198 protein-coding genes and 9 pseudogenes (1 of these 207 only partly in view) are annotated in these 225,876 nt (G+C 71.5%); 104 read left to right on the top strand and 103 right to left on the bottom strand.

The features are described from left to right. Nucleotides 1-1,799: the 3' portion of a phosphoketolase gene (locus ACFVWY_RS05135; protein ID WP_389867446.1), read on the top strand. The gene continues 589 nt to the left of window position 1, outside the view; only the last 1,799 of its 2,388 coding nucleotides appear in the window; the start codon falls outside the window, past its left edge; its stop codon occupies nt 1,797-1,799. Nucleotides 1,800-1,832: 33 nt separating this feature from the next. On the opposite strand, the gene ACFVWY_RS05130 is transcribed toward ACFVWY_RS05135, so the two are convergent. Both ACFVWY_RS05130 and ACFVWY_RS05125 read right to left on the bottom strand, forming a co-directional pair. Next, nucleotides 1,833-2,156 (bottom strand): plasmid stabilization protein, encoded by a 324-nt coding sequence (locus ACFVWY_RS05130; RefSeq protein ID WP_389867444.1) that lies wholly within the window; start codon nt 2,154-2,156, stop codon nt 1,833-1,835. Between the two features lie 112 nt (nt 2,157-2,268). After that, nucleotides 2,269-3,384 (bottom strand): chemotaxis protein, encoded by a 1,116-nt coding sequence (locus tag ACFVWY_RS05125; protein WP_389867442.1) that lies wholly within the window; start codon nt 3,382-3,384, stop codon nt 2,269-2,271. A 95-nt stretch (nt 3,385-3,479) separates the two neighbouring features. Here ACFVWY_RS05125 and glsA point away from each other — a divergent pair, with 95 nt between their 5' ends. Continuing rightward, nucleotides 3,480-4,826, top strand: a complete 1,347-nt coding sequence (gene glsA, locus ACFVWY_RS05120; protein ID WP_389867440.1) for a glutaminase A — start codon at nt 3,480-3,482, stop codon at nt 4,824-4,826. Nucleotides 4,827-4,869: 43 nt separating this feature from the next. On the opposite strand, the gene ACFVWY_RS05115 is transcribed toward glsA, so the two are convergent. Beyond that, nucleotides 4,870-5,697 (bottom strand): endonuclease I family protein, encoded by an 828-nt coding sequence (locus tag ACFVWY_RS05115; RefSeq protein WP_389867438.1) that lies wholly within the window; start codon nt 5,695-5,697, stop codon nt 4,870-4,872. A 256-nt stretch (nt 5,698-5,953) separates the two neighbouring features. On the opposite strand from ACFVWY_RS05115, the gene ACFVWY_RS05110 reads away from it, so the two are divergent. The 5 genes and pseudogenes from ACFVWY_RS05110 (at nt 5,954) to ACFVWY_RS05090 (ending at nt 10,680) form a co-directional block, all read left to right on the top strand. Beyond that, nucleotides 5,954-6,148, top strand: coding sequence for a hypothetical protein (locus ACFVWY_RS05110; protein ID WP_389867436.1), 195 nt, complete (start codon nt 5,954-5,956; stop codon nt 6,146-6,148). An 88-nt stretch (nt 6,149-6,236) separates the two neighbouring features. Further along, nucleotides 6,237-7,394, top strand: a complete 1,158-nt coding sequence (locus ACFVWY_RS05105) for a methyltransferase (RefSeq protein WP_389867434.1) — start codon at nt 6,237-6,239, stop codon at nt 7,392-7,394. Nucleotides 7,395-7,497: 103 nt separating this feature from the next. Further along, nucleotides 7,498-8,688: an acyl-CoA dehydrogenase family protein gene (locus ACFVWY_RS05100; RefSeq protein WP_389867432.1), complete on the top strand. Its 1,191-nt coding sequence runs from the start codon at nt 7,498-7,500 to the stop codon at nt 8,686-8,688. A gap of 343 nt (nt 8,689-9,031) precedes the next feature. Beyond that, nucleotides 9,032-9,131: pseudogene (locus ACFVWY_RS05095) on the top strand (IS630 family transposase); the annotation flags it as partial. Nucleotides 9,132-9,894: 763 nt separating this feature from the next. Then, nucleotides 9,895-10,680: an SAM-dependent methyltransferase gene (locus ACFVWY_RS05090; protein ID WP_389867431.1), complete on the top strand. Its 786-nt coding sequence runs from the start codon at nt 9,895-9,897 to the stop codon at nt 10,678-10,680. Nucleotides 10,681-10,797: 117 nt separating this feature from the next. On the opposite strand, the gene ACFVWY_RS05085 is transcribed toward ACFVWY_RS05090, so the two are convergent. The 4 genes from ACFVWY_RS05085 to ACFVWY_RS05070 all read right to left on the bottom strand — a co-directional run bounded on the left by ACFVWY_RS05085 (nt 10,798) and on the right by ACFVWY_RS05070 (nt 13,325). Beyond that, the gene (locus ACFVWY_RS05085; protein ID WP_389867430.1) at nt 10,798-11,217 is read right to left on the bottom strand and encodes a hypothetical protein; all 420 of its coding nucleotides are present in this window, start codon (nt 11,215-11,217) and stop codon (nt 10,798-10,800) included. Nucleotides 11,218-11,683: 466 nt separating this feature from the next. Then, complete coding sequence (locus ACFVWY_RS05080; RefSeq protein WP_389867428.1) at nt 11,684-12,034, bottom strand: hypothetical protein; 351 nt, start codon at nt 12,032-12,034, stop codon at nt 11,684-11,686. A gap of 297 nt (nt 12,035-12,331) precedes the next feature. Further along, nucleotides 12,332-12,760 (bottom strand): DUF4267 domain-containing protein, encoded by a 429-nt coding sequence (locus ACFVWY_RS05075; protein WP_389867426.1) that lies wholly within the window; start codon nt 12,758-12,760, stop codon nt 12,332-12,334. Between the two features lie 178 nt (nt 12,761-12,938). Continuing rightward, a complete protein-coding gene (locus ACFVWY_RS05070; RefSeq protein WP_389867425.1) occupies nt 12,939-13,325 on the bottom strand; it encodes a VOC family protein in 387 nt (128 codons plus the stop codon). 647 nt (nt 13,326-13,972) lie between these two features. Here ACFVWY_RS05070 and ACFVWY_RS05065 point away from each other — a divergent pair. Beyond that, a complete protein-coding gene (locus tag ACFVWY_RS05065; protein WP_389867423.1) occupies nt 13,973-14,554 on the top strand; it encodes a TetR family transcriptional regulator in 582 nt (193 codons plus the stop codon). A 262-nt stretch (nt 14,555-14,816) separates the two neighbouring features. Here ACFVWY_RS05065 and ACFVWY_RS05060 read toward each other — a convergent pair whose 3' ends face one another. Beyond that, nucleotides 14,817-15,683: an alkaline phosphatase family protein gene (locus ACFVWY_RS05060; RefSeq protein ID WP_389867421.1), complete on the bottom strand. Its 867-nt coding sequence runs from the start codon at nt 15,681-15,683 to the stop codon at nt 14,817-14,819. Between the two features lie 106 nt (nt 15,684-15,789). Continuing rightward, a complete protein-coding gene (locus ACFVWY_RS05055; protein WP_389867419.1) occupies nt 15,790-17,916 on the bottom strand; it encodes an alpha-galactosidase in 2,127 nt (708 codons plus the stop codon). 176 nt (nt 17,917-18,092) lie between these two features. On the opposite strand from ACFVWY_RS05055, the gene ACFVWY_RS05050 reads away from it, so the two are divergent. The 7 genes and pseudogenes from ACFVWY_RS05050 to ACFVWY_RS05020 form a co-directional block, all read left to right on the top strand. Further along, nucleotides 18,093-19,295, top strand: coding sequence for an ROK family protein (locus ACFVWY_RS05050; RefSeq protein WP_389867417.1), 1,203 nt, complete (start codon nt 18,093-18,095; stop codon nt 19,293-19,295). Nucleotides 19,296-19,433: 138 nt separating this feature from the next. After that, nucleotides 19,434-20,711: an ABC transporter substrate-binding protein gene (locus ACFVWY_RS05045; RefSeq protein ID WP_389867416.1), complete on the top strand. Its 1,278-nt coding sequence runs from the start codon at nt 19,434-19,436 to the stop codon at nt 20,709-20,711. Nucleotides 20,712-20,716: 5 nt separating this feature from the next. After that, the gene (locus ACFVWY_RS05040) at nt 20,717-21,721 is read left to right on the top strand and encodes a carbohydrate ABC transporter permease (protein ID WP_389867414.1); all 1,005 of its coding nucleotides are present in this window, start codon (nt 20,717-20,719) and stop codon (nt 21,719-21,721) included. Nucleotides 21,722-21,728: 7 nt separating this feature from the next. After that, entirely contained in the window at nt 21,729-22,571 is an 843-nt protein-coding gene (locus ACFVWY_RS05035; RefSeq protein WP_389867412.1) for a carbohydrate ABC transporter permease, read from the top strand. A gap of 115 nt (nt 22,572-22,686) precedes the next feature. Next, nucleotides 22,687-24,585, top strand: coding sequence for a glycoside hydrolase family 5 protein (locus ACFVWY_RS05030; protein WP_389867739.1), 1,899 nt, complete (start codon nt 22,687-22,689; stop codon nt 24,583-24,585). A 38-nt stretch (nt 24,586-24,623) separates the two neighbouring features. Next, on the top strand, nt 24,624-26,378 hold the full coding sequence (locus ACFVWY_RS05025; RefSeq protein WP_389867410.1) for a beta-galactosidase family protein: 1,755 nt from the start codon (nt 24,624-24,626) through the stop codon (nt 26,376-26,378). Then, nucleotides 26,344-27,474, top strand: a pseudogene (locus ACFVWY_RS05020) (HAD family hydrolase); the annotation flags it as partial. The gene ACFVWY_RS05025 and the pseudogene ACFVWY_RS05020, both read left to right, overlap by 35 nt. 115 nt (nt 27,475-27,589) lie before the next feature. On the opposite strand, the gene ACFVWY_RS05015 reads toward ACFVWY_RS05020, so the two are convergent. Genes ACFVWY_RS05015 through ACFVWY_RS04995 form a run of 5 tightly spaced genes read right to left on the bottom strand, consistent with a single transcriptional unit; the run spans nt 27,590 to nt 32,877 of the window. Further along, entirely contained in the window at nt 27,590-28,393 is an 804-nt protein-coding gene (locus tag ACFVWY_RS05015; RefSeq protein WP_389867408.1) for an ABC transporter ATP-binding protein, read from the bottom strand. Next, complete coding sequence (locus ACFVWY_RS05010; protein ID WP_389867406.1) at nt 28,390-29,394, bottom strand: ABC transporter ATP-binding protein; 1,005 nt, start codon at nt 29,392-29,394, stop codon at nt 28,390-28,392. The genes ACFVWY_RS05015 and ACFVWY_RS05010 overlap by 4 nt, the downstream gene beginning before the upstream one ends. 5 nt (nt 29,395-29,399) lie before the next feature. Beyond that, nucleotides 29,400-30,293, bottom strand: coding sequence for an ABC transporter permease (locus ACFVWY_RS05005; protein WP_389867404.1), 894 nt, complete (start codon nt 30,291-30,293; stop codon nt 29,400-29,402). Continuing rightward, nucleotides 30,290-31,243 carry an ABC transporter permease gene (locus tag ACFVWY_RS05000; RefSeq protein WP_389867402.1) on the bottom strand — a complete coding sequence of 318 codons (954 nt, stop codon included), beginning with the start codon at nt 31,241-31,243 and terminating at the stop codon, nt 30,290-30,292. The genes ACFVWY_RS05005 and ACFVWY_RS05000 overlap by 4 nt, the downstream gene beginning before the upstream one ends. Continuing rightward, nucleotides 31,243-32,877, bottom strand: coding sequence for an ABC transporter substrate-binding protein (locus tag ACFVWY_RS04995; RefSeq protein WP_389867400.1), 1,635 nt, complete (start codon nt 32,875-32,877; stop codon nt 31,243-31,245). Before ACFVWY_RS04995 ends, ACFVWY_RS05000 begins: the two co-directional genes overlap by 1 nt. 131 nt (nt 32,878-33,008) lie before the next feature. Between ACFVWY_RS04995 and ACFVWY_RS04990 the strand changes: the two genes are divergently transcribed. Next, on the top strand, nt 33,009-34,073 hold the full coding sequence (locus ACFVWY_RS04990) for a LacI family DNA-binding transcriptional regulator (RefSeq protein ID WP_389867398.1): 1,065 nt from the start codon (nt 33,009-33,011) through the stop codon (nt 34,071-34,073). Between the two features lie 52 nt (nt 34,074-34,125). Here the strand turns inward: ACFVWY_RS04990 and ACFVWY_RS04985 are convergent, their stop codons facing one another. Further along, nucleotides 34,126-35,760: an amidohydrolase gene (locus ACFVWY_RS04985; RefSeq protein ID WP_389867396.1), complete on the bottom strand. Its 1,635-nt coding sequence runs from the start codon at nt 35,758-35,760 to the stop codon at nt 34,126-34,128. A gap of 124 nt (nt 35,761-35,884) precedes the next feature. Between ACFVWY_RS04985 and ACFVWY_RS04980 the strand changes: the two genes are divergently transcribed. Further along, nucleotides 35,885-36,607, top strand: a complete 723-nt coding sequence (locus ACFVWY_RS04980; RefSeq protein WP_389867395.1) for a helix-turn-helix domain-containing protein — start codon at nt 35,885-35,887, stop codon at nt 36,605-36,607. Between the two features lie 92 nt (nt 36,608-36,699). On the opposite strand, the gene ACFVWY_RS04975 is transcribed toward ACFVWY_RS04980, so the two are convergent. Then, a complete protein-coding gene (locus ACFVWY_RS04975) occupies nt 36,700-37,791 on the bottom strand; it encodes a glutamate--cysteine ligase (RefSeq protein WP_389867393.1) in 1,092 nt (363 codons plus the stop codon). Nucleotides 37,792-38,095: 304 nt separating this feature from the next. Here ACFVWY_RS04975 and ACFVWY_RS04970 point away from each other — a divergent pair, with 304 nt between their 5' ends. The 3 genes and pseudogenes from ACFVWY_RS04970 to ACFVWY_RS04960 form a co-directional block, all read left to right on the top strand. Next, the gene (locus tag ACFVWY_RS04970) at nt 38,096-40,339 is read left to right on the top strand and encodes a tetratricopeptide repeat protein (RefSeq protein ID WP_389867737.1); all 2,244 of its coding nucleotides are present in this window, start codon (nt 38,096-38,098) and stop codon (nt 40,337-40,339) included. Between the two features lie 54 nt (nt 40,340-40,393). Next, a complete protein-coding gene (locus tag ACFVWY_RS04965; RefSeq protein ID WP_389867391.1) occupies nt 40,394-41,938 on the top strand; it encodes a phytoene desaturase family protein in 1,545 nt (514 codons plus the stop codon). A 198-nt stretch (nt 41,939-42,136) separates the two neighbouring features. After that, nucleotides 42,137-42,453 (top strand): annotated as a pseudogene (locus ACFVWY_RS04960) (hypothetical protein); the annotation flags it as partial. Here ACFVWY_RS04960 and ACFVWY_RS04955 read toward each other — a convergent pair. Further along, nucleotides 42,418-43,209 (bottom strand): class I SAM-dependent methyltransferase, encoded by a 792-nt coding sequence (locus ACFVWY_RS04955; protein WP_389867389.1) that lies wholly within the window; start codon nt 43,207-43,209, stop codon nt 42,418-42,420. The pseudogene ACFVWY_RS04960 and the gene ACFVWY_RS04955 sit on opposite strands and share 36 nt — an antisense overlap. Before the next feature lie 1,116 nt (nt 43,210-44,325). On the opposite strand from ACFVWY_RS04955, the gene ACFVWY_RS04950 reads away from it, so the two are divergent. From ACFVWY_RS04950 to ACFVWY_RS04940, 3 genes are read left to right on the top strand one after another with little or no spacing between them, the layout of a single operon-like run. Continuing rightward, nucleotides 44,326-45,129: a thaumatin family protein gene (locus ACFVWY_RS04950; protein ID WP_389867387.1), complete on the top strand. Its 804-nt coding sequence runs from the start codon at nt 44,326-44,328 to the stop codon at nt 45,127-45,129. Nucleotides 45,130-45,146: 17 nt separating this feature from the next. Then, the gene (locus tag ACFVWY_RS04945; protein WP_389867385.1) at nt 45,147-46,013 is read left to right on the top strand and encodes a glycoside hydrolase family protein; all 867 of its coding nucleotides are present in this window, start codon (nt 45,147-45,149) and stop codon (nt 46,011-46,013) included. A gap of 44 nt (nt 46,014-46,057) precedes the next feature. Continuing rightward, nucleotides 46,058-46,477 (top strand): septal ring lytic transglycosylase RlpA family protein, encoded by a 420-nt coding sequence (locus ACFVWY_RS04940; protein WP_389867383.1) that lies wholly within the window; start codon nt 46,058-46,060, stop codon nt 46,475-46,477. Between the two features lie 2 nt (nt 46,478-46,479). Here ACFVWY_RS04940 and ACFVWY_RS04935 read toward each other — a convergent pair. From ACFVWY_RS04935 to ACFVWY_RS04875, 13 genes and pseudogenes are all read right to left on the bottom strand, one after another. Beyond that, nucleotides 46,480-46,599, bottom strand: a pseudogene (locus ACFVWY_RS04935) (IS5/IS1182 family transposase); the annotation flags it as partial. A gap of 303 nt (nt 46,600-46,902) precedes the next feature. Further along, a complete protein-coding gene (locus ACFVWY_RS04930) occupies nt 46,903-47,274 on the bottom strand; it encodes a hypothetical protein (protein ID WP_389867381.1) in 372 nt (123 codons plus the stop codon). Between the two features lie 47 nt (nt 47,275-47,321). After that, nucleotides 47,322-48,296, bottom strand: coding sequence for an acetylxylan esterase (locus tag ACFVWY_RS04925; RefSeq protein ID WP_389867379.1), 975 nt, complete (start codon nt 48,294-48,296; stop codon nt 47,322-47,324). A 4-nt stretch (nt 48,297-48,300) separates the two neighbouring features. Continuing rightward, entirely contained in the window at nt 48,301-50,724 is a 2,424-nt protein-coding gene (locus tag ACFVWY_RS04920) for a polysaccharide lyase 8 family protein (protein ID WP_389867377.1), read from the bottom strand. Between the two features lie 7 nt (nt 50,725-50,731). Continuing rightward, a complete protein-coding gene (locus ACFVWY_RS04915; RefSeq protein ID WP_389867376.1) occupies nt 50,732-51,880 on the bottom strand; it encodes an SGNH/GDSL hydrolase family protein in 1,149 nt (382 codons plus the stop codon). Continuing rightward, entirely contained in the window at nt 51,877-52,956 is a 1,080-nt protein-coding gene (locus ACFVWY_RS04910) for a DUF1565 domain-containing protein (protein ID WP_389867374.1), read from the bottom strand. Before ACFVWY_RS04910 ends, ACFVWY_RS04915 begins: the two co-directional genes overlap by 4 nt. After that, nucleotides 52,953-53,555: a DUF624 domain-containing protein gene (locus ACFVWY_RS04905; protein ID WP_389867372.1), complete on the bottom strand. Its 603-nt coding sequence runs from the start codon at nt 53,553-53,555 to the stop codon at nt 52,953-52,955. Before ACFVWY_RS04905 ends, ACFVWY_RS04910 begins: the two co-directional genes overlap by 4 nt. A 2-nt stretch (nt 53,556-53,557) precedes the next feature. After that, nucleotides 53,558-55,543 (bottom strand): hypothetical protein, encoded by a 1,986-nt coding sequence (locus tag ACFVWY_RS04900; RefSeq protein WP_389867370.1) that lies wholly within the window; start codon nt 55,541-55,543, stop codon nt 53,558-53,560. A gap of 3 nt (nt 55,544-55,546) precedes the next feature. Beyond that, nucleotides 55,547-57,337, bottom strand: a complete 1,791-nt coding sequence (locus tag ACFVWY_RS04895; protein WP_389867369.1) for a heparinase II/III family protein — start codon at nt 57,335-57,337, stop codon at nt 55,547-55,549. Continuing rightward, entirely contained in the window at nt 57,325-58,089 is a 765-nt protein-coding gene (locus tag ACFVWY_RS04890) for an SDR family NAD(P)-dependent oxidoreductase (protein WP_389867367.1), read from the bottom strand. The genes ACFVWY_RS04895 and ACFVWY_RS04890 overlap by 13 nt, the downstream gene beginning before the upstream one ends. 44 nt (nt 58,090-58,133) lie before the next feature. After that, nucleotides 58,134-59,054: a carbohydrate ABC transporter permease gene (locus ACFVWY_RS04885; protein ID WP_389867365.1), complete on the bottom strand. Its 921-nt coding sequence runs from the start codon at nt 59,052-59,054 to the stop codon at nt 58,134-58,136. Then, nucleotides 59,041-60,009, bottom strand: a complete 969-nt coding sequence (locus ACFVWY_RS04880) for a carbohydrate ABC transporter permease (protein ID WP_389867363.1) — start codon at nt 60,007-60,009, stop codon at nt 59,041-59,043. Before ACFVWY_RS04880 ends, ACFVWY_RS04885 begins: the two co-directional genes overlap by 14 nt. Nucleotides 60,010-60,021: 12 nt before the next feature. Continuing rightward, complete coding sequence (locus tag ACFVWY_RS04875; RefSeq protein ID WP_389867361.1) at nt 60,022-61,290, bottom strand: ABC transporter substrate-binding protein; 1,269 nt, start codon at nt 61,288-61,290, stop codon at nt 60,022-60,024. 225 nt (nt 61,291-61,515) lie between these two features. Here ACFVWY_RS04875 and ACFVWY_RS04870 point away from each other — a divergent pair, with 225 nt between their 5' ends. Then, nucleotides 61,516-62,580, top strand: a complete 1,065-nt coding sequence (locus ACFVWY_RS04870) for a LacI family DNA-binding transcriptional regulator (RefSeq protein WP_389867359.1) — start codon at nt 61,516-61,518, stop codon at nt 62,578-62,580. A 17-nt stretch (nt 62,581-62,597) separates the two neighbouring features. Here ACFVWY_RS04870 and ACFVWY_RS04865 read toward each other — a convergent pair whose 3' ends face one another. The 6 genes from ACFVWY_RS04865 to ACFVWY_RS04840 form a co-directional block, all read right to left on the bottom strand. Continuing rightward, nucleotides 62,598-62,777: a hypothetical protein gene (locus ACFVWY_RS04865; RefSeq protein ID WP_389867357.1), complete on the bottom strand. Its 180-nt coding sequence runs from the start codon at nt 62,775-62,777 to the stop codon at nt 62,598-62,600. Continuing rightward, nucleotides 62,774-63,043: a hypothetical protein gene (locus ACFVWY_RS04860; RefSeq protein ID WP_389867355.1), complete on the bottom strand. Its 270-nt coding sequence runs from the start codon at nt 63,041-63,043 to the stop codon at nt 62,774-62,776. Before ACFVWY_RS04860 ends, ACFVWY_RS04865 begins: the two co-directional genes overlap by 4 nt. 86 nt (nt 63,044-63,129) lie before the next feature. Next, a complete protein-coding gene (locus ACFVWY_RS04855; RefSeq protein ID WP_389867736.1) occupies nt 63,130-64,083 on the bottom strand; it encodes a transposase in 954 nt (317 codons plus the stop codon). 138 nt (nt 64,084-64,221) lie between these two features. Further along, the gene (locus ACFVWY_RS04850; protein ID WP_389867353.1) at nt 64,222-64,632 is read right to left on the bottom strand and encodes a hypothetical protein; all 411 of its coding nucleotides are present in this window, start codon (nt 64,630-64,632) and stop codon (nt 64,222-64,224) included. A 307-nt stretch (nt 64,633-64,939) separates the two neighbouring features. Next, nucleotides 64,940-65,326 (bottom strand): hypothetical protein, encoded by a 387-nt coding sequence (locus ACFVWY_RS04845; protein WP_389867351.1) that lies wholly within the window; start codon nt 65,324-65,326, stop codon nt 64,940-64,942. A 38-nt stretch (nt 65,327-65,364) separates the two neighbouring features. Then, nucleotides 65,365-66,240: a phosphotransferase gene (locus ACFVWY_RS04840; RefSeq protein ID WP_389867349.1), complete on the bottom strand. Its 876-nt coding sequence runs from the start codon at nt 66,238-66,240 to the stop codon at nt 65,365-65,367. Nucleotides 66,241-66,450: 210 nt separating this feature from the next. On the opposite strand from ACFVWY_RS04840, the gene ACFVWY_RS04835 reads away from it, so the two are divergent. The 3 genes from ACFVWY_RS04835 to ACFVWY_RS04825 all read left to right on the top strand — a co-directional run bounded on the left by ACFVWY_RS04835 (nt 66,451) and on the right by ACFVWY_RS04825 (nt 69,235). Then, the gene (locus ACFVWY_RS04835; RefSeq protein WP_389867347.1) at nt 66,451-67,314 is read left to right on the top strand and encodes a hypothetical protein; all 864 of its coding nucleotides are present in this window, start codon (nt 66,451-66,453) and stop codon (nt 67,312-67,314) included. Between the two features lie 34 nt (nt 67,315-67,348). Continuing rightward, the gene (locus ACFVWY_RS04830; protein WP_389867345.1) at nt 67,349-67,879 is read left to right on the top strand and encodes a carboxymuconolactone decarboxylase family protein; all 531 of its coding nucleotides are present in this window, start codon (nt 67,349-67,351) and stop codon (nt 67,877-67,879) included. Between the two features lie 81 nt (nt 67,880-67,960). After that, nucleotides 67,961-69,235, top strand: a complete 1,275-nt coding sequence (locus ACFVWY_RS04825) for an MFS transporter (RefSeq protein WP_389867343.1) — start codon at nt 67,961-67,963, stop codon at nt 69,233-69,235. A gap of 120 nt (nt 69,236-69,355) precedes the next feature. Here ACFVWY_RS04825 and ACFVWY_RS04820 read toward each other — a convergent pair whose 3' ends face one another. Beyond that, a complete protein-coding gene (locus tag ACFVWY_RS04820) occupies nt 69,356-70,351 on the bottom strand; it encodes a hypothetical protein (protein WP_389867341.1) in 996 nt (331 codons plus the stop codon). 234 nt (nt 70,352-70,585) lie between these two features. On the opposite strand from ACFVWY_RS04820, the gene ACFVWY_RS04815 reads away from it, so the two are divergent. Then, nucleotides 70,586-71,413, top strand: coding sequence for an alpha/beta fold hydrolase (locus ACFVWY_RS04815; protein WP_389867339.1), 828 nt, complete (start codon nt 70,586-70,588; stop codon nt 71,411-71,413). An 18-nt stretch (nt 71,414-71,431) separates the two neighbouring features. On the opposite strand, the gene ACFVWY_RS04810 is transcribed toward ACFVWY_RS04815, so the two are convergent. After that, nucleotides 71,432-71,662, bottom strand: a complete 231-nt coding sequence (locus ACFVWY_RS04810) for a hypothetical protein (protein WP_389867337.1) — start codon at nt 71,660-71,662, stop codon at nt 71,432-71,434. A 260-nt stretch (nt 71,663-71,922) separates the two neighbouring features. Between ACFVWY_RS04810 and ACFVWY_RS04805 the strand changes: the two are divergent. From ACFVWY_RS04805 to ACFVWY_RS04790, 4 genes and pseudogenes are all read left to right on the top strand, one after another. Continuing rightward, a pseudogene (locus ACFVWY_RS04805) lies at nt 71,923-72,345 on the top strand (DUF4158 domain-containing protein); the annotation flags it as partial. A gap of 305 nt (nt 72,346-72,650) precedes the next feature. After that, nucleotides 72,651-74,933 (top strand): Tn3 family transposase, encoded by a 2,283-nt coding sequence (locus ACFVWY_RS04800; protein ID WP_389867335.1) that lies wholly within the window; start codon nt 72,651-72,653, stop codon nt 74,931-74,933. Between the two features lie 160 nt (nt 74,934-75,093). Then, a complete protein-coding gene (locus ACFVWY_RS04795) occupies nt 75,094-76,482 on the top strand; it encodes a CoA transferase (protein ID WP_389867333.1) in 1,389 nt (462 codons plus the stop codon). A gap of 293 nt (nt 76,483-76,775) precedes the next feature. Next, nucleotides 76,776-77,645, top strand: coding sequence for a recombinase family protein (locus ACFVWY_RS04790; RefSeq protein ID WP_389867332.1), 870 nt, complete (start codon nt 76,776-76,778; stop codon nt 77,643-77,645). A gap of 454 nt (nt 77,646-78,099) precedes the next feature. On the opposite strand, the gene ACFVWY_RS04785 is transcribed toward ACFVWY_RS04790, so the two are convergent. Beyond that, nucleotides 78,100-79,953, bottom strand: coding sequence for a serine hydrolase (locus tag ACFVWY_RS04785; RefSeq protein ID WP_389867330.1), 1,854 nt, complete (start codon nt 79,951-79,953; stop codon nt 78,100-78,102). A gap of 181 nt (nt 79,954-80,134) precedes the next feature. Here ACFVWY_RS04785 and ACFVWY_RS04780 point away from each other — a divergent pair, with 181 nt between their 5' ends. From ACFVWY_RS04780 to ACFVWY_RS04760, 5 genes are all read left to right on the top strand, one after another. Continuing rightward, the gene (locus tag ACFVWY_RS04780; RefSeq protein WP_389867328.1) at nt 80,135-81,241 is read left to right on the top strand and encodes an NAD(P)H-dependent flavin oxidoreductase; all 1,107 of its coding nucleotides are present in this window, start codon (nt 80,135-80,137) and stop codon (nt 81,239-81,241) included. Beyond that, nucleotides 81,241-82,791, top strand: coding sequence for an acyl-CoA synthetase (locus tag ACFVWY_RS04775; RefSeq protein ID WP_389867326.1), 1,551 nt, complete (start codon nt 81,241-81,243; stop codon nt 82,789-82,791). The genes ACFVWY_RS04780 and ACFVWY_RS04775 overlap by 1 nt, the downstream gene beginning before the upstream one ends. Before the next feature lie 56 nt (nt 82,792-82,847). Then, nucleotides 82,848-83,954, top strand: coding sequence for a calcium:proton antiporter (locus ACFVWY_RS04770; RefSeq protein WP_389867325.1), 1,107 nt, complete (start codon nt 82,848-82,850; stop codon nt 83,952-83,954). Nucleotides 83,955-84,000: 46 nt separating this feature from the next. Further along, on the top strand, nt 84,001-85,512 hold the full coding sequence (locus tag ACFVWY_RS04765; protein ID WP_389867323.1) for an acyl-CoA synthetase: 1,512 nt from the start codon (nt 84,001-84,003) through the stop codon (nt 85,510-85,512). Between the two features lie 324 nt (nt 85,513-85,836). Continuing rightward, a complete protein-coding gene (locus ACFVWY_RS04760) occupies nt 85,837-86,496 on the top strand; it encodes a DUF4232 domain-containing protein (protein WP_389867321.1) in 660 nt (219 codons plus the stop codon). A 193-nt stretch (nt 86,497-86,689) separates the two neighbouring features. Here ACFVWY_RS04760 and paaK read toward each other — a convergent pair whose 3' ends face one another. Then, nucleotides 86,690-87,979, bottom strand: coding sequence for a phenylacetate--CoA ligase PaaK (gene paaK / locus ACFVWY_RS04755; protein WP_389867320.1), 1,290 nt, complete (start codon nt 87,977-87,979; stop codon nt 86,690-86,692). A gap of 171 nt (nt 87,980-88,150) precedes the next feature. On the opposite strand from paaK, the gene ACFVWY_RS04750 reads away from it, so the two are divergent. Beyond that, nucleotides 88,151-89,680, top strand: coding sequence for an alpha/beta fold hydrolase (locus ACFVWY_RS04750; RefSeq protein ID WP_389867319.1), 1,530 nt, complete (start codon nt 88,151-88,153; stop codon nt 89,678-89,680). Between the two features lie 24 nt (nt 89,681-89,704). Here the strand turns inward: ACFVWY_RS04750 and ACFVWY_RS04745 are convergent, their stop codons facing one another. After that, nucleotides 89,705-91,333, bottom strand: coding sequence for an FAD-dependent oxidoreductase (locus ACFVWY_RS04745; RefSeq protein ID WP_389867317.1), 1,629 nt, complete (start codon nt 91,331-91,333; stop codon nt 89,705-89,707). A gap of 266 nt (nt 91,334-91,599) precedes the next feature. On the opposite strand from ACFVWY_RS04745, the gene ACFVWY_RS04740 reads away from it, so the two are divergent. The 7 genes from ACFVWY_RS04740 (at nt 91,600) to ACFVWY_RS04710 (ending at nt 96,910) form a co-directional block, all read left to right on the top strand. Beyond that, the gene (locus ACFVWY_RS04740) at nt 91,600-92,715 is read left to right on the top strand and encodes a SchA/CurD-like domain-containing protein (RefSeq protein WP_389867315.1); all 1,116 of its coding nucleotides are present in this window, start codon (nt 91,600-91,602) and stop codon (nt 92,713-92,715) included. Between the two features lie 76 nt (nt 92,716-92,791). Further along, nucleotides 92,792-93,226: a cupin domain-containing protein gene (locus tag ACFVWY_RS04735; protein WP_389867313.1), complete on the top strand. Its 435-nt coding sequence runs from the start codon at nt 92,792-92,794 to the stop codon at nt 93,224-93,226. Then, entirely contained in the window at nt 93,223-94,491 is a 1,269-nt protein-coding gene (locus ACFVWY_RS04730) for a beta-ketoacyl-[acyl-carrier-protein] synthase family protein (RefSeq protein WP_389867312.1), read from the top strand. Before ACFVWY_RS04735 ends, ACFVWY_RS04730 begins: the two co-directional genes overlap by 4 nt. After that, nucleotides 94,488-95,738, top strand: coding sequence for a ketosynthase chain-length factor (locus tag ACFVWY_RS04725; RefSeq protein ID WP_389867310.1), 1,251 nt, complete (start codon nt 94,488-94,490; stop codon nt 95,736-95,738). The genes ACFVWY_RS04730 and ACFVWY_RS04725 overlap by 4 nt, the downstream gene beginning before the upstream one ends. A 15-nt stretch (nt 95,739-95,753) precedes the next feature. Continuing rightward, the gene (locus tag ACFVWY_RS04720) at nt 95,754-96,011 is read left to right on the top strand and encodes an acyl carrier protein (RefSeq protein ID WP_389867308.1); all 258 of its coding nucleotides are present in this window, start codon (nt 95,754-95,756) and stop codon (nt 96,009-96,011) included. Between the two features lies 1 nt (nt 96,012). Continuing rightward, nucleotides 96,013-96,492 (top strand): SRPBCC family protein, encoded by a 480-nt coding sequence (locus tag ACFVWY_RS04715; protein ID WP_389867307.1) that lies wholly within the window; start codon nt 96,013-96,015, stop codon nt 96,490-96,492. 85 nt (nt 96,493-96,577) lie between these two features. After that, a complete protein-coding gene (locus ACFVWY_RS04710) occupies nt 96,578-96,910 on the top strand; it encodes a TcmI family type II polyketide cyclase (protein WP_389867306.1) in 333 nt (110 codons plus the stop codon). A 72-nt stretch (nt 96,911-96,982) separates the two neighbouring features. On the opposite strand, the gene ACFVWY_RS04705 is transcribed toward ACFVWY_RS04710, so the two are convergent. The 3 genes from ACFVWY_RS04705 to ACFVWY_RS04695 all read right to left on the bottom strand — a co-directional run bounded on the left by ACFVWY_RS04705 (nt 96,983) and on the right by ACFVWY_RS04695 (nt 100,904). Further along, complete coding sequence (locus ACFVWY_RS04705; RefSeq protein WP_389867304.1) at nt 96,983-98,059, bottom strand: methyltransferase; 1,077 nt, start codon at nt 98,057-98,059, stop codon at nt 96,983-96,985. 35 nt (nt 98,060-98,094) lie between these two features. Beyond that, entirely contained in the window at nt 98,095-99,165 is a 1,071-nt protein-coding gene (locus ACFVWY_RS04700) for a nitrous oxide reductase family maturation protein NosD (RefSeq protein WP_389867302.1), read from the bottom strand. 110 nt (nt 99,166-99,275) lie between these two features. After that, nucleotides 99,276-100,904, bottom strand: coding sequence for an acyl-CoA synthetase (locus ACFVWY_RS04695; RefSeq protein WP_389867300.1), 1,629 nt, complete (start codon nt 100,902-100,904; stop codon nt 99,276-99,278). A 166-nt stretch (nt 100,905-101,070) separates the two neighbouring features. On the opposite strand from ACFVWY_RS04695, the gene ACFVWY_RS04690 reads away from it, so the two are divergent. From ACFVWY_RS04690 to ACFVWY_RS04670, 5 genes are all read left to right on the top strand, one after another. Beyond that, nucleotides 101,071-101,871 carry a crotonase/enoyl-CoA hydratase family protein gene (locus ACFVWY_RS04690; protein WP_389867298.1) on the top strand — a complete coding sequence of 267 codons (801 nt, stop codon included), beginning with the start codon at nt 101,071-101,073 and terminating at the stop codon, nt 101,869-101,871. A 15-nt stretch (nt 101,872-101,886) separates the two neighbouring features. Continuing rightward, a complete protein-coding gene (locus tag ACFVWY_RS04685) occupies nt 101,887-102,831 on the top strand; it encodes a Zn-ribbon domain-containing OB-fold protein (RefSeq protein WP_389867296.1) in 945 nt (314 codons plus the stop codon). Next, complete coding sequence (locus tag ACFVWY_RS04680) at nt 102,832-103,884, top strand: thiolase domain-containing protein (RefSeq protein ID WP_389867294.1); 1,053 nt, start codon at nt 102,832-102,834, stop codon at nt 103,882-103,884. After that, complete coding sequence (locus ACFVWY_RS04675; RefSeq protein WP_389867293.1) at nt 103,877-105,043, top strand: thiolase domain-containing protein; 1,167 nt, start codon at nt 103,877-103,879, stop codon at nt 105,041-105,043. Before ACFVWY_RS04680 ends, ACFVWY_RS04675 begins: the two co-directional genes overlap by 8 nt. Nucleotides 105,044-105,450: 407 nt before the next feature. Further along, on the top strand, nt 105,451-105,951 hold the full coding sequence (locus ACFVWY_RS04670) for a hypothetical protein (RefSeq protein ID WP_389867291.1): 501 nt from the start codon (nt 105,451-105,453) through the stop codon (nt 105,949-105,951). 151 nt (nt 105,952-106,102) lie between these two features. Here ACFVWY_RS04670 and ACFVWY_RS04665 read toward each other — a convergent pair whose 3' ends face one another. Further along, entirely contained in the window at nt 106,103-108,316 is a 2,214-nt protein-coding gene (locus tag ACFVWY_RS04665) for a germacradienol/geosmin synthase (protein WP_389867290.1), read from the bottom strand. Nucleotides 108,317-108,699: 383 nt separating this feature from the next. Between ACFVWY_RS04665 and ACFVWY_RS04660 the strand changes: the two genes are divergently transcribed. Continuing rightward, entirely contained in the window at nt 108,700-110,031 is a 1,332-nt protein-coding gene (locus ACFVWY_RS04660) for an N-acetylmuramoyl-L-alanine amidase (protein WP_389867288.1), read from the top strand. Between the two features lie 68 nt (nt 110,032-110,099). Beyond that, entirely contained in the window at nt 110,100-110,369 is a 270-nt protein-coding gene (locus tag ACFVWY_RS04655) for a hypothetical protein (protein ID WP_389867286.1), read from the top strand. 125 nt (nt 110,370-110,494) lie between these two features. Here the strand turns inward: ACFVWY_RS04655 and ACFVWY_RS04650 are convergent, their stop codons facing one another. Next, complete coding sequence (locus ACFVWY_RS04650) at nt 110,495-111,628, bottom strand: aminoglycoside phosphotransferase family protein (protein WP_389867285.1); 1,134 nt, start codon at nt 111,626-111,628, stop codon at nt 110,495-110,497. A gap of 231 nt (nt 111,629-111,859) precedes the next feature. On the opposite strand from ACFVWY_RS04650, the gene ACFVWY_RS04645 reads away from it, so the two are divergent. Next, nucleotides 111,860-113,359, top strand: a complete 1,500-nt coding sequence (locus ACFVWY_RS04645) for a hypothetical protein (RefSeq protein WP_389867283.1) — start codon at nt 111,860-111,862, stop codon at nt 113,357-113,359. A gap of 56 nt (nt 113,360-113,415) precedes the next feature. On the opposite strand, the gene ACFVWY_RS04640 is transcribed toward ACFVWY_RS04645, so the two are convergent. Next, on the bottom strand, nt 113,416-114,957 hold the full coding sequence (locus ACFVWY_RS04640) for a PP2C family protein-serine/threonine phosphatase (RefSeq protein ID WP_389867281.1): 1,542 nt from the start codon (nt 114,955-114,957) through the stop codon (nt 113,416-113,418). A 454-nt stretch (nt 114,958-115,411) separates the two neighbouring features. Further along, on the bottom strand, nt 115,412-116,068 hold the full coding sequence (locus ACFVWY_RS04635; protein WP_389867280.1) for a YoaK family protein: 657 nt from the start codon (nt 116,066-116,068) through the stop codon (nt 115,412-115,414). A gap of 544 nt (nt 116,069-116,612) precedes the next feature. Between ACFVWY_RS04635 and ACFVWY_RS04630 the strand changes: the two genes are divergently transcribed. From ACFVWY_RS04630 to ACFVWY_RS04615, 4 genes are all read left to right on the top strand, one after another. After that, nucleotides 116,613-117,785, top strand: a complete 1,173-nt coding sequence (locus tag ACFVWY_RS04630) for a hypothetical protein (RefSeq protein ID WP_389867278.1) — start codon at nt 116,613-116,615, stop codon at nt 117,783-117,785. A 368-nt stretch (nt 117,786-118,153) separates the two neighbouring features. Further along, the gene (locus ACFVWY_RS04625; protein ID WP_389867734.1) at nt 118,154-118,891 is read left to right on the top strand and encodes a tyrosine-protein phosphatase; all 738 of its coding nucleotides are present in this window, start codon (nt 118,154-118,156) and stop codon (nt 118,889-118,891) included. 73 nt (nt 118,892-118,964) lie between these two features. Further along, nucleotides 118,965-119,480 carry a DinB family protein gene (locus tag ACFVWY_RS04620; RefSeq protein WP_389867276.1) on the top strand — a complete coding sequence of 172 codons (516 nt, stop codon included), beginning with the start codon at nt 118,965-118,967 and terminating at the stop codon, nt 119,478-119,480. A 294-nt stretch (nt 119,481-119,774) separates the two neighbouring features. After that, nucleotides 119,775-120,290 carry a lytic polysaccharide monooxygenase auxiliary activity family 9 protein gene (locus ACFVWY_RS04615; RefSeq protein ID WP_389867274.1) on the top strand — a complete coding sequence of 172 codons (516 nt, stop codon included), beginning with the start codon at nt 119,775-119,777 and terminating at the stop codon, nt 120,288-120,290. An 81-nt stretch (nt 120,291-120,371) separates the two neighbouring features. Here ACFVWY_RS04615 and ACFVWY_RS04610 read toward each other — a convergent pair whose 3' ends face one another. Both ACFVWY_RS04610 and ACFVWY_RS04605 read right to left on the bottom strand, forming a co-directional pair. After that, nucleotides 120,372-121,106 carry a hypothetical protein gene (locus tag ACFVWY_RS04610; RefSeq protein ID WP_389867272.1) on the bottom strand — a complete coding sequence of 245 codons (735 nt, stop codon included), beginning with the start codon at nt 121,104-121,106 and terminating at the stop codon, nt 120,372-120,374. Between the two features lie 257 nt (nt 121,107-121,363). Continuing rightward, entirely contained in the window at nt 121,364-122,188 is an 825-nt protein-coding gene (locus ACFVWY_RS04605; RefSeq protein ID WP_389867271.1) for a hypothetical protein, read from the bottom strand. A gap of 364 nt (nt 122,189-122,552) precedes the next feature. Here ACFVWY_RS04605 and ACFVWY_RS04600 point away from each other — a divergent pair, with 364 nt between their 5' ends. The 10 genes from ACFVWY_RS04600 (at nt 122,553) to ACFVWY_RS04555 (ending at nt 135,529) form a co-directional block, all read left to right on the top strand. Continuing rightward, nucleotides 122,553-125,099, top strand: a complete 2,547-nt coding sequence (locus tag ACFVWY_RS04600) for an ATP-dependent Clp protease ATP-binding subunit (protein ID WP_389867269.1) — start codon at nt 122,553-122,555, stop codon at nt 125,097-125,099. A 190-nt stretch (nt 125,100-125,289) separates the two neighbouring features. Then, nucleotides 125,290-125,565: a hypothetical protein gene (locus ACFVWY_RS04595; RefSeq protein ID WP_389867267.1), complete on the top strand. Its 276-nt coding sequence runs from the start codon at nt 125,290-125,292 to the stop codon at nt 125,563-125,565. A gap of 169 nt (nt 125,566-125,734) precedes the next feature. Continuing rightward, nucleotides 125,735-126,202 carry a hypothetical protein gene (locus ACFVWY_RS04590; RefSeq protein ID WP_389867266.1) on the top strand — a complete coding sequence of 156 codons (468 nt, stop codon included), beginning with the start codon at nt 125,735-125,737 and terminating at the stop codon, nt 126,200-126,202. Next, nucleotides 126,172-127,590 (top strand): hypothetical protein, encoded by a 1,419-nt coding sequence (locus ACFVWY_RS04585; protein ID WP_389867732.1) that lies wholly within the window; start codon nt 126,172-126,174, stop codon nt 127,588-127,590. Before ACFVWY_RS04590 ends, ACFVWY_RS04585 begins: the two co-directional genes overlap by 31 nt. Continuing rightward, a complete protein-coding gene (locus ACFVWY_RS04580) occupies nt 127,587-129,065 on the top strand; it encodes a VWA domain-containing protein (RefSeq protein ID WP_389867264.1) in 1,479 nt (492 codons plus the stop codon). Before ACFVWY_RS04585 ends, ACFVWY_RS04580 begins: the two co-directional genes overlap by 4 nt. Nucleotides 129,066-129,077: 12 nt before the next feature. Then, a complete protein-coding gene (locus ACFVWY_RS04575; protein WP_124721926.1) occupies nt 129,078-130,190 on the top strand; it encodes an AAA family ATPase in 1,113 nt (370 codons plus the stop codon). Then, nucleotides 130,187-132,988 (top strand): DUF5682 family protein, encoded by a 2,802-nt coding sequence (locus ACFVWY_RS04570; RefSeq protein WP_389867262.1) that lies wholly within the window; start codon nt 130,187-130,189, stop codon nt 132,986-132,988. Before ACFVWY_RS04575 ends, ACFVWY_RS04570 begins: the two co-directional genes overlap by 4 nt. A 134-nt stretch (nt 132,989-133,122) precedes the next feature. Further along, nucleotides 133,123-133,680, top strand: a complete 558-nt coding sequence (locus tag ACFVWY_RS04565) for a GNAT family N-acetyltransferase (protein WP_389867260.1) — start codon at nt 133,123-133,125, stop codon at nt 133,678-133,680. Between the two features lie 76 nt (nt 133,681-133,756). After that, complete coding sequence (locus ACFVWY_RS04560; RefSeq protein ID WP_389867259.1) at nt 133,757-134,566, top strand: aminoglycoside N(3)-acetyltransferase; 810 nt, start codon at nt 133,757-133,759, stop codon at nt 134,564-134,566. 186 nt (nt 134,567-134,752) lie between these two features. Further along, a complete protein-coding gene (locus ACFVWY_RS04555) occupies nt 134,753-135,529 on the top strand; it encodes a VOC family protein (RefSeq protein WP_389867257.1) in 777 nt (258 codons plus the stop codon). 145 nt (nt 135,530-135,674) lie between these two features. Here ACFVWY_RS04555 and ACFVWY_RS04550 read toward each other — a convergent pair. The 5 genes and pseudogenes from ACFVWY_RS04550 to ACFVWY_RS04530 all read right to left on the bottom strand — a co-directional run. Then, nucleotides 135,675-136,103 (bottom strand): annotated as a pseudogene (locus ACFVWY_RS04550) (MarR family winged helix-turn-helix transcriptional regulator); the annotation flags it as partial. 265 nt (nt 136,104-136,368) lie between these two features. After that, a complete protein-coding gene (locus tag ACFVWY_RS04545; protein ID WP_389867255.1) occupies nt 136,369-137,433 on the bottom strand; it encodes a hypothetical protein in 1,065 nt (354 codons plus the stop codon). A 611-nt stretch (nt 137,434-138,044) separates the two neighbouring features. Further along, entirely contained in the window at nt 138,045-138,284 is a 240-nt protein-coding gene (locus ACFVWY_RS04540) for a 4Fe-4S cluster-binding domain-containing protein (protein ID WP_389867253.1), read from the bottom strand. A 512-nt stretch (nt 138,285-138,796) separates the two neighbouring features. Continuing rightward, nucleotides 138,797-138,937, bottom strand: a complete 141-nt coding sequence (locus ACFVWY_RS04535) for a hypothetical protein (RefSeq protein ID WP_389867252.1) — start codon at nt 138,935-138,937, stop codon at nt 138,797-138,799. Between the two features lie 186 nt (nt 138,938-139,123). Next, entirely contained in the window at nt 139,124-139,492 is a 369-nt protein-coding gene (locus ACFVWY_RS04530) for a VOC family protein (protein ID WP_389867251.1), read from the bottom strand. Between the two features lie 87 nt (nt 139,493-139,579). Here ACFVWY_RS04530 and ACFVWY_RS04525 point away from each other — a divergent pair, with 87 nt between their 5' ends. Both ACFVWY_RS04525 and ACFVWY_RS04520 read left to right on the top strand, forming a co-directional pair. Then, nucleotides 139,580-139,885 carry a hypothetical protein gene (locus ACFVWY_RS04525; RefSeq protein WP_389867249.1) on the top strand — a complete coding sequence of 102 codons (306 nt, stop codon included), beginning with the start codon at nt 139,580-139,582 and terminating at the stop codon, nt 139,883-139,885. A 144-nt stretch (nt 139,886-140,029) separates the two neighbouring features. Further along, nucleotides 140,030-140,218: pseudogene (locus ACFVWY_RS04520) on the top strand (IS5/IS1182 family transposase); the annotation flags it as partial. Nucleotides 140,219-140,326: 108 nt separating this feature from the next. Here ACFVWY_RS04520 and ACFVWY_RS04515 read toward each other — a convergent pair. From ACFVWY_RS04515 to ACFVWY_RS04490, 6 genes and pseudogenes are all read right to left on the bottom strand, one after another. Beyond that, a complete protein-coding gene (locus ACFVWY_RS04515) occupies nt 140,327-140,938 on the bottom strand; it encodes a chloramphenicol phosphotransferase (RefSeq protein ID WP_385828403.1) in 612 nt (203 codons plus the stop codon). 24 nt (nt 140,939-140,962) lie between these two features. Continuing rightward, nucleotides 140,963-141,514, bottom strand: a complete 552-nt coding sequence (locus ACFVWY_RS04510) for a hypothetical protein (protein WP_389867247.1) — start codon at nt 141,512-141,514, stop codon at nt 140,963-140,965. A gap of 206 nt (nt 141,515-141,720) precedes the next feature. Continuing rightward, the gene (locus tag ACFVWY_RS04505; protein ID WP_389867245.1) at nt 141,721-142,389 is read right to left on the bottom strand and encodes a transposase family protein; all 669 of its coding nucleotides are present in this window, start codon (nt 142,387-142,389) and stop codon (nt 141,721-141,723) included. Nucleotides 142,390-142,563: 174 nt separating this feature from the next. After that, entirely contained in the window at nt 142,564-143,058 is a 495-nt protein-coding gene (locus ACFVWY_RS04500; protein ID WP_389867243.1) for a GNAT family N-acetyltransferase, read from the bottom strand. A gap of 189 nt (nt 143,059-143,247) precedes the next feature. Next, nucleotides 143,248-143,679 carry a hypothetical protein gene (locus ACFVWY_RS04495; protein ID WP_389867242.1) on the bottom strand — a complete coding sequence of 144 codons (432 nt, stop codon included), beginning with the start codon at nt 143,677-143,679 and terminating at the stop codon, nt 143,248-143,250. 34 nt (nt 143,680-143,713) lie between these two features. Further along, a pseudogene (locus ACFVWY_RS04490) lies at nt 143,714-144,582 on the bottom strand (IS5 family transposase). A 131-nt stretch (nt 144,583-144,713) separates the two neighbouring features. On the opposite strand from ACFVWY_RS04490, the gene ACFVWY_RS04485 reads away from it, so the two are divergent. Next, nucleotides 144,714-145,415, top strand: coding sequence for a bleomycin resistance protein (locus tag ACFVWY_RS04485; RefSeq protein WP_389867241.1), 702 nt, complete (start codon nt 144,714-144,716; stop codon nt 145,413-145,415). 150 nt (nt 145,416-145,565) lie between these two features. On the opposite strand, the pseudogene ACFVWY_RS04480 reads toward ACFVWY_RS04485, so the two are convergent. After that, nucleotides 145,566-145,729 (bottom strand): annotated as a pseudogene (locus tag ACFVWY_RS04480) (integrase core domain-containing protein); the annotation flags it as partial. Nucleotides 145,730-145,893: 164 nt separating this feature from the next. On the opposite strand from ACFVWY_RS04480, the gene ACFVWY_RS04475 reads away from it, so the two are divergent. Then, nucleotides 145,894-146,628 (top strand): carbonic anhydrase, encoded by a 735-nt coding sequence (locus ACFVWY_RS04475; RefSeq protein WP_389867239.1) that lies wholly within the window; start codon nt 145,894-145,896, stop codon nt 146,626-146,628. Between the two features lie 96 nt (nt 146,629-146,724). Here the strand turns inward: ACFVWY_RS04475 and ACFVWY_RS04470 are convergent, their stop codons facing one another. Beyond that, nucleotides 146,725-147,117 (bottom strand): MerR family transcriptional regulator, encoded by a 393-nt coding sequence (locus ACFVWY_RS04470; RefSeq protein ID WP_389867237.1) that lies wholly within the window; start codon nt 147,115-147,117, stop codon nt 146,725-146,727. 62 nt (nt 147,118-147,179) lie between these two features. Between ACFVWY_RS04470 and ACFVWY_RS04465 the strand changes: the two genes are divergently transcribed. Beyond that, complete coding sequence (locus tag ACFVWY_RS04465; protein ID WP_389867235.1) at nt 147,180-148,526, top strand: MFS transporter; 1,347 nt, start codon at nt 147,180-147,182, stop codon at nt 148,524-148,526. Continuing rightward, nucleotides 148,519-149,329, top strand: a protein-coding gene (locus ACFVWY_RS04460; RefSeq protein WP_389867234.1) for an IS5 family transposase whose coding sequence is annotated in 2 segments (ribosomal slippage) — nt 148,519-148,941 and nt 148,943-149,329 — 810 coding nt in all. Because the reading frame shifts where the segments join, the coding sequence is not laid out codon by codon here. Before ACFVWY_RS04465 ends, ACFVWY_RS04460 begins: the two co-directional genes overlap by 8 nt. Nucleotides 149,330-149,837: 508 nt before the next feature. Here the strand turns inward: ACFVWY_RS04460 and ACFVWY_RS04455 are convergent. From ACFVWY_RS04455 to ACFVWY_RS04445, 3 genes are all read right to left on the bottom strand, one after another. Further along, entirely contained in the window at nt 149,838-150,029 is a 192-nt protein-coding gene (locus ACFVWY_RS04455) for a hypothetical protein (RefSeq protein ID WP_389867232.1), read from the bottom strand. Nucleotides 150,030-150,974: 945 nt separating this feature from the next. Continuing rightward, nucleotides 150,975-151,631, bottom strand: coding sequence for a DUF6000 family protein (locus ACFVWY_RS04450; protein WP_389867230.1), 657 nt, complete (start codon nt 151,629-151,631; stop codon nt 150,975-150,977). 421 nt (nt 151,632-152,052) lie between these two features. Next, nucleotides 152,053-153,990 (bottom strand): BTAD domain-containing putative transcriptional regulator, encoded by a 1,938-nt coding sequence (locus ACFVWY_RS04445; RefSeq protein ID WP_389867229.1) that lies wholly within the window; start codon nt 153,988-153,990, stop codon nt 152,053-152,055. A gap of 111 nt (nt 153,991-154,101) precedes the next feature. Here ACFVWY_RS04445 and ACFVWY_RS04440 point away from each other — a divergent pair, with 111 nt between their 5' ends. From ACFVWY_RS04440 to ACFVWY_RS04430, 3 genes are all read left to right on the top strand, one after another. Further along, a complete protein-coding gene (locus tag ACFVWY_RS04440) occupies nt 154,102-154,980 on the top strand; it encodes an alpha/beta fold hydrolase (RefSeq protein WP_389867227.1) in 879 nt (292 codons plus the stop codon). A 707-nt stretch (nt 154,981-155,687) separates the two neighbouring features. After that, nucleotides 155,688-157,973, top strand: a complete 2,286-nt coding sequence (locus ACFVWY_RS04435) for an ATP-binding protein (RefSeq protein WP_389867226.1) — start codon at nt 155,688-155,690, stop codon at nt 157,971-157,973. Nucleotides 157,974-158,429: 456 nt separating this feature from the next. Continuing rightward, on the top strand, nt 158,430-159,206 hold the full coding sequence (locus tag ACFVWY_RS04430; RefSeq protein ID WP_389867224.1) for a hypothetical protein: 777 nt from the start codon (nt 158,430-158,432) through the stop codon (nt 159,204-159,206). A gap of 133 nt (nt 159,207-159,339) precedes the next feature. On the opposite strand, the gene ACFVWY_RS04425 is transcribed toward ACFVWY_RS04430, so the two are convergent. From ACFVWY_RS04425 to ACFVWY_RS04415, 3 genes are all read right to left on the bottom strand, one after another. Next, nucleotides 159,340-160,929 (bottom strand): MDR family MFS transporter, encoded by a 1,590-nt coding sequence (locus ACFVWY_RS04425; protein ID WP_389867223.1) that lies wholly within the window; start codon nt 160,927-160,929, stop codon nt 159,340-159,342. Nucleotides 160,930-160,991: 62 nt separating this feature from the next. Continuing rightward, nucleotides 160,992-161,597, bottom strand: coding sequence for a TetR family transcriptional regulator (locus tag ACFVWY_RS04420; protein WP_389867221.1), 606 nt, complete (start codon nt 161,595-161,597; stop codon nt 160,992-160,994). Between the two features lie 103 nt (nt 161,598-161,700). Then, a complete protein-coding gene (locus ACFVWY_RS04415; RefSeq protein ID WP_389867219.1) occupies nt 161,701-162,498 on the bottom strand; it encodes an SDR family NAD(P)-dependent oxidoreductase in 798 nt (265 codons plus the stop codon). A 113-nt stretch (nt 162,499-162,611) separates the two neighbouring features. Between ACFVWY_RS04415 and ACFVWY_RS04410 the strand changes: the two genes are divergently transcribed. Next, nucleotides 162,612-163,178, top strand: a complete 567-nt coding sequence (locus tag ACFVWY_RS04410; protein WP_389867218.1) for a MarR family winged helix-turn-helix transcriptional regulator — start codon at nt 162,612-162,614, stop codon at nt 163,176-163,178. 15 nt (nt 163,179-163,193) lie between these two features. Here the strand turns inward: ACFVWY_RS04410 and ACFVWY_RS04405 are convergent, their stop codons facing one another. From ACFVWY_RS04405 to ACFVWY_RS04395, 3 genes are all read right to left on the bottom strand, one after another. Next, on the bottom strand, nt 163,194-163,739 hold the full coding sequence (locus ACFVWY_RS04405; RefSeq protein WP_389867216.1) for a GNAT family N-acetyltransferase: 546 nt from the start codon (nt 163,737-163,739) through the stop codon (nt 163,194-163,196). Nucleotides 163,740-163,798: 59 nt separating this feature from the next. Continuing rightward, on the bottom strand, nt 163,799-164,152 hold the full coding sequence (locus ACFVWY_RS04400; protein ID WP_389867215.1) for a hypothetical protein: 354 nt from the start codon (nt 164,150-164,152) through the stop codon (nt 163,799-163,801). Nucleotides 164,153-164,242: 90 nt separating this feature from the next. Next, nucleotides 164,243-164,845, bottom strand: coding sequence for a dihydrofolate reductase family protein (locus tag ACFVWY_RS04395; protein ID WP_389867213.1), 603 nt, complete (start codon nt 164,843-164,845; stop codon nt 164,243-164,245). Between the two features lie 169 nt (nt 164,846-165,014). On the opposite strand from ACFVWY_RS04395, the gene ACFVWY_RS04390 reads away from it, so the two are divergent. After that, nucleotides 165,015-165,617: a helix-turn-helix domain-containing protein gene (locus ACFVWY_RS04390; RefSeq protein WP_389867211.1), complete on the top strand. Its 603-nt coding sequence runs from the start codon at nt 165,015-165,017 to the stop codon at nt 165,615-165,617. After that, complete coding sequence (locus ACFVWY_RS04385) at nt 165,614-166,876, top strand: MFS transporter (protein WP_389867210.1); 1,263 nt, start codon at nt 165,614-165,616, stop codon at nt 166,874-166,876. The genes ACFVWY_RS04390 and ACFVWY_RS04385 overlap by 4 nt, the downstream gene beginning before the upstream one ends. Before the next feature lie 37 nt (nt 166,877-166,913). Here ACFVWY_RS04385 and ACFVWY_RS04380 read toward each other — a convergent pair whose 3' ends face one another. Then, entirely contained in the window at nt 166,914-167,957 is a 1,044-nt protein-coding gene (locus ACFVWY_RS04380) for a protein kinase family protein (RefSeq protein WP_389867209.1), read from the bottom strand. A 644-nt stretch (nt 167,958-168,601) separates the two neighbouring features. Between ACFVWY_RS04380 and ACFVWY_RS04375 the strand changes: the two genes are divergently transcribed. Next, a complete protein-coding gene (locus tag ACFVWY_RS04375) occupies nt 168,602-170,254 on the top strand; it encodes a TlrC/CarA/OleB/SrmB family ABC-F type ribosomal protection protein (protein WP_389867208.1) in 1,653 nt (550 codons plus the stop codon). 55 nt (nt 170,255-170,309) lie between these two features. On the opposite strand, the gene ACFVWY_RS04370 is transcribed toward ACFVWY_RS04375, so the two are convergent. Beyond that, nucleotides 170,310-171,239, bottom strand: a complete 930-nt coding sequence (locus ACFVWY_RS04370; protein ID WP_389867206.1) for an N-acetylmuramoyl-L-alanine amidase — start codon at nt 171,237-171,239, stop codon at nt 170,310-170,312. A 452-nt stretch (nt 171,240-171,691) separates the two neighbouring features. Here ACFVWY_RS04370 and ACFVWY_RS04365 point away from each other — a divergent pair, with 452 nt between their 5' ends. Together ACFVWY_RS04365 and ACFVWY_RS04360 are read left to right on the top strand one after the other, a co-directional pair. Beyond that, nucleotides 171,692-172,207: a hypothetical protein gene (locus ACFVWY_RS04365; protein ID WP_389867205.1), complete on the top strand. Its 516-nt coding sequence runs from the start codon at nt 171,692-171,694 to the stop codon at nt 172,205-172,207. A 38-nt stretch (nt 172,208-172,245) separates the two neighbouring features. Further along, nucleotides 172,246-173,136 carry an alpha/beta fold hydrolase gene (locus ACFVWY_RS04360; RefSeq protein WP_389867203.1) on the top strand — a complete coding sequence of 297 codons (891 nt, stop codon included), beginning with the start codon at nt 172,246-172,248 and terminating at the stop codon, nt 173,134-173,136. Between the two features lie 63 nt (nt 173,137-173,199). Here ACFVWY_RS04360 and ACFVWY_RS04355 read toward each other — a convergent pair whose 3' ends face one another. Both ACFVWY_RS04355 and ACFVWY_RS04350 read right to left on the bottom strand, forming a co-directional pair. Then, nucleotides 173,200-174,483: a phosphatase PAP2 family protein gene (locus ACFVWY_RS04355; protein WP_389867201.1), complete on the bottom strand. Its 1,284-nt coding sequence runs from the start codon at nt 174,481-174,483 to the stop codon at nt 173,200-173,202. A gap of 267 nt (nt 174,484-174,750) precedes the next feature. After that, nucleotides 174,751-175,974, bottom strand: coding sequence for a hypothetical protein (locus ACFVWY_RS04350; RefSeq protein ID WP_389867199.1), 1,224 nt, complete (start codon nt 175,972-175,974; stop codon nt 174,751-174,753). A 201-nt stretch (nt 175,975-176,175) separates the two neighbouring features. Between ACFVWY_RS04350 and ACFVWY_RS04345 the strand changes: the two genes are divergently transcribed. Together ACFVWY_RS04345 and ACFVWY_RS04340 are read left to right on the top strand one after the other, a co-directional pair. Next, a complete protein-coding gene (locus ACFVWY_RS04345; protein WP_389867198.1) occupies nt 176,176-177,147 on the top strand; it encodes a hypothetical protein in 972 nt (323 codons plus the stop codon). A gap of 80 nt (nt 177,148-177,227) precedes the next feature. Then, the gene (locus ACFVWY_RS04340) at nt 177,228-178,733 is read left to right on the top strand and encodes a carotenoid oxygenase family protein (protein ID WP_389867196.1); all 1,506 of its coding nucleotides are present in this window, start codon (nt 177,228-177,230) and stop codon (nt 178,731-178,733) included. A gap of 22 nt (nt 178,734-178,755) precedes the next feature. Here ACFVWY_RS04340 and ACFVWY_RS04335 read toward each other — a convergent pair whose 3' ends face one another. Then, on the bottom strand, nt 178,756-179,742 hold the full coding sequence (locus ACFVWY_RS04335; protein ID WP_389867195.1) for an SDR family oxidoreductase: 987 nt from the start codon (nt 179,740-179,742) through the stop codon (nt 178,756-178,758). A 133-nt stretch (nt 179,743-179,875) separates the two neighbouring features. Between ACFVWY_RS04335 and ACFVWY_RS04330 the strand changes: the two genes are divergently transcribed. Beyond that, nucleotides 179,876-180,403 (top strand): DinB family protein, encoded by a 528-nt coding sequence (locus tag ACFVWY_RS04330; RefSeq protein ID WP_389867193.1) that lies wholly within the window; start codon nt 179,876-179,878, stop codon nt 180,401-180,403. 159 nt (nt 180,404-180,562) lie between these two features. Continuing rightward, nucleotides 180,563-181,399 carry an EamA family transporter gene (locus tag ACFVWY_RS04325; protein WP_389867191.1) on the top strand — a complete coding sequence of 279 codons (837 nt, stop codon included), beginning with the start codon at nt 180,563-180,565 and terminating at the stop codon, nt 181,397-181,399. 68 nt (nt 181,400-181,467) lie between these two features. Here ACFVWY_RS04325 and ACFVWY_RS04320 read toward each other — a convergent pair whose 3' ends face one another. The 4 genes from ACFVWY_RS04320 to ACFVWY_RS04305 all read right to left on the bottom strand — a co-directional run bounded on the left by ACFVWY_RS04320 (nt 181,468) and on the right by ACFVWY_RS04305 (nt 186,247). Next, a complete protein-coding gene (locus tag ACFVWY_RS04320) occupies nt 181,468-182,787 on the bottom strand; it encodes a BNR-4 repeat-containing protein (RefSeq protein WP_389867189.1) in 1,320 nt (439 codons plus the stop codon). A 242-nt stretch (nt 182,788-183,029) separates the two neighbouring features. Then, on the bottom strand, nt 183,030-184,331 hold the full coding sequence (locus tag ACFVWY_RS04315; RefSeq protein ID WP_389867187.1) for an extracellular solute-binding protein: 1,302 nt from the start codon (nt 184,329-184,331) through the stop codon (nt 183,030-183,032). Nucleotides 184,332-184,400: 69 nt separating this feature from the next. Next, the gene (locus ACFVWY_RS04310; protein ID WP_389867185.1) at nt 184,401-185,321 is read right to left on the bottom strand and encodes a carbohydrate ABC transporter permease; all 921 of its coding nucleotides are present in this window, start codon (nt 185,319-185,321) and stop codon (nt 184,401-184,403) included. Next, entirely contained in the window at nt 185,321-186,247 is a 927-nt protein-coding gene (locus tag ACFVWY_RS04305) for a carbohydrate ABC transporter permease (protein WP_389867183.1), read from the bottom strand. The genes ACFVWY_RS04310 and ACFVWY_RS04305 overlap by 1 nt, the downstream gene beginning before the upstream one ends. A gap of 437 nt (nt 186,248-186,684) precedes the next feature. Here ACFVWY_RS04305 and ACFVWY_RS04300 point away from each other — a divergent pair, with 437 nt between their 5' ends. Then, nucleotides 186,685-188,985, top strand: coding sequence for an FAD-dependent oxidoreductase (locus ACFVWY_RS04300; RefSeq protein WP_389867182.1), 2,301 nt, complete (start codon nt 186,685-186,687; stop codon nt 188,983-188,985). A 299-nt stretch (nt 188,986-189,284) separates the two neighbouring features. Here the strand turns inward: ACFVWY_RS04300 and ACFVWY_RS04295 are convergent, their stop codons facing one another. Then, nucleotides 189,285-190,073, bottom strand: coding sequence for an IclR family transcriptional regulator (locus ACFVWY_RS04295; RefSeq protein ID WP_389867180.1), 789 nt, complete (start codon nt 190,071-190,073; stop codon nt 189,285-189,287). Nucleotides 190,074-190,254: 181 nt separating this feature from the next. On the opposite strand from ACFVWY_RS04295, the gene ACFVWY_RS04290 reads away from it, so the two are divergent. The 3 genes from ACFVWY_RS04290 (at nt 190,255) to ACFVWY_RS04280 (ending at nt 192,629) form a co-directional block, all read left to right on the top strand. Then, entirely contained in the window at nt 190,255-190,632 is a 378-nt protein-coding gene (locus ACFVWY_RS04290; protein WP_389867179.1) for a VOC family protein, read from the top strand. Nucleotides 190,633-190,813: 181 nt separating this feature from the next. Beyond that, on the top strand, nt 190,814-191,476 hold the full coding sequence (locus ACFVWY_RS04285) for a lysophospholipid acyltransferase family protein (protein WP_389867177.1): 663 nt from the start codon (nt 190,814-190,816) through the stop codon (nt 191,474-191,476). 175 nt (nt 191,477-191,651) lie between these two features. Then, a complete protein-coding gene (locus tag ACFVWY_RS04280; RefSeq protein ID WP_389867175.1) occupies nt 191,652-192,629 on the top strand; it encodes a peptidoglycan-binding protein in 978 nt (325 codons plus the stop codon). A gap of 40 nt (nt 192,630-192,669) precedes the next feature. Here ACFVWY_RS04280 and ACFVWY_RS04275 read toward each other — a convergent pair whose 3' ends face one another. Beyond that, nucleotides 192,670-193,368 carry a tyrosine-protein phosphatase gene (locus ACFVWY_RS04275; RefSeq protein WP_389867173.1) on the bottom strand — a complete coding sequence of 233 codons (699 nt, stop codon included), beginning with the start codon at nt 193,366-193,368 and terminating at the stop codon, nt 192,670-192,672. Here ACFVWY_RS04275 and ACFVWY_RS04270 point away from each other — a divergent pair. Next, nucleotides 193,328-195,052, top strand: coding sequence for an FAD-dependent monooxygenase (locus ACFVWY_RS04270; RefSeq protein WP_389867171.1), 1,725 nt, complete (start codon nt 193,328-193,330; stop codon nt 195,050-195,052). The genes ACFVWY_RS04275 and ACFVWY_RS04270 overlap by 41 nt on opposite strands. A gap of 26 nt (nt 195,053-195,078) precedes the next feature. On the opposite strand, the gene ACFVWY_RS04265 is transcribed toward ACFVWY_RS04270, so the two are convergent. Beyond that, entirely contained in the window at nt 195,079-195,747 is a 669-nt protein-coding gene (locus ACFVWY_RS04265) for a ScbR family autoregulator-binding transcription factor (RefSeq protein ID WP_389867169.1), read from the bottom strand. Between the two features lie 141 nt (nt 195,748-195,888). Here ACFVWY_RS04265 and ACFVWY_RS04260 point away from each other — a divergent pair, with 141 nt between their 5' ends. Continuing rightward, entirely contained in the window at nt 195,889-196,731 is an 843-nt protein-coding gene (locus ACFVWY_RS04260; RefSeq protein ID WP_389867167.1) for an NAD(P)H-binding protein, read from the top strand. A 510-nt stretch (nt 196,732-197,241) separates the two neighbouring features. Here ACFVWY_RS04260 and ACFVWY_RS04255 read toward each other — a convergent pair. Then, on the bottom strand, nt 197,242-198,240 hold the full coding sequence (locus ACFVWY_RS04255; RefSeq protein ID WP_389867165.1) for a ScbA/BarX family gamma-butyrolactone biosynthesis protein: 999 nt from the start codon (nt 198,238-198,240) through the stop codon (nt 197,242-197,244). Nucleotides 198,241-198,453: 213 nt separating this feature from the next. Between ACFVWY_RS04255 and ACFVWY_RS04250 the strand changes: the two genes are divergently transcribed. Beyond that, nucleotides 198,454-199,116, top strand: coding sequence for a ScbR family autoregulator-binding transcription factor (locus ACFVWY_RS04250; protein WP_389867163.1), 663 nt, complete (start codon nt 198,454-198,456; stop codon nt 199,114-199,116). Between the two features lie 242 nt (nt 199,117-199,358). On the opposite strand, the gene ACFVWY_RS04245 is transcribed toward ACFVWY_RS04250, so the two are convergent. Further along, complete coding sequence (locus ACFVWY_RS04245; RefSeq protein ID WP_389867161.1) at nt 199,359-201,053, bottom strand: ABC-F family ATP-binding cassette domain-containing protein; 1,695 nt, start codon at nt 201,051-201,053, stop codon at nt 199,359-199,361. A gap of 84 nt (nt 201,054-201,137) precedes the next feature. Beyond that, nucleotides 201,138-202,772, bottom strand: a complete 1,635-nt coding sequence (locus ACFVWY_RS04240; RefSeq protein ID WP_389867160.1) for an ABC-F family ATP-binding cassette domain-containing protein — start codon at nt 202,770-202,772, stop codon at nt 201,138-201,140. Nucleotides 202,773-203,245: 473 nt separating this feature from the next. Between ACFVWY_RS04240 and pip the strand changes: the two genes are divergently transcribed. After that, entirely contained in the window at nt 203,246-204,205 is a 960-nt protein-coding gene (pip, locus tag ACFVWY_RS04235) for a prolyl aminopeptidase (protein WP_389867158.1), read from the top strand. A 14-nt stretch (nt 204,206-204,219) separates the two neighbouring features. Here pip and ACFVWY_RS04230 read toward each other — a convergent pair whose 3' ends face one another. Continuing rightward, nucleotides 204,220-205,047, bottom strand: coding sequence for an alpha/beta fold hydrolase (locus ACFVWY_RS04230; RefSeq protein WP_389867156.1), 828 nt, complete (start codon nt 205,045-205,047; stop codon nt 204,220-204,222). 86 nt (nt 205,048-205,133) lie between these two features. On the opposite strand from ACFVWY_RS04230, the gene ACFVWY_RS04225 reads away from it, so the two are divergent. Then, the gene (locus ACFVWY_RS04225) at nt 205,134-205,784 is read left to right on the top strand and encodes a sigma-70 family RNA polymerase sigma factor (protein ID WP_389867154.1); all 651 of its coding nucleotides are present in this window, start codon (nt 205,134-205,136) and stop codon (nt 205,782-205,784) included. 210 nt (nt 205,785-205,994) lie between these two features. Here ACFVWY_RS04225 and ACFVWY_RS04220 read toward each other — a convergent pair whose 3' ends face one another. From ACFVWY_RS04220 to ACFVWY_RS04205, 4 genes are all read right to left on the bottom strand, one after another. After that, nucleotides 205,995-206,786 carry an ABC transporter permease gene (locus tag ACFVWY_RS04220; RefSeq protein WP_389867152.1) on the bottom strand — a complete coding sequence of 264 codons (792 nt, stop codon included), beginning with the start codon at nt 206,784-206,786 and terminating at the stop codon, nt 205,995-205,997. After that, entirely contained in the window at nt 206,786-207,805 is a 1,020-nt protein-coding gene (locus ACFVWY_RS04215; protein WP_389867150.1) for an ATP-binding cassette domain-containing protein, read from the bottom strand. Before ACFVWY_RS04215 ends, ACFVWY_RS04220 begins: the two co-directional genes overlap by 1 nt. 86 nt (nt 207,806-207,891) lie before the next feature. Continuing rightward, nucleotides 207,892-208,782 carry a DUF4097 domain-containing protein gene (locus ACFVWY_RS04210; RefSeq protein ID WP_389867148.1) on the bottom strand — a complete coding sequence of 297 codons (891 nt, stop codon included), beginning with the start codon at nt 208,780-208,782 and terminating at the stop codon, nt 207,892-207,894. A gap of 126 nt (nt 208,783-208,908) precedes the next feature. Next, on the bottom strand, nt 208,909-209,439 hold the full coding sequence (locus tag ACFVWY_RS04205) for a hypothetical protein (protein ID WP_389867146.1): 531 nt from the start codon (nt 209,437-209,439) through the stop codon (nt 208,909-208,911). A 591-nt stretch (nt 209,440-210,030) separates the two neighbouring features. On the opposite strand from ACFVWY_RS04205, the gene ACFVWY_RS04200 reads away from it, so the two are divergent. Then, complete coding sequence (locus tag ACFVWY_RS04200) at nt 210,031-210,699, top strand: class I SAM-dependent DNA methyltransferase (RefSeq protein WP_389867145.1); 669 nt, start codon at nt 210,031-210,033, stop codon at nt 210,697-210,699. Here ACFVWY_RS04200 and ACFVWY_RS04195 read toward each other — a convergent pair. The 3 genes from ACFVWY_RS04195 to ACFVWY_RS04185 all read right to left on the bottom strand — a co-directional run bounded on the left by ACFVWY_RS04195 (nt 210,675) and on the right by ACFVWY_RS04185 (nt 212,808). Further along, on the bottom strand, nt 210,675-211,211 hold the full coding sequence (locus tag ACFVWY_RS04195; RefSeq protein ID WP_389867143.1) for a hypothetical protein: 537 nt from the start codon (nt 211,209-211,211) through the stop codon (nt 210,675-210,677). The two genes, ACFVWY_RS04200 and ACFVWY_RS04195, sit on opposite strands and share 25 nt — an antisense overlap. Before the next feature lie 120 nt (nt 211,212-211,331). After that, nucleotides 211,332-212,102, bottom strand: coding sequence for an SAM-dependent methyltransferase (locus tag ACFVWY_RS04190; RefSeq protein ID WP_389867141.1), 771 nt, complete (start codon nt 212,100-212,102; stop codon nt 211,332-211,334). 169 nt (nt 212,103-212,271) lie between these two features. Next, on the bottom strand, nt 212,272-212,808 hold the full coding sequence (locus ACFVWY_RS04185; protein ID WP_389867140.1) for a hypothetical protein: 537 nt from the start codon (nt 212,806-212,808) through the stop codon (nt 212,272-212,274). Nucleotides 212,809-213,106: 298 nt separating this feature from the next. Between ACFVWY_RS04185 and ACFVWY_RS04180 the strand changes: the two genes are divergently transcribed. Together ACFVWY_RS04180 and ACFVWY_RS04175 are read left to right on the top strand one after the other, a co-directional pair. Then, a complete protein-coding gene (locus ACFVWY_RS04180; protein WP_389867138.1) occupies nt 213,107-213,835 on the top strand; it encodes an SAM-dependent methyltransferase in 729 nt (242 codons plus the stop codon). Next, the gene (locus ACFVWY_RS04175) at nt 213,832-214,164 is read left to right on the top strand and encodes a sulfurtransferase TusA family protein (protein WP_389867136.1); all 333 of its coding nucleotides are present in this window, start codon (nt 213,832-213,834) and stop codon (nt 214,162-214,164) included. Before ACFVWY_RS04180 ends, ACFVWY_RS04175 begins: the two co-directional genes overlap by 4 nt. On the opposite strand, the gene ACFVWY_RS04170 is transcribed toward ACFVWY_RS04175, so the two are convergent. The 4 genes from ACFVWY_RS04170 to ACFVWY_RS04155 all read right to left on the bottom strand — a co-directional run bounded on the left by ACFVWY_RS04170 (nt 214,133) and on the right by ACFVWY_RS04155 (nt 216,848). Then, nucleotides 214,133-214,354 carry a hypothetical protein gene (locus tag ACFVWY_RS04170; protein ID WP_389867134.1) on the bottom strand — a complete coding sequence of 74 codons (222 nt, stop codon included), beginning with the start codon at nt 214,352-214,354 and terminating at the stop codon, nt 214,133-214,135. The two genes, ACFVWY_RS04175 and ACFVWY_RS04170, sit on opposite strands and share 32 nt — an antisense overlap. After that, complete coding sequence (locus tag ACFVWY_RS04165) at nt 214,351-214,989, bottom strand: hypothetical protein (protein WP_389867132.1); 639 nt, start codon at nt 214,987-214,989, stop codon at nt 214,351-214,353. The genes ACFVWY_RS04170 and ACFVWY_RS04165 overlap by 4 nt, the downstream gene beginning before the upstream one ends. After that, on the bottom strand, nt 214,973-215,572 hold the full coding sequence (locus ACFVWY_RS04160; RefSeq protein ID WP_389867130.1) for a PH domain-containing protein: 600 nt from the start codon (nt 215,570-215,572) through the stop codon (nt 214,973-214,975). Before ACFVWY_RS04160 ends, ACFVWY_RS04165 begins: the two co-directional genes overlap by 17 nt. A 271-nt stretch (nt 215,573-215,843) precedes the next feature. Further along, on the bottom strand, nt 215,844-216,848 hold the full coding sequence (locus tag ACFVWY_RS04155) for a GlxA family transcriptional regulator (protein WP_389867128.1): 1,005 nt from the start codon (nt 216,846-216,848) through the stop codon (nt 215,844-215,846). A 173-nt stretch (nt 216,849-217,021) separates the two neighbouring features. Here ACFVWY_RS04155 and ACFVWY_RS04150 point away from each other — a divergent pair, with 173 nt between their 5' ends. Continuing rightward, nucleotides 217,022-217,612 carry an isochorismatase family protein gene (locus tag ACFVWY_RS04150; protein WP_389867126.1) on the top strand — a complete coding sequence of 197 codons (591 nt, stop codon included), beginning with the start codon at nt 217,022-217,024 and terminating at the stop codon, nt 217,610-217,612. 408 nt (nt 217,613-218,020) lie between these two features. Here ACFVWY_RS04150 and ACFVWY_RS04145 read toward each other — a convergent pair whose 3' ends face one another. After that, nucleotides 218,021-218,992, bottom strand: coding sequence for an RNA polymerase sigma-70 factor (locus tag ACFVWY_RS04145; protein ID WP_389867124.1), 972 nt, complete (start codon nt 218,990-218,992; stop codon nt 218,021-218,023). A 53-nt stretch (nt 218,993-219,045) separates the two neighbouring features. Beyond that, nucleotides 219,046-219,516, bottom strand: coding sequence for a carboxymuconolactone decarboxylase family protein (locus ACFVWY_RS04140; RefSeq protein WP_389867123.1), 471 nt, complete (start codon nt 219,514-219,516; stop codon nt 219,046-219,048). Nucleotides 219,517-220,074: 558 nt separating this feature from the next. Here ACFVWY_RS04140 and ACFVWY_RS04135 point away from each other — a divergent pair. Together ACFVWY_RS04135 and ACFVWY_RS04130 are read left to right on the top strand one after the other, a co-directional pair. Beyond that, nucleotides 220,075-220,485: a VOC family protein gene (locus ACFVWY_RS04135; RefSeq protein WP_389867122.1), complete on the top strand. Its 411-nt coding sequence runs from the start codon at nt 220,075-220,077 to the stop codon at nt 220,483-220,485. Between the two features lie 53 nt (nt 220,486-220,538). After that, on the top strand, nt 220,539-221,141 hold the full coding sequence (locus tag ACFVWY_RS04130) for a GNAT family N-acetyltransferase (RefSeq protein WP_389867120.1): 603 nt from the start codon (nt 220,539-220,541) through the stop codon (nt 221,139-221,141). On the opposite strand, the gene ACFVWY_RS04125 is transcribed toward ACFVWY_RS04130, so the two are convergent. Beyond that, on the bottom strand, nt 221,095-221,556 hold the full coding sequence (locus ACFVWY_RS04125; protein ID WP_389867118.1) for a VOC family protein: 462 nt from the start codon (nt 221,554-221,556) through the stop codon (nt 221,095-221,097). The two genes, ACFVWY_RS04130 and ACFVWY_RS04125, sit on opposite strands and share 47 nt — an antisense overlap. A 121-nt stretch (nt 221,557-221,677) precedes the next feature. On the opposite strand from ACFVWY_RS04125, the gene ACFVWY_RS04120 reads away from it, so the two are divergent. Beyond that, entirely contained in the window at nt 221,678-222,697 is a 1,020-nt protein-coding gene (locus ACFVWY_RS04120) for a helix-turn-helix transcriptional regulator (protein WP_389867116.1), read from the top strand. Between the two features lie 351 nt (nt 222,698-223,048). Here ACFVWY_RS04120 and ACFVWY_RS04115 read toward each other — a convergent pair whose 3' ends face one another. Continuing rightward, nucleotides 223,049-223,519 carry a MarR family winged helix-turn-helix transcriptional regulator gene (locus tag ACFVWY_RS04115; RefSeq protein ID WP_389867114.1) on the bottom strand — a complete coding sequence of 157 codons (471 nt, stop codon included), beginning with the start codon at nt 223,517-223,519 and terminating at the stop codon, nt 223,049-223,051. Between the two features lie 299 nt (nt 223,520-223,818). Between ACFVWY_RS04115 and ACFVWY_RS04110 the strand changes: the two genes are divergently transcribed. Both ACFVWY_RS04110 and ACFVWY_RS04105 read left to right on the top strand, forming a co-directional pair. After that, entirely contained in the window at nt 223,819-224,310 is a 492-nt protein-coding gene (locus tag ACFVWY_RS04110; RefSeq protein WP_389867112.1) for a VOC family protein, read from the top strand. A gap of 213 nt (nt 224,311-224,523) precedes the next feature. Continuing rightward, on the top strand, nt 224,524-225,717 hold the full coding sequence (locus ACFVWY_RS04105) for an MFS transporter (RefSeq protein ID WP_389867110.1): 1,194 nt from the start codon (nt 224,524-224,526) through the stop codon (nt 225,715-225,717). Nucleotides 225,718-225,876: the final 159 nt, after the last annotated feature.

Here is a 225,876-nt window from a genome sequence, read left to right as displayed (position 1 = left end):
ACCCGGTCCACGACGGGGCCGTCCTCCCGGTCCTCCACCTCAACGGCTACAAGATCGCCAACCCGACGGTGCTCGCCCGCCTCCCCGAGACGGAACTGGACGCCCTGCTGCGCGGCTACGGGCACGACCCCCTGTACGTCGGCGGCGACGACCCGTTCAGCGTCCACCGGGCGATGGCCGCCGCGATGGACCGCGCCGTCGACCGCATCCGGGAGATCCAGGGCGCCGCCCGCACCGACGGCGGGGCCGGGCGCCCGCACTGGCCGATGATCGTCCTGCGCACGCCCAAGGGCTGGACCGGCCCGGCCGAGGTCGACGGAGTACCCGTCGAGGGCACCTGGCGCGCCCACCAGGTCCCGCTGCCCGGTGTCCGGGACGACCCGGCCCACCTGCGCCAGCTGGAGGAGTGGATGCGCTCCTACCGGCCCGGGGAACTCTTCGACACATCGGGGCGGCCCAGCCCCCAGGTGCTCGCCTGCGTGCCCGAGGGGGACGCCCGGCTCGGATCGACCCCGTACGCCAACGGCGGTCTGCTCCTGCGTGACCTGCCCGTCCCCCCGCTCGACGGATACGCGGTCGAGGTCGACAGGCCCGGCACCGTGCTGCACGAGCCGACCCGGGTGCTCGGCGGGCTGCTGGAGGCCGTCATGGCCGCCACCGCCACACGCCGCGACTTCCGCGTCGTCGGACCCGACGAAACCGCCTCCAACCGGCTCGACGCCCTCTACGGCACCACCGCCAAGGCCTGGCAGGAACGCCTCCTGCCCACCGACGAGCACCTCGCCCGCGACGGACGCGTCATGGAGGTGCTCTCCGAGCACCTCTGCCAGGGCTGGCTGGAGGGATACCTGCTCACCGGCCGCCACGGACTCTTCTCCTGCTACGAGGCGTTCGCCCACATCGTCGACTCGATGGTCAACCAGCACATCAAATGGCTCAGGACCTCCCGCCGGCTGGCCTGGCGCCGCCCTGTCGCCTCACTGAACTACCTGCTCACCTCGCACGTCTGGCGCCAGGACCACAACGGCTTCTCCCACCAGGACCCGGGATTCGTCGACCACATCCTCAACAAGAGCCCCGAGGTCGTCCGGGTCTATCTGCCACCGGACGCCAACACCCTGCTCTCCGTGGCCGACCACGCGCTGCGCAGCCGCGACTACGTCAATGTGATCGTGGCCGGGAAACAGCCCTCGTTCGACTGGCTCACCCTCGACCAGGCCCGCGCGCACTGCGCCCGAGGCGCCGGTGTGTGGCCCTGGGCGGGCACGGAGGACGGCGGCCGGGAACCGGACGTGGTGCTGGCCTGTGCCGGGGACGTCCCCACGCTGGAGACGCTGGCCGCCGCCGACCTGCTCCGCAGACACCTGCCAGAACTGGCGGTGCGGGTGGTCAACGTGGTCGACATGGCCCGGCTGCTGCCCCGCGAGGAGCACCCGCACGGCATGCCGGACTCCGAGTACGACGCGTTGTTCACCCGGGACGCCCCCGTGATCTTCGCCTACCACGGCTACCCCTGGCTGATCCACCGCCTCACCTACCGGCGCGCGGGCCACGCCCAGCTCCATGTGCGGGGCTACAAGGAGGAGGGCACCACCACGACGCCCTTCGACATGGTGGTCCGCAACGATCTGGACCGCTTCCGGCTGGTGATGGACGTGATCGACCGCGTACCCGGCCTCGGCGTCCGCGCGGTGGCCGTGCGCCAGGCCATGGCGGACGCCCGCACCCGCCACCACGCCTGGATCCGGGAGCACGGCACCGACCTGCCCGAGGTGGCGGACTGGACGTGGAGCGGCTGACGCGGCGCCGGTCCGCCCCGCGGCGCCGTGGGCTCAGCGGCCGACCGCCCGGGCCAGCTGTGCCTTCGTCATGCCCGAGCGCCCGTGCACGTTCTTCTTCCGGGCCTCTTCGTAGAGCTGGTCGCGGGTCGGCCCGGCCGCCCCGCCGTGCGAGCGCGGACCGCCGCTCCGCGAGGACGGCCCGTCCTCCGGAGAGGTGCGGCTCGCCGTCCTGGACTCTCCGGCGCGGACGCGTTCCCCGTGGACCGTGCGGGCCGCGATCTCCTCGGCCCGTTCCTCGCTCACACCGCGCTCCTGCGCGCTTTCCTTGATGTGCTCGTACTGCCGGGTCCGCCCGGCACCGGATCCGAGGGGCATGGTCCGCTCACTCCTCTCGCGGAGGTCCTGGGACGCCTTTCCCCCAGTGTCGCGCCGCGCCAGGGGGCCCGCACGCGGCGGCGTGCGGGCCCCCTGGGGTGCGCGGGACGGCTCAGTAGCGCAGGGCCGCCGCGATCCCTCCGTGCTCGGTGAGTGAACCGTCCGGGAGGAAGACCACCTCGGCGCCGTTGTCCAGGGCCCGCTCGACGAGTTCGTCGACGATGTCCTCGCGGACCGTGCTGTCCGCCGGGTCCGCCGTACCCTCGTCCAGCGGTTCGAGGTGTTCGTCGGTCACCCGGACGGTCCGCTGGAAATGCTCCTCCACCGCGACCAGCCCGGCGCGGCCCTCCCGCACCGCGGCCCACACCTCGTCGAGCCCGCCCGCGAACGCGCGTCGGCCGCGCGCCTCGTCGAGTCTGCCGTCGACCGTCGCGGCGAACCGCTCCTGGTGCTCCTCCAGCACCGGGCGCAGCTCCTCCAGCAGGCCGCTCGGCGCCGTCCCGGCGGGGATGCCCTTGGCCAGGCGTCCCGCGGCCGACCGGGGGCTCTCGCCGACCTCGTCCAGCACCGTGAGCGCCTGGGCGGAACCGGCCAGGTACAGCGGGCGCGGATCGGCGGCCAGCACCGCCCGCAGCTTCTCGTCCGCCGAGCGGAGGAACGCGCGGGTCTCCTGACTGCTGAAGATGCTCGGTGTGTCGCCGATCTGCTCCTCGCGCTGTGGATCGGGGTCCAGCGGCGGAGCCGTCATCGGGAACCCTCCGGTGCGCGCCTCGCGCAGGGCGTCGGCCGTGCCGCCCCACAGCTCGGCGCGGTCGGCCGAGACGGTGAGCGCCCAGAACGGCTGGGCCTGGGCCTTCGCCGCCACCAGGTTGCGGGTCAGATAGCTGTCGCTCAGGACCACCCGTTCGGGCGCGGTACGGGGGAGCTGCCAGATCTGGTGCTCGTCGGGGGTGACGAGCAGGACCAGCGCGTCAAGGGCCCGCCTCGGATCCACCTCCGTGACCGCCTGGTCGAGCTGCTCCTTGATCGCGGTCCGCGTCTCGCGTCCGACCTTCGGGTCGGCCTCCAGCCTGTTCATCGCCTCGGACACCAGGTTGCGCAGCCGCACGGCGTCCTGGGCGTTGTCCGGCGCTCGCCGGTGGGTCGGCAGGGTCAGGGACAGGGCCGGATAGGGCTTGGCCGCCCGCAGCTCCCGCAACAGGCCAGCGGTCAGGTCGTCCGTATCCATCGTTCTCTCCCAGGGCTTCGGGTGGCGTCCGCTCCCGAGTGAAGCGGCTGAAGTCGGCGAGTCAATTCATACCTTTTGAACCTAATATGGGCGAGATGAGCGCCGCTGAAGCCGTCACCGAGGCCCTGCGGGAACTGCACGCGCGGTTCGTCCCGTTGCGCGAGGGCCGACTCGCCGAGTACATCCCGCAGCTCGCGCGGAGCGACCCGGACGCCTTCGGCCTTGCCCTGATCAGCATGGACGGCCACCGCTACGGGGCGGGCGACACCGCGACCCCGTTCACCCTGCAGTCCGTGTCGAAGCCGTTCGTCTACGCGCTCGCCCTGTCGCTGCTCGGACTCGACGAGGTGGGCCGCTGGGTCAACGCCGAGCCCAGCGGGGAGGCGTACAACGCGGTCAGCCTGGAGCCGGGCACCGGGCGGCCCGACAACGCGATGGTCAACGCGGGGGCCATCATCACCACCGCCCTGATCCCGGACACCCCCGGTGTCCCGGGGTTCGACCGGGTCCTGGACTGCCTGAGCCGGTTCGCCGGACGGCGGCTGGACGTGGACGAGCAGGTCTACGCCTCCGAGGCCGCCACCGGGGACCGCAACCGCGCCCTCGCCTATCTGATCCGGAGCACCGGCCCGCTGCCCGTCGACCCGGTCGCCGCCGTCGACACGTACTTCCGGCAGTGCGCGGTCCGGGCCACCGCGATGGACCTCGCCGCGATGGCGGCGACCCTGGCGCACGGGGGAGTGAACCCGCTCACCGGCGACGCGGTGGTGCCGGAGCCGGTGGCCGCACAGGTGCTGGCGGTGATGGCGACCTGCGGCATGTACGACGCCTCGGGCGACTGGCTGCTGCGGGTCGGGCTGCCCGCCAAGAGCGGGGTGTCCGGCGGGCTGATCGCGGCGGGCCCCGCCCGTTTCGGGCTGGCGACCTACAGCCCGCGGCTGGATCCGACCGGCACCTCGGTGCGCGGGCGGGCCGCGCTCGGCGCCCTGTCGGAGCGGCTCGGCCTCCACCTGATGTACAACCCGGCGCTGGCCGGCAGCACCGTCACCCTGATCGCCACCGCCGATGAGCTGCCCGCCGCCGGGCCCGCGCCGCGGGACCGTGCGCCGCGGGAGCGGGTCGCCGTGGTGGCCGCGCAGGGCGCCCTCGACTTCACGGCGGCCGAACGCGTGCTGTACGCCCTGGACGAGGCGCGCCCCCGGGGCACGGAGCCGGTCGTGCTGGACCTGGCGGAGGTGACCGGGGTCGACCGGGTGGCCCGCGCGATGCTGGGCGGCGGACTCGGCCGGATCGCGGCGGCCGGAGCGCGGACCGCCGTCGCCGACCCGGCGCACCGGCTGGCCCTGCCCGGCCCCGGAGAGGGGGACGGGCAGGCGGCGCCGCGGGGCTTTGCCACCCGGGCGCGGGCCGTGGCCTGGTGCACGGGCGACGGACCCGGCTGAGCCCGGACGGTGACGGCCGCCCGGACTCGTCGGACGATCGCGCCTACCAGATCGACGCGACCCACTCGGGGTGGTCGATGAACGGGTTCCGGTTGTGCTGGTACTGGTCGAATATGACGTCGTTGCGGCGCTTCTCGAAGGCGTCCGGCGGGTCCTGCTGGCTCCACGTCTTCAGCACCGAGAGCCGGCCCATGTTCGGGGCGGAGCCGTTGTTGACCTTGTCGTTGGGCTCCAGGTCGGGGAAGGAGTCCTCGCCCTCGTAGCGCACGGCCATGTAGAGGATCATCCGGGCCACGTCGCCCTTGACCGCGTCGCGCGGCTCGAAGGAGTCGCTGTCGGTGTAGTTGCCCGGCGCTCCGCTGACCGAGCTGCCGCCGTTGTCGAAGTCCTTGTTGCTCCGGATCGAGTTGACGGAGACGTCCTCCGGGCGCAGGTGGTGGAGGTCGGTGCCGGGCCCGGTGGCGGTGCCGAAGTCGCCGTGGGACTTGGCCCAGACGTGCTCGCGGTTCCAGTTCCCGACCGAGCCGCCGTTGGCGGTCTTCGACAGGGAGCGGCCGGTGTAGAGCTCGATCACGTTCGAACTGTTGGCCGGGTCCTGGTCGGTGTCCTTCAGGGCGGTCCAGACCTGGCTGTAGGAGACCTTGGTCTGGCTGCTGATGATCGTGTGCAGGGCGCTCTTGAGCTGGGCGCCGCTCTTGCCGAGAGCGTTCTGGTAATAGGTGTCGTCGAGCACCCGCAGCGGTGACGCGGTGGTGGCGGGCGCGGCCGTGTGGGTAGCGGCCGGTGCGGCGGCGGCCGTACCGCCGAGCACCGCGAAGGCGGCGAGGGTCGCCAGCAGCGGGCGCCGGTAACGAAGATGACGACGGGACATGTGGGGTGTCCTCTCCTGTCCTGAAAGGGCCTGCGCCACGACACCGTCGCGAGGTGGGGGGCGGCGCTGTGGCGCAGTTGTGTGGTACGTGGTAGCGGGAGCCTTCCACACGCACCGTGACCAGGGTGTGAACGCTGTGTACCTATCATGTGCAGGTCAAGTGAGGGCTCGGAAGTGCCGCCGGGAGAGGCGTGCGGGCCTCGGATGCGGAGGGCCGGGCGCGGGGCGAGAATGACCGAAAGGACGAGGAGGCGGCATGAGCGAAGAGCCCGAATCCATATCCCGGGGTGTGACTCCCGACAGCCTCTTGCACACCGGCGGAAGCGATGATCCCTCCGCGGAGGATCTGGTACTCGCCTCCGGGCGGGACCTGACCCCGAAGAACCTCCAATGGGCCGAGCGCAGGCTCGCCCGCGAGGGCCGGTCCGCGATCGACAAGACACTGCCCTGAACCGGTGGCCGGCGGGCCCGGCGGCCCCGGAGCCGAGCCGCGGGGAGCGTGTGGGCGCTCCCCGCGGCTCGGCTAGCCTGGGTGCACAATGAATCGTTTGACGACGTCAGGGGCCGGGTTCGACCTCGCCCGCTACCCCGAAGACCCGCGCGATCCCTTCCGCGCCTGGGATGCCGCCGATGAGTACCTGCTGCGGTGGCTGGAAGGGGCCGACGGTACGGAGCCGGTGGACCTGTCGGGCGCCGTGACCGTGGTGGGTGACCGCTGGGGCGCCCTGAGCACGGTGCTGGCAGCGCACCGCCCCGTACAGATCACCGACTCCTACCTGGCGCAGCGCGCGACCCTGGCGAACCTGGACCGCAACGGCGTGGCCGCGGACACGGTGCGCCTGCTGTCGGCGCGGGACACCCCGCCGGAGCGGGTCGACGTCCTGCTGGTACGCGTGCCGAAGAGCCTCGCGCTCCTGGAGGACCAGCTGCACCGGCTGGCTCCGGCGCTCCACGCGGACACCGTCGTCATCGGCACCGGCATGGTCAAGGAGATCCACACCTCCACCCTCCGGCTCTTCGAGCGGATCGTCGGCCCGACCCGCACCTCCCTGGCCGTGCGGAAGGCCCGGCTCATCTTCAGCACCCCCGCTCCGGGGACGGCCCGCACACTCAGCCCCTGGCCGCACTGCTACGAGCTGCCCGAAGGGATCGGCCCGGTCTCCGGCCGGACCGTCATCAACCACGCCGGGATCTTCTGCGCCGAGCGCCTCGACATCGGCACCCGGTTCTTCCTCGGCCACCTCCCCGAGCGCCGCGGCCCCGAGCGGATCGTCGACCTCGGCTGCGGGAACGGCGTCGTCGGCCTCTCCGCCGCGCTCGCCAACCCCGAGGCGACGGTCACCTTCGTCGATGAGTCGTACCAGGCGGTCGCTTCCGCCGAGGAGACCTTCCGGGCCAACACCGGCCCGGACGCCAGGGCCGAGTTCCTGGTCGGCGACGGGCTGGCGGAGATGGCGCCCGCCAGCGTGGACCTGGTCCTCAGCAACCCGCCGTTCCACTCCCACCAGGCCGTCACCGACGCCACGGCCCGCACCATGTTCCACGGGGCCCGTGCCGCGCTGCGCTCCGGCGGTGAACTCTGGGTCGTCGGCAACCGGCACCTCGGTTACCACACCCGGCTCCGCCGTATCTTCGGCAACTGCGAGACCGTCGCCGGGGATCCGAAGTTCGTCGTCCTGCGGGCCGTCAAGCGCTGACCCCGCGGGATCCGCGTTCCGGCCCTTCCGGATTCTTGCAACACGTTCTACTGTGTGCGCCGCCGCACACGGACGACGCCACCGCGAGACTCCCGGAGGGGCCGTGCACCTCGAATACACGCCCGAACAGCAGCAGTTGCGCACCGAACTGCGCGGCTACTTCGCCGCGCTGGTCCCCGACGACGCCTATACGCGCTATGCCGCCCCCGAGGCCCAGAAGCGCTTCTACCGGGAGACGATCCGCCGCCTGGGAACAGACGGCTGGCTCGGGGTCGGCTGGCCGACGGAGTACGGCGGACGCGGACTCTCCCCGATGGAGCAGTTCATCTTCTTCGACGAGGCGGCGCAGGCCGGTGTCCCACTGCCGTTGATGGCCCTCAACACCGTCGGCCCGACGATCATGAGGTACGGGACCGGCGAGCAGAAGGCGTACTTCCTGCCGAGGATCCTCAGCGGTGAGATCGACTTCGCGATCGGCTACAGCGAACCCGACGCGGGCACCGACCTCGCCGCCCTCAAGACCCGGGCCGTGCGCGAGGGCGACGAGACCACCGGCCACTACACCGTCAACGGGCAGAAGATCTGGACGACCAATGGCGACACCGCGGACTGGGTCTGGCTCGCCGTCCGCACCGACCCGGACGCGGCACCGCACAAGGGCATCACGATGCTGCTGGTCCCGACCTCGGACCCCGGCTACTCCTGCACCGTGATCAACACCCTCGCCTCGCACGACACCACCGCCAGCTACTACGAGAACATCCGCGTCCCCGCCTCCCGCCGCGTCGGCGAGGAGAACAAGGGCTGGCGGCTCATCACCAATCAGCTCAACCACGAACGCGTCACCCTCGCCGCCCACGGCACCATGGCGATCCGCGCGCTTCACAACGTTCAGCGCTGGGCGGCGGACACCGCGCTGGATGACGGCCGCCGCGTGATCGACCTCGGCTGGGTCCGCACCCTGCTGGCCCGCACCCACACCCGGCTCGACGCCATGAAGCTGCTCAACTGGCAGATGGTGTCCGCCGTCCAGAACGGCACACTCACCCCCCAGGACGCCTCCGCCGTCAAGGTCTACGGCTCCGAGGCGCGCCGCGACGCCTACGCCTGGCTGATGGAGATCGTCGGGTCCGCGGGCCCGCTCAAGGAGGGCTCCGCGGGCGCCGTCCTCCACGGCGAGCTGGAGCGCGGTTACCGCTCCGCCGTCATCTTCACCTTCGGCGGCGGTAACAACGAGATCCAGCGCGAGATCATCTCCTGGATCGGTCTGGGGATGCCCCGCGTGCGCCGCTGAGTCCGTGTGACCGCAGGCCGTTCATGGCACCAGTCACTTCCTTCGCCCGCGGGTTCGCCAACTGGCGTCCGTGCCGCGTAGTGCCGAATGCAGAAACCGCTTGGCGCCCAGACTCCGCTGACGACGACGACACTCCGCGAATGGCACATTCGATCCCCAAAAGCGTGAACACCTGTTCACTTTCGGCCTCGTAGGCGAGTCGCGAAAGGTCCAGATTTCGGCAGCCCGATCAGCTCATCCGAGAGTCATGCGTACGCCAGGAATTGAAGCCAGTGCTGTGATCGGAAGCCGTTGCCGGGCCGCTCGTTGTGCTGGATGCCAGGACGGCGTGTGGCAGGGGGCCTTCCACGGTTGCTACTCGGTCGGCGACGATCAGCCGTGGGGCGTGATCCGCCGGGCGCAAGGACATTGGCCACACCTGGACGGCGCTGCGGTCGATCCGCCAGCCGCCCAACCGCGGATGTCTCGGGCTGATGACGGCAGCGCGAGTCAGCCGCCGCCACTCGGGCGGACCTGATTGCGAGCCCTCCAGGGCTGATGACGACCTGACGGGCTCACCGGTCCGCCAACGGTGGGCGACCAAGAAGCGAACCTGCTCGCACATCTGGCGGGTGATCAGGACCGGTCAGCAGCACCGCCGCTGGCGGCAGGCCGACCTCGTAGGGCGGAGCGGGGGTGCCCCGCATCCACCATCTCCCGGCTCGGAATGAGTCCCACAGACGGCTTCGCCCCTCCTGCCGCTTCCCGCCCGCACTAGGGTCTTTCGTTTGGATCAGGCTGGATCAGGGAGCGGGGGCTGGTGCGTGCAGCTGCAAGGCGGAGGAAGGAGCCGACGCGGAGCGTCAGTGACTGACGACAACGCGGCAGATGTGCGTGCCGGCCCCCGCGAGCCCGGCATGATCCAAACGAGAGGCCCTAGAGTGGCCCAGGAGACTCAGCATGGGCCGAGAGGACCCCATGCGCCGTCGCACCCTGCTTGCTGCCAGTACGGCCGTGCCCGCCATCCCTGCCATGCCCCTCGACTTCCGCTCGGGGCGGTGCGCAGCCAGGCGAGCCGCCTCGCAGTCGGCAGCGTTGACGCCACTCAGACCACGACACGCACGATCTCGGCTCCTGCACCAGACGGGCCGACTGGGGTGGTATCCAGGGCCGTTAGGAACTGGAACTCCAGGAACTCCGCAACACACCACACGAAGCGAGGCGCATATGAATCCCAACTCCGAGCTTGAGATCCGCAGCGGCATACCGCACTCGGCCCGTGTGTGGAACTACTGGATCGGAGGCAAGGACCACTATCCCGTCGACCAGGAGCTGGGGGACCAGGTCATCGCCACCTACCCGCAGGCCCGAGAACTTGCCCGGGCATCGCGCGCCTTCCAGTCCCGCGCAGTCCGGTACCTGGCCGGTGAAGCAGGAGTCTCTCAGTTCCTCGACATCGGAACCGGCCTCCCCGTCCAGAACAGCACCCACGAGGTCGCACAGGACGTGCAGCCAGCGGCACGCATCGTCTACGTCGACAACGACCCCCTGGTCCTGACCCACGCCCGGGCCCTCCTGACGAGCGCACCGGACGGCATGACGAACTACGTGCACGCGGACCTGCGCGATGCCGAGCAGGTGCTCCAGGAAGCCGCGCAGACCCTGGACATGACACAGCCGGTAGCCGTCATGGTGCTCTCCACCCTGGGACACGTGGAACCGAGGGCCGGCATCGACCTCATGCGCCGGTACATGGCCGGGACCGCCGCAGGCAGCCACCTCGTGCTCTGCGACACGATCGCCACCCCTCAGACACTGGCCGCGCAGGAGGCCTACGCCTCTGGGGACACACCTCCCTACCTGGTGCGCCGACCCGAGGAGATTCTCGAGAGTGCCGACGGGATGGACCTGATCGCCCCGGGGTTCGGATCCATCTCGCTGTGGCGTCCCGACCACCTGGCCGACGGGAGCGCCGAGCCTGTCGACCAGTGGGGATTCGTCGCCCGTAAATGATCACCGACGAGAACCGGCCCCCACCGCAACGGGAGCACAGCCCGGAGGCGGCAGCAACGCTGAAGCGTTTCGTTGACCGCCCCCGGGGCGGCACAGCGGCCGCATAGCTCAGTGCGCCTACTCACCTGGGGACGTCACCCAGGGAGCGAAGCGCTGATCGGGGCCTGCGTCCTGGCGCCAGTAGCGCAGGACCGTTTCCTGGACGATGTCGAGACGCTCTGCGGCGATGAGGCACGAGACCGGCTCCTGCCCGCCGGCGTCGGCCTCGAAGGCGACCACGATCGGCGGTATCTCGCCGAGCTGACGTGTGACGTTCAGGAGCTCGTCGGGCGACGGAGACCGGAAGGCCGGATCGCGAAATCCGGACGGACAACTCACGAAGACCGGATCGCCGAAGACCAGTTCCAGGCCGTGGTGGTAGGTCAGGTCGTAGTCGGCGGCGAGCCTGAGCTGTCCGCCGTCCCAGGCGACGACGTCCCAGTCCCACCAGGACCCTTCGGGGAGCTGGATCGCGGCGTGCGCTCCTTCGGCGTCCACCGGCGGCCTCCTCGTCCCGTTCGAACAGATCGACAGGCTACACAGCGGCTGCGAGCGTGCGACCTGACGAGCTGAGACCCTGAGGTGTCTGGATAGCCCTGCTCACCGGGCTGAACCCGCGTTCATTCGGCAAGCTGGTGAACGCTGTGCGCTGTGAGGGTGCAGATTGGGTCCGCACGGGCCGCCCGTGGTCTCTTCCCCCGGAGCACGGGGTGCTGCTCGTGGCGGCCTACGGGCGCACGACCTTCACAGCCTGAACCTCGCCGGATGGGTGAGCAGCAGACTGGCCAACAGCCACGTCCACGCCCAACCGGAGATCAATTACGGGGCAGCCTTCAGCGATGGAGGAAAAGGGCCCTGGCGGAACCGTGTCTCTGGAATTCGGGAGTCTTCCCTCTTCGTTCGTACGCAGCTACGGGCGGCGTGGCCCCGTTTAGGCTGTGCGCATCTTTCGACTGGGCACGCGTCACGGCCTTTTGGCCTGATCGCCTTCGTTCAAGGAGGGGAGACGAGCCTCGTCGAACGCGCGAGCCGAGAGGTTACGCCACACCAGCGCGATGCCCACGGCCTGAGCGGCGGCCGCGGCAATCCATACGGTGTCGAGTCCCCACGCGGCCGCGGCCAGCCCGCCTGCCGCCGCACCGAGCGGCGCGACGCCCCACGAGACGAGGTGAAGGACCCGCTCGACGTAGAGCACGAGCGTCGCGTACCCCACGAACCAGGCGAACGCCGCGGCCATCAGGACCGACAGCGACGCCGCACCCATGAGGACGGCCGACCAGGCGGCAGCAGATTGCTGCTCCTTTGCCGACCTCATCGTTGCCGCGCAGCTTGTCCGGCTCAGCTGGCTCGACAGGGTTTTGACCTAGGGTCTTTCGTTTGGATCAGGCTGGATCAGGGAGCGGGGGCTGGTGCGTGCAGCTGCAAGGCGGAGGAAGGAGCCGACGCGGAGCGTCGGTGACTGACGACAACGCGGCAGATGTGCGTGCCGGCCCCCGCGAGCCCGGCATGATCCAAACGAGAGGCCCTAGCAGTGAAGTGGCTGGTGTGGCAGGTGCCGGCGACCGTGCCGGAGCGTGTGCGGCACCGCGCGCCGCGCTTCGGCTCGCAGCGGTCAAGCGGGCTGCGTGGCGGGCGCGGGGGAGGGAACCCGATGGGCCTTGCCGGTCTCACGGAGGGTCAGCAGGCCGGTGATCGCGATCAGTACGGAGGTCAGGCCGTGGATGCCGAACGCGGCGGCGAGGGAGCCGTGGTGGGCCAGGACGTTGAGCATGTCTCCGAACGGGGCGACGGCCTCCGTCAGGAGAACCCAGCCCAGGGCGCGGCGGTGGCCCGTCAGCAGCAGGATGCCGATGACCAGGCCCATCGAGAATTCGCGGGTGCCTTTCATGATGAGGAAGCCGTCACCGCTGCCCGCGGGCCAGGTCGGTAGGCCGACGCCTTGAGTGGACGCTTCCGGGGCCAGGATGAACGACAGCCCGAGGTAGAGGACGAACAGGGCACAGGCGGTGGCCAGGATGGTGGTGACGTTCCTCAGCGACATGGTGTTTCTCCTTCGGAGTTCAGCCTGGGGTGGGGCAGGGCTCAGCGGCGGGCGCAGCCGGGGCGGCCGATGACGTGCAGGACGAAGGGTGCTGGCGTGGCCGATCGTGTATCGGCCGCGACGGCGAACGCGATCGCCGCCACCGGCGCAGCAGCGATCCGCTGGGCCGCCGTCGGTCTCACGATCCGGTGATGCCCGGGGTGAGGATCTCCATGAGGTGCCCGTCGGGGTCGTGGAAGTAGGTGCCCCTGCGGCCTTCGGTGTGCTTGCTGCGATAGATCTGTCCGGTCTCCCGGCACGTGGGATCGCCGTAGTGGGTGACTCCACCGTGCTGGAGGCGGGCGAGTGCGGCGTCGAACTCCTGCTCGCCGACCAAGAACGCGTAGTGGTGTGGCTCGAAGACGTCCGTCTGGTCGTAGTCCAGGCTGACCTTGTTGGCCAGCGTGACCGGCGTGAAGTGCGCCACCGGTGGATCGACGCTCAGGCCGAGGATGTCCGCCAGGAACTGTGCCGAGGCGCGTGGGTCACGGGCGGGGACGATGGTGTGGTTCAGATCCACGGTCATAAAGACTCCAGGTCAGGGACGGGCTGCGCGTGACGGGTGGTCGGGCGGCCTCGGCGGCCCCGCGACATGACGGAGACGAGGGGACGAGGGGAAGCCCGGGGGAGGGCATGGCCTCTTCGGCTGTCGCCCCCGGCTACAGCTGCCGCGCTTTACGTCGATCCGCTCGGCGACGTGCGGACACGGCACGATGCCGTCGGGGAATGCGGCCGCCGTGCGCTGGGACTCCGGGCGGCCGGACGCCGTGGCGAACGCCTCGGCCGACTCCTGGACCGCGACGTTCATCAGAAGCCGGCTGCCCGCCGTCTCCCCGCGCGTCTGCCGGGAGACGAATCCCGGCTGGGCCTTCATGAAATCCGCCTGCCGCCGGAAATGAGGCGGGAGCGACGGGTGCCTCTCCTCCGGGATCACGAAGGCGCTCGTCAGGGCGAGGGCCCCGGTCTTCTCCTGGAACCGCGCAGGTATCGGTCGCGTACGGGTCGAGGTTCGGGAGCGTGGCCATTTCGGTGCGTCCTCTCGCTGTCGGTTGTCCGTTCGGAGGTACCGCAATTCAGTCAACACCTGTTGGCAACAAGTGTTGGCAACGCGTGTTGGCAAACGTAGGGGTGCGGCCCTGGACTGTCAACAGCCGTTGGCCTACATTCGTGGGCATGACCGGCATCACGGAGAACCAGCAGGCTGCACGGCGTTCCGACGCGACCCGCGCCGCGATCCTGACCGCGGCCCGCCAGCGGTTCGCGGCAGACGGCTACGAGAGGGCGACCATCCGGGCCATCGCCCGCGACGCGAAGATCGACCCGTCGATGGTGATGCGCTACTACGACAGCAAGGCGGGCCTGTTCGCGACTGCCGTCGCGATCGATCCCGGCCTGCTCGACCTGCCCGTCGAACCGCGCGAGGAGATCGGCCGTACGCTGGTGAGCCACTTCCTCTCCCTGTGGGAGGAGAACGGGGAGCTCACCGCGCTGATGCGGGTCGGAGCCACCGATCCGGCCGCCGCCGATCGCATGCAGAGCGTGCTGCGCGAGCAGTTGATCCCGTTGGCCCGCGAGGTGGGCCCCGATCCGGAGCAGGCGCCGACGCGGGCGGCGCTGTGCGCCTCGGCCGTGCTGGGACTCGCGCTGACGCGCTACGTGCTGCGCTTCCCGGCGAGCATGGCGCTCGACCGCGACGAGATCGTGGACTGGCTCGGACCCACGGTCCAGCGGTATCTCACCGCGCCCACGCCCTGAGGAAACGCGTCGAGGGCACCCACCGCGCCCTCGGTCGCGGTGGGTGCCCTCAAAGGGGGAGGGCCGAAAGGATCAGCTCTCCGCCCGCGGCTTGCGGGACGTGTCGCTGAGCATCGTGACGGCGGCGGGCACGTGGCAGGAGGCCGCGCGGCGCGGTCACGGACACGACTGCCGAGGCCCTCGTTGAGGAAGCGCCTGCCGCGGCCGTGCCGCTCTCGGCCGCGCCGCAGGCGGTGGCCGTTCATGGAGGTCTTCCGGTGGGTCAGACGGAGAAGGCGGTGCCGTCCAGGGTCCAGTGCGAGTCGGGGGAGATGCCGAGGGCGGTGTAGACCTGGGCCGCGACGTCGGCGTGGTGGAGGGCCGAGGGTGCCCTGCCCGCGGGCAGTCCCGGACCGCACGCGGCGATCCAGGCCGTACGCTCCTGCGGGCTGCGCCCGCCGTGGCCCCCTTCGTCGCGGTGTCCGTGGTCCGTCACCACGATCACCGTCCAGTCCTCCGCCGCGTGACCGGGACGCTGCCGTATGGCGGTGAGGAGCCGGCCGAGACGCCGGTCGGCGGCCTCGACCGACCGGCGGTACTCCTGGCCGCAGCCGAGGAAGTGGGCGGTCTCGTCGACGGCGCCGAGGTAGACGAAGCCGGCGTGGAGCTCTTCGTCCAGGCCGAGGAGGTGTTCCGCCTCGGCGGTCACCTTCTCGTCCGCCTCCTCCCACGCCTCGGGGGTGTCCGCCCGGGGAGCGACGTAGGCGAGCCGGGTCGGGGCCACGAAGAGCGGCCCGCCCTGCTGCGCGAGGAAGAGCGGCGCCCAGCCACCGACGGCGAACGTCCGGCGCCCGCACTCGGCGGCGAGCCGGGTCGTGAAGTCGGGGAAGACGTCGAGGCGGTTGCCGTCGAGCCGGTTGGCCCACACCCCGTGCTTGGCGACACCGACGCCGGTGACGATCGTGGTCCAGCACGGCCCCGACATCGTGGGGGTCGCGGGGTCCACCTCGACGGGCTCCAGGAAGCCCGCGCGGGCTATCCCGTCGAGGTGGGGGGTGGCGAGTCCGGGGAGCAGATCCAGGCGTACGCCGTCGATGCCGACCACCAGCACGCGGGCGGTGTCGTGGGAGGTGTCCTGCAGGGTGTCCATCAGCGGATCCAGACGTGATCGTGTACGGGCGGGGAGCGGGGAGCGGGGAGCGGGGAGCGGGGAGCGGGGAGCGGAGAGGGGGAGGGGAGGGGCGGGGCGGGGAGCGTCAGGGGCCGAGGCGGCGGAGCCGGATCAGGCTGCTGGCGTAGTCACCGGCCGGAAGCCGCGGATCGATGCCCCGGTGCACCAGGACGGCGCCGTCGTGCACCTGGTCCAGGTCCGGGTCCAGATACCGCGCCCCGGCGTCGAGGGCGGGCAGCCGCACGGGGGCGGGGTGGTGGCCGAAGCGGGTGGCGGGGCGCCACACGAGGAGTGCGTGCTCGCTGCCGTCGGGCGACGCGTAGTGCACGGCGGTCGTCGGGCCGTCCGTGACGGGACGGTGCTGGTGCCCCCGCTGCACGAGGGGGCGGACGCGCTTGTACTGGGCGACGAGTGCGGCGGCCTCGTCGAGTTCTTCGTCGGACCAGGACGTCAGGTCCCCGCCGATTCCCAGCGCCCCGGCCATCGCGACGTGGAAGCGGAAGCGCAGCGGGGTGCGTCGGCCGGTGGCGGGGTTGGGGCTGTCGGTGACCCACGCGGCCATGGCCTGGGCGGGGAAGAGCTGTCCGAAACCGTGGTGGACGCAGATCCGGTCGACCGGATCGGTGTTGTCCGAGGGCCACGCCTGGTCGGTACGGGCGAGGACCCCGAGGTCGACGCGCCCGCCGCCGCCCGCGCACGCCTCGATGCGCAGCCCGGGGTGGGACTCCCGGAGCCGGCCCATGACCCGGTAGACGGCCCGGGTGTGGTCGATCCACAGCCGGTCGGGGTCGGGGTGCCCGTCCCAGCCTGCCTCGGTGAAGGGCCGGTTGGCGTCCCACTTGAGCCAGTCGACGCCGTGCTCCCGCACGATCCCGTCGAGGGTCTCCAGCGCCCATGCCTCGACCTCCGGCCGGGCGAAGTTCAGTACCAGCTGGTTGCGGAGCTCGGTCGCGTCGAGGTGCGGGGAGTGCATGACCCAGTCAGGATGAGCCCGGTACAGATCGCTGTCGCGGTTGACCATTTCCGGCTCCACCCACAGCCCGAAGTCCATCTTGAGGCGGTGCACCTCGTCGGCGAGCGGACGCACTCCGCGCGGGAAGGCCCCGGGCCGGGGAGTCCAGTCGCCGAGCCCCGCCCGGTCGTCGCGACGGGCACCGAACCAGCCGTCGTCCAGGACGAAGAGCTCCGCACCGAGCCGGGCGGCCAGGTGCGCGAGGCGGATCTGACCGGCCTCGTCGACATCGAACCCGGTGGCCTCCCACGAGTTGTAGAGGACCGGCCGGTCCCGTCCGGGCTCCGGCAGCACGTGCGCGCGCACGTAGTCGTGCCAGGCACGGCTGGCGCCGCCGAAGCCGTGCGGGGTGTAGAGCCCGGCGTACACCGGGGTGCGGATGGTCTCGCCCGGTGCCAGGGTCCAGGCGAGGCCCTCGTGGCCGAAGCCTCCGGTCCAGTTGGTGCGGCCGACCGGATCGCGGTGGACCGTGATACGCCAGCTCCCGCTCCAGGCGAGCGCGGTGCTCCACACCTCGCCGTGCTCCTCCGACGCGGCGCCGTCGTCGAGGGCCAGCCAGGGACTCGCGTGGTGCCCGGTGAGTCCGCGACGGCTCGTCAGTACGGTTTCGGCGACGGGGAGCCGGTCGCGGCGAAGCTGGAACTCGCTGTTCCAGCCGCCGACCAGATGGCTGAGCCGGTAGTCCGCCAGCGGGGGAGCGGTCCAGGAGGCGGAGTCCAGCCGCTCGACGACGACCGGGTCCGGCGGGCCGTCCGGGGGCCCGGTGTGGGTCAGTTCCGTCCAGCGCTCGACGACGTCGGTGTCCGTCCGGACGCGATAGCACAGGTCCGTTCGCAGCGGGCGATGCCGGTCGGTGAGGTGCAGCCGCAGTTCCCCGCCGTCGACGGTGTGACCGGCGAAGTGCCATTGGGTGCCCCTGGTGCCGTCGGCGAAGCGGACCCGGAGGCCCGCCGGTCCGAACCGCGCCCCGGTCTGCGGCGCGAGTTCGTCGGCGGCGGCGTCGGACTCGAAGCTGCTCGCCGCCGGGGAGACGGGATCCGGCAGCGCCGTGAGACCGATGGTGTCGAGCGGGGCACCCCAATACAGGTGCCGGGGGCTGCCGTCGGGGGCTACACGGAGCGCGTACTGGCTGTTCGGCGTACGGAGCACCGCGAGGCCGAGACCGGGGTCGAAGGTGACGGGCGGAGGCGTGGCGTGCACGGATTGGTCCCCTGACGTGCGGAGAGAACGGGGGCAGACCCGGGGCGGCGTGACGGAGGCACGGCCGATGCCGCGAGCGGCCCCGGGTTGGTGAGACGGGGCGGCCTGAGCGTAGGACGACCTCAACTCCCAAATCAATACTGGAAGAAGTTATTTATTTCCTCTACGTTGCACCCGTGCTTCGACAACACTCCCAGCCTCTGGTCAGTGCACCTGCCGAGACCGCTGTCCTCGCCCTGCTCCTCGCGGAGGGACCGCTCAGCAGAGTGGAACTGGCCCGGCGGACAGGGCTCTCCTCGACGGCGGTCACCAAGGCCGCCCGACCGCTCATCAACGACGGCTACCTGTACGAACTCCCGCCGGAGCGCACCGCTCCCGGTGCTGGCCGACCGGTCAACCCGCTCGCGGTCGATCCCGACCGGGAGTACTTCATCGGGCTGAAGATCAGTGCCGACCAGCTCTTCGGCGCCGTCTGCGATCTGCGGGCCGGCATACGGGCCACCGCCTGCCAACCGCTCGAAGTGCGCACCCCCGAACTCGCCCCCGAGCCCGCCGCCGCGCTCGTCGCCGAGCTGGTCGACGGACTCCTCGACGAGAACCCCGCGTTCCGGGAACGGACACGTCATCTCGGCGTCGCCGTCAACGGTGACGTGGACCGGGAGAGCGGCAGGCTCCGCCACTCCGGCCTCCTCGGCTGGCGCGACGTCCCGCTCGGCGGACTGCTCGCCGCCGCCACGGGGCTGACCGTCACCGTCGAGAACGACGTCAGGGCCCTGACGGTCGCCGAGCACTGGTTCGGAGAAGGCATCGGAACCGGCTACTTCGCGCTGGTCACCATCGGCGCGGGCATCGGCTCCGCCCTCGTCGTCAACGGGCATCTGCTCAGGGGCGCCCACGGGGTGGCGGGCGAGGTCGGACACATCTGCGTGGACCCGGCAGGGCCGCGCTGCCGCTGCGGCGCACGCGGATGTGTCGAGGCGATCGCCTCGACCGACGCGATTCTCACGGCGGTCCGCCGCTCCACCGCGCAACCGCGCCTCACGTTCGACGAGGCCGTCGGCATGGCCCGCGAAGGCCACTCCGCGGCCCGGGATGCCTTCGCCCGGGCCGGACAGGCCATCGGGGTCGGCATCGCCGCACTGGTCAATCTCGTCGGCCCGGAGCGTGTGGTGGTCAGCGGCGAAGGAGCTGACGCCTACGACCTGTTCAGCGGCCACATCCAGGACGCGTACGCCGCGCACGCCTTCGGCGCGGCGTCCCGCTGCCCGCTGCTGCTGCGCCCGCTGCCCTGGGAGGAGTGGGCCCGCGGCGGCGCGGCCGTGGCCGTCCAGGCGCTCTTCCCGCAGCCCGCGGCGACATCCACGATCGGCTTCGGCTGACCGCCACGACGACCGGCACCCTCACCGCCATCCCGCACGACTCCCTGACCGCGCCCTCTTCTGCCGGCAAGCACTCACGAAGGCGCCCGCCAGGGAGCACATCCGCCCCGTACACACCCTCACACAAGGAAATGCGACATGAGCGCACGCAGATTCGAGCTTAGCCGACGAGGATTCCTCACGGGATCGCTGCTGATCACCGCGGGAACGGTCCTGACGACCGCCTGCAGCACCAACCCCGGCGGCGGTTCCTCCGCCAGCACCACCCTCAACGTCTGGTACCACGCCTACGGCGAGGCCGGTGCCCAGCAGGCCGCGCTCCGCTACGCCAAGGAGTTCACCAAGGCCAACCCGGACATAGCCGTCAAGGTGACCTGGGTTCCCGGCGACTACTCGGGAAAGCTGAACGCGACCCTGCTGACCGACGGGGCTCCCGATGTCTTCGAGATCGGCGACTTCAGCGAGAGTCTCGCCCGCCGGGGCCAGATCGCCGCAGTGGACGACGTGTACGGCAGCGCCAGGAGCGACTTCAACACCAATGCCATGGAGACGGTCACCGTCGACGGCAAGCTCTACGGCGTCAAGATGGTCGACGACGTCATGATGCTCTACTACCGCAAGAGCGCCCTTTCGAAGGCCGGGATCACCCCGCCCACGACCTTCGGTGAACTGGCGGCGGCGGCGGAGGCCCTGTCCACCAGGAAGACGAAGGGCCTGTTCCTCGGCAACGACGCGGTCGGTGACTCCGCGATCCTCTCCGTCTGGTCCAACGGCGGCGACCTCGTCACCCCCGACGGCACGGTGGCGTTCGGTTCGGACGGCGCGCTCGAAGCGCTGAAGGGCCTGAAGCGCCTGCACGACGACAAGTCGCTGCTGCTCGGCTTCCCCACCGACTGGTGGGATCCCTCCGCCCTCACCCAGGGGTCGGTCCCGATGCAGTGGAGCGGGCTGTGGGCGATGCCCGCCGTCTCGTCCGCGCTCGGCGACGACTTCGGCGTGCTGCCCTGGCCCGCGTACAAGACCGGCGGCAGTCCGGCCGTACGGGTCGGCGGCTGGACCAGCTGTGTCAACGCCAAGGGTGACCACGTGGCCGAGGCCAAGAAGTTCGTCCAGTGGCTGTGGGTCCGGCAGTCCGAGCTCCAGAAGGACTTCGCCGGGAGCTACGGACTCCACGTTCCGCCGCGGACCTCCGTCGCGGCGACCGCGGAGAAACTGTCCGCGGGCCCCGCCAAGGAGGCCGTGGCACTGGCCGCGAAGTACGGGAAGCACAACCCGGGGACCTGGGACACCGCGGTCAGCAGCGCCTTCAACGGCGCCGCGGCGAAGATCGTCGGCGGGCAGGGCGACCCGGCCGCCGTCCTGGCCGACGCGGTGAAGAAGGCTCAGCGCGAGATCGACAAGCAGCTCGGCCGGTGAATCCGATGACTCCGGCGAACGGCACCGCGCCGATACCCGCGCGGGCCCGGCGCTCCGCGACCACCCCGCCGGGCGCCGCCCGCACCGGCGGGCCCCGCACCGGCCGACGCCGGGTGGGGCGGTCCGGGTGGTTCGCGTTCGTGCTGCTGACCGCGCCGACACTGATCGGGCTCGGCGTCTTCAAGTACGTCGCGATCGGCTGGAGCTTCCTTCTCAGCTTCAGCGACGCACGCGGCACCATCGCCCTCGGCCGATGGGTCGGACTCGACAACTACCGGACCCTCCTGGCCGATCAGGCGTTCCGCGGCTCACTGCTCCAGATCCTGCTGTTCACCGCGTTCATCGTGCCCGTCACCTTCGCCGCGTCCTTCGGACTGGCCCTGCTGGTGCACCGCGTCCGGCGCGGCCGGGCCCTGCTGCGCACCACCTTCCTCATACCAGCGGCCGTCTCGTACGTCGCGGCGTCGCTGTTGTGGAAGATGTGCCTGTTCAACGGCCTGCCGACGGGCATCGCCAATATGATCGGCGGCTGGTTCGGAGCGGAGCCCGCGGCCTGGCTGCAGACCACCTCACCACCGCTCTACTGGATCGTCCTGGTCACCTTGCGCCTCTGGCTCCAGGTCGGCTTCTACATGGTGCTCTTCCTGGCCGGACTCCAGGCCATCCCCAAGGAACTCTACGAGGCCGCCGCACTTGACGGCGCAACAGGCCGACGCCTGCTGACCGGAATCACCCTGCCCATGCTGCGCAACACCTCTGTCGCCGTGCTGATGCTGCTGTTCATCGCCGCCTTCCAGGCCTTCGACGAGTTCTACAACCTGTTCAACAGCGGGCTCTCCGGCACCGGAGCCGCCCCCGTACAGACCCCGCTCGTCCACCTCTACAACACCGCCATGGGAAGTCAGAACTACGGTCTGGGCTCGGCCGGGGCCTTTGTGCTGACCGCCCTCATCGTCGGAGTGACCCTGATCCAGGGACGCATCACCGGGTTCGGCAAGGGCGGGGAGTGAGAAGCGCATGACCACCTCGCCCGTGTTCCGCACCGCGCGCACCCTCGCCCGCGGCCTGCTCATCGGCCTCCTCACAGCAGCCTTTCTGGCGCCCTTCTACCTGATGCTCCGCAACTCCCTCATGGACGCGCGGGGCCTCACGGCGCCGGAGTGGACGTGGTGGCCCTCGACGATGCACTTCGAGAACTTCACCGCCCTGTTCGACGACCCCTCCGTCTCCATGGGCCCGGCGCTCGGCAACTCACTGCTCATCGCCGCCGTCACCGCGCCGGTCTCCACCCTGCTGGCCTCCGCCGCCGGGTACGCCCTCGCCAGGATTCCCGTTCCGGGCCGCGGGGCGATGCTCGGCCTGGTGGTCGCCACCCTGATGATCCCCGGCTCGGTCACCTTCGTACCGACCTTCGTCGTCGTCGGTTCCATGGGCGGCGTCAACACCCTGTGGGGCATCATCGCGCCCGGTCTGTTCAACCCGTTCGCGGTCCTGCTGTTCCGCAACTTCTACCTCCAGTTCCCCAGCGAGATCGAGGACGCCGGACGCATCGACGGCCTGGGCTGGCTCGGTATCTACCGCCGGGTCGCCCTGCCGAGCTCCGGGGCGATGCTCGCCTCGCTGGGCGCGCTGTCCTTCATCGAGAGCTGGAACTCCTTCCTGTGGCCGCTGGTCATCGGCCAGGACCCCTCCGCCTGGACCGCGCAGATCGCCCTGTCCACCTTCCTCACCTCGCAGACCATCAATCTGCCCGGACTCTTCGCCGGTGCGGTCGTCACCATCACCCCCCTGGTCGTCATGTTCCTCGTCGCCCAGCGCCACATCGTCGAAGGCATCGCCACCAGCGGCCTCAAGGGATGAACCCGCCGCGCCCTCACGCACCACGCACCCAGGCAGGCACCACCCCCCACCCGTAAGGAGCTTCTCCGTGACACCTCGCATCACTTCGCTCCGACGCGCGACCGCGGCTCTCGCCATGTCGTCCGCGCTCCTTCTCTGCGCCCTCGTCCCCACCACCACCGCCGCCGCGGCCGGTCCGGCGGCGGCGCCTTCGCCCGCGGTCCTCACCGGCGCTGAGCTCGCCGCCTCATGGACCGGCCCGCTCTCCACCCGGGACCGGTACGTCGTCGACGCCGACGGCGACCGGTTCAAACTCAAGTCCGGCAACTGGGCCGGTGCCCAGGGAACCTGGCAGGGCAGCGGTGACGTCAACGACGTGGCGAACCACCAGGCGCGGCAGATGTCGCACAACATCCCACTCGGTCTCGACCGGAAGCCGATCGCCCAGATCCTGGACGACTTCCACACCTTGGGCCTCAACAGCATCCGGCTCCCGTTCGCCAACGCGCTCATCCACGACACGAGCACCGTCCCGGACTCGGCCGTCACCGCCAATCCGCAGCTCAAGGGCAAGACCCCGCTCCAGATCCTCGACGCCGTCGTCGGCGCCCTGACCGCGGACGGCTTCGCCGTCATCCTCAACAACCACACCACCAGCTACCGGTTCTGCTGCGGACTGGACGGCAACGAACGCTGGAACAGCGGCCAGTCGACCCAGCAGTGGGTCGACGACTGGGTGTTCCTGGCCAAGCGCTACCGCAACGACAAGCGGGTCGTCGGAGCAGACCTGCGCAACGAGGTCCGCCGGGACACCTGGAACGACGCGAACTGGGGCTGGGGCGATGACCACGACCTCAACAAGGCCCTGGAAGAAGCGGGCAACAAGATCCTCCAGGCCAACCCGGACATGCTCGTCGTCATGGAGGGCATCAACTGGCAGGGCATACCGACCGACCTGACCCCGCACAGCCGCCCGACACTCACCCCGGTCGCCACTCTCTCCAACACCCTGATCCACTCCGGCAAACTCGTCTACGCGGCCCACTTCTACGGCTACACCGGCCCGAACCACACCGGCGCCACCGGAACGGGAGAGACCCACGACCCGCGCTACGAGGAGCTCACCCCCACGCAGCTCGCGCAGGTCGTCGACGACCAGGCCCTGTTCGTCACCCGGTCCGGCCAGCACTTCACCGCACCCGTGTGGATCAGCGAGTTCGGTGCCGGCGGCCGAGGTGACACAGACGCCAAGGAACGTGCCTGGTTCGCCAACTTCACCGACATCCTGGTGAAGAACGACTCCGACTTCGCCATCTGGCCCCTGGTCGGCTGGACCGACGCGAACGGCACCCCGCAGGACAACTGGGCGATGGTCAACTACAGCAAGGACGGCACCCGGCTCGGCGTCATGGACACCGGCGACTGGCGCACCACCGCATGGAACAAGCTGGTCAACGCCTCGGGCCGGACCGGTCCGGTCGCCCCCGCACCCCGCTGGAACATGCTGAACCTGGACTATGCCGACTACAACGTCTCCGCCACCAAGCTGGCCGGACCCGACTGGTCCGCGGGCAACCGCAAGGGCAACTGCCCGGACAGCCAGCGGCTCACCGGCCTCGGCCGCGGCAACAGCCGGGGACTGTGCACCGACGCGGGCCAGCCGGCGAAGGGCAACGGCGCCTGGACCGTCGTCACCGACGAGCGGTACGTCACCGGCGGCGACTGGGCGAGCGGCTACAACAAGCTCCAGTGCCCCGCCAGCACCTTCACGGTCGGCTACAGCGTGAACAAGAACGCCATGGCGGCCCTCCTGTGCGCCCCGGCGGCCGCCTCCCTGCCCGCGGACGGCCGCACGGTCTGGTTCGACAGCGGTGACAACCGGCCCGCCACCGGCGGATCGACCGGCAGCGACTGGGCCCCGGGCCACTACAAGGGCCAGTGCGCCGACAACGAGTACCTCGCGGGCGTCGCCTACACATGGAAGTGGAACCACGGCGGCGTGCCCGACGCCCTGCTGTGCCGCGCGCTCGGCTGAACCCACCGGATCCGTACCACCTGAGGAGCACCACAGCCATGCCCCTGCTGGAGATCGCCGACGACGGCTTCCGTCTCGACGCCCGACCGTTCCGCATCATCTCCGGAGCCCTGCACTATTTCCGCGTCCATCCGGAGCAGTGGGCCGACCGGCTCCGTAAGGCACGGCTGCTGGGTCTCAACACGGTCGAGACCTACGTCCCGTGGAACCTGCACGCCCCGCGCCGCGGGGAGTTCCATCTCGACGGAGGTCTCGACCTGCCCCGGTTCCTCGACACCGCGGCCGCCGAAGGGCTCCACGTCCTGCTCCGGCCCGGCCCGTACATCTGTGCGGAATGGGAGGGCGGTGGCCTGCCCTCCTGGCTGCTCGCCGAGGAGGGGCTCGTCCTGCGCAGCGGCGACCCCCGTTTCCTGCGGGCGGTCGACGGGTACTTCGCCTCCCTGCTGCCCCCGCTCCACCCCTATCTGGGAAGCAACGGCGGGCCGGTCCTCGCCCTCCAGATCGAGAACGAGTACGGCGCCCACGGCGACGACACCGCCTACCTGGCCGAACTAGCCGCGATGCTGCGCCGCCACGGCGTGGACATCCCCCTGTTCACCTGCGACCAGCCCGCAGATCTCGCGCGGGGAAGCCTCGACGGCGTTCTGCCCACCGCCAGCTTCGGCAGCCGTGTCACCGCCGGACTCGACGCCCTGCGTGAACTGCGGCCGCACGGACCGCTGATGTGCACGGAGTTCTGGATCGGCTGGTTCGACCGCTGGGGAGGCATCCACACCCGCCGCGACCCGGCCGACGCCGCCGCCGACCTCGACCGGCTGCTCTCCGCGGGCGCCTCCGTCAACATCTACATGTTCCACGGCGGTACCAACTTCGGCTTCACCAACGGGGCCAACGACAAGGGAACGTACCGTCCCACCGTCACCTCCTACGACTACGACGCCCTCCTCGACGAAGCGGGCGACCCCACCGCCAAGTACGAAGCCTTCCGCGAGGTCATCGCCCGCCACGCCCCGGTCCCCGACGAGCCGCTGCCTCCCGCCGCCCCCAAAACCGCGTTCGGGCCGGTGGAACTCACCCGCAGCGTCGGGCTGCTGGAGCAGGCCGACGCCCTGGGCACCCCGGTGACCGCCGACCGCCCCCTGACCATGGAGGAACTCGGCCACCCCTTCGGGTTCGTCCTCCACGAGACCGAACTGCCCACGCCCGGCCCGGCCGTCCTGCACATCGAGCGGGTCCACGACCGCGCCCAGGTCTTCGTCGACGGCCAGCCGGTCGGCGTCCTGGAGCGCGAGAACCACGAACACACCCTCTCCTTCACCGTGCCCCGCCCCGGAGCCCGGCTCGCCGTACTCGTGGAGAACCAGGGCCGCGTCAACTACGGACCCGGACTCCACGACCGCAAGGGCCTCATCGGCCGTACGACGGTCAACGGCCGCCCGCCCACGGCCTGGCGCAGTCGCGCCCTGCCCCTCGACCGGCCCGGTGACTTCGTCCACCGGTCCGCCGATCCCGTCCGCCGCCCGGTGGGTCCGGCGTTCCACCACGGGGTCCTCACCGTGGACGAGCCCGCCGACACCTTTCTCCACCTCGACGGCTGGACCAAGGGCGTCGCCTGGATCAACGGATTCTCCCTGGGCCGCTACTGGTCCCGAGGGCCCCAGAGCAGCCTGTACGTTCCCGGGCCCGTCCTCAGACCCGGGCCCAACGAGATCACCGTCCTCGAACTCCACGCCACCGCCACCGGCCGCGTCCACCTGCGTGACACACCCGACCTCGGGCCCACCGAGGAGTGACCGCCCCGCCACCGAGCACACCGTGCCCGGCGGGAGACGCCTGACCGGGCAACGGTTCGGCCGCGTACGGGACCAGCGGGTCCGCCCGGCCGTCCACGCCCGCAGCGCACCGCACCGCTCAGAGCGGGGGAGCGGCTCCCCGGATGTCGGGCGGCGCCACCACCGAGGAGACCCGCCGGGCGGTCCGCACCGGACGGAACGGTCTCGTGGACGCCGCGCGGCGGGTGCTGGCCGCTCCGGGAACGGGCACCGCCGTCCTCGGCGGAGCCCCGTTCGCCCGGGGCGGGCACCGCCTTCGGTGCCGTGCCCGCCCCGGGTCCGGCGTCCGCGTCGCCCCGGGCCGCACGGTGGTGACCACGTACGCGACGACGCAGTCCACGGCGCACGCGCCCGGACCGAGCGGACCGCAGCCGTCCCGCGGGACACCGTGGCCGGGCCGGACCTCCTGGAACACCCCGGGAGGGCTTCGGACCAAGCCCCGGTCCCGTCCACGACCTCCGGATCCGGCCGTCCGGCCGGGTCCGCTCACGCACACATCCAGGGAGTCTTCGTGCCCACCGAACTCCAGGCCGTCCTCTTCGACATGGACGGCACGCTCGTCGACACCGAGCGGCTCTGGCGGCAAGCGGTCGAGGAGGAAGCCCTCGCGCTGGGACAGCCGCTCACGGACGAGGACCTTCCGTTCGTCCTCGGCCGGGCGATCGAGGACAGCGCCGACCACCTCGCGCTGCGCACGACCGGCAGGGCCGGGGCGCCCCGGATCGCGGCGGCCCTCGAACGGCGCTTCACCGAGCAGGTGAGCGGCCAGGTCGTTCCGCTGCCGGGGGCCGTGGAACTCCTCGCGTCGATCCACGCCGCGGGGGTGGCCACGGCGCTGGTCTCGGCCTCCCCCCGGTCCGTCGTGGACATCGTCCTCGACGTGCTCGGGCGGCACTGGTTCACCGTTTCCTTCGCCGCGGGGGAGACACCGCGCACCAAGCCGTTTCCCGACCCCTACCAGGCGGCCCTGACGGCCCTGGACGTCAGCCCCGCCGCGTGCGTCGCCGTGGAGGACAGCCCGGCCGGTGTCGCCTCCGCGGAGGCGGCCGGCTGCACGGTCCTGGCCGTGCCCTCGCTGATCCCCATTCCCGCGGCACCGCGCCGGACCGTCGCTCGCGGTCTGGAGGACGTGCACCTCGGCCTGCTCCGGGACATCGTTGCCGGGCCCGTCCTCAGGTACGGCCGAGCGAGGCGTCCCAGCCGCGCCGGGGGACGGAGTCGAGGAGCAGCCTGGTGTACGGGTGCTCCGGCGTGTCCAGCACCCGTTCCGTCGGGCCCGACTCCACCGCCTGCCCGCCCTTGAGCACCAGCACGGTCGACGCCACGTGCCGCACCACGGCGAGGTCGTGCGTGACGAAGAGGTACGCGATCCCCGATGCGCGGCGGATCGTGGCGAGCAGGTCGAGGATCTGGGCCTGGATCGAGACGTCCAGCGCCGCGACCGCCTCGTCCAGGACGAGCACCCGCGGTTCCACCGCGAGGGCTCGGGCGATGGCCACCCGCTGGCGCTGACCGCCGGAGAGTGCCCGGGGCAGCGCCGCCGCCTCGCGCTCGCCGAGCCCGACCTGCTCCAGGAGCTCCCGCACCCGGGCGGCACGGGCCGCCGGAGCGAGCCGGGTGTGCAAGCGCAGCACCTCCGCCACGCAGTCCGCCACCGGCACCCGGGGGTCCAGCGAGAGGTACGGGTCCTGGAAGACCATCTGGATCTCCCGGGCCCGGGCCAGCCGTTCGGCCCGGCCGCGGGCCCGGGACGAGCGGTCCCGGCCGTCGAGGCGCACCGTGCCGCCGTCGGGGCGTTCCAGGCCGACGAGCATCCGTACGGTGGTCGTCTTGCCGCTCCCCGATTCCCCGACCAGGGCGAGGCAGTCGCCCGGGGCCAGGGCGAAGGACACGCCGTCGACCGCCTGGTGCTCGCCGTACCGTTTGCGCAGCCCCTCGACCACCAGGCCGTTCTCGGTCGTCGTGGCCTGCTTCACCGTGTGATCCCTTCGTCGGCGCGGTGGCACGCGGCGAGCCCGTCGCCGTACCGGGCCAGCGCGGGCGGTTCTTCGGTGCAGCGCGGCAGCGCGTGGGCGCAGCGCGCGGCGAAGGCGCAGCCCGGCGGGGCCTCGGCGAGCGAGACCGGGCGGCCGGGGATGGGCCGGGGCGGGGCCGCGTCCCGTTCGATGCGGGGCGTGCAGGCGAGCAGCCCCGCCGTGTACGGGTGCCGGGGCCGGTCGAACAGCTCGTCCGTCCCCCGGGTCTCGACGATCCGGCCGGCGTACATGACGTACACCCGGTCGCAGATCGCGGCGGCCAGTTCGAGGTCGTGCGTGACGAAGAGCAGGCCGGTGCCGCGTTCGGCGCGCAGCCGGGTGAGGATCGCGATGATCTCCGCCTGCGTCGTGACGTCCAGCGCGGTGGTCGGTTCGTCGGCGACGAGCAGCGCGGGTTCGGCGGCGAGCGCCGCGGCGATCACCACCCGTTGCAGCATCCCGCCGGAGAACTGGTGCGGGTAGCGGCGCAGGGCTCCGCGCGGATCCCGGATGCCGACCGCGCCGAGCAGTTCCTCGGCCCGCGCCGAGGCCGCGGCTGCGGGGGTTCCGGCAGCGCGCAGCCCCTCGGTGAGGAAGTCCCCGACCCGGCGCAGCGGGTTCACCGAGGCGCGCGGGTCCTGGAAGACCATGGCGACCTGACGGGTCCGCAGCTCGGTCAGCTCCGTACGGCCCAGGGTGAGCACGTCCCGGCCGCCGACCCGTACCTGTCCGGTGGTGTGCGCGCCGGACGGCAGCAGGCCGAGCACACTGCGGCAGGCCACGGACTTGCCGGAGCCCGACTCGCCGACCAGGCCGACGGTCTCGCCCGCGGCGACCCGCAGGCTCACCCCGTCGAGGATCGGGCGCGCGGCCCGGTCGCCGGGCAGCCGGATGCCGAGCCCGTCGATCTCCAGTACGGGGGTGTCACCGGGGGCGCCCGTGGAGGTGGTGCGCTCGGTCATGTCGTTCACCGTTCCCGCCGTGCGATCCGGTCGGCGATGCCCTCGCCGACGATGCTGAACGCCACCACGGCGAGCACGATGCAGGCCGAGGGCGCGAGAGCGGGCAACATCGCTCCCTGGAGGACGGCCGACTGACCGTCGTTGATCATGGCGCCCCAGTCGGCGGCCGGCGGCTGGACCCCGAAGCCGAGGTAGGACAGCGCCGCCAGGTCCATCAGCGCGTACCCGAAGTTCATCGCGGACTGCGCGAACACCGTCGGCGCGACGTTGGGGAGCAGATGGCGCAGGCAGATCGTCCAGCCGGACCAGCCCTGCACCCGGTAGGACTCGATGTAGGGGCGGGCCTTCTCCTGCCGGGCGATCCCGCGCACCAGCCGTCCCACGTACGGCGTGTAGGCCACGGCCATGGCGATCACCGGAGCCGTCATCCCGGAGCCGATCACGGCGACGAGCAGGATCGCGAGGAGCAGCCCGGGAATCGCGAACACCAGGTCCATCGACCGGGACAGGACGGTGTCCGCCCAGCCGCCCCGCCAGGCCGCGACCGTGCCGAGCACCGTACCGAGGGCGGTGGAGACGACGACGATCAGCAGCGGGCCCAGCAGACCGGTGCGCGCGCCGTGGATCAGCCGGGAGAGGATGTCCCGCCCGGACTGGTCGGTGCCGAGCAGGTGGTCGCCGGTGGTCCCGACCAGACTGGACGCGAGGTCGAGCGCTTCGGGGTCGTACGGCGCGAGGACCGGGGCGAGCGCGGCGACCAGGACGAGTACGGCGAGCACCGCGACGGAGACGGTGAACGCGGGGCCCTGGCCGAGCAGGCGCAGGCGGCGCAGGCCCGGTCGGCGGGACGGCCCGAGGGGCGCCCGCGCCGGTGCGGCCGCGGTTGCTGGTGAGGTCATGAGGAGCCTTCCCCCCGGAGGGTCAGACGGGGGTCGATGAGCGGGACGAGCAGGTCGACGGCCAGGTTCACCACGGCGAACGCCGCCACGCTGAGCAGGGTGATCGCCTGGACGACGGCGAAGTCCTTGGCCGTCACCGCCTGCACCAGCAGGGAGCCCAGGCCGGGGACGTCGAAGGCGGTCTCCACGATCGACGTGCTGATGAGCAGTCCGGCGAGCATCGTTCCGCCGACGGTGACGACGGGGCCGAGCGCGTTGCGCAGCACGTGCCTGCGCACCACGGCCCGTCCCGCCACACCCCGGGCGCGGGCCACCTCCACGTGCTCGCGCCCGAGTTCGTCGAGCATCGCCGAGCGGGTCACCCGCGCGAGCAGCCCCGCGAAGGAGAGGGCCAGCGCGACGGCGGGCAGGGTCAGGTGGTACAGCCGCTCCGTGAGACCGGAGGGGGTGCCGCCGGGGCCGGGGAACCAGCCCAGCCGTACGGAGAACACCGACACCAGCACGATGGCGGTGACGAACGCGGGCGTGGCGGTGGCCACCCCGGTGCCGATGAGCACCGAGCGGTCGAACAGCCCGGGGCGCAGCGCGGCGCCGATCCCCGCGGCCAGCCCGGTCAGCGCCACGAGCACCGCGGCGTAGCCGATGAGCAGCAGCGTGCTGCTCATCCGGGAGCCGATGAGCGACGAGACGTCCTGGTGGTACTGGGCGGAGCGGCCGAAGTCGCCGTGCAGCGCCCCGCCGAGCCACTGCGCGTACTGCGCGGGCAGCGGGTCGTCCAGGTGGTACTGGGAGCGCAGCGACTCCACCGCCTCCGGGGTGGCCGGACGGCCGTGCAGCAGGAAGGAGACCGGGTCGCCCGGGGCCAGGTGGACGGAGCCGAAGACCACGAGGGAGGTCACGAACAGCACGGCCACCATGCCCAGCAGCCGGCCGGTGAGGAACCGGGCCATTACTTCGCCGCTCCGATGCTGGCCGCCCACGGGTAGTAGAGCTGGGCGATGCCGGTCGGCGCGCCGGTGATGCGGTTGCCGAGGAAGACCGTGTACGGGGCCTCGTACACCGGGATGACGGGGAGGTCCCGCAGGGCGATGCGCTGGAGTCCGGCGGTCAGCTTGGCGCGCTTTTGCGGGTCGGGTTCGGCGTTCGCGCGGTCGAAGGCGGCGTCGAACTCGGGGTTGGAGTAGTTCCCGTAGTTCCCGAAGTCGCCCGTGCGCAGGTACTGGTAGAACTCGACCGGGTCCGGGGTGTTGTCGTACCCGTTGGTGATCACCAGGTCGAGACCGGCGCGTGCCGACGGATCGACGAAGATGCTGCTGTAGGCCTCCGCGGAGACGGACTTGAGCCGGACGTCCAGGCCGATCTGCCGACCGGCCCCCTGCACGGCGTTGGCGACGATGCTGACCTCGGGGGCGAGCGTGCTGGTCACCAGCGTGACCTTCTTGCCCTCCGCACCGGCCTCCCGCACCAGCTTCTTGGCCTTGGCGAGGTCGAACTCGGGCTCGGGAAGCGGGTCGTAGTACGTGGCGGCGCTCTCGGGGACCAGCGCCCAGGCGCCGCGTGCCGCCGGGGCCTTGGCGGGGGCGCCCACACCGCCTGCCGCGGCCTTGATGATCTCCTTGCGGTCGAGTGCCATCGACAGGGCCCGGCGGACCCTGACGTCGCCGAGCGTGCCCTTGAGGTCGAGTACGGAGAGGTCGGCGGCCGCGGTGTTGGGACCGAACAGGACCTTCCCCTTGCCGCTGCCGCGCAGCTGGGCCAGGGCCGAGGACGGCACCATGTAGCCGCCGTCGGCGGTGCCGGAGAGGAAGGCGTTGGAGCGTGCCGCCGGGTCCTCGATGAAGGTGAACTTCACCGACTCGGTCTTCGGGGTGAGCGCACGGTCCCAGTAGCCGGGGAACGCCTTCAGCGTCACGCTGTCGCCCCGGGACCAGGTGCCGAGAGCGTAGGGGCCGGTGCAGTTGACCCCGCCCTTCGCGGTGCCGTAGTCCTTGCCGGCCTTCTTCAGGTACGCGGCGCTCTCCACGGTGCCGGGTGACACGGCCATCATCTCGTGCAGCAGGACGTCGGGCCTGGACAGACGGAGCGTCACCTCCAGCGGGCCGGTCTTCTCGATCGTCCTGACGTTCTTGAACGTCGAGGCCCAGGGGGATCCGACGGCCGGGTCCAGGTGCCGCTTCAGGGAGGCGACCACGTCGTCGGCCGTCATCGTCGTGCCGTCGTGGAACCTGACGCCGGGGCGCAGGGTGTAGACCAGCGTGCGCGGGTCGGGGCGGTCGAAGCCGAGCGCGAGACCCGGCTCGATCCGGTGGTCGGGGGTGACCCGCAGCAGCTGCTCACAGACGTTGGCCAGGACGGTGTTGGGCGGGTAGTCGTACGCGAGCGCGTAGTCCAGGGTGTACGGCTCCGCGTAGAGGGACCAGGTGAGGGAGTCGAGTCCGCGCTTCGCGGCGGGCGAGGTCGGGGTGACCCGGTAGTCGGTCACGGCGCCGGTCTGCCGGGAGGTGGTGGCCCCGGAACAGGCGGTGGCGGCCACCGCGAGGGCGGCGGTACAGGTGATCAAGGCGGCGGTTCTGCGCATGCGCATGCGGACCAACCCCTTTACGGGTGTTGTGACGGGCGCTGGGAGTGGGAGTGAGTATTAATGCGGGAACGTTCCCGCACAAGACTTTGCGGGAACGGTTTTGCTGAGGTCAGGACAGTGACACCATCAACCGCATGACCGAAGCCCCACGACGGGCGGGAAAACCGCCCGAGGCCGGACCGCGGGTCCGGCTCGTCGACGTCGCCCGCGAGGCGGGCCTCTCCAAGACCACCGTCTCGGCGGCACTCAACGGCACCGGGCGCCTCTCCCCGGCCGTCCGGGAGAAGGCACGCGAAACCGCCCGGACCATGGGCTACCGGCCCAACGCCGTGGCACGCCAGCTGCGTGCGGGCCGGGCCCGGCTGATCGGGTACGTGGTCGGCGAACTGGCCGACGCCCCCTGGACGTTCCTGGAGTCCCCGTACTTCGCCCGGCTGACCGGGGCCACCGCCGTGACCGCGCTCGAACGCGGCTACGCGGTGGTGCTGCTGCCCGCCGGATCGTTGCAGGACGAATGGGCGGGGCTGCCGCTCGACGCGGTGGTCGTCGCCGATCCCGTCGCCGGTGACCGGATCGTCGACGAACTCCTCGCCGCGCGCATCCCGGTGTTCAGCGACCGCTCCGTCGAGGGGCGTCCAGGCGCGCACTGGGTGGACGTCGACCCCGGGGCGGCGACCCGCGAGGTGCTGGACCACCTCCGGGGGGAGGGAGCCCGGCGGCCCGCGATGGTGCTGCCCGGCAGCATGACCGCGTTCCACACGGGAGTGCTCGGCGCGTACCGGGACTGGTGCGCCGCGCACGGGCTGCCGGAGCGCACCACCCAGGTCGCGGTGCCCGGGAACGGCCCCGTCATCGCGGCGGTCGAAGCGGCCCTGGGCCGCGCGGGGGCGGCGGACGAGGGGCCCGACGCCCTGTTCGTGGTCGCCGAGGCGAGCCCGCCCCTCGTCCTGGAAGCGGCCCGCCGCCGTGGCTACCGGGTGCCCGGTGACCTCCTCCTGGTGTGTGTGAGCGAGGACGTGACCGCGGAGCACACCCGGCCTGCGGTGACCACGCTCAGCCTGCGGCCCCAGGACGTCGCCCGCGCCGGGACCGAACTGCTCATGTCCGTACTGGAGCGGGGAGACGCGGCACCCTCCGGGCGGCTGGTGCCGACCCGGCTCGACGTAAGGGACTCCTCGCGCCGGACGCCGTCCGGCTGAGCCGTCCGGCGGCCGGGACCGCCCCCGCGCGCCCCCGGCCGCCGGAGCGCACTCAGACGGAGTGGACGAGCTGGCCGCCCACGTAGGTGCGCTCCACCCGGGCCTGGCAGATCTCCTCGGCGGGCGCGGTGAAGATGTCCCGGTCGAGGACCACCAGGTCGGCCAGGTGCCCGGCGCGCAGACTCCCCGCGTCGTCCAGGCCGTTCACATGGGTGCTGCCCGCGGTGTAGGCGGCGACCGCGGTCTGGAGGCCGATCCGCTGTTCGGGCAGGAAGACCCGCTCGTCGGTGGTGCCGGGCTCCCTGCGGTTCACCGCCACGTGGATGCCTTCGAGCGGCGCCGGGCTGCTCACCGGCCAGTCGCTGCCCGCCGCCAGGGTCGCCCCGGCCCGCAGCAGGTCGCCGAACGGGTACTGCCAGGCGGCGCGTTCGGGGCCGAGGAACGGAATGGTCAGCTCGTCCATCTGCGCCTCGTGGGCGGCCCACAGCGGCTGGATGTTGGCGATCGCCCCGAGCCGGGCGAACCTGGGTACGTCCTCGGGGTGGACCACCTGGAGGTGGGCCAGGTGATGGCGGTTGCCGCGGCGGCCGTTGGCGGCGATCGCCGCCTCCACGGCGTCGAGCGCCTCGCGGACCGCGCGGTCGCCCAGCGCGTGGAAGTGGACCTGGAAATCGAGCGCGTCCAGCCGGGTGACGTACTCCCGGAGTGCGGCCGGATCCACGAAGCTGAGGCCGCTGTTGGCGGTGGCGCAGCCGCAGCCGTCAAAATACGGGGCGGTCATCGCGGCGGTGAAGTTCTCCGCGATCCCGTCCTGCATGATCTTCACCGAACTCGCCCGGAACCGTCCGTGGCACAGCCGCTCACGCAGCGCGACCAGCCGCTCGATCTGCTCCGCGCCCTGCTCCCGGTCCCACCACAGGGCACCGGTCACCCGGGCGGTGAGCGAACCGTCGCGGGCCGCCGCCAGATACGTGTCCGAGGGGTCCGGCTTGTCACCGAGATCCCCGAGCAGCGCGTCCTGCCAGCCCGTGATGCCCAGGGAGTGCAGCATCTCCTGGGCGCGCAGCAGCCCGTCGAGCCGCTCCCGCGCGGTGTTCGGCGGCACCAGGCGGGCCACCAGGGCGACCGCGCCCTCCTGGAGCATCCCGTTCGGGGTGCCGTCCGGCTCCCGCTCGATCCGCCCGTCCGCCGGGTCGGGGGTCCGCGCGGTGATCCCGGCCAGTTCGAGCGCCCGGCTGTTGGCCCAGGCGCCGTGGTGGTCCCGGTTCGACAGCAGCACCGGGCGGTCCGGGACGATCCGGTCCAGCAGCTGCCGGGTGGGCATCCCGCCCTCGAAGCTCTCCAGGGACCAGCCGCCCCCGGTGATCCACTCGCGTGCGGGGTGGGCCTGTGCGTACGCCCCGATCAAGTCCAGGTAGTCGTCCGCGCCGACGGTTCCGGTCAGATCGCACTCGGCCATCTCGACCCCGCCGTTCACGGCGTGGATATGGGCGTCCTGGAACCCCGGGAGCAGGAGCTTGCCCGTCAGGTCCACGACCTCGGTGCCGGGGCCGATGAGGTCGCGCACCTCGTCGTGGCCGACGGCGGTGATCCGGTCGCCGGTGACGGCGAGCGACGATGCCCGGCTGCGGGCCGGGTCCGCAGTGAAGACGGGGCCGCGGGTGAAGACCAGATCGGCTGCGGTCATGGGCTGCTCCAGAAAGAGTGGGGACGGGGCCCGGCACACGGCGGCACACGTCGGGGGAAGAGGACGGCGCCATCGAATAGGAGAGACGGTTCACACGTCAATGGTGTTGACGTAAGGTCGCTCCATGGCAGACCGAGTGGTTCCCGAAGGGCGGCGGCAGCGCCGCAGGCCCACCAAGCAGGGCGCGGTGCTCTCCGAGGAGCTGATCGTCCGGACCGCGCTGAACCTGATCGAGCAGCGCGGCGCCGAAGCGCTCTCCGTGCGCCGGCTGGGTGCCGCTCTGGGCGCCGACCCCAGCGCGCTGTACCGCTACTTCCGCAACACCGACGACCTGCTGCTCGCCGTCGCCGACGAACTGATCGGCCGCGCCCAGCAGGGCTGGACCCTGACCGGCTGCTGGCGGACCGACCTGCGCGCCATCGGGGTGCGCGTCCACGACTCGTACCGGGCCAACCCCCAGGCCGCGCTCCTTGCCGCGCACCGCACGACCGGCCGCCCGCACGAGATGCGCGCGGTCGAGATGATCCTGGGCGTGCTGCGGGAAGCGGGTTTCCCCGACGGGCTCGCGGTGCGGATCTACCACGCCTTCGTCGACCAGGCCCTGGCCTTCGCGGCCCAGGACGCCGCGGCCCTCGCCCTGCCGCCCGCCGCGCGGGCCGCCGACGCCGAGGTCTGGCAGGAGGCGTACGGCAGGCTGACCGCCGATACCCACCCGCACATCGCCGCCGCCTTCCCGCTGCTCGCCGCCGACATGCGGGCCAGCGGCTACCCCTTCGCGCTGGAGCTGATGCTCGACGCGGTGGCGGCGCTCAGACCCGCGACCGGGAAGGACAGGGAGAACGGCTGAGCACCGGGCCCTTGTGCCGGGGCCTTGTCCCTGGCCCTTGTACCGGGTCCGGAACCCGCCGCGCTGGGGGGAAACCCGTCGCAGGGCCGGTGTCAGACCAGTCCGACCGCCGGATCCAGCGCCACCAGGGCGTCCACCACATCGGTGAGCGAACCCCGGCGCGCGTGCACGGCCCGCTGGCGGTCGGCGCCCGTACCCGTGGCCGCCAGCCGTCGGAGCAGCGCGACGGCGGTCGCCCGGTCACCTGTCTCCTCCAGCGCCGGACCGAGGTGGCCCAGAAGCGACGGCACCAGATCACCGGCCGGGGCGAGCAGACCGGTGCGCGGGTCCATCACCGCACCGCGCAGCCCGTCGCGCGCCGCCCGCCAGCACGCCGCCCGCAGGAGTTCGGCGCAGACCTCGGGGCCGGGGTCGCCCCGCTCGACGGCCCACAGCGCGGTCACCGTCAACGCCCGCACCAGCACGGCCAGCAGGGCGCTCTCCTCGGCCGTCACGGGGACATCGGCCGCCCGCACCTCGATCGTCGGATAGCGGGACGACGGCCGGACGTCCCAGAAGACCGTGCGGCGGTCCGGCAGGGTTCCGCTGCCGGTCAGCACCGCGAGGAGCGACTCGTACGCGCCGAGGGACGCGAAGAACGGCGGCGGCCCGGAAACCGGCCAGCGCTGCCACATCATGCGGCGCCAGCTCGCGTACCCCGTGTCATGACCGCAGAAGAACGGTGAGTTGGCCGACAGCGCGATCAGATGCGGGAGCCAGGGGCGCAGGTGATTGCTCACGAGGACGGCGCGCTCCTGGTCCGGAACGCTCACATGCACATGGGCCGCGCAGATGACGTGCTCCTCGACCAGGCGCCGGTAGTCCCGCAGCTGCTCCGCGCAGCGCCTTCCGTCACTGACCGGCATCGGGATCGGCGCCCCGAGCGGTACGGTGCCGACCGCGGCGATCCGCGCCCCCGCGCTCCGGGCGGCGGCCGCGACGGCGCCCCGTAAACGCCGCAGTTCCGCGTGGAGTTCCCCGAACGAGCCGCACGGCGGCGTCCTGGTCTCCACCTGGTACCGGCCCAGCTCGCGCGAGACCAGATCGCCCACGTCCTGCGCGGCCCCGCGCACCACCTCATCGGCGCGCGGCACGACTTCACGGCTGAGGGGGTCGACGAGGAAGTACTCCTCCTCGACACCCATCAGAGGTACCGAAGGAGGTAATCCGCTCGAAACGGCCATGAAGGTCATGCTAGGAGGAACCCTCGTGCCCGGCAATGGGCGCTCAGACCCCCGCACCGGTGCGACGGGGGATGTCGGTGGCCGCACGTATCCTGCGCGTACGCACGTCGTCGAGCGGGAGGTACCGACATGAGCGACACGGATCCGGTGCGCGACACCGCTGCGCCGTGGCGCCGCATCCCCGCCATACTGGACGGGCCGGGGAGGGCGCGGGTACAGGCGTAGCGACGGGGGGCGACAGCAGGCGATGGCGGATACGCAGGCGATGGCGGACACCACGCTGGTCCAGAGCCGGTACCGGCTGCTCGAACGGATCGGGCGCGGCGGCATGGGCGAGGTGTGGCGTGCCCAGGACGAGTCGTTGGGGCGGCATGTCGCCGTCAAATGCCTCAAGCCGATGGGATCCCAGCACGACCAGTCCCTCACCCGCGTCCTGCGCGAGCGATTCCGCCGCGAGGCCCGGGTCGCCGCCTCGCTCCAGCACCGCGGCGTCACCGTCGTCCACGACTTCGGCGAGCACGAAGGCGTCCTCTATCTGGTGATGGAGCTTCTGGACGGGCGCAACCTCAGCCAGCTCCTGGACGACAACAAACAGAGCCCGCTGCCCGTGGCCGATGTCGTCGACATCGCCGAACAGGTCGCCGACGCCCTCGGCTACACCCACCGCCAGGGCATCGTGCACCGCGACCTCAAGCCCGCCAACATCATGCGGCTGACCGACGGCACGGTGAAGATCTGCGACTTCGGCATCGCCCGGCTCGGCCACGACATCGGCTTCAGCTCCCGTCTCACCGGCACCGGCATCGCCATGGGCACCCCGCACTACATGTCGCCCGAGCAGATCAGCGGCGGCCAGGTCGACCACCGCAGCGACCTCTACTCACTGGGCTGCGTGCTGTACGAGATCGCCACCGGGGCACCGCCGTTCGACCTCGACGACGCCTGGGCCGTCCTGGTCGGGCACCGCGACACCCAGCCCCGGCCGCTGCGCACCCACCGGGCCGAACTGCCCGGTTTCTTCGACCGCGTGGTGCTGGAGCTCCTGGCCAAGACCCCCGAGGAGCGGCCCGCCGACGCGGGCGATCTGCGCCACCGGATCGCCATCGGCCGCACCGGCGAACAGCCGCACCTGCCGCCCACCGGTCCGGTGCCGCTCGCGCCGCCGGTGCCCGTGACGCACCCCGCGCAGCGACTGCCCCACTGGGCCCTCAAGATGACCGGCGGGCACCCCGCGGCCGGGCCCCGGCCGGAAACCGTGCCCGGCCACTTCACCGGCCTTACGGGCGAGTGGACCACCGGCACCGACCCGCGCACCCCGGCCGACGGCCTCCCGCCGGTCCGTACCGAGCGCCCCACCCCCTCGCCGGAGCTGCTCTCCGTTCTCGCTGACCGCCACAGCGCCGGGCTCAGCCTGGGGCGGCTCGGCCGGTGGGAGGAGGCCGGTGAGGTGCACCGGGCGGTCGCCGCCGAACGCGAGCACGCCCTGGGGCCCGACCATCCCGACACCCTCGCCAGCCGGTACGAGATCGGCTTCTCCCTCAGCCGCACCGGCCGCGCCGCGGACGCCCTGCGCGAGTTCGGCCGTGTCGCCAAGGGCCGCGAGCGCGTCCTGGGCCCCGACCATCCCGACACCCTCGCCGCCCGGCAGGAGAGCGCGTACGTGCTGGGCAGGCTGGCCCGCCACTTCGAGGCCCATCAGGTGTACGCCGAGGTGCTCGCCTCCCGGGAGCGGACGATGGGCCCCGGCCATCCCGACACCCTGCGCTGCCGCCACAACCTCGCCTTCAACCTGGGCAGACTGGGGCGCCTGGAGGACTCGTACCAGATGGCCAGGGAGGTGGTGGCGGCCCGCACCCGGCTGCTCGGCGCCGACCACCCCGACACCCTGGTGACGCTCTACGAAGTGGCGTACACCCTGGGTCGGCTGGGGCGCTGGGCGGAGGCCCTCCAGGCCTACCGGGAGGTCGCCCGGTCCCGGACCAGGTCGCTCGGTGCCGACCACCCCGAGACCCTGGCCGCCCGCTACGAGGTCGGTATCGGCCTCGGCAGGCTGGGCCGCAGCACAGAGGCCCTGGAGCTGTACCGCACCCTGGTGGCGGACCGGACCAGGGCCGGCGGGCCCGAGGACCCCGAGACGCTCCGCGCCCGCCACGGCGTCGGCGTCAATCTCGGGCGGCTGGCCCGCTGGGAGGAGGCGGTCGCCGAGGCCCGGGAGGTGTGCGCGATCCGCGAACGCGTCCTGGGAGCCGACCACGCCGACACCCTGGTCAGCCACCGGGAGGTCGCCGTCGGGCTCGGCTGGCTCGGCCGCTGGTCCGAGGCCCTGACCGCCTACCGCACGGTCGCCGAGGCCCGCGACCGGCTCCTGGGGGCCGGTCATCCCGACGCCCTCGCCGCCCGCAACGACGAGGCGCACTGCCTGGAGCAGCTCGGCCGTGGCCCCGAGGCCGTCGAGCTGTACCGCCAGGTCGCGGCCCTGCGCCGCAACCGGCAGATGTCCCCGGGATGACCCGGCCCGCCACGGCTCCTGGCCGGCGGCGAGCGTGCTGTGCTACGAAGGGCCATGCCCGCACCCGACAGCTATGACGCAGTGATCGTGGGCGGCGGCCACAACGGACTGGTCGCCGCCGCCTACCTCGCCCGTGCCGGACAGTCGGTCCTGGTCCTGGAACGCCTGGACACCACTGGCGGGGCCGCCGTCTCGACCCGCCCCTTCGACGGGGCCGATGCCCGCCTGTCGCGCTACTCGTATCTGGTCTCCCTGCTCCCGCCGAAGATCGTCCGCGATCTCGGACTGGACTTCGCGGTACGCAAGCGGACCGTCTCCTCCTACACCCCGACCGTGCGCGGCGGCCGGGCCACCGGACTGCTCGTCGGCGCCGACCGCACCCGGGAGTCCTTCGCCGCGCTCACGGGCTCCGACCGGGAGTTCACGGCGTGGCAGCGCTTCTACGGCATGACGCGGCACGTCGCCGAACGGGTCTTCCCGACTCTCACCGAACCTCTGCCGGACCGCGCCGCCCTGCGTGAGCGGATCGGCGATCCGGAGGCCTGGCGGACTCTCTTCGAGGAACCCATCGGCGTCGCGGTCGAGCGGGAGTTCACCGACGACCTGGTCCGCGGAGTCGTCCTCACCGATGCCCTGATCGGTACCTTCGCCGACGCCCACGATCCCGCGCTGGTCCAGAACCGCTGTTTCCTCTACCACGTGATCGGCGGAGGCACCGGTGACTGGGACGTCCCCGTCGGCGGCATGGGCGCGCTCACCGACGCCCTCGTGCGCGCCGCCCGCGAGGCCGGGGCGGAGATCCGCGTCCGGCACGAGGCGACCAGGATCGAGACCGACGGGCGGCGAGCCGAGGTGACCGTCCGCTCGCCCGGGGCGCAGCATGTCGTCGCGGCCCGTACCGTGCTCGTCAACGCCTCGCCGCAGGCGCTCGCCGGGCTCCTCGGCGAGGAGCCGCCCGCCGCGGCCGAGGGGGCCCAGCTGAAGGTGAACATGCTGCTCACCCGGCTGCCCCGGCTGAAGGACCGCTCCGTCGACCCGCGCGAGGCGTTCGCCGGAACGTTCCACATCGCCGAGGGCTACGGGCAGCTGGCCGACGCCTACCGGGACGCGGCGGCCGGACGGCTGCCCGCCGCCCCGCCGTCCGAGATCTACTGCCACTCGCTGACCGATCCGTCGATCCTCGGCCCGGACCTGGCGGCCCGCGGATACCAGACGCTCACCCTGTTCGGCCTGCACACCCCCGCACGGCTCTTCGCCGCCGACAACGCGGCGACCCGCGCAGAACTGCTGGCGGCGACGCTCGCGCAGCTTGACGCGCACCTCGACGAGCCGGTCACCGACTGCCTGGCCCGCGACGCGAACGGTGCGCCGTGCATCGAGGCGAAGACCCCGCTCGACCTGGAACGGGAGCTGCGGCTGCCCGGCGGCCACATCTTTCACCGGGACCTCGCCTTCCCGTACGCCGACGGGCTGACCGGACGGTGGGGGGTGGAGACCGCCCATGCCAACGTGCTGCTCTGCGGGGCCGGTGCGGTGCGGGGCGGCGGGGTCAGCGGGGTGCCCGGCCACAACGCCGCGATGGCGGCGCTGGGCCGGTGACCCGCACGGCTCGGCGACGGCTCTCTAAGGGCTGTCGTCGCACGCCCGCCAGGGATTGCGGGACAGCCCTTAGCCCGACTCTGTCGGGGATCTTGGAGTCTCCCGGTGAGACAGCGTGGTCAACGGTCATGCGCGGGTAGTTCCGCCGACCGAGGAAGCTGTCGAGGGTGCCCGTTGTCCCTTCGCCGCCGTTCCGGTGCCGTGCACCCCGCTGAGAAGCGCGTTGCGACCGTGTGCGACAGCTACTTGCCGCACCTGACCACCCGGCAGTGTCGCCGGGTAGCGGGCCGGGCCGAGGCCGACAACGCCGAGGTCGCCTGCACGCCGGCCAACTCTTCATGGCTCAACCGGATCGAGGCCCAGGTCACCGCCCTGCGCTGCTTCCCTCTCGAGAGCACCAACCACTCCAGCCACAAGGAGCAGGGAAGCATGATCCGCCGTTACACACCTGGCGGAACAAGCATGCTCAGGACGAGCACCTACGCGAGGTCGTGAACAGGGCCAACGCCGCCTGATGCGGTGGAGGCCGCGTCCCGACGGAACAACGCGGTCCACAGAAACGTCACGCCGAAGAGCGCTGACTCGGGCGGCTCTTCCCGCATGCGGCGCAGTTCGACCTGCGTCAGGTCAGAGAAGATCCAGCGCAGCGATTCGGGCGTGTAGGCGAGGCCGCCCTGCAACTCGCGTGCACGGTACAGGTCCGCATCGGCGAGCTCCGACCCCATGCCCATCTCACCAGCGGCGAAGCAGGTGAGCGCGAGATGGCCGCCGGGGGCCAGAACGCGGTCGAGGAGAGCCAGGTAGCTGACGCGGCGGTGTGGCGGCAGATGGTGGAAACACCCTGAGTCGACGACCAGGTCATACGGGCCGCTCAACTCGGCGGCGGGAAGGGCGAAAGCGTCACCGCAGAGGAACCGGGCGTCGGCTCCACCCTCGCGAGCCCGGTCCTCGGCCCAGGCGACGGCCACCGGGGAGAGGTCGACGGCGTCCACCTCGAAGCCGTGCGATGCGAGGTACAGGGCATTGCGGCCCGCCCCGCATCCCAGGTCCAGGGCCCGACCGGGAGCGACCAGACCCTGGTCGAGGTAGGCGGCCAGGTTCTCGTCCGGTTTCGCCCCGAAGAACGCGACCGGCCTTGACCGGTCCGCGTAGAAGCGATCCCAGAAGACCTTGCGGTCGCCGGTCGCCACCTGGCCGGTCTCAGATTCAGATGCGAACAACCCGTCCAGAAGCGCGAGAACATCCTCGACGGTGCGTACGGTCCGGTCCACCCGGCCCCCCTTTCGACCAGGATCGATCATAGAGATGAGATCGGACGAAAGACCAGGTCAGACGGTGCCTAGCGGCGGCTGGAGCGGACTGCTGCGGGCCTCGGAGGAGACCGGGAGGCAACCCACCCCAGGCCCCGGCCCCGCGTCCGCCAACGCACCCCTCAGAGGTCAGGAAATGGCCCCACCCGACCGCGCGCGGCAGACTATTTCGACGATTCCCAGGGGGGTGCTTCAGGGCGACCGTTGTCTGATGCGGCACTGGTGATCAAGGAAGGGTGCTTTCAGGGCCGATGGGCGGCCTGTCCGAGCGTCGCCTCTGAGAGATCGTCAGGGTGCTTTCTGCCGGGCGCGGCGGGTGGCTTCTCGCCGGTGCTGGGCCGAACGCTTCGCAGTGGTGCCGTCCGAAGACGTACAGCGGGATGTGCGGCCTGAGTCTCAGATGTCCGGGACAGTCCGGCGGCGGTCCGAGTGAGACGCAGGTAACCGAACTCATGTGCGCCCCCGCTGCGGCGGTTTCCGGAGGGCGTGGAGCGTGCAGGATCTGTTCCAGGCGCCGTCAGTAACGGTGTGATCGAGCGTCGGCCCCTTGGCCCCAGTGGCTTCGCGATTGGCCTGTGCAGGCGAGGAGACGTATGTCCGGCGGACTGACGGGGGTCGGCAACGCGCTGCCGATGGCTCCCGGGGCCGCCGGTTCCAGGAGGCCGGTCTTCCGGCATCCGGATCACTCGAAGGCGGTACGGGCCTGGCTCCTCGTCGGCCGGGCGCGAATCGAGAAGCGCCTCCTTTCGTCCTGCTCGTCCGAGTCGGGGCCGACGAACGGGGCAAGGCCCGTACGAGGGCACCTGCTGGACGCAAGGGCAGGTCAGGCGTCTCCTTCCGAGCCCTGGACGAAGCCCGCCGTCTTCGGCGAGTACGGCATCAGCGGGTTCGTCCGGATGGGGGCGAGCGGTGGGGTGCCGGTCCGAAGACGGTCCGGATCCTGACCCCGTGCCCGTCGCGACGCGCTCCGGGCACCGCACGTCCTGCCGACGCTCGCCGAACGCACCGGTGTGACCGGCTCAGCCCCGACTCCCCATCCCGCACCGCACATTCGACGGAGGAGATTTGCGCAAGGTCTTGAGTATTCTGGCGGCCACGACTGCCGTGGTCGCCGCGCTGCTGATGCTGGTCCCCTCGCCCACGGGCGCCCGGCCCCAGGCGAGGCCGGTCATGGATACGGTGCTCGACGGAGCCGCCCCGGCCGCGGTCGCCGCGACCACCCACACGGTGACGTTCGTCAACAGCACCGGCAAGACGATCTGGATCGGCAGCACCGTCAACGCCGACGGTTCCAAGAACTTCGGATCGTTGCCGGTCCTGGAGCCCGGGCAGTCGGCGACGGTGGCCGTCCCGGAGGACGCGGACCCCGGCTACTGGCGCGGCAAGTTCTTCGCCCGTATGGGGTGCGGCGGCGAGTCCGGCAGCGATTTCCACTGCGAGCTGGGCGACTGCGGTCCCTTCGCCGACCACTGCGCGCCGAATACCGGTGAACAGCCGGTCAGCCTCGCCGAGTTCAACTTCGACCGCGGTGACGGCCTGGCGCCCTGGTACGACGTGAGCTACGTCAACGCCTTCTCCGTGCCGATCACGATCACCCCCACCGAGGTGTCCGGCTCCGGTGGCGGCTGCGGCGAGGTGGGCTGCCCCGAGGATCTGCTGCCGAAGTGTCCCGCCGACAACCTGACACGGTGGGGCGACGGCACGCCGAAGTTGTGCACCAGCCCGGAGCGCGACGCCAGGACTCCCTACAGCGACATGATCGCCACCAACTGCCCGAAGGCGTACGGCTGGTCGAAGCAGGACCAGGAGCCGGGCAACCAGGTCATGCGGCAGTGCAGCCGGTGCAGCGGCTTCACGGTCGAATTCCACCGCGGCGCCTGAACGGACGGGAACACACCATGCGCAGAAGAAGTGTCCTCACCGCCGCACTGGCGGCCCCGCTCGCGCTCTCGGCCACCGGCCGCGCCGCGGCGGCCCAGGCGCCGAGCGGCGCCCCGGCCGCGGACCGGACCGCGGCTTCGGAAGCCGCCGACGTGAAGAAGAAGGGCGTAAGCGCCTGGAATTTCGACGGCGTCGCCCAAGACCTCGCCGATTCCGGGGCCGGCTGGTTCTACGCCTGGTCCTCGGGCAGGTCAGGGATCGCCGCGCCCGATGGCGTCGAGTTCGTCCCGATGATCTGGGGGCCGGGCTCGGCGACCGACGCCGAGCTGGATCAGGCCAAGCAGCAGGGTACGATCCTGCTCGGCTTCAACGAGCCCGACCATCCGGGGCAGGCGGCCATGTCCGTGCAGCAAGCACTCGATCTGTGGCCCCGGTTGCAGTCGACGGGCCTGCGGCTCGGCGCGCCCGCGGTGGCCACCGGCGCGGACACCGCCGACGGCTGGCTCGACCAGTTCCTCCGGGGCGCCACCAGCCGCGGCCTCAACGTCGATTTCCTGCCCGTCCACTGGTACGGCGCCGACTTCAACGCCACCAACGCCACCAGCCAGTTGCGCGGCTACCTCCAGGCCACCTACGACCGCCACCGCAAACCTCTCTGGCTCACCGAGTACGCCCTCATCGACTTCTCGTCCGGCACGCCGCGGTACCCGGCCCAGGAGCAGCAGGCGGCCTTCGTGCAGCAGTCGACGGCCATGCTCCAGGGCCTGCCGTTCGTCGAGCGGTACGCCTGGTTCACGCTCTCCACCAGCCGCGGCGACGGCACTGGACTGTACGACGGCACGACCGCCACGCAGGTGGGTGCCGCCTACCGCGCGGCGGGCTGACTCGCAGCCCTGCCCCGCGTTCCCGCTCCGGAAAGAAAGCGACCATGATCCGCTCACTCCTTCTCGCCCGGTCGGCCATCGGCCTCACCGCCCTCGCGGCGGTGGTCGTAGCGGCGCCGCCCAGCTCCGCCGTACCGCTCGCCGACACCTGCTGGGCGACGCACTACGGCCCCATCCCACCCGGCTCCTACACCGCCAGCGGCGAGATCTTCGACAACAACGCGGACACTGCGGCGACCTCCCTCTCCCGCGATCCGCAACTCCCCTTCAACACCCTGGTGAAGGTCACCAACAACGCGAACGGCGCGTCCCTCGTCGTCCGCATCAACGACCGTGGCACCTTTGCCCAGACCCCGCAGGAACCCAAGTGCCTCGACCTCACCGATGGCGCCTTCCAGCGCCTCGGCGGCGTCATCGACCCGGACCAGGGCCACATCGAGGTGACGCAGGAAGTGCTTCCGTAGGCCCTGTCTGACAAACGATCTCGGGTGGGTTCGCGGAGCCAGAGGACGAGTGAGGCGAGGTGGACTCCGGCCTTGTGGCGGGCGGCGAGTTCGTCGAAGCGGGTCGCGATCGCGCGGAACTGGCCGGGCAGCCGGGTCATGGCAACATGACCCGGCTACCCGGCCCATGGCGCGGCGTGGCCCCCCGCTTTGACAAGACCGCCACCCTCTACCTCGCCGCCATTCTCATCCGGTCAGCCAGGTGACTCCAGCCGGGCTGCCCAAGGGCTGTCCCGTAATCCCCGGTGGATCAGCGTGCGGCGTCAGACGCGGTGCATCGCACGGCGGAGGGACGCCCGAATACTGGATGGATCCGGGCGTTCCGACAACGCGGCGAGGTGCCGTGGCTGTCGTCGCACGCCCGCCAGGGGAGTACGGGACAGCCCTTAGACCCATCCCTCGTCGAGATCGACCATCCAGGTGTCCCCCACTGCCTTGTGCAGTCCCGCCAGGGCCGCGACGTCTGCGATGGCTGCCGGGGCGTCAGACCACCGCAACGGGGAGTCGGGGACGCTGTTGCGGGTGTAGACCGGCAGCTCACCGTTGCAGCTGAAGGCGTGCAGCGGTGGGGGAGCTTCGTTGAACCATGCGGGACAGTTCTCCTCGGCCCACGCAGCCGCGGCGTCGACACGATCGACATGTGCCAGTAGATGCTCAGGAGCAGGCCCGCCGCTGAACTGCACGAGGAAGCCCTGAGCGTCCACTGCCCACCAATCCCACATGAACCCAGGTCGGGGGTGCCGCAGAATCGTCGTCATGCCGTCACCGTATCCAGGCCGGGCAGGACCGCTGAAGGTGACAGCCCTTAGCGGCCGAACACGCCCCGCAGCGCGACCAGCTTGCGCGGCAGATCGTACTCCGCGCCGCCTTCGTGCCCGTTGTACGGGAACACCTCGATCCGCGCCGGACCGGCGTAGCGGTGGTACGCGGCGAACACGGTGGACGACGGGCAGATCCGGTCCATCAGGCCGACCGAGAACCAGGCCGGGGCGTGCGCCCGTGCCGCGAAGTTGACCCCGTCGAAGTAGGACAGGGTCTCCATCGCCTCCTCGATCCGGAAGCGGTGCCCGGACAGCCAGCGGGCGATCTCCGCGTACGGCCCGGCGTCCGTGATCTGCGAGGCGCGCCGGAAGTGGCAGAGGAACGGCACATCGGCGACGGCGGCCGCGATGTCGTCGCGCAGACCGGCCACGGCCAGCGCGAGCCCGCCGCCCTGGCTGCCGCCGAGTACCGCCACCCGTGCGGCGTCCACCGCCTCGTGGGCCTTCACGGCGTCGACCGCCCGCACCGCGTCGGTGATCAGCCGCCGGTAGTAGTGGCGGTAGGGGTCCTCAATGCCCCGGGTCAGGAAGCCGGGGGAGGAGGAGCCGTGCCCGTCCGGGCCGATGTCCGGGGTGTCCGCGGTGTTCTTGCCGCCGCCGCCCTGCCCCCGGTTGTCCATCACCAGATGCGCGTACCCCAGCGAGCTCCACACCGGCCAGGAGTACGGGATGCCCCGGCCGCCGTTGTAGCCGATGTACTGCACCACGGCGGGCAGCGGCCCGGAGCGCTGCTTCGGCAGCAGCAGCCACGCCTTCACCGGCTGCCCGCCCCAGCCCCGGAACGCCACGTCGAACACGTCGAGCGTCGCGAACCCGGCGTCGTACGGGACGAACGCGACGTCCAGGCCGTGGCGGCCGGTCTCGGCGAGCGTCTTCTCCCAGAACGCGTCGAAGTCGGCCGGCTCCTCCGGCTCGGGCCGGTAGTCGCGCAGCTTCTCCAGCGACAAGTCGAACAGCAAGGGTCTAGCTCCTCTTCAGGGTGAGGCTGAGGGTCGCGCCGTGGAGCCCGGCGGTGTCGGCGGTGATGCGCACGCCGCGGGTGGTGGCGGCGACGCGCACACCCGGGTCGGCCTCGACGACGGTCAGTCCGGGCCGCGCCAGGTCCAAGGTGACCGAGGACCGCAGCTGTGTCGGGTCGGACAGCGCCACCTTCACCGTCCGGCCGTCCGGCCGTACCAGTGCCGAGGCCGGGCCGTCCGAGGACAGCTCCTGCGCGCTCCCCGCGGTCCAGAAGTTCGCGGCGAGGAGTCCGTCCGCGGTCCGGCGTACCGCGTGCACGGCCAGGGAACGGGCGATCGCCTCGACGGGCGGTGCGGCCGACCACCGCGCGGTCCGCCCGGGTGAGGCCGCCGGGGCCTGGAGCCAGTAGTAGCCCGCCCCGTCTGGTGCGGTGCCGTGGTCCTGCCAGAGCGTCAGATACGGGCGGGTGACCGGGGTGTCGGTGCCGTACTTGAGGTTGATCTCCCGCCAGGCAGCGGTGCGGTTCTCGCGCAGCCCGCGGAGCGTGACGGGCTCGGGGAAGACGTAGCCGCCGGTTCCGGCCACGTGCAGCCAGCGGACCTGGTCGAGCCGCGCCGACCAGCCGGTGTCCGCCGGGGCCGCCGTGCCGTTGACGAGCAGGGTCGTTTGGGGGTCGCGGAGCTTGCGGTTCTCCACCACGGTCTCGGCGGTGCCCGCGTCGGCGGTGATGCCCGAGCCGACGCAGGCGATCACGTCGTCCAGGCAGAACCAGCTCTTCAGCCCGTGCAGCGAACTTCCGTAAGCCCGCAGTTCCATGCCGTACGCGCCGAGCGTCGTGCCCGGCAGCGCGGTGCCGCCCGCCCAGTCGGCGGTGCTGGTGGTCCGCTGGCCCGCCGCGTCCGCCGGGCGTCCGGCGACGACGGTGGTGCCGGGCAGCCGGGCCGGGTCGACGGTCGGCCAGTAGTCCTCGCTGTAGTGTCCGAGGTCGTCGGTGTAGAGCAGGACCATGCCGTCGGAGAGGTGCCAGGCGTGCAGGTTCTCGTTCTGGATCGACTCGTAGTTGTAGATGCGGGACGAGTACGCGGAGATGCCCAGCGAGAAGGCGGGCCTGCGGTGGGCCGCCTTGTCCATCCGGGGGTGCTGCCGGTGCGCGACCAGCGGCCCCCGGGCCGGCACCGGGGAGGCGAGGACCCGTTGGGCGGCGACCAGCGAGGCGAGGTCGGTGACGGCCAGGAAGTCCCGGTAGGTGTCCTCCGCGATCCACTGCTTGACCAGGGCGGTGAACCGGTCGGCGGTCTCCCCCGGGAAACCGGGGATCAGACGCACCACCGCCTCGATGACGGTCTGCGCCGATACATGGCCCTGCTTGCTGGGGCGGGCGATCTCCCGCCCGCACACCGAGGCCATCACCTCGCCGCGTACCAGCAACGGGTCGAAGCCGTCGTCGACCCAGCCGCGGATGTTGTCGAGGTCGGGGTCGGTGACCGCCCAGGCGGTACCGGCGAGGAGGTTGAGCAGCCGGGAGAGGCTGTTCAGCAGCTCCTTGCCGTACCCGCCGTTGTACGGGTGCTTGTAGTGCTGGAGGAACGAGCCGTCGGAGTAGAAGCCCTCACCGGTGCCCTCCGCCGCCGCGTTCGCGTCGTTGAAGGCCAGGACGCTGTTGGCGCCCGAACCCTCGACGTCCGAAAGAGCGTCACGGACCCGGGTCAGGTCGTCGCCGGAGGCGCTGAGCACCGCGTTGACGGCGACCACGGTGGAGATCCACACCCGGTTGGCCCCGGTCGCGATCTGCCGGTCGGCCCGCCAGAGGTTCGGATCGGGCGTGTAGTGACGCACGGCCCCGGTGATCCGGTCGAGCCGCTGGGGCCCGAGCGCCTCGTGCAGCAGTACGGCCGCGTCGTTGAGGGCGAGCGCGGATCCGATCTCCCAGTCCCAGTCGTTGTCGAAACGGGTGTGGCCGGGACCGTAGCGGTGATCCAGCATCCAGTCGATCCCGGCGAGCAGCAGATCGCGCAGTACGGGGTCGGCGTACTGCGGGGTGCCGGGCACGGCCCACGCGGTGGCGGCCGTGGCGAGCCGTTTGAACGAGGTCGTCACATGGTTGGAGACCGTGGTGCTGGTGAGGTCGGGGAAGAGCCCGTCGGTCCGGGCCGGGTCGAGGCCCTTGACCGCGGTGGTGGCCGCCTTGCCGGTGCGGGCCACGGCCGCCGCGACCGGTGGGTCCGTCAGATCGAGGCCGGGCCCGCCGGTGAGCAGGGTGTGCCAGCGGACGCGCAGAGCGGCGGGGTCGGCGGCGGCCCCGGTGACGGCGGTGCGCCCGGTGGCCGAGGCGGTGGGCGCCGGCAGCACGGCCGCCGCGCCGAGCGCCGCCGCCGTGGCGAGGACGGTGCGGCGGGTGGTGGGCGGGGTGATGGCGGAGTCGTTCATGCGGCCCTCACAGAAGGTGTCGGCGGTCCACGGCCGCGGCCAGCGCGGCGTGACCGGAGGGATTGGGGTGGAGTCCGTCGCCGCTGTCGTACGCGGGCCGCAGCAGCGCGGGGTGCTCCGGGTCGCGCAGTGCCGCGTCGAAGTCGGCGACCGCGTCGAAGACCCGGCCGGTGCGCACCGCCGCGTTGACGTGCTGCCGCACCGCCTCCAGTGCGGGGGTCCAGCGGGTCCAGCCCCCGAACGGGGCGATGGTCGCGCCGACCGCGCGCAGCCCGGCGTTGCGGGCCCGCAGCACCAGCTGCCGGTATCCGGCCAGGACGAGCGCCGGATCGGTCTGGCCCAGCGGCTGCTGGAGGTCGTTCACGCCGAGGTGGACGAGTACGGTGCGCAGGCCGGGCAGCGACAGCACGTCGCGGTCGAAGCGCGCCTGGCCGCCGGGCCCGAACCGGGCGTCGTCCAGCAGCAGCCGGTTGCCGCTGATGCCGAGGTTGGCGACGGCCGATCCGGGCAGCCGTGCGGCGAGCTGGTCGGGCCAGCGCAGATCGGCGTCGTCCGGGGTGCCGACGCCCTCCGTGATGGAGTCGCCGAGCACCGCGACCACCGGTCCGTGCGCGCCCGTCACCTCGACGCCGGTCAGCAGGAACACCGAGGTGGTGCGGGTGCCGTCGACGGAGTGCGAGGCATGGGTGTTGCGGTGGAAGGACAGCGGGCCGGTGGGGCCGGGAAGGTGGGTCTCCACCGTCAGCCGCGCCCCCTCGGCGGCCCGCAGTCCGGCGACCGGGTCGCTGGTCAGTGAGGCGCCCGCGGCGAGCCATGCCTGGCGGCGCCCGCCGAAGGCGACCGGCCGCCCGCCCGCCGTCACCGGGCCGACGAGGACGGGTGCGGTGCCGAAGGCGTGGGCGTAGCGCAGCCGGACCGCGCCGCCCGCGGTCAGCCGTACGCGGGCGGCGAAGGTGGCGTCGGTCAGACCGGTGCTCGCCATCGGGTCCGCGGCGGTGGGAGCGGTCTGCGCGGTCGCCCAGGAGGTTGTCCAGCGCGACGGCCCCGGGCCGCCGGAGGGCCCCGCCGCTCGCGCCCCCGGCGCCGAGGCCGTGACCGCCGCCAGCCCGGCCGCCGCCGCCAGCACCCCGCGCCTGGCGGGTGTTCTGCCGGTCACTGGGGGCACGCACCCGTCGGGTCGTACGCGCTGCCGTAGGTGCCGACCGCGTCGCCGCCGGTGTTGCCGCTCATGGTGTTGGTGCACACCGGGCCCTGCGGGGTGCGCATGAACTTGACGCCACCGCCCGCGTTCTTGGTGATGGTGTTGCCGTAGACGCTGGTGCCGGTGCCGTCCGTGGCGGTGTCGCCGCCGAGCCGGATGCCCGCGCCGACGTTGTCGTGGATGGTGTTGTAGCGGAGGATGTTGCCGCTGCCGCGCGCGTCCAGGCCGCCGGAGCTGGGATCCTTCTGGGCGCCGCAGTCGTTGTACTCGACGTAGTTGTGGGTCGAGTTCTCCTTGATGTCGACACATTCGTTGCCGTGCGTGGCGATGGTGTTGTGGTGGATGCGGTTGTTCCTGCTGATGTCGGGGGCCGCGTCCGGAGCGCCGTTGGCGCCCTGTTGTTCGGGGGCGGTGCCGAGGTAGATGCCCTCCCCGTTCTTCCCGCCGCCGCCGAAGACGAAGTCGTTGACGCCGCAGTGGGCGATCGTGTTCCCGGCGATGTCGGCGCCGGTCACCAGATAGCGCACGCGCAGGCACTCGTCGGCGGCGTTCTTCAGTGTCATTCCGGTGATCCGCAGCCCGCCCACCCCGTTCCCGGGAGTAGTGCTCATGACATAGATGAGTTTGAGGCGGTACCCCGCCAGGTCCGTGGACGAGCCGTGCAGCCCGTCCACGGTGAAGCCGCTGAGTGTCGTCGCATCGTGCTGGACCTGGATGATCCGGGCATCGCCCGCCCCCTTCACCACGGCGTCGGACGGGCCGGTGATGGTCACCCCGGGGCGCCGGGTGACGACGTCCTGCCGGTACGTTCCGGCGGCGAGGCTGATCACCGCTCCGCCCGGCGCCAGATCGACCGCCTTCTGGATCGTGGCGAGCGGGGCGCTCTGCGACGTACCGGCATGGGCGTCGCTGCCGGACGGTGACACGTAGTAGACGGTGGCGGCCTCGGCGGCCACCGACGGCGGGGGAAGGACGAGCGGAGCGCCCGCGGCGAGCGCGGCGACGAGAGCGGTGCGCAGGACACGGCTCATGGGGTGTGCCTCCTGGGGTCGGCGAAGGACAGGGCGAGCAGTACGGGGATGCTGGGTCCGAGGAGCAGGGGGCCCAGCGGTACGACGAGCGAGACCAGCGCGGCGGAGATCACCGCGCCGAGCAGTGCGGTGCCACGGGCCGCGGAACCGAAGCCGAGCGCCAGCGCACCGCGCGACCAGGCGCGGACCGCCCCGTGCGGGAACCGGCCCGCCTCGGCCGCCAGCGCCACGTGGTGGATGGCGAGCGCGGCGGCGATGCCCACCTGCGCGGCGAGCAGGACGAAGGTCCACGGCTCCGGACGGCTCAGCAGATGAACGATGTTGACGGCCAGGACGACACCGGCCGCGGTGGACACCAGGGAGTGCCGCCACAGCGCCCGCCAGTAGCGCGGAAAGACGGCGAACGTCCCGGTGAAACACCGGCTGTCCCCCTCCGCCCGCCACCGCTGGAGCGCGTGCGCCAGCGCGGCGAGCGCGGGCAGCCAGGTCACGACACCGAGCGACAGCACGGTGAACGCGGCTCCGGCCGCCGCCGGGTACGCCACGAACTCCAGCCGCCGCAGCAGCGTGGGCCAGTGGGACGAGAGGCTCGCGCGCATGGTCAGCCGACCTTTCCCGTGTACGGTTCCGGCACATTGAGCAGTACCCGGCCGTCCCGCTCCAGCCGGGTGGCCGCCACCACGTACGGGGCCAGCTCGTCGCCGCCCAGCAGCACCGCCGCCGCGTCGGCCGACACCCTTTCGGTACGGATGCGGCGGGCGACGGGGGAGAGCAGCACGGTCTCCGTACCGAAGGAGACGCCCCACCCCCGCTCGCACACCACCCGCTCTCCCGGGACCGGCGCCGCGCCCGGAACGATCGCGGTGAGGAAGACCCCCTCGGCCGAGGGGGCGGTCGTCGCCCGCAGGGTGTGCAGGGTGCGGGTCAGCCGGAGTCCGGGCGTGCTCGATGTCGGACGGGCCTCGATCCCGGTGCTCTCCGTGACGACCCGGACGTCCGACGGCGCGAACCGCCGCACCAGCGCGCGGGCCGCCCCGGACCGGATCAGCCGGTCGCCGCCCGGCAGCGGCTCGGTCGGCCGGTCGGTCTGGAGCAGGAACGTCCATTCCCGCTCCGTTCGGGCCTCGGCGAGGTCCAGCAGCACCAGCCGCCCCGACGGCGTGAACACCAGCGTCCGGTCCAGCCGCCGCACCCCGAGCGCGGGGTCGTACATCGCGGCGATCTCCGCCGTTGCGTGCGCCCACCCGTGGCCGGGCGCCAGGAGCACATCGCGCTGCCGGGCCTGCCGTTCGTGGGGGATGTCCTGGTACACGTGGTACCGGTCCTCGTCCGCGTACCCCTGCCCGTCCACCAGCAGCAGATTGTGGTGCGCGGCCCGCTTGCGGCTGCTGTAGCCCTCGTCGACCGCGAGGAACCCGCCCTGCGAGACGAGCACGAACGAACCCGAATCGGGATGGTGGTGCCCCTGGCTGAGGGTGTCCCAGCCCCGCTCCGCCCGGTGCTTCGCGGAGGTCTCCCACGCCTTGTGACCACCGCCGGGGCTCGCCTTGAACGAGACGAGCGTGGCGTCGTCCTCCCAGCCGGTGCGGGCGGCGAGCAGACCGAGGTCCGGGAAGAACGCCCGGGTCTCGGTCGGCCGGGCGGCGGTCACGGACGGGTCGTACCAGAGGTATTCGAGGTACGCCTCCGGCAGGATGCCCGGCCGCACCCCGCTGTGCTCCGCCTCCTGCCACAGCAGCTCGCCCGAGACGAGATCGCCCAGCCACTGCGCCTCCGCGATCCCGTACCGCGCCGCGAGCCGGTAGTACAGCCCGGCGCTGTGCCCGCTGCGCCGGTCGTGGCAGTCGCCGTGGTCGACGTTGAACGCGAAACCCGGAGCCAGCTGATGCAGCCGGTAGCGGAAGGTACGGGAGAGGAATCCGCCCCGCTCCCACCAGTCGATGCCCTCCGCCTCCTGGAGGAGATCCAGATGAGCGGCGAGGAACGGCACCCCGTACCGCCAGTAGACGACTCCCTCGGCATGCGAACCGTCATCCGGCATCAGGTCCAGGACCGTGCCGAGATTGTCCTTGGCACGCTCCGTCCACTCCTCCTTGCCCAGTACGTAACCCGCCGTCGCCAGGCCCGCGTAACAGATCCAGTTGTGGTTCTGCCAGTACGAGGACGACCACCAGCCGCCCTCGCTCGCCACCGCGAACTCGTACAGCCGCCGCCCCTGGAGCAGGAGCTTGTACCGCAGCAGCGCCCGCGTCTCCTCCGGCAGTTCGCCGCCGGTCCACCGCAGGGCGAGCGAGAGGTGGTGCAGCAGCCAGCCGGCGTCCAGGTCGTGGTCCGGCATGTGCGCCCGGCCCCAGTGCGGCAGCCGTGCGGCCGCCTCGATCCAGCGCACGCTCTCCGCCAGATGGGCCGGATCGCCGCTCACCCGGTGGGCCAGCGCCGGGTTGGACGCTGCGGGGCCCAGCCAGGTGATGCTGGCCGTCGGGTGGACGCGCGGCGGGGTCAGCCCGCGATGGCGCACGGCCTCCGCGTACAGCCGCGCCCGCTGCGCGGGGCGCGGGCCAGGCGGCGGGGTCGCCGAGAGCAGCAAGGGTCAGCCCTCCGTCCGGAACCGTGTGGAACGCCCGTCGGCCAGGGAGACCGTCAGCACCCCGTCGTCGTCCAGCCGTACGCCGGTCACGGCGGGAGTGGCCGACGCCGCCTGGTACACCGAGGCGAACGTGACCCGCTCCGCCCGCGCGGTGAGGTCGACATGGGTGCGCACCCGCTGCGGATCGTCGGCCGGTCCAGGGCCCGGACGGGAGACCGGGCGGACCGTCGCACCCGGGGAGCAGGTGTGCCGGCCGTGCAGGATCTCGTCGCCGTACCAGGTGGTGTGCACCTCGCCCGAGGGCCCGCACTCGACGTCCAGCTCCACCCCGGGGCGCAACTGCGCCGCCAGGCACCGCTCGTCCCCGGCGTCCACCGTCAGCAGATCGACGAGACAGCTCTCCCCGAGCACCACCCGCCGCACCGCGCGCACCCCTTCGTACGCCGCCGTCACCTCGGCGGTGACCGAGGTGCCGTCCGAGCCGAGCAGCCGCCCGGCACACTCCGCCTGCTCACCGTCATCCACCCGGAAGGCCGGATGGACCCGGCTCGACGCGTACAGCTCGCGGAACTCGGCGTGCGCGTACGGCACCTGGCCCGGGTCGGGCTGCCACGGCGTGGTGTCGCCGTACAGGTACAGCGACAGCTTGTCGCGGTGGCCGTGCGCACCGCCGTGCGGGCCGAAGTCCAGCAGCGCGTGGACACCCGCGTGGCGCAGCACCGCGTACCCGGCCTTCGGGAACACCGTCACCGCGCCGGGCGCCGGGCGCGTCGGCAACGGCGGACCGGCGAACCAGCCGCCCAGCTCCCGGTCGAGTCCGTCGTCGTCCCCGCCCAGCTCGGCACGGGCCCGCGCGGCCACCGCCTCCAGGGCGGGAGAGAGCGCCAACTGCCGGGCCAGTGCGACCAGTTCCAGCCACTCCAGGGCGAGCGGGGCACGCAGATAGGGGCCGTCGTGGAGCGCGGGGAGGATGCCGCCCGGCGTCGCGATCCCGGCCAGTACGTCCGTCATCCCCGCCAGCACGTCGATCACGTCGGACGGCAGGGCGGCGGGGTCGGTGCCGCGCAGCGCCAGCAGCGCGGCCCGCAGCACGAACCCGTGGTAGTACGTGCTGCCCTCCCACTCCCAGCCGTCCCCGGCGACCGCGACCCGCAGATGCGCGTACAGCCCGTGCTCGCCCTCCAGCCACCGTCCGGCCCCGTCCCACGCCTGGCCGCGCACCGCCGCCGCGCCCCGGCTCGCCGCCGCACCCGCGGCATTCAGCCACGCGGTGTAGTTGGACGCCAGCTGTCCCTGGCCGGTGAGTACGGAGCGGGCGTCCAGCGCGGCCCGCTCCAGCGCGTCCAGCAGGGGAAGTACGTCCGCCAGGTCCTCGGTGGACCGCTCGGCCAGGGTGATCACGGCGTGCCCGATGTTCACCGCCCAGAGGGCGTCGGTCAGCGCCTGGTGGAAGAGGCGGCCACGCAGCATCCAGCCCTGCGCCTCGCCGTTCTGTTCGGTGGCCAGCTCCGCGTACAGCCCCGCGTACTCCACCAGCCGCGCCACCGGCTCGGCGCGCCCGCCGCGGTGCGCGAGCACCCGCAGATGCCGCGCCCACGCCTGGTGCGACAGCACCAGCCAGGCGCCGCGCACCGCCTCGTCGTCCACCCGGCAGCCGTACGCACACCGCGCACCGCCCGCGGGGAACACCCCGCCGAGCAGATCACCGTGATCGAGTTCCACGCCGTGCGCCGGGCAGACGTACGCGTGCCACCAGCCGCCCCGCTCCCGGGCGATGCGCCTCAACGCGGCCACACGCCACCGTCGATGTCCACCGTCGTGGCGGTGAGGAAGCCGGACGCGGGCGAGGCCAGGTGGACCACCGCGGCCGCGACGTCCTGCGGGGTGCCTGCCCGGCCGACCGGGATGCCCGCCTCCATCGCCTGCTGGGCCTCGGGGGCGGTGAAGGTGTCGTGGAAGGCGGTGCCCTTGATGAAGCCGGGGGCCACGGTGTTGACGGTGATGCCGGTGCCGCCGAGCTCCTTGGCCAGGCCCTTGGTGAAGCCGCGGACTCCGGCCTTGGCCGCCGCGTACGCCACCGACCCGGGGCCGCCGCCGTTGTGCGCCGCCAGCGAGGACATGGTGATGATGCGCCCGGCCGCCGACTTCCTCAGATGCGGCAGGGCGGCGCGCACGGTACGGAAGGCGGAGGTCAGGTTGGTGGACAGGACCCGGTCGAAGTGGTCGTCGGACATCTCGGCGATGGTGGCCCGGCCGATCAGATGACCGGCGTTGCAGACCAGGACGTCCAGGCCGCCGAGGAAGCCGGCCGCCTCCTCGGCGAGCCGGTCCACCTCCTCGGTCACCGTCACATCGGCACGGAACGCCTTCGCCCGGCGGCCCAGGGCCTCGATCTGTGAGACCGTCCGCGCGGCCTCGTCGGCGGAGGAGTGGTAATGGACGGCGACGTCGGCACCGGCCTCGGCGAGGGCGACGGCGATGGCCCGGCCGATGCCGTGGCCCGCCCCCGTCACCAGCGCGCGGGAACCGTGGAGATCAGCAGACATGGAGCACGTACCTTTCGGGAATGGGGTGGTCGGTCCGGGGCGGGTCACTTGAGACCGGCGGTCGCGAAGCCCTGGACGAAGTAGCGCTGGCCGATCAGGAAGAGAACGACCATGGGGAGGGTGGCCAGCGTGGTACCGGCCATCAGGAAGTGCCACTGGGGTCCGTTCTCCGTCTTGAAGACGGAGAGCCCCACCTGGATCACCCGCAGACTGTCCGTGCGGGTCACCAGCAGCGGCCAGAGGAAGTTGTTCCACGACGACTCGAAGGTCAGCAGCGCCACCGTGGTGAGCGCGGGCTTGACCTGCGGCGTCATGATCCGGGCGTAGATCCGGAACTCGCCCAGCCCGTCGAGCCGGGCCGCCTCCTCCAGCTCCACCGGAAGGTCCAGATAGAACTGGCGGAAGAGGAAGACCGCGAACGGGGTCACCGCCCCGGGCACGATCAGCGCCCACCACGAGTCCAGCCAGCCGCTGCCGCCCTGGCCGAGGATGTCGTTCCCCCCGGCCAGCGGCATGAAGCGGACGATCAGGAACTCCGGCAGCACCTTGGTGTACGTGGGGATCATCAGCGCGGCGACGAAGAGGTAGAAGATGACCTCACTGCCCCGGAACCTGATCCGCGCCAGCGCGTACCCGGCCATCGACGCCACGACCACGTTGATGACGGTGTGACTGACGGCGATGACGAGGCTGTTGCGTGCGTACGTCGCGAACGGCGCCGCCCTCAGCGCGTCGGCGTAGTTCCCGAACTCCCAGTGCCCCGGCAGCAGTCCGGCGTCCTGGGAGGCGATCTCCGCCGGCGTCTTCAGCGAGGTCAGCACCATCCAGACGAACGGCACCACCATCAGCAGCGAGACGGCGACGAGGGTCGCGTAGAGCGCGATCCGGCCGGCCGGGACCGGGCTGCGCTTCCTCGCGGGCCGGGGTGTGCGCACGGCTTTCGCATACGGCTCAGTTGTGGCCACGGGTGCCTCCCATGATCCGCCGGTTGACCAGGGTGAAGCCCATCAGCAGGACGAACAGCACCAGGGACTGCGCGCAGGCGTAGCCGACGCGGAACTCCCGGAAGGCGGACTTGTAGATCTCATACGTCATCATCGTGGTGCTGTTGGCGGGGCCGCCGTCGGTCAGGATGTAGATCTGGTCGAAGGACTGGAACGCGCTGATCATCGACGTGATGAGCACGAAGAACGTCGCGGGCTTCAGCAGCGGCAGGGTGATCGAGAAGAACTGCCGCACCTTGGAGGCACCGTCCACCGAGGCGGCTTCGTACAGCTCCTTCGGCAGGGACTGCAACGCGGCCAGATAGATGAGCATCTTCATGCCGATGCCCTGCCAGATGCCGACCAGGATCACCGAGGGCATCGCCCACGAGGTCGAGGCGAGCCAGGCCGGGCCCTCGATCCCGAGGAACGAGAGCAGGGTGTTCAGCAGCCCGTTGTCCGGGTTGTAGATCCACAGCCAGACCAGCGCGATCGCCACGGTCGCGGTCACCTGCGGCAGGAAGACCGCGGTGCGGAAGACGCCCCGCGCCTTCAGTCCGGTGTGCAGCGCCAGGGCGACGAGCAGCCCCAGCAGCATGCCGAACGGCACGGTGAAGAAGGTGTATATGACGGTGTTGACGACGGACTTGCGGAAGACCGCGTCGCCCAGCATCTCGCGGAAATTGTCCAGGCCCACGAACTGCGGCGGCGTCAGCACGTCGTACTTCGTGAAGGCCAGGACGACCGAGGCGACGACCGGCAGACCGATCCAGAGTGCGGCGTGCAGCAGCGCGGGCGCCACCATCAGCATGCCGGCGCGCTGCCTGCGGCGCCCCGGTCCGACCGGGGTCCGGCGGGTGCGCCGACGAGCGGCCGGGGGTCCGGCCGGGGAGGCGGGCGGCGCGGGACGCGCCTTCAGTACGGATGTCGCTCCCACTGTGTCGGGTCCTTACATCCGGCCGATCGCGGCTTCGGCGAGTCGGCCGAGTTCCGCGATGGCGTCCTTCGCGGACTGGCCGCCCACGATCGCGGGTTCCAGCGTGGGCTTGATCTTCTCGCGGATCTCCATCCACGCGGCGGTGCCGCCCTCGGAACAGGCGTCGCCCATGCTCTGGAGGGAGAGGTCGACGAACTTGTTCTCCTTCACGTACGAGGTGTTGCTGAGGTCCTTCAGGCCGGGCACCGAGCCGCGCTGCCTGGCCGTGCCGAGGATCGAATCGGGGGAGGCGAGGTACTCGACGAGCGCGCGGGCCGCCGCGGGATGCCTGGAACTGGCGGACTGGCTGACGAGCGTGCCGCCCTGGAGCATCGCGGGCCTGCGGTTGGCGAGGACGAACGCGCCTAGCTTGTCCTGCTTCAGCAGGTCCGGAGCCTGGACGCCGACCTGCTTCCACAGCCCGCTCGTCGTCATCATCATCGACGCCCTGCCGGTCTGTACGTTGGTCGGGGCCCCGAGCTCCGTCTTCTTGGCGTAGACGGCGGAGCCGTCCTTGACGAGATCCTTGAAGAACTGGAGCGCCTCGACTCCGCGCGCGTCGTTGAACAGCACCTTCCTGCCGTCCTCGCTGAACAGCTGACCGCCGTTGGCGAAGAGGAAGGTCTCCCAGCACTGGCGCAGTTCGACGGAGAACGGGTCGAATCCGATACGGCCGTTCCGGGTCAGCTGCTTGGCCACGGCGCGCAGTTCGGCCCAGTTCGCCGGGGTCTTCCTGATCCCGGCCTCGGCGAAGTGGTCCTTGCGGTAGACGACGATGCGGGTGTCGAGGATGACCGGCAGCGCGTACAGCTTGCCGTCGTACCGGGAGGGCTCCAGCACCCGCTTCTCGTAGTCGTGCGCGGAGGCGAACTTCTCGGGCAGTTCGGCGATCACTTTCTTGGCCGCGAACGGGGGGATCCAGCCCACGCCCATCATCAGCACGTCGGGCAGCAGACCACCCGCCAGACCGGTGGTGATCTTCTCGTTGAGCTGCTGGTACGTGGTGTAGTCCACGTTCACCTTGACGTCCGGGTACTTCTTCCGGAAGCCGCCGAGGATCTCCTGCTCCAGCAGTTTCTTGCCGTCGGCGCCCTCGTAGATCGGGGTGAGCAGAGTGATCTCACCCTCGGCGGGGCCTTCGGCGGACCCTGCCGTCGAAGTGCCGGTGCCGCATCCGCCGAGCGCGGCGGAGGCCGTTCCGGCGCCGATGGCGGCAAGCAGGGACCGTCGATTGAGTTGCATGGGACACCCCTTTTGAGGTGGAGGCTGTGGATCGATCCAGCGAGGAGTCCCGGCCATGGCTGGGAAATGCTGGTAAATCGATGCACCGATGCTAGGAACGCGTCGAGAGGGACGTCAACAGCTGGTGCGCATGAATTTTTGGGGGTGTGAACGGGTGTACCGGTAAACGATGTTCAGTAAATCGATACACTGATAGGGTCAGACGCATTCCGAACCGGAGGTGGCATGAGCGGGGTAACGATCCATCAGGTCGCGCAGGCAGCGGGGGTCTCCGCGAGCACGGTCTCCAACGTCCTCAACGGGCGTACGGACCGGATGCAGGCGGCCACACTGGCCCGCGTGGAGCAGGCGATCGAGCAGCTCAGCTACCGGCCCAACCGCGCCGCCCGGATGCTGCGCACCGGGCGCATCAAGGTCATCGGCCTCATCGTGCCGTCGGTCGCCAACCCCTTCTGGGGTGCGCTCGCCCGCGAACTGGAAGCCATCGCGCTCGCCGAGGGGTACCACGTCCTGCTCTGCAACAGCGAGCGCGACCCGGCCCGCGAGCTGAAGTACGGGGAGGAGCTGCTCGCGGACGGAGTGAGCGGGGTGGTGCTGTGCTCCTCGCTGCCCTCCATCGACCATGTGACGCCGCTGCTCAGCCGCGGGCTGAAGATGGTCGCCTTCGACCGCACCGCGCAGGCGGGCGACCCGCCGTCGCTGGCCTCGATCAGTGTCGACAACGCGATGGGTGCCGAGCTCGCCACCCGCCACCTGGTCGAACTCGGCCACCGGCGCCTGGCGTTCGTCTCCGGATCGGTCAACAGCGTCAACCGCCGCGAACGGCTGCGCGGCTTCCGGGCCGCCCTGGAGTCGGCGGGCCTCGACCCGGCCGACGCGATCGTCTGGCCCGGCGCCGACGCCACCGAGTTCGGCGACAAGGACGCGGCCGAGCTGGGCCGCAAGGCGGCCCGCGCACTCCTGTCCGGCCCGCGCCCGCCCACCGCGTTCGTCGCCATCAACGACATGTGTGCGATCGGGATCTGCCGGGGCGCCAGGGACGCGGGCCGCAGCGCCGGACAGGACGTCTCCGTCGTCGGCTTCGACGACATCCTCCTCGCCGACCTCTTCGAACCGCCGCTCACCACGGTCCGCCAGCCCCTGCCGGAGATGGCCGCGGAGACCTTCCAGCAACTGCGTGCCCGTATCGAGTCAGCCCCGGCGGCGGGACGCTCCCTGCTCATCCGCCCCAGACTGGTCATCCGCGAGTCAACGGCCCCGGCCCCGGCGGAGACCACCCGGTCCGCGTAGCGTGCCGTCCGTGCCGTTCACCCGCGTTCGATCCGGTACACGTCCCGGACACAGAGGCTGAGGAGGGCGGCCGCCACGATGGCCCCCGGGCAGACCAGAAGCACGGTCCGCTCGGCCCGGGCATGCGCGGCGAGGGCGCTCACGAAGTGTCCGGCGGGGACGGCGATCCGCTCGCCGGCCCCGTTGAACGCGCTCATCCGGCCCGGCGCGGTGGCCCGCGGCGACTGCTCCGCCGCGACGAGTCGCCCCACCACTCCACCGCGGCCGGTGCGGTGAGGGCCGCGACGACTCCGGGCACGAAGCCGCACACGGCGATCGACGCGGTCGTCGCGTGGTGCGTGGCCGCCAGCACCGCGAGGGGGCCCTGTGCGAGCGCGGCCAGCACCGCGAGGGAGCCTTGCGCGAGCGCGGCCAGGAGACTGCCCTGGAACAGAATCCGGCCGACCACGGTAAGGCGGCTCAAGTAGGAACCGAATTGATCCTTCTTCGGTCAGTGTGAGTGAACCAGCTCAGTCGCCTCGGGGGATGCCGGTCAGCTCGCCTGCTCGGTCACTCCGCGGCGCGGTCTTCAGGGGAGGCACCAGGATGCACGTCTCGAGGATGAAAGGCGGGGCGCCCGCATCCGCGCCGGGGTGCGGCTGGTACGTGCTGGCTCCCGCCCTCTCCGCCTTCGGCGCATATGGCGGCACCGTATGGACCATCCGGTCGTGGGCGAGTTGCCCACTCGGGAACGACGCCAGCAACAGCACAGGGCTGCGGATGATGCTGCCTGTCGTGTGGCTCTGCATGACTCTGCTGCTGCTTCTGCTCCAACTCGCACTGCGGAGGTGGCCCCTCGGGGGAGGGCGGGCAGCCATGTGGCTCGCACCGCTCGCTGTTGCCATCGTGCTGACTCTGCTGTACCGGTTGGGAATGGACTGGCCGTACCACCCACCCGGGGGCCCGTGTGTGGAGGGCTATCCGCTCTTCCCGTTCACGGGCAAGACGGGCCCGCGCTTTGCCGAGTAGCCTCTGCCGGGTCGACCATGTGCGGAGCCAGATGGCGAGGGCTGCGGCGGCTGCGGTTCCGGGGCAGGCGTAGCCGCGCTTGTCGTGGCGGGTGGCGACGGCTCTGGCGTCCTTGAGCTTGTTGACAGCTCGTCCGGCGGTGCTGCGCTTCCTGTACCGCTCTTCGCCGAAGCCTGGTGGCCGACCGCCGCCTGAGCCATTCCTCAGGCGGGCGGCCTGGCTGCCGGTCTTCTCCGGGATGGCGTGCCGGATGCCGTGTTGTCGCGGGCAGTCGCGTACTGGGCCGTTGCCGTATGCCTTGTCCGCGGCGAGGCTGTCCGTCTTCTTGCGGGGCCTGCCCGGCCCCGGTCGGGGGACGCGGATCCTTTCCAGCACCGGCTTGAACGGGGTACGGTCGGCCCGCTGGCCTGGAGTGAGGATCAGGGGCAACGGGCGGCAGCGTCCGTCCGTGCTCAGGTGGACCTTGGTGGTGAACCCGCCGCGCGAGCGGCCCAGGCCCTCGCCTCCCGCACCACCTCCGCCAGGCGGGCGGCAAGGCCCTGACCCCGTGTCTCGTGCTGGTGTTCCGCCATCGCGCCCCCCTGACGCGGGGGCCGACGACGGGCCGATGCGGGCGGCGGCTCCTTCCTGTGCCTAATTCCCCAGCGAAAGCTTCAGGACGAAGGACGGCTGGGCGTCCGTCAGGTTCTGCCAGTAGGCGGCCTTGCCCTCCTTGCCGCCGATGTCCAGGTTGAACGACCCGTTGAGTGACTGACCCGGCTTGTACGTGGTGTTGAGGTCCGCGCCCTCCCGGACGCCCTCAGCCGTGGTCACCACCTGCGGGGCCGTGGCGTCGCTCTCCCACTTGATCTTTCCGTCGCTGCTGAAGGAGGCGTTCTTCGTCCCCACGTTCTTCACCGTGAGGGTGATGCGGACGAACTGCCCCCGCTTCGGTTCGCCGGTCGCACCGATGTCTCGGGCCGACAGGTACTCGATGCCTTCGAACCACACGGACATCCGCGTGGTGCCTCCCCCAACGGTCGCCGGGGCGTCGTAGGTGGCCACTTGACCGATGGTGAGAGGCGTAGGGACGGATGCCCCGGGCAGAGGCGTAGTCGGCGTGGCCGCTGTCTTCGGGGTATCCGGCGAGCACCCCGCGACGAGGAGCGCGACGGCTGCCGAGACCGTGAGACCAGCGGCACGTAAGACGAACACCCTCACGGCACTCTCCAATCCTTGCGCGGCCATCCCGGCCACGGATGAACGAAGCGTAGGCAAAGCGGTGGTGAGGCGAAAGGCTGCGCCAGAAGGAACAGATCATGAGGGAAAGCGGCCGACCGTCGTGGCGGCCCGCACACGGGGCGTGGAGTAGTCACATGACCGGCCGGCCCCGTCCTGGCCAGGTGGCCGGGCGGGCGGGCTCCCGTCCCTGCCGGGGCCGCACGCGGACGTGCGGGAAGCGGCGGGCGGTGCCGAGGATCTCCGGGACGGCCCGGCGCCACGCGCGGTCCGTGGGGCGGCAGGCGTGCCCGACGGCTGCCCCGGGCCGGTCGGTGCCGGAGACGAGGGCCGACCGTGTCGCCGCCGGGAGCTCAGGCGGGTGCTCCGCCTCTGGTCCGTCCGCGAGGGGCACCGCGTGCGCAGGCAGGAGCCGTACGTCCCCGAGCGCGGTGGACCCCGCGTCCGGGCGGCGCGGGGCGGTCGGGATCCCGCCTCGCGGGGCGTCGGCCGGGCGGCTGTACCGCCGGGTGGAGGTCATCGCCGGAACCGGCCCCGGCCCGGCCGGAACGCCCGCCGTCACAGACGCTGTTCGGCCAGATCCAGCCAGTGCGGGACCTCCTGTGGAGGGAAGTGCCGGACGGCCCAGTCGGCCATGCGCAGGCTCATGTGGGCCCAGCAGGGGAGCAGTACGTCCCCGGGCAGGGCGTCCAGGAGGCCGTCGAGGCGGCGGACGACGCCCGGAGGCTGTTCTCTCGCGTGCAGGCCGAAGCGGAGCGTCACCAGATCGAAGCGGTGGTCTCCCCGTCCGGCTCCGTCCCAGTCGATGACCCCGGTGACGGAGCCGTCCACGGCGAGCAGGTTGCCGTGGTGGAAGTCCTGGTGCACCACGTCGTTCCCGGCCAGCAGCGGAGGGTGGGCGGCCCCGACCGACCTGATCCGCTCCTCCAGGGCCGCGCCGCGCGCGCTGTGGCGGCGCAGCGGTTCGTGGAGGCAGTAGCCGGGGCCGTCGTCCAGCAGGTGCAGACGCACCGGCGGGATGTCCGCTCGCCCGGCGAGCAGCCCCGCCTGCGCGGCGTTCAGGGCGAGCGCCCGGTCCAGCCCGTCGTGGTCCAGAACGTCCAACGGGGCGCCCGGCAGGAGCTGCTGGACCAGCACCACCGCACCGTCCACCTGGAGCACCAGCTCCGTCGAGGGGCAGGGGTACCCCCGCCCGCGCAGCACCTCGCACACCGCCAGGGGGCCCGCCCGCAGCTCGTCGAGCCGTCCGCCCGGCCGCCACTTCAGCACGGACCGGTGTCCGTCGGGCCACCGGACGTACGCGGCCCCCACCTGGCCTCCCGGGCAGAGGCCCTCGACCACCAGCCGTACGCCCGTTGCCTGGTGGACGGCGGCAGCCAGCCGGCCGGGGGTGAGGCGCTCGGCTCGCGTCCAGTTCTGCGGTGATGGGGTCATCGGGCCATTCTCCGGCGCCGGTGGCCGGGACGCCCATGCGGCCGAGGCCGAGCGGATGCCCGAGACCGGCTGAGGGGCACCGCTGGGAGCTCCAGCGAAGAAGGCATTCAAGAATTCCCCCTTCTCTGTATACCCCCTGGGGGTATGTGGGCTATGGTGGGCGTCAGAAAGCGGGAAACGCCGAAGGGCGCAACACACCAGGGAGTTGTCATGAATGAGCACACCAGCCACAACCAGGCCAACCACGGCGGCCACGAGAACCACGAGGGTCATGGCGGCCATGGCGGTCACGGCGGTCACGGCGGAGCCCGGCCCGGTGGGCTGTCGGTCTCCGAGAACGGCTACACCCTCGAACTCGACTCCACGCTCTTCACCGCCGGTGTGCGGCCGGTCAGCTTCCGGGTGATCGGACCCGACGGGCACCCGGTGACCGAGTTCCTCCCCGAGCACGAGAAGGAACTGCACTTCATCGCCGTCCGGCGCGACACGTCCGGGTTCCAGCACGTGCACCCGGTGCGGGACGAGAAGGGCACCTGGAGCACCGAACTCACCCTGGAGGCGGGGGACTGGAGGTTCTTCGCCGACATCCACCCGGCGGGCCACGACGGCGCCATGACCCTGGGCATAGACGCCGCGGTCGCCGGACCCTACGACCCGAGACCGCTGCCCGGCGCCAGCCGGATCGCGCGGATCGACGCGTACACCGTCACCCTCGACGGAGCCCTCCTGCCCGGCGAGGCGAGTGAACTGACCCTCACCATCAGCCGGAACGGCCGTCCCGTCACCGACCTGCAGCCCTATCTGGCCGCGTACGGGCACCTGGTGGCGCTGCGGGTCGGTGACCTCGGCTACCTCCACGTGCACCCGGACGGCGCGCCCGGTGACGGCGTCACCGCACCGGGGCCCGGGATCGCCTTCATGGCGGTCGCGCCGTCGGCTGGCACCTACCGCCTGTACCTGGACTTCCAGCACGAGGGCGTCGTCCGGACGGCCGAGTTCACCGTGCCTACGACCGGGACGGCGCCCCGCCCGGCCCCGGCACCGTCCGCACACAGCGGCCATGCCCACCACTGACCGCGGGAACGCCCCCCGCACCGGAGGAGGAAACATGCCCCGCCTCACCCGGCTCACGCCCGACACGGCGGTCGGCGCCTCGCGCGACCTCCTTGCCGATCTGGTGTCCCGCCACGGCCGGATCGGTGACATGGTCGCCACGATGGCCCACTCGCCGGCCGTGCTCGGCGGCTACCTCCAGCTCAGCCGGGCCATGGGACGAGCCAGACTCGACCGCCGGATCAGTGAACGGATCTCGATCGCCGTCCAGGCCCTGCAGGGCTGCCGCCTGTGCCTCGACGCGCACGTCAGCGCGGCCCGCGCCCTGGGAGTGGACGAGGAGGAGATCGAGCGGGCCCACGCGGGCACCTCGGCCGATCCCGCGATCGCGGCGATCATCACGCTCGCCCTCCAGGTCTACCGCGAGCCGGCGTCGATCACCGACGAACAGATCGCCACGCTGCGCGCCCACGGATACAGCGACCGTGTGATGGCCGACGTCGTCGGCGTGGTCGCGCTCAACATCCTCACCGGCGCCTTCAACCTTCTCGCCGGACTCACACCGGGGAGTGACGCCGGTGCGTAGCGACAACCCCGCCTGTAATCGCGGGGCACGCCCCCCGCCCCGGGGCCGTGCCCCGCCGCATGGACACGGAAGGAACCTGTCATGCGCTTGTTCGCCGTACGCGACTACCGCCATTTGTTCGGAGCCCAGGTCATCGCCCTGTTCGGTACCGGGCTGACCACCGTGGCCCTCGGGCTGCTCGCCTACGACCTCGCCGGGCCGCGCGCCGGAATGGTCCTGGGCACCGCCCTGACCATCAAGATGATCATGTACGTGGTCATCGCCCCACTGGCCGCCGCGTACATCGACCGGCTCCCCAGACGCATGCTCCTGGTCGTCCTCGACGTGATCCGCGGCGCCGTGGTCCTGGCGCTGCCCCTGGTCAGCGAGGTCTGGCACATCTACCTCCTGATCGGCCTGCTCCAGGCCGCCTCCGCGGCCTTCACCCCGACGTTCCAGGCCGTCATCCCCGACATCGTCCCCGACGAGGCCGCCTACACGCGGGCCCTGTCCGCCTCCCAGGTCGCCTCCACCATGGAGAGCCTGCTCAGCCCGGTACTGGCGGCCGTCGCCCTGACCTTCATGACCTTCGACCGGCTGTTCCTCGGAACCTCCGCCGGATTCGTCGTCTCCGCCCTGCTCGTCCTGTCGACACGCGTTCCCGACGCCCGCCCCAGCGCCCGCACCAGGGCGTGGGACAAGGCCGTGGGCGGCATCAGAACCTTCCTCACCACGCCGCGACTGCGCGGGATCATGGCGCTCAACCTCGTGGTGGCGTCGGCCGGTTCGATCGTCGTCGTCAGCACGGTCAACTACGTACGTGACGAACTCGGCGGCACGCAGCAGGACGTCGCCTGGATGCTCGCCGCCTCCGGCACCGGAACCCTCCTGGCCGCCCTCGTCCTGCCCCGCGTACTCGAACGGGCCGCGGCCCGCACCGTCATGACGACCGGAGCCGGTGTGCTGGTCGGCGGCACGGCCGCCGCGGTGACGATGATCGCGGCCGGCCTCACCACCTGGGCCGGAACGGCGGTCACCTGGGCCGTGATCGGCATCGGTATGGCGCTGATCATCACGCCGACCGGCAAGGTCCTGCGCTCCTCCGTCGAACGGAACGCGATTCCCGAGGCGTTCGCGGCCCAGTTCTCCCTGTCGCACCTGGCCTGGCTGATCACCTACCCCGTGGCGGGCGTGCTCGGCACGAACAGCGGTCTCACCCTCGCCTGGTCCGCCCTCGCGGTACTGGCCGCGGCCGGGGCGGTCGCCGCCCTCCTCCTCTGGCCGCGCCACGACGGCGAAGGAACCGCGGACGGGGCCGCCGTCACCTCCTGGCACAGGCCCGGCAAGGACCGGAGCACCCTGACCAAGGCCGCGTGAGGAGCGGCGGCACGGCCCATGGTCCGGCCGGGCCCCGCCGAGGAGTGACGACGTCCGTCTCCTCGGCGGGGCCCGGCCGGCTGAAGGGCCGCCCAAGGGCGGCGGCGTGCCGGACCCGGCCTACGAGAGGACCCACCGGGGCGGGTGGCGAGGGTCGGCCGGGCAGGTGAAGACGTGCAGGTCCCGGTCCCGGCCGAAGCGGAGGCGGGTGGGCCGGGCGACGGTCCCAACGTTCCGGACCGCGTCACGTCCGCTCAGGACGGAGTCGCGGTCCTCGGCCGGTACCCAGCTGTGCGAGCCGCCGTCCATCTCGCTTCCCTCGGCCGTCAGCAGCAGCCGCATCGGAGCCGGGCAGGACGTGCAGACGATGGCCATCGGGCCGGTCGAAGCCCAGCTGGGAAAGCCGCCGACCCGCCAGCCCGGCGGGATCGACAGGTCGCTCTGGTAGCTGAGGGCACCGGGGCCGTACTCCGCCACCTGGGCGTCGTCCCACGCGTCGATCCGGGCGATCAACGAGGCGGGCAGGGTGTCGTCCTCCGCCCAGGGATAGGTGTCCACCTCCTCGGGATGCAGGACGCACGGTTCGGGAAGGTCATGCTCCCACCGCAGCAGGGGCACCTCGGGCGGGGCGCAGAGGAAACGCTCCGCGCGTTCGGCCTCTGCGGCTCGTCGCCAGTGCAGACGGTAGCGGACCTCCAGGTGCGGACCGTGCGTGAACGGGCAGCGGAAGAGCTGCGCCATGTCCGCCCCGTCGGGCCCGGCGGCCAGGCCCGGGACATCCCGCCGGAAGAGCTGGGCGAGCCCTGTGAAAGGAACCGGTCCCTCCTCCCCGGGCGTCGTGGTGCCGGGCCACGGCCGGACCGGCGGCCGGGAGCCCGCGGCCCGCGCGCTGCGGATCTCGTCCGGCACGTACCCCTCGGTCTCGCGCCGGTGCGGCTCGCGGCAGACCGGCCAGGGCTCGCCGTCCGGCCACAGCATCGGGCCACCGACATGGCTGTCACGCGGGCCGGGCCGCCCCGGCCTGGGGTGCAGCCGTGTGGTCCGGCCCCGATGGGCGGCCAGTTCCGGGAAGACGGCCTCCACCGGAACCGGTCGGGCTGGCGTTGTCCTGGTCATGAGCAGACCGTACGGGCAGGGAAGAGACGACCGGGGACCGAGCCCGGATTGCGAAGCTCCGGGAAGCCGCGAGGATGGGTTCCGTCGCCATGCGTACGCGCACGGTCACTTCCTGTCGTGGCACCGAAGGGGCAGGTCCCTGGGCCACCAGCAGCAGACACGAACGACAGGCACAGACAACAGACACGAACGACAGGCACGGACAGCAGACACGAACAGAAGGGCACCACCACCATGCCGGTGTGCACCACGCGTGACGGGGTCGAGATCTTCTACAAGGACTGGGGCCGCGGGCGCCCGGTCGTGTTCATCCATGGCTGGCCGCTGAACGGCGACGCCTGGCAGGACCAGCTCAAGGCCGTCGCCGACGCGGGCTACCGCGGCATCGCCCACGACCGGCGCGGACACGGCCGCTCCACCCCGGTCTTCGACGGCTACGACTGGGACACCTTCGCGGATGACCTCAATGACCTGATCACCGGCCTCGACCTGCGTGATGTCACACTCGTCGCGCACTCGATGGGCGGCGGCGAGCTCTCCCGCTACATCGGCCGCCACGGCACCGGCCGGGTCCGCTCCGTGGTCCTGCTCTCGGCCGTCCCTCCGCTCATGCTCAAGGGTCCGGGCAACCCCGACGGGGTGCCGCAGGAGGTGTTCGATCAGATCAAGGCCGGAATCCTCGCCGAGCGCTCGCAGTTCTGGAAGGACGCGGCGATCGGGTTCTTCTCCGCCGACCGTGAGGGCAGCAGGGTCACCCAGGGCAACAAGGACGCGTTCTGGCTGATGGGCATGGCGCAGGCCATCGAGGGCGGCGTCGCCTGCGTCGACGCCTTCTCGAACACGGACTTCACCGAGGATCTGAAGAAGATCGACGTCCCCGCCCTGGTCGTCCACGGTGACGACGACCAGATCGTGCCGATCGACGCGACCGGACGCAGGTCGGCGGAGATCATCCCCGACGCCACCCTGAAGGTCTACGAGGGCGGTTCGCACGGCATCGCCCTGGTCCCCGGGGACAAGGAGAAGTTCAACGCCGACCTGCTGGAGTTCCTCGGGAAGTGACCTGCCGTGCGCTCGGCCTCAGTTCCGCGGCGGCTGTCCGAGGTGGCGGTGAGGGTTGCGTTCCGCGGCGGCGTGCCACCAGCCGGGCGGGGAGGAGCCGGTGACCCCGGAAGTGGGCTGGTCGGGGTGGAGTCCCAGCCGCCGCAGTGCGTCGGCGTGGACGCGGACGTCGAACCAGCCGTGCCAGTGGCCGTCGGGGCCGATGCCGCAGGCCAGGTCGAACCGGATCCTGTCCGGGGCGAAGGGCATCCAGTCGATGCCGCGGTCCCGCAGTCAAGCGCGGACGGCCGCCACCGGCGTGAGGCGGCCCGGCAGGTTCTCGTAGGCCGCGACGGTGATCCACTCGGTGCTCGCTGCGTCTGTGGGGTTCATGGGATTCATGATGCCGGGCGGCCGCACAGATGTCATGGGCCCCGGTGTCCTAGCTCAGACTCCGGCCGCAAAGTAGGTCGTGGGTATGGAGGCGAGTCCCGTTTCCCTGTCCGGGGCGCCGTCGTTGGTCTGATCGAGTGATCGAGGCCAAAGGGGCGGGCGTGCGGCAAGAGTGGTCGCCAGAGGAGCTGTTGGCGAACTGGACGCTGGTAGACGGCGACTGGGGCTTGGTGGCGAACAAGAGCGGGGCGACCCGGCTCGGCTTCCGTCTGTTGCTGAAGTTCTTCGAGCTGGAGGGCGGGTTTCCCGATGTGCTGGAAGAGGTCCCGCCGGCCGCGGTGAGGCACGTCGCCGATCTGGTGAAAGTCCCGGCTACCGACTTCGCGAAGTACATGTTGGTCGGCCGGACTGCCGAGTACCACCGGAAGCAGATCCGAGAGGCCCTCGGGTTCCGGCCGTCGACGGCCGCGGACGAGAAGGCGCTGACCCAGTGGCTGGCCGTAGAGGTCTGTCCGGTCGAGCTGGTGGAGGACCGGCAGCGCGAGGCCCTGCTGGTCGAGTGCCGGGCCCGGAAGATCGAACCACCGGGCCGGACCCGGGTCGAGAAGATCCTTGTCGCGGCGCGGGGCAAGTGGGAGAAGACGTTCTGCGCCCGCACGATCGGCGGCCTGGGCGAGGCGGGCACGGATCGGCTGCTGTCCCTGGTGGCCGAGGACAACGAGTCGGGTACCGCCCTGCTGGCCGCGCTCAAGCGCGACCCCGGCGCGGTCGGCCTGGACTCCGTGCTCACGGAGATCACCAAGCTCAACGACGTGCGCAAGCTCGGGCTGCCCGAAGGTCTGTTCGCGGACTCTCGGAGAAGCTGGTGGCCGCCTGGCGGGCACGGGCGATCAAGATGTACCCCTCCGACTTCCGCGACACAGCGGAGAACGTACGGATCACCCTGCTCGCGGCGCTGTGTTCGTCCCGGCAGGCGGAGATCACCGACGCTCTGGTCGACCTGCTGGTCGCCCTGGTCCACAAAATCAACGCCCGCGCCGAGCGACGGGTGGAGAAGCAGCTGACGGCCGAGTTGAAGAAGGTCCGCGGCAAGGAGGGCATCCTCTTCAAACTGGCGACGGCCGCCGTCGACAAGCCTGACGAGGTCGTACGCCGGGCCCTGTTCCCGGTGGTCGGGGAGAAGACGCTCCGCGAGCTGGTCGCGGAGGCGAAGGCGAACGAGAAGGTCTTCAAGGCCAGGGTCCGCACCACACTCCGCTCCTCCTACAGCTCGTACCACCGGCAGATGCTGCCGCCGCTGCTGAACACCCTGGGCTTCAAGTGCAACAACACCGCCTACCGTCCGGTGATGGATGCGATGAAGCTGCTGAAGAAGTACGCCGGTGTCGACGGCAAGACCCGGTTCCACGACGCCGGTGACGCGGTGCCGATGGACGGCGTGGTGCGCAAGGACTGGCGCGAGGCGGTCGTCGACGACAAGGGCAAGGTCGAGCGCATCCCGTACGAGCTGTGTGTCCTGGTCGCGCTGCGGGACGCGGTCCGCCGCCGCGAGATCTACATCGAGGGCGCGGCTCGTTGGCGCAACCCGGAGGACGACCTGCCCGGCGACTTCGAGGCCACCCGCGCCGTGCACTGCGCCGCGATCCGCCGGCCGCTGAACCCGAGAGCGTTCATCGCGGACCTGAAGAAGCGCATGACCGCGGGCTTGGACCGACTCTCGGCCGCGCTCGCGGACGGCTCAGCGGGCGGGGTGAAGGTCACCACGCGCAAGGGCGAGCCGTGGATCACCGTGCCCAAGCTGGAACCGCTGGCCGAGCCCACCGGCCTGGCGGCCCTCAAGGACGAGGTCGCACGCCGCTGGTGCGTCCTAGACCTCCTGGACGTACTGAAGAACGCCGATTTCCTCACCGGCTTCACCGACGAGTTCGCCTCAGTGGCTGCCTACGAGCGCATCGAGCGTGACGTCCTCCAGCGCCGCCTGCTGCTGGCCCTCTTCGCGCTGGGCACGAACATGGGCATCCGCGCGATCGTGGCCACCGGCGAGCACGGCGAGAGCGAAGCTGCGCTGCGGCACGTACGCCGACACTTCATCACCGTCGACAACCTCCGGGCCGCCGTCACCCGGCTGGTGAACTCCACCTTCGCCGCCCGCGACACCGCATGGTGGGGTCGCGGCAACGCCTGCGCATCGGACTCGAAGAAGTTCGGGTCCTGGTCCTCGAACTTCATGACCGAGTACCACGCCCGCTACGGCGGCAACGGCGTGATGATCTACTGGCATGTCGAGCGGAAAAGCGTCTGCATCTACTCCCAGCTCAAGTCCTGCTCGTCGTCCGAGGTCGCGGCGATGATCGAGGGCCTGCTGCGGCACTGTACGGACGCCGAGATCGAGTCGAACTACGTCGACACGCACGGCGCGAGCATTGTCGGGTTCGCCTTCACCGAGCTGCTCAACTTCCGCCTGCTGCCGAGGCTGAAGAACATCGGCAGCATCCGCCTGTACCGCCCGGACGACGCCCCGCCCGGCTGGCCCGCCCTCGGCGGCTCGCTGACGCGGCCGATCCGCTGGGAGCTGATCGAGCAGCAGTACGACCAGATGGTGAAGTACGCGACCGCGCTCCGTCTCGGGACAGCAGAGGCGGAGCAGGTGCTGCGGCGCTTCACCCGCGGCGGCCCCAAGCACCCCGCCTACGCCGCGCTCGAGGAACTCGGCCGCGCTGTTCGTACGGTCTTCGCCTGCGACTACCTGGCCAGTCCGGGCCTGCGCCGCGAGATCCACGGTGGGCTCCAGGTCGTGGAGAACTGGAACAGCGCCAACACCGTGCTCCACTACGGCAAGGACGGCGCCCTGACCGGCCCGGACAAGGAGCACGCCGAGACCTCGATGCTCGCCCTGCACCTGCTCCAGTCCGCGCTCGTGCACGTCAACACCCTGCTGGTGCAGCAGGTCCTGGCCGAACCGGCATGGGCGAAGAAGCTGAGCGCCGAGGACCGGCGCGGCCTGACGGCGCTGTTCTGGTCCAACGTCAGCCCATACGGCACCTTCCGCCTGGATAGGGACAGGCGCCTCGACCTGGAGCTCACGATGCCCCGCCCCCGCACCCCCGCGGACGCCGCCGACCGATCGAGCACGGAGACACGAAGGTAGCGGGCATGACGCTGCTCCTCCATCATCGCCGGCGGACGGCCGAGTCGGGCGCCGCAGGCGCGGGCGGCTTCTCTGGCCGACTCTCAGCAGTGCGTCGGCGAGGACCTGGGGCCATGACGCAACCCTTCCCATAGGTGGCACTCAGTGCCACAGTAGGGCCATGAATTCTCCAATCATCTCGGGGGCCTCCCAGGCTTGGGCGGCACTGGGTGCCGATTCTTCGCTGCTCGACCGGGTGTCCTACGGCGGTCCGTCCGGAGGGCTGCCGGCACGGCTGCCCGTCATGGAGCTGGCGCGGGCCACCGTCGCGGTGTGCTCGCTCGCGGCCGCCGAGCTCACTTCCGTACGCACGGGGCGCCCCGTGCCCCGTGTGCGGGTCGATGACGAGGCGGTCGCGGCGGCGTTCCTCAGCGACCGGTTGGTGCGGGTCGACGGACAAGGGTGGTCGACCTTCTCGCCGCTGTCCCGGTTCTGGCGGGCGACCGACGGATGGGTTCGTACGCACGCCAACTACCCGCACCACCAGGCCCGATTGCTCGCCGCTCTCGGGGTGCCGGGAGGCGTCGTCGAGGAGGCGGTGGACGCGGTGGCCCAGGCGATCGCGGGGCTTACTGCGCTGGAAGTGGAGGAGACCGTGTACGCGGCGGGCGGTTTGGCCGTCGCGGCACGCAGCCCCGAGGACTGGGCCAAGAGCGAGCAGGGGGTCATGGTTGCGGGGCAGCCGCTGCTGACGACGGCGCGCATCGATGATGCCCCGGATCGGATGCTCGGAGGTGCCGCACTACCGTGCGCGGGGCTGCGCGTTCTGGATCTGACCCGAGTGCTGGCCGGACCGGTCGCCACCAGAACGCTTGCGTTGCTCGGAGCTGACGTGCTGCGGATCGACGCTCCACAACTGCCGGAAAGCCAGGAGGCTCACAACGACACAGGGATGGGGAAACGCTCGACCACCCTAAACCTGGGGGAGGCCACCGACCGTAGGCTCTTCGAGGAACTGCTCGATGCGGCAGACGTGGTAGTCACCGGTTACCGGCCGGGCGCGCTGGAACGGTTCGAATTGACGCCCGAGGCGCTCGCCGAATACCGCCCAGGGCTCGTGATCGCCCAGCTCTCCGCGTGGGGCCGTTACGGGCCGTGGCGCGGGCGGCGCGGCTTTGACAGCCTGGTCCAGGTGGCCACCGGCATCGCCGAGCTGGAGGGCTCGCCGGACTCGCCCGGTACTCTGCCCGCTCAGGCGCTCGACCACGGCACCGGCTATCTGCTCGCGGCCGGTGTCCTGCGAGCGCTCACCGAGCAGCACCGCACGGGCGGCACCCGGCTGGTCCGCCTCGCGCTGACGCAGACCGCGCACTGGCTGGTCCACGACCTGGCACCCGCTCCGGGCGAGGACGAGGGCTTCGACGCCGAACACTGGCTGACCGAGACCGACAGTCCCATGGGCCGACTGCGGCACGCGCTGCCGCCGGTGTCGTACGAAGGGGGCCCGGTGAACTGGGCACGTCCGCCGGGTCTATGGGGAACGGATGCCCCGGTCTGGGGCGGTGCCTGACGAATACCTTCGGGGCGTGCGCCCGTCACACCGATGCAGTCGTGTCACGGCCGCCGGGAGTCGGACGGCCATGACACCGAGTCGCCCCTCACGGCACCGCACGGAGGCGTGGCAGGAGTCGGCCAGCGGCATCGGCGTCACTCCTGGCTCCTGCCCCGGAGCGAACAAGTGCGTTTCATAGGTTTTCGCTCATGAAACAGCCGACCGTCCGATGGTCCACCTGCGGTGATCATGTTTCATGAGTTGTTGCAAATGGCTGACGTCTGAAACACCCCCATGAAACGCTCCGGGGCGTGAGCGACGACTTCAAGCGCGTGGAATCGAACGACTGCCCGATGTCCGTCTGCGCCGCCCCCGCGGGCTCCCCGTGCCGAACCGGCAAGGGCAAAGTGGCCATCCAGTACCACACCGCCCGCTTCCGCCTTGTGCCCCAACTCGCCAAGACGCTCGGCGTGCCGACCCCGGCCGTGCGCAAGCCGGGGTCGGTGTGGACCGAGCTGCCCCGGCCGGTGAGTGCCGGCGCCGAACCAGTCGGGCACGTCCGCCTCGGCTACGCACGGGCCTCGACCGCCCGGCAGTCCCTCGACGCGCAGCTCGACTCCCTCGCCGAGGCGGGGGTGACCCGCGTCTTCTCAGAGAAGATCTCCACCCGCGCCACCCGGCGCCCCGAGCTGGAGGCCGTCGTGAAGCTCGCCGGGGAGATCCGTTCCTCCGGCGTCGCCGTGACCCTCGTCGTCCACGAGCACAAGCGGCTCGGCCGTGGCATCGAACTCGCCATGCTCGCCGAAGAGCTGAAGGCCAGCGACGTCGGGCTGGAATTCCTGACCGGGGAGCTGAAGGGCTCGCACGACCCCTCCGGGATCGTGTTCACCGTGTTGGCGGCCATGTCCGGGATGGAGCGCGAGTACATCCGCGACCGCACCCTTGAAGGCCACGAATCCGCCCGCAAGCGCGGCAAGACCATCGGCGGCGCGGGTGTCACCGACGAGGACATGCTGTCCATGGCCCTGTACCTGCGTGACCAGGAGATGAGCCTGCGCGACATCGCCAAGCGGCTCGTCATCACCACCGGCACGAAGAAGGGCCAGCACCCCTCACCCGCCACCGTCATGCGGATGCTGCGCGAGCACGACGAGAAGGCCGCCACGGTGGCCAGCGTGTGATCACCCGCTACCTTGCGGCTGATGTCTGAGCTAGGGCCTCTCGTTTGGATCATGCCGGGCTCGCGGGGGCTGGCACGCACATCTGCCGCGTTGTCGTCAGTCACCGACGCTCCGCGTCGGCTCCTTCCTCCGCCTTGCAGCTGCACGCACCAGCCCCCGCTCCCTGATCCAGCCTGATCCAAACGAAAGACCCTAGGACACCGGGGCCTCATGGCCGTGTACCGAGGAGGCGGAGGGGGAACGGCTGCCGGGCGGCCGTCGCCTTCTGGTTGTTTCGGGACGGCCCGTCATGGAGGTGGCGGCACAGGCCGAGGGGGCGCGTACCGGTGATGCGGGCCCCACGCACATCCGGTGACCCGAGCCGGAGCCTCGCCGCCCACCGCGGACGCATCTCGGCTCAGGTCACCAGCGTCTTTCCCCGGGAGCGCCCCGGGCTGATCCGGACGACAGACTCCTAGTCGGCGGAGGCCGTCCAGCCCTGGGCCTCCACCCGGGACGCGTCGCGGGAGCGGCTGTCGTCGAAGATCGTCCGGCCGCCGTCCTCGACGCGCACCGTGTCCACGTACACCCCGCGGCCGACGTACAGCTGGTCGGTCGTGTACCGCCAGCGCAGACGCACCTCCGTGCCGCGCCAGGCGGAGAGGTCCGCCTCCAGGGCGTGCCACACCCGGCCGGACCAGCCGGAGAGCGAGCCCGCGGGGTGGGGCTCCGGCTCCTGGCGGGGCCGTCCGGCGGCCGGTGCGGTGGTGAACGGTACAGGCCGCCAGGTCGCCCCGGTGTCCGCCGACGCCTCCAGGAAGAGGATGTCGGAGCCGGGCTCGGTGTCCCACCACAGAGCCGAGCGCAGCCGGGCGCGCGAGGAGGCGAGCCGCAGCGCGGGCAGGGTGAGCGTGGCGTTCGCGGCGCTCGCCATGCCGGAGAACCAGGCCGCGCGCCCGTGCGCCGGGCGGACCGCGACGGCGCGGGCCATCCGGTTGGCGGTGGCGACACGCGGCGCGCTGCCGGAGCGCCAGCTGCGTACCGGGTGCACCGAGTTGCCGAGGACGATCAGGAAGGAGTCGGTCGTCGGGTCCAGTACGAGACTGGTCCCGGTGAAGCCGGTGTGGCCCGCGGTACGCGGAGTGGCCATCGCACCCATGTACCAGTGCTGGTAGAGCTCGAAGCCGAGGCCGTGCGCGTCGCCGGGGAAGGCGGTGTTGAAGTCGGTGAAGAGCAGGCCGACCGAGTCGGCCGACAGGATGCGGGAGCGCCCGTACACCCCGCCGTTGAGCAGCGTACGGGCGAGGATCGCCAGGTCCCAGGCGCAGGAGAAGACTCCGGCGTGGCCCGCCACCCCGTCGAGGCTGTAGGCGTTCTCGTCGTGCACCTCGCCCCAGACCAGTCCGCGGTCCAGCCCGGACCAGGGCTGCCGGGCGTCCTCGGTCGCGGCGATCTTCGGCTTCCAGGAGCCCGGCGGGTTGTAGCGGGTGCGGTGCATCCCGAGCGGACCGGTGATCTCCTCACGGAGCAGGACGTCCTGGGCGCGGCCGGTGATCTTCTCCAGGACCAGCTGGAGCGAGATCAGATTGAGGTCGGAGTAGAGGTACACCGTGCCGGGAGGGCTGGCCGGCACCTCGTTCCACAGCAGGCGCAGCTTTCCCTCCCGGGTCGGCTCCTTGTACAGCGGGATCCAGGAGCGGAAGCCCGAGGTGTGGGTCAGCAGCTGACGGATCGTGATGTCCTGCTTGCCGCCGCCCGCGAAATCGGGGAGGTACGAGGCGACCTTCGCCTCCAGCTCCAGCTTTCCGCGCTCGATCTGCTGCACGGCCAGGATCGAGGTGAACAGCTTCGACACCGAGGCCAGGTCGAAGACGGTGTCCTCGGCCATCGGGATCTGCTGGCCGGGCGGGAACTCCACCCCGGTGTCGGTCTTCTCGTCGTACGCGGCGTAGCGCACGGCCATGCCGATCGGCTGGTGCAGGGCGACCGTGCCGCCGCGCCCGGCGAGCAGTACCGCCCCCGCGTACCAGGGGTGCTTGGGGGAGTCGGCGAGGAACGTCTCGGCGTCGGCGACCAGCTGGTCCAGAGGCTCCTGGAGCAGCCCGGCGCGGGAGGCGGGTCCGCGCCGCAGCGTCGGGTGGTGCTGTCCCGGCGCGGTGCCCCCCGATTCCGCTGCGCGCATTCCCGGCGACCCCGTCTTCGACTCCATGGCCGACGCCTGCTCCGCGAACGGGACCGGCGCCAGGGCGAGTGCCCCGCCCAGGGCCAGCATCCCACCGCCCAGCCTCCGTCGGCTGATCCCTCTGTCCGCCGCCGCGTCCTCGGTCATCCGGAGCCCCTTCCGCTGCACGAAAGTAACTTTCGTAACTATGCCCGACACTGAAACTTCTTTCCGGGGCAGAGGTTACTGTCACCCCTGCCGTCCCGGGGGCCCCATGCGGCAGAAAGAATCTGACTGAGCATCAGAAAATCTCTTCCCTCGGCTGCCCGGCTGCGGCATCCTGCCGCCCATGGAGACGGAGCTGAGCAAGAAACTGGGAGTCGAGCACGCCATCTTCGGCTTCACGCCGTTCCCCGCGGTGGCCGCGGCCATCACCCGGGCCGGTGGATTCGGCGTCCTCGGCGCGGTCCGCTACACCGCCCCCGACGCACTCGCGCGCGACCTCGACTGGATGCAGGAGCACACCGACGGCAAGCCGTACGGGCTCGACGTCGTCATGCCGGCGAAGAAGGTGGAAGGGGTCACCGAGGCCGACGTCGAGGCGATGATCCCGGACGGGCACCGCCGCTTCGTCCAGGACACCCTCGCCAAGCACGGCGTGCCGGAACTGCCCGAGGGCGAGGTGTCCGGCTGGCGGATCACCGGCTGGATGGAGGAGGTCGCCCGCAACCAGCTCGACGTCGCCTTCGACTACCCCATCAGACTTCTCGCCAACGCCCTCGGATCGCCGCCCGCCGACGTCGTGCAGCGCGCCCACGACCGGGGCGTGCTCGTCGCGGCCCTCGCCGGAAGCGCCAAGCACGCCCGCCGCCACGCCGACGCGGGCATCGACATCGTCGTCGCCCAGGGGTACGAAGCGGGCGGCCACACCGGCGAGATCGCCTCCATGGTCCTGGTGCCGGAGGTCGTCGACGCCGTCGGGCCGCTGCCCGTACTCGCCGCCGGAGGCATCGGCAGCGGGGAGCAGATCGCCGCCGGGCTGGCCCTCGGCGCCCAGGGCGCCTGGCTCGGCTCCCTCTGGCTGACCACCGAGGAGGCCGACCTCCACTCCCCGGCACTGACCCGCAAGCTCCTCGCCGCGGGCTCCGGCGACACCGTCCGCTCCCGCGCCCTCACCGGCAAACCCGCCCGCCAGCTCCGTACCGAATGGACCGATGCCTGGGACGACCAGGCCGGACCCGGGCCGCTGCCCATGCCGCTTCAGGGACTGCTGGTCGCCGAGGCCGTCTCACGCATCCAGAAGTACGAGACCGGGGCCCTGCTCGGCACCCCGGTCGGCCAGATCGTCGGCCGGATGAACAGCGAACGCAGCGTGCGGGAGGTCTTCGACGACCTGACCCGCGGCTTCGAACGCGCCGTGGACCGGATCAACCGCATCGCCGGACGGAGCGCCTGATGACACCGCCCCCCAACGGCTTCTGGGCCCAGGCCACCGCCGACCCCGGCCGTACGGTACTGATCGCCCCCGACGGCGAGGCCTGGACGGCCGGACGGCTGCACGCCGCCGCCAACCGCATGGTCCACGGATTACGCGCGGCCGGACTCGAACGCGGCGACGCGTTCGCCGTCGTGCTGCCCAACGGCGTCGAGTTCTTCACCGCCTACCTCGCCGCCTCCCAGGCCGGTCTCTACCTCGTCCCCGTCAACCACCACTTCGTCGGCCCCGAGATCGCCTGGATCGTCGCCGACTCCGGCGCCAAGGTGCTCATCGCCCACGAACGGTTCGCGCAGGCCGCGCGCGAGGCCGCCGAGGAGGCGAAACTGCCCGCGAGCCACCGCTACGCCGTGGGCGCCGTCGACGGCTTCCGCCCGTACGGCGAACTGCTCGAAGGGCAGCCCGAGGACGCGCCGGACGGCCGCACCCTGGGCTGGGTCATGAACTACACCTCGGGCACCACCGGCCGTCCGCGCGGCATCCGCCGCCCGCTGTCCGGCCGCCTCCCCGAGGAGAGCCACCTCGGCGGTTTCCTCGGCATCTTCGGGATCAAACCCTTCGACGGCCATGTCCACCTGGTCTGCTCGCCGCTCTACCACACGGCCGTGCTCCAGTTCGCGGGCGCGTCCCTGCACATCGGCCACCCCCTGGTGCTGATGGACCGGTGGGCCCCCGAGGAGATGCTGCGGCTCATCGACACCCACCGCTGCACCCACACGCACATGGTCCCCACCCAGTTCCACCGCCTCCTCGCCCTGCCCGACGAGGTGAAACGGCGCTACGACGTCACGGCGATGCGGCACGCCATCCACGGTGCCGCGCCCTGCCCCGACCACGTCAAGCGCGCCATGATCGACTGGTGGGGAAAGTGCGTCGAGGAGTACTACGCGGCCAGCGAGGGCGGCGGCGCCTTCGCCACCGCCGACGACTGGCTGAAGAAGCCGGGCACGGTCGGCCGGGCCTGGCCGATCAGCGAACTCGCCGTCTTCGACGACGACGGCAACCGGCTGCCGCCCGGCGAACTCGGCACCGTCTACCTGAAGATGAACACCGGCGGCTTCAGCTACCACAAGGACGAGACCAAGACCCGGAAGAACCGCATCGGCGACTTCTTCACCGTCGGTGACCTCGGCATCCTTGACGAGGACGGCTACCTCTTCCTCCGCGACCGCAAGATCGACATGATCATCTCCGGCGGGGTCAACATCTACCCCGCCGAGATCGAGGGCGTCCTCCTCGGCCACCGGGCCGTCGCCGACGTCGCGGTCTTCGGCATCCCGCACCCCGACTGGGGCGAGGAGGTCAAGGCCGTCGTCGAACCGGCCGAGGGACACCAGGCGGGCCCGGACCTCGCCGAGGCGATCCTGCGCCACTGCGAACAGCGGCTCGCCGGATACAAACGGCCCCGCACGGTCGACTTCATCGACACCATGCCCCGCGACCCCAACGGCAAGCTCTACAAGCGGCGGCTGCGCGACCCGTACTGGGAAGGACGCTCCCGCGCCGTGTGAGCCGGACGGCCGCCGCCCGGCGGCGGCCCCGGCGGCGCTCTGGCAGGGTGAGATCCATGAACGCGCGCACGACGGTCCGGACACTGGCCACCCAGTGGACGGTGGCCGTGCCGGTCGTCGCCGCGCTCGCCCTGGTGTTCAGCTGGGGCCGGGAACTGCCCACACCCGCCGTCGTCGTGGTCGCGCTCTGCCTGGCCGGTGCCATCCTGGCCGCCGTGCACCACGCCGAGGTCATCGCCCACCGGGTCGGGGAACCGTTCGGCTCGCTCGTCCTGGCCGTCGCCGTCACCGTGATCGAAGTGGCCCTCATCGTCACCCTGATGGTGGACGGCGGCCCCAAGACGTCCGCACTGGCCCGCGACACCGTCTTCGCCGCCGTGATGATCACCTGCAACGGGATCGTCGGACTGTCCCTGCTGGTGGGAGCCGTCCGCTCCCGCGTCGCCGTCTTCAACGCCGAAGGCTCCGGGGCGGCCCTCGCCACCGTCGCCACCCTGGCCACACTGAGCCTGGTCCTGCCGACCTTCACCATCGGCAAACCCGGCCCCGAGTTCTCCCCGGCCCAACTGGTCTTCGCCGCCGTCGCCTCGCTCCTCCTGTACGGACTGTTCGTCGCCGTCCAGACGGTCCGGCACCGCGACTACTTCCTGCCCCTCACCCCGGAGGGCGCGCTGAAACCGGACGAGCACCACGCGCCGCTGCCCGGCCGGGGCGCCACCGCCCTCAGCCTGGTGATGCTGCTGATCGCGCTCGTCGCGGTCGTCGGTGACGCCAAGTCCGTCTCCCCGACCATCGAGTCCGGGGTGGAGGCGGCGGGCCTGCCACAGGCGGTGGTCGGTGTCATCATCGCCCTGCTGGTCCTGCTGCCGGAGACCCTGGCCGCGGTACGGGCGGCCCGCCGCGAACGCGTACAGACCAGCCTCAACCTCGCCCTCGGCTCGGCGATGGCCAGCATCGGCCTGACCATCCCGGCCATCGCCCTTGCCTCGATCTGGCTGGACGGCCCGCTCCACCTCGGCCTCGGCGCCACCCACATGGTGCTGCTCGCCCTCACCGTGATGGTCGGCGCGCTGACCGTCGTACCGGGACGGGCCACCCTGCTCCAGGGCGGCGTCCACCTGTCGGTCTTCGCCGCCTTCGTCTTCCTCGCGATCAGCCCCTGACCGCCGAACCCTTGACCAGCGGGTTCTGGCCGCACAGGATCACGCCATGACAGGTGTACGGAGCAGCACAGTCGACGGAGTCCTGGCGCGCAGCGCCCGGCGCACCCCCGGACGGACCGCACTGCGGTACGCCGAGCGGTCATGGAGCTACGCCGAACTCGATACGGCCGTCAGCACCGCCGCCGCCGTCCTCACCGAGGAGCACGGGCTGCGCCCCGGCGACCGGGTCGCCTGCTACGCGCACAACTCCGACGCCTACCTGATCGGCTACCTCGGCTGCGCCCGCGCCGGTCTGGTGCACGTACCGGTCAACCAGAACCTCACCGGCGCCGACCTCGTGTACATCCTCGAACAGTCCGGGAGCGCGCTGGTCCTCACCGACCCGGACCTCACCGGCCGCGTTCCCGGCGCGTTCCCGGTCCGCCCGCTGCGCGACGCCCCGGACTCCCTCCTGGCGGCCACCGCCGTCCCGCGCCCCTTCACCCCGGAACGCGAACCGGCCGCGGGCGACCTCGCGCAGCTGCTCTACACCTCGGGCACCACCGCGCTGCCCAAGGGCGCGATGATGACGCACGGCGCCCTCGTCCACGAGTACGTCAGCGCGGTCACCGCCCTCGACCTGAAGGCCACCGACCGGCCCGTGCACGCACTGCCGCTCTACCACTCCGCGCAGATGCACGTCTTCCTGATGCCGTATCTCGCGGTCGGGGCGCGGAACACCGTCCTGGACGCACCCGACGCGGACCGGATCCTCGGACTGGTCGAGACCGGGGAGGCGGACAGCGTCTTCGCCCCGCCGACGGTCTGGATCGGCATCTCCCAGCACCCCGGTTTCGCCACCCGCGAGCTCGGCGGACTGCGCAAGGCGTACTACGGCGCGTCGATCATGCCGGTACCGGTTCTGGAGCGGCTCCGCGAACGGCTGCCCGCGCTCGCCTTCTACAACTGCTTCGGACAGAGCGAGATCGGTCCGCTCGCCACCGTCCTCGGACCGGACGAGCACGAGGGCCGGATGGACTCCTGCGGACGTCCCGTCCTCTTCGTCGAGGCCCGGGTCGTCGGCGAGGACGGCCAGGAGGTGCCCGACGGCACACCCGGTGAAGTGGTCTACCGCTCGCCCCAGCTGTGTGAGGGCTACTGGGACAAGCCCGAGGAGACCGCGGCGGCCTTCCGCGACGGCTGGTTCCACTCCGGCGACCTCGCGGTACGCGATGCCGAGGGGTACTTCACCGTCGTCGACCGGGTGAAGGACGTCATCAACTCCGGCGGTGTCCTGGTCGCCTCCCGGGAAGTCGAGGACGCCCTCTACACCCACCCGGCCGTCGCCGAGGCCGCTGTCGTCGGCCTCCCCGACGAGCGCTGGATCGAGGCTGTCACCGCCGTCGTCGTGCTGAGAGGCGAGGCGACGGCGGACGAACTCATCGCCCACGCCCGCGAACGGCTCGCCCGCTTCAAGGCCCCGAAGCGGATCCGTTTCGTGGACGCACTGCCCCGCAACGCCAGCGGGAAGATCCTCAAGCGCGAACTCCGCGACCGGTTCGCCCAGGGTCAGTCGTGAAGGCGGCCGACGCGGCGGCAGCGGGCGCACCGGCCGTGGCCAAGGACCGGCCGGTCGCGGGTCTGTCCCCGTAGGCGGCTGCCGGGGAACGGACACGGCACGCACGCGGGACCACCGTCCCGCCCTGGTGCGGCGAGCGGGAGGAGCGGCGAGGGCAGGGCGTTCTCGCCGCCGGGCCGCACGGTGCCCGGCCGTACGTGTGAAAGGGAGGCAGGAACGCACGGCCGGGCGGAACGCCCCGCAGGTCTCGGCGGCCCCTGGCGGTCAGAATCGCTTGTCGGTACCGACTCCGACGAGCAGCCCCCACGGCTTCGAGGAATGACGATGCGCGTTCACCAGCTCACCTTCGCCGCCCTGGCCGCCGCCGCGGCGTTCTCGCTCACGGCCTGCCAGAACGACGAGAACGGCACGGGGCGGACCGGGCCGTCGTCCGCCGCGTACTCCTTTGCCGGTGGTCGGGGATCAGGGGGTTCGGACCAGGGCGACGGGCAGGTCCCGGACGGTCGGGGCGCGGCCGGGGAGGGCACGGCGGCCCGAACCGTCTTCGGCAAGGAGAACGGCGGACGCGGCACGTGCCGCACCGGCGAGCTGGAGATCACGGCGGTGGACGGCACCGTCGGCGGCGACGCCGAGGGCACTGTCGCGGTCGGGCTGAAGAACAGCGGCGGCCGGGACTGCGTGCTCTCCGCGTACGCGGGTGTCGACCTCAAGACCAGCGCGGGGACGGTCTCCGCGAAGCGCACGGGGGAGAAGACCACCGCGATGACGCTCAAGGACGGGAAGTCGGTGTACTTCGGCATCACCTACCCGTTCGACGAGCCGGGCGGCTCCGGCGTCCGGATCACCGGCCTGGTCGTGACCCCGCCGAACGAGACGAAGCCGGTCACCCTCGCCTGGCCGGGCGAGCCCACCCTGCCCGTCACGGACGGCTCCGGCTCCCGGGTGAGGGTCGGCCCGATGGGCAGCGCCGGTCAGGGCGGCTGACCCGCACGCGCCGGGGCCCGGGTTCCCCGGAGGGCGAGGCCATGGCCGTGCCGGCGGACGGCCGGACCGGCCAGGAACACCTCCGCCGCCTGTCCGGGCTGGGACAGGCCGCGCTGGCGGCGTACGGAGGCGGCCTCGTCTGACCGTCCGTGAGACGCCGGGACGCCGGCAGGCCCCGCCCTCCCGCCGCGCGCTACCGCGGACCGCGCTCGTCCACGATCCGGCGGAACTTGCCGACCGACCGCTCCAGCGTCTCCGGACCGACGATCTCGACCCCGACCGACACCCCGATCCCGTCCTTGACGGCCGCCATGATCGATGCCGCGGCGGCCGTCCGCTGCTCCGGGGAGGCCCCGGCCCGCGCCTCCGCGCGCACCGTCAGCACGTCCAGACGGCCCTCGCGGGTCAGCCGCAGCTGGAAGTGCGGCGACACCCCCGGGGTGCGCAGCACGATCTCCTCGATCTGCGTCGGGAAGAGGTTCACCCCGCGCAGGATCACCAGATCGTCGCTGCGTCCGGTCACCTTCTCCATCCGCCGGAACACCCGGGCGGTGCCCGGCAGCAGCCGGGTCAGGTCCCGGGTGCGGTAACGGATCACCGGCATCGCCTCCTTGGTGAGCGAGGTGAAGACCAGTTCGCCCTCCTCCCCCTCGGGAAGCACCTCGCCGGTGAGCGGATCGACCACCTCGGGGTAGAAGTGGTCCTCCCAGATGTGCAGCCCGTCCTTGGTCTCGACGCACTCCTGCGCCACCCCGGGCCCCATCACCTCGGAGAGACCGTAGATGTCGACCGCGTCGATCGCGAACCGCTCCTCGATCTCCCGCCGCATCTCCTGCGTCCACGGCTCGGCGCCGAAGATCCCGGTCTTGAGCGAGGTGGCCCGGGGATCGACGCCCTGCCGCTCGAACTCGTCCAGCAGCGTCAGCATGTACGACGGGGTCACCATGATGATCTCGGGGCGGAAGTCCTGGATCAGCTGGACCTGCCGGGCGGTCATGCCCCCGGAGGCCGGGATGACCGTGCAGCCGAGCCGCTCCGCCCCGTAGTGAGCGCCGAGGCCGCCGGTGAACAGCCCGTATCCGTACGCCACATGAACCTTCTGGCCGGGGCGTCCGCCAGCGGCCCGGATGGAGCGGGCGACCACATCGGCCCAGGTGTCCAGATCCCGCTGGGTGTACCCGACGACGGTCGGGCGGCCCGTGGTCCCGCTGGAGGCGTGGATGCGCCGCACCCGCTCTTCGGGGACGGCGAACATGCCGAAGGGGTAGTTGTCCCGCAGGTCCGCCTTGGTCGTGAAGGGGAAGCGGGCGAGATCGGCGAGGTCGCGGCAGTCCTCGGGGCGCAGCCCGGCGCGGTCGAAGGCGGCGCGGTAGTGGCCGACGTTCTCGTACGCGTGGTGCAGCGTGGCCCGCAGCCGCTCCAGCTGGAGCGCTTCCAGCTCGTCGCGGCCCAGTCGTTCCGCGTCGTCCAGCAGGGACGCCATCGGGATCTCCCTCCTCCGAGCAACGACCGATCATTCGGTCGATCTTTCGGGAGTAGTAATTCAGTCTGATCCAGCGCATGGCAAGAGGCGCGGCACCGCTGATCGCGATCGGTACTTCGCTCATACCGAACAGGGCCGCACGGCCCAGCCGGCCCTGTTTGGATGGCGGGTATGCCGATCTTCCACGCATACGACGGGGCCCGACTCTCCTACCGACTCCTGGGCAAGGGCGAGGGCGCAGCGCTGATCTGCCTGCCGGGCGGGCCGATGCGGGCGGGCGAGTACCTGGGGGACCTCGGCGGGCTCGCCGCCCGCCGCCGGCTCGTGGTGCCGGACCTGCGCGGCTCCGGGTACTGCGCGGTGCCGGACGACCTGTCGACGTACCGCTGCGACCGGCTCGTCGACGATGTCGAGGCGCTGCGCGAACACCTCGGCCAGGAGCGTGTCGACCTGCTCGCCCACTCCGCCGCGGGCAATCTCGCCGCGCTCTACGCCGCCCGCCACCCGCAGCGGCTGCGCACACTGACGCTCGTCACCCCCGGCACCGTGGCGGTGGGCATCGAGGTCACCGAACAGGACTGGTACGAGGCGAGTGACCTGCGGCGCGACGAGCCCTGGTACCCGCGGGCGCGGGCCGCCCTGGACGACTTCCTGGCGGGCGGCGCCCCGGCCGCGGTCCGGGAGGCCGTCGTCCCGTTCGCCTACGGACGCTGGGACGAGACCGCCCGCGCCCACGCTGCCGCCGGGCCCGGACTGACCAACTCCGCAGCCGCCGCCCACTTCTACGCGGACGGGGCCTTCGACCCGCCCGCCACCAGGGCCGCGCTGGGGGCGGTCACCGCACCCGTCCTCGTCCTGGCGGGGGAGTACGACGGCGGGCCCACCCCGGACCGCGCCGCCGAACTGGTCGCGCTCTTCCCCGACGCCGAGTTCGTCGTCCAGCGCGGCGCCGCGCACTTCCCCTGGCTGGACGACCCGGGCGCCTTCGTCCGTACGGTGGAGGCCTTTCTCGACCCCGGCGTCCACAGCGTGCACGCCGGGGGCACGCGGCTCGCCTACCGGGTGTGGGGGGAGCCGTCGGCGCCGCCCGTCGTCCTCGCCCACGGCAGGTGCGGCGACAGCCGCACCTGGACCCGGATCGCCGAGGACCTCGCGGCCGAGTACCGGGTGTACGCCTTCGACTTCCGCGGCCACGGACTCAGCGACTGGCCCGGACGCTATTCCCTCGAACTGTTCCGTGACGATCTGCACGCCTTCCTGGAGGCCCGCAACCTGGCCGGGGCCACCGTCGTCGGGCACTCCATGGGGGGCGCCGCCGCCTATCTGCTCGCGGAGCGGGAGCCGGGGCTGATCGGGCGGCTCGTCCTGGAGGAGGCGCCGCCGCCGTTCCCGCTCGACCCGCCGCGAGGCCCCGCCGTACGGCCCGACGGGGAGCTGGACTACGACTGGCCCGTGGTGCCGTCCACCGACGCCCAGCTGAACGCGCCGGACCCCGAGGCGCGGGACCGCCTCGGGGAGATCACCGCCCCGACCCTCGTCATCGGCGGTGGCCCCACCAGCCACGTCGACCAGGAGCGGCTGGTCTGGCTGGCGGGGCGGATACCCGGCGGCCGGTTCAGAACCATTGACACCGGCCACCTCGTCCACGCCGACCGCCCCGACGCGTTCCTCGCGGCGCTGAGGGAGTTCGGCCTGGCCTGAAGGGCGGCGGGCAGCGGCGGCGGGTCAGGTGCGGCACAGCAGAGAGGCCAGGACCTCGTACAGGGTCTGCTCGGCATCCGCCACCGGCCCCGCCGACCGCCAGGCCACGAAGGCGTCGGGGCGCACCAGCACGGCTCCCCGGTTCGTCGCCCCGTGTGCCTCGGCCCAGTCGACGCCGTTCTCCGGCTCCAGATCGGAGCCGGGTCCGATGCCGTACGCCGGGAGCCGGACCGAGAGCCGGGCGGCGACCCGCTCCGCCGCCGGACGCCACACCTCGTCCTCACCGTCCGTGAGCAGTACCAGCGTCTGCTCGTACAGATCGAGTGTGGACTTGCGCTCGCCGCCCTGACGGACCCACAGATGCGGTGCGCGACTACCCGGTTCACCGTTCAACCGCACGCCCTGCGGCACCACCGGCTCCCCGGGGTCGGTACCGAGCACCGCGCCCTGGGGGTAGCGGTAGCCCAGCGCCACGCTCAGCATGCCGCCCTGCCGCCCGCCGCCCACCCCGGGCGCCGCCGCGTACCCCGGGTGGCTGTGCTCGCTGGAGCGCGCCGACGCCCGCGCGCTCGTCGCCCGTGCCACTGGAAGCCGTTCCGCCTCGTAGCTGTCCAGCAGCCCCGGACCCGCCTCGCCCTTCAGTACGGCCGCCAGCTTCCAGGCCAGGTTGTGCGCGTCCTGGATGCCGGTATTGGAGCCGAACGCCCCGGTGGGGGACATCTCGTGCGCCGAGTCACCGGCGAGGAAGACCCGCCCGGAGGCGTACCGCTCGGCGACCCGCTCGGCGGCGTGCCACGGGGCCTTGCCGGTGATCTCGATGTCCAGGTGCGGCGCGCCCACCGCCGTACGGATGTGCCGGGCGCACCGCTCGTCGGTGAAGTCCTCCAGCGTCTCCCCGAGTTCGGGCTTCCACGGCGCGTGGAACACCCAGTCCCGCTTGTTGTCGACCGGCAACAGGGCGCCGTCCGCCTCGGGGTTGGTCAGGTAGCAGACGATGAAGCGACGGTCTCCCAGCACATCGGCGAGCCGCAGCGAGCGGAAGGTGATGCTGACGTTGTGGAAGAGGTCCCCGGGGCCCGTCCGGCCGATCCGCAGCTGGTCGCGGATGGGGCTGCGCGGCCCGTCTGCCGCGATGAGGTAGTCCGCGCGCACACTGATGTGCTCGCCGGTCTCCCGGTTCTTCAGCGCCGCGTGCACCCCCGAGGGGTCCTGGTCGAAGCTCTGCATCTCGGTCGAGAACCGAAGATCGCCGCCCTGCTTCCGGGCCTGCTCCAGCAGCACCGGCTCCAGGTCGTTCTGGCTGCACAGGCACCAGCCGGTCGGGCTGAAGCGGCCGATCCCCCCGCCCGGGTCGATCTCCTTGAACAGCCACTCCTGGTCGTCCCCGGTCAGCGAACCGGCCTGCAGGATGCCGTGGTTGTCGGCGAGGACGGTGGCCGCCCGGCGGATGCCCTCCTCGGCGCCCGCCGTGCGGAACACCTCCATCGTGCGGACGTTGTTGCCACGGCCGCGCGGGTGGGTCGAGGTGGCCCGGTGTTTCTCGACCAGCAGGTGTTCGATCCCGAGCCGGCCGAGGAAGACGGACGCGGACAGGCCCACCAGAGAGCCGCCCACAATGAGGACCGGTACGCGCATGTCGACGTTCTCGTTCATCAGCTGCTCCTGCTCGGACGCCGTTCGGATGCATTGTTCAATGCCCTGGTGAGAGCGGTTCGGACGGCTGCTCACCTGAACGGTTCATAAATCTCGCGCCACCCGGACCAGCGTTTCACGATCGGTCACGGAGACGATGCCCGCGGCCCTGACGCGGACCACGCACGTTCGCCGGGAGAGACCCCGCTCCGAAACCACTCGCCAACCGACGGCCGACGGCAGGCCAGCAGACCCGCCCGCCGGACCGTCTCGAAGGAGTTCGAAAGATGACCACCACCCTCTCGGAACGGATCTCCCAGTCGGCCTTCGACGGTTCCCGGCTCCGCGTCGTCCTCCTCCTGGACCTCTACGACGGGGCCCAGAAGCAGTTCCTGGAGGCCTACGAGCACATGCGCAACCAGGTGGCGTCCGTCCCCGGCCACCTCAGCGACCAGCTCTGCCAGTCCATCGAGAACCCCTCCCAGTGGCTGATCACCAGCGAGTGGGACAGCGCGCCGCCCTTCCTCGCGTGGGTGAACAGCGAGGAGCACGTCGCGACCGTCCAGCCGCTGCACAACTGCGTACGCGACACCCGTTCGCTGCGCTTCAGCGTCCTGCGGGAGACCGGCAAGGCCTTCGAGATGGCGCCGGAGTCGGCCAAGGGCCGCCTCCAGGCCTCCCCGCGCCTGGGCGACGGGGTGGTGCGGCACGCGCTCACCTTCACCGTGCGGCCCGGCACCGAGGAGATCGTGGCGAAGATCCTGGCCGACTACGAGTCCCCCAACGCCCGGGTCGACGCGGGTACCCGGCTGCGCCGCACCTCCCTTTTCATGCACGGCAACCGCGTCGTGCGGGCCGTCGAGGTCGAGGGCGACCTGCTCGCCGCGTTGCGCCATGTCGCCCGGCAGCCCGAGATCAGGGCCGTCGAGGAGGCGATCAACCCGTATCTGGAGCAGGACCGGGACCTCAGCGACCCGGACTCCGCCCGGATGTTCTTCACCCGGGCGGCGCTCCCCACCGTCCACCACGTGACCGCGGGCCGTCACCGGGCGGAGGACGTCCGCCGCCACGCCCTCTTCTACCAGGCCAAGGAGGGCTGCGGTATGGCCCTCGCCCGGCTCCTCGCCGAACAGGACGAGGAGGCCGCCGAGAACCCGGCGAGCATCATCGAGAGCAGCACCATCTTCCAGCGCGACGATGTCGTCGTCCGCCTCCTCGAAGCGGTCGGACCGATCGACGCCCAGGCCGCCCAGGTGGTGGGTGTCGACGGCACCGGCAAGGAGGCCCGGCTCGGACGCCTCCTCGACAGCGACGCCGTGCCCACCGACGAGCCGGGGCTCGCGCGCTTCCTCGAAGAGTCCGAGATGACCCTGATCACGGATCGGCGGGCCATGGAGTCCTGAACCGCGCATCCGCACCCTGGGGGGTTCTCGCTCAACCCGTCGACACAACACGCAATGCGCCAGGAGGAGAACAGACATGACCACGCACCGGCCACGCATCGTGGACCTCAGCGAGACGCAGCCCAACCGCAGGCGCGGCGGTGATCTCCGCGCCATGCTCACGCCCACCGCGGTCGGGGCCACCAGCGGCTTCATGGGGCTGGCGATCGTTCAGCCCGGCGACCGCATCGGCGAGCACTACCACCCGTACTCCGAGGAGTTCGTGTACGTGGTGAACGGTCTGCTGGAGGTGGACCTCGACGGTGAGCCGTACCGGATGCGCCCCGACCAGGGGCTGCTCATCCCGCCCCATGTGCGCCACCGGTTCCGCAACGTGGGTGACATCGAGGCGCGCATGGTCTTCCACCTCGGCCCGCTCGCCCCGCGCCCGGAGCTCGGCCACGTCGACACCGAGCAGACCGAATCCGCCGACCGCGTCGCCCCGCCGGAACGAACGGAGGCGGCCTCATGACCCGCCGCGTGGCGGTCACCGGTGTCGGCGTCGTCGCCCCCGGCGGCATCGGCGCCCCCGCTTTCTGGGACCTCCTCGCCAACGGACGTACCGCGACCAGGGGCATCACGCTCTTCGACCCGACCGGCTTCCGCTCCCGGATCGCCGCCGAGTGCGACTTCGACCCGGCGGCCCACGGACTGGACGCCGACACCGTCGCGCGGCAGGACCGCTACGTCCAGTTCGCGATGGTGGCCGCCCGGGAGGCCCTCGCCGACGCGGGCATCGACCCGGAGACGGTGGACCCCTGGCGCATGGGGGTGTCGCTGGGCACCGCGGTCGGCGGCACCACCCGGCTGGAGCACGACTACGTCGCCGTCAGCGAGCACGGCGCCCGCTGGGACGTCGACCACCAGAAGGCCGGACGCCATCTGGAACGCGCGTTCTCGCCCAGCACCCTGGCCTCCGCGGTGGCCGAGCAGGTCGGCGCGCACGGCCCGGTGCAGACCGTCTCCACGGGCTGCACCTCCGGGCTCGACGCGATCGGCTACGCCTTCCAGTCCGTCGAGGAGGGCCGCGTCGACGTCTGTGTAGCCGGGGCGTCCGACTCACCGATCACCCCGATCACCGTGGCGTGCTTCGACGCGATCAAGGCCACCTCGGCCAACAACGACGACGCCGAGCACGCCTCCCGGCCGTTCGACGCGCGCCGGGACGGTTTCGTGATGGGCGAGGGCGGCGCCGTCCTGATCCTGGAGGAGCTGGAGCACGCCCGCGCGCGCGGCGCCACGGTGTACTGCGAGATCTCGGGCTACGCCACCTTCGGCAACGCGTACCACATGACCGGGCTCACCCCCGAGGGCCTGGAGATGGCCGAGGCGATCAACCGGGCACTGGCCCACGCCCGGATGGACGGTTCGCGGATCGACTACGTCAACGCCCACGGCTCGGGCACCAAGCAGAACGACCGGCACGAGACGGCCGCCGTGAAGCGGGCCCTGGGCGCACACGCCTTCGACATCCCGATGAGCTCGATCAAATCCATGGTCGGCCACTCGCTGGGAGCGATCGGGGCGATAGAAATCGCGGCCTGCGTACTCGCCCTGGTGCACCAGACGGTGCCGCCGACGGCGAACTACGAGAGCCCCGACCCCGAATGCGACCTCGACTACGTGCCGCGCACCGCACGGCCCCTGAAGCTGCGCAGCGTCCTCTCGGTGGGCAGCGGATTCGGCGGATTCCAGTCAGCCGTGGCCCTGACCCGAACAGGTGGGAGGACACCATGAGCACCCGCAAGGCCCGGCGCACCGTCGTCACCGGCATCGGGGTGGTCGCCCCCAACGGCACCAACACCGAAGCCTTCTGGAAGCTGACCCACGAAGGCATGAGCGTCCTGGACCGGGTCACCCGCGAGGGGTGCGAGCATCTGCCCCTGCGGGTCGCCGGTGAGGTACGGGGATTCGAGGCGGCCGGACTGATCGAGGAACGCTACCTCGTCCAGACCGACAAGTTCACGCACTTCGCGATGGCCGCCGCCGACATCGCCCTGGAGGACGCCCGGCTCGGCCGCGCCGACTACGAGGAATCACCCTTCGACATCGGAGTGGTGACCGCCGCCGGATCGGGCGGCGGCGAGTTCGGCCAGCGCGAGCTCCAGCGGCTCTGGGGCCAGGGCTCCACCTACGTGGGCCCGTACCAGTCGATCGCCTGGTTCTACGCGGCCAGCACCGGCCAGATCTCCATCCGCGGCGGGTTCAAGGGGCCGTGCGCGGTGGTGGCCAGCGACGAGGCGGGCGGTCTGGACGCGCTGGCGCACGCTGCCCGTTCGATCCGCGGCGGTGCCGAAGCGGTGGTCGTCGGCGCGGCCGAGGCCCCGCTGGCGCCGTACTCGGTCGTCTGCCAGCTCGGCTACGACGACCTGAGCACCGCCGAGGACCCCACCCGCGCCTACCGTCCGTTCACCTCGGACGCCCGCGGCTTCGTGCCGGCCGAGGGCGGCGCCATGCTGGTGGTCGAGGAGGAGCAGTCGGCGCGTCGGCGCGGCGCCAAGGTGCGGGCGGAACTGGCCGGACACGCCGCCACGTTCACCGGCGCGGCCAGGTGGGAGGAGTCCCGGGAGGGCCTCGCCCAGGCGATCATCGGCGCCCTGCGGGAGGCCGACTGCGCGCCCGAGGAGATCGATGTCGTCTTCGCGGACGCCCTCGGTGTGCCGGCGGCCGACCGGGCCGAGGTACTGGCGATCGCCGACGCCCTCGGCGCACACGGCAGCCGGGTGCCGGTGACGGCGCCCAAGACCGGGATCGGACGTGCCTACTGCGGGGCGCCGGTGCTGGACGTGGCAGCCGCGGTGCTCTCGATGGAGAACGCGCTGATACCGCCCACCCCGAACGTCTTCGAGGTGTGCCACGACATCGACGTGGTGACCGGCAGCGCCCGCCCCGCCGAACTGCGCACGGCGCTGGTGCTCAGCCGCGGGCTCATGGGCTCGAACGCGGCGATGGTGCTGCGGTGCGTCACCGACCCCCGAATGTGACAAGGAGAAATCCTGATGACCGACCCACTGACCTACACGGAACTCGCCGCCCTGATGAAGAAGGGCGCCGGGGTCACCGTCGATCCGCGCGACATGGAACAGCGCCCCGGCTCGGCCTTCGACGAGTACGGCCTGGACTCCCTGGGCCTGCTCGGCATCGTGGGCGTGCTGGAGAACCGGCACGGCCGGGCACTGCCGACCGACGCCGACCGCTGCAAGACCCCGCAGGAGTTCCTCGACCTCGTCAACAACAGCCTCATGACAGGAGCCTGACGTGCCCGGACACACCGAGAACGAGATCACCATCGCCGCCCCGCTGGACCTGGTCTGGGACGTGACGAACGACCTGGAGAACTGGCCCCGGCTGTTCAGCGAGTACGCCGCGGTGGAGGTCATCGAGCGGGACGGGGACAGCACCACCTTCCGCCTGACGATGCACCCCGACGAGAACGGCAAGGTGTGGAGCTGGGTCTCCGAACGGACCGTGGACCGTGCCACGCGCACCGTACGTGCCCGTCGCGTCGAACCCGGCCCGTTCCAGCACATGAACATCCGGTGGGAGTACGCGGAAGTGCCCGGCGGTACCAGGATGCACTGGGCACAGGACTTCGCGATGCGCCCCGACGCCCCGGTGGACGACGCCTGGATGACCGACAACATCAACCGCAACTCCAAGGTCCAGATGGAGCTGATCCGGGACAAGATCGAGCAGCGCGACCGCGAGCGCCGCACCGCCCCGGTCGGGGCCAGCTGACCCGCCGTCCGCCCACGGTCCGCCGCCCGCCCACGGTCCGCCGTCCGGCCGGGCGGCGGACCAGTACCCAGAAAGGCACCTCCCGATGCACCACGCCCTGATCGTCGCCCGGATGGCACCGGGCTCAGCGCCGGACATCGCCGAGCTGTTCGCCGCGTCCGACAGCACCGAACTGCCGCACCTGGTCGGTGTCACCCGGCGCAAGCTCTTCCAGTTCGGCGATGTCTATCTGCATCTGATCGAGTCCGAGCGCCCGCCCGGCCCCGAGATCGCGAAGGTGACCGAGCACCCGGAGTTCAAGGCCATCAGCGACAAGCTCACCGCGTACGTCAGCGCGTACGACCCGGAGACCTGGCGCGGGCCCAAGGACGCCATGGCCCACGAGTTCTACCGGTGGGAGCGCGCCACCCCCGCCTGAGACCCGCGGAAATGCCCCGGGCCCGGCCGCACGGCCGGGCCCGGGGCATTTCGGCATGCCCGAAACGGAAGGTCAGTCGGGAACCACGCACTCGAACGCGTGGAGGTAGGCGTTGACGGGGACGACGTCACCGATCAGCAGACCGGCGTCGGAGATCCGGGTGACCAGGCTCTCCCGGGTGTGCTTCGCACCGCCGACGTTGAGGAGCAGCAGCAGGTCCATCGCGGTGGTGAACCGCATCGAGGGGGTGTCGTCGACCAGGTTCTCGATGATCACGACCCGGGCGCCCGGCCGGGCGGCGGCGACGATGTTGCGCAGCGTACGGCGGGTGCTGTCGTCGTCCCACTCCAGGATGTTCTTGATGATGTACAGGTCGGCCCGGACCGGGATCGCCTCACGGCAGTCCCCGGCGACGATCCGGGTCCGCTCCACGAGCGGACCCTGGTCCCGCAGCCGCGCGTCCGCCCTGGCCACCACGCCCGGCAGGTCCATCAGAGTGCCGTGGAGCGAGGGGTGCTTCTCCAGCAGGCTCGCCACGACATGGCCCTGGCCGCCGCCGATGTCGGCGACCGAGGACACCCCGGTGAGGTCGAGGAGTTCGGCGACGTCCAGCGCGGACTGCACGCTGGAGGTGGTCATCGCGCGGTTGAAGACCTGCGCGGACTCGTGGGCGTCCTGGTGCAGGTGGTCGAAGAACCCCTTGCCGTACACGTCCTCGAAGACGCTCCGGCCGGTGCGCACCGCGTCGTCCAGACGCGGCCACACGCCCCAGGTCCAGGGCTCCGTGCACCACAGCGAGATGTCGCGCAGGCTGTGCGGGTCGTCCTCGCGCAGCAGCCGGGACATCTCGGTGTGGGCGAACCGCCCGTCCGGCGTCTCGGCGAAGATCCCGTAGCAGGCCAGGGCCCGCAGCAGCCGCCGCAGCGGAACCGGCTCGGCCTTCACCAGGTCCGCGAGTTCCTGTGCCGTGGCCGGTGCCTCGCCCAGCGCGTCGGCGACGCGCAGCCGGGCAGCGGCGCGCACGGCTGCGGCTCTGGCCGCGCCGAAGACCAGCTCCCGCAGCTGCATGGCCGGCTGCGGGGGAGCGACGGGATGCGGGAGGGAGGTGTGTGCGGGGGCGGGGGAGGGGTTGGGGCTCACGGTGGTCATGCTGTCTCGCTTCTCCTCGTGCGGCGGCGCACCGGTCAGCACATCCCGGCCGGTGCGGATGTGGCGCAGATGTTGGCGGTGAAGGTGTTGTCCTTTCCGGTGTCCCCGTTGGTGAGGTCGGCCGGCTTGTTGTCGAGGACGACGTTGTCGCTGATGGTGTTGCCGGTGTTCTTGGTGCCCACGAAGCTCTTGAACAGGACGACACCGCCCGACATCGGAGAGGTGCCGGAGTTCTCGCGGATCGTGTTCGAGCGCACCTGGGTGTCCGCGGCGCCGGTGAGCACGATGCCGGATCCCTGAAGGGCCGACAGCCGCTCGGTGGCGGAGCAGAACTTGTTGTTGCCGGTGACCGTGTTGGACTCGATGGTCATGGCCCCGGCCTGCGGCTTGCCCTCGTCGCCGACGACGAACATGCCGGTGCAGTTGCCGGTGGCGGTGTTGTGGTGGACGGACAAATTGCGTACCCGCCGGGCGGTGAAACCGATCCGGTTGCCGGTGAGGGTGTTGTGGCTCAGTTCGGTGCCCCGGGTGTCGGTCGCGCCGCCCTCCTCGTCGACGGTGTTGGCGACGAAGACGCCCGCGTCGCCGTTGGAACGGGCGGTGTTGCGCGTGAACAGGCCGCGGGTGGAACGCTCCTGGGCGATGCCCCAGACACCGTTGTGCTCGGCGGTCACGCGGCGGACGGTCAGCAGGTCGGTCCCGGAGGCCCAGACACCGTTCTTCGTGAATCCGGAGACGGTCAGCGATTCGATCCGGACACCGTCCACGGTTTCGCCCGCCGCGCCCAGGACGCAGACGCCGTTGCCCGCCTTCGCGCAGGCGTCGGCGGCGGCCCGGGTGCCGGCCTCGGCCGGACGGATGACGGTGCGGCTGCCGGAGCCGCGCAGGGTGAGCCCGGAGGTGGTGATCCGTACGCTCTCCCGGTAGGTGCCCGGCAGGACGATGACGGTGTCGCCCGGCCGGGCGGTGTCCACCGCCCGCTGAATCGATTCGCCCGGATGCACCACCCGCGCGCTGGGGGAGGAGGCGGCGGGCTGGGCCATGCCCACCGTCGCGGCCGAGAGGGCCGCGACCGGGGCCAGGATCATGATGGTTCGTTTCCTCATGAGCCGAAGCTATGGGCGATCTCCCCCGGTTGCCACACAGAGTGAGCGGATGGGTTCGGTACGTGCCCGAATGGCTTACACCGGTGCCCCGGACCGGCGGCCGGGCGGACTCACGCCCCGGGCTCCTGGCGGGGTGCGACGACCGAGCGGGCCCAGCGGTAGTCGGCCTTGCCGCTCGGCGAGCGCTGGATGGTGCGGGCGATCACCAGGCTGCGCGGGATCTTGTAGCCCGCCAGGCGGCTGCGGCAGTGCGCCTGGAGCTGGTCGAGCGACGGCTCGGCCGCCCCTTCGCGCAGCTGCACCACCGCCGCGACCCGGTTGCCCCACCGCGGGTCGGGCACCGCGGCGACCAGCACGTCGTACACGTCGGGATGGGCCTTGATCGCCTGCTCGACCTCCTCCGGGTACACCTTCTCGCCCCCGGTGTTGATGCACTGCGAACCCCGGCCCAGGACTGTGACGATCCCGTTCTCGTCGACCGTCGCCATGTCCCCGAGCAGCACCCAGCGCTCCCCGTCCCGGCTGAAGAAGGTCTCCGCCGTCTTCTGCGGGTCGTTGTAGTAGCCGAGGGGCACGTGCCCGCGCTGGGCGAGCCGCCCCGGCACGCCCAGGGCCACCGGCTCGTGTGTGGCCGGATCAACCACCGCCGTACGGGAGTTGACCTGGAGCCGGAACCCCCTCTCCGGACCCGAGTCGGCCGTCGCGGTGCCGTTGAAGCCGGATTCCGAGGAACCGAAGTTGTTCAGCAGCATCACCGTCGGCACGAGCTCCTGGAACTCCGCGCGCACCGAATCCGACATGATCGCGCCGGAGCTGGACACGGAGAACAGCGAGGAGCAGTCGGTGCCCTTCAGCGGGCCCCTCAGCGCGTCGATCAGCGGCCGCAGCATCGCGTCGCCGACCAGCGACACACTGGTCACCTTCTCCTTCTCGATCGTACGGAGCACTTCCTCCGGCGCGAACTTGCGGTGCACCACCACCCGCTGCCCGAAGTTGAAGCCGATGAAGGCGGTGAGCGTCGACGTGCCGTGCATCAGCGGGGGAGTGGGGAAGAACGTGATCCCCTCACCGCCCGCGGCGACCCGCTCGGCCAGCTCCTGCGGGGACTTCACCGGATCGCCGGTCGGAGCGCCCCCGCCCATGCCGGAGAAGAAGAGGTCCTCCTGGCGCCACATCACGCCCTTGGGCATGCCGGTGGTGCCACCGGTGTAGATGATGAACTGATCGTCCGCGGAACGCGGCGGGAATCCGCGCTCAGGGCTTCCGGACGCCTCGGCGTCGGTGAACGCGACGGCCTCCGGGCCCCGTGCCCCCGGCCCGGGAGTCCCCACCCTCACCAGGTGCCGGAGGGCCGGTGCCTTCGGGGCGGCGGTGGCCACCCGCTCGTCGAACTCGGCGTCGAAGACCAGTGCGGCCAGGTCCGCGTCACGGTAGAGGTAGGTCAGTTCCTCCTCCACGTAGCGGTAGTTCACGTTGACCGGCACGATCCTGGCCTTCAGGCAGGCCAGGACGGTCTGGAGGTACTCCACCCCGTTGTAGAGGTGCAGCCCCAGGTGCTCGCCGGGCGCGATGCCCGCCTCGATCAGGTGGTGCGCGACACGGTTGGCCGCCGCGTCCAGCTCCGCGTAGGTCAGCCGGCGCTCCGCACCTGTACCGGGGTGGTCGAGGCCGACGAGCGCCTCGCGTTCCGGGACCGCGTCGACCACCGACTCGAACAGGTCGGCAAGGTTGTACTCCACCAATTCCTCCTGACCCCGGAAGCTGACTGGCTCGGCGGTCATTAGAGCGCCGGTGGACGCAACTGTGAAGAGTGCCGTCGAGGAAATCTGACTGGTTGTCAGAAAACTATTGAACTGGACCCCGGCCTACTGCAACCTGTTCTAGGTCTTAGACGGGAGGCCGACCATGGCTGGTACGGAACACCTCGACGTACGGCGCGAGGGCGCCACGCTGGTGCTCACCCTGAACAGGCCCGAGGCGAAGAACGCCCTGTCACTGGCGATGCTGGTCGGGCTGTACGACGGCTGGCTGGAGGCGGACGCCGACGACACCGTCCGCTCGGTCGTGCTGACCGGAGCGGGCGGCTGCTTCTGCGCCGGGATGGACCTCAAGGCCCTGGCCGGCAAGGGCATGGCGGGCGAGCAGTACCGGGACCGGATGACGGCCGATCCCGATCTTCACTGGAAGGCGATGCTACGTCACCACCGCCCCCGCAAACCGGTCATCGCGGCCGTGGAGGGCCACTGCGTCGCCGGAGGCACCGAGATCCTCCAGGGCACCGACATCCGCGTCGCCGGGGAGGGCGCCACCTTCGGGCTCTTCGAGGTGAGGCGCGGCCTCTTCCCCATCGGCGGGTCGACGGTGCGGCTGCCGCGCCAGATCGCCCGGACACACGCACTGGAGATGCTCCTCACCGGACGTCCGTACAGCGCGCGGGAGGCCGCCGGCATCGGCCTGATCGGACGGGTCGTTCCCGACGGCACCGCACTGGAACAGGCCCTCGGCATCGCCGAGCGGATCAACGCCTGCGGACCGCTCGCGGTCGAGGCGGTCAAGGCGTCCGTGTACGAGAGCGCCGATCTGACCGAGACCGAGGGGCTGGCGGCCGAGCTGGAACGCGGCTGGCCGATCTTCGCCACCGATGACGCCAAGGAAGGCGCCCGCGCCTTCGCCGAGCAGCGCCCGCCCGTCTACCGGCGCACCTGAGCACAGGAGGCAACCGTGCCCGAAGCCCTCAGCGCACCGCTGGTGGTCGAGTTCCCCTTCACCCGCTCCCTGGGGCCCGTCCAGAGTGCCTTCCTCACCGGACTGCGCGAACGCACCGTCCTCGGCGTGCGCACCACCGCGGGAAAGATCCTGGTCCCGCCCGTCGAGTACGACCCGGTCACCGCCGAGGAGATCCGCGAGCTGACCGAGGTCGCCGCCACCGGCACCGTGACCACCTGGGCCTGGAACCCCGCCCCGCGCCGCGGCCAGCCCCTCGGCACCCCCTTCGCCTGGGTCCTGGTCCGGCTCGACGGCGCCGATACCGCCCTGCTGCACGTACTCGACGCCCCCGGCCCCGACGCCGTGCGCACGGGGATGCGGGTACGCGTCCGCTGGGCCGCCGAGCGGACCGGAGCGATCACCGACATCGCCTGCTTCGAACCGTACGACGGTGAGGACACCGGGCAGGCCGCACCGCACGACGGCGGCTTCGCCGACCCCGTCACCGGCATCGTCACCCCCGCCAGGCTCGACTACCGCTACACCCCCGGCCGTGCCCAGAGCGCCTACCTCGGCGCACTCGCCCAGCGGCGCATCGTCGGCGAACGCTGCCCCTCCTGTCACAAGGTCTACGTGCCGCCCCGCGGCGCCTGCCCCACCTGCGGCGTCGCCACCACCGAGCAGGTGGAGGTCGGCCCGCGCGGCACCGTCACCACGTTCTGCATCGTCAACATCAAGGCGAAGAACCTGGACATAGAAGTGCCGTACGTCTACGCGCACGTCGCCCTGGACGGCGCGGACCTCGCCCTGCACGCGCGGATCGGCGGCATCCCCTACGACCAGGTGCGCATGGGCCTGCGCGTCGAGCCCGTCTGGACCGAGGGCGGGCGCCACCCCGACCACTACCGGCCGACCGGTGAGCCCGACGCCGACTACGACGCGTACAAGGAGCTGCTCTAGATGCGAGACGTGGCGATCGTCGCCTTCGCGCAGACGGACCATCTGCGGCACACCGACGAACTCTCCGAAGTCGAGATGCTGATGCCCGTGCTCCACCAGGTCCTCGACGCGACCGGGCTCAGGACCAGCGACATCGGCTTCACCTGCTCCGGCTCCAGCGACTACCTCGCGGGCCGTGCCTTCTCCTTCACCATGGCGCTCGACGGTGTCGGCGCCTGCCCGCCGATCTCCGAGTCGCACGTCGAGATGGACGGCGCCTGGGCCCTGTACGAGGCCTGGGTGAAGATCCAGACGGGCCAGGCCGACACCGCGCTCGTCTACTCCTACGGAAAGTCCTCGCCCGGCCGGGTCCGCGATGTGCTCACCCGCCAGCTCGACCCGTACTACACCGGCCCGCTCTGGCCGGACTCCGTCGCGCTCGCCGCCCTCCAGGCACAGGCGCTGATCGACGCGGGCGACACCGACGAGGCCGCCCTCGCGGAGATCGGCCACCGCAGCCGCGCCGCCGCGGCCGGCAACCCGCACGCCCAGCTCAGGGAACCGGCCCCGGCCGGGGAGTACGTGGTGCGGCCCCTGCGTACCGGCGACTGCCCGCCGACCGGCGACGGCGCCGCCGCGGTGATCCTCGCCGCCGGTGACACCGCGCGGTCCCTGTGCCCCCGGCCCGCCTGGATCCGCGGCATCGACCACCGCATCGAGGCCCATGGCCTAGGGGTCCGGGAACTCACCGACTCACCCTCCACCCGGCTCGCCGCGACCCGCGCCGGCGCCTTCGAGCGCCCCGTGGACACCGCCGAACTCCACGCCCCGTTCACCTCTCAGGAAGTGGTGCTGCGCAAGGCGCTCGGGCTCGACGGGAAGGTGCGGGTCAACCCGTCCGGCGGCGCACTGACCGCCAACCCCGTCATGGCCGCCGGGCTGATCCGCCTCGGCGAGGCCGCCGCCCGCATCCACCGGGGCGAGTCCGACCGGGCCCTCGCCCACGCCACCTCCGGGCCCTGCCTCCAGCAGAACCTGGTCGCCGTCCTCGAAGGGGAGAACACCGATGCCTGAGGAGCCCGTGGCCGTCGTCGGTGTCGGCCAGACGAAGCACGTGTCCGCGCGGCGGGACGTCTCGATCGCGGGACTCGTCCGGGAAGCCGCCGTCCGCGCCCTGGAGGACGCCGCGCTCACCTGGGCGGACATCGACGCCGTCGTGATCGGCAAGGCACCCGACTTCTTCGAGGGCCTGATGATGCCGGAGCTGTACCTCGCCGACGCACTCGGCGCGGTCGGCAAGCCCATGCTCCGGGTGCACACCGCGGGCTCGGTCGGCGGCTCCACCGCACTCGTCGCCGCCAACCTGGTCTCCGCCCGCGTCCACCGCACCGTGCTCACCCTCGCCTTCGAGAAGCAGTCCGAGTCCAACGCCATGTGGGGGCTCTCGCTGCCCATCCCGTTCCAGCAGCCGCTGCTCGCCGGTGCGGGCGGCTTCTTCGCCCCGCACGTGCGGGCGTACATGCGCCGCAGCGGTGCCCCCGACACGGTCGGCTCCCTCGTCGCGTACAAGGACCGCCGCAACGCGCTGAAGAATCCGTACGCGCACATCCACGACCCGGACATCACCCTGGAGAAGGTCAGGTCGGCCCCGATGCTCTGGGATCCGATCCGCTACTCGGAGACCTGCCCGTCCTCCGACGGGGCCTGCGCCATGATCCTCACCGACCGGGCCGGAGCGGCCCGGTCGCCGCACCCGCCGGCCTGGGTGCACGGCGGTGCGATGCGCAGCGAGCCGACGCTCTTCGCGGGGAAGGACTTCGTCTCGCCGCAGGCGGGCCGGGACTGCGCCGCCGATGTGTACCGGCAGGCGGGCATCACCGACCCGCGGCGGGAGATCGACGCCGTGGAGATGTACGTGCCGTTCTCCTGGTACGAGCCGATGTGGCTGGAGAACCTCGGCTTCGCCGACGAGGGGGAGGGCTGGAAGCTCACCGAGTCCGGGGCCACCGAGATCGACGGCGACCTGCCGGTGAACCCCTCCGGCGGAGTGCTCTCCACCAATCCCATCGGCGCCTCCGGCATGATCCGCTTCGCCGAGGCCGCACTCCAGGTACGGGGGCGTGCGGGCGAGCACCAGGTGCCGGGGGCCCGCAAGGCGCTCGGCCACGCGTACGGCGGCGGGGCGCAGTTCTTCTCCATGTGGCTGGTCGGCGCCGAGCCCCCCACCCGCTGACTACAGGCCGTCCCGGGCCCCGCGGACCCCTCTGCGCCCCCTGCCCGGGACCGGCCGGGGCGGCTCACGCTTCGGCCCGGGACGACGGGCGGGCGGGAGGAGCGGGGCAGGTGAGCGCACCACCACGGACCGGCAGCACTTCGCGGGCCCGGACGAGCCGGAGCCCGATCCGGGCGAAGCGCGGTGGCGCTCGGGCACCCGGGGCACCGACGGCGCCCGGACCGCCTCGCCGAGGGGGGAACCATGACGCGTGAGGCGGGCCGCCCCGGCAGCCCGCCGCTCCTCTTCACCCGGCCGAGTGGCGCGCCTTCGTGGCGAACGCCCGCGAGGGCGGGTGCGGCCCGGCCCGAGCGCGGGGCGGCGGCACCCGGCACCGCAAGGTGAGCTCGGACACGTAACATGGCCGCATGTCCTTCCTCCGCCGCCGTAGCGCAGCCACACCCGCGGGCCCCGACTTCGACGTCCTGGCCATGGACCCGGGCGACTGGCCCGGAAACCTCGGTGCCGGTCTGCTGCCCGCTCCCGACGGAAGCTGTCAGGGCGTCTTCCTGCGCTACGACCTCTTCGGCGGCCGCGGCCCCGCGATGATCATCGGCAACCTCCCGGAGGGCTCGCCCGCCCGTGAGACCGAGGAGGGCCAGGTGCCCTTCGAGGTCGCCCAGCTGCTCCTCGCGCTGGAGAACGACGAGCCGGTCGAGGTCACCGGTACGGAGGACCTCCCCGTGATGCAGGGCGACAACCTGCTCATCGTCCGCCGGATCAAGCTTTCCGAGAGCCGGATCTCCTGCGTCCAGTTCGACCGCAGCGACGGCGTGCTCGTCACCATCGCCAGCTGGGACCGGCCGATCACCGACGATCTGTACACGCTGCTGAAGCCGCTGCCCGCCGAGCTGTTCCAGCAGGGCTGAGGTTCCGGCCGGCCCGGACCGGCCGAAACGGTCCTTCCCGTCGGCCGCCCGGGTTGCGGGCGGCCGGACCGCGTATCTCCCCCATCCGCCCATGTGCGCGCGGCCTCCGTCCAGGAGGCCGCCACGTCGTGCTGCCGGTCTTTGGGGTCCGCTACACCCCGGCTGTGGAGGGCCGGGCGAACAGCGTGGTCACCCGTGCCGCCGAAACGCCGATCCCGGTGGGACCGCCGAGCCGCCACGGGGCCGTGCTCCCGCGCCGGAGGTCCTCCTCGCGGTAACGGCGGCAGTCCCGGTGCCAGATCAGGATGCCCGCGAGCCAGTGCTTCAGCTCCTGCACATACCCGGCCAGGACCGCTCGGGCCTCGGTATCGAGACCGAAGTCGTCGTAGAGCGTGGGCAGTTCGTGCTCGGCCACATGGAGGAACTGCCTGAGCCGCGACTGCATCAGATCGTGGACGATCGCCACCGCGGTCGGATAGTCCACACCGAAGAAGTTCTGCACGACCAGGACCCCGTTGTGGATCTCGCCCTCGAACTCGATCTCCTTCTGGTATGAGAAGAGATCGTTGAGCAGACAGGCGTAGTCGGCCGCCGCGTTCTCCAGCGAGCGCATCGGCCCGCTGCGGTAGACCTCCGGCGGGACCTTGCGGCCGTGCCCCAGCCGGCACAGGCTCATCGTGAGATCGGAGCCGAAGGTCATCCGCCGCATCTCGATGTAGTCCACCGGGTCGGGGATACGGTTCTGCGTCTGGTTCGCCAGTTCCCACACCCAGCTGGCGGTCATGTCCTCGACCGACGTGCGGAACGCCCGGCGGGCGTTCTGGTCCATCGGCGCCGAAGTCCTCGCCCAGAGGTCGGCGAGCCCCCGCTCCAGGGCGTTGACCGGCTCAGGCGTCCCGGCCCCGTCCAGGGGCATGAACATCGACAGGCGCTCGTTGGCGAGCCCGGCCCCGTTCAGGTCCCGGGTCCGCCCGTGCACCACCGGGAACCAGTCGTCCCCGTACGTCCCCCAGGTCAGCCACTGCGAGGCGAGGTCCAGCTGCTCGGGCGTCGCGTCCGGGTGCAGCCCCGCCGCGCACAGCGGAAGATCGATGGCGAGGAGCCGCTGCCGGTCCCAGATGTGCGAACCGGGCACCCCCGGCTGCGCCTCCAGAAGACCCATGCGCTCCGCCCAGCCGACGATCCGCAGCCGGGCCCCCTCCAGGTGCGGGCTGAGCGTCGTACCGAAGGGAAGGGCGAAGTCGGGCAGCAGCGACGGACCGACGCGCCGGTGGGGCAGATGGCTGTGGCTGCGCAGCCGGGCCGTCTCCGAGCGTGGGGTGAACCTGATCGAGGCCGCCGACATCCCGAAGGCGGTGGCGGACGCCTCGGCCGCGCCGTCGTTCATGTAACGGCTGGAGCGCATGTGCCACTCGTGGCCCCCGGACTGCCAGTCCTGGAGGCCCTTGACGTACGCCAGGACCGACGCGGCCTTGACCGGGTCGAGCCCCTTTCTCGCGCAGAGCGGGCCGACTTCGGTGAGCGCGGTGTTCTCGAACTGCTGGAGCCGGGAGGTCAGCAGGTCGTTCACCGCTTCGGCGGCCTCCTGGGTGGAACAGCCGAGGAAGCGCTCCAGGACCAGTACACCGTTGCTGTTCTCACCCTCGTCCTCGACCTCCCGCTGGTACGAGAAGAGGTCGTTGCGCAGGTGCACGGCGTCGGAGAAGGCGTCCCGCAGCACCCGCAGCGCCCGCTCGTCCGCCACTTCCGCGGGGACCTCGGCGCCCGCCGCGTACTCCACGAGCCCCGCGGACCAGGGGGCCCCGCCCACCTTGCGGCGCATCTCGATGTACTCGACGGGGTTGGCGACGCGCCCCTCGTCGATGTTGGACAGCTCCCACAGCGACTCGTTCAGGAGGTTTTCCGTCGCCTCGGCGAATCTGGCCCGCCAGGCGTCGGACATGCCCGGCACCGTACGCGTCCACAGATCGGCCAGCCCCGCCTCGACCGGGTTCTCCGGCTGCGGCATCGCGGCCCCCCGCGCCATCGGCATGAAGGCGGGCAGCCGTTGCAGATAGCGCTTGGCGCCCTCCCGGTCCGGCGTGCGCTTGAACAGCTCCAGGAAGTGGTCGTCGAAGAAGAAGACCCATACGTACCAGTCGGTGACCAGCGACAGCGCCTCGGCCGAACAGTCGGGATGGGTGTACGCGCACAACAGCGCGTAGTCGTGGGAGTCGATGTCCTTCTCCTCCCAGATGCCCGACCCCTCCACCATCCCCATGCCGCGGGCCCACCGCTTGGTGTGGGCACGGGCCCCCTCGACATGGGCGTTGAGCCGGGCCGGATACGGAACGTAGAAATCCGGCAGGGTGAAGGGCTGAGCCATGTGCGTCCGGGCCTTTCCTGGACCGCCGCGCGCGAAACCGCACGGGTATGAGCGTGTCGGCGCGAGCACTACCCTTCGGATGTTCGAGGTACACACATCCGAAAATAGTCAGATAAAACGAGTGTGGCGTGAAGTGGAGAGGTGACGGCCCACGGCGTCCGGAGACGTCGCGAAGCCCGGCAACGCGCCGCCGCCCCACGCTGGTTGATCTTCCTCTCGCAGGTCAGACGCCCTGTCAGTGGTCTGGTCCACTGACTCCTTCCGTGACCCGTGCCGATCCCTTGACGTGCTGTCATCTCAGGTCGGAGAGTGTGCGCGCACCACGCAACGGTGAGATCGGATCACGCACGGCTTTGGCACGCACGGCTCCAAGAAGGGTTGTCATGACGTCGAAGAAGAGGACCGCAATCGCGAGCGCGCTGACAGGTGCCAGCGCGCTGAGCATGGCGCTGCTCAGCCCCGTGGCGCAGGCCGGTGCGGACGGGGTGCGGCCGGAATGCCCGCGCAGCCTGGCTTGCGACTGGGTTCCGGCGGCGTACCAGCAGACCGGCGACCCGGCCGACAAGGAGACGTACGGGAACTACGACACCGCGGACCGGCCGCACACCAACAAGATCCGGTTCATCGTTCTGCACGACACGGAGGAGGACTACGACACCACGCTGAAGATCTTCCAGAACCCGCTGAAGCAGACCTCCGCCCACTACGTGGTGCGCTCGGCCGACGGCCACGTCACCCAGATGGTCAAGAACAAGGACGTCGCCTGGCAGGCGGGCAACTGGTATGTCAACAGCCACTCCATCGGCATCGAGCAGGAGGGTGTCGCCACCGAGGGTGCCACGTGGTACACCCCCGAGATGTACCGCTCCACCGCCCGGCTGGTGCGCTACCTGGCCGCCAAGTACGACATCCCGCTCGACCGCCAGCACATCATCGGCCACGACGGGGTACCGCCCACCAGCGCGTCCGGCACCAAGAACATGCACTGGGATCCGGGCACCTACTGGGACTGGAACCGCTTCATGAAGCTGCTCGGCAGACCCACCGTTCCGAGCGCCTCCAAGAAGAGCGAACTGATCACCGTCAGCCCGGACTTCACGCAGAACAGGCAGGCCTTCCGCGACTGTGAGAAGGGCGTCGACCTGCCGGTCCAGGGCTCCAGCGCCGTACCGCTGCACACCGCGCCGTCCCAGGACGCCCCGCTCTTCTCCGACCCCGGCCTGCACACCGACGGCTCGCCCGGCACGAACTGCGCCGCCGACTGGGGCAGCAAGATCAGCGCCACTCAGCAGGCCGTCGTCGCGGACCGCGCCCCCGGCTGGACGGCGATCTGGTGGTACGGCCAGAAGGCATGGTTCCGGACCCCGGCGAGGACCCGGACCACCACGCCCACCGCCGGCTACGTCGTCCGGCCGAAGGCGGGCCGCACGGACGTACCGGTGTACGGGGTCGCCTACCCGGAGAAGTCCGCCTACCCCGCGGACTTCGGTGACCAGCGAGTGGGGGCACCGCTCCAGTACACGATCAAGGCCGGGCAGTCCTACCCCGGCGGCGGCGAGGCACCCACGGGCTACTTCTACGCGCCGACGATCGACGCCTCCTACCCCTACGACCACGCGTACTTCAGCGGCAAGGAGAGGTACGTGACGGTGCAGATCGGCCACCGCATCGCCTTCGTGAAGGCGTCCGACGTGGACATCCTGCGCACCCGCTGATCCCGCGCCGGGACCGGGCGCGGTGACACCGCACCCGGGTATCCGTCCCACAGAGAATGGAGAGGCTCATGCAGAAGCCGACCAGGACCGCCGCCACCGCGGCAGCGGGCATCGCCATGGCGCTCGCACTGACCGGCGCCGGTTTCGCCGCGACCGTGGCGACGGCCACGGCCGCCGCGGCGGCCGAGGCCGGGGTACAGGGCTGGGAGCAGGCCGGATCGTTCGGCACCCAGCAGGAGTGCGTCACGGCCGGGGACGCGGGCGTCGCCGCCGGAAGCTGGGCGAACTACCGCTGCGTGCTGTTCGAGGCCCGCTGGGACCTGATGATCCCCGCGTGACAGCCGGACGGCCCGGGTGCCCCACCGCCCGACGGGTGTACGGCGGTGGGGCACCCGGGCCTCGGCGCGCCGCGGAGCAGGTGTGTCGGCACCGGCCCCGCGGCGAGCACCCCCCGGGTGCAGGATCAGCGCGTGCCGACCGCGGCACGCACGGCCCTGCGGGCCATTGCGCAGTCGTCGTGCAAGCGGCGCAGCAGCAAGCGCTGCTCCTCGCTCGACGACAGCATTCCCGGACGTTCCTGCCCGGTCCCGGGGGCGGCGGAGTCGCGCATGGCACGCTGCACGGCCGTCTCGTACGTACGGATCTCCCCGGTCAGCACCAGCATCAGGTTCACCAGGAAGGCGTCCCTGGCCGCGGGGCCCGCGGCCTGCGCCAGCTGGCTGATCTGGCGACGCGCGGCCGGTGCGTCACCCAGCACCGTCCACAGCGTCGCCAGGTCGTAGCCGCGCAGGTACCAGCCCGCGTGCTCCCAGTCCACCAGCACCGGGCCGGTGGGCGACAGCAGGATGTTGGAGAGCAGCGCGTCGCCGTGGCAGAACTGCCACATGTCCTGGCGGACGCCCGCGTGCGCCAGCCCGTGCAGCAGCTTCTGCAGATCGCCCAGATCCCGGTCGGTGAAGAGCCCCAGCTCGTGGTAGCGGGCGACCCGGGCGGCGTAGTCGAGCGGTACCTCGAAGAGGCCGGGGGCGGGCTGCCAGGCGTTGACCCGGCTGATCGCGCCGAGCGCGGCCCGGACATCGGCCCGGGGCGGTGCCTCCGATGGATGCCTGGTCAGCGCCGCCACCCGGCCGGGCATCCGCTCGATCACCAGGGTGCAGTTCTCCGGATCGGCCGCGATGAGACGCGGCACACGCACCGGCGGGCGGTGCCGGACGAACGCACGATATGCAGCTATTTCGTGGCGGAACCGCTCCGACCAGGCGGGTGAGTGGTCCAGTAAGCACTTGGCGACCGCGGTCGCCCGGCCGGTGGAGCCGACCAGCAGCACCGAACGGCCGCTGCGCCGCATCACCTGGACCGGGTTGAACTCGGGGCAGATCCGTCGCACCGAGGCGATCGCCATCCTCAGCTGGGCTCCCTGCGCGCCCGACAGGTCCAGCCGACCGCTGAGCGGGGGGCCCGCCAGGCTCCCCGCCGGCCGCCGCTGCCGGACCGTGCCGGGCGCCGAGGCGTGCGGAGCGAGGTACGGTCCGCCGCCCGCGCCCAACGGGCGGAGCGGCCGGGGCGGGGCGGTCACGGAGGACGATGCTGTGTACATGGGCGAGACAGATCCCTTCGCGCGCCGACAAGTTGCGTACACCGCCCCGGCCGGCGGCCGATCGGCACCCTGGGGAGTACCGAGGGCTGCCGGGCGGGGTGGCGCTTTCCTACCCGACACCAGGCGCCGGGTGGCAGACCATGTGGCGCACCGTGGCGAACGGTGGCGAATTGGCGCAGGGCACCTGACAGGGGGTTACTGTCAACACAGCCGAGAACCTGGGGGCTTGACGTGACCGGAGAACCCAACACCCGCCTGTCCGACCTGTTCGGCCTCGTCGGCTGGTCGAAGGGCGAACTCGCGAGAATGGTGAACAGGAAGGCGGCGGCCATGGGCCACCCCCAACTGGCCACCGACACCTCGCGGGTGAGGCGTTGGATCGACATGGGGGAGTGCCCCCGCGATCCCGTGCCCAAGGTGCTGGCGGCCCTGTTCACCGAGCGGCTCGGTCGTGTCGTGACCATCGAGGACCTCGGGTTCGACCGGCGCGGGCGTGGTGGGAAACGGCGGGAGTCCGGGACGCAGGAGAATCCCGACGGACTGCCGTGGGCGCCCGATCGGACGGCTGCGGTCCTCACCGAATTCACGGGAATGGACCTCATGCTCAACCGACGCGGCTTGGTGAGCGCGGGCGCCGCGCTCGCCGCAGGATCGACCATCACCGGACCCATGCACGACTGGCTGCACTCCGACCCCGTACTGGCTGCCGACGCGCCACGGATCAACGACCCGCTGCACGCGGACCCGGCCGGCTTCGACCGGTACGAGGCCGCCCCCATCGGGTCGGACGAGATCGAGGCGCTCGAACGGTCCGTGGAGGTGTTCCGCGCCTGGGACGCCTCGCGAGGGGGCGGGCTCCAGCGCAAGGCCGTGGTGGGCCAGCTCAACGAGGTGGGCGGCATGCTCGCCTACCGTCATCCCGACCATCTCCAGCGCCGCCTCTGGGGCGTCGCGGCCAACCTCGCGGTGCTGGCGGGCTGGATGTCCCACGACATCGGCCTCGAACCGACCGCCCAGAAGTACTTCATCATCGCGGCGCACGCGGCGCGCGAGGGCGGCGACCGTCCCCGGGCGGGCGAGGCGCTCTCCAGGGCGGCCCGCCAGATGGTCCACCTCGGCCGTCCCGACGACGCCCTGGACCTGATGAAGCTCGCCAAGTCCGGCTCCGGGGACACGGTCCTGCCGCGCACCCAGGCGATGCTGTACACCATCGAGGCCTGGGCGCAGGCCGCCATAGGGCGCGGTCAGGCGATGCGGCGCACCCTCGGCAAGGCGGAGGAGCTCTTCGTCTCGGACAGGAGCGACGCGCCGCCGCCCGGCTGGATGCAGATGTTCGACGAGGCGGATCTGCACGGCATGCAGGCCCTGGCGTTCCGTACGCTCGCCGATCACGAGCCCTCGGCGGCGATCGTCGCCCAGCGCCATGCCAGGCAGGCGCTGGAGCTGCGGGCCAAGGGGCGCCAGCGCTCCAAGATCTTCGACTACATCTCGCTCGCCTCGGCGTGCTTCATCGCCGACGATCCCGAGCAGGCGGACCGGTACGCCCGGCTCGCCCTGGTGTCGATGGGCGAGACCTCCTCGCACCGCACCTGGGACCGGCTGCGCGAGATGTACCGGCTCACCGGTCAGTTCGCGGGCTACCCGAAGATCGAGGATCTGCGCGAGGAGATCAAGCTCTCCCTGCCGCAGGTCTCCGTCGTCAAGCAGCCGAGGCGCACCTCACAGATCTGAGGCGCGGTCCCGGCCCTCCGGGCTCCCGCCCGGGTACGGGCACAGACCCGCGGGTGCTATCGGGTGGTGTCCGGCGTTTCGTGGTGCCGCGTGAGCGGTGCCGTACGCGTGGCGTCGTGCTGCTGTGCCCCGACGCGGGCGACCAGTACGCAGACGTCGTGCAGGCGCTCGGTGTCGCCGAACTCCGCGACGACCGTCCGCAGGCACTCCTGCGCGGTACGCGCCTGCGCGAATCGGGGTGCCAGTGCCAGCAGCGCGTCCGGGCCGGTAACCCGGTCGTCATGACGGTTCAGTCCGTCGGTGTGCAGGACGAGCACGTCGCCGGGCAGCAGCCGTGTCTCGTCCTGCTCGTAGACGACCCCGCAAGCCGCGCCGAGCAGGACGCCGTCCGGCGTGGGCAGCGGTCGCCCCGTCCCGTCACGGAACAGCAGCGGCGCGGGGTGTCCGGCCTGTGCCCAGGCGAGGGTGCCGGTGGCCGGATCGAACCGGCAGCACAGCGCGCTGCCCAGAGCAGACTGGACGGAGGACTCCAATAACTGATTGAGATGCCCCATCAAAGCGCCCGGCTCGGTGCCGGCCAGGGCCATCCCGCGCAGCGCACCGAGCAGCATCGCCGTCTCGGAGGCGGCCCGGACGCCGTGGCCGGTCAGGTCGCCGACGGTCAGGAGGGTTCTGCCGTCCGGCATCGCCAGTGCGTCGTACCAGTCTCCGCCGACGCGCGCGCTCGACTCCGAGGGGAGGTAATGGGCCGCCACGTCCAGTGTGTCCGGCGTAAGGGAGGGGAGCCGCAGCGTGCCCCGCCACGGGGGCAGCACGGCTTCCTGGAGCTCCACCGCCATGCGGTGCTCGGCCCGTGCCCGGTACTCCCGGCGGCGCAGTGAGTCATGGCTCCGGTGCAGCGCCTGTTCGCTGCGCCGGAGTTCGCTGACGTCGCGCAGGACGGCCCACATCGAGGCGGTGCGGCCGTCCGTGTCGAGCACGGGCTCGCCCGTCATGTGGAGGGTGCGCATCCGGCCGTCGGGCCGCACGATGCGGAACTCGCCGTTTATCGGCCTGCCGTCCACCAGGCAGTCCGTCATCAGCGCGGTGAGCAGTGGCTGGTCCTCGGGAGGCAGTACGGACGGGAGTTCGTCCAGTGAGAGCGGCCCGGCCTCGGGGGACCTGCCGAAGATCTGGAACAGTTCCTCGGACCAGCTGACCTCGTCGGTGAGCAGATCCCACTCCGCGCTGCCCACACGGCCGATCAGCGAGTCCCGCTTCGTCCCTGCGTGCGGCTTCGGCGCGCTGGGCCCGGGGACACCCGGTGCCGCCTTCGTCTTCGGTGCCGGGGTCGTCGTGCGGCGTTCCGGGGCGGCGGACGGCAGGCCCTCCCTGAGCTGTCCCAAGCGTGTGCCGAGGTCTTCCAGGTGGTGGACCGCGAGGTCGCAGAGCGCCCGCCGCAAGCGCAGCTGGGGATCTTCCTCGTCGACCAGGACCGTGCCCCGCCGCACCGCGTCCACATCACCGCGGAGCCGGTGCGTCCGGCTGATCAGCGCGTCGACCGCGTCGCGCTCGGGCGGTTGTGGGGCGGGGCGGTCCGCGGACACGTGGGACGGCATCTCGTACTCCGATACAGGCGCGGTACGACCAGGTCTGAGAGGTGGACCGAAGACGACTGTCGCACAGCCCGCGGGAGGCCGTAAGGGATTTGGCAACACTCGACGCGTTGTTGCCCGAGGAATATGCCACAGGCTGCGCACCGCATCGATCCTTCGAACGGGTATGCCGTCTGCGGACGTTGGCGCAAGTCAACCGGCGCGTGCGGACTGTTGTGCGCCCGCGTACGCGGTGCTCGCCCGGCGGGCCCGACTCGATTCAGGCATATGCCAGACGGTTCGGCCGGGGGAGGGTGTGCTCCGGGTCATGGGGCACGGACCGGGGGGTGCGTTTCGGGAATGGCGGCTAATGGTTTATCGTTCATCTATATGTGGGTGCGTGGCGTGCCCACCCTTGAGCCGCCCCGGTCGGGTTCCCCCGATCCGGCCGGGGCATCCCCTGCGGCGGGCGGCCGGGTCAGTCCGCGGGCCGTGTGCGGTGCCTGGTCTCGATGAGCAGTGCGGCCGCCGCGGCCGCCGCGCCCGGCCACAGGTGCTCCGTCACGGCGGCTGCCGCGGCACCCGCCGCTACCGCGACCAGCCGGCCGGCCACCCAGAGGTCCCCGCGCCCCCACGACCGCAGCGCCGCCCGGCCGACGAGCCCCGTGAGTGTGCCGGTGAAGTAGTTGGTGGGGGTCGAGCGGATCCGTCCCTGGAGGCCCATGGCCAGGGCGGTGAGCGCCAGCAGCCCCGTCCGGCCCCCGGGGGAGGCGAGGGGGCCCAGCGCCCACAGCGTGGATCCCGCAGTCAGCAGGGCCACCTCCGCCAGCAGCATCACCGGCAGCGGCCACTTCAGCCGTCCCTCCATCCACGCACCACAGGCGACACCGGCGCCGTAGGCGAGCAGCGCCGTGATCACCCGGGGAGCCGCCCCGTGCTCACCGGCACCGGTGGCGGAGATGCCGAGCAGCACCAGGTTCCCGGTCATGACCCCGGCGAAGACCTGGCCGAGGCAGAGGAAGGCGAACGCGTCGGCCGCGCCGGAGGCCGCGGACAGGAACAGCAGGGGCCATTCGCCCCAGGGATCGGCTCCGGCGCCGGGGAAGGGGGCGGAGGGGTGTACGGCAGTGGACACGTCCGTATCTTCGGCCCCGCCGCCCCCGATGCCCTCGTGACCCGCCGTACTCCCGGTGCCGGAGCGCGGTCCTTGCCGCCAGGGGGTGCCAGCTGGCCCGGGGGCTGGCCGTAGATCGTCTTCGGGCGGCGAGTCACGGCTGGCCGATGGCGCGCGTGTGCGAACAAGGCGGCGCTTAAGAGCCCTCGGGGGCCGACGCGTGGGTGCGGGCCGGTCCGGTCGTCGAGGTGCAGGTGGCGGCCGGACGTGCGGCTCCTGATTCCGGCGACGACTGGGCACGGTGGTGGATGGCCACGTGGCCGACCGGGGCGGCTGAGGGGCCGTGTGCGGTCGCTTCGTCGCCTGAGCGCACAGGCCGTGGCTCCTCTGCCGGTGCGGGAGGCGTTCGGAGCGGCTTCCCGTTCATGGATTCAGGGCGAAAGCATGTCCATCATGACAGGTCAGCGCCGTTTTTCGTAGGACGGAACGCACAGTTCGCGAGGCTTGTCCGGTCCGTTCCCCGCCGCTCAGAATCTCCTTCGTGCGTCATCCGGAGACAGGGGGAATGGTGACGATCGATCACGATGCGGTGCTTCGGGCCCGTGTGCTGCTGCTGGGGTCCGGTCATCCGGGTCGAGCCGAACTGGTCGGCGCGTACCGGGTTCTGGCCGAGGTGAGTCCGAAGGCGTATGGGCCGAAGCTGGTCGACGCCCTGCTCGCGCTGCGCCACGAGAGCCGCGATCCGAAGGTGGACGTCGCGCTGGCCGCCGAGGCTTCCCGGGCCGCCCGCACGCTGGAGGCCGGGGCGCCGGACAGGGCGGAGCGGTTGCGCAGGGCCTTGGACGCCTACCAGGCTTCCTTGTTCGCCCTCGGGCGCAGGGCGGACGGACACGCAGTCTGCGAGGAGCTGGCCCAGGCTGGCCGAAGCGAGCCCCTGGCGGGCGTTCTGGCCGAAGAGGGGCGCTTCAGGGAGGCGGCGGAGGTCGACGAAGAGGCCGCCCGGAACGGAATCCCGGAGCACTCCTTCTGGGACGTGGTGCGGCGGGCGGCGAACCTGGAGGGCGCCGGGCTGCATGACACCGCATCGGCCGTCTTCTGCCGGCTCCTTGAGGAGACCCGCCGTGAGGCGGCCGAACAGCGCACCGCTCTGGCGATACTCACCTGGGAGCTGGTTCACTTCTCCCGGATGCGGGAGACGGCCGGGGACGGGGTGAGTGCCGCGGCCGCCCGGCGCGAGGCCCTGAGCGTCCTGGAGGAGCTCGCGTCCACGGGCGAGCCGAGGAACTGGAGTTGCATCCTCGGGTGGTGGAAGACGCTCTTCGTCCTGTCGGGGCGGGCAGCGGAGCCCGCCGCGAGCCCCGAGTCCCCGATGCCGCCGTTCGGTAGGGAGCGCGGATGGTCGCGCGACGTGCGGGACGGATTTCTCGGCATGCTGCCGGGCCTCGAAGCGGAGGCGGCGCAACTGCGCGAGGCTGGCCGGCTGCCCGAGCTGGCCGACGTCCAACGCAGGATAGGCATCCGCGCGGCCGTCCGCGAGGGCGACCATCCCTACCAGTTCGAGGAGCGGCTCACGCCGTACTTCGACGAGGGAGTGACGCTCGCCCGCCGCCTGCCCGCGGACCCCGCACGCCTCGCCCGCGCCCTCACCGACCGGTCGATGTTCCTTGTCGCGGCACGGTCCTTCGAACCCGCGCATGCCGACTTCGCCGAAGCGGTCGCCCTTCTCCACGACTGCTGAGCGCGCCGCCCGGCCTCCGTGTCCCCGTGCCCGGCACGAGGACACGGAGGCCGGGCGGTCGCGGTGGCGCCGTTACCAGACCCGCCGGACCCGATCCTGCCGAAGGCCGGGATCAGAGGTGTGCACCTCTCAGTCCGTGTACCCCGAGGAGACCGAGGAGCTTGCCCAGTTGCCCCTGAGATGACCGGGCTGCCCCGGCTCTAGGTGACACCACGCTCCCGCTGAGGCCCGGCGCGACCCCGTGCGGATCACTCGTCCGCACGGGCTCTTGTGCCGCTGCCATCAGCGCTGCTCGTTCTCGCTCCCGCCCATTTCGCCCCGTGGCAGCGACCGTGCTCCGGCACGATCTAGAGTCCACCGTCATGGACGTGAAGAGGCACATCGCATTCGAACGACTGCACAACTTCCGCGATGTCGGAGGGTATTGCGGTGAAGGCGGCCGACCGGTCCGCCAGGGGGTGCTCTACCGCTCCGATTCGCTCGGCAAGCTGCGGAACGGGGACTGGGACCGCTTCCTGGCTCTCGGCATCGGCACCGTCATCGACCTGCGGTACGACTGGGAGATCGCCGCCAAGGGCAAGGTCCCCGACGCGCCGGGGCTGCGCTACCACAACCTCAGCATCGAGCACCGGCCCTACAACCAGGCCGCCCTGGGGCCGGAGGTGGAGACCGGACGGTTCCTGGCCGACCGGTACGCCGAGGTCGCCCAGGACGGGGTGGCCGAGATCCGCCGCGCCCTGGAGGTGATCGCCGCCGAGGACAGCGGTCCCGTCGTCTTCCACTGTGCCTCCGGCAAGGACCGGACCGGACTGATCGCCGCGCTCGTCCTGTCCCTGATCGGGGTGTCCGAGGACGACATCGTCACCGACTTCGCCCTCACCGGGCGCGCCACCGAACGGCTCCTGGCCGACTGGCGTGCCGAGCATCCCGGTCAGGAGCTCCGCTGGCCGGGCTACGGCCAGGCACCCGCCGACATCATGCGGCTCTTCCTGGCCGGCCTGAACGCGGAGCACGGCTCCGTCCACGGCTACGTCACCGGCCCCCTTGGCGCCGACGGGCAGCTGGTGACGGCGCTGCGCGACAAGCTTCTCGAACCCGCCGGATGAGGGCGGCCGTCACCGGGCGGCCGCACGGGAAAAGACCTGGCCCGCACCGCGTCGGAGGGGAGATCATCACGCCATGACTTGGACAGCACCTGAGGTGCAGCGCACGCCCGGTTCGCTCGTGGCCGGGGAGAGGGAGATGCTCACGGGCTACCTCGCATGGTTCCGCAGCACGCTGCTGCACAAATGCGCGGGCCTGACCGGGGAACAGCTCGCCGAACAGTCCGTAGCCCCGTCGAACCTGACGCTGCTCGGCCTGATCCGCCACATGGCCAAGGTCGAACGCACCTGGTTCAGGGAGCGATTCGCCGGGCTGGCCTTCGACTCGATGTACGACCCGGAGAAGGGCAAGGACGCGGACTTCGAGGACCTGGACCCGGCCTGTGCGGCCGAGGCGTACGAACGGCTCGTCGAGGAGTGCCGGCTCGCGGACCGGATCGTTGCCGACGCCTCGCTCGACGACACCTTCGTCCATCGCGGGGAGGAGCACTCGCTGCGGTTGATCCACCTCCACATGATCACCGAGTACGCGCGCCACATCGGTCACGCCGACCTCGTACGCGAACGCGTCGACGGCGTGACGGGAGGCTGACGCGCCACGGAGCGGCCCTCCGGTGCGGGCGCGCGAAATGCGGGCGTGCGCCCCGGCGTGCGCGCAACGGTGTCACCGCGCGGCGCGGAACGTCTTGACGCGGATGAGCCGATCGGTATGGTCTAGGCCAAGTGCAGTGCCCCTGCCGGGCGTCGGGCGTGTCCCGGGCGTACACGGCAGTGGTTCCTGCCGTGCCCTTCGCACATCTTGGCCCCACACCGGAGAGGCCGGTCCGACACCGCAGGGCCCCCATAGCCCGCTCGTGTGCGGCGACGCCTCATGTGAAGGAGAAGCATGCACACGAAAAGGAAGACGGCCGCGGTCATCGGCGCCCTGCTCGCTCCCGTACTGGCCCTGACCCTTCCGGTCGGCTCCGCCAGCGCCCACGGGTACATCTCGTCGCCGCCGAGCCGTCAGGCCCAGTGCGCCGCCGGGACCGTGAGCTGCGGTGAGATCAAGTACGAGCCGCAGAGCGTGGAAGGCCCCAAGGGGCTGACCAGCTGCAGCGGCGGCAACAGCCGGTTCGCCGAACTCGACAATGACTCCAAGGGATGGAAGGTCACCTCGATCAGTCGCAGTACGTCCTTCCAGTGGGTGCTGACCGCCCGGCACGCCACCAGCACCTGGCAGTACTTCGCCGGTGGCCGGAAGGTCGCCGAATTCAACGACAACGGCGCGCAGCCCGGCGCCACGGTCACCCATCAGGTCGACTTCGGCAGCGTGACGGGCAGGCAGAAGGTTCTCGCGGTGTGGAACATCGCGGACACCGCCAACGCCTTCTACGCCTGCATCGACGTGAACATCGGCTGATCCTCGGTGCCGGGCGCGGCGGTCGGCAGCCGCTGCGTCCGGCACCACCGCCCTGTCCCGGGCCGCCCTCGCTCCGGCACGTCAGCCGGGCGGATCCAGGGGCTGCGCCCGTGCCGCCGACTCGTCCCGCTCGTCGGCCCGCCGGGCCTGCGGCACCCCGGCGCACGCGGCGACGCCGCCGCCGACGGCCTGCGCGGCGGGCGTCGGGTGGCCGGGGGATTCGCCGGGCGGCTGGGGGTCGGTCCAGTAGATGCTGAGCATCGTGCGGAGCGTCGTGGGGTGCTGGCCGGGACCGGTGGGCACGGTCAGCCGGTCGAGGTACTGCCACAGCTCATGGTCCGCCTGTCCGGCGCCACCGCCGTCGCGGGCGTGGACGTCCTGGTGGCGCTGCACGGCGACGGCCAGCTCGCGGAGGGTCTCGCGGCTCTGCTGCCCGGCGGTGTGGCTCTGCGCCCGGTTCACATTGCGCTGTTCCTGCCCCAGCTCCGTAATGGCCCGCTGCACACGCTGATGGAAGTTCGCGGTGCGGCGGCGCAGCGACTCGAAGTCGGCCCGGGTGGCGAACCACTCGCGCTTGCCCGCCTCGCCCCGGGCGAAGCACTCGACGCGGAACTCCTCACGCTCGGTCTTGCGGCGGCGCAGCACGCTCGCGGTCCGCTCGTGGACATGGGTGAGGATCTTGCGGGCCCGCGGCAGGTTGTCGGGGTGGATGACCGCGGCCCATGTGCTGGCGTCACGGGTGGGTGGATGGATGTTTGAGGTGAGCATCTGCTCGAACTCTTTGTCGGCGAGCTGCGCGAGGTCCTGGGCGTCCACTACTGGCCTCCAAGCCGGTGTTGGGCGGTATGCGTCCAGCGTGGCGTATGGCGCTGACAAGCACGTAGAAATCCGGAAATAGAACGTGCTGCGTCCGGCCGTCACGGCCGAAGTGAAGGTGGCGGTCCGTCAGTCACCGAAACGCGCCGGGACGGCGTGCGTACCACGGACCACGCGGGTTTCCCGGATGCGGACGCGCGAACACACCGCTGTACAGGAGGGCTTCGGGCCGCTCGTCGCATGTCCGAAAATGTGCGTCACCCAAGAACGCCGTCGTCGTCGCGCTGTGGCGCGCCCGACGGCGTACGCCCTCGGGCACGCCACAGCGGCGTGCGCACCTCGTCGTTCTCGGAGACCGCGCAGTTGAGGCCGTTGACGACTTCGTCCCGCGCGAGGTGCCAGCCGACGACGCCGTTGCCCTTGCGCCCGAGTTCCACCAGACGGGCGCGTTCGTTTCCGTGCCCGGTGTTGACGTCGCACTCCACGACACTGGTCCAGGAACGGCCGTCCACCGCCCCGGCCAGGGCGATCACCGGGAGGGCCCCCGCGGCCAGCAGCAGCGCGGCCACCGATGCGCAGTCCGCGGCACGTTCCAGCCAGCCGGAGGGGGAGGTACGGCTGCGTCTGCCGCTCTCGCGTTCGCGCCGCCCGGTGCGGTACTCCACGATCACGCCGAGCCGCAGCGCGTACGAGACGAGGCCGACCGCCACGCCCCACCACAAGCCGTGGAAGGCCCCCACCACCAGTGCGAAGGTGAGCGGGACGACCGCGGCCTGCACCAGCGTGTGTGCGGTGGAGGTGTCCGTGTGGGCCCGCGCCCCGCCCCTGGCGGCGAAGTAGGCGTACGACGTGCGCGACACCACGACGGCGAGCACCGAGGCCAGCAGCGCGTCGTTGAGGAGCATCCCGATCAGGACGTCGGGCCAGTTGGACGGCTCCATGGCGGTCAATGCCTCGCTCGCCGCGCCCCCGCCGCCCAGCGTCCAGGCCAGCTTGAGGACGGGTACGGCGAAGACGACCGCCAGGAGCACGAGGTGACCGGGGCCGCCCCTGAGGTCCACCGACCGTTCCGTGTTGCTCATGGGCCAAGTCTTGGCGGGGTCCGGGCGGTCGGCGCGGCGACGGCCAGCCGGGACGCCCGGATCCGCCCGATCCGGTCGCGCCCCGTGCCCGGAGCTCACCCGATCGGGCTACCGGCGACCAGGCCGTGACCGCGCCGGGAGGTCCATGGCCCCGTGGCGTACACCGCCCGCGGGCCGCGGGTGAGCGTCCGTGCCGTTGCGTGGCCAGGTGGGCGTTGGTCTAGTGAGACCACCTGCCCGTGGGGCACGGGACGCGCTCGACGATCCGTGCGCACCGGGCACCGGAGGCGGTGCCCGGCACAGGGCGATCCCGGCGTGCCACCCTTCGCGCGCTCCCCGCACCCGCACTGACTGGACGGTGACCATGACCATGTCCTCCTTCGGTTCCTTCGGCGGCCCGGATCCGTTCTCGGAAATGCTCAACCGGTTCTTCGGGATGTCCCCGGCGTCCTCGCCGCCGCAGGTGCAGCGTGTCCCGATCGGGCGGCTGCTGACCGAGTCGGCACGCGAGTTGATAGGCCGGGCGACCACCCGGGCCACCGACGACGGCAGCCGGGACCTGGACACCGAGCATCTGCTGTGGGCCGCCACCCAGGTGGACCCCTCCCGTACCCTGCTCCAGGAGGCCGGGGCGGACCCGGACGAGCTGGGCAAGCGGATCGCCGAGATCCTGCCGGGGGAGAGCGCCACCCCGTCGGCGGAGCCGAGTCTGACGCCCGCCGCCAAACGCGTACTGCTCCAGGCCTACGAGCGTTCCCAGGCGGCCGGGGTCTCGTACATCGGGCCGGAGCACATCCTCGGCGCGCTGCTCGACGCCAAGGAGTCCGGAGCGGCCAGACTGCTCGGCGCGTACGGCACCGACACCGGCAGGCTGCGACGTGAGGCGGACAACGCGGCACGGGCCGAGGGAACACCGGCGGGCGGCACGAGCGACACCCCCACGCTCGACCAGTACGGGCGTGACCTGACCGAGGAGGCGAAGGCGGGGAAGCTCGACCCCGTGGTCGGCCGGGCCGAGGAGATCGAGCAGACCGTGGAGGTGCTCTCCCGGCGTTCCAAGAACAACCCGGTGCTGATCGGCGAGCCCGGCGTCGGCAAGACCGCCATCGTGGAAGGCATCGCCCAGCGCATCGTGGCAGGTGACGTGCCCCGCACCCTCAAGGACAAGCGGGTGATCGCGCTGGACCTCTCCGGCCTGGTGGCGGGCTCCCAGTACCGCGGCCAGTTCGAGGAACGGCTCAAGAACGTCATCGAGGAGGTCAGTGCCGCCGCGGACTCGACGATCCTGTTCATCGACGAACTGCACACCGTGGTCGGCGCCGGAGCGTCCGGCGAGGGCGCGATGGACGCGGGCAACATGCTGAAGCCCGCGCTGGCCCGCGGCGAGCTGCATGTCGTCGGGGCGACGACCATCGACGAGTACCGCAAGCACATCGAGAAGGACGCCGCCCTGGAGCGCCGCTTCCAGCCCGTCATGGTGCCGGAGCCGTCGGTCGAGGAGACCATCCAGATCCTGGAGGGCCTGCGCGACTCCTACGAGGTGCACCACCAGGTCCGCTTCGCCGACGACGCGCTGGTGGCGGCGGCCGTGCTGTCCGACCGTTACATCAGCGACCGATTCCTGCCGGACAAGGCCATCGACCTCATGGACCAGGCGGGCGCCCGGGTGCGGCTGCGGTCGCTCGGCCGGTCCACCGAGGTCGTCTCCCGCGAGGACCGGCTCGCCAAGCTGAAGCGGGAGAAGGACGAAGCCGTCGCCTCGGAAGACTTCGAGAAGGCCTCCGAACTCAAGGGCCGGATCGCGGAGACCGAGGCCGAACTCGCCGGGATCGAGGAACGCCGCGAAGGCGTCATGGACGTCACCACCGCCGACATCGCCGATGTCGTCTCCCGCCGCACCGGCATCCCGGTCACCCAGCTCACCGCGAGCGAGAAGGAGAAGCTCCTCAAGCTGGAGGACGCGCTGCACTCCAGGGTGGTGGGCCAGGACGAGGCGGTCACCGCGATCGCGCAGGCGGTACGCCGCAGCCGGGCGGGAATGGGCGACCCCAACCGCCCCGTCGGCTCCTTCCTCTTCCTCGGGCCCACCGGCGTGGGCAAGACCGAACTGGCCAAGGCCCTGGCCGAGCTGCTCTTCGGGGACGAGAACCGCATGGCCCGCTTCGACATGAGCGAGTTCCAGGAGAAGCACACCGTCTCGCGGCTCGTCGGCGCACCGCCCGGATACGTCGGCCATGAGGAGGCGGGCCAGCTGACGGAGAAGGTGCGCCGGCAGCCGTACAGCGTGCTCCTGTTCGACGAGGTGGAGAAGGCCCACCCCGACGTCTTCAACACACTGCTCCAGGTCCTCGACGACGGACGCCTGACCGACGCGCAGGGGCGGACGGTGGACTTCCGGCACACCGTGGTCATCATGACGTCCAACATCGGCGCCCAGCGCATCCTCGCCCACAAGGGCGATGTCTCCGAGATCCGCGAGGACCTCATGGGCGACCTGCGGGGCCATTTCCCGCCGGAGTTCCTCAACCGCGTCGACGAGACGATCATCTTCCACGGCCTGGACAAGGACGATCTCGGGCGCATCGTCGACCTCATGCTCGACGGCAGCAAACGCCGCGTGCGGGCCCAGGACATGGAGCTGGAGGTTACCGAGGCGGCGAAGAAGCTCCTGGTCGCGCACGGCCACCAGCCGGAGTTCGGCGCCCGTCCGCTGCGCCGCACGATCCAGACCGAACTCGACAACCGCCTCGCCTCCCTGCTGCTGAGCGGAGAGGCGGAGCCGGGCGACACCATCGTCGCCGATGTGAGGGACAACGCGCTGGTCTGCTCGATCGGCCGCCCGGAGAGCTCTGCCGAGGAGACCACCGGCACCGGCACCGGAAGCGGTGCAGGGGCGGTCCCCGCCGAGTAGGCCCCCGCGCAGTCCCGCCGGCCGCGGGGCCTGTCGTACGGTGCCGATCCGTACGGCAGGCCCTGCGCGCTGCCACGGGACGTCCGAAGAATGGGAAGCGCGTTCCAGTGGTGAACATGGCAATCCGATCGGGTGATGGGCGGGGCCCTGGACGCGGCGCCGCGTCCACGCGCGGCTATCCCTGCTGCTTGTGATCGAGAACCTGCTGCGCACCGCCACGGCGGTAGCCCTCAGCGCCCTGCCCCTGACGATGGCGAGCCCGGCGCTCGCCTCGGACGACCCCCTCACGGCACAGCTGATCCCGTGCGCGTCCGTCGTGGCGCCCGCCGGACACGTCTGCGTGCCGTCGCCGAAACAGTGCGTCACGACGCCGTGTCCCCAGTACGACCTCATCGCCCTTCCGCTCTCCCCGCCGCCGCTGGGCGGCGCGGGCCCGGCGCGGGAGGGGGTGGGGCACTCCTTCTGACCTCTGCCCGGGAGCGGCCTTCCGCGGCGCCCGCACACGTCCGCCGGACCGATTGTCAGTGGTCGCGGATAAGTTCGGTCGTGTCCCGCCGATGTGGCGCGGAAGTCGCCCCGGTGCACAGAGGAGTGGTGTGTTGTCAGACTGGGAGAGGTCCAGCACGGTACGGGTGATGGCACCCGCACGAGCCCGCAAGCTGGCCAAAGTCCCGTTCGTCGAGCTGGCCGACGGACGTCTTCAGGGTGTGGTGTCCAGCGGCTCGGACATCGGGCGGGTCTACGTGTCGTCGGTTGCCGTCGGCACCTACGCCTTCGCGTGCAGCACCAACAACAACCGTCCCTGCGGCGGCGCCCGCGGTTCGTTCTGCAACCACATCCTGGCCCTGATCGGCGAGGCGGTGCTCCAGTACGGCGCCGAGCGCGTCACCCGCTATCTGCGCGTGGAGACCGCGGACGGGGAGTCAGGCGCGAGCGCCCTCGCCACCGCCATGCGCAACACCCGGCCCCCGCAGGGCGACACCAAGGCCGCCGCCCCGGTGTTCAGCCGGTTCCTGCGCCACCTCGCCTATCTGGAGTTCACCCCAGACACCGCTCCCGTGCCGGAGATGCACTGGTTCCCGACGACCAGGGCGGTGGCGTGATGCGCGCCGATCTCCTCGCTGAGGGTATCGCCGGGCTCGACGAAGCCCTCGCCGCGGTCGACGCCTTCGACCGGGCACTCGTCGCCGGGCTGCTGCGACCGCAGGCCGCCCAGACCGCCGGTCTGACCGCGCTCGCCCACGCGGTCGCGGGCAGCCCGCTCGGCGCACGGGCCGCCGAGGCGGCCGGGAAGGCGGCGGGCGGAGCCGCGCATGAGGACGACTTCGTCGCCCTGGCCGCAGCCCGCACCGCGCTTCTCGGTTCCGTGCATGACGCGCTGATGGCCCGGACCGCGGAGGCGACCGGACGGAGCCGCGGTGAGGAGCCCGTACCGCCGCCCGGTGGGCAGCAGTCGGCCAACCTGCTGGCCGCCGCCCGCTCCTGGCTGTCGGACCTGGCCCGGTCGGGGTGGCAGGGCATCGACCACGACCTGGTCGCCGGAGCGGCACCGGTCGTCTCCGCCATGCTCCCGGAGCCCGCGCTGCGCCGCCCGGCGATGCTCCTCGACGGGTTCGCCGCCGAACTGGCCGCGTCCTGTCCGGGCGCCACCCTGGAACGGATACCGGTGCGCCGCTGGGCCGACCTGTGGTCGCGGGCCCTGCTGCTGACGCTGCCCGGTGCCGCGCAGGCGCCCGTGACCGGCGCGGTCACCGGCCGCCTGCTGCCCCTCGGCGTCGATCTGCAGGAGCACCCGACCGCCGTACAGGCCCAGGTCCACGCGGTGTTCGAGCCCGCGGACGGCGGGACACCCCGGCTGGTACGTGCCGGAGCGGCGGTGCCGAAGCCCGACACGGTCGTAGGGGCGGGGCTCTGGCAGTTGCTCCGCCCGCGTCTCTCGCTGCTGGCCGCCCTCGGCGAAGGCCACTGCGTGGAGCTCACCGGCATGCCGGTCACCGCCGAGGGCGATCTGGTCTGGAGCGATGAGCACGCCCGCCGGGGCGAGCCCGCCGACGCCTTCGCCACCGCACGGGTCGCCTTGCCCACCGCCACGGACGCGGTCACCGCGCCCCTGGACCGGCACCCGTCGCGCATCGCCGTCCCGGTGTTCCTGGAGGGCTACACCACCACCGAGGACGATGGCACGCTGACCTTCGGCCTGCCCGGCTGTGCGCTCGCCGTCGACACTGATCGCCTTCCGGCTGCCGGTCCCCTCACTCCCGGGGCGGTCGCGGCGTCCGGAGCCTGTATCGGACTGCTCCGCTGGGATGCCGGGGCGTATCGCGTCCAGCCCCTGGCGGTCGAGACGACCGTCCGGAAGAAGGCCGTCGCGCTGCACGCCGGAGGATGGGCCGGGGGCACGACGGACAAGGCCGGTGCGAAGGCGGAGAAGGCCGCCACCGACGCCGTCACCGTCCTGCGGGAGCGGGCGGGGAAGCTGTTGCGGAAATGACCGAGCACACGACGGAACCAGCCGTCGAGACCACGGCCCCGCAGCCTCCGGTCCCGGAGGCGGACCCCCAGGACAACCGGCGTCAGGTGCTCTACTGGCGCCTCCTCGCCCGCCTCTTCGACCAGGAGGAGCAGGCCGCACTGGAGTCGGCCAGCCTTGCCGTTGTCGAGGACATCGGCCTGCCGACCACACTTCTGGACCCCCAGGCGTCCGTCGATTCGATCGTGCAGCGCCACCCGGGGCTGGCCGCGGAGTTCGACGGCCTGATGGCACCCGCCCCCGACGCGGGCACCGGCGGCGACGACGGCGGCGGCGACGAGGAAGCGCGTGACCGGGCCGCCGAGGTGCGGCGGGCGGCCCTGGTGTCGAAGGTGCTGCTCAACGTCTTCGCCTCCGGCACGGGCAAGGTCACCGCCGGTCAGCTGGCGCGCTGGCAGTCCGACGCGGGCTGGCTGGAGCGTGCGCTCGGCTGCATGCCCGGAGACCTGCGCGGCGGCCGGACCGGCGGACGCGCGGCGGGGCACGGCGCCAGCCCGGCCGGCACCGGAGGCCGGGGCGCCACCCCCGACCTCAGCCGGCTGATCCCGGCCATCGGACCGGAACTGGGCAGTATCGAGGCCGACCTCGTCAAGAGGATGCGCCTGCGCGAGGTGCTCGCCGATCCCGCCCTCGCCGCACAGCTCACCCCGAGCATGTCGCTGATCGAGCAGTTGCTGCGCGACAAGAACAACCTCTCCGGTGTGGCCCTGGCCAACGCCAAGGCCCTGATCCGCCGCTTCGTCGACGAGGTCGCCGAGGTGCTGCGCACCCAGGTGGAGAAGGCCACAGTCGGTGCTCTGGACCGCTCGGTCCCGCCCAAGCGGGTCTTCCGCAACCTCGACCTCGACCGCACGATCTGGAAGAACCTCACCAACTGGAGCCCGGAGGAGGAGCGACTCTACGTCGACCGCCTCTTCTACCGGCATACGGTCCGCAAGACGACACCCCAGCGGCTGATCGTCGTCGTGGACCAGTCCGGCTCGATGGTCGACTCCATGGTCAACTGCACCATCCTGGCGTCGATCTTCGCCGGGCTGCCCAAGGTGGACGTCCACCTGATCGCCTACGACACACAGGCGCTCGACCTCACACCCTGGGTGCACGACCCCTTCGAGACCCTGCTGCGCACCAACCTCGGGGGCGGTACCGACGGCACGGTCGCCATGGCACTGGCCCAGCCGAAGATCGCCGAGCCCCGCAACACCGTCGTGGTGTGGATCTCCGACTTCTACGAATGGCAGACCGAGCCGCTCTTCGAGAGCATGGCCGCCATCCACCGCTCGGGTGCCAAGTTCATCCCCGTCGGCTCGGTCACCAGTTCCGGCCGCGGCAGTGTCAACCCGTGGTTCCGCGAACGCTTCAAAGACCTCGGCACGCCGGTCCTCTCCGGCCACATCCGCAAGCTCGTCCACGAGCTCAAGACCTTCCTCGCCTAGAAAGGCCCTGTCATGTCCGACCTGTTGCGCGCCCCCGCCGAGATCAAGTACGCCGAGGAACTGGAGTGGCTGGAGTCCATCGACGACAACCCCAAGCCGTTCTCCTGGCGGCTGTCGCCGAAGATGGTGCGTCTGTTCATCCTGGGATCCGAGCGCTCCGACGGCCTGGACCGGGAGATCTCCCAGAAGTGGTACGGCGACCGCAGTTTCGTCGAGCGTTCCATCGTCACTCTGGCCTCGGACCGGGGACTGCTGCTCATAGGTGACCCGGGCACCGGCAAGAGCTGGCTGGCCGAACTGCTGTCCGCCGCGATCTGCCGCAATTCCACACTGGTCGTGCAGGGGACGGCCGGCACCACCGAGGACCACATCAAGTACTCCTGGAACGTGTCGATGGTCATCGCCAAGGGCCAGTCCCGGGAGTCGATGATCCCCTCGCCGATCATGACCGCGATGGAGTCCGGTGCCATCGGCCGTTTCGAGGAGCTGACCCGCTCCACCAGCGACGTGCAGGACGCGCTGATCTCGATCCTGTCCGAGAAGTACATCTCGGTGCCCGAGCTGGACAGCGACAGCATCGTCTTCGCCAAGCCCGGATTCTCCGTCATCGCCACCGCGAACAGCCGCGACCGGGGCGTCAACGACCTGTCCTCGGCGCTCAAGCGCCGGTTCAACTTCGTCCGCATCCCGGTGGTGACGAACAAGAAGAGCGAGGTGGAGATCGTCCGCTTCCGCACCGAGGAACTGCTGCGCCGCCACCAGATCGAACTGGAGGTGCCGCCGACACTCCTCGACGTACTGCTGCAGAGCTTCGCCGACCTGCGGGCCTCGGCGGCCGCGGCCGGCAGCGACGACGAGAAGCTGGAGTCCGCGCTGTCCACCGCGGAGCAGATCGGCGTGCTGGAGGACGCGGTGCTGCACAGCAACTTCTTCGGCGACCGCGCCCTGACCGCCCGCACCCTGGCCTCCTCGCTCGTCGGCTCGCTGGCCCGGCGCGAGCCCGAGGACCTGGCCATCCTCAACAAGTACCTGCACGGCGTCGTCGAGCCGCGCAGCAAGGAGGAAGGCGGCTCCTGGCCGGAGTTCCTGGAGGGCGGCCGCGACGCGATCGCCACCCTGTCATGAGCGGCACGCAGGAAGGGACCTTCGCGTCCCTGCGCACACAGCTCCAGGAGGCGGCGGCGGCGTTCGCCGACGGGCCCGGCGCCCTGGAGGGAATCCTCCTCGGCATCGTCGACGACGTCGACCACGCGGTCGGCGAGCCGCTGGAGATCTTCCCGGTCTGCCACCACTCGCCCGCCTCGGCGATCGCGATGGCCCGCCGCCTGCGGGAGAAGCAGCCCAAGGTCGTCTACCTGGAGCTGTGCGAGGACATGGCGCCGCTCCTGACCGAGCTGCGCAACTGCAAGCTGCCGGTGGCGGTCCAGTCCTTCGCGACCGAGATCGACGGCTTCCCCGCCGAGTGGTCCCCGCTGTCGGTCGTCGCACCGATCACCGAGGCCTCCGCCGAATACCAGGCGATCGCCTACGCGCTGGACACCCCCGGCGTCGAGCTCGTGCTCGTCGACCGCTCCTCGGACCACGTCTTCCAGTGGGACGCGCGCGGCGCGCACACGGACGGACCCGCGGACCCGGACGCACCACCCGCCGAGGAGGAGGCCGCGCTGCACGGCGACGCCGTGGGCGTGGAGATCGGCGACCTGCGCCCCCGCTTCGCCGAACTGGAGGAGCACCTGCTGCGCCACGGCAAGGTGCGGCACTGGTCGGAGTGGTGGCACCAGTACGTCGAGCTTCCGCTCGGCGACAGCGACCACGACACCTACCGCCAGGTCATGCTCCTGATCGGCAGCCTCTTCCGGCGGCTGGCTCCCGGTGATCCGCACCGGGTCCGGGTGGACGAGGACCGCGAGCGCCACATGTGGATCCGGATGCGCGAGCACCTCGCGACGAGCGGCGCCGACCCCGCGGACTGCCTCTATGTCTGCGGCGCCTTCCACGCGGTCAGCCGCGTCGAGGAGTTCGGCGTCGACGGTTCCGGCACCTTCGAGATCGGTCCGCCCACCGCCACGGTCTGGCAGCACGGCCTGATCCCGTCCAGCCACGCGGCGATCGAGGCCCAGTTCGGCCTCGCCGCCGGTTCGGTGTCGATCGCCGCCACCGTGTGGGCGAAGAACGTCAAACGCAGCCGGGTGGAGCCGTTCGGCCTGGTGGGACAGGCCGGAACGAAGAAGTCGCGGGCCAGGAAGACCCGGCCCGCACCGGCCCCGGTCCCGGGCCCGCCGCCTTCGGACAAGCTGACCGGCTTCCTTCAGCAGCCTCCCGCCCTGGACCGGCTGGACGAGGCCGAACTGCTCGGCTGGTCGGTGGAGATCGTGCGCGCCGCACGGCGCAACGGCTATCTCGCCTCCACCGCCGACGCCATCGCGGTCTTCGAGACGTCGATCCTGCTGGCCGGAATGCGCGACCGGGCCAGACCCACGCCGTACGACTTCCAGGACGCGGCGGTCACCTGCATCGAGAAGGACTCCGTGCCCGGCCGCCGCGACGTCCGGCGCCTGGTGGAGATCATGATGGGCGGCGACCGGGTCGGCCAGGTCGGCTACGACGCGCTGCCGCCCCTGGCCCGTGACGTCCACGACCGGCTGGCACCCCTCGGCCTGAAGCTCCAGCAGAGCGGGGTGCGGCGCGCGCTGCTGGACATCGCCTCCCAGCCGGAGCTGGAACGCTGCTCCGACGTGCTGTGGATGCTGCGGTACCTGATGCCGCAGGGTGCCGCCCGCCCGATCATGGGTGAGCGCAAGCTGGGGGAGCGGCCGATCCAGGAATCGTGGGACCTCGCCCTCGGTACGTACCAGCGCGCGCTCATCGAGCTCGGCTACGAGGGCGTCAGTATCGAGCAGGTGCTGGAGCAGCGGCTGCGCCGGACCGCGTACGACCGGCGTGCCACCACGGCGACCGTCCTGGAAACCGTCGAGGACGCGACGCTGTACCTGCGCAGCCGCCGGCTCGCCGACGAGCTGGGCACGCACGCCCTGGAGGTGCTGTCCGCCGAGCGCAGCGTCGACGGCGCGCCGGAGGTGCTGCGCCGGGTGCGGCGGATGCTGGCGTACTACCGCACCAGCGAACCGGTGCTGCCGCCGTGGATCGAGTCCTTCGTCAAGACCGGTTACGCCCACTACTGCACGCTGCTGCCGACGGCGTTCACCGACGAGGACGCCACGGTCCGCCACGTGGCGGCCATGCTGGGCTTCCTGTTCAGCATGGAGAGCCTGGCGCTCTCCCTGGGATGCGACCGGACCCAGCTGGAGCTGGCGGTGGGCCAGTCACACCCCGAGGAGTCATCGAAGACGGCGCTGCTGTGGGCGGCGCAGGTCCAGCTCGGCGGTCTCTCCCGCGCGCAACTGCGCGCACGGTGCGACGCGTTGCTGGACAACCCCCTGGTGGTGGCCGCCTACCCGCGCTACCTCAGCGGCTTCGTCCACGCGCTGGACCCCGTCCCGGGGCTCACCGACTTCGTCGTGGAGGCCGTGTCGAACGCCTTCGGTCGGCTGCCGGATCCGGTGCTCCTGCCCTGGCTGCCGACGCTGATCACCACCTTGCGGTCGGGCGGCTCGGAGCTGGCCCCGTTGCTGATCCGGGAGGCCGGGCGGACCTTCCCCGGACGGCTGGACGCACTGGACGCATGGGTGCCGCCGTGGCGGGCCCTGCCGGAGCCGCCCTCAGCACGCCCGGCGGACGGCGCGCGGGGCGGACCGGGATGTGCCCTGCTCGTCGCGCATCCCGGGACGTGCGACGCGGTCGCGGTGCTGCTCGGCTGCGAGGAGGGCTGGGAGGCGCCGGACGCAGGTCCGTCCGGCGTGGAGCTGCTCGGCCGCCATCCCGACACCGCACGGGCACTGGAGAGGCTGCTGGACATCGCGTGACGTCATCAGGGAGCCGGGCCACGGACGACGGCCCCGGGGCTCGGCCCGTATCGGTGAAGCACCAGGTCATGGCCCCGAGAAGGCACACATTGCATGCCTGGACGCCGAATCCGGCCGCGTGATTCGATGACCCGATGACATCGCTCTGGACAGGGAAGCGGATACGTCTGCGCGGCATCGAACCAGATGACTGGACCGTCTTCATGCGCTTGGCCGAGGAAGAGGCGGGGATGGGTGATCTGCCCCGCCCGCCGCGTTCGGCCGAGCACCATCGCGCCCGGACGAGGCAACAGGCCGCCGCCCCGTCCGACGGAGACTGCTTCCAGCTGGCGATCGAAGCGGTGGAGACGGGGGAGATGGTCGGGGCCATCGGCTCGTTCCACGCCGACCCGCGATCAGGACGGTTCGAGTACGGGGTCACCATCGGGGCTGGACACCGAAGGTGCGGCTACGCGGCGGAAGCCGTACGGCTCCTGCTGCGCCACATGTTCGAGGAGCGGCGGTTTCGCAAGTGCCAGGCGCGGATCCTCGCGTACAACACGGCGTCACTGTCCCTGCACCGTCGGCTCGGCTTCGTCGAGGAGGGCAGGCTCCGCGAGCATGTGTTTGTCGCCGGGCGGTACCAGGATCTCGTGCTCATGAGCACGTTTGCCGAGGAGTTCGCCCGGCCGCGCCTCCCGGACGGATGCTGAGCCGCGACGGCTCCGCGCCGGGCAGGCATCGAAAACCCGTGGTCACGGCGAACGAACGACCGGATAATGCTTGCCCATGTCCACCAAGCCTGGATCCACTCCGCTGTGCACGCGTGAATCGCTCGCCGCCGATCTCCGCGCGATCGGACTGCGGTCCGGTGAGACCGTGCTGGTGCACTCCTCGCTGAGTTCGCTCGGCTGGGTCTGCGGCGGCCCCGTGGCCGTCGTCATGGCCCTGCTCGACGTCCTCGGCGAGGACGGCACCCTGGTGGTGCCGGCCCACTCCGCTGACAACTCCGATCCGGCGCACTGGTCGAACCCGCCCGTGCCCGAGGAGTGGTGGGACCGGATCCGCGCTTCGACCCCGGCCTTCGACCCCCGGACCACACGCACCCTCGGTGTCGGAGTCATCCCGGAAACCGTACGGAACTGGCCCGGCGCGCTCCGTAGCTCTCACCCGCAGACCTCCTTCGCGGCCGTGGGCCCACGCGCCGCCGCGATCGTGGACTCGCACGCGCCCGACTGCCGCCTCGGCGAGCGCAGCCCGCTCGCCCGGCTGGAGGAGGGCGCGGCACGGGTCCTGCTGCTCGGTACCGGATTCGACTCGTGCACTGCCTTCCACCTGGCCGAATGCCGCATTGCCGCACCGCTGACGGACAACTCCTTCGCCATCGTGACGCCACACGGCCGTCAGTGGGTCACCGTGCGCGACACCGTGATCTCCTCGGAACGGTTCGACGAGCTGGGCGCGGCCTACGAGAAGGAACGCCCCGTGCTGCGCGGCGCCGTGGGCGGCGCGCAGGCGCGGCTGTTCGACCTGGCCGACGCCGTCGCCTACGCCGAGAGCTGGCTGCCCGTACACCGGCCGGAGGCCGACGGAATCTGATCGCCACGGCACCGGCGGTCCACGCCCAGAGACGGCATCGCCGCTGGTGAAGGGCGCCTCGGCGCATCGCGGCGCGGGATCGGGCGCAGGGGCGAGGGCGCCGGGGTGCGGGTGTGCGGCCCGGGGTACACGGTGGGAGCACGACCCCGTCCCGGCTGTGGCGATGGGAAGCCGAAGGAGCAGCGCATGTCGGCCCTCGGAAGGATCAGGCCCGTGAACGGCGCGCCCTGCTGGGTGAGCCTGATCGTGCATGATCTGCGCGCGGCCCAGGGCTTCTACACGGACGTCATGGGCTGGGAGTTCGTCGGCAGCGTGCTCGGCGACAACTTCTCCGTGGCGATGGCGCACGGCCGCCCCGTCGCCGGGCTCGGATCCTGTTCCCGAGGCGCCAGGCCGCCCGCCGTGTGGACCCCGTACTTCGCGGTGGACGACGCCGATGAGACCGCGGACCGGGTCAGGGAACGCGGCGCCACTCTCGCCGTGGGGCCGGTGAAACTGGGCGAGGGCCGGGCGGCGATCGCAGCCGACCGCGACGGCGCCATCTTCGGCTTCTGGGAGGGCACCGCCCTGACCTGGACGGTGGGGCGCGGCAGCGCCCCCGCCCGCCTGGACCTGCGGACCCGGCACGCTTTCGAGGCGGCCATCTTCTACGCGGAGGTCTTCGGCTGGGCCGAACGACCCGGCGGCTGCACGGTCGACTACGCGGAGGGCCACGTCCACATCAGGATCGAGGGGCATACGGTCGCCACCCTCCGCGGTGGCGGGGTCGGGGGCGCCGCCGACCCCGCGATCAGGCCCCGGTGGGTCGTCGGATTCCGTGTCGCGGACGGCGCGGGGACCGCGGCGGCCGCCGTCGAGGCGGGTGGCGCGTCGGCTGACGCTCCCGAGAGCGACGCGCTTTCAGCGGACGCCTATGTGATCCGTGACCCGGACGGAGCGCTCTTCACCGTCTGCGCCTCCTGAACGACGGTGTGTCCCTTCCCGAGTGGGCGCGTACAGAGGCTGAGCAGGCGTACGGGCTCGCGCGGGAATCCCCGCGCCGGAGCGTGGGGCCCGCGTCTGAGCGCGGGGCCCGCGCCTGTCCCCGTCCGGGCTCCGTCGTCCAGGGCAGATACCGCCATGCCGCGTTCAGCGCCTCCCGGAACGCGTCGGTCTCCACAGGACTCAGCCCGGTGGTCATCCGCTCCTCAAGGCGGCGGGCCGGTCCGGCGTACACGGAGAGCAGCCGCCGTCCCGGCTCCGCGAGCAGGATGAGGTGCTCGCGACGGCTGGAGGGGCTGGGCTCGCGGCGGATCAGGCCACGGCTCTCCAGGGTGCGGACCAGGTCGGCCATCGACTGGGCGATGACGAAGGAGTCCCGCGCGAGCCGCGCCGCGGAGATCCCGTCGTGCCGCTCCAGCACGGCGAGCGCGGTGTGCTGCAGCGCGGTGATCCCGACGGGTTTGAGCAGCTCGTCCAGGCGGGCGCGCACCGCCAGCTCCGTCTCCGGCAGCGTCCGCGAAGGGGTTCTCCCGGTCGAACGCGGAGAGAACCTCAAGGAATCTTCCGGCTGCCGTGCTCCGGGTTGTGCGCACGTGGTCGCTCTCGCCGACCGGCGTTGAGCACCCTTGATCGGAGCCATGCCATCTGCCGGACACCGAGGAGGCGCTGTGGACCGGGAGATCTCAGGTCTGACGCCGATGGCGGCACGGCCGGTACGGCCAGTACGGGACGAGCCGCCGGAGCACATCCGGCCCGTGCACGGACAGTCCGTACGTTCTGAGTGTCGGCCGTTCCGTCGCGAAGCGGCCGGAAAAGGCAGCTCAGCCAGCGCGCGCAGTCCACTCCGGCGGGGTCCACAACCGGGCCTTGGCGCTGCCGACCTGGATCAGCGTTCCGGTATGCGGATCCTGACGCGCCGGGCGGAACCCGTCGATCGCGAACACCTGCTGTCCGCTGGTGATGTCGATGCCCTGCAGACCGGCCTCGTCGGCGATCAGCAGATGCTCTCCGTCGGTGAAAAAGCCGAAATCGCCGACCGGCCAGCGGAACGTCGCGACCGCCTTGATCCATCGGACGCCCGGCGAGCGCACTTCGATCGAGGTGGGGTCGAGGACGTGGACGGTACCGCTGCCGGCATCGTCCCGGTCATACACCGCGATCCGCCCGTCGTCGATCCACACCACCGGCCAGTTCCACTCCGAGACCTCGGGATACACCGCATAGCTGGGCCCGTCCTCGGACTCGTACGGGTTGTCGTGGAGCCAGGAGGTCAGGCTCCACACCGCCGGAATCCCCCACGGCTGCCACACCCAACCGCCGTCGTAGATGCGAGTCCCGTCAGGGCTCAGCGACAGTGCGCCGTGGAAGTAGTCGAGGTCGTACTCCGTATCTTCCTCATCTCTATCCGGGCTCTCCCGCGCCGTAAGCACCTCGCCGGACGCGAGGTCGGTGACGTCCAACCGGTTCCAGTCAGTGCGATGGACGACAACCGGCCGGTCACCGTGCTCGGCGAACGCCAACGCGAACGGGACGGTTCCACAGCAGTAATCCCCGCCGTCCAACTTCATCGCTGGCGAACCGGTGGTCAGATCGACGACGGTGCCGTACCGGCCGCGGTCTTGAACCACCGCCGCCCAACGGCCACATCGAGACACATGGAGCCGCAGTCGAACGCCGTCACCGTATTCGGGCGCCAGCCTCTCCTCCCGATACCGGGCCACGTCCTGCACCTCGCCGGTCGTCGGCGTCCACCGCGCCAGCCGTCCGTCCTCGGACAGCACCAGCCACGCCGGCCCCGCGTCACCGAGGGCCGCTGGCAACGCTGCCACGTCCACGACCGGCCGCAGCGCGTCGGGAACTGCCACGTCCACCGTGATCGTCGCCATACTGATCCCCTCGCTGCGCCCGTATGACCCCCCCGCGGCAACGTGAACAGCGGGTGATACGGCACCGTACCGGCAAAGTCGGTGAGCGCCGCGATGCCGGTCACGGCGGTGAGATCAGCACGCATCTGGTCGATGCCGGGCTCATTCTCGCGCAGGTCCGCCTTGATGTCGTCCAGCGAGAAACCTGCCTCCGGTCGTCGTGACCGGACCAATCTCACCAAGCACGGCCCCGACAGACCCAGACGATCCAAACTGCTGACAAGCACACCCCGGATCCGCTATAGAGAACTACTTGTCACTGCGCCGTAGCTTCGAGAGGACAGGGCCGTGATGGGAAGATTCGGCCCAGGCCCAGGCCCAGGCCCGGGGAGCTGGGAGGCTTCTGGGCGGCGTTGGTGACCGTGACCGTCGCCTGGTCAGTCCCGGCGGGCTTCGCGAGAGTCCGGCTGATCGCTCCTACGGGAGTTTCGACCTGCTCATGGGGGAAGCGACGGCCCGCGCTGCCCAGGCACCACTGGCACGCGCGGCGGGGCGGCGCGGTGAGGTGAGGTGAGATGGCGGTACAGGTCCTGGGTGAGCTCCCGGGAGAGTTCGATCCTGTCCACCATGGCTCACAGCCGGTCGTCGGCCGAGCTGAGCAGCAGTCCGTTCGTGGCGAGGATGATCTTGTCGGTGACCGCTGATTCCCGGACCTCCCGGATGAGGTCGGTCAGTCCGGGGTGCAGTAGGGGCTCCCCGCCCAGGATCTTGACGTTCGCGCTCCGGTAGGACTTGGCCAGTCTCGTCAGGTCGCGGCCGACTGATCGGGTTCGGCGAACCAGGGAGGCACCACGGGCGAGTGGTGGCTGCATGAGCGGCAACGCAGATTGCAGTGCAGCACCGCGTTGACTTCAAGGCCCTTCGGGTTGTGGATCCGGTCGTCGATGACCTGGTACTGATCCATGTCTCACCTGGTTCCCTCGGCTGGAAATCCCTCGTGGTGAGCACGTCGACAGGGTGCCACTGTCCCGTGCGTTCTCGCGCCGTGCAGTGATATGACGGATTGCCTGTGAGCGGTCGTTCTCCGAAGCGGGGTCCTGCTGCCAGAGGCCTCGGGAGGTGGTGACCGCACCTGAACCGGGCGCTGGTACCCGCCGTTCCGGGCTCCGCGTACCGTCCGGGGCCGTGAGCTGGCCGCGCGTGGTGGGAGGGAGCCAACGGCACCACCCCAGAGGACTACAGGGACGCCGAACCCGGGATGGGGCCGGACCAGCCATGCCGAGGCTGGCCCGCGCGCGTGCTCCATGGTGCCGTGACGACGAGGTGCGTGATGACCTCGCGGTGCCCGGTTTGTCCTCTCCGGACATCATTCTGAAATGATCAATTATCCGCTCAAGGACACGTTCGGCGAGGGCGAGTTCATCTCGCTCGGCTCGCACCTCCTCAGCTGCTTGGCCGGCTGTTCCTCGACTTCGTCCAGCTCCGCCCGCCGCACGGTGATCCGTTTCAGCAGCTCGGGATCCATGTACCGGATCGTAGAAGGCCGCCCGGCCCCAGCGAGCAGGAATCAACGAACCGTCCGGCTCCGTCAGGCGATCTACTCCTCAGACAGCATCCCGAGACAGCGCTGTCCGCCCAGCATCAAGGCCACTACCAGCAAATGATCTCTACCGCAGGCGGCCCGCGACCGGCGCAAGCACCTGGAACAGTGTCACTGGGCCGGGTTCGGCTGGGTCAGGTTCACCGGGTTGCCGTCGGGGTCCTGGATGTGGGCGACGCGCTGTCCCCACGGCATGTTGCTGGGGCCGCTGCGGACCGAGCCGCCCAGAGCCTCCACGCGGCCGAGCGTCTCGTCGACGTCATCGACACCGATGCTGAGCAGCATCCGCGGTGCCGCCCCGGCCTCCAGGTCCGTCTTGGCCACCAGCCCGAGGTCGGTGTCGCCGATACGCAAGCCGCGGTAGAAAGCCGGTCCTTCCTCCGGTACACGGAAGATCTCCTCGGCGCCGAACAACTTCTTGTAAAAGCTGAACAGGACGTTATGGTCGGCGGTCAGGATCACTGGCTGGATGGTGGACATGGCACTCCTATCGTGGACGGTCGTGTCGCTGGGTAGACCGTTCACGGACGATGAACTCATCGGCAAAGCCGCCCTGTCAGACGATTCATGCCCCAGACTGCCGCCCACGACCAGCGTGAGCACCCCGAGAACCGATCACACCAGCCCTTTGACCTGCGGTTTCAAGTTGGCGGAGTCTTGGGCAATGGCCGCGAAGCGTCGGCCGTCGGCATGGAACTGGGGCAGTGGCACAAACTTGTACGCGAACGGACCCGTCACCCGGTCTGGTCAAATTCCGAGACGTGGCATGGGATCTACGACCATGATCCGGTGGGGCTGTGGGTGCGCTGCAGCCGGGAAAGACACCGCCTGTGGCTGCTCACGTTCGACGTGCCGGTGACGGATCCGCAGTGAAGGGGGCGAGTGTCCGCCCCTTCCGCTGAACTGCCGCTGAGAGAACCTGCGGGGCCACCGCCCCTGCGTGCGGATGGTCGTCGAGGTAGGCCGGTGCCCCGGGATCACTGATGCGTGGGTGGCCGGGGCGTGGGCATGGGGTCAAGGCCCGACGACGTATCGGGGTTCGTGGTGCTGCCGAGGCGCTGGTGCGTGGAGCGGACGTTCGCGTGGTTGTTCCGCTCGCGCCGGCTGGTACGCGACTACGAGACGCTGCCCACCGTCCACGAGTGGATGGTCCTGTGGTCGATGACCATGCTCATGAGCCGCAGTCTGGCCCGTCGGCGAGCGTGAACCGGCGCGGGGCCGGGCCGTACGTTGTCGCGTTCACAGAGCAGATCATGCTTGATCAGGTTGTGGTCTGCACCGATCGGAGACAAGGTGTGGCCGGTATGCCCGCGGTCACACCTCCAGATACTCCTTTTCGAGCCAACGGCACACGTACGCGGCAACCTCGGCGGCCGACATACCGCTCGTCTCGACGACGAGGTCGGGTTTGGTGGCCTGCTTGGGCAGGCTGTTCTGATGCAGTGAAAGGCCGACCGGATGAGAGTGGCGGCGCTGCCGGTCAGCCAGCGGCTCGTCGGTGACCGAGAGCTCGATGAAGGCGACCCGGGCCAGCCCCCGTGCACGCAAGTCCAGGAGTCGGCCTTCGAGGTCCGTGTTGACGACGGGCTCAAACGCCTGGCCGTCGACGATCACACCGACGCCAGCGCTGAGAATTCCCACGATCCCCGCGTTCATCGCGCGAAGCATGGCAATGGCGTCGACACCGTTGTTGATCCGGCGCGCCCCAGGCATGCATGGAACATCCTGGTAGGTGAAACCGCGTTCAGCGAATCGGGCATTTGCAACGCCACCGGCCCACTGTCCGGGAACCATTCGGTAAAGCTCGTCCACTCCGAAGCGCAGCAGGGGCTCACGGGCGTGCTCCTGGACGGCGGCCGCCAACGTCGACTTCCCGGCGGCGGAAGGCCCAGTGATCACGACGCACAGTGGGGGCTTGCCATCCACAGAGAACTTCCCTTGTCTCTATGCTCATGAGCCGCAGGACGGCCCGTCGGCGAGGGTGAACCGGCCAGGGGCCGGCTCGGCTGCCCAGCCGCGGTCAGCAGGGCGCTTCATCTTCGACCGTACCCCTTCCACGCTGGCCGGGCACAGCTCCAGCCCGAGTACGACGGCGATCTCCTGGCACGTCATCACCCCGTCCTCTTTCGTGCGCCGTTCCGCCAGGGCAGCAAGGATCTGCTGGTAATCCACTGCAAGCACCTTCGCGGTCAGCGCGGGCCGCCACACCGGCACGATCGAACCCGCCCGCGCGGCCCCAAGCGCGGGCGCCCCAACGGACGACACCTCGGCCGCCGCCTCCGGCTCCGGCACACACGAGTTCTCGACCGAGACAGGGCCGGCTGCTCCCGTCTCCGAGCGCCGCGGCGCGGACAAGACCTCGTCCACGCGCTGCCGGGCGATCAGCCACTTCTGCCAGTCAGTCTCCGCCTGGGCGAGCTCGGCCAGTACCCGGTCCGCTTCCTCCCGCAGTCCCTCCACGCGCACGCGCGCGGCCAGCTCGCGGTCCTCCAACAACCCCACGACCGATGCCGTCAGGCACCTCCACCGACGAGACAAAACGACAGCCTGAACCTGCCTCGCCGACCCCGACGTCATGCCTGACCTGGGGAACACGTCCATCAAGTTCGGTACAACAACGCGTTCTCAGGCCTGCTGAGTACGGAATAACGACCTGGTCCGCGATTGAGGTCGGGGTGTGCTGACCTGGCGGTTCGGCTGGTGGTTGGTCAGCAGGCGGTCTGGCGGGCGAGAACCAGTTCGGTGCTTGGCTTGCGGCGGGTTGGCCGACGGGCGGAGCGGTCCGAGATCAGCGAAGCGATCGCGCGGTGGGTCTCGGCGTAGTCCTCAGGCCGACCGGTGTAACGCTGGAGCGGCCGCCACTGCCGCAGTTCGGCATGGGCGTGCTCGACGCAGATCCGATCCGAGTACTGCCGTCGGCGCATCTCCCGCCATGCGTACTGCTCGCCGAGCAGTGCGTCGTCCTTCGGCTTCTTCGGCGGGGCGCTGACCTGGTCGGGGAATTCGTTGGCCAGACCCCGGTAGCCCTCGTCGACCTCAGCTCCCACTTCCGGGCGAAGCCGGAACTGCTCGGCGATGCCCTTGGTGCGCATCGCGGTCTGGTCGTGCATGCGGCCCGGCCGGTCCGCGCCGGGCCACAGCAGACGGCCCTGGCCGTCGCTGATAGTGGTGGTCTTGATGGTGTTCTGCTTCTTCTTGCCCGAGATGAAGGCGAGCGCGGCGTGCGGGAGCCCGGTGCGCAGGTGGACCAGGGCGACCAGCACCCGGTCGGCGAAGACCAGGTCGTGCTTCGGGCCAGCACCGGCCGCCCGCCGCCGCGCAGCACCTCGCCGCGCACGCAGTGCCGACTCGCACCGCGCCAGCCAAGGGTGTGCCAACTCCCCGATCAAATCGCCGAGATGCGCACGGGAGACGCCGCAGAAGGCAGGAAGGGACAAGGTCGCACGGGCCCACTTCTTGGTCACACGCGAAGAACCCGTGCGGCCGCTGTCACGTCACGGCCATAGAAGACAGCCTCGCGCACTGAGTCGAGGCCGTCGCACCGTCGCAGGTCAGGCTTTCGTGCCCGCCATCGCCCCCGGCGGGCGCATCATGAAGACGTCGATCGGATCCTGGGCTTCCACGACGAATCCGTGGCGCTCGTAGAGTCGACGGGCGGCACTGCCCTGCAAGACGTTCAAGCCCACCGTCATGCCCCGCGCGTCCGTGCGCTCCAGTACCGTGCGCAACACAGCGGATCCGAGCCCTCGGCCCTGACAATGCGGAGCAAGGTAGAAGTGCTCCAGCCACTGCCTGTCTTCGGCGGGTCGGACCGTGACGCATCCTGAGAGTTCACGGTCGATCATGATGATCGACGTGTGCTGCGGGGAGAAGGAGTCACGCAGCCGCTGCCGTACCCGGTGCTCGTCGTAGCGCCCAAGGCGTTCCAAGTCCGCACGCATGACCGTGGCCCGCAACTCCGCGATCACCTCGATGTCCGCTGCCACCGCAGAACGCAGCACCCAGCCCGCGGCGTGCGACGACGTGGCCCGTGCGGGCACTGCCATGCCCGATCGCGTACCGCTCCCCATCACCCCAGCATCCATGGCCGGAGTATCTCAGTACGCCTGCCCTGAACAGGCACATGGGCATCTCAACCCGAACTGCCCAATCCCCCCGACCTCAATTGCGGACCGGATCGTAAGAGGTCCTAGCAAAGGCTTTGCCTGGATCGGGGGTTGATCAAGCAAGAGTCTTCAGTGGCCGATGTCGCATGCTTCGTAGCTCGTGAGCCCGACCGTCAGCAGGGGCGGCACGAGTGTGTGCATGTACCAGCTCAGGTCGGTGAAGTCGACCGCGTCGGGCAGACACCGCCGGTTGATGGTCGGGATGAAGCTGCACGCCATGCGGCCGGGAGAGAACAGGAGCTGACCGCCTGTGTTCGCGCCGTCGTGGTAGACACAGACGGCCACGTGGTGGTTCGCATGCGCGGGTGCGTCCAGCACGACCAGGACATCCTGCATGTGAGCGCGGGTAGTGGACTGCCAGTCGTAGAGGCCGTCGTCGTTCACCATGTACGAGAGCGGCTGCTCCAGTGCCCATCCCGTGACGGCCAGGGCCCCGACGGTGGTGCGGACCGTGAGCTCGCGGGCGAAAGTGAAGTCGATGTCTGCAGTCCTGGACGACACGGATGGCTCCTGATGGAGGTTCGACGGCACCGCATCATTGCCAAGGATGTGCCGAGCTGTCGATCGAATTGAGGGTCAAGGACCTGGGCAGAGGCGTTGGACGTGGCGGTGGGGGGATGCGGCAGGTGGCGAGGCCGAGGAAGGCTTCGTGGATGTCGCGTCGCGTCGTTCCCACCGGACTCGGAGGCGCCGGAGACTGTGGCACCAGGGCGATCGTGCGCTCGACGGACCAGCGGTGAACACCGAGGCCGGATCCGTGCGGCACCCCGCGGCGGGCGATGACCGGTTTGAGTCCTGTGCCCAGACCAGGCGGCGGTACTTGGCGTGGTCGTAACCGCGATCACCGAGCAGGACGTCAGGCCGCCGACGTGGGCGGTCCACGAGCCCAGGGACAGACGGAATCCGGGCGAGCAGGGGCGTCAGCTGGGTGACGGCGTTGCGGTTTCGCCGGTCAGGGTCACTGCGAGCGGGATGCCCTGCACGTCGACGATGATGTGGTGCTTGCTGCCCGGCCGTGCGCGGTCGACCGGACTGGGCCCACTTTTGGGCCTCGCCGAGCGGCCCGGACATGGGAAGAGTCGATCACCGCCCGCGACCAGTCGAGCTGTTTCGCCGCACGCAGCCTGACCAGCAGCACAACGTGAAGCCTGTCGCAGGCACCGGCCTCGTTCCCGGCCGTGAGCCGTCGCCAGAACGTCCTGCCCGAACCGAACCCAGCTCCCGCGGCAGGTACTCCCACTGGATCCCGGCATGCGGCACGAACAGGATCCCGCAAAGGGCCTGGCGGTCACGCACTCTCGGCCGACCGGCCACCAGCTTCGCCCCCGACTCAGGTAACAACGGCTCTGTCAGCGGCCGCAGTTCATCCGAGACGATCCATGGACGCGACTGCCTCTTCCTCACGAACAGCCCCGCGAACAGCCCCACGAGCACCCAAGCCCGCAGTCACATCGCCAGGGACTTCTGTAGGGGCCTCTGAGTGGATCGCGGACATATCCCGCAGTCTTCTATTCAATCTTGACTAGAGTGGCGGCATGGGTGAGAAGACCATTCCGATCCTGCCGTGCCAGACCATCCAGCCCGTTCTCGACTTTTATACGACCCTTGGGTTCGAGGTGACCTTCCAGCAGAAGAGCCCCAATCCGTACGCGGCCGTCCAGCGCGGCGGCATACAGCTCCACTTCTTCGGGATGAAGCAGTACGAGCCGGCCGAGTCGTTCAGCACGTGCATCGTCCAGACTGATGACGTCGACGGGCTGCACGAGATCTTTCGGGCCAGACTGAAGGCGGCGTACGGGAGAGTGCCGAACCGCGGTCTGCCGCGAATCGGGCCGCTAAAGAACACGTCACACGGCGTTCGGCAGTTCCTCATGACCGATCCGGGCGGCAACTGCATCCGCATCGGGCAGCAGACGAGCGACGACCCGCACCACCGGCCCGCTCCCAAGGAGACCTTCGCCCGGGCCCTGCACTACGCGTCCCTCCTTGCGGACTCCAAGGAAGACCCGGCGGGCGCCGCGACGATCATCGACCGGGCGCTGCGCCTTCAGGACGAGCGGCCCACGCCTGTGCAACTGCTCCGTCTTCTCGTGCTGCGTGCGGACGTCGCCGCTCGCCTCGGCGAGAAAGACACCGCGACGTCCGCGCTCGCCGCGGCCACCGCAGTCCACCTCACCCCGGAGGAACAGGAGTCCGCACACGACGACCTCGCGCGCCTCACGCAACTGCTGGGCTGAGGCGCGGGTCACAGCCACGCATCGATGGCCGCTACGAGGACGGTCGCCTCGTAGCGGACCGCGAGCTGGTCGTACCTCGTGGCCACGGCGCGGTGCCGTTCGAGGTGATTGATGCCGCACTCGACCGTGTGCCTCGCCTGGCAGCCCTCGGGGTCGGCCTCCGGGGGCGGTGTGGCAGTGGGGATGGCTGTAGTCGTGGAGAAGGCCTGACAGGGCCTCAGGGCGCTCGTTGCTGGGGTGCAGGGCTTCAGGTAGGCCCACTCCTCCAGCAGGGTGCGGTTGACGCGTTCGGCCGTGCCGTTGGTCTGCGGCTGGCAGGGGGCGGATCCGCCGTCGCCCGAGCTGGTTCTGTGGGCTGTCCGGAGCAATGTAGCCCGCGCCCGCTTGTGCCTGCTGCGAGGGCACCCACACCCCGCTGGACCATTGGCCTGGTCAACACGCAGTGACGTGTCTGAGCGGCATCGAGGGGAACTGACCGATGGACAGAGCCGGACATCCGAAACGTAGGACGCTGCTGGCCGGCGGACTTGCGGGCGCCCTGGCCGCGCTCGCGGGGTGCTCATCGACGAGGGCCGCCTCATCGGCGACCAGCGCTTCGCCGGAAGCGCGGGCCACCACGCCCGCCACGGCATTCGCGCGGTTGATGGAAGGCAACAAGCGCTGGGTCAGCGGGGACCTTCAACACCCCGACCGGGATCCGAACCGGCGTCAGCTCGTGGCCCAGGAGCAGGAGCCTTTCGGGGCGGTCCTCTCGTGTATCGACTCCCGAGTGCCGCCTGAGCTCCTCTTCGATACCGGCCTGGGTGACCTTTACGTGATGCGCACCGGTGGGGAGGCGGTCGGCCCGGTGGTCACTGGCTCTGTCGAGTACGGGCCTATGACGAGTGGCACGCCTCTCATCGTGGTCCTCGGGCATCAGCGCTGCGGCGCCGTCAAGGCGGCGTACACGTCCCTCCGTGACGGCAAACCGCTGCCCGGCAACCTGCAGGCGATCGTCAAGGCCCTGCAACCGGCGTACAGACAAGCCGTCCGGGAGGGGGGCGCCGACCCGGTCGAGACCATGGCCCGCGCCCAGGTCAAGCTGACCGCGGCCGATCTGCGATCCAATCATGATCTGGCCCCGCTCGTGGGAAAGGGCGCCCTTGCCGTGGTGGGCGCCTACTACTCGCTCGACACGGGCACGGTGGAAGTCCTGGCTGGCGCGCCCTCCTGACCGGACGGAGGATAACTGTCGTTTCAAAACGTGGGCGCGTGTTGCCACTTCTCATCGACGGAGCCAGGTAGTTGCATGGCCACCGAGCGTTTGCGGTCAGGGTGCCACGTCCGTGGTGTCGAGCAGTGCGCACTGATCGAATTTCATGCAGCCGCACTCCAGGCAGTCCGCAACTGCCTGCCGCAGGGCCTGGGTCTGCGCGATGTGACGATCGAGTTCGGGCAGCTTGCGCGTGGCCATGTCCCGCCACTGACGGGTTGCGGATGGCGTGGTGTCTTCGGCCAGCAGTTGTGTGATCTCGGCGAGGGTGAAGCCCGCCCGCTGCGCCATCTTGATCAGGGCGACCCGGCGGACGGTTGTGGCGGGCCACACCCGACGCCCGCCTTCGCGGCGCGCGCCGGGCAGCAGACCGCGCTCCTCCCAGTAGCGCAGTGCCGAAGCACGCACATGAGCTTTCTCCGCGAGCTCGCCGATGGGTAGATATCGCACGCCCGCCTCCTCCTCGGTCCGGCCTTGACTTCAAGCATGCTTGAAGCGCGACTGTGACCTGCATGTTCTCAGCCGCACCGGGACGCCTGCTGCCCGGCCCCTACCGTTCACTGTTCGCCGACCGCACCTTTCGGCGGCTGATGCCGGTCTTCGCGTTGTCCGACCTGGGGGACGGCATGACCGTCGTCGCGGTCGCGTGGCTCGCGCTCGCACTGGGCCCAGACGGCGGCCAAGGCACGCTGGCAGGCATCGCTGTCGCCGCCTACGTCCTGCCTGGCGCGCTGGGCGCCCTGGCTCTGGGCAGGTGGATGCGCCAGCTGCCCGCGCGGCGGCTCCTGGTCACCGACTCCACGCTACGGGCCGTACTGCTGGGGGCAGTCCCGCTCGCACACATGGCGGGGCTGCTCACCCCGGCCGTGTACGTCGGGCTCCTGGGCGCCTCCTCTCTGCTGCACGCCTGGGGCAAGGCCGGAAAGCACGCACTCTTCGCCCCTTTGCTCCCTGAAGACCAGCGCCTGGCGGCCAACAGCGTGATCAGCACCAGCCTCTGGACCGCGACCATCGCGGGCCCCGCCCTCGCGGGCCTCCTCGTGGGAGTGATATCCCCGGCGTGGATCATCGGCCTGGACGCCGCCACGTTCGCCGTGCTCGCCCTCCAGACCGGCCGCACCACCCTGCCCCGGACACCGGTGCCCCCAGTGACCGGCGGCACACAGCGCGGGCTGAGCATCCTGCGCCGCCAGCCGGAACTGTTCGGCCTGCTCCTCGTGACCTGGGTGTTCAACCTCGCCTTCGGCCCCGTCGAAGTGGCCCTTCCTCTGTTCGTCTCCGACGACCTCGATGCCGGTGCCGGGCTGCTCGGCGCCTACTGGGCCGCTTTCGGTATCGGAGCCGTCATCGGCGCCCTCGCCCTGGGCGCGGCCAAACGGCTTCCCCTGTGGCCGGCCATGCTCGGCATCATCGCGGGCCACGGCATCGGGATGCTCCCTTTCGCCCTCACGGACACCGCCGTCCCTTCCTTGATCGGCTTCGCTTTCGCCGGACTCGTCTACGGCCCCTACTCCGCGCTCTCCTTCACTCTGATCCAGGACCGCGCACCCGCCGACTCCCTCACCACGGTTCTGGCCGCGCGCAGCGCCGTACTCCTGACAGCCTCTCCCCTCGGAGCCGCCCTCGGAGGCTTCCTCCTCGACTGGACCAGCGCACCCGCTGTCCTCGTCGGCTGCGGTGTGCTGATGATCCTCACCGTCCCCACCAGCATCGTTGTACTGAAGCTCTGCGGAAGCCGCCGACGACGGCATCAGCCCGCGCATGCCCCGGCCGTGCAAGCGAGGTGTACTGACCGGGACCGGCCAGCGTCACAGCACTCACGTCGCTTCGACCAGGCCGAGATCTCGACAGGTGACTGACGATCTCGTTCCTGATGACCTGTGGGAGCGTGTCGAGCCCTTGCTTCCCGCACCACCGGCGCGCAGGCACCGATCCCCTGGACGAGTGCGCACTCCCGACCGGGTGGCACTGGCGGGCATCGTGTATGTCCTGCGCAAGGAAGTGGCCTGGAGAGACGTGCCCGCAATGCTGATCGGTTGCTCAGGAGTCACCAGCTGGCGACGGTTGCGCGATTGGACCCAGGCCGGTGCCTGGCCCCGCCTGCATCAGGTATTCCTGACCGAGCTGCGGACCGCAGGAAAGATGGAGATGGACGGTTGCGCGATCGACGGTTCACCCATCAGAGCGTTGAAAGGAGGGAGAGGCGTCGGGCCATCGCTGGTTGACCGCGCCCGCCCAGGCTCCAAGCACCACCTGATCGTTGACCCGGCACGGTACTCCGCTGGCCGTTTCTCCGACCGGAGGGAACCGTCACGACGTGACGGAATTGATCCCGCTGCTGGATGCAATTCCGCCGGTACCCGGGCTGCGCGGACGGCCCCGCAGCAGGCCCAAGCGCCTGTTCGCCGACCGCGGCTACGACTTCGACAAGTCCCGTCGGCTGCTGTGGAAACACGGCATCAAACCCGTGATTGCCCGGCGCGGTGCCCCGCACGGTTCTGGCCTCGGACGCACCAGGTGGGTGGTGGAGCGCACCTTTGCCTGGTTCCACCAGTTCAAGAGGCTCCGCATCCGCTACGAACGCCGAGCGGACCTCCACCAAGGTCTGCTCGAACTTGCCTGCTCGATCATCTGCCTCCGCCGACTCCGGAAGGCATTCTGAAACGATCAGTGAGTCGAACGGCCGACGAGTAATGAGTAGGTGTGCTCCTGGCCACTGCCGATGTGGTTCTCGGTGAGCTGGACGGTGCGGGTCAGGGGAAGGCGTAGAGACGGGCGAGAGCAGCCGCGACAGGGACGTCCAGGGGCAGCGTGATGCCGTTCAAGCAGCGCGGCAGCACTTTGCGGGCCTCGTCCTCGGCTGGGAAGTGGCCAGGGTGTTGCGAGGCTGGGCGATCGATGACCAGACCGGGCGGGCAGAGGCGTCGTGCGGCACTCCAACGGAGGAAGGGGGTGGCGCGGGAGCGCAGGGATGGCCTGGTCACCGCACCGCTACGGGGTGTCCCTCTTTGTTCATGCGGGCGGCTGCCGGTCAGGTATCAGCAACGGGTACGCGGCCGTCCGACGCCTCGTCCGGTCTGCTTGAGTACGCCTTGTTCAGCGCCTCGTGGACGTGAACCAGCGGCTGCCGTCCCGGGCGAGCGCCCGGGACTCGCCCTGCCCCGGGTCTGTCAGGTCCACTGCGCAGACGGGGCCGACGGGCCAGAGGCACCCGGCGGCTCCTGCCGCGGGCGGGCGGCGGGCATCAGGCGCAGCAGTGGTGCCAGCTGGTGGTGGAGGCGGTCGGCTTCCCCGCGGACCAGGGCGGGAACGTCGCCGCGCTCGGCGACGAGGCGGTCGTAGACAGGGGTCTTCTGGAACATGACGGACGTCTTCCATTCAGTGGATCGGGCTGCTGTGCGGGCTTATATCCGGGAGTTGAGGCCGAACTGGTCGGTCAGGTCGGTGAACAACGCCTGCGTTCTCCTTGAGCGTCTTGTCCTCGTCGGAGGGCAGGAGGCTGGCGGTGACGGGCTGGACCGCATGCGGGTACCGGGCTCCGCCGGGGACGGAGGTGAAGCCGGGGTGGTATTGGCCATCGCGGCGATGTCCTTGACGCGTTCGTTCCCCCGTCCTTCCCGCGAAGGGCGGGGGAGCTGCTTCTTCCCGTCCAGGCCGTCAGACTCTGCCAGTTGGTCGGCCGCCGCCCGCGCGACCATGCCGAAGGAGAGCGGGCCGGGCGGCTCACCGAGGTGCTCATGCGGTCGTGTCCAGGAACGGGGCATGCCCGGCACCCTACGTGCCAGCACTGACATCGGGCGTCCGGGCCTCGGTGCTGCTGACGGACATGTCTGCGGTGATCTGCTGGGGCGGCCAGCTCATGTCGTGGCTTCCAGGGCGATGATGTAGTCGAGAGGGAGCGCGTCGGCTTCCTGGGGCCACACGATCTGGTCATGGAACGTGCGCTGGAAGGCGCGCAGCAGGTACCGGTCCGCGCGCCGAAGGCACAGGGCACGTCGCCGGGGAAGGCGAGGGGCGCGTTCTCGTGCTGGTGCCGACGCGGGGCCTTCTGCCCCGGACCATCCAGGCAGGGTGCGGCGCGGGGCCGTGACTCATACGGGTCCGCTGGTCCCAACGCGGGGCCGTTCCGGGTGTCCTTCGTGCTCGCGGGCGTCACAAGACTTCTTCGGCCACTTCCACGGCGGTGAGCACGGTCGTGGACCGGTTCTTTCCGACGTAGCCGGTGGTGAGGACAGGCCCACCGGTATCCGAAGCCGGCCTGCCCCGAGCACTGTCCGGCCACCGGCGCTCTCCGCGGTTCGGTTCGGTCATGGTGCGGTCCCCGCATCCTGTGGTGCTGAACGCGGGTCTCTGGTGGCCGCGTCTTCGTCAGCGTGGGCGCACAGTTCGTCGATGAACCGGCTCGGCGGCGATGGCCTCCTCCTGCCCTGGGCTTCGTTCCACTGGTCCCAGAGGCCGCCGGGATGCAGGAAACGGGCGGCGTGTTCGCTTCCGGTACGGCTGTCGATGCGCAGGAGCGCGCTGATGGCCCAGCGCTGGTCGTACGGGCAGTCCGGCCGTCGGAGGTAGCGGTCCAGGTAGACCGCGAGGTGCTGGGCGTCCTCGTCGGTACCGAAGCGTGCGAGGGCAAAGCAGTAGCCCTGTCCGGCGAAGCAGAGCTGGCTGGCCAGGAGCAGGTCACCGAGGACATCGCGGAAGTGCTCGCGGAGGTCGAAGCCGATCAGCCAGGCGGCCGTGAGCCGGGAACGCCATTCGCTCTCCAGCAGGATTTCGAGTTCATCGTCCGTGATCTCCCGGGCGGCAGTGCTCAGGGCCTGGAGGAAGGGAGTGCGCTCACTCTCGTCGTCACGTGCGAAGTTGCCGTGCAGCAGGTGCAGGTAGCGCCCGACACCCTGTGCCGCTGGTGTGACGTAGCGATCGATGACGTTGAGAAGCCCGGGGTCGGAGGCAGAAGGAAAGCGCATGAAGGCATCCTCACGTGGGCAGCGAGCCGGGGCCAAAGGTTTTGGCGGTCCACCTGCTCCGAGGGTGGTGATGTGGGATCAGGGCCTGGCCAGTGAGGCCGCGGCGCCCTCGACCGGCAGATCACCCGCGAGGAAGAACAGCGTTCCACGCTGGTGAACTCCGCTGCAGCACCGCCTACCGTCTCGGACTCGGCGCCCTGCCCCCTCCCGCCACCAGCGGCCGCCTGATCGTCTACCTCGCCCACACATCCCCCGGACCAGCGCGAACAAGCGCCAGGCAAGGCCGTTACCCCTACCACAGGCCAGACCGTCACAACCGCGTGCTGGCGGCGGCGGAACTCCTGAAGGCCATGGCGGCCCGATCCCGCCGGGTCCGTGGGGTGAGCACGGACGGGCCCGGGGGGTCGCGGATCGCGGTCGCCTACCCTGCTGCGGCGCAGGCCTGCGCCTCTGCCAGGTACCGCGCCACCGGGCCCAGGGTCAGCATTCCGCTGGCGGCGCCGGCGTGTTCCGCACAGGCGCCGCGCAGGGCAGTCTCAGCGCGTGCGGCGACTCCGCGCTCGCCGAGGCGTACAGCGGCGCGAGCGGTCAGGCACCACATGGCCTCCTGCATGTGGTCACGCGGTGGTTCGGGCACTGCGGCAAGGGCGGCACGGGCCTCCTCTCTCCGGTCCTGCGCGAGCAGCACAAGGGGGCGTGCCCAGGGCCTGTACGGGCCCCAGTCGAGGTCCGGTCCGGTAGGCGCGGGCCGGTCGTGCAGGAGGCGAAGCCCCAGCAGGGCGAGCGGGAACAGGCCGCGGTGCAGCCCCGGCATTCCGGCCGTCCGGAGGGCGCCTTCGGCAGCGCGGAAGTGCGCTGCCGCCGTGGCGGCGGCCGGGCCGCCGGGTTCGGTGCTGCGGGTGGCCGCGGCCCGTGCCCTGAACCATCCGGTGAGGACGGAGACGAGGGGCGCCTCGGTGGTTGCGGCGAGCTGCTCGGCGGCCTCGGCGTGCGAGGCCGCGGCGTCGAGGTCACCGAGGGCCGAGGCGGATTGCAGACGGATGAGCCGGCCGAGTACGGCGAAGTCCGGCAGCTCGTGCCGGGTGGCCAGGCCGAGGATCTCGGCGCCGATGCTGTCCCGGACCGTAGCGAGCCCGGGGCGGGTGAAGGACTGCAGGAACACCCCGTTGAGAGCGAAGACCAGCAGGGCGGGATCGGCCAGGCCCCGCGCCAGCGCCTCGGCCTGCCGTGCCGCCTGCTGTGCGCGCCTCTGCTCGGTCCCGGACAGATCGGCGCTGCGGCTTTCGACGGCGATCGTGGCGAGGAGGCGGACGGACAAGTGGGCGGGACTGCCGGGGCCGAGCGCGGTGAGCGTGCGCTCGGCAGCCGCCACGACGGCGCGGGACTGCTCGGGGATATCGGCCCGGCTCCAGAGGGCGGGTACGTCGTAGGCGCCGATGATCCGGGCGGTCAGGGCCAGGTCTCCCGTGCGTTCCGCCGCCTGGATGGCGGCGAGGCGGTCGCGCCGCGAGTGGACGAGGGCGTCGCCACCCGCCAGTGCGAGGGTGCGGGCCAGATCCACGGTGGTACGCGGGCCGAGCCGGACACCAGGGCCGGTCCACGCGGTACGTGCTCCTCCGGGGGGCACGGAGCCGTTGAGGATGTCCGTCTCCAGGCGCTGGAGGCCGGCACCGGGGTCGAGTCCGAGCTGGTCAACGAGCATCGCGCGGGCGCGGCGGAGGGTGGCCAGCGCGTCGGCCTGGCGGCCCGCGCGGTGGAGCGCGCGGGCAAGCAGCTCCCAGGCCGGCTCGCGCCACGGGTGTTCGGTGACATGGGCACCCAGTTCAGCAACGAGGCCGGCTCCTTCCCCGGAGTCGAGGAGGATACGGGCGTGCAGTTCCGCCCCTTCCCATCTCAGTTCCTCCAGCCGGGTCCGCTCGCGCTGCGCCCATGCCGAGCCGGTCACATCGGCGTAGGCGGGTCCGCGCCAGGCCGCGAGTGCCGCGCCGAGGTCGGTCACCGCGTCGGGGGTGCGGCGGGCTCGGGCGAGGGTGTCCTGGAACCGACAGACGTCCACGTCGTCGCGCGGCAGGCGCAGCGCGTAGCCGGGACCTTCGGTGACGATCACGTGCGGCGGATTGCGGGGCGGCCGGTCAGGTTCCAGGGCGCGGCGCAGCGCGGCGACGAACGTACGCAAAGCGCCCACGGCGCGGGGCGGCGGATCGGTCCACAGGTCATCGACGAGGGCGTCGGTGGTGACCATCCGTCCCTCGGCGGCGACGAGCCGGGCGAGTACCTCACGATGGCGGGGTCCGCCAAGGTCAACCGGGCTGCCGTCTTCGCGGAGGGCCCGCACCACACCGAGCACGTCGATTCGCATGCCTCCATCCTCCGTGCTGGGGACGGCTGCGCCCGACCGTACTGATCGGCTGCTGATCGCCGTCGCCCAAGCTGATCCGGTCAAGTCCCCGACCCGAAAGGGTGGTCCCTCATGCCCCTTGCCATTCCCGGCTTCGATTACGTCCGCCTGCCCGGTGCGAACGGTGTGGAGCTGGCTGCGGCTGTCGGCGGCAGTGGCAGCCCGCTCGTGCTGTTGCACGGTTTTCCCCAGACCCACCTGATGTGGCGGCATGTCGCCGAGCGGCTCGCCGACGAGCACACGGTGATCTGCCCTGACCTGCGGGGCTACGGCGCCAGCGACAGGCCGGCGGCCACCAGCCCCGATGTGTACGCCAAGCGCACCATGGCCGCCGATGCCGTATCCCTGGCGGCGTCACTCGGCCACGAGCGTTTTGCTCTCGTCGGCCACGACCGGGGCGCCCTGGTCGCCTTCCGGGCGGGGCTGGACCATCCGGAGACCATCACGCACCTGGGCATCCTCGACATCGTGCCCACGCTCGACATGTGGGACGTCCTGCGTGGCGTCTCGGCGGCGGTCGGCTACCACCTCTTCCTGATGGCGCAGCCGCCGGGCCTGCCGGAGGCGATGATCGCGGGCAGCGCGGACGCGTTCTTCGGCTCGTTCCTCGACGCCTGGGCCAACGACCCGGCCGTCATGCCCGAGGACGTGCGTGCCGAGTACCTGCGCGCGAGCGCCGCGGCGGTGACGTCGATCGTCGCGGACTACCGGGCCTCGGCGGACATCGACGTCCTGCACGACCAGGCGGACCTGGACGCCGGGTCGCAACTGGCCATGCCGGTGACGGTCGTCCAGCAGGACTGGGGTGCGCGGCTGGGCTACGACGCTGCCGGGGTGTGGAAGGCGTGGGCGCCGGACCTGGATCACCGGCTGACCCGCGCCGGGCACTTCATGGCCGAAGAGGCACCCGACGAGATCGTGGCCGCGATCCAGGGCCTGCTGGCCCGCTGAGCCCGCTGTTCCTGGCTCGTCGGCTGGCCACGGCCGGTCGGCGAGCGCCGGGATTCCGGTGATCGGCATGCGACGGCCACGGCCGGATCCGCAACGGCAGGGCCGGTGCCGAGGGCAGCGTCATGGAACCGGCGCCATGCGGCCAGGACCTTGTCGTACGCCGTGGTGTGGGCGCGACGCCGTCGTGGTTCCTGTCCGGCCCCGCGTCCCCAGGTGTCGTCGAACCAGGCGAAGCCGAATGCTTCCTGACCGGGCAGGACGGGCGCGGCATCCGCCGCAGCCGCGAGACACCGTCGGCCGGAGGACGGGACGCGAGCGTCTGCGGCCGCGACCTCGTACGTCACGACGGTGTCCGCGCAGCCCATGGCGCAGGTCTCCAGCGCGTCGCGCTCCTGGGGTGTCCGCGGTGAGCTTCCAGCGGAGTTTCGTGGCAGTCCAGTCGGCGGGGCAGGTGCACCGCACGGACTCGGCCGGTGGCATCCACCGCGGCGGGTCCTTGTCCGCCAGGGGACGGGGGGTCGATCAGGGCTTCCGCCCAGGACGGACGTGTCTGAGGACGGTCTCGCTCCCATGGCCCGCGCGGCGCGCCCGAAATATGTGTGACATCCAGAAGTCATCTCATATGATGACGACGCTCCGGAGTCGCAGACCTACACTGTGCTGATGCTTCGCGAAGAGGCGAAGTACCTGAGCATCACGGGGGCCCCATGGGATTCGGCTTCGGGCAGCGGCGCAGCGGGCAGCCCCCCGCCGAACGGACCAGTTTCGTAGGGCGGGCCGAGGAGATCGCGCTGATCCAGGAGGCCTTCCGCGCGGCACGGCTCGTCACCCTGGTGGGGCCCGGCGGCGTCGGCAAGAGCCGCACCGCCCTGCGCGCCGCGGAGGGCCTGCGGGAACGGTTCCCGGACGGGGTGTGGCTGGCCGAACTGTCGGCGCTGCCGGACCCCGAGCTGGTGCCCGAGACGCTGGCCGCCGTGCTGGAGGTGCCAGAGCACGCCGGGATGGAGCCGCTGGACGCGGTCGTCGCCCACCTCAAGGGGCAGCGGCTGCTCATCGTGCTCGACACCTGCGAGCACATGGTCGACGCCTGCGCCGTCCTCTGTGACGTCCTGCTGCGCGAGGCGGCCGGGGTGTGCGTCCTGGCCACCAGCCGCCAGCCCCTCGACGTCGTCGACGAGCAGACGATGGCGATCGCGCCGCTCGGTGTGGACGACGCCGTGGAACTGTTCACCCAGCGGGCCGCCAGGGTGCTGCCGGGCTGGACCGTCGGCGACGCCAACCGGGAACAGGTGCTCTCCCTCGTGGAGCGGCTCGACAGAATCCCGCTCGCCCTCGAACTGGCCGCCGTGCGTCTGCGGGTCGCACCGCTGGCGGAGCTGGTGGCCCGGCTGGACCGCAGGTTCGAGGTCTTCACCGGCGGTCAGCGCGCCGCCTGCGCCCGCCACCAGACGCTGCGCACCACGATCGGCTGGTCCTACGAGCTCTGCACCCCGGCGGAGCGCCTGCTGTGGGCACGCCTGTCGGTCTTCGCCGGGCCCTTCGAGCTGTCGGCGGCCGAGCGGGTGGGCGGCGGCGACCGGCTCCCGTCCGACGCGGTGCTGGAGGCGCTCTTCGGACTGGTCGACAAGTCGGTGGTGCAGCGCGTCGGTGAGGACGGGGCGCGCTACCGGCTCCTCGACACGATCCGCGAGTACGGTGCCGAGCGCCTCGACGAGGACCGGACCGCGACCGCCGTAAGAGAGCGGCACTTCGAGCACCATCGCGAGACGGCCCGCCGGATGTGGGACGAGCTGATCACTCCTGCCCAGGCCGACCTGCACCGGGCGGTGAGCAGCCAGATCGCCGACATCCGGGCCGCGATGAAGTACGCCTTCTCGGCGGAGGGCGGCGCGGCGGAAGGACTGATCCTCGCCGTCTGGATGGCCCCTCACTGGCGGGCCAGCGGCACCCTGTCGGAGGGGCGGTACTGGATCGACAAGGGGCTCGGCCTGGTGCCGGACGACTGCCCGGAGCGGGCCTGGGGCCTGTTCATGACCGGTGTGTTCGCGACCTGGACCGCCGCTCTCGACGAGGCGCCGAGCCTCTTCAGGCAGGCCCGGGAATCGGCGCTGAACTGCGACGAACAGCGCGTCGCGCTGTTCACCGAGGCGTACAACGGCGCGATGCGGGCGCTGTGCGGCGAGATCGAGGAAGGGCTCGCCGACCTGGAACAGGGCCGTCGCCAGATCGTCGCCGTGGGCGACCTGCTCGGTATCAGCATGGTCCACTACGAAGGCGCGTTGCTCCGGGCCGTACTCGGGGACGCCGACGGGGCCCTGGAGATGTGCGCATGGGGGCTGGCCCATCTGCACGGCACGGGCGACCGGCAGTTCTACGGCTCCACGCTCATGGCGCAGGGCCTCATCCTCTGGCTCGCGGGTCGCCACGAGGAGGCGGCCGAGGCGCTGCGGCAGTCCCTGGAGGCCGTCAGCGAGATCGGTGACGTACTGGTCGCGGCGCTCTGCTGCCTGGGACTTTCCTGGTACGCGGCCCGTCAGGAGCGCTACGTCCGGGCCGCCTGGCTGCTGGGGTACGCGGAGGGCGCGCGTCGGCTCAGCGGCGATCCGGTGGCCATGCTGACGGCCGTGCTGGACCAGCAGGAGGAGACCCGCGGCGCGGTGCGGGAGGCGCTGGGGGACACGGAGTACGAGCGCTGGCACGGCGTCGGGGTGCGGCTGTCGGGGACCGAGATCCTGGCGGCGGTCCGGGCGGACACCGACCGGCCCTCACCCCGGCGGACGGTGCCCCGCGCCCGGCCGGAGCCCGCGGCGGCCGACCTCCTCACCCCCCGGGAGCGGGAGGTCGCCACCCTGGTCGCACGGGGCCTGTCCAACCGGGAGGTCGCTGAACACCTGGTGATCTCCAAGCGGACCGCGGACACCCACGTCGAACGGATCCTCACCAAGCTCTCCATCGATTCGCGCACGGAGATCGCGTCGGTACTGAAACCCTGAGTTCCGTACGCAGACCGTGCCCGCGCCGGTACGTATGCCGACGCCGGCGGGGTGAGGGCAGACGGCCGCACAGATACGTGTACCGACCCGCGATTCGGTGCGGGCGGTCGGGGTGATCCGTGCGGCAGGCTGGGCACGCCACTGGGGGCAGGGAGCAGCTGTGCGGCAAGGGCGGTCGTGGCCGGCGCGCAGGCCCGAGTGCTCCCGCCCCCAGCGGCACCGGACGTGCCCGCTCCCCGCCCCGCGGTCGCCTAAGGGCTGTCCCGTATCCCTGGCGGGCGTGCGACGACAGCCACGGCACCTCGCCGCGTTGTCGGAACGCCCGGATACATCCAGTATTCGGGCGTACCTCCGCCGTGCGACGCACCGCGTCTGACGCCGCATGCTGATTCACCAGGGAGTACGGGACAGCCCTTAGGCTGTAGGGAGCAACACCCGACAAAGAGGATGCGCGCCATGTCCTTCGCCCCCCTCGGCCGGCACAACGGCGAGCACAGCGACTACTGCAACACCGTCCTGTGCTGCCGCTGCCAGCAGCGGAGCTGGACGACGCAGCAGGGCAACGAGCGGCTGTGCGGCCCGTGTGCCGCCTGCTGCCGGGAATGCGGCAGGGCCCCGGCGCCGCATCTGGACGGGCTCCACGAGGGCATCTGCTCCGACTGCCGCGGGCTGTGCACCAACTGCCGCGCGCCACTGCCCGACACGGGCGCCTGCGAGTGCCGGCAGTGGAAGCAGAGCCCCGGCAGCGACCCGGTCCGTTTCATCCTTCAGGGTTTTCCCGCACCGCTGCTCCAGGCTCTCGGGCACCGGGTTCCGCGTACGCTCCCCGACATCCTGTACGGCGAGCTGGAGCACCGCACGGCCGCCCAGCTCCTGGACCGCGTCGAGCGGCGCTGGAGCAACCGCTGGTCCCACGCCGTCCATGAACGCGACGAGGAGAACCGCCGCCGCTGGGCGCCGCAGGAGATCGCCGAGGCGCTGGTGAGCCCCGGCAGCTGTGGGAACCGGGCCTGCGAGGACGGCTACCTCCTCACCGACGGAGCGCCCTGCCCGTACTGCCGTCAGCCGGCCCACCGCTTCGTCCCGGCCACCGCCGAGGCGGTCTCCACCTCCGAGCACGCGCGCGCGACCGCCGCGCAGATCCGCAGGACGCTCGTCGGCAACCGCTCCGCGGTGAAGCGGCCTGGCCACGCGGCCCGGCCCGGCGCGTGGCCGGTTCCGTACGACGACTGACCCGGGAGCAGGGAGCGGGGACAGGGGCCCGGCGCCGTGCCCGGCACGGGCTCTCGCGGACGCGGTGTCACGCGCGTCCGCGAGAGCCTGCGCCGTCACGACGGCCGGGCCCCTGTCAGTGGAAGTGGGCGGATCAGTGCGCCGCGGCCGCGGCCTTCTCCTCCGCGAGCCGCTCCATGCCGCTCTGCGTCTTGAGCGGCTTCTCCTTGATGAAGAGCACCGCGATCAGGGCGAGGAACGCGAACGGCGCGCCGACCAGGAAGACCTCGGCGGTCGCGACCCCGTACGCCTGCTCGACGATGTGCCGGGCGGGCTCGGGGAGCTTGCTCAGGTCAGGGACGGAGTGGCCGGTGCCACCGCCGCCCGCCGCACCGCCGAAGCCCTTCTCCAGCTCGCTGGCCACCCGGTTGCCGAGCACCGCGCCGAGCGCGCTCGTGCCGATCGCGCCACCGAGGCTGCGGAAGAACGACAGCACCGAGGTCGCCGCGCCCAGCTCCGAGGCGGGCACGTCGTTCTGTGCGGCCAGCACCAGGTTCTGCATCAGCATGCCGACGCCCACACCGAGCACCACCATGTAGACGCTGAGCAGCCCGAAGGAGGAATCCGCGCTGATCGTGGAGAGCAGACCCATGCCCGCGGTCATGATGATGCCGCCCGCGATCAGGAAGCCCTTCCACTTGCCCCGGGAGGAGATGATCTGGCCGGCGACGGTCGTGGAGATCATCAGACCGAGGATCATCGGCAGGCTCATCAGGCCCGCAGTGGTCGGCGTCTTGCCCAGCGAGATCTGGAAGTACTGGGAGAGGAACACGGTGCCGCCGAACATGGCCACACCCACCAGCATGCTGGCCAGGGTCGTCAGCGCCACCGTGCGGTTGCGGAAGATGTCCAGCGGGATGATCGGTTCCTCGACCTTGGACTCGACCAGCACCGCCGCGGCCAGCAGGACCACACCGGCGCCGACCAGGGCGGCGGTCTGCCAGGACGCCCAGTCGAAGCGGTTGCCCGCGAGGGTCACCCAGAGCAGCAGGGCGCTGACGCCGCTCATGATGAGCACGGCACCGATGTAGTCGATCTTCACCTCACGGCGCACCGTGGGCAGTTTCAGTGTCAGCTGGAGCAGCACGATCGCGAGCAGCGCGAACGGCACACCGATGAAGAAGCACCAGCGCCAGCCCAGCCACGAGGTGTCCACGAGCACACCGCCGATGAGCGGGCCCGCGACGGTGCCGACGGCGAAGACGGCACCGAAGATGCCGGAATAGCGGCCGAGTTCCCGCGGCGGGATGATCGCCGCCATCACGACCTGGGCGAGCGCCGTGAGGCCGCCCGCGCCGATGCCCTGCACCACCCGGCTCACGATGAGCAGGCCGACGCTGTGCGAGAAGCCGGCGACCAGCGAGCCGACGATGAACATCGACAGGGACAGCTGGATGAGCAGCTTCTTGTCGTAGAGGTCGGAGAGCTTGCCCCAGATCGGGACGGTCGCCGTCATCGCCAGCAGTTCGGCGGTGACCACCCAGGTGTACGAGGACTGGCTGCCGTTCAGGTCGGCGATGATCCTCGGAAGGGCGTTGGAGACGACGGTCGAGGCCAGGATGGCCACGAACATACCGGCCATCAGGCCCGACATGGCCTGGAGTATGTGGCGGCGGGACATGGCCGATGGCGCCGCCTCGGGCGCACCGGCTATCTGTTCTTCGGGGGTGGCGGCAGCGCTCATCGGCCGGCGTTCCTCATTCTCTGTTCTCGGGTGGAAGGGCCCTGGTGGGGCTTCGTGCGTGATCAGTCGTTCAGACCGGCGGCCAGCGCGGTGAACGCCTCGTGGTAAATGCTCTGGAACGTACGGGTGCGGCCCGAAGCCACCCAGACTTCGACGGAGGCCCGTACGGCGGCGATCGCCGCGTGGGCGACGAGCCGGGGGCGGAGCGCGGACTCGGGGTCCTGGCCGAGCCGTTCGGCGACGGCGGCGACCAGGGCCCGTTCGTCCGCGCCCTGGGCGGCCAGGAACCGGGAGAGAAGCGACGGGCTTGTCCGCAGCACCGCCATCTGCAACTCCCAGCGCTCGTGGTCCTCTTCGATGTGGGCGAGCTCCTGGGCGATCGCCTCACGCAGGGCCTGGAGCGCCGTGAACGCGGGCGGTGCGTTCAGCACGGCCCGGCGGATCCGTTCGGCGTCCTCCTGGATGGGGCGGGTGATCGCGTCTTCGAGGCACGGGAAGTAGTTGAAGAAGGTGCGGACGGATACGCCGACCGCGTCGGTGACCGCCTCCACGGTCACGTCGTCGATACCGCGTTCCGCGGCCATCCGCAGCGCCGTGTCCGCCAGGGCCTTGCGTGTGGCGCGCTTCTTGCGTTCACGCAGCCCGAGGGCGGGGTCGGCGGCTGTCATGACGTGCATGCTATGCATTTTTGCGTGGTGTGCAAAATTCTGGGCGGCGCGGGGAACCCCGCGCCGCCCGTTCGCCACGCCTGTCCGGCCGTCCTTGTCCGCCTTACGCGGGGAGCATGGCCCGCCGTCCGGGGGCGGCGGAGGACTGTGCGGTCATGCCGCCGTCGACGACCAGGAGCTGGCCGGTGAGGTAGCGGGACTCGTCGGAGGCGAGGAAGACCATCGTGTGTCCGATGTCCTCGGGGGAGCCCAGGTACGGCAGCGCGTTGCCCTTCTTGAGTGCCGAGATGACGTCCTCGGGGAGATTGTCCTCCAGGGCGGGGGTCATGACCGCGCCGGGGGCCACCGCGTTGCAGCGGATGCCCTGCGGCCCGTACTGGACGGCGATCGACTTGGTCATGCTGACCACCGCGGCCTTCACGGCGCCGTACGAGGTCTGCAGGACGTCGCCGACGAGTGCGGCCACGGACGCCGTGTTGATGATCGACCCGCCACCGGCGCGGATCATGTGGGGGACCGCGTGCCGGGAGCCCAGAAGGGTGCTGCGCATGTTGAGGGTGACGGCCCGGTCGAACTCGTCCATGTCCATGCGGAGCAGGTCCAGGTCCTTGCGCGGGTTCGTGCCGCCGACGTGGTTGCACAGCACGTGCAGCCCGCCGAACTCGGCGATGGCCGCGGCGACCATGGCGGCGACCGAATCCTCGTCGGTGACGTCCACGGTGACCGGCAGGGCCCGGCCGCCCGCGGCCTCGATGAGCCGGGCGGTCTCCTCGGCGCTCTGTGCGTGGTGGTCGGCGACCACGACCCGGGCGCCCTCCCGGCTCATCAGCCCGGCGGCGGCCCGGCCGATGCCGCTGCCCGCGCCGGTGATGACCGCGACCTTTTCCTTGAGGCGTTCCATAGTCCTGCCCTTTCGTCACGTTCGGTAGTTGTGCCGATGCGCGCGGCGGTGGGTGGCGCGGCATCGGTCTTGTGCACAGTACATATTATGTGCACTGTGCACAAAAATGCCGGATGCTGATCACGGAGGCGGTGCGGGGGTGCGCGATGATGGTGGAGAAACGATGGTGGGAGAGGGTCGAGCAGATGAGCGAGCAAGAGTCCCGGCTGAGCGATCTGGAGCGGGAGCTGACTCTCCTGTCCCGGCACTTCATCGCCGCTCGGGGCCCCCGCATGGGCCAGAGCCTGGAGCGCTCGGCCTACGTCCTGCTCACCCGGCTGGAAGTCGGTGAACCCCTCACGCTCAAGGAGCTCGCGCTCACCTTCCAGGTCGATGTATCCACCATCAACCGCCAGGTCAGCGCCATGCTCCGGAACGGTCTGGTGGAACGGATCCCGGATCCCGACGGCGGGGTGGCCCGCAAGTTCCGTCCCACCACGCTCGGTCTGGAGCGGCTGGAGGCGGACCGCGCCGTCAGCCGCGCGGGGACGGCGCGCCTCATCGAGGTGTCGGGGTGGGCGCAGGAGCGGACCGAGGAGTTCGTCACCCTGCTGATCGAGTTCAACCAGAGCATCGAACGGCTCGAAGGTCTCACCTGGTCCCGCACGAGCCGCCCGGACGGGCTGTCGCCCCAGGACTGACCGGGCCGGGCGGGGTCAGGTCCCGCGCCGCGCCCGCGGAGCCCCCTGCGGGGCCAGGGCCTTCTCGAGGAGGGTGAACGACTTGGGCGCACCGCCCGGTTGCGGCTTGCCCGCCTTGTGGCCGACGGCCCGGTACCCCTCGGCCTGGTAATAGGCGTTCAGGCGCGTGTTCTGGGCCAGGCAGTCGAGGCGGACCAGACCGCGGCCGGCCCCGGCCACCCGGCACTCGGCGGCCCGTAGCAGCCATCGGCCCGTCCCCGGAGGGGCGCTGTCGCGGTCCACCATCAGCCGGTGCACGTATCCGGCCACGGGTGGCTGTGGCCCCCAGGCGTCCTCGTCCGCCCACCACAGCTCCCAGGCCCCGAGCGGCCGGCCCCGGTCCTCGGCGATCCAGACCTCGCCGCTCGCCATGATCCGGCGGAAGTGGTCCTCGCCGAGTTCACCGGGCTGCCACTGGCCGGTGATGCCCCGGGCGAGCATCCAGCGGGCGGCGCCGTCGCGGAGCCGGACGAGAGCGGCGAGGTCGGGGGTGCCAGCGAGGCGGAGAAGCGGTTCGTTCACGCCGCGATCCTCACACGGGCACGCGAGTGCGCAGATGGCTGGCACTGTGGACGGTCCGTTCAGCGGAAGGTGTGGACCAGCTGAATCCCGCCGACGATATGGGCGTTGAAGTCGTCGAGCTCGTCCGCCGGAACCCACAGCTCCAGGATCGTCCGCCCCCCGGCCTGCCGGACCGGATAGCGCCGCAGGAAGTCGGAATCGGCCTCGAAGCGCGTGACGAACCCGGCCCCGCTGTGCTTCACGTTCCAGTCCCGCGCGATCCTGATCGCGTAGTCCTCGTTGAGGACCGGGTAGAAGAGGGGCTGCTCGGGCAGACGGGGCGGCCACGCACGCCAGTGGGACGCCCGGACCAGCTCCAGCTCCTCGGGGCCGGTCGGGCGCCACAGGGTCGTCGTCGCGCGGCGGCTGCTCATGGGGATGGCCCTTCCGTATGCCGGGGTCGCCGGGGCAGACCCGGCCGGGTGCCGGACGATACCCGCACGGCACACCGGACGGCACGGCGTTTACACGGCGGTGGCCGCGCGGGCGTAGGTGAGGAAGGCGGCCCCGGACTTCAGCACGGTGTGATCGGTGAGCTTCCAGGAGCGGGGATCGAAGGAGGCCCTGTCGGAGAAGAGCGGGATTCCCGCACCGATCGTCATCGGGCTCAGCTTGACTATCAGGCTGTCGATCTCCGCATAGAGCGAACCGGCCAGCTGGGCACCGCCCAGCAGCCAGATGTCCTTGCCGTCCTGCTGCTTCAACTCCCGTACGGTGGCGAGCGGATCGTCCGCGATCACCTCCACCGCCGGGTCCGGGCTCGTGCCCAGTGTCCGGGAGAACACCAGATGGCGTAGGTGCGGGTAGGCGTCGCTCAGACCGGCCCGGAGGCCGATCTCGTAGGAACGCCGGCCTTCGAGGACGGTGTCGAAGTGCGTGCCGCCGTCGGTGATGGACAGCGCGGCGCGGGCCGGGGCGGGCAGCGTCTCCGGGTACACCTCGATGAGGCGCTGGAGGTAGTCCTCGGGGATCGGCCAGAAGCCGTCCGGGCCAGTGGGGTCGGCGCCGTCCGGTCCCGCGATGAAGCCGTCGAGGGTGGATGCGATGTAGTACACGAGCTTGCGCACGGAGGGCCTTCCGTCAACCGGTTCACTGAAACCTCATGATCACCGCGCGCAGGTCCCGGGAGCAAGACGCCGGGTCCGGTGACCACCGCAACACCCGGAGACAGCAAGGGGTTTCGTCTTCTTCACAACAACTCTTTCGAAACGAGTGTTGCAGGTCTATGTTCTGCACATGACCGCTTCCCCCGTCCCGCCGGAACGCGACATCGAACTCGGCACCGCGGCGCTGCGCGTGCTCGCCCACCCCCTGCGGCTGCGTGTGCTCGCCCTGCTGCGGGAGCGCGGTCCCGCCACCGCCACCCGGATCGCCGAAGCACTGGGCATCAACCCCGGCGCCGCCAGCTATCACCTGCGCCGCCTCGCGGCGGGCGGACTCATCGTGGAGGAACCGGACCGGGGCACCGGAAGGGAACGCTGGTGGAAGGCCGCCCACCGCCAGTCGGTCCACGACCCCGCGACCGCGACCGCGAAGCAGCGCGAGACCGGGCGCGCGTACACGCGGACCGTGGCCATGGCCGCCGCCGACCGGCTTCGCAGGGCCGCGCAGGAGGTGGCGCTGCTTCCCGAGGAATGGCTTGAGGCCACCGCCTGCACCGACTTCCTGCTGCATCTGAACCCCGGTGACACGGCTCGGATGCGGGACGAGATCTCCGCGGTGGTCGCCCGCTACCGCGACGACGCGGGCGAAGCCGCCGAGGGGACCTCACCGGTGATTCTCCAGGTGCAGGCGTTCTTGCTCCCCGGCACGGTCCTGCCCCCGGAAGCAGGGACATGAGCACGCGCGGCGCGGCGGTGGAGTCCGAGCGGCCCGCCTACCGGGACGCCAACGTCCTGCGCTGGCTCGCCGCGTACACGGCCTCGGTCACGGGTGATGTCGTGTACTTCCTCGCCCTGTCCTGGGCGGCCACCCGTGTCGCCGGGCCCTCGCAGGTGGGGCTGGTGGTCGCGGCGGGGGCACTGCCGCGCGCGGTGCTCATGCTCGGCGGGGGCGTGGTGGCCGACCGGTTCGGGCCCCGCCAGGTCGCCGTCCTCAGTGACGCGGTGCGCTGCGCGGTGATCCTCGCGGTGGCCGGGGCGGTCGTGGCGTCCGCCCCGGGAGCGTGGCTGCTGATCGCCCTCGCACTGGTCTTCGGCGTGGTCGACGCGGTGTTCATGCCGGCGGTGGGAGCTCTTCCGCCCTGGATCACGGCACCCGCGCAACTCGCCCGGGTCCAGGGCATGCGCGGTCTGTCGGTCCGGCTCGGCAACGCCGCAGGGCCGCCTGCCGCGGGAGCGGTGCTGGTGTTCGGCGGTGCGGCGGGTGCGTTCGCGGTCGCCGGGGCGCTGTTCGCGGTCTCGCTCGTCCTGCTGCTCACGGTGCGGACCCGCGAACCGGCCGCACCGGTCTCCCGGCACACCTCCGCCTGGCGCGAGCTGGGCGACGGACTGCGCTACGTACGCCGCCACCGGGTACTCGCGCCACTGGTCGCGGTGGTCGGCCTGAGCGAGATGTGCTTCAGCGGCCCGGTCGCCACCGGGCTGGTGCTCCTGGCGGACGAACGCGGCTGGGGCGCGCCCGGCATGGGATGGATCGCGAGCGCGTTCAGCGTCGGAGCCGCGGCCGCCGCACTGCTGTTCACCGTGGCGCCCGGGATTCCGCGCGCCGGACTGGCCATGCCGGGCGCCCTGCTCGTCACCGCGGCGGGAGCGGTCGCCCTGGGGCGTGCCCCCTCCCTGCCCGCCGCCGCGACGTTCGGCGCCCTGATCGGCCTGACCAGCGGATTCGCCACCGCGGTGACCAGTGCGCTGGTTCAGACGGAGGCCGACCCCCGCTACCTCGGCCGGGTCACCTCGGTCACCACCCTGTGCACGCTCGGGTTCGCCCCCGCGCTCTTCCCGGCGGTTGGTGTCACGGTCCAACTGTGGGGAGCCGAGGCGTTCTTCGCCGGATGCGGCGCGGTCTGCCTGCTCGCCGCGGTGGTCGGCCTGTCCGCTCCCGTACTCCGCCGCGCCGAACTCCGGCCGCCAAGGAGCGCCGCGCCGACCGGGCGGTGAGCACCAGGCCGGACGGCGTGCTCAGCCCCCGGTCCGCTCACGGCCCGGGGGCCGGGTACGGCGTCCGCTTGCTCTCGTGGATCAGCCGGCGCTGGAACCCGTCCACGACGACGGCCCTGCAGGCGTGCCGGTCGATGACCGCGGCGATCTCCGGCGCGATGGACTCGGGCCGGTCGCCCGCGATCCAGCGGCGCAGGAACGCCTCGTGCCCCAGGCCGCCGCGCAGAGCGGCGGGAAGATGATGGCGGAGCAGATGGTTCGCCAGGTAGTCACCGTCGTACGAGCGGTGCGAGGCCAGGAACACGGACTCGGCGCGGGAGAGTGCGAACTCCGTGCTCAGCGCGAGGCCGAAATCCGCGAAGCGGACCGAACGGCCGTCGGTCAGGATGTTGTCGAAATGCGCGTCGAAGTGGATGAGCCCACGGGAACGCATGAAGGCGGCCGTGCGCATGACGGCCTCCTCCGCCCAGCCGTATCGCGGACCGTAGCCGCCGTGCGACGGGTCCTTCTGGCGGTCGGCGAGCCAGGCGGCGAGCGTCTGCGGCAGGTGCTCCAGGAAGACGACGACGGAGGCGCGGGAGCGGCCGATGGCCTCCAGCCGCTCACGCACGGCCGGGGAGCCCTCCCAGTGCGCCACTGCCCCGTCGACGCCGCCGAACTCATCGGCGAACCCGTGCGGCGGCGAGTCCGGGAGCACCCGCCAGTGGTACATGAGCGGGAAGTCCTCGCAGGCGCCGCCGAGCACCCACCCGGTGGTCATCGCGTGCACGGCCAGTTCGCGCCAGGCACCGAACCCGGACGAGCCCACCCCGTACTGGTAGAACACCGGCAGCCCGAAGACGTTCGCTGTCGACCGCGCGTGCTCCGGTGCCAACTCGACGTCCGTCAGCGGGATTCGCTTGAGGAAGACCGGAGCGCCGTCGACCTCGAACTCAGCGGCCCTGCCCCCGACTCCCGACCCCCGAGGCGTGGCCGAGGCCACCGCCTCGCCGAGCTGACGGTCACTCAGCAGCGACAGCCGGGCGGACACCGCGCCGAACACGGCCGCACGCGCGCTCCGCGACGCTCCCGAACGCTCCATGAACTGCCCCTCATCACCCGTGCGGAACACCGGACCTGACGTACCGGCGGTCACGCGAGCCTGATCGATCCTACGCACCGGCACGGAGCCCGGGGCAACGGCGGCTGGGGCGTGGGCCGGGCGGCGGTGGCGCTGCGGCAGAGGGGAAGAGGCCCTGAGGAGGCCAGGCCCGCACCCGCGCACGCCCGGTCCGAACACCGGGACCACCGGACCGAGACGGCCGGGGCGTGGGCGGGGACAGGTCCTGCGGTGGCCCCGCCGTCACGCTCCCGCGCCACGAGCGTGCGGCTGCCCGCCGCCCCGACGACACGGGCGGCCGGGCCGTCGCCGCTGCGACGAGGGCGAACGGCCGCCGGGACACGGCCGAACCGTGCTCGCAGCACGCGGGGACCGGTAGCCACCGCCCCGCGGAACAAATGCCTTGTGGCCCCTCGGGCCGTCGGTCTACGGTGCTGCGCATGGGTTCCCTGTGACAGTCCCCGTGCGGCCGCGTCGAGTCCGACTCCGCTGCCGCGCGTTCTCATCCGCGCTTCTTCCGTGATCCCCGTGGCCTGCCCGGCAGGCCACGCGGGGCTCTTCCGTCGTGCGCGGACGCGTCAATCCGACCACGCCGATCGGCCCGGCCGAGAACAGGGGGCTGCCTCATGCCCGTCGCACAACTCTCACTCCAGAACGTCACCCGCCGCTACGGCGACCGCATCGTGCTGAACGGTGTGTCCTTTGCCGTCAGACCCGGCGAGAAGGTCGGCGTCATCGGAGACAACGGCGCGGGAAAGTCCACCCTGCTCCGGCTGATCGCAGGGTGCGACCGACCCGACAACGGTGAGCTGACCGTGACCGCGCCAGGCGGCTCGGCCTATCTCGCCCAGTCGCCGGACCTGCCGCCCGAGGCCCGCGTGCAGGACGTGGTGGACGAGGCCCTGGCCGGTCTGCGCGCGCTGGAGGCACGGATCGGGCAGGCCGAGACCGGCCTGGAGGGCCTGTCCGGAGCGCGGCTTGCCTCCGCGCTGGACGGGTACGCCCGCCTGCTCGCCCGCTATGAGGCGCGCGGCGGCTACGGCGCCGAGGCCCGGGTGGACATCGCGCTGTACGAGCTCGGTCTGCCGGGGCTGGCCCGGGGCAGAGCTCTGGGCACCCTCTCCGGCGGCGAGCGGTCCCGGCTGGCGCTGGCCGCGGCACTGGCGTCCCGGCCGGAGCTGCTGCTGCTGGACGAACCGACCAACGACCTGGACGACCGGGCGCTGGGCCGCCTGGAGGACCGCCTGCGGGCACACCGCGGCACCGTGCTCGCGGTCACCCACGACCGGGTTTTCCTGGAACGGGTCGCCACCACGATCCTCGAAGTCGACGAAGGGAGGGTGACGCGCTACGGAGACGGCTACGACGGCTTCCGGGCCGCCAAGGCCGCCGACCGGCGCCGCCGCCTTCGGGCGTACGGCGACTGGCGTGCGGAGCTGGCCCGCAACCGGAAGCTGGCGGCCTCGAACGTGCTACGGCTGGAGTCGGTTCCGCGCAAGCTGCCCCTCGCGGTGTTCGGCCACGGGGGGTTCCGCAGCCGTGGCCGCGGCCACGGGGCCACGGTCCGCATCCGCAACGCGAAGGAGCGCGTCGAGCGGCTGACCGAGCGCCCCGCCGCTCCGCCGCCCGAACCGCTGGTGTTCACCGGCCGGATGGCCCTCGCCGACGGCCGGACGGAGCACCCCGTGGCGCAACTCGACGGCATCCGGGTGGGGGACCGGCTGTGTCTCGCGTCCCTGCGGATCGGCGGCGCGGAGCGGCTGTTGGTCACCGGGCCCAACGGGGCGGGCAAGACCACGCTGATGCACGTCCTCGCGGGCGAGCTGACACCCGACGAGGGGACGGTGCGCACGCGCGGCAGAGTCGGCCATCTGAGACAGGGCGAACCGCGGTGGCAGCCCGGCCTGACGGTGCCGCAGGCGTTCGCCTGGGGGCGCGGGGGCGACGCGGACGAGCACACCGATCAGCTGGTGGCGCTCGGCCTGTTCACCCCGGCCGATCTGCGGCTGAGGGTGGGGGAGCTGTCGTACGGGCAGCGCCGTCGTCTCGAACTGGCCCGGCTGGTCGGGGAACCCGCCGATCTGCTCCTGCTGGACGAGCCGACCAACCATCTCTCCCCGGCTCTGGTCGAGGAAATGGAAGGTGCCCTGGCGGAGTTCCCGGGTGCCGTCGTCATCGTCACCCACGACCGTCGCATGCGCTCCCGGTTCACCGGCAGGCGCATCGCGCTGGACGCCGGTCGCGTCACCGGGCTCCAGGAGGACGGCGTGACGGGCTGAGGACCGGACCGGTCCCCGCACGCCTTACCCGGGCGTGCGGGAACCGGCCGCAGCCTCAGGCGGCTTCGGTGACGGCCTGGTCGATCGCGGCCTGGACCGCGGCGACCACGGTCTTCGAATCGGAGCCGGTGCCGAGCTGACCGGCGAGAGCGGTGATCGCGGCCGTCTGGGCGGCCAGCCGCTTGTCCATCGAACGGATGCGGGCCTGCATGTCCTTCAGGATCGACTGCGGCTGCCACGTCGGATTCGTCGCGTGGTCCGCCGCGTCGTCCGGGCCGCCGATCGCGTCGGTCTTCCACACGGCGTCGAAGATGTCGCGCTTGGTGATTCCGGCCATGGGGTCCTCCTCGGGATCGGAGCCGTTCCAGCTCGCGGGGTGCTTGAGCCGCTCCGCCACGTCGGCACGGAGCTTGGCCATGGTGAAACCACGGGGATCGATCTTGTCGTTCGACCACTCCAGGTGGCCGATCGCGGATTTGGCCGACCACTTGTGCGCCCGGCACAGGGCGGACTGGACACGGACGATCGCGTCGTACTGGGCCTTGGGCCAGGGGTCCTTGCCGTCGCCGAGGTTCTCGCACTCCCAGCCGTAGAACCGGGCGTTGCCGTCGACCCCGTTCGCATTGCCCTTCGTGGGCGGAGTCGGACGGGTGCCGTACGACTCCGCTATCACCTGATTCAGGACTTTCGGGTCACCGCCCCCGGCGTGATTGGCGCGGCCCCAGCCGACCATGTGCACCCGGCCGTCCTTCGCGATCATCCCGTGGCACAGCGGACCGGGCAGGTCCGGGTAACCGTCGCGGACGAGGCGGACCGTGTTCGCGGTGCCCTTGGTCACCGTGTGGTGCACGATCGATCCGTTGACCGGCCCCCACGGGCCCTTCGAGTTCCGGTTGTGCGTACGCCAGTTCCCGACCTCGACCACGCGCACGCCCTCGGCGCGCAGCGCCTTCAGGACGGCAGCGGCGGACAGAGGAGTTGCCATTCGACTTCCTTTCAGCCCGAGGTGTACGAGCGGTGCCGTCGAGGGAGTCGACCGCCGCCACCCGGAGGAACGCACCATGCCGATCGCCACCGCTCGCGCGGAGATGAACCGGGCCGTGGTGACATGTGGTTCATACGAGTTCCATACCCCCGCGTTCACCGCAGGACTCGGCCTGGAGGCCCGCAGTGTGGACAACCACCGGCCACCCGCCCACCGGGCGCGGCCGGTTCACCGGTCCCGGGCGTGGAAGCACCGACCAGAACCGGCGGAACGAACCCTACTCAGCCCCCTGCCCGAGCGAGAGGAAACGGCTTCCGTTCCACCGGTACGAGTGGCCCGTGGCGTCCCGGGCGCCGGAAAACCGGAGGAAGCCGGCCCGGAGCCCGGCCTATCGTGGACCGCTGCCGTCCGCATCCGGGCGGCCCGAGGGGAGGGACGGCGGAGTGCCGGACGTGTACAAGATCATGCTGGACGCCGAACTGGCCAAGGCGTTCGACGTGTGGTCCGGATACCTGGCCGCCGGTACGGGCGAGGACCCCGATGTCCGTGAACGGCTGCGCTCCGTACTGGAGTCGGCCCGTGAGGCGGCCGCGCAGGGCGATCGCGCGTGCGCCCGTGCCAGGGTGGCGGAGCTGTACGAGGAGGCCGAGGAGGCTGGTCTCCGCTGGGCTCCCGCCGTGCCGAGCCCCCGCGAGGCCGATGACCAGGCACGCGACTACGTCAAGGACCGGCTGCGCGGGACCATGTCCGTACACCGGCGCGAGCGGCTCGACAGCATCGCGCTCTTCCTGCGGGTCTCCGCCCGCCGCCTCCGAGCCCTGCCCGGCCTCGACCCCGCCACCCGCGAGGACATCGTCTACATCACCGCCCGCGCCGCCATGGCCCTCGACCTCGGCCACCCGGTGGCGGCGCAGCGTGAGCTCGAACGCCTCCGGTCCCTGGAACGACGCTGCGGCGTGTGGGACTGAGCGTGACGCGGACGCGGGAAAGCTGGGAGACTCTTCCCATGCCGATTGTCAAAGTATCGCCCGAAGTATCCCTCGCCTATGAGGCGTTCGGTGATCCGTCCGATCCGCCGGTCCTGCTCGTGATGGGCCTTGGCGCGCAGATGATCGCCTGGCACGAGGACTTCTGTCGCGAGCTCGCCGGACGCGGGCGCCATGTGATCCGCTACGACAACCGCGACTGCGGTCTCTCCACCAGGTTCGATGACCGCCCCGTCGATATGGCGCGGTTCATCGAGACCGTCGGTTCGGGGGACATTCCGGCCGCTCTCGCGATGGCGCCCTACTCCACCCAGGACATGGCCGACGACGGCCTCGGCCTGCTCACCGCGCTCGGCATCGAACGGGCCCATGTGGTCGGAACGTCGATGGGCGGAATGCTCGCCCAGCTGATGGCCATCGGAGCGCCGGAGCGGGTCCTGACCCTGACGTCGATGATGTCCACGACCAGTGAGCCCGAGTACGGCCGTTCCAGCCCCGAGGCCCAGACGGCGCTCCTCGCCCCGAAGCCCGCGGACCGCGAGGGATACATCGCGGCGGCCGAGCAGGGCCTGCTGTGGTCCTCCAAGCGCTACGGAGACGCGGCACTCCTGCGCGAACTGGCCGCCAGGAGCTACGACCGTGCCTACTACCCGGCCGGAACGGGGCGGCAGCTCGCGGCCATGACGCTCAGCGGCCCGCGCACCGAGGCGCTGCGCGCACTCCGGGTGCCGACCCTGGTGATCCACGGCCTGGACGACGTCCTGGTCGACCCCAGCGGCGGGAGGCGCACGGCCGAACTCGTGCCGGGAGCCGAGCTCCTGCTCCTCGCGGACATGGGGCACGACCGGCCGCGCCCGCTCTGGCCCCGGATCATCGACGCCCTGGAGGCGCACACCCGCCCGCGGGGCTGAACGCGGGCGGCGTCCCTCCCGCTCCGCACGGAGCAGGAGGGACGCCGTCGTCAGGAAGGCCTCTCAGACGAGTTCGGGCTGCGGCTCTGCCTGCCGCACCGGTGCCTCCTTCGGATCCCACCGCCTGGTGGTCCGCACGTAGCAGTAGATGACCGAGACCATCGAGAGGATCATGAGCGGCCCGAACACCCAGGGGGTGTCGGCCATCACCGTCGGCAGATAGCGGTAGGCCACCAGGAGGGCGGCGAAGACGGCCGTGCCGTAGCCGACCAGCAGCGTCCCCGACCGGTCCCAGCCGCGTTCGAGCGAGCGGAGCCCCGCCTCGATGGTGAGCGTGAACACGACTCCGGCGATGATGTCGGCGCCGTAGTGGTACCCGAAGCCCAGCGTGGCGCCCAGTGTGGCGATCAGCCAGAACGTGCCCGCGTACCGCAGGAAACGAGGACCCCGGCGGGAGTGGACGAAAATGGCGGTGGCCCACGCGGTGTGCAGGCTGGGCATGCAGTTGCGCGGAGTGATCCCGTCGAACGGCATGTGCTGCGGGGGGTCGAGCGGCGGCGGCGTGTTCGGCCACAGATCGGCCAGCGCCCAGTGCCCGCCGTCCGCGCCGTAGGCGAAGATCGGCCCGACCACCGGGAAGATCATGTAGATGCCCGGCCCGAGCAGTCCTATGACCAGGAAGGTGCGGACCAGGTGGTGGCCCGGGAAGCGGCGCTCGACCGCCACGTGCCGCAGCTGGTACGCGGCGACGGCGACCGCCGCCACCGGGAGCTGGGTGTACACGGCGTCGAGGAAGTGGGCGCCGACCGGCCCGGTGGCCGTGACGAGCCTGCCCACCAGCCAGGACGGATCGCCCAGCGCGTGATCCGCGGTCGCCACGTACTGGTCGAGCACCTCATAGCGGGTCTTCGACGTGATGAGCAGCCAGGTGTCGCCGGTCTTGCGTCCCGCCACCAGCAGCAGCCCCAGCCCGACGCCCTTCAGCAGCAGCATCCGCTCCCGGCCCGTGCGCCGGGTGAGGGCGATGACCGCACAGCCGATGATCACCCACAACGCGCCGTTGCCGAAGGGGTGGCCCCCGTTCAGGCCGATACCGGCCACCCACCGCACGAGGAGGAAGACGATGTCGATGCCGATCGCGGCACAGAGGGCGATGAGCCGCTGCCGCCACGTGAGCACCAGCATCGTCAACGCCATGCTGGCGTACAGCAGGAATCCCGACTTGGGGGCGACCACCACCTCCTGCGCCTGCGTGACGATCGGCCCCGGCAGACCGTAGTGCCGCGCGGCCACCTCCAGCGCGACGAGGAAGCCGGCGGTCACCACCGCCGCCGCGGTCCACAGCATCGCCCGTGGCCGACGCCATGCGGTGAGCAGAGCTCTGAAGTTACTACGCGAAAAAACCCGCGATGCTATAGATATCAAGTGTTTGGCCGATTTGTTAGGTTCTGACTGGACGGTGCACTTTTCAATCCGATTGGCATGGCTTTCCAGGGGAGGGCAGGCGTCGGGGGGTGCTCTCCATGAGCCCGAACATGCTATCGGAGCGTGCGAATGAGCCCGCTGGCCAGGCGGTACGAGGGGGGCGGCCCGGCGGACCGGGTGCGCTGTCCGTCAGATGACGGAGCGTCCGGCCTCCACGGGGTCCAGCTGCTCCAGCCGGTGTTGCAGCGCCTCGACCGCTCCCGGGCGCTGTCCGGGCACGTGCCGACGCAGGGCCGCCAGGGCCGGGCCGAGCTCCAGGGACCGCCGCGGATCGCCGACCTCCTGCCACTGGTGGTGGGCCCGGTCCACGGCGCCCACCACGGCGGGATCGTCCGGCGGCTCCCGGCGGGCGAGGCGGGCGTCGGCGGCGGCCATCCACAGCTCGCAGCTGCGCGCCGGATCACCGGCCAGGCGGGCGAGGTCGGCCCGCACCTCCAGCCAGTGGGTGGCTTCGGCGGAGGCGGCCCCGTGTGTGCGCAGTGCCCAGCCCTCCCACATGGCGGCGAGGGACGCGGCCTCGCTGTGCCGGCCGGCGTGGGCGGCGGCGAGGATCGCGGGAAGCGGATCGTTCTCGGCGGCCGGGAGGCCGGCCGGGGGCTGCTCGGTCGCGGCCGGCCCGGTCGGTGTCATGGGGGAGGGGGGGAAGGCCGGGGCCGGTGCGGTGTCCGGGGCCAGGAAGAGGGCGCTGTCGGCGCCTAGCCGGGCGGCGGTCTGTTCGTGGAGCTGGGCGAGCGGCGGATGGGCGCCACTGCGCCAGGTGGCGGCGAGTGCCTTCAGATAGGCCGGCTCCGCCAGGCGGCGACGGGCCGGTGGCGGAACGATCCGCCCGTACACGTCGATTCCGTGGCCGAGGGGGAGCCCCTCGGCGCGGAGCTTGGGCCAGGTGTCCGCGGCGGCGACCAGGTCGACAACGGCGGTGGTGGTTCCCGGGCGGCGTGCCGCGAGCTCTCCGGCCAGCCAGTGCCAGGGCAGTGAGGTGTAGCGCAGGGTGGCGGGCGTGGTCCGGGCGAGGGCGAGATGGACCAGCCGCTGCCGGTGGTCGAGGTGGAGCTGGCCCGCGAGGTAGAGGGTGAGCGGACCGGGCTCGGTGGCCGCGGCGCGGATGCGGGTGAGCACCGTCTGAGGGTCGGCCGGATCGGCGAGCTCGACGACGGTGGCCGCGGTGGAACGCGTCAGGATGCCGGGTGCGACCGCCGCCAGCGAGGGCAGGGCGCCGGTCGCGTCGGCAAGGCGGCTCTTGCCGGCCGGGGCTGCCGCGATCAGCAGCGCGGTCCCGGATGTCATGTCCTCCCCGTCGATCACCACGAGAGCACCGTAGCCGTTGCCCGGCGCCAGCAGGTAACGGGCGCCCAACTCCACTCCGATGACTGGGTAGTACGTTTGTGCGACTACCTCGCGCGATGAGGTGGGGCTCCGCAGGCCGCCCGGCGGCCGGGAGGCGTCAATGTTGCGTACAACGTACCGCGTGGCCCTGGGAGTTGGTTCCACCGAGCGGTGTCCTACGGTGTGAGGCGGGACGCCGCCCGCCCTCCGACCGGCAAGGAGCACCAGGTCATGCAGGTAGAGATCGCGCGGGATCTGCGTGAGTCGGTCGCCCGGCTCGGGGCGGGAGCCCCCTACGCCCTGAAGGTCCTGGCCGGTCGGCTGGCCGACGATCCGGGCCTGGGGCGGCCCTCGGGGCTGCCGGGCGTCCTCAGCGTGACCGTCGACGGCGAACCGTTCGAGGACTGCCCCGACCTGGACGTCGGCTACCTCCGCGAACCCGGCCGGATCGAGATCCGGTTCGTGACCGTGGCCCGCCCTCCGGAGCCCGTCGCGCCCCGCGCACCCGCCGCGAACGCCGGGGAGCGGCCCGGCGACCCGGTCTGCGACGCCCTCACCGTACGGGAGGTCGCCGAGGCCTGGCGGCGCGTCACCGCACGGCTGCGGCGCCACGCCCCCGAATCGCTCGCCGCGTTCCGCCCCGGCGCACGCCCCGCGGACATCGCCGCGCTGGAGGAGTGCCTCGGCACCCCGGTGCCCGTCGGGCTGAGCGCACTGTGGCTGCTGACCGCGGGCGACGACGGGGTCGACGGCCGTGGATGCCTCCCGGGGAACGCCGCGCTGATGACGCTGGAAGCCGTGGCCGACGTCCACCGGCGGATGACGCGAATCCAGGCCCGCGAAGACGCCCGCGGCCCCGGCGGCGGCGACCGGACGGCGGTGTGGCGGCCCGGCCGGATCCCGATGGTCGCGCGGGGCCCGGCGGACACCACCTCGGGCCTGTACCTGGACACCACGACCGGCTTCCTCGGCCGCTGGTCCCGCTATGCCGAAGCCCCGGACGAGGAGGCCGACACCCTGGTCACCTACCTGGAGGAGGTCGCCGACACGCTCGAATCCCCGGCCCTGGCCACGCGCGACACACCCGGACTGATCGGCGGCGCGCTGGTGTGGCGCAGCGCGCTCGCCCCGGCGGAGGAGACCCGGTGGCACCCCCTGGGGGTGGCGTCAGCACCACCCCCGTACGGGCTCCAGACCTCCTGACCCGCCGTCGGCCGCGCAGCAGACTCTGCCCAGGCCCCGGCGAGGAACCGCCGGGCGCGGACCACGGACGGAGAGCAGGGATGAGCGGTCACACCCGCCGAAGGATCATCAAGGGCGCGGCACTCGCGGCGGCAGGAAGCGTCGTCGGGGGCTACGGACCCGGCCACTACGGCGCGGCCGCACAGGCCGCGGACCGGGACACCTCGGGCCGGGGCGGCGGTGCGTCGCCGTTCCTGGAGGGGGCCTTCGCCCCGGTGACCGAGGAACTCACCGCGTTCGGCCTCCCGGTGTCCGGCCGGGTGCCGCGCGACCTGGACGGCCGCTACCTGCGCACCGGCCCCAACGCGCTGGGCCTGGAGGACCCGAGGGCCCATCACTGGATGCTCGGCGACGGCATGGTGCACGGCGTCCGGCTGCGTGACGGACGCGCCGAGTGGTACCGCAACCGGTGGGTGCGCTCCTCGCGGGTGGCCGCTGAACTGGGCGAGACGTACCCCGGCACCGTGCCGCCGGACGACTTCGCGTGCAACACCCATGTCATCCCGTACAAGGGACGCGTCCTGGCGCTCCAGGAGAGCGGGCCGCTGCCGTACGAACTGGACGGCGAGCTGAACACCGTACGGCCCCACGACTTCCGCGCCACGCTGGAGGGCGCGTTCACCGGGCACACCAAGTACGACGCGGTGGCCGACGAACTGCACGCGGTGGCGTACTACCCGGCCTGGGACCACGTACGGCACATCGTGGTCGACCACACCGGGCGGGTGGCCCGGACCAGCAGGATCCCGGTGGCGGACGCGCCGATGATGCACGACTTCGCCCTCACCGCGACGTACGTGGTGATCGTCGACCTGCCGGTCACCTTCGACACGGCCGCCGCCGGTGCGGGCGCACCCGTCCCGTACACGTGGAACGAGAAGCACCCGATGCGGGTCGGGGTGATGCCGCGGACGGGCGGCGCCGTCCGCTGGTTCGAGACCGCTCCGGTGTTCTTCTCCCACACGGTCAACGCCTACGACCAGGGTGACACCATCGTCATGGAACTCACCACCATGCCCGCGCCGTTCCGCGTCGCGGGCACCGAGGGCGGGCCCTCCAGCACCGGCACCCCGGTCCTCGACCGATGGACCGTCGATCTGCGTGCCGGGCGTGTCCGCAGTACCCGGATCGACGACCTGCCGCAGGAATTCCCCCGCGTCAACGAGTCGCTGGTGTCGCGACGGCACCGCTACGCGTACACGGCGTGCGCGGCGGAGATGTGGCGCGCCTACGGGACGGTCGACGGGGTGCCGCCGGACGAGACGTTCACCAACTGCCTGGTGAAGCACGACATGCTGCGCGGCAGCCGCCAGGTGCACCGCTTCCCCGGGGGCGCTGCGGCCTCGGAGCCGGTCTTCGTGCCGCGCCGCGGGGCCCGGCACGAGGACGACGGCTACCTCCTGTCGTACGTGCACGATCCGGACCGGGGCGCGAGCGACCTGGTGGTCCTCTCCGCGGAGGACTTCACCGCTCGTCCGCTGGCCCGCGTCCACCTGCCGGGACGTGTTCCGCTCGGCTTCCACGGGAGCTGGGTGCCGGACGCGTGAGCACGCCGGCTCCCGTGCCGCGTCAGCGGTAGTCCCGCGCAGAGCCCTCCTTCCCGCCGTACACGGTGTCCTCGATGTACGCCCAGGCGTCGGGGCAGCTGCCGTCGGCGTCCCGCACGCCGTAGACCTTGCCGAGTTCACCGCTGGACGTGGACTTCCCGTTCCAGCGGTCGGCCCGGTCCGGGTCGGCGGCGAGCGCAGCGACTCCCCGGGCGAGGAAGAGCGGCGACTCGGCGATCGCGAAGGTCGGCTCCTGGGCGATGGCGTCGCGCCAGTTCTCCTCCGTCACCCCGAAATGCGTGAGCATCTGCTCCGAGCGCAGGAAGCCCGGGGTGACGGCGACGGCGGTGCCCCCGTACGGCGCCAGCTCCTCGCCCAGGCCGTGGGCGATCCGGAGGGGGGCGGTCTTCGCGAGGTCGTAGTAGAGGTTCTCGCGGTAGCGGCGGTTGGAGACCGCCGTGCCGTCGGTGACCTCCACGTGCAGGGGCGCCTCGGAGCGGATCAGGAGGGGGAGGGCGAGCGCCGCGGTGATCACATGGGAGCGCACCCCCAGCTCCAGGATGCGCAGACCGTCGGCCAGCGGTGTCTCCCAGCTCTTCTTGCCGAAGACGGAGCTGATGAGCAGGTGGTCGCCGCCCCAGAGGTCATTGACCAGGATGTCGAGCCGGCTCTGCTCGTGGTCGATCCGCCCGACCAGGGCACGCACCTGGTCCTCGTCCAGGTGGTCGGTGGGGACGGCGATGCCGGTGCCGCCCGCGGCGGTGACCAGTTCGGCGGTCTCCTCGATGGTCTCCGTGGTCCGGCCGACCTCGCTGGCCCGCTCGCGGGTGGTCCGGCCGGTCACGTAGACGGTGGCGCCGGAGCGGCCCAGCTCGACGGCGAGGGCCCGTCCGGCGCCGCGGGTGGCTCCGGCGACAAGCGCGATCCGGCCGCTGAGCGGGGATTCCTGGGCGGCGTGCGGGGCGTTCTCGACGCCCTGGGCGTTCTGGGAGTGCGTTTCCTTGGTCATGGCACCACCGTGCACGGAAATGCAGACAGAACCTGTCTCCTTTCCCGGCGGGTTGTCTCCGGGGCCGCCACCAGGGCCACGTACGGGCCCACTCACGGGTTTCCCGACGGCGGCGGCTTGGAAGGGAGTGGCCATGACGACGATCCCGGACGGACGCCCCGTCCCGCCCCCGCACGCCGACGAGCGCGCCATGCTCGACGCGTGGCTCGACTTCCACCGCGCGACGCTCGCCCTCAAGTGCGCGGGCCTGGACGACGAACAGGCACGGCAGGCCACCGCGTCTCCGTCGCGAATGACGCTGCTCGGCCTCGTTCAGCACATGGCCGAGGTGGAGCGCAAATGGTTCCAGTGCGTACTCGCGGGGCAGGACCTCCCGCGGGTCTTCGAGGAATCCGGCCCCGACGGCTTCGCCCTCGCACCGGACCGGAGGCTCGACGAGGTGCTGGCGGCCTGGCAGGCGGAGATCGCCCGGGGCCGGGCACTGAGCGCCGGGGCCTCGCTGGACGATGCGGGGTTCCTGTCCGGGCAGGACGCGGTGTACCTCGGCGACCAGGGCGTATCCCTGCGCTGGATCATGGTCCACATGATCGAGGAGTACGCGCGCCACAACGGCCATGCCGACCTCATCCGCGAGCGGATCGACGGAGCCACCGGAGCCTGACCGGTCCCGCTTCTCACTCTCTGGGACACCCGGCCCAACTCCCTTGCGGTAAAGGGAGTTGAGCCCGGTAGGCTCCCGGGGCGAATGGGAGGGGTGGGGCATGGCGAGCCACAGGGAACGGCGCGGGAGCGGTGCGGGCCTGAGGAGGCGGAGCAGACCGTGACCGCCCTGCTGCTGGCCCTGGGCAGCTCCCTGATCTACGGCTGCGCCGACTTCCTGGGCGGACTCGGCGCCCGCAAGGCCCATGTGCTGCGCACCGTCATGATCGCGGCCCCTGCCTCCCTGGCGGTGGAGCTGTCCCTGTGGCCGGTGCTCGGTGCCTCGTTCAGCGCCGGGGCGCTCGGCTGGGGCGTCGCGTCGGGGTTCGCCTCGGCCGGTGCGTTCGCACTGCTCTACCACACCCTGGCCATCGGCCCGATGAGCGTGCTCTCGCCGGTCACGGCGCTGGTCTCCGCCATGCTCCCGGTCGGTGTGGGCCTGGTGCAGGGCGAGCACCTGGGGACGGCGGGACTGGTGGGTCTGCCGCTGGCGCTGACGGCGGTGGTGATGGTCAGCGCCGGGCACGGTGCGCGGGCGGCGCGGCCCTCGCGTACGGCGCTGCTGCTGGCCCTCGGGGCCGGTTCCGCCATCGCCGTCCAGCTCATCTGTCTGAACCAGGCGCCCGCAGACAGCGGGGTGGCCCCGCTGATCGTGGGGCGGTCGGTCTCCGCGGCGATCACCCTGAGCGTGGCCGCGGTGATCCGTTCCGGCCTGGGCACCGAGCGGCCCGCGTACGCGGTGTCGGCCGCCGCGGGCGCCCTGGACTCGGTGGCCAACCTGCTGTTCCTGATGGCCGCCCGTGGCGGGGATCTCGCCGTCGTCGCCGTCATCACCGCGCTGTACCCGGCGGGCACGGTGCTGCTCGCCCGCAGCGTGCTCGCCGAGCGGATCCACCGCGGCCAGTTGGTGGGGCTCGGGGCGGCGGCCGTCGCCGTCAGCCTGCTGGCCCTGGCCTGAGGGCCGGGCCTGAGGGCCGGGCCGCCACCGGCCGCCGCGCGGTGCGCGCGGCGGCCGGCGGGAGTGCCTCAGCGGCGCCCGTAGTAGAGCGAGTTGCCCGCGGTGTCCGGCAGGTACAGCACGTCGGCCCCGTCCGAGTCCTGGCGTACCGCCAGCCGGTCGGCGTTGACGCCCGGCGCGGCGGACTGCGCGACCCAGGCCCCGTCCGCGTTCTGGGTCGCGGCGAAGACCCGGTCGGTCCCGGTGGAGGTCACGTAGTACACCCGCTTGGTGTCCGTGGCGTCCCAGGTGATGCCGACCGCCGCGGCGGTCTGGCCACCCGCGTACACGGTCTTGCTGAGCCAGCCGGTTCCGCTCGGGTAGGCGTAGTACACGCGGAAGTTGGCGCCGCTCTCGGCCGAGCGGTAGCGGTAGGCCACCTTCGGGGTGGAGCCGTCCAGGGTGAGCTTGGCGCTCTGCACCGCCGGGCCCGCGTAGGCGTTGTCGATGCTCCACTCCTCGCCCGCGGTGAGGTCCTGGATCACGTCGGACGTCGCGGGCGTCACCGGAGTGGTGACGGCGGCGCCCGCGCTGTCGGCGAACGCGCCGGTCGACGGGTCGTAGCTCAGGTAGGAGAGCTGGTGGCGGAAGCCGGTCGCCGGAGCCTTCGCCCACTCGTACAGCAGGTGGACGCGCCCGGTGGCGTCCACCATCAAGTCGTCCGGGTACACCGAGCGGTTCAGCGCGTCGGCGAAGGTGGCGACCACGCTCCACTTCGCGGCGGCGTTGTCCCAGCGGTACAGCCTCCCGGGCCGCTTGTCGGCGCCGGAGCCGACCCGGGCGGCCATGTAGAGGTCGCCGTTGGGGGCGGTGGCCACGATCGGGTACGTGATGGCCACGCCCTGGTCGGGCAGTTCGGCCGCGTGGTCCGTGACGTCGGTGCCGGGGGCCTCGGTGCGGAAGTAGCGCCAGGGGTTGGCGTGCATCGAGGCGAACACGTGCAGGCGGCCGCTGCCGTCGCGGGCGACGGACGGCTGGCTGTGCCCGTTGTCATCGGGGAACTCGGCCTGCAGCCCGCTCTTGTCGAGCAGCGGCAGCCGGCTCCAGACCCCGTCGGGGTCGCGCCGCGCGATGGCCGGACGGTGCGTGGCCGCGGTCGCGCCAGGCTCGTTGAACGCGAAGTACGTGTACTGGCCGCGGCCCTTGTACGTGGCGACCGGGCTCCACCAGGCGGCCTGGTTCGAGGTGTCCATCGCGTACGGGATCTTCTCGATCACCGTTGCCTCGGCCGCGGTGGCCGCGACGGCCGTGCGGTCCGTTCCGTCGGCCTGGGCGGCCGGAACAAGCGTGAGCAGGGCGGCCAGGGCCGCCGCCGAGGCCGCGTACACGCGTGCCGTGGGTCGTCGCAAGGTGAGCTCCTTCGCGGGTGCGGGGGTGAGGCGAACAGGGCGGCCTACCTGCAAAGGAGCCCCGTCGCTGCGCCGGGAGCTTACAACCGATCCCAGATTACGAACAGAGGGTGCACAATACGAAACTGAAATACGTCTTGGGGAAGTCGGGTGCGGAACGCAAGGGGCCCGGTGAAGGCGAACCGCCTTCACCGGGCCCCTGAGCCGCCTTCCGGATGCCGTGCTCCGGATCAGCGCTCGATTCAGCGCTTGATGAGGTCCGTGACCTCCTCGGCGGCGTGCTTCATGGCGTCCTTCGGCTTCGACTTGCCGACCAGGACGGCCTGGACCTGCTTGGCCACGGCCTCCTCGATCTGGGCGTTCTGCGCGAACTGCCAGAACGGGCTGCCCGTCGCCGTCTTGGTGATCTTCTCGGTCCACTCGGTGGAGAAGGTGTCCTTGGCGACCTTCGGGTCGGCCAGGCCCGCCGTGGTGGACGGCGGCAGGGCGCGCTCGGCGAAGTACTGGGCGACGGTGGCCTGATCGGTGGTGGCGTGCAGCGCGAAGTCGGTGGCGGCGTCCTGGCCCTTGCCCTTGACGATCGCGATGACACCGCCCCACAGCAGCGCCTGGGGCGTGTCGCCCGCCTTCTGCACGGGACGCTGCATCGGCTGCATCGCGTCGGCCAGCGTCTTGTCCTTGGACTGGGCCGAGGTCACGCCCTTGCCGATGATGGCGTCGTCGTAGAAGGCGGCCTTGCCCTGCCCGAACAGGGCACGGGCGTCGAAGCGGTCCACGTCGGCGGCGATCAGCTTCTCGTCGTGGAGCTTCTTGTACCAGGTGACCGCGTCGATCGAGGCGTCGTCGCCGATGGTGACCTTGTCACCGTCGAGCAGGGTGCAGCCGAAGGTCTGCATCCAGGGGAAGATGTCCTTCAGCTGGGCGACCTTGGTGGCCGCGGCGTAGGGCACCACACCGCCGCCGAGGCCCTTCAGCGCCCGCAGCGCGTCCTCGAACTCCTCGACGGTGGTGGGGTGCTTCTTGATGCCGGCCTTCGCCAGGAGCTTGGAGTTGGCGATGAGGCCGATGGAGCCGGTGTTCCACGGCAGGCCGTACTGCTTGCCGTCGTACTTGCCGCTGTTCAGCGCGACGTCCGTGTAGCCGCCCTTGGACGCCACGGAGCCGAGGTCGGCGAGCTTGCCCATCTGCGCCACCGCGGCGAGCCAGGCGATGTCGAGGTGTATCGCACCGGTGGTCTCGCCGCCGCCGAGCTTGAGGGTGAGCTGGCTCAGGTACTCGTTGTACGGGTAGGAGACCGCGCGGACCTTGGAGCCCTCGGCCTTCTCCCACGCCTTGATGATCTTCTCGATGGAGGGCTTGGCGGCCTCCTCGTTGAGCGACCAGGAGGTGAAGTCGAAGTTCTTGGACTTCGTGTCGCCTCCGTTGGAGGAGGAGCTGGGACCGGACGGGGCGCAGGCGCTCAGGGCGCCGACGCCTGCCACACCGAGCGCGCCGAGGCCGAACATACGAAGCGCGCCGCGCCGGCTGAGGCCAGAGGTGGTCATGGGTGTCTCCATCGGGGAGTGGGCGGAAGGGGAATACGTGGGGGAGAGGGTGCGGGTGGTCCCGCGGGCTCAGCTCTTGACCGAACCGGCGGTCATCCCGCCGACGAGGTAGCGCTGCAGGAACATGAAGGCGACGACCACCGGAACGGACACCACCAGAGAGGCGGCCATCAGCTCGGGCCAGGCGGTCTGGAACTCGCCGATGTACGTCGAGACGAGGCCGGGCGGCAGGGTCTGCTTCTCCTTGTCGGCCAGCGTCACCGCGAAGATGAAGTCGTTCCAGCCGCGGACGAAGGCGAACAGACCGGCGGCGATCATGCCGGGCGCGGCCAGCGGGGCCACGATGGAGTGCAGCGTCCGCCAGCGGGACGCGCCGTCGATGGACGCGGCCTCCAGCAGGGCGTCCGGGATGGTGTCGAAGATTCCCTTCAGCATCCAGACGCACAGCGGCATCGTGAACGTGGTGAAGGACAGCACCAGGGCGGTGTACGTGTTGAGCAGGCCGAAGCTGGAGAAGACCGCGTACAGCGTCACCAGCAGGAGCGCCTGCGGGAACATCTGCGAGGCCAGCACCATGTGCATCAGCGAGCGCCGTCCGCGGTAGCGGAACTTGGAGAACGAGTAGCCCATGTAGGTCGCGACGACCACGCTCAGCACGGCGGTGATCGAGGCCACGATGAGGGAGTTGACCAGGTACTTGATCAGCTGGTCGTTCTCGGCGAGGGCGGTGAAGTTGCTGAAGGTGATGTCGGTGGGAATCAGCTTCGGCGGGAACTGGAAGGTCTGCTCGGGGCTGCTCAGCGCGGTGGCGAGCAGCCAGTAGATGGGCAGCATGCCGAAGGCGCCGATGACCAGGACGGCGGTCCAGGCCACGATCCGCGAGCGCAGCAGGTCCTTGCGTATCCGGCGGCGCGAGGTGCGCCCGGAGGACGTCGCGGCAGAGCTCAGCCGGTCGGTGCCGGACAGCGGGGTGGTGGTCGTGGAAGTCATCAGGCGTCGTTCTTCCGCTCGGTGATCCTGAGGTACACAACTACGAGGACGAGCAGCAGCAGCATCCACAGGCCGCCCAGCGCGGTCGCCCGGCCGATGTCGAAGCCCTTGAAGGCGGTCTGGTACACGGCGGTCGCGAAGGTCTCGGTCGAGCCGGCCGGGCCGCCCCCGGTGAGCACGTAGATGGTGTCGAAGTGCTGGAAGTTCCAGATGAACTCCAGCAGCAGCACGATGGAGGCGACGCCGCGGACCTGCGGCCAGGTCACGGCGAAGAAGCGCCGGATCGAGCCCGCCCCGTCCATCGAGGCCGCCTCGTGGAGTTCCTTGGGCACGGTCTGCAGGCCCGCCAGGAGCATCACCATCATCCAGGGGAAGCTGGCCCAGGTCTTGGTGATGATGACGGCGAGCATGGCGGTGCCGGGCTGGCCGAGCCACGAGATCGACTCGTCGATGATCCCGGCCTTCATGAGGACGCCGTTCAGCACCCCGTAGTTCGCGTTGAAGATCCACATCCAGAGGAAGGAGACCACCACGCCCGGGATCACCCAGGGGAAGAGGAACAGACCGCGCAGGAAGCCGCTGCCCTTGAGACCCGAGTTCAGCGCCAGGGCAAGCGCGAAGCCGATCACGAAGGGGACGATGGTCGCGCCGACGGTGAAGGTCAGCGTCTGCTGGAGGATGGTGAGGAAGTCGCCGTCCAGCCAGTAGGCGAAGTTCTCCAGGCCGACGAACTCCCGGCCCGGCAGCCGCAGGTCCTGCTTGAAGAAGCCGGTGACCAGTGCTGACAGCAACGGGTAGATGATGATCGCCGCGAACAGGGCGATTCCCGGCGCGGTCAGCAGCAGTGCGAACGCGCCGTTGGAGAGCCGTCCGCCGGCCCGCTCACGGCGTGGAGCGGCCTTCTGCGGAGGTGCGGCCGTACTCATGGGTGTGTCCTCTCGAACGGGGCAGGAGCGCTGGTGCGGGGCGTGCCACAGACGGCCGTGCGCAGGCGGACGGGCGCGGCGCGGCCGGGAGTGCCGGGTGGGCCGCTCCGTCCTCTGCTTCGACCGAGACCCTCTGTGAATGCCATACATGCTCCATTGAACGCAAGTTGCAGCATGCGGGATCGTTCTCCATATCGTGCGACGGCGTCAACCCTTTTGGGCAGTGAATCGCCGGATCTGTGCAGGACCGGCGAAGCCGTCGAACGAGCCACGAGCCCATCTGGGACTCCGTGGCGGCGGTCGTCTTTGGCTGCGCCGGAAATCTACAGCACATCCCACTAGCTGAACAGTGGTTGCACAATATGGAAGTGATGTACGTTCAAGGACGCTCCGCTGTTGCGGAGAGTATCCGAGCTTCACTCCAAGGAGGCCGCACCGTGCGGGAAGAAGAGGTCCATTACGACATCGCCGTCATCGGCGGCGGCTTGGCGGGGACCTGCGCGGCCATCGCCGCAGCCCGGCTCGGCCGACGTGTCGCCCTGGTCAACAACCGGCCCGTCCTCGGCGGCAACGCCAGCAGCGAGATCCGGGTCTGGGTCTGCGGCGCCACCGCCCACGGGGTGCACCGCTGGGCGCGCGAGACCGGCATCATGGGCGAGCTGTACACCGAGAACCAGTTCCGCAATCCCGAGGGCAATCCGTACTACTGGGACCAGGTGGTCCTCGATGCCGTACGGGCCGAACCGAACATCGACCTGTATCTCAACACCGACGTACGGGAGGCCGACGCGAGCGGCCCGGACGACGCCCGCGTGCTGCACTCGTGCACCGGCTGGATGATGGGCTCGGAGCGGCGCATCACCTTCCACGCGGAGCAGTTCCTCGACTGCACCGGCGACGGCCTGCTCGGCCACCTGGCCGGAGCCCACTACCGCATCGGCCGCGAGGCCCGCGCGGAGTTCGACGAGCCCTGGGCGCCCGAGGAGCAGGACGAGGCGCTGCTCGGCTCGACGATCCTGTTCCACACCAAGGACATGGGCCGCCCGGTGAAGTTCGTACCGCCGGACTCCGCCCGCGACCTCACCACCACGCCCATCCTGCGCAACCGCGTGCTGCGGACCGGCGACAACGGGTGCGACTACTGGTGGATCGAGTGGGGCGGCGAGCTCGACACGGTCCACGACAACGAGCGCATCCGCGACGAGCTCCAGTCCGTGATCATGGGGATCTGGGACCACATCAAGAACTCCGGAGAGTTCCCGGACGCCGAGAACCTCACCCTCGAATGGGTCGGCAGCCTCCCCGGCAAGCGCGAGTACCGTCGCTTCCTGGGTGACTACATCCTCACCCAGCAGGACATCCTCGAACAGCGCCAGTTCGACGACCGGGTCGCCTTCGGCGGCTGGTCGGTCGACCTCCACCCGGTTCAGGGCATGTACGCGGACGAGCCGGGCGCCCGCCAGCGCTACGCGGACGGCATCTTCCACATCCCGCTGCGCTCCTTGTACTCGGCGAACGTCAGTAACCTCCTGTTCGCCGGACGCAACATCTCCGCCACCCACATCGCCTTCGGCGCCACCCGGGTCATGGCCACCTGCGCCACGCTCGGCGAGGCCGCCGGAACCGCCGCCGCGCTCTGTGTCGCCGAGGACCTCACCCCGCGTGAACTCGCCACAAAGCGCCCCGAACTGGTGCGTCACGCCCTGCTGCGGCAAGACGCCTCCGTCATCGGCCTCGCCGACGACGACCCGGGCAACCTGGCGCGCACGGCCCGGATCAGTGCCTCCTCGCACCTGAGCCGCCTGGCGGCCGAGCCCACCGAGGCGGCGCCCGGCGAGCCGTACCCGCTCAGCCGCGACCTCGCCCTGCTGCTGCCGGCGGACCCCGCGCTCGACACGGTCGACCTGCTGGTCCACGGCGCCCCCGGCGACCAGCCGGGCGAGCTCACCGTGGAACTGTGGAGCACCGGCCGCCCCGAGAACGCCGTCCCGGTCGACCACCTGCTCACCACCACGGTGACCGTACCCGCGGGCGGCCCCCACTGGGTCACGGCCCGGCTCGACCACCGCCCGGACACCCCGGAGAACGTCGTCCTGATCGTCCGCTCCTGCCCGGGGGCGGCCCTGGCCCTCGTACCCGAGCGCACCGAGGGCGTCCTCGCGCTGCGCAGCAGGGTCGAGGGGGACGCGGCCGTCGACCACGACATCCCGGAGGAGGAGGGGCAGCTGGTTCTGGAGTGGCAGGCCCGCGGGCTGCGGCGGCAGACGTTCGGCTTCCGTGCGTCCCCGGACACCACGGCCTTCCTGCCCGAGCGGGCTGTCGGCGGCTTCCAGCGGGCCTACGGCGGCCCCCAGAAGTGGTCGTCGGCACCGCTGCCCGACCCGGAGCGGGCCGAGGAGTGGCTGCGCCTGGACTGGGACGGCGAGCAGCGGCTCACCGAGGCGCGGGTGGTGTTCGACGACGACGTCGACGAGTACCTCAACAACCTGCACCGGCACCGCACCCCGTTCGAGGTCATGCCGGAACTGGTCCGTGACTACCGGATCGAGAGCCGCGAACCGGACGGCGGCTGGCGCACTCTGCTGACGGTCACGGGCAACCGCCGCCGCCACCGCGTCCACGCGCTGGTGGGTGCGGACGGCGGGCCCGTGCGCACGGACGCGCTGCGGCTCGTGGTGGACGCGACGCACGGGGCACGGCACGTACAGGTGATCGCGTTCAAGGCGTACAGCGTGTAGCGGCTCCAGCGGCGCGACGAAGGGGGCCCGGTGAAGGCGAACTGCCTTCACCGGGCCCCCTTCGCGCGGGCGTCCCGGTGCGCAGGCTTCGGCCGTTCGGAGCCCCTGCCCATGCTCCTCCGTGCGCGGGCGTCCTGGACGACGCCTCGGAGGGGTGCCCCGGAAGACGTCTTCCGGGGGGTGTCTGGGAAGACACCCCCCGGAGAGCGTCGAAAACGCCGGAAGTCGCCGAAAATGCCGAAGACGCCTCAAAGGGCGTCTCGGAGGGGACTCTCAGAGGGGTGTCTCAGAGGGGCGTCTCAGAGGGCGCCGAGCGCCTGACTGATGACGTCGGCGGCCTCGATGACCTCACGGGTCAGCGCGAGACGCTGTCCCTCGGCCTCGGTGTGATTGCCGAGCAGGGAGGTGGGGCCCCACAGGGAGATGGCGGCGACCACGTCCCCCGAGGCGTCGCGGACGGGCGCGGCGAGGGAGGCCCGGCCCAGGGCGCGCTCCTCCGCCTCGACGGCGTACCCGGTGCGGCGCACGGTGTCGATCTCGGAGTCGAGGAGTTCGTGACTGGTGGTCGTGTAGTCGGTGTGCGCGGCGAGCGGCTCGGGGAGCAGCTTGCGGCGCTCCTTGGCCGTGAGCCCGGTCAGCAGGCACTTGCCGATGCTGGTGGCGTGCAGGGGGGCGCTGTGCCCGGCCTGCGTATAGGACTTGGGGGTGCGGGCACCCTCGAAGTTGCACAGGAACATCAGCTCGGTGCCGCGGCGGATGGCGACATTGGCCCCGAGCCCGGTACGGGTGGCGAGGTCCTGGAGGACCATGCGGGCGGCACGGTGCACCGGGTGACGGTTGGTCGCGGTGGCGGCGAGCGGCAGGATGCCGAGGCTGAGCCGGTAGAGGTTGCTGACGGGGTCGCGTTCCACCATGTCGAGACGCTCGAGGGTGGACAGCAGCCGGGACGTCGTGGAGGAGCCCAGCCCGGTGAGTTCGGCGACGTCCGAGACACGTAGCTCGGCACGGCCCGAGTCGAGTGCGCGCAGCACCGAGACCGCTCGTTCGACGCTCTGATTCGTCCCGGTGTCGGTCGCCCGAGTAACCATGACCCTCCTCATTCTGCAAATCGTTTGCACATTCTGCATCAGCATATCGCCTAACCGGCCGTCCTGTTAAAGAAATTTGCCAGTTCATGGCCGGAACGAACTCCTCCAGGTCTGCTCCCCAGCGATCCGGGGCGGAGGCCTGCCCCGTATGCGTGGCAGGCGCCATGAGACGCTGCGGGCCATGATGGCCAAGCTGCAGTGCGTGGTGCTGGACTGTGCCGACGTCGACGAACTGTCCCGCTTCTACCGGGCACTTCTCGGCGGGCAGGTCAACCGGCCGGACCCCCGCTGGTCGGTCGGGGGCGGCTGGGCGACGCTTCATACCGACGACGGGTCGGTGCTGGCCTTCCAGCGGGTGGCCGACTACCGGCCGCCGTCCTGGCCGGACTCCGCCCGCCCCCAGCAGGCCCATCTCGACCTGGCCGTCGACGATCTGGACCGGGCGCAGGAGAACGCCCTCCGTCTGGGCGCCACTCTGCTCGACTCGGGTGGCGGGGCACGCGGTTGGCGCGTCCTGGCAGACCCGGCAGGGCATCCGTTCTGCTTCGTCCGGCACTGACCGGCCGGTGAGCCCGGCAGCCGCCCGACGGCACGGCGCCCTTTCCCGTCAGCGCGTACGGGAATGAAGATGAGTACCCCGACTCAGGCACCCGGGCCCCCAGCCCCCGACGATGAAGGCCGCACACGAGGCGTACCGGCGTTGCCTGTGCGCCGAACCCCCAGAGTCAGGGAGCCCGTTCATGCTCAGTCGTATCGCCGGGGCCGTGGTGCCCGCGGCCGGCCGTCTGTCGGTGACCACCGACCCCGGTGCCGGGCTGGAGCCCGGGAGCATCGTGGCCGCGAACCATACGTCCCTGGCCGACCCCGCCATCGTGATTGCCGCACTGCGCAGCCTCGGCGCGGAACCAGTCATCATGGCGGCCGCGGGGCTGTGGCGGATCCCGCTGCTGGGCCGCGCGCTCGCCCGCGAAGGCCACATCCCCGTCATCCGCGGGGACCGCCGCGCGGCGGCCTCGCTGGACCTCGCGGCACAAGCCCTGGAGCAGGGGCGACTGGTCCTCATCTACGCGGAGGGCGGCCTGCCCCGCCGCAGGGACGTCGCGGAAGCGGCCCCCGGCCCGTTCCGCAGCGGCCTGGCCCGGATCGTCGAGCACACCGGCGCCCCCGTCATTCCCGTCGGCCAGGCAGGTGCCCGCCGGGTCGCCTCGGGCAACGCCGCCAAGCAGCTGGCCGGTCTGGCGACAGCGCCGCTGCGCCGCCCGGTCCTCCATGTGCATGTGGGTACGCCCCTGGAGCTGACCGGCGACCGCGCCGCCCGCACCGCACGGGCCCGCACAGCGGTGACCGCCGCCTGGCGAACGGCAGCCGCCCACCTGAGCGAACCTGCCGCACAGGCCGTGTGACGCCCCACGCCGGGAAGGCCGGGGGAGGCCGTGACGGCCCGGCAGGTTCGTCGTAGCGACCGCCGCATGTACGGCAACAGTCATGTGCGCACCCCTGGAACAAGAGGAAATGCTCTGGCATGCTCATGCCCACTCAACGCGCGTAGACACGACACGCGGTCAGGGAGGACGGGACATGTGTGAGCGATGCGGTCCGGCCGTCGGAGCGATGGAGGAACAGCGTGACGCCGGGCTGGGAGGTCCGTCGCGCAGAGGGCTGATCCTGGGGGCGGGTGCCGGGCTGGGAGTGCTGCTCACCGGCCTGCCGGTCCTGACCGCGTCCGCCGAGGCGGCGACGCTCAAGGACGGCCGGTGGTGCAACCCCGCCCGGGGCCGCTTCCCCGCGGGCGGACACTACGGCGCCTCACGCGGCGGCTACCCGCACGCGGGCCAGGACGTCACCAACTCGACCGGCACGGCCGTCTACGCGGCGGCCGCCGGGACCGTGGTGCGACGCGGCAAGGGCGTCCTGACCGGGCGCACCGGCAACGGCCTGGTCATCTCGCACGGCTCCGGCACGTACACCTATTACGGCCACCTCAGCGCCTTCCGCGTCCCCCTCAACGCCCGGGTCGCGGCGGGACAGCGCATCGCGGACATGGGTGCCACCGGCAACGTGACCGGCCCCCACCTGCACTTCGAAACCCACACCGGACGGCTGGGTTCCACCACTGATCCGGTGTCCTTCCTCGCTGCACGGGGCGTGGACCTGGGCGGCGGCTGGCCCGCCCTCAACCCCGGCGCCGCAGGGGCGACCGTCAAAGTCATCCAGCACCTGATCACCCAGCGCGGCACCGCACTGGTCGCCGACGGGAACTACGGACCGGTGTCGGTCCGCGCAGTCAAGAAGTTCCAGTCCGCCAAGAAGCTGGTGGCGGACGGCCAGGTCGGCCCGAAGACCTGGAAGAGCCTGGTGTACGAGCTGCGGCGCGGTGGCTCCGGGGCGCATGTACGGGCCCTCCAGGTGGTGCTGAACAAGCACAGCGCGGGCCTGGCCGTCGACGGGGGCTTCGGTGCGGTGACCAACACGGCCGTACGCTCCTTCCAGAGCGCCAACCGTCTCGCCGTCGACGGCCTGGTGGGCCCGAAGACATGGGAAGCGCTGGTCGGCTGACGGAATCGGTGCCGCCCGTACGGCTCGGCGTCCACGCCTCTCAGCGGGAGGGCCCCTCGCCGATGGTGACTTCGGCGGGGAACTCATGCGGTGCGGCGCCGTTCGCGCGGAGATATCCGGAGAGGGAGCCGTGATGGCTCCGGATCCACAGCAGGGCGCGCTGGAGGTGCGGGGGTGCGACCGGACGGGTGTTATGCCCCTGCACGGCAGATGCCGGCGTGGTGGCAAGGCTGAGGTTCAGTTCGGTGTTGGTGCGCACGAAGTCGGCGGTGACTTCGGCTTCGGAGGCCCCGAACAAGGTCTGCAGGACGGCGATCACCACACCGGTCCGGTCCTTCCCGGAGGCGCAGTGAACCAGAACCGGTGCGGGACGTTCTGCGGTGAGCTGCCGCAGCACGGTCAGCACCGCCCGTCCGGAGTGCTCGGCCATCGACGGGTAGAGCTCCATCTGCTCCTGAGGCCACCGCTGTTCGGCGTACACCGGCACGTGCAGATACCTGATGCCCGCGCCGTGCAGGCTGTCGGGACGGTCGGAGACCTCGGGCCGACTGCGCAGGTCGACGACCGTGCGGACCCCCAGCTCCTCCAGCGTGCCTGCCCCCTGCGGCGTCAGGCCGTGCAGGGCCCCGGAGCGGAAGAGCGCACCACGCGGCAACGCCCCCACCCCGCCAGCGTCCCGGAAGTTCCGCACGCCGTCGATGCTGGTCTGCGGTGCTGTTCCCGCGTTGCTGCTGGTCATCGGCCCACTCTATGCCGCCCGAGCGAGAGGAAAGCCCCGGGGCCGGCAGCGGGTGGGAGTGCGGCTCGCACCCGTTCTGTGTCTGTGTTTGTGGTGGTGGGTGTGTGGGTGGTTTGTGGGGTGTATTTTTTGGGGTGGTGTGGTGGTCGAGTTTTGGGGGGTTGTTGTGCGGGGTGTGGGTGTGGTGCGGGGGGAGGTTGTGGTGGTGGGTGGGGGGCCGGTGGGGTTGTTGCTGGCTGGTGAGCTTGCGGGGTTGGGGGTGGGTGTGGTGGTGGTGGAGTCGCGTGGGGGTGTTTCTGTGCGGCCGAAGGCGACGACGTTGCATGCGCGGGCGGTGCAGGTTTTGGCTCGTCGGGGGTTTCTGCCGGGGGGTGGGTTTCCGTTTACGGGGGGTCCGGGGCGGAGTGTGTTTCATTTTGCGGGTCTGGGGGGGCTGGTGGTCAGGGCTCCGGCGCGTGAGCCGGTGCCGGTGGTGAAGTGTGTGCAGGCTGAGCTGGAGGGGTATTTCGAGGCGCGGGCGGTGGCTGCGGGGGTGCGTGTTCTGCGGGGGTGCCGGGTGACGGGGGTTTCGCAGGATGGTGGTGGTGTGCGGGTTTCGGCTGTGGGGCCGGACGGGGGGGTGGTGTGTACGGGGTTGTATGCGGTGGGGGCGGATGGTTCGCGGGGGATGGTCCGTGAGTGGGCGGGTATTGCGTCGGATACGTTTCCGGCGTCGGTGTCTGCGCTGATGGGGACGGTGACGCTTGCCCGGCCTGGTGAGCTTGGTGGGGGGTGGCACCGTACGCCGCGGGGCTGGATTGTGGCTAAGCACGGGGCTGGGGGTTGTGTTCATGTCCGTACGCTGAACTGTGCTGGTGCTCATCCTGGCTGGCGGGTTGCGCCTTCTCTGGAGGAGCTGCGGGCTGAGGTGTCCTGGATTGCGGGGCGGGATGTGGCGATGGGTGATGCGCGCTGGCTCAGCCGGTTCAGTGATTTCGCGCGGGTTGCGGGGACTTTCCGTGCGGGGCGGGTTTTCCTGGCGGGGGATGCGGCGCATGTGCATTTTCCCATTGGCGGGCAGGGTCTCAGTACGGGTGTTCTGGATGCGCTGAATCTGGGCTGGAAGCTGGCTCTTGCTGTCCGGGGCCGGGCGGCTCCGGGGCTGCTGGATACGTATGATGCTGAGCGCCGTCCGGCGGCTGCCCGGGTTGTTGAGCAGACCCGGGCGCAGCTTGCCCTGATGCGGCCGGGGGGTGAACTTGATGCGCTGCGCACGGTGTTCACGGGTGTGCTGTCGGCGGACCGGGGTTATCTCGGTGCGATGGTCAGTGGCCAGGACACGGTGCTGCCGGGTCATGGGGAGGGTGCGGGGGAGTTCCTCGGCAATATGGTGCTCAGTACGCCGGATGGTGAGACTGATGTGATGGCTCTGCTGCGTGAGGGCAGGCCGTTGCTGCTGCTGTTCGGTGAGGAGGGCGGTGTGTACGAGGAGGAGGCCCGGCGGTGGCGGGGGACGGTGCGTGTTGTCCGTGCTGGTCCTGGCCGGGAGGGGGAGCACTGTGCGCTGCTGGTGCGGCCGGACGGTTATACGGCGTGGGTGCCGGGGGGCCGCGGGCTGGCGGAGGTGCTTGGCGCGTATTTCCTTGAGGACCGGGCTGTGGGCGGTCCTGCCGGTGAGGGCGGTTTTCCCGCGGGGTGTCCTTGACGGTCTCCCGCGGGAACGGGCGGTGTTCAGCTGGCGGCTTGGGCTCCGGCGGGGGACCGTGCCTGCGATGCTTCGGCGTAGACGGCTGCCCCGCGGCCTTCGGAGAGGTCGAGGGAGGCCAGGACGGAAGGCACTACCGCGCTGGGCAGCACGTGGCGCATCAGGGCCGAGACCCGCTTGACCAGGTCGCGGTACTCGCAGACGGCCTGGGACATCGACTGGATTCCCGCGAAGGAGCCCACGATGACATCGGCTGTTTCGGACGGCGAGATGTGCGGGAGCAGTTCGCCCTGGGCCTGTGCCTGCTCGAGGAGGCTGAGGCCGACTTCGGCCCAGCGCAGGAACGGGCCGCTGCGGTCGAGGTTGCGTGCGGACTGGTCCATCGAGAGGCGGACTCCGGCGCGGACCATGGGGTCGGTCTGCAGGCGGTGGGCGTGGAGCATGACGACGTCCACGACCTCCTGCACTTTGGAGGCGCGCAGGGGGGCGATGATCAGCTGGTCCTGCTCGGCGAGGACTCCCTGGGCCAGGTCCTCCTTCGACTGGAAGTGGAAGTACAGGGCGCCCTTGGTGACTCCGGCCGCGGTGAGGATCTGGGAGATCGTGGCGGCCTGGTATCCGTATTCCTCGAAGATCCTGGCCGCCGCCGTAAGGATCGTCTGACGGGTGCGGATGGCTCGCAGCTGCTCAGCCACTGTGCCTCCTCCCTCCTCAGGGTGGTCGGAACGTCGGGAGGCCGGTAAAGAAACCGTCCAGTTCGTATCTTACAGGCCGTATTCCTGGCCGCTTTCTCGTCTTTACCGGTCAGAAAATTGTCAGACAAGAGGGGCAGGGGCATGATTCTGATCACTGGTGCCACGGGGACCGTCGGCCGTGAGGTGGTGCGGGGTATCCCGGACGGGCTGGCGGTCCGGATCATGGCGAGACGGCCCGGGCGGGTGACCGGTGCGGGGGCGGCTGAGACGGTGCGCGGCGATTTCACCGATCCGGCTTCCCTGGCCGGTGCGCTGCGCGGGGTGCGTGCCGTGTTCCTGGTGACGCTTCCCGGCGGGGGTGACGACGCGGGTTTCCTGCGGGCTGCCCGGTCGGCCGGGGTCAGGCATGTGGTGAAGCTGTCCGCGGCCGCGGCCGGGGACAGCGGGGCCAGTGACCTGATCACCCGGTGGCAGCGGCGTAACGAGGAACTCCTGCGTGCGTCCGGTATGGAGTGGACGCTGCTGCGGCCGCGCGCGTTCATGTCCAACACGCTGTCCTGGGCGGGGCTGATCCGTGAGCGGGGTGTGGTGCGGGCGCTGTACGGGCGGTCGGTGAACGCCTGTGTCGATCCGCGTGATGTCGCGGGGGTGGCGGTGCGTGCGCTGACCGGGGGCGGCCATGCGGGCAGGACCTACACGCTGACCGGGCCGGAGGCGCTCAGCGCGGCCGGGCAGACGGAGCAGCTCGGTGAACTGCTGGGCCGTCCGCTCCTCTTCGAGGAGCTGGGGCCCGTGCGGGCCCGTGCCGCCCTGGGCGCGCGCTATCCGGCGGAGATCGTCGAGGCGCTGCTGGAGAGCGCGGAGCGCGGCCGTGCGGGGGCGAAGGCGGAGGCCGGGGACACGGTCGCCAGGCTGCTCGGCCGGCCGGCCACGACGTTTTGGCAGTGGGCCGGCGATCATCTGGACGCGTTCGCCGGCCAGTGAGGCACGCCGCCGGTGCCCGCCGGCCGGCGGGTGGGGTGTGCTGCTGGTGCCCGCTGGCCGGCGGGTGGGGCGTGCCTCCGGTGCCCGCTGGCCGGCGGGGCGTGCCGTGGGTGTCCGGCGGCGGGCGGGGCACGCCGTCCGTGTCCGTGTCGGTGTCTGTGTCTGTTGGCGGGCGGGGCGTGCCGTCGGTGTCCGCTGGCCGGTGGGGTGTTGCTGCTGGTGTCCGTGTCCGTTGGCGGATGGGGTGTGCTGCTGGTGTCCGTTGGCGGGTGAGGTGTGCTGCTGGTGTCCGGCGGCGGGTGGGGCGTGCTGCTGGTGTCCGTGTCCGTGTCCGTGGGCGGGTGGGGCGCGCCGTGGGTGTCCGGCGGCGGGTGGGGCGTGCCGTCGGTGTCGGTGTCTGTTGGCGGGTGGGGGCACGCTGCTGGTGTCTGTTGGCGGGTGGGGTGTTGCTGCTGGTGTCCGGCGGCTGCGGGGCTGGGGGCTGTTGCGGGCGGGTGCTGTCTGCCGGGCTCAGAGGTGGTGGGGTCCGGCGGTCACGGTGGCGCGGTAGGCCGGCTGGCCGTTCTGGTGGGCGGTGACTGAGACGTGCTGTTCGCCGCTGGGGCCGGTGCCGGGCAGCAGGGCGGCCTCGACCGTGCAGGGGGTGCCGATCTCGACGTAGCGCATGAACTCGCTGGCGATCCGCAGCGGCAGGTAGGAGGAGCGGCCGAGGGCCGCGGCTGCTGCCTGGCGGGCGGCCTCGGCCAGCACCATGCCCGGTACGTGGTCGCTGGCGTGCTCGAAGAGCACGGGGTGGCGGGTGTCTGCCCGCAGCAGCCAGCGGTTCGTTCCGTCCGCGGGGGAGAGCACCACGTCCTTGGGTGAGGTGCGTCCCACGCTCTGCGGGGCGGCCGGGCCGGTCAGCGGCTGCTGCTGGCCGCTGCCGGGCAGGTGTGCGCCGCGTACCCGCCGGTAGACCGCGGGGGACATGCAGGAGAAGCTGCCGCCCCCGGTCGCGGCGGTGTGGCCGTCGCGGCGGAAGACGGTCTCCAGGCGCATCCCGGACAGGCTGCTGCCGCGCCGGGTGATCTGTGTGCAGCGGACGTCGATGTCCAGGAGGGCGGGCTCGTCCGCGGCTTCCAGGTGTTCGGGGTGTACGGCGATGTCGATGTCCCAGACGACGAACTGATGGCCCAGGGGCACCCCGAACTCCGCGTGGCCCAGCAGGATGCCGGTCTGGCGGATCGTTTCGCAGCCTATGAGCGGGTCGTGGTAGCCGCCTGCGACCGGCGTGAAGAAGCTGTGGCCGTGGGGCCAGCGGGCGGTCACGGTGAAACGGGTGTCGCCCGTCCGGGCCCAGCCGGCGAGCATGACCTCCGCGGCGGAGGAGCGGTGCACGAGCTCCTTGGCGACGGTGGCGGCGGGTGCGGCGGGGCGGGAACTGCCGGGCCCGGCCGCGGACGTCCCGGCGTCCGCCGCGGCCGTGCTGGCGGGCGTGGTGCGCTCCGCCTGAAAAGCGCTCGTGGACATAGCTCCCCCAGGGGCTGGTACGAAAGATGCATTAAAGGGTGACCTGGCCCGAAAATACATACCGACCGGTTTAATTTCTAGTGCTTCCCGGCCTCTGTTGTTCTGCGGCTGGTGAAGGTGTCCTGCATCAGAGTGGGCGGGGGAGCGTAATAAACAGCACGTTCGGTTCGTTATAGTCGTGGTCTGTTCTTCGGTACTCACGGATCACCGGCAATGACGGAGCAGTTGATGGTGAAGCAGGAACGCGCGGCGCGTACGCGTGACTCCCTGATCCGGTCCGCGGCCGAGGTCTTCGACCGGGGCGGTTCCTCGGCGGCGTCACTCACGCTGATCAGTTCGCAGGCCGGGGTGAGCAATGGGGCGCTGCACTTCCACTTCGCCAGCAAAGCCGCTCTGGTGGACGCTGTCGGCGAGTCGGCGCTGGCCAGGCTGCTGGCTGTTACGGCGGGTGCGCGGCAGCCCGGGCAGAGCCAGGTGCAGCTCCTGGTCGACGCGACTCACGCGCTCGCCGGTGAGCTCCGTGCCGATGTGGTCCTGCGGGTCGGTTTCGCGCTGAGCGGGGAGGTCTCCCGCCCGGTGCGGACGGATCTGCGGCAGCACTGGCGGCACTGGGTCGAGCGGACGGTGGAACAGGCCGAGGCCGGGGGTGAACTGCGCCGCGGGACAGGGGTGCAGGACATGGTGATAGCCGTGGTCGCCGCGACCATGGGGTTCGAGGTGCTCGGGACCAGGGACGCGGCGTGGCTCTCGGCGCCGACGGTCGCGGGGTTCTGGCAGCTGCTGCTTCCCACGCTCGTTCCCGCGGCGGGCCTTGCCGCGATCGACGCCGACGGCAGTGACGGCATCCGGGCCCTGCGCGGCGCCCGCACCCGGTGAGCGGTGAGTGGTGAGTGGTGCGGGGCGCCTGCACCCGGTGAGCGGCGCGCGGCGCCCGCGCCTGGTGAGCGGTGCGGGGCGGCGGCGCTTGGTGAGCGGTGAGTGGTGCGTGGTGCGTGGCGCCCGCGCCCGGTGAGCCCTGCGTGGCGCCCGCGCCTGGCGAGCAGTGCGGGGCGCGGGCGCGGGCGCTTGGTGAGTGGTGCGTGGCGGCGTCTGGTGTGTGGTGCGGGGCGGTGGCCGTGTCAGGGCTGGCTGGGCAGCCGGAGTTCGCTGCCCTGCCAGCGGCCGCGCAGCCAGCGGTCGTGGCTGGCCAGCACGACCGCGCCGGGCCCGGTGCCCAGGGCGTCTTCCAGTTCGTCGCACAGCTGCGGGGACAGGTGGTTGGTGGGCTCGTCGAGCAGCAGCAGCTGTGGCGGGCGTGCCACCAGCAGTGCCAGTGCGAGCCGGCGGCGCTGTCCGGCTGACAGCTGGCCGACCGGCTTGTCCAGGTCCGCGGTGTGCAGCAGGCCCAGGGAGTCCGGCGGGAGGGCCTGGGCCCGCTCGGCGCCCAGGACGTGTGTGTAGATGTCGCGTCCGGTGCGCCCGGGCCGGGCGAAGCCGGTGTCCTGGGCCAGCAGCCCGACGGTGAGGCCCGGCCGCCGCTGTACCCGGCCCTCGGGGGTGAGCTGTCCGGCGAGCACCGACAGCAGCGTTGACTTGCCCGCCCCGTTGTCTCCCGTGACCAGAAGGCGCCCGGCCGCGGTCACGTCCAGGTGCCTGACGGCCAGCCGGCCGGGCACCCGCACGTCACGCAGGGAGACGAGCGCCTCGCCGGCCAGTCCTTCGCCAGCCAGTCCTTCGCGGGCTGGTCCTTCGTCGGCTGGTCTTTCACCGGCTGGTTTTTCGCTGGCTGGGGCGGCGGTGAGCGCGGTGCTGTGGAAACGGAGCGGCTGCGGCGGTTGGCTGGTCTGTCCGCGTTCGAGTGTCTCCAGTCTGCGGGCGGCGTTGCGTACCCGCCGTGAGATCTGGCTCTGTACCCGGCCGCTGCGGTGGCCGTAGCCCATTTTCTCGTTGTCGCGCCGTTCCCGGCCGGGTGCCGCCTGGTGTGCGGTCACTTCGGCCGAGTGGCGCAGTGCTGCCAGTTCTTCCTGTTCCCCGGCGTAGCGCCGTTCCCAGCGTTCCCGTTCGGCGTGTCTGTGGGCCAGGTAGGCGCTGTAGCTGCCGCCGTAGCGGACCGGGCCGTCCGCGGCCGGGTCGAGGTCGACCAGGCTGGTGCAGACGGCGTCGAGGAAGGCCCGGTCGTGGCTGGCCACCACGACGGCCCCGGGCAGGGCGCGTACCTGTTCCTCCAGGAAGGCGGCGGCACGGTCGTCGAGGTGGTTGGTCGGTTCGTCCAGCAGCAGGGCTGGCGGGCGCCGTACCAGCAGGGCGGCCAGGGCGAGGCGGCCGCGCTGCCCGCCGGAGAGGGAAGCGGTCTGTCTGTCGTGCCCGAGCGGGCCGAGGCCGAGTCCGTCGAGCATGACCGCGGCACGCCGGTCCGCGTCCCAGGACTCGCGGTCCTGGGCCTGTTCGAGCTGCCGGGCGTACGCGTCGAGGAGTTCCGCGCAGCCGGGGGAGTCCGGTGGGGCCAGGGCGATCCGGCTGGCGAGACGTTCGAGCCCGGCGAGGTCTTCACGGGCCTCGCGCAGGGCTTCGTCCAGTACGTCGGCGATCGTCGATGAGGCGCCGAAGGGAGGCTCCTGGTGCAGGAAGCCCGGACTGGCGGGGCGGGTGACGGTTCCGCGGTCGGGTTCGTCGATTCCGGCCAGCACCCGGAGCAGGGTCGACTTGCCGGCGCCGTTCTCCCCGATCAGCCCGATGCGGTGGCCGGGGGAGACGGTGAGGCTGACGCCGTCGAGCACCCGTCTGGTGCCCAGGGTGCGGACGATGCCGGTGGCGGTCAGGGCGGGTTGGGGCATGGTGGTCCACCTGGGGTGATCGGTGTTTCGGCCCGCCGGGCGGTCGTCCCGCCCCGGGCGCGGGCCCGGTCGCGTCCCGGAAGGTCACATCTGCGGTGCCCCCGTCTCGGCCAGCGTGCCGTCGGCCATCCGCAGCCACCTCTCCACGCCGGCCCGGGCGAGGAACCGCTCGTCGTGACTGACCACCACGAAAGCTCCCCGGTACGAGCCGAGCGCGCTTTCCAGCTGGCCCGCGCTCACCAGGTCGAGGTTGTTGGTCGGCTCGTCCAGGAGCAGCAGCTGCGGGGCCGGTTCGGCGTACAGCACGCAGGCCAGGGTGGCGCGCAGCAGTTCCCCGCCGGACAGTGCCCCGGCCGGGAGGCGGGCGCGCCGTCCCCGGAAGAGGAAGCGGGCGAGCAGGTTCATCCGTTCGGCCTCTGTGCGGTGCGGCGCGCAGGCGGCGAAGTTCTCAGCGACGGTACGGTCCGCGTCCAGCAGGTCCAGCCGCTGTGAGAGGGAGGCGATCCGGCCGCCGGCCCGGGTGATCCGCCCGCCGTCCGGGGAGAGCCCGCCGCCGATCAGCCGCAGCAGGGTGGTCTTGCCGCTGCCGTTGGGGCCGGTCAGCGCGATGCGTTCGGGGCCCCGGACGGTCAGGTCGACGCCCTTCCCGGCGAACAGGTCCCGGCCGTTGCGGCGGACCTGCAGCTGCTCGCCCAGGACCAGGGTGCGTCCGGCCGGTACGGCGGTGTCCGGCAGGTCCAGGGTGATGCGCTGGTCGTCGCGCAGGGCCCGTTCCGCTTCGTCGAGCCGGGCCCTGGCCTCGCTGGCCCGGGCGGCGTGCAGCTGCCCCGACCGGCCCGCCGATTCCTGGGCGCCGCGCTTCATGTTCCCGGCGAAGATACGCGGCAGGCCCGCGCTTTTGAGGCTGCGGGCGGCGCTGCCCGCGCGGCGTTCGGCGCGCTCGCGGGCCTGCTGCATCTCCCGCTTCTCCCGCTTCAGCTCCTGTTCGGCGTTGCGGACGTTCTTCTCGGCGGCCTCCTGCCCGGCGCGCACGGCCTCTTCGTACGCGGTGAAGTTCCCTCCGTGGAAACGCAGTTCGCCGTTCTGGAGTTCGGCGATACGTTCCATGCGGTCGAGCAGCGCCCGGTCGTGGCTGACCAGGAGGAGACAGCCGCTGAAGTCCTCCAGTACGTCGTAGAGCCTGTGCCGGGCACCGAGGTCGAGGTTGTTGGTCGGCTCGTCGAGGAGGAGCACGCCGGGCCGCTTCAGCAGCTGGGCGGCCAGGCCGAGCTGGACGGCCTGGCCGCCGCTGAGGGTGCCCAGACTCCGGTCGAGGGCGAGCCCGGCAAGGCCGAGGCGGTCCAGCTGGGCCCGGGTGCGCTCCTCGATGTCCCAGTCGTCGCCGATGGCCGTGAAGTGCTCCTCGCTCACGTCCCCCGATTCCACGGCGTCCAGGGCCGCGGTCACCCCGGCGATGCCCAGCACCTGGGCCACCGTGAGACCGGCGGTCAGGGGGAGGGTCTGGGGGAGGTAGCCGAGTGTGCCGTGCACCTGGACCGAGCCGGTGCCCGGCCGCAGTTCACCGGCGGCCAGCCTGAGCAGAGTGCTCTTGCCGGAACCGTTGGGCGCGACCAGGCCGGTGCGGCCACCGGCCAGGGTGAAGGACAGATCCCCGAAGACAGGGGTGCCGTCAGGCCAGGCGAAGGACAGGGCGGAGCAGACGACGGAGGCGTCGGACATGAGAAGACCTCAAAGAAGGTACGGGCAGGCAAAGAACGGTGCCCGGGACATGGAAGAAAAAAAGGGGACGACTCAACGGCCACGACGGCGATGCTCCTGGGCATCAGCCGGTGGCCTGACACAACGGGGTCTCACCCCGAGATGTCGTCGTCACCCGCCATGTGCTGGTCTCCTCGAACTCGGTGCTGCGCAACGGCCGGTCCCCACCGGGCGGCCAGCGCTCCGCGAGCCTAACAGGCCCCGGGATACGGTTCACCCGGGCGCGCGCAGGGTGTCCTGCCCGCCCCTTCGGCCGCCCGCACGCCGTAACAGCCCCGCCACCCCGGCACGTTCGCCGCCCCGCCGCCCCGCCGCCCCGCCGCCCCGCCGCCCCGCCGCCCCGGCACGTTCGCCAGCCCCGCGCACCCCCGCGCACCCCGCGCACCCTTGGACGTCCCGCACGTCCTGCGGAACCGATGGAGGAGACCCGGACCATGGCAGCCCCCTACCCGCCGGCCGACCCCTACGACCACGGCATGCTCGACACCGGCGACGGCAACCTCGTCTACTGGGAGACCTGCGGAAACCCCGGCGGCAAACCCGCGCTCGTCGTCCACGGCGGCCCCGGCTCGGGCTGCTCGGCCGGCGCACGCAGCTCCTTCGACCCGGAGCGCTACCGGACCGTCCTGTTCGACCAGCGCGGATGCGGCCGCAGCACCCCCCACGCCGCCGACCCCGGCACCGACATGAGCCTCAACACCACCGAGCACCTGATCGCCGACATGGAACAGCTGCGCCAGCACCTCGGCATCGAGAAGTGGCTGCTGTACGGCGGCTCCTGGGGATCCACCCTCATCCTGGCCTACGCCGAACGCCACCCGCAGCGGGTGTCGGAGATCGTGATCGCCTCCGTCACCACCACCCGCCGCCGCGAGATCGACTGGCTCTACCGGGGCGCGGGCCGGTTCTTCCCCGAGGAGTGGCAGCGGTTCAGGGACGGCGTCCCCGAGGCCGGGACGGACGACGGCCTCGTCACCGCGTACGCACACCGCATGGCGGACCCCGACCCGGACGTACGGGCCAGGGCCACGGCCCGCTGGTGCGCCTGGGAGGACGCGGTGCTCTCCGCGGAGCCCAACGGCTCACCCGACCCGTACACCGGCCGGCCGCCCCGGGCCAGGCTGGCCCTGGTACGCATCTGCTCGCACTACTTCTCCCACGGGGCCTGGCTGGAGGAGGGCCTGCTGATCCGCGAGGCGGGGCGCCTGGCGGGCATCCCCGGCGTCCTGGTCCACGGCCGCCTCGACATCAGCGGACCGCTCGACACGGCCTGGGAACTCGCCCGGGCCTGGCCCGGCGCGGAACTCGTGGTCATCGACGACGCGGGACACAAGGGCAGCGCCGCCATGAGCGCCGCGGTGCACGCGGCGCTCGACCGCTTCGCCCGGCGGTAGCGCAGGGCGGGGCACTACGCCAGGAACGCCGCGACGGCCGACGCGAACCGGTCCGCGTCATCGGTCCAGGGACAGTGCCCCGCCCCCGGCTGCACGCTGAGCCTGCCGCGGGGGAACAGCCCGGCCGCCTCGGCCACCGTCCCCGGGGGACTGTTCAGGTCCAGCTCCCCGGCCAGCAGCAGGACGGGAGCCGCGAGAGCGGCCAGCGCCGCACGCGTGGCCCCGGGAGTGAAAGCGTCCCCGGCCGCGAACTGGGCGAGGGCCTGCGCGTTGTCCGGGCGGCTCGCCGCCCGGTGCCGCCGCGCCGGACCGTCCCACCGGCCGCAGAAGAACGGATCGACGGCCGCCCAGTCGCTGCCGGTGCCCTCCAGGACCGCCTCCAGGGCGGCGAACGCCGCCGGGAACCACGGCTCGTGCGCGCGCAGCAGCGCCAGCTCACGCCGGGACCGGGCGGACACCGTGATCCCCAGGGACCGGCCGCCGGGGGCGACCAGGACGAGCCGCCCGACGTTCCCGGGATGCCGCGCCGCGTACTGGGTCACGATGTCCGTCCCGGCCGAATGGCCCAGCAGGTCGATCACGGGGAGGCCGAGATGGACGCGCAGGGCCTCGACGTCCTCGGCGAGACGGTCACAGCGGTAGGAGGAGACATCCCCGGGCAGCGCGGACCGCCCCGTTCCCCTCAGGTCCAGGACGATCAGCCTGCGGTGCGCCGGCAGGCCGCCGAGATCACCGAGGTAGCGGGAGTCGGCCGGGCCGCCGGGGACGCAGACGAGCGGCGCGCCGTCCCCGTGAACACGGTAGGCGAGCCGGACCCCGTCAGGTGCGGAAAAAGTGGGCATGACACGGACCCTGCCGTATATAACCTGGTTGTACAACCAGGTTATATACGAGATGGCGGGAGGGTGCAGAGGTGCGCGACCAGACCATGGCAAGCGGCAGGAAGCGCCGCAGCGGCAGACAGCCGGCGCAGGGACTGACCGAGGAACAGGCCGGGCGGATGCTCGCCGGAATGAACGAAGTCATCCGCGCGGGCGAGGAGGCGCGCGCACTGCGCACCGAACTGATCAGACTGCTCACCGGACTTGGCTGGACACAGGAACGGATCGCCCGGCTCGCGGACATGAGCCAGCCCGCCGTGTCCAGACACGCCGCCAAGCACCACGCAAACGGCCCGCAGCCCGCGGCGGACCTCTCCCTGGACCAGACCGACGCCCCCTGGCTCGAAGGGCGCCTGTGGGCCCTGGCCGAAGCGGTCTCCCACACCCTGGACGGCGCCGCCCGCTGCACCCGGTACACCGACGCCCTCGCCCGGGGAAGGAAACGCTTCACGCCCGGCAGCGTGGACGCACTGCGCCGCCTCGTCGAGGAGGACCTGCGCCTGCACCGCGCCGAACTGCCCCGCGGTTACCGGGACGTGTACGACAGGATCAGCCGCGGCCTCGACGTCCCCGCGCGGACGGCCGCCACCGCCACCGCCACCGCCGGGCCCTCCGTGCGCCGCGCTCTCGCCCACCGCATCCAGCGCGACCGGTTCGACGACGCGGCCCCGGCCTCCCGGGAGGACACCGGGCCGTAGGCGCACGCGGCCCGCCGCACCGCGTTGCCCGGCACGTCCGCCGGGGCCTGGCCCGCGAGGACCCGCGCGGACCGGCCCTGCGGGCCGCCGCCCAGGGGGGCGGGGGATGCGGGGGAGGAGGGTGGCGGGGCCTGGGCGGGCCCGCCGCACACACGGGAGAACCCCTCACCGGCCTGGGCGGTGAGGGGCTCTCCCGTGTGTGCGGCGGGCCTACCGGCTGGCTCCGGCCTTGAAGGTGCGGCGGGCCCAGACGTAGCCGGTCAGGGCGAGGGCCAGGCACCAGGCGAGGGCGATGACCGCGCTGGAGCCGATCCCGGTGCCCAGCCACAGGCCGCGCAGGGTCTCGATGACCGGGGTGAAGGGCTGGTACTCGGCGAACCAGCGCAGCCCGGCGGGCATGGAGTCGGTCGGCACGATGGCGCTGCCGAGGAACGGCAGGAACGTGATCGGCATCGGGATGTTGCTGGCGCTCTCCACGGTCTTGGCGACCAGGCCGATGGCCGCGGAGAGCCAGGTGAGAGCGAAGGTGAGCAGGGCGAGCAGACCGGTCGCGGCGAGCCATTCGACGGGGGTCGCGTCGGGGCGGAAGCCCAGCAGGAGAGCGGCACCGATGACGAGCGCGATGCTGGTCATCGTCTGGATCACACTGCCCACGACATGGCCGGTCAGGAAGGACGCCTGGGAGATCGGCATCGTGCGGAAGCGGTTGACGATGCCTTCGGTCTTGTCGACGCACACACTGATCGCACTGGTCAGTGCGCCGGAGGTGGCGGCCATCAGGATGATGCCGGGCGCCACGTAGTCGATGTAGGCGCCGCTGCCGGTGGGCAGCTGGCTGATGCCGTCGCCCAGGGCGTTGCCGAAGGCGTAGTTGAACAGCAGCAGCATCATGATGGGCATGATGACGACGGTGAAGGTCAGGGACGGGTAGCGCAGGGCCTTCTTGAGGCTGCGCCGCAGCATCGTCCGCGAGTCCCGGGCGGCGTAGGACAGGGTGGCCATCAGACGTTCTCCTTCGGCGGCACGGCAGCGGCGGCGGCGGCGGTGGTGGCGGGGCGGGGCTGGCCGGTGAGGGTCAGGAACACATCGTCCAGGTCGGGGGTGTGAACGGTGAGGGACTCTGCCGCTACGCCGGTGGCCTCCAGGGCGTCGAGGACGGCCCGCAGGCTGGGGAGGGAGCCGTCGCCGGGGATCCGCAGGGTGAGGGACTCCTCGTCGCGGGCGGCGATGCCGAAGATGCCCGCCGCGGCCTCCAGGGCCCGGGAGTCGGCGAACCGCACCCGGATGTGGCCGCCGGGGATGAGCTGTTTCAGCTCGTCGGCGGTGCCCTCGGCGATCAGCCTGCCGTGGTCCAGCACGGCGATGCGGCCGGCGAGCTGGTCGGCCTCCTCCAGGTACTGGGTGGTCAGGAAGATGGTGACGCCCTCGTCCGCGACCAGGCCGCGGATGATGTCCCACATGGTGCGCCGGCTGCGCGGGTCGAGCCCGGTGGTGGGCTCGTCGAGGAAGATGATCCGCGGGTCGCCGACCAGGGTCATCGCCAGGTCGAGCTTGCGCCGCATGCCGCCGGAGAAGGTGGCGGCGGTCTTGCCCGTCACGTCGGACAGTTCGAAGCGGCGCAGCAGTTCCGTGGCCCGCCGCCTGCCCTCGCGCCGGTCCAGGTGGTGCAGATCGGCCATGAGGAGCAGGTTCTCCTCGGCGGTCAGCAGATTGTCCACGGCGGAGAACTGGCCGGTGACGCCGATCACGGACCGGATCGCTTCGGTGTCCCGGGCCAGGTCGTGGCCCGCTATCCGGGCGCTGCCCGCGTCGGTGCGCAGGAGTGTGGAGAGGATCTCCACGGTGGTGGTCTTGCCGGCGCCGTTGGGTCCGAGCAGCGCGAAGACGGAGCCTTCGGCGATGTCCAGGTCGATGCCGTCGAGCACGAGCTTGTCGCCGTAGGACTTGCGCAGTCCGGTGGCGGTGATCGCCGGGGCCTTCGCGGCCGTTGTGGTCGGCGCGGACGTCCGGGCAGCAGTCATGCCGCTTTCCTTCCGGGAGGGGCGGGACGAGCAGGATGGGCGGAGCAGGCGGAGCAGGCGGAGCGGGTGTGCGGGGGAGGGGCGGGTCAGGCGCGGCGGATGACGATGTCGCCGACCGAGGTCCGCGCGTGCACCTCGGCGGTCTCGTCGCTGTCCGCCGGACCGTCGAAGGAGCCGAGCGAACTGCGTACCGTGCCGTACTTGGCGTTCAGGTCGAGCCAGGCCGCGGTGCCTTCGTGGATGCCCACCTCGAGGTTGCCGACGGAGGTGCGCAGGTCGATCCGGCCGCGGGTCACGTCGCCGATGGTGATGCGGCCGTTGGAGGTCATCGCGTCGACCCCGGCGTGGGCGACGCCGACCTCGATCCGGCCGTTGGCGGACTTGGCGGTGACAGCGCTGTGCGCGGTGCCCACGGAGATGTCGCCGTTGGCCGCCTGGGTCTTCAGGACCCCGGTGATCTCACCGATCCCGGTGGCACCGTTGCCGTTCTTGACGGTCGCCGCGCCGGTGACCGTACCGATCTCGATCCGGCCCGAGCCGACGATCTCGGCGTCCCCGTCCGCGAGGGTGAGGCGGATGTCGCCGTGGTCGGTCCTGAGATCGGCGTCCGCGGTCTCGTCCGCCCGGATGTCGCCGAGCGAGGTCTTGAGCGTGACGTTCCCGAAGCGTCCCTCACAGACGAGGTCGCCCATGCCCGAGGCGGCCCGGATCCCGGACCCCGCGGGCAGTTCGACGCTCACCTCGATGGTGCCGGGCTTCCCGAACAGGGACCGCTTCTTCGGGGTCCGCACGCTCAGGCGGCCGTCCGAGCAGGTGACCTGGGTCTGCTGCGCGGCGCGTACGTCGTTGTCGTCGGAGCTGTTGCGCGGCAGCACCTCCACGACCGTGCCGGTGCGCTTGCCCGCGGTGATACGGGCGGAACCGGCCTCCAGGTCGAAGGTGGCGAAGACCGGTTCGGGGGTCTCGAAAGAAGGCATGGCTGTCCCGTCCTCTTGGCGTGCGCCGGTGATCCCGCCGGTGGGGCGGGTGAGGGGTTGCACCGGCGGATCGGCGATCCGCCGGCGGAAGCGAAACGGTGTCCGGTCCGGGCCGGACGGAAGGTTCTAGCGGACCCAGCCGGTGAAGCCCCGGCCGCCCGCGTCCATGCCGCGGGCCGGAGGACCCGGGCGTTCCCCGCTGCCGAGCGCGAGGGACACGGCGCGGACCAGCCAGGCGTTCACCGACAGGCCCTCCGCCGCAGCGGCGCTCTCGGCCCGGCCCTTGAGGTGGGCGGGCAGACGGAAGTTGATCCGCGCCACCGCCCCGTCGTCGGCGTCCGCGGGCGGCGGGGACGGGGCGGTGGCGGCGGGTGCCGCGACCGGCGCCTGCGCACCCTGGAACGGCTCGGACGCGGGCGGCTGCGTCACGACGAACTCGGGGTCGAGCCCGCGCAGCCGCACATCGACCGAACCGGGCGCCAGCTCCCGGGTGACCTCGCCCATGGCCGCGGACAGCGCGTTGAGCAGGGTCAGCCGGGCAGCGGACTCCAGGGGAGCGGTGAGCCGCTCGGCCAGGGCACGGGCTTCGTCACCGCCGGCGTTCGCTGCGACAGCAAGTTCCTGGCGGAGATTGTCCACGTAGGGCGTGAGGTCCATGACGCCATCATGGCACACGAGTGGTGCCACGTCGAGTCAATGTGGCACTTCCGTGGTGCAATGATGTCTGACCTGCAATTTCTCCGGCCCGGCGGCTCCGGCTGGCACATCGTGGCGCTTCTTGGTGCCGCCCTGGCGGGTGAGTGGTGTCATGTGGTGTCATGCGTGTGCCGCATATGTGCCGCGCGTGTGCCGCGTGCGCCATGTGCATGCCGGGGGGCGGGCGGCGGGGAACCGGTCCTCCCGGGAGCAGGCTGGCCGGGCGTCCCGGGAGCAGGCCGGTGCCGGGAACGGACCGGATCAGGGAGCCGCGCCCCGGGCGGACCCGCCGCCGGCTGCCCCGGCCGCCGCGAAGCGGCCGCACGCCACCACCTGCCTCGCCGCCTCGGCTCCGGCGGCAGCGTCCAGACGGAGAGCGGAGATCCGCCGGGACGCCGCCAGGGCGGACACCGTCGCCTGCCCGGGACCGCAGGGGACCGGGGCGAGCGCGGCACCGGCACCGGCTTCACCGCTGCCGCTCCCGGCAGCGGTGCCGGTTCGGCCCGGTGGTGCGGCCGTCGGTACGGCGCGGAGGCGGTAGGGTCCTCGCCCATGACTGAACTCGCCCCCTCCTCCCCGTATCTGGAGGTGACGGCGGACGCCTACAGCGCCGTGGCCTCCCTCTACGCCGAACTCGCCCGTGACTCACTCGGCGCGCTGCCGCTGGACCGTTCGTTCCTCGCCGTGTTCGCCGAGCTCGTGACGGCCGCGGGCGGCGGACCCGTCGCCGAGCTGGGCTGCGGTCCCGGATACCTCACCGCGCACCTGCGGGATCTGGGGCTGGACGCCTTCGGTGTGGACCTGTCACCGGTGATGACCGGTCTCGCCCGCGAGGCGTACCCGGACCTGCGGTTCGAGACCGGTTCCATGGACGCCCTGGACCTGGCCGACGGCGAGCTGAACGGGATCGTGTCCTGGTACTCGGTCATTCACACTCCGCCGGACGAACTGCCCCCCTACTTCGCCGAGTTCCGCCGGACGCTCGCGCCCGGCGGCCACCTGCTGCTCGCCTTCTTCGAATCGGAGGGCGGGCCGGTCGCCCCGTTCGACCACAAGGTGACGACGGCCTACCGGTGGCCGCTCGACGGCCTCGCGGACATGGCCCGCGAGGCCGGGTTCACCGAGATCGGCCGGATGCTGCGCGAGCCGTGCGAAGGGGAACGGTTCCGCCGCGGCCACCTGCTGATGCGCCGCGCCTACGGCGAGGGGAACGAGAAGTAGAGCGCGTCGCTGTAGAAGGAGGCGAAGTGCTCCTGCCAGCCGGCCCGGACGGAGGCCAGCCACGCGTCGTCCCCGCCGGATATCGCCGCCTCGGCGCGGGCCACGGCACCGGGAATGTCCCGGGCGGCCAGCGACTCCACGGCCGCCTCGGGGTCCTCGCCGTCGAGCGAGACCATCTCGCCCGTCTCCAGCACGAAGAACTGATCCCGCTGCTTGTCCAGATGGGCCGTGGTCCTGGCGACGCACGCGGCGAAACCGGCATCGTCCTCAAGGCCCTGCCCGACCACGCGCAGGAGGCCCAGGAGCAGGGCGGCGCCGCCGTCGAAATCGGCGGCGATACCGATGCGCGGGTTCCAGATCATGGAGGGGACGACCGTCGTCCCGCGGCCGGCGAGCAGCCGGTGCGCCAGCGGAATGCTCCAGTTGTGCTCGGAGACACAGCGGATCGATTTCGGGAGCGCGTCCGCGGTGGGCGGTGTGTCCGCGGAGTAGAGGTAGGAGCGGTTTGCCATGACGGCGACCCTAGCCCCCGGGTCTGACAGCGCCTCACGGCCCGCCCCGGGGTCTGACAGCGCCTCACGGCCCGCCCCGGGTACGGCGGCGGGCCCGGCCCGCCGCCGCACCCGGGCCGTTCAGTCCACCGGGATCAGCGTGAGGTAGGCCATCCCCAGCACGCCCCGGTAGCCCGCCAGCCAGCTCGTCCGGTGCCGGTCGACGCGTTCGCGGGTCTCCTGGGCCAGCGGGTGGCCGGGGTGGGCGGCGAGCCACTCCTCCACGTCCGACTGGTAGCCGGACTCGAAGTGCTCCCACTCGTCGTCGCTGGCCGTCTCGATCCAGGCGGGCCGGAATCCGGCGGACACTGCGAGGGCGGTGAGCCCGTCCAGGCCGTGGTGCTCGTCTGCGCGGGCGCCGGGCCACATCGCGGCCAGTTCGGCGGCGGTGGGGGAGCGCTGCCAGAATCCCTCGGCGAGCAGGACCCGCCCCCCGGGAGCGACGCTCCGGCGCAGCGCGGCGAGCGCCGCGGCGGTGTGCCGCGGGGGCTCCGCGTCGCTGAGGGCGTGGCTGGCCCCGAGACACAGGACGAGGTCGGCGGGCCCGCGACCGGCCCCGGCCCCGGCCGCGGACTCCTCGATGAACTCGACCCGGTCGCCCAGCCCGCGGGCCTCGGCGTTGGCCCGCCCCCGGGCGAGGTCCCGGGCGCTGAGATCGACCCCCACCCCGCGTGCCCCCGGCACCGCGTCAAGGACGCGGAGCATCAACTCCCCCCAGCCGCACCCGATGTCCAGCACCCGCGCGGGCGCGGCCCGGCCGAGCCGGCCGACGATCCGCGCCGCCCGCGCCTCGGAGAGGGGGCCGTGGAAGGTGAGCCGGGTCAGACGCGGCGGAAGATCGCTTTCAGTCATGCGGCGCAGGCTAACGCCGACGGGCGGGCCGGTGCACCGGATTTCGGCCCGGAGCGCACCGCGCGGCAGCCGCTTCCCCGCCCCGCCCCCGGGCCGTCCGGCCGGGCGCCGGTGCGTCCGGCGGCGGGGGAAGCCGCGTCCGGCACAGGCCGGCCGTGGCCGGTACGGGTCAGTCGCGGTCGGCCGCGGACAGGGCCTCGGTGACCATGCGGGTGGCGAAGTCGTGGTCGTCGGTGAGCCGGTTGATGTGCTCCGCGAGCAGCAGCGCGGTGGCCTCCAGCGCGGTCAGCTCGTCCGGGGTCCAGCTGCCGTACTGCTTGCGCCACAGAGTGGGACTCAGCCCGATACCGGCCGAGACGGCCAGTGCGGCCATGGTGGGGATCACTTCGGGGCGGACACTCCTGGACATCATCCGCATCGAGCTCACGAGGCTGGGCACCACGTACTCGATGGCGTCCCTGTCGTGCTTCTCGTAGGTCTTGCGCAGCCACTGCATGAACACGTAGACGAGCGTGCACGCGCCGTCCACCACCTCGAAGGCCTCCTCGGGGTCCATCGACGCGGTGAACTGGTCCGTCAGCTTCCGCTGCTCGGACTCCTTCCCGGTGGGGCCGTCGTAGATGGACCTGAGCCGGGAGTCGATCGCCATGATCGCTACACCCACATCGCCGATGGGGGCGTACTTGGGATCGCAGGGTGATGACACAGGAATCCTCCTCGGAGACCGTGGGCAACGCGGCGTGTACGTACGGTAGCTGCCGCGGGGTGGCCATAGGACGAATCCCGCCGAAGTGCACGGCCGCCCCCGTCGGCTGGGCCGGGGCGGTGCGCAACAGCGGCCCGCGCCGCGGCGGTGCGACGGGCGGGCGGGTGCGAATCCGCGCGACGGGCGGGAGGACGGTGCCGCTGCCCCGCCAGGGCCGGTACGGCCCGGAACCGGGCGGACACCTAGGCTGAACAGCACGAAAGGCCCGGCGGGCGCCGGGCGGCGGAAAGAGGCGAGGATGCCGCGGCACAGACCGGAGCCGGCCGGGGGCCAGCGCGAGCACGGGCAGCAGGCCCGCGGCCACGGGCGCCCCCCGGGCATGTACGGCGAGGAGCCGTCCGGGCCCGCCGTCCACGCCGCCGCCGTTTCCCGGGCGGCCGGGGCCCGGCAGGTGCTGGAACTGGGCGCCGGGCACGGCCGGGACGCGCTGCACCGCGCCGCCCGCGAGGGCTTCACCGTACGGGCCGCCCGCTTCAGCCCGGCCGGTCCGGAACAGCTGCGTGAGGCCGCCGCCCAGGGCACGGCGGACCAGGTGACCACGGCGGTGCACGACATCCGCGGGCCGCTGCCCTCCGCCTCCGCCTCCGCCTCCGCCTCCGCCTCCGCCTCCGCCTCCGCCTCCGCCTCCGCCTCCACGGACGCGGTCTTCGCGCAGCTGCTGCCGTGCATGGCCCTGCCGGCCCGGGAGATCCATGCCCTGACCGCCAGGGTTCGCGGGGTGCTGCGGCCGGGCGGCACGTCCGTCCGCACCGTCCGCACCGTCCGGCGCACCGGCGATGCCCGCTTCGGCGCCGGTACCGGGCACGGCGACGGCATCCGGGAACACGGCGGTGCCGCCGTCCGCTTCTTCCCCCGCGCCCTGGCCGGCCCCCTCGCCGGAGGCCGGAGCGGGCCCAAGGCCCGCCCCTTCGGGAAGGGCGGCCCGCCGCGGCGGCTGCGGCGGGTCACCCGGACCCGGCCGCGGTGAACGCCCCCCGGCCCAGGCGGGCACCGGACCTGGTGGTCGACGGCACCGGTCTGCTGTGCGTGACCCTGCTGCTGCGGCTGCGCGACCGGATCGCGCACGCCCCGGCGGGCACCGTGGTGCACATCGTGGCCACCGACCCGGCCGCCCCGCTGGACCTGCCCGCCTGGTGCCACATGGTCGGGCACACCTACCTGGGCCCGGTGTCCGGCGGCGGCCCGCCCGTATACGCGGTCCGGCTCACCGCCGACGCGCTGCCCACCCGCCCCGGTGCCCCGTGGCACCCGGCCCCGCCCGGTCTCACCCCGCCGCCGGACGCAGCTCGCGGATGACACGGGCCAGGTCGGCCGGGGCAGCCGCCAGACGGACCGTACGGCCCGCGTCGTCGAGTCCGGCGATGTGCCAGCCGCCGGGGACGAGGTCACCGTCCCCGCCCCGCACCCGCCGCACGCCCCTGACGGTGAGCCGCTCCACCGGGATCGGCTTCGCCGCGAAACGGCCCGGACCCGAGTGCGGCGTCACCGCGGGCGGCCCGCCGCCCAGGACGATGTGGGTGCCGAAGCGGTGCGGGTTGTCATCGGTCGCCTCCAGGAAACGGGCGGCGACGAACACCTCCGCCGCCTCCCCGCCCCCGCCCCCGCGTCCCCGCCGTCCGCCCGGGGCGCACGGACCCCGGTGGCCCGCCACGCCAGGACCAGCAGGACCAGCGTGACCGCCGCCCCCGCCCCCGCCCAGACGAGCGCCCCCGGCGAACCCGGCACCCCCGTGGGATGACGGAAACACAGCGGCAGCAGCCACAGGCCCGTCCCCACCAGGACACCCGCGAACGGAAGCACCGAGGGCAGCACCTCGTCGTCGGGCAGCCGCCGCCCGCGCACATACAGCAGCACCCGGGCGCCGGGAAGCCCCGCCGCCAGCACCAGCCCGGCCGCGAGAACGGCCACCGGACCAGCGGCCGGAACACGCTCGCGCCACACATGGTGCGCCCCGGACACCTTCATCACCTTGCCGCGCCACAGGGTGAGTCCGACCCTCTCGCCCGGCCCGAAACCCTGGGCCCCCTCGCGTGAGACCGCCAGCCGCTCCAGAGGCCGGCCACCGCGGAAGTACAGCCAGCTGGACCGCTTGGGCCGGCTGACCTCAACCCGCGCGATCACGGCGGGCACGGCCGACAGGCAGCCGTGGCGCTCCGCGGCGGGCGCCGTGGAGGGGCACGGCACCGCCGACTGCCACGCCCGTGCGCGGGCGGTGGTGTCCGGCACGAACCACGCGGCCAGGCCCGCCCCCGCCAGCAGCAGCGCGCGCAGGCCCAGTGCCCCGGCCGGGACACGGCCCGGCGGTGCGGTGCGAGAGGACGGGCACCCGGTCCGGCCCCGGACCCCCGTACCGGGTGTGCAGCGCCTGGAACTGAGCGACCCGCGCGTCGAACTCCGCACGTTCCTCGGGCGGCCGGCTCCGCGGCCACGGCAGCACCGTCCGGCGCCCGTCGCGCAGCGCCAGCCCCAGGCGCCGCACCTCCGGGGCCCGGGAGCCGCCGTCGTGCCGCAGGACGATCCGCAGACCGGCGATGTCGCGCCACGGCACGTTCCGGCGGCGCAGCAGCGTGCGGAAACGTACCCCGTACGGGCCAGCGCTCGTACGGGTGACGGCCGCGTCCAGCGCCAGGACGCCCAGCGACGCGAGCAGTGCACCGGCCCCCAGCCACGGGTCCAGCAGCGTGCCGCGCCAGGCCCCGCGCACCGCGGCGAGCAGCCCTCCGGCGGCCCTCTCGCCCGGCCAGGAACCACAAGGGGCGCCTGCGCGGCGGACGCTGGATCACTTCCCGGACCTCGTTCATGCGCGGAATCCTGTCACCGGGCGGGCCGCCGCTTCCTGTGCCGGACCCGGCAGCCCCGCGCCCCTCCGCGCTGCCGGACCGCCGCGCACGGACAGACCCGGACCGCCCGCGCACGGGTGTGCCCGCCCGCCTCCCGCGCACGCGCAGGAGCCGGGAGCCGGCCCCTGCGCGCGGTCACCCCCTGACCGTGCCCGGCCCGGCCCGGAAGCGGAGCCGGTACTCCGTCGGCGTCGTGCCGAGCTTGCGGCGGAACGCCCGTACGAGCGTGTCGACCGTGCCGAACCCGCAGGCGGACGCGGTGCGTTCGAGCGTGTCGTCAGTGGACTCCAGCCGGTCGCGGGCCCGTTCGACGCGGACCGACTCGACGTAGGAGCCCGGCGTCATCCCCAGCTCGGCCTTGAAGATGCGGGTGAGCTGCCGCTCACCGATGTGCGCGTACGCGGCGAGGCCGGCGACGGTGAGCCGTTCGCCGAGGTTCGCCATGATGTGGTGGCGCAGGTCCTCGATGCGCCGGGTGGTGGACAGGGGCTCCAGGGGCACACTGAACTGGCTCTGCCCGCTCGGCCGCTTCAGGTACATCACGAGCTGGCGGGCCACGCGCAGCGCGACGGCCTCTCCGAAGTCGTCGGAGACCAGGGCGAGCGACAGGTCGAGACAGGCGCTGATGCCCGCACCGGTCCACACCTCGCCCTCGCGGATGAAGATCGGGTCGGCGTCGACCTCGACCCCGGGGTACTCGTCGGCGAGCTGCCGCGCGGTCGACCAGTGGGTGGTGGCCCGCCTGCCGTCCAGCAGCCCGGCGGCGGCCAGGAGGTGCGCCCCGACGCAGACGGACGCGATCCGCCGGGAGCGGGCGGCGAGCTCCCGCACCCGCCCGACCACGGCCGGGTCGGTGAGGGCACGCACCCGGCCGTCGGCGCCGGTCTCGACCGCCCCGGGCACCAGCAGGGTGTCGATGCTCCGGCCGGACACCTCACCGAACGTCGCGTCGGGCAGGACGCGCACCCCGGCGGAGGTGGTGACGGGATCCATGGTCTCGGCGGCGAGGACCACGGCGTAGCCCGCCGCGTCACCCCCCTCGCGCCGCAGCAGGGAGAACACCTCCGGAGGCCCGGTGATGTCGAGGAGGTCGACACCGTCGAAGAGGACGATGACGACGAGCCGTTCGACGGCGCTCATGGAACCTCCGCGATACCCGGGGGGTGCCGGGCCGCCCGCGGCGGACAGCCCGCCGCCGTCAGCCCAGCACCAGCGATGTCGGTATCTGCATGTTAGACGGCATTGCCGACACCCCTGGCCGGCCGTAGCGTTTCCGGCGCACCCACCGGAACTCGACCTGAGGCGGACTTCCCATGGCCACGACGACCCTGCGCGAGCTCAACGGTTTCGACGAGACCCCCGCGAGGCTCGCCGGCTCGACCCTGATCCTGGTCGACTACCAGAACACCTACACCGGCGGCGTGATGGAACTGGAGGGCTGGCGGGCCGCGCTCGACGCCGCCGCCGCACTGCTGCTCAGGGCCCGGGAGGCGGGCACGGAGGTCATCCACGTCATCAACGACGGCGGGGAGGGCACCCCGTACGACATCCGGGCGGAGATCGGCCGGATCCACCCGGACGTGGCACCGGCCGAGGGCGAGCGGGTCGTCGTGAAGACGGTCCCGGACGCCTTCGCCGGCACCGGCCTGGGCGAGTACGTCGACGCCGCGGGCCACAAGGACGTCATCGTCGCCGGGTTCATGACCCACATGTGCGTGACGTTCACCGCGCAGGGCGCGTTCCTGCGCGGCAACCGGCCCACGGTGGTCGCCGACGCCTGCGCGACGCGCCCCCTGCGGTCGGTCGGCACCGAACTGACCGCCGACCAGATCCACCGCGCCGCGCTCGCCACGATCTCCGATCTCTACGGCGTCGTCGTCACCTCGGGTACGTCCCTGGCCTGACCCGCGAACCCGGCACCGGCACACCGGCACCGGCGCACTGGCGCCGGCCCCGTTCCGGTCGCGGCCCGGTCATGGGGGATGGCCGGGAAGCCGCGCCCGCCCGGGCCGAGGACCGCGGCGAGGCGGCCCGGCGCCGGCGCGTCACCCCCCCCGGCCCGCCCCCGCCCGTCCGGGCACCCCCCGCGTCCAGCGAGCAGGCCGCGGCGAAGAGCGTGATGCCCGCGGCGTCCCTTCCGGGGCGCCGCGGTGCGGCTGAACACCCCGCTGGCCAGACGAGCCAGCAGCCGGCAGCGGGCGCCGGTGCCGACGAGCCGGACGGCGGCACCGGCACGCCCGTGCCACGCCCCGGACAGGCGCGGGGGACGCGGCGGATACGCGGCCTCTGGCACGTGCGTCATACAGAGAGAATCATGCGGTCTCCCATGAAATGTCCCAGGAGCCGCCGCCCGGACCGGACCGGTCCGCCCGCCGAAGGAGCCCCCTGACCTCGCGGTTGACGGCCCAGGCGTCAGCGACCGGCCCGAGGTGGCCGAGCTTGTCGGGATTGAGCACCCCGCGCACGGTCTCCACCCGCCCGCCGACCACATCAAGGACCATGGCGTTCAGGACCCGGCCGTCCCGGTCACGGAAGACCGCCCCGGGCTGGCCGTTGACCTCGCACGGCTCGCACGTCGCACCCGTACAGAACAGCCGGGGAAAGAACGTGCCCAGCAGCCGGGCCACGCTCCGCGCCCCCGTGACGGCCCTGGCCAGCTGCGGGGCCTTGCCGCCGCCGTCCCCGACCATCTGCACATCGGCGGCGAGCAGGCGCTGCAGCCCGGCCACGTCACCGGCCCGCAGCGCCTCGAAGAACCTCCGTGCCAGCTCCTGCCGCTCCCCGGAGTCCGCCGCGAACCGGGGCCGCCCGGCCGCCATGTGCCGCCGCGCCCGCACCAGCAGCTGGCGGCACGCCGCCTCGGAACGCCCCACCGCCTCGGCGACCTCGTCGAAGCCGAACGCGAACACCTCCCGCAGCAGGAACACCGCCCGCTCCAGCGGGCTGAGCCGCTCCAGCAGCACCAGGGCCGCCATCGACACCGAGTCCGCCAGCTCCACCGACCGCTCCGGGTCCTGGTACGGATCGTCCAGCAGCGGCTCGGGGAGCCACGGCCCGGTGTACCGCTCCCGCCGCACCCGCGCGGAACGCAGCACATCGATCGAGATCCGGGTCACCGCGGCCGACAGGAAGGCCCTGACCGACACGGGCCGGGCCGGCGAGGCGTCGAAACGCAGCCAGGTCTCCTGCACCGCGTCCTCCGCCTCACCCACACTGCCCAGGATCCGGTAGGCGAGGGAGAACAGCAGCGGCCGCAGCTCCTCGAACTCCTCGACCTTGCTCACACCGCATCAGCCCCTCGCACCGCACCGTCCCCGTCTGGCCTGCCCCGCACCGCTCAGTGGAACTGCCCGGGTTCGTAAGCACCGGCCGGCTGCCGGGAGATGACGTTCAGCCGGTTCACCACACCCATGAAGGAGACCAGGAGCACCAGGGCGGCCAGCTGCTCCTGGCCGTAGTGCTCGGCCGCCTTCGCCCAGACCGCGTCGGAGACCCCGCTCCCGTCCGTGAGCCTGGTGCCCTGCTCCGCCAGCTCCAGCGCGGCGCGTTCGGCCTCGGTGAAGACCGTGGCCTCCCGCCACGCCGCCACCAGATGCAGCCGCACCGGGGACTCGCCGGACGCGGCGGCGTCCTTGGTGTGCATGTCGATACAGAAGGCGCAGCCGTTGATCTGGCTCACCCGCAGCGCGACCAGTTCCTGCGTCGCGGCCGGCAGCGGCGACTCCTTGACCGCCCTGCCCACCGCGGTGATGTGCTTGATGGCCTTGCCGATGGTCGGGTCGCTGAAGTAGTCGATTCGAGCGTCCATCGTCCTGCTCCTTCATGGGTGACCGTCCGTGCGTTCATCTCTGTGACGAGACAGCCCGGCCCCCTGTGACACACCTGGATGTGATCTGGATCTCCTCTCCCGCCGGCGGGGACGCTCCGGCCCGCACGGAACACCCCCACCCCTTCCCGGACTTACGGACTTACGGACTTACGGACCTGCGGGATTGCGGGTCAGGCGGCGACGGGACTTTGCGGAGCCGCGCCCCGGTCCGGAGTGCGGAACAGCCCCGCCGGTGCCCCGTCACGTATGCGGAACGCACCGCCTGACGCGCCACGGCCCCACCGCCTCCGCCCCCGGACAGGAGAGAGCCGCTACGCTGCCCGCGGCATTCGGCATGCGCCGCGCGCACGGCAGTACCTATAAGGGCTGTCCCGTGATCACTGGCGGGCGTGCGACGACAGCCACGGCACCTCGCCGGGTTGTCGGAACGCCCGGATACATCCGGTATTCGGGCGGCCCTCCGCCGTGCGACGCACCGCGTCTGACGCCGCACGCCGATCCACCAGGGATGACGGGACAGCCCTTAGCATGATCGTCATGGACCTCACCATCCACACGAGTTCCCTCCCGCACGACGACCCGGAGGAGTCGCTCGCCTTCTACCGCGATGTCCTCGGCTTCGAGGTCCGCAACGACGTCGGCCAGGGCCGGATGCGCTGGATCACGGTGGGCCCCGCCGGGCAGCCCGGCACGTCGATCCTCCTGGCCCCGCCCGCCGCCGACCCCGGGGTCACCGAGGACGAGCGCCGCACCATCGCCGAGATGATGGCCAAGGGAACGTACGGCTGGATCCTGCTGGCCACCCACGACCTCGACGCCACCTTCGGACAGCTCCGGGCGGGCGGCGCCGAGATCGTCCAGGAACCGGCCGAACAGCCCTACGGCATCCGCGACTGCGCCGTCCGCGACCCCGCGGGCAACCTGGTCCGCATCCAGGAACTCCGCTGAACCGGACCGCACACGGTCCACGGACACACACCCACGCGGCGAACGGAGAAACAGTGAACGGGACGGCCGGCACGGGGGACGCGTGGGCAGGCGGGAAGATACGCCTGCGCGGGGTCGAACCCGAGGACTGGGAGGGCTTCTGCGACCTGGCCCGCCACACCCACGACGTACGCAACGCCGGCCTGGCCGGCCCTCCCCGCTCCGCCGAGGGCTTCCGCGCCTGGACCGCCGAACGGGCCGGACGCCCGCCGGGGGGCGAGGCGTTCCGCCTGGTGATCGAGACACTGGCCGACCGCGCCTTCGCGGGATCAGTGACCGTCGCGGAGGCCGACAGCCGCGCGGGCCGGTTCAGGACAGGCATCGAAGTCGCCCGCGGCCACCGCCGCAAGGGGTACGCGAGGGAAGCGACCGGACTCATCCTCACCCACATGTTCACCGAACAGCGCTGCAACAAATGCGAGGTGGAGGTCTACGCCTTCAACGACGCCTCCCTCGCCCTCTACCGCGCACTGGGCTTCACCGAGGAAGGACGGCTGCGCCAGCACGAGTTCATCGCGGGCGAATACCACGACGTCGTACTGCTCGGCATCACCGCGGCCGAGTTCGCCGTCAGTCCAGGCAGAACTCGTTTCCCTCAGGATCAGCCATCACGATGAACCCGGCACTCAGCACAGGACCGGGCTCCTCACGGCGCACCCGCTTCGCGCCCAGGGCGACGAGCCGCCCGCACTCGGCCTCCAGAGCCGCCATCCGCTCCTGCCCGTGCAGCCCCGGGGCCGCACGGACATCGAGATGGACACGGTTCTTGGCCGTCCTGCCCTCCGGCACCTGCTGGAAGAACACCCGCGGGCCCCGCCCGTCCGGATCCTCCAGGGCCGACTTCGCGTTGCGCTGCTCCTCCGGCACCCCGGTCCGGGCCAGGAAACCGTCCCACGCCGCCAGCGGATCGGCACCCTCCGGCAGCTCCACCCCGGGCGGCCCCGGATGGACGTAACCCAGCACGTCGCGCCAGAAGGACGACAGCGCACGCGGATCGCGGGCATCGAAGGTGATCTGGACAGCACGGCTCATCAGAAGGCTCCGTTCACAGCGGGTTTCGCCCGCCGGACGGACCACACGGCGGGCGGGACGGGAACACCCTGGCACCCCAGGCGGACAGAACCGGTCCGCTGTCTCTGACAGGGTGAGCCGTATGGACGCAACCACCGGCACCGGACGGGGTACGACGGAAAGAGTCCTCACCCTGCTCGGGCTGCTGCAGCAGCGCCAGGTGTGGACCGGCCCGGAACTCGCCGAGCGGCTCGGGGTCACCCCGCGCACCGTACGGCGCGACGTCGGACGGCTGCGCACGCTCGGCTACCCCGTGCACGCCGCCCAGGGAACGGGCGGCGGCTACCGGCTCGGGCCGGGACAGGAACTGCCGCCGCTGCTCCTGGACGACGAGGAGGCGATCGCGACCGCGGTCGCCCTGCTCGTCGGCGCGGGAAACGCCTCCGGCACGGACAGCACCGCCGCTACGGGGTCCGGGGACGCGGCACTGCGGGCGCTGACCAAACTCGACCAGGTCCTGCCCGCCCGGCTGCGGCACGAGGTACGCGCGCTGACCGCGTCGGTGGAGTCCTTCGGCCGGGGCCGCACCCCGGTCGATCCCGGGACGCTCATGACCCTGGCACGGGCCTGCCGCGACGGGGTCGAGACCGGCTTCGGCTACCCCTCCCACGGCGAGGTGCGCAGACGGCGGGCCGAGCCCTACCGCCTCGTCGCCTCGGACCGGCGCTGGTACCTCCTGGCCTACGACCTCGGCCGTGACGACTGGCGCAGCTTCCGCGTCGACCGGATGACCGGGGTGTCCGCCCGGACCTGGCGCTTCACCCCGCGCCCGGCCCCCGACGCGGCGGCCTATGTGCAGGAGGGCGTGGCGAGCCGCGTCTACCCGCACCAGGCGCGATTCCTCGTGCACGCTCCGGCTGGCACGGTGCGCGGACAGATCCCCGCGTCGGCGGCCGTCGTACAGCAGCGCGGCACGGACCGCTGCGAGGTGGTCACCGGCGCCGCCGGTCTGGACGCCCTGCTCATGCACGTACTCCTGCTGGGGCACGCGTTCGAGGTCCTCGACCCGCCGGAGCTCGGCGACCGCTGCCGCACGCTGGCCCGGAGACTGCTGGCCGCGGGCGCCCCGGTCCCGCCACGGCCAGACGCCCGTACGCCGTGAACACCACCGCGCCGCCCGGGCCGCAGCGGCACCGGACGCCCCGTCAGCAAGACGGCGCGGCACCCCTGCACCCGCTTCGCGCCACCGCACCCCGCCCCGCAGCCGGTCCGGCCGGACCCGTCCCGGGACACACGGCGCAGGGGCAGGCGGCGGGCCACAGCCGGACACGGGCAGGCCGTGGCCCGCCCTTCCCCGCTCTCCGCGGCCCCGGGCACCGCCGCCGGAGGGACCTCCGGGCAAGCCGCCCGCCGCCCCGGCGCCAGGACGGCCGGGAGGGACGCCTCCGCGCTTTTCGCGCCCGGTGAGAGGGCCGCACACGCCGGACTCCGCTCCCGCGGACCGGGAAGCGGATCACACGGCCGCGTGCGGGGCCGGGCTCACCGCCTCCACGACCTCGACCAGGGGAGCGAGTTCGGGGTTCCGGGCGGCTTCGCGCAGCGCCTCGCTCAGGGCGGCGTCATTGGTCGGCCGGGCTTCCTCCAGGAGCCTTCGGCCGTCCTCGGTGACGTTGGTGTAGATGCCGCGGCGGTCGGTCGGGCAGAGGTAGCGGGACAGCAGGCCGCGGTCCTCCAGGCGCGTCACCAGACGGGTGGTGGCGCTCTGGCTGAGCACGACGGCGTCGGCGACCTGCTTCATCTGCAGATGCCCGCCCTCCCCGTCGTGCTGGCGGCTGAGCACGTCGAGCAGGGAGTACTCCCGCACGCTCAGGCCGTGTTTGGCCTGCAGCGCCCGCTCGATGTGCGCCTCGATCCTGCCGTGCAGGAAGGACAGGGCGGCCCATCCGTTGGCGAGGGCGGTGAGCGAGCGGTCCGTGGCAGTCATGGGGATGGGTTCCTTTCCCGTTTCCCGGTGCGGCGTGATCCAGGGTAAGCCCTGACTGAAAATATCCGCGACGAATGGTATGCCGCCCCTGCAAGGAGCGCGGCACGGAAGGGGACGGGGAGAGGAGCGGCGGCGGGGGAGGGGCCGGGCGGGGCGGAGGAGATGCGCGATCCGCCGGGGCCAGGACAATCGATTCCAGCCGGCTCTTTTCCGGGGCCGCCGTGCACCCGGGAACGCTCCGCGGCGTCCGGAAGACGCGGGGCGAGGTGACCGCAAGGCGCGGGACGAAGGGAATGACCGTGGCTGTTTCCAGCACTCCGATGAACCTCACCCTGGCCGCCCACGTCGGGATCTCGGTCTCCGACCTGGACGCCTCGGTCGCGTTCTACCGGGCTCTCACCGGGCGGGAGCCCGTCGCGGACGGGACCATGCGCAGCGACCCGTTCGGCAGGTCGCAGGGCCTGCCCACCGCGGAACTGCGCTACGCCACGATCAACCTGGACAACAGCCTCGGCATCGACCTCATCCAGTTCCAGGAACCGGCGGGCGAGCGGACGAACGGGATGGCCAACCGCCCGGGTTCGATGCACCTCTGCTTCCGGGTCGATGACTTCGGCGCGGTGTACCGGCGGATGAAGGAGGCCGGGTACGGCTTCCTCGGCGACGACTACACCTTCATCGCGGGCGAGGTGACGCCCGGGGCGGCCCTCGGGACCAGGGTCGCGTACTTCAACGACCCGGACGGCACCAATCTGGAGATCATCCAGCCGGAAGGCGGCTTCGCCGCCTGAGGCCGTGCCGCCCCGGGGAGCCCCGGAGAGCCCCGGGGGGCCCCGGAGGGCTCCGGACGTGCCCCGGAGCGCTCCGGAGGCGGCCTGCCGCAGGTGTGCCCCGCCCGGGGTCCGCAGCCATAGACGGATGCCCGCGTTTGCGTTTATGGCGCGTGCGCAACTATTGTTGTGTCCCGCAAGGCGCACCAGCAACCAGCACGGAGGGCTGCTCCCATGCCGCTCGCACTCTTCGCCCTGGCCATCGGGGCCTTCGGGATCGGCACCACCGAGTTCGTGGTGATGGGCCTCCTGCCCGAGATCTCCGCCGACTACGGCGTATCCATCCCCACCGCCGGGCTGCTCGTCACCGGCTACGCGACAGGCTTCGTCATCGGCGCGCCGCTGATGACGATCCCCGGCACCAGGACCAGCCGCAAGACGATGCTCATGCTGCTCATGGGCCTGCTCACGCTCGGCAACCTGCTCTCCGCCGTCGCACCCGGCTTCGGGATCATGCTCATCGGCCGGATCGTGGCCTCCCTGGCCCACGGCGCGTTCTTCGGTATCGGCTCCGTGGCCGCCGCCGGCCTGGTCGCCCCGCACAAGAAGGCCGGCGCGATCGCCGCCATGTTCACCGGACTCACCGTCGCCAACATCGTCGGCGTACCGGCCGGAACCTTCATCGGCCAGGCCGTGGGCTGGCGGACCACCTTCGTCGCGGTCGCCGCACTCGGCGTCGCCGGCCTGCTCGGCATCGCCCGGCTGGTGCCCGCCCTGCCCCGCCCCGAAGGCGCCCGCCTGCGCCGGGAACTGTCCGCCTTCCGCAACCCGCAGGTGCTGCTCGCGATGGCGATGACCGTGCTCGGCTTCGGCGGAGTCTTCGCCGCGGTCACCTGCATCGCCCCGATGATGACCCACGTCGCGGGCTACCCGGACGGCGCGGTCACCTGGCTGCTGGCCCTGCTCGGCGTCGGCATGTTCCTCGGCAACCTGATCGGCGGCCGCTTCGCCGACCGCAGGCTGATGCCGATGCTCTGCACCACCCTCGGCGGCCTCGCCGTCGTGCTCGGCCTGTTCACCCTCACCGCACACCACAAGACCGCCGCCGCCGTCACGATCCTGCTCGTCGGCGCCCTCGGCTTCGCCACCGTCCCGCCGCTCCAGAAGCGCGTCCTGGACCACGCCCACGGCGCCCCCACCCTGGCCTCCGCCGTCAACATCGGAGCGTTCAGCCTCGGCAACGCGCTCGCCGCCTGGCTCGGCGGCACCGTCATCGCCGCCCGATACGGCTGGACCGCCCCGAACCGGGTCGGCGCGCTGCTCGCCGCCGCGGCCCTCGGCCTCGCCCTCTGGTCCGCCGCCCTGGAACGCCGCGCCCCCGCGGGCGCGCCCGTCGGCGCCCCCGCCCCGGTCCCGGTCCACGGCTGACCACCCCCCCCGCACCCCCACCCCCGCGACATCAAGGAAGCGAACCACCATGACCAGCAACGTTCCCACCGTGAAGCTGAACAACGGCGTCGAGATCCCCCAGCTCGGCTTCGGTGTCTTCCAGGTCCCCGACGAGGAGACCACCACCGCCGTCTCGGC

The organism is Streptomyces sp. NPDC058195 (assembly GCF_042883525.1).
In the GTDB taxonomy this organism is placed as follows: domain Bacteria; phylum Actinomycetota; class Actinomycetes; order Streptomycetales; family Streptomycetaceae; genus Streptomyces.
The sequence above is the reverse complement of the archived record's forward strand: the minus strand, read 5'-3'. Positions and strand labels throughout refer to the sequence as shown.

Excerpts from the sequence above, each read along its gene's own strand:
- ACFVWY_RS04575 (WP_124721926.1), top strand. The coding sequence starts at position 129,078 with ATGTCCGACCTGTTGCGCGCCCCCGCCGAGATCAAGTACGCCGAGGAA.
- ACFVWY_RS04190 (WP_389867141.1), bottom strand. The coding sequence starts at position 212,102 with ATGACTGAAAGCGATCTTCCGCCGCGTCTGACCCGGCTCACCTTCCAC.
- ACFVWY_RS05110 (WP_389867436.1), top strand. The coding sequence starts at position 5,954 with ATGAGCGAAGAGCCCGAATCCATATCCCGGGGTGTGACTCCCGACAGC.
- ACFVWY_RS05075 (WP_389867426.1), bottom strand. The coding sequence starts at position 12,760 with ATGTCGCTGAGGAACGTCACCACCATCCTGGCCACCGCCTGTGCCCTG.
- ACFVWY_RS05080 (WP_389867428.1), bottom strand. The coding sequence starts at position 12,034 with ATGAGGTCGGCAAAGGAGCAGCAATCTGCTGCCGCCTGGTCGGCCGTC.
- ACFVWY_RS04125 (WP_389867118.1), bottom strand. The coding sequence starts at position 221,556 with ATGAGCCGTGCTGTCCAGATCACCTTCGATGCCCGCGATCCGCGTGCG.
- ACFVWY_RS05035 (WP_389867412.1), top strand. The coding sequence starts at position 21,729 with ATGACCACCTCGCCCGTGTTCCGCACCGCGCGCACCCTCGCCCGCGGC.
- ACFVWY_RS04420 (WP_389867221.1), bottom strand. The coding sequence starts at position 161,597 with ATGACAGCCGCCGACCCCGCCCTCGGGCTGCGTGAACGCAAGAAGCGC.
- ACFVWY_RS04230 (WP_389867156.1), bottom strand. The coding sequence starts at position 205,047 with ATGCCCACTTTTTCCGCACCTGACGGGGTCCGGCTCGCCTACCGTGTT.
- ACFVWY_RS04215 (WP_389867150.1), bottom strand. The coding sequence starts at position 207,805 with ATGACTGCTGCCCGGACGTCCGCGCCGACCACAACGGCCGCGAAGGCC.
- ACFVWY_RS04140 (WP_389867123.1), bottom strand. The coding sequence starts at position 219,516 with ATGGACGCTCGAATCGACTACTTCAGCGACCCGACCATCGGCAAGGCC.
- ACFVWY_RS04445 (WP_389867229.1), bottom strand. The coding sequence starts at position 153,990 with ATGCGAATCGACGTGCTCGGTGTGGTGCGGGCCCTCCGCGAAGACGGC.
- ACFVWY_RS04195 (WP_389867143.1), bottom strand. The coding sequence starts at position 211,211 with ATGGCAAACCGCTCCTACCTCTACTCCGCGGACACACCGCCCACCGCG.
- ACFVWY_RS04205 (WP_389867146.1), bottom strand. The coding sequence starts at position 209,439 with ATGGACCTCACGCCCTACGTGGACAATCTCCGCCAGGAACTTGCTGTC.
- ACFVWY_RS04765 (WP_389867323.1), top strand. The coding sequence starts at position 84,001 with ATGACAGGTGTACGGAGCAGCACAGTCGACGGAGTCCTGGCGCGCAGC.
- ACFVWY_RS04690 (WP_389867298.1), top strand. The coding sequence starts at position 101,071 with ATGGCTGGTACGGAACACCTCGACGTACGGCGCGAGGGCGCCACGCTG.
- ACFVWY_RS04385 (WP_389867210.1), top strand. The coding sequence starts at position 165,614 with ATGAGCACGCGCGGCGCGGCGGTGGAGTCCGAGCGGCCCGCCTACCGG.
- ACFVWY_RS04115 (WP_389867114.1), bottom strand. The coding sequence starts at position 223,519 with ATGACTGCCACGGACCGCTCGCTCACCGCCCTCGCCAACGGATGGGCC.
- ACFVWY_RS04535 (WP_389867252.1), bottom strand. The coding sequence starts at position 138,937 with ATGGATCCCGAGCTGCTGAAACGGATCACCGTGCGGCGGGCGGAGCTG.
- ACFVWY_RS04655 (WP_389867286.1), top strand. The coding sequence starts at position 110,100 with ATGCAGAAGCCGACCAGGACCGCCGCCACCGCGGCAGCGGGCATCGCC.
- ACFVWY_RS04150 (WP_389867126.1), top strand. The coding sequence starts at position 217,022 with ATGGCCACGACGACCCTGCGCGAGCTCAACGGTTTCGACGAGACCCCC.
- ACFVWY_RS04680 (WP_389867294.1), top strand. The coding sequence starts at position 102,832 with ATGCGAGACGTGGCGATCGTCGCCTTCGCGCAGACGGACCATCTGCGG.
- ACFVWY_RS04330 (WP_389867193.1), top strand. The coding sequence starts at position 179,876 with ATGACGACGATCCCGGACGGACGCCCCGTCCCGCCCCCGCACGCCGAC.
- ACFVWY_RS04820 (WP_389867341.1), bottom strand. The coding sequence starts at position 70,351 with ATGACCAGGACAACGCCAGCCCGACCGGTTCCGGTGGAGGCCGTCTTC.
- ACFVWY_RS04590 (WP_389867266.1), top strand. The coding sequence starts at position 125,735 with ATGGCACCCGCACGAGCCCGCAAGCTGGCCAAAGTCCCGTTCGTCGAG.
- ACFVWY_RS04135 (WP_389867122.1), top strand. The coding sequence starts at position 220,075 with ATGGACCTCACCATCCACACGAGTTCCCTCCCGCACGACGACCCGGAG.
- ACFVWY_RS04260 (WP_389867167.1), top strand. The coding sequence starts at position 195,889 with ATGATTCTGATCACTGGTGCCACGGGGACCGTCGGCCGTGAGGTGGTG.
- ACFVWY_RS05065 (WP_389867423.1), top strand. The coding sequence starts at position 13,973 with ATGACCGGCATCACGGAGAACCAGCAGGCTGCACGGCGTTCCGACGCG.
- ACFVWY_RS04770 (WP_389867325.1), top strand. The coding sequence starts at position 82,848 with ATGAACGCGCGCACGACGGTCCGGACACTGGCCACCCAGTGGACGGTG.
- ACFVWY_RS04565 (WP_389867260.1), top strand. The coding sequence starts at position 133,123 with ATGACATCGCTCTGGACAGGGAAGCGGATACGTCTGCGCGGCATCGAA.
- ACFVWY_RS04980 (WP_389867395.1), top strand. The coding sequence starts at position 35,885 with ATGGCAGACCGAGTGGTTCCCGAAGGGCGGCGGCAGCGCCGCAGGCCC.
- ACFVWY_RS04380 (WP_389867209.1), bottom strand. The coding sequence starts at position 167,957 with ATGGAGCGTTCGGGAGCGTCGCGGAGCGCGCGTGCGGCCGTGTTCGGC.
- ACFVWY_RS04725 (WP_389867310.1), top strand. The coding sequence starts at position 94,488 with ATGAGCACCCGCAAGGCCCGGCGCACCGTCGTCACCGGCATCGGGGTG.
- ACFVWY_RS04415 (WP_389867219.1), bottom strand. The coding sequence starts at position 162,498 with ATGGAACGCCTCAAGGAAAAGGTCGCGGTCATCACCGGCGCGGGCAGC.
- ACFVWY_RS04500 (WP_389867243.1), bottom strand. The coding sequence starts at position 143,058 with ATGGCAGTGCCCGCACGGGCCACGTCGTCGCACGCCGCGGGCTGGGTG.
- ACFVWY_RS04740 (WP_389867315.1), top strand. The coding sequence starts at position 91,600 with ATGACCACCACCCTCTCGGAACGGATCTCCCAGTCGGCCTTCGACGGT.
- ACFVWY_RS04390 (WP_389867211.1), top strand. The coding sequence starts at position 165,015 with ATGACCGCTTCCCCCGTCCCGCCGGAACGCGACATCGAACTCGGCACC.
- ACFVWY_RS04280 (WP_389867175.1), top strand. The coding sequence starts at position 191,652 with ATGTGTGAGCGATGCGGTCCGGCCGTCGGAGCGATGGAGGAACAGCGT.
- ACFVWY_RS04615 (WP_389867274.1), top strand. The coding sequence starts at position 119,775 with ATGCACACGAAAAGGAAGACGGCCGCGGTCATCGGCGCCCTGCTCGCT.
- ACFVWY_RS04340 (WP_389867196.1), top strand. The coding sequence starts at position 177,228 with ATGAGCGGTCACACCCGCCGAAGGATCATCAAGGGCGCGGCACTCGCG.
- ACFVWY_RS05040 (WP_389867414.1), top strand. The coding sequence starts at position 20,717 with ATGACTCCGGCGAACGGCACCGCGCCGATACCCGCGCGGGCCCGGCGC.
- ACFVWY_RS04525 (WP_389867249.1), top strand. The coding sequence starts at position 139,580 with ATGCCCCAGACTGCCGCCCACGACCAGCGTGAGCACCCCGAGAACCGA.
- ACFVWY_RS04835 (WP_389867347.1), top strand. The coding sequence starts at position 66,451 with ATGAATGAGCACACCAGCCACAACCAGGCCAACCACGGCGGCCACGAG.
- ACFVWY_RS04435 (WP_389867226.1), top strand. The coding sequence starts at position 155,688 with ATGGGATTCGGCTTCGGGCAGCGGCGCAGCGGGCAGCCCCCCGCCGAA.
- ACFVWY_RS04630 (WP_389867278.1), top strand. The coding sequence starts at position 116,613 with ATGGTGACGATCGATCACGATGCGGTGCTTCGGGCCCGTGTGCTGCTG.
- ACFVWY_RS04450 (WP_389867230.1), bottom strand. The coding sequence starts at position 151,631 with ATGCGCTTTCCTTCTGCCTCCGACCCCGGGCTTCTCAACGTCATCGAT.
- ACFVWY_RS04605 (WP_389867271.1), bottom strand. The coding sequence starts at position 122,188 with ATGAGCAACACGGAACGGTCGGTGGACCTCAGGGGCGGCCCCGGTCAC.
- ACFVWY_RS04570 (WP_389867262.1), top strand. The coding sequence starts at position 130,187 with ATGAGCGGCACGCAGGAAGGGACCTTCGCGTCCCTGCGCACACAGCTC.
- ACFVWY_RS04995 (WP_389867400.1), bottom strand. The coding sequence starts at position 32,877 with ATGCGCATGCGCAGAACCGCCGCCTTGATCACCTGTACCGCCGCCCTC.
- ACFVWY_RS04710 (WP_389867306.1), top strand. The coding sequence starts at position 96,578 with ATGCACCACGCCCTGATCGTCGCCCGGATGGCACCGGGCTCAGCGCCG.
- ACFVWY_RS05115 (WP_389867438.1), bottom strand. The coding sequence starts at position 5,697 with ATGTCCCGTCGTCATCTTCGTTACCGGCGCCCGCTGCTGGCGACCCTC.
- ACFVWY_RS04485 (WP_389867241.1), top strand. The coding sequence starts at position 144,714 with ATGGGTGAGAAGACCATTCCGATCCTGCCGTGCCAGACCATCCAGCCC.
- ACFVWY_RS04905 (WP_389867372.1), bottom strand. The coding sequence starts at position 53,555 with ATGCGCGCGAGCCTCTCGTCCCACTGGCCCACGCTGCTGCGGCGGCTG.
- ACFVWY_RS04270 (WP_389867171.1), top strand. The coding sequence starts at position 193,328 with ATGCTGGTCTGCGGTGCTGTTCCCGCGTTGCTGCTGGTCATCGGCCCA.
- ACFVWY_RS04965 (WP_389867391.1), top strand. The coding sequence starts at position 40,394 with ATGCCCGCACCCGACAGCTATGACGCAGTGATCGTGGGCGGCGGCCAC.
- ACFVWY_RS04355 (WP_389867201.1), bottom strand. The coding sequence starts at position 174,483 with ATGCTGTGGACCGCGGCGGCGGTGGTGACCGCCGGCTTCCTCGTCGCG.
- ACFVWY_RS04210 (WP_389867148.1), bottom strand. The coding sequence starts at position 208,782 with ATGCCTTCTTTCGAGACCCCCGAACCGGTCTTCGCCACCTTCGACCTG.
- ACFVWY_RS04660 (WP_389867288.1), top strand. The coding sequence starts at position 108,700 with ATGACGTCGAAGAAGAGGACCGCAATCGCGAGCGCGCTGACAGGTGCC.
- ACFVWY_RS04540 (WP_389867253.1), bottom strand. The coding sequence starts at position 138,284 with ATGCAGCCACCACTCGCCCGTGGTGCCTCCCTGGTTCGCCGAACCCGA.
- ACFVWY_RS04875 (WP_389867361.1), bottom strand. The coding sequence starts at position 61,290 with ATGCAACTCAATCGACGGTCCCTGCTTGCCGCCATCGGCGCCGGAACG.
- ACFVWY_RS04475 (WP_389867239.1), top strand. The coding sequence starts at position 145,894 with ATGGACAGAGCCGGACATCCGAAACGTAGGACGCTGCTGGCCGGCGGA.
- ACFVWY_RS04560 (WP_389867259.1), top strand. The coding sequence starts at position 133,757 with ATGTCCACCAAGCCTGGATCCACTCCGCTGTGCACGCGTGAATCGCTC.
- ACFVWY_RS05105 (WP_389867434.1), top strand. The coding sequence starts at position 6,237 with ATGAATCGTTTGACGACGTCAGGGGCCGGGTTCGACCTCGCCCGCTAC.
- glsA (WP_389867440.1), top strand. The coding sequence starts at position 3,480 with ATGAGCGCCGCTGAAGCCGTCACCGAGGCCCTGCGGGAACTGCACGCG.
- ACFVWY_RS04865 (WP_389867357.1), bottom strand. The coding sequence starts at position 62,777 with ATGAGCGCGTTCAACGGGGCCGGCGAGCGGATCGCCGTCCCCGCCGGA.
- ACFVWY_RS04370 (WP_389867206.1), bottom strand. The coding sequence starts at position 171,239 with ATGGCAACTCCTCTGTCCGCCGCTGCCGTCCTGAAGGCGCTGCGCGCC.
- ACFVWY_RS04775 (WP_389867326.1), top strand. The coding sequence starts at position 81,241 with ATGACACCGCCCCCCAACGGCTTCTGGGCCCAGGCCACCGCCGACCCC.
- ACFVWY_RS04545 (WP_389867255.1), bottom strand. The coding sequence starts at position 137,433 with ATGGCGACGATCACGGTGGACGTGGCAGTTCCCGACGCGCTGCGGCCG.
- ACFVWY_RS04840 (WP_389867349.1), bottom strand. The coding sequence starts at position 66,240 with ATGACCCCATCACCGCAGAACTGGACGCGAGCCGAGCGCCTCACCCCC.
- ACFVWY_RS05005 (WP_389867404.1), bottom strand. The coding sequence starts at position 30,293 with ATGACCTCACCAGCAACCGCGGCCGCACCGGCGCGGGCGCCCCTCGGG.
- ACFVWY_RS05000 (WP_389867402.1), bottom strand. The coding sequence starts at position 31,243 with ATGGCCCGGTTCCTCACCGGCCGGCTGCTGGGCATGGTGGCCGTGCTG.
- ACFVWY_RS04555 (WP_389867257.1), top strand. The coding sequence starts at position 134,753 with ATGTCGGCCCTCGGAAGGATCAGGCCCGTGAACGGCGCGCCCTGCTGG.
- ACFVWY_RS04240 (WP_389867160.1), bottom strand. The coding sequence starts at position 202,772 with ATGTCCGACGCCTCCGTCGTCTGCTCCGCCCTGTCCTTCGCCTGGCCT.
- ACFVWY_RS04945 (WP_389867385.1), top strand. The coding sequence starts at position 45,147 with ATGCGCAGAAGAAGTGTCCTCACCGCCGCACTGGCGGCCCCGCTCGCG.
- paaK (WP_389867320.1), bottom strand. The coding sequence starts at position 87,979 with ATGGCGTCCCTGCTGGACGACGCGGAACGACTGGGCCGCGACGAGCTG.
- ACFVWY_RS04440 (WP_389867227.1), top strand. The coding sequence starts at position 154,102 with ATGCCCCTTGCCATTCCCGGCTTCGATTACGTCCGCCTGCCCGGTGCG.
- ACFVWY_RS04745 (WP_389867317.1), bottom strand. The coding sequence starts at position 91,333 with ATGAACGAGAACGTCGACATGCGCGTACCGGTCCTCATTGTGGGCGGC.
- ACFVWY_RS04220 (WP_389867152.1), bottom strand. The coding sequence starts at position 206,786 with ATGGCCACCCTGTCCTACGCCGCCCGGGACTCGCGGACGATGCTGCGG.
- pip (WP_389867158.1), top strand. The coding sequence starts at position 203,246 with ATGGCAGCCCCCTACCCGCCGGCCGACCCCTACGACCACGGCATGCTC.
- ACFVWY_RS04825 (WP_389867343.1), top strand. The coding sequence starts at position 67,961 with ATGCGCTTGTTCGCCGTACGCGACTACCGCCATTTGTTCGGAGCCCAG.
- ACFVWY_RS04985 (WP_389867396.1), bottom strand. The coding sequence starts at position 35,760 with ATGACCGCAGCCGATCTGGTCTTCACCCGCGGCCCCGTCTTCACTGCG.
- ACFVWY_RS04250 (WP_389867163.1), top strand. The coding sequence starts at position 198,454 with ATGACGGAGCAGTTGATGGTGAAGCAGGAACGCGCGGCGCGTACGCGT.
- ACFVWY_RS04795 (WP_389867333.1), top strand. The coding sequence starts at position 75,094 with ATGAATTCTCCAATCATCTCGGGGGCCTCCCAGGCTTGGGCGGCACTG.
- ACFVWY_RS04255 (WP_389867165.1), bottom strand. The coding sequence starts at position 198,240 with ATGTCCACGAGCGCTTTTCAGGCGGAGCGCACCACGCCCGCCAGCACG.
- ACFVWY_RS04940 (WP_389867383.1), top strand. The coding sequence starts at position 46,058 with ATGATCCGCTCACTCCTTCTCGCCCGGTCGGCCATCGGCCTCACCGCC.
- ACFVWY_RS04600 (WP_389867269.1), top strand. The coding sequence starts at position 122,553 with ATGACCATGTCCTCCTTCGGTTCCTTCGGCGGCCCGGATCCGTTCTCG.
- ACFVWY_RS04530 (WP_389867251.1), bottom strand. The coding sequence starts at position 139,492 with ATGTCCACCATCCAGCCAGTGATCCTGACCGCCGACCATAACGTCCTG.
- ACFVWY_RS04245 (WP_389867161.1), bottom strand. The coding sequence starts at position 201,053 with ATGCCCCAACCCGCCCTGACCGCCACCGGCATCGTCCGCACCCTGGGC.
- ACFVWY_RS04720 (WP_389867308.1), top strand. The coding sequence starts at position 95,754 with ATGACCGACCCACTGACCTACACGGAACTCGCCGCCCTGATGAAGAAG.
- ACFVWY_RS05010 (WP_389867406.1), bottom strand. The coding sequence starts at position 29,394 with ATGACCGAGCGCACCACCTCCACGGGCGCCCCCGGTGACACCCCCGTA.
- ACFVWY_RS05045 (WP_389867416.1), top strand. The coding sequence starts at position 19,434 with ATGAGCGCACGCAGATTCGAGCTTAGCCGACGAGGATTCCTCACGGGA.
- ACFVWY_RS04970 (WP_389867737.1), top strand. The coding sequence starts at position 38,096 with ATGGCGGACACCACGCTGGTCCAGAGCCGGTACCGGCTGCTCGAACGG.
- ACFVWY_RS04665 (WP_389867290.1), bottom strand. The coding sequence starts at position 108,316 with ATGGCTCAGCCCTTCACCCTGCCGGATTTCTACGTTCCGTATCCGGCC.
- ACFVWY_RS04455 (WP_389867232.1), bottom strand. The coding sequence starts at position 150,029 with ATGTTCCAGAAGACCCCTGTCTACGACCGCCTCGTCGCCGAGCGCGGC.
- ACFVWY_RS04335 (WP_389867195.1), bottom strand. The coding sequence starts at position 179,742 with ATGACCAAGGAAACGCACTCCCAGAACGCCCAGGGCGTCGAGAACGCC.
- ACFVWY_RS05025 (WP_389867410.1), top strand. The coding sequence starts at position 24,624 with ATGCCCCTGCTGGAGATCGCCGACGACGGCTTCCGTCTCGACGCCCGA.
- ACFVWY_RS04735 (WP_389867313.1), top strand. The coding sequence starts at position 92,792 with ATGACCACGCACCGGCCACGCATCGTGGACCTCAGCGAGACGCAGCCC.
- ACFVWY_RS04310 (WP_389867185.1), bottom strand. The coding sequence starts at position 185,321 with ATGACTTCCACGACCACCACCCCGCTGTCCGGCACCGACCGGCTGAGC.
- ACFVWY_RS04225 (WP_389867154.1), top strand. The coding sequence starts at position 205,134 with ATGGCAAGCGGCAGGAAGCGCCGCAGCGGCAGACAGCCGGCGCAGGGA.
- ACFVWY_RS04105 (WP_389867110.1), top strand. The coding sequence starts at position 224,524 with ATGCCGCTCGCACTCTTCGCCCTGGCCATCGGGGCCTTCGGGATCGGC.
- ACFVWY_RS04650 (WP_389867285.1), bottom strand. The coding sequence starts at position 111,628 with ATGTACACAGCATCGTCCTCCGTGACCGCCCCGCCCCGGCCGCTCCGC.
- ACFVWY_RS04410 (WP_389867218.1), top strand. The coding sequence starts at position 162,612 with ATGCTGATCACGGAGGCGGTGCGGGGGTGCGCGATGATGGTGGAGAAA.
- ACFVWY_RS04810 (WP_389867337.1), bottom strand. The coding sequence starts at position 71,662 with ATGCCCTTCGCCCCGGACAGGATCCGGTTCGACCTGGCCTGCGGCATC.
- ACFVWY_RS04975 (WP_389867393.1), bottom strand. The coding sequence starts at position 37,791 with ATGGGTGTCGAGGAGGAGTACTTCCTCGTCGACCCCCTCAGCCGTGAA.
- ACFVWY_RS04400 (WP_389867215.1), bottom strand. The coding sequence starts at position 164,152 with ATGAGCAGCCGCCGCGCGACGACGACCCTGTGGCGCCCGACCGGCCCC.
- ACFVWY_RS04425 (WP_389867223.1), bottom strand. The coding sequence starts at position 160,929 with ATGAGCGCTGCCGCCACCCCCGAAGAACAGATAGCCGGTGCGCCCGAG.
- ACFVWY_RS04360 (WP_389867203.1), top strand. The coding sequence starts at position 172,246 with ATGCCGATTGTCAAAGTATCGCCCGAAGTATCCCTCGCCTATGAGGCG.
- ACFVWY_RS04920 (WP_389867377.1), bottom strand. The coding sequence starts at position 50,724 with ATGAACGACTCCGCCATCACCCCGCCCACCACCCGCCGCACCGTCCTC.
- ACFVWY_RS04430 (WP_389867224.1), top strand. The coding sequence starts at position 158,430 with ATGTCCTTCGCCCCCCTCGGCCGGCACAACGGCGAGCACAGCGACTAC.
- ACFVWY_RS04730 (WP_389867312.1), top strand. The coding sequence starts at position 93,223 with ATGACCCGCCGCGTGGCGGTCACCGGTGTCGGCGTCGTCGCCCCCGGC.
- ACFVWY_RS04910 (WP_389867374.1), bottom strand. The coding sequence starts at position 52,956 with ATGAGCCGTGTCCTGCGCACCGCTCTCGTCGCCGCGCTCGCCGCGGGC.
- ACFVWY_RS04830 (WP_389867345.1), top strand. The coding sequence starts at position 67,349 with ATGCCCCGCCTCACCCGGCTCACGCCCGACACGGCGGTCGGCGCCTCG.
- ACFVWY_RS04200 (WP_389867145.1), top strand. The coding sequence starts at position 210,031 with ATGACTGAACTCGCCCCCTCCTCCCCGTATCTGGAGGTGACGGCGGAC.
- ACFVWY_RS04890 (WP_389867367.1), bottom strand. The coding sequence starts at position 58,089 with ATGTCTGCTGATCTCCACGGTTCCCGCGCGCTGGTGACGGGGGCGGGC.
- ACFVWY_RS04785 (WP_389867330.1), bottom strand. The coding sequence starts at position 79,953 with ATGACCGAGGACGCGGCGGCGGACAGAGGGATCAGCCGACGGAGGCTG.
- ACFVWY_RS04670 (WP_389867291.1), top strand. The coding sequence starts at position 105,451 with ATGTCCTTCCTCCGCCGCCGTAGCGCAGCCACACCCGCGGGCCCCGAC.
- ACFVWY_RS04705 (WP_389867304.1), bottom strand. The coding sequence starts at position 98,059 with ATGACCACCGTGAGCCCCAACCCCTCCCCCGCCCCCGCACACACCTCC.
- ACFVWY_RS04180 (WP_389867138.1), top strand. The coding sequence starts at position 213,107 with ATGCCGCGGCACAGACCGGAGCCGGCCGGGGGCCAGCGCGAGCACGGG.
- ACFVWY_RS04295 (WP_389867180.1), bottom strand. The coding sequence starts at position 190,073 with ATGGTTACTCGGGCGACCGACACCGGGACGAATCAGAGCGTCGAACGA.
- ACFVWY_RS04760 (WP_389867321.1), top strand. The coding sequence starts at position 85,837 with ATGCGCGTTCACCAGCTCACCTTCGCCGCCCTGGCCGCCGCCGCGGCG.
- ACFVWY_RS04620 (WP_389867276.1), top strand. The coding sequence starts at position 118,965 with ATGACTTGGACAGCACCTGAGGTGCAGCGCACGCCCGGTTCGCTCGTG.
- ACFVWY_RS04640 (WP_389867281.1), bottom strand. The coding sequence starts at position 114,957 with ATGCCGTCCCACGTGTCCGCGGACCGCCCCGCCCCACAACCGCCCGAG.
- ACFVWY_RS04580 (WP_389867264.1), top strand. The coding sequence starts at position 127,587 with ATGACCGAGCACACGACGGAACCAGCCGTCGAGACCACGGCCCCGCAG.
- ACFVWY_RS04285 (WP_389867177.1), top strand. The coding sequence starts at position 190,814 with ATGCTCAGTCGTATCGCCGGGGCCGTGGTGCCCGCGGCCGGCCGTCTG.
- ACFVWY_RS04120 (WP_389867116.1), top strand. The coding sequence starts at position 221,678 with ATGGACGCAACCACCGGCACCGGACGGGGTACGACGGAAAGAGTCCTC.
- ACFVWY_RS04290 (WP_389867179.1), top strand. The coding sequence starts at position 190,255 with ATGATGGCCAAGCTGCAGTGCGTGGTGCTGGACTGTGCCGACGTCGAC.
- ACFVWY_RS04345 (WP_389867198.1), top strand. The coding sequence starts at position 176,176 with ATGCAGGTAGAGATCGCGCGGGATCTGCGTGAGTCGGTCGCCCGGCTC.
- ACFVWY_RS05125 (WP_389867442.1), bottom strand. The coding sequence starts at position 3,384 with ATGGATACGGACGACCTGACCGCTGGCCTGTTGCGGGAGCTGCGGGCG.
- ACFVWY_RS05130 (WP_389867444.1), bottom strand. The coding sequence starts at position 2,156 with ATGCCCCTCGGATCCGGTGCCGGGCGGACCCGGCAGTACGAGCACATC.
- ACFVWY_RS04990 (WP_389867398.1), top strand. The coding sequence starts at position 33,009 with ATGACCGAAGCCCCACGACGGGCGGGAAAACCGCCCGAGGCCGGACCG.
- ACFVWY_RS04305 (WP_389867183.1), bottom strand. The coding sequence starts at position 186,247 with ATGAGTACGGCCGCACCTCCGCAGAAGGCCGCTCCACGCCGTGAGCGG.
- ACFVWY_RS04930 (WP_389867381.1), bottom strand. The coding sequence starts at position 47,274 with ATGACGACGATTCTGCGGCACCCCCGACCTGGGTTCATGTGGGATTGG.
- ACFVWY_RS04845 (WP_389867351.1), bottom strand. The coding sequence starts at position 65,326 with ATGACCTCCACCCGGCGGTACAGCCGCCCGGCCGACGCCCCGCGAGGC.
- ACFVWY_RS05070 (WP_389867425.1), bottom strand. The coding sequence starts at position 13,325 with ATGACCGTGGATCTGAACCACACCATCGTCCCCGCCCGTGACCCACGC.
- ACFVWY_RS05090 (WP_389867431.1), top strand. The coding sequence starts at position 9,895 with ATGAATCCCAACTCCGAGCTTGAGATCCGCAGCGGCATACCGCACTCG.
- ACFVWY_RS04465 (WP_389867235.1), top strand. The coding sequence starts at position 147,180 with ATGTTCTCAGCCGCACCGGGACGCCTGCTGCCCGGCCCCTACCGTTCA.
- ACFVWY_RS04315 (WP_389867187.1), bottom strand. The coding sequence starts at position 184,331 with ATGACCACCTCTGGCCTCAGCCGGCGCGGCGCGCTTCGTATGTTCGGC.
- ACFVWY_RS04780 (WP_389867328.1), top strand. The coding sequence starts at position 80,135 with ATGGAGACGGAGCTGAGCAAGAAACTGGGAGTCGAGCACGCCATCTTC.
- ACFVWY_RS04870 (WP_389867359.1), top strand. The coding sequence starts at position 61,516 with ATGAGCGGGGTAACGATCCATCAGGTCGCGCAGGCAGCGGGGGTCTCC.
- ACFVWY_RS04700 (WP_389867302.1), bottom strand. The coding sequence starts at position 99,165 with ATGAGGAAACGAACCATCATGATCCTGGCCCCGGTCGCGGCCCTCTCG.
- ACFVWY_RS05030 (WP_389867739.1), top strand. The coding sequence starts at position 22,687 with ATGTCGTCCGCGCTCCTTCTCTGCGCCCTCGTCCCCACCACCACCGCC.
- ACFVWY_RS05060 (WP_389867421.1), bottom strand. The coding sequence starts at position 15,683 with ATGGACACCCTGCAGGACACCTCCCACGACACCGCCCGCGTGCTGGTG.
- ACFVWY_RS04155 (WP_389867128.1), bottom strand. The coding sequence starts at position 216,848 with ATGAGCGCCGTCGAACGGCTCGTCGTCATCGTCCTCTTCGACGGTGTC.
- ACFVWY_RS04675 (WP_389867293.1), top strand. The coding sequence starts at position 103,877 with ATGCCTGAGGAGCCCGTGGCCGTCGTCGGTGTCGGCCAGACGAAGCAC.
- ACFVWY_RS04815 (WP_389867339.1), top strand. The coding sequence starts at position 70,586 with ATGCCGGTGTGCACCACGCGTGACGGGGTCGAGATCTTCTACAAGGAC.
- ACFVWY_RS04275 (WP_389867173.1), bottom strand. The coding sequence starts at position 193,368 with ATGACCAGCAGCAACGCGGGAACAGCACCGCAGACCAGCATCGACGGC.
- ACFVWY_RS04375 (WP_389867208.1), top strand. The coding sequence starts at position 168,602 with ATGCCCGTCGCACAACTCTCACTCCAGAACGTCACCCGCCGCTACGGC.
- ACFVWY_RS04750 (WP_389867319.1), top strand. The coding sequence starts at position 88,151 with ATGCCGATCTTCCACGCATACGACGGGGCCCGACTCTCCTACCGACTC.